Below are 230,686 nucleotides of genomic sequence, written 5' to 3'. Positions count from 1 at the left end.
CCGTACAGCAATGACCAAAGTCCGGGCAGGCGACGTACCACCTGCAGTGCAACGTCGGAATGGGTGTAGAATTTCCCCTGATCGTAGAGTACTACCGTATTCAGTTCCTCCGGAGGCAGACCGGCCCGTTCGGACAATTCCCGTCCGATCGCGGACTGCAGAGGAGCAAATCGAAAGATCGCATCCGGATCGCGTTGGATCACGAACTGGACGAAGGTATTACACAGATTGCAAACCCCGTCGAACAGCAAAATGGGATGGGTATGGTTCGGATCAGTCTTTTCCATTACTAATAGAACGGCGGGCCGGGAAATTGGTTGCCGGACGGATGATCCTATTCGGAGCGGCCGGCGGACAATCAACCGGATTTCCGGCAATCCATTGTCAGACGGATTGTTCTATAGTGTACGATTTCGTTCCCGGGAAAAGCGTCAGATGCGGTTACCGACGGCAACGATCTCATTGTAGTATTCCAGGCTCTCTACGATCTCCGCCGGGCTGGCGGTCCGGTTGACCTCCACGCTACCCGCCGCCGGCAGCAGGCTGAAATTGATGGCCTGGCTTTCGTTTTTCTTGTCGTTGGACATCAGGCGGAGCAATTCCGGGAAAGTAGCGGGATCAAGCGCTACCGGCTCGTAGATCCGGCGAATGAAATCGGTAATGGTTTCGAGGGCTTCCGCACTCAGATCCAGTTGCCGGTGGGAAAGATAGGTTTCGGCGATCATACCGACGGCAATAGCCTCGCCGTGCAGCAGCGGTGCATCGGTTTCCAAAGCGTGTCCTTCTACCGCGTGGCCGATGGTGTGACCGAAGTTCAGCGCCTTGCGCAGTCCTCTTTCGAACGGATCGATCTCTACGATCCGTTGTTTGATCCGCAGTGAAGGTACGATCAGTTTCGGCCAGTCGACTTTACCCAGATCGGATATTTGCCGCAGTTCTTCCCATTGTTCCCGGTCGGCGATCAGACTGTGTTTAATGATCTCCGCGAAACCGCTGCGCAGTTCCCGGGCGGACAACGTACGTAAAAAGCGCGGATCGATATAGACGGCCTGCGGGTTCCGGAATACCCCAATACTGTTTTTGACCTGCATAAAATCAATGCCCAGTTTGCCGCCGATCGAAGCGTCCACCTGGGACAGTAAGGTAGTGGGCATCTGCACGAAATCCATACCGCGTTTGAAAGTAGAAGCACAGAAACCGCCCATATCACCGATCACGCCTCCACCGAGGTCGATGGTAAGGCTGCGCCGGTCAGCGCGGGCTTCCATCATCGTCTGCCAGATCTGTTGGCAGGTCTCCAGATGCTTGTGGTCTTCGCCGGCAGGGATCTCGATCAGGCTGTGTTGATACGCACTTACTACGGGTTCCAGCAGTGGCCAACAGTGCATTTTCGTGTTCTGATCCACAATGATGAGTAGTCGGCTGTATACTTTTTCGGCCAGCCAATCCGATAATCGCTGATCAAAATCGCCAACGTATATATTATAATCCTGTAACGGTAAGGTCTCCATATTGCCAAATTTGACGGCGAAGGTAGCGTTTTTTGCAATAGAAGAACGCCTGCGGCAACTGTCATTTAAATGTTAAAATCAAGGGTTTTAACAAAATCAATGAACCTCAATTGCCATCTTTGTCGTCCTGGCAAAAAAGTGGCTGGTTAAAATTGAAATTTGGCTTCAAGAGTACGTGTGTTCAAAGAATATTAACACCTTTTTGATGATAGAACGTGAATTTGACAGCATTTTGATAGCACAATGATCTAAATTATGCTATTTAATTTTGTAAATCTGGGAACACGAACTACATTTGAGTTGGCCATTTGAACAATTAACTAGTTCCATTTTTGGGAAGCCCTTAAAACAGCAGCGAATCTAAGTTCAATTAGATTCTGATAACCCTTTACAGAGAAAGCGCTGCGGTTTGGGAATTGTTGGCTAAGAAAAACACTCATGAGAAGAGAAAAATTTACCTACAACACGCAAACCTTACGCTACGAAAAAGTTGTCGAACCATTAAGTGTAACCGTTTTACGGATTTTCGGCTTTTTTTGTGCCGCTGTCCTTACCGGATTCGTTTTCATGGTTTTAGCTCACCGTTACTTTCCATCCCCCAATGAAAAATCGTTGCAGCGGGAAGTTGAGCAACTACAGGCAGAGCTGGAATTGGCCGGCGAGAATTTCGACGTACTCAGTAACGTATTGAATAAAATTCAGGAAAGAGACGCCTACGCACACCGGATGCTTTTCGGCATGGATCCTATCGATCAGGCCGTTTGGGAAGGTGGCATCGGCGGTCACGATAAATATAAAGACTACCGTCAGTTCCGCAATGCCGGTGATGACATCATCGCACTGAAGGAAAAAGTAGACAAGCTCAAGCTACAGATGGACCTGCAGTCCAAATCACTGGACACCATCGTCAACAACGCCAAGAGCAAAGAAGAAATGTTGGCTTCCATGCCTTCTATCAAGCCGGTCCGTTCGGACAAACTGGCCCGCGAGCTGAAACTGCTCTCCGGCTTCGGCTACCGGATCCACCCGGTATACAAAGTTCCAAAAATGCACGCTGGTATCGACTTTACTGCTCCCCGCGGAACACCAATCCAGTCTACGGGTAATGGTAAAGTAGTACAGGCCGGTTACGGCTCAGGCTACGGTAAGCGCGTAGTGATCGACCACGGCTACGGTTACAAAACGCTCTACGGCCACATGGATCGCATCGATGTGAAAGTAGGTGATGAAGTAAAGCGCGGACAGGCGATCGGTATCGTGGGTAGCACCGGTGTTTCCACCGCTCCTCACTGCCACTACGAAGTAGTATACAAAGGCCAGAAAATTGATCCTATACAATTTGTTACGGACGGTCTGACACCAGAAGAATACCAACAGCTGGTAGAAGCCGCTTCCGCTGAGAATCAGTCACTGCACTGATCTTTGCACTCACTAATAACTTAGCTTAAGCTTAAGGTCATAACTCTGATTAGATCAAGAATTTTACTGATGAATAAACTAATAATGAAAGACTTCCGGTTTGGAAGTCTTTTTTTCTTTCTGACACTGACTCTTTTTTCTGCTATCTGGCTGGCCTGCCGGTCAGATGCTTCTACCGAAAATACGGCCGATACTGCATCGGTCCTTCCCGTAGCGGCCCAAGCGGCCGATACCATACCCGCGCCGCAGGATACCACGCCCCCGCCGGCCGAACCCAAGCGACTGAAGATCGTGGGTGTTGGGGACATGATGCTCGGTACCAATTACCCGAGTCCGTCCTATCTGCCGGCTAACGGCGGCAAAGATCTCCTGTCCGATGTGGAAGATATCCTGATTAATGCGGATGTAACCTTCGGTAACCTGGAAGGTACCATCATCGAGAAGGGAACGATGTCCAAGCGCTGCAACGATCCAAGTAAATGCTATGCCTTCCGCTCCCCGGAAAGCTACGCGGATCACTTTGTAAATGCGGGATTCGACCTGCTGAGCCTGGCCAATAATCACTCGGGTGACTTCGGCCCAGAAGGACGCCGCCGGACCAAAGAACTACTCGATGAACGCAACATCCTCTACGCCGGACTGGCCGGTTCGGATGAAACCGCGATTTTTGAGAAAGACGGTATCAAATACGGCTTTTGTGCGTTTGCGCCCAACAGCGGTACCTGTGATATCCGCAACATCAGCCGCGCCAAACAAATCGTCAGCAAGCTGGCCGAGACCACGGACATTGTGATCGTTTCCTTCCACGGCGGCGCCGAGGGCGTGAAAAACCAGAGCGTCCCCAAACGTACGGAAACCTTCTACGGCGAAAACCGCGGTGATGTACACGCTTTTTCCCACGGTGTGATCGATGCCGGCGCCGATATCGTATTCGGCCACGGGCCCCATGTTACCCGGGCGGCTGAATTGTATAAGGACCGCTTCATCATTTACAGTATGGGTAACTTCTGCACCTACGGCCGCTTCAGCCTGTCCGGTGCGGCGGGTATCGCCCCGATCATTACCCTGGAAGTGGATGAGGAAGGGAAATTCCTGGAAGGTCAGATCACGCCGATCTACCAGGCGAAGACCCACGGACCGAAAATTGACTCCCAGAAAAGAGCGATCACCAAATTGATCGAACTCACCAACAGTGACTTCCCGGATACTCCGCTTGATATCGGAACGGATGGGAAAATGGTGAAGAAATAGGGCTGTGTGAAGGTTTGAACCTGGAAATGTTTGAAGGTGGGAAAGTTGGAAAGTGTGAAGGCGGAAAGACAGAAAGCCGGGTTGGCGGGCTGTACCCTTTTACACTTTTCGACTAAGGCCGGGCATTCGGTCGACTCACGGCGCATTTTCCCTCTGGTGTGATTTTGGGTAATTGTTTATCTTTAGAGCCATGAAAAACACCCGGATCCGCCTATTTCCCCGCATTCGCAAACGGCGCGGCACGCTCGAGTCGGAAGGTCAGAAAGGTCAACGCTATTGTCCTAACTGCCACTATCCCCTGCCGCACTACGGGGAATTTTGCTCCAACTGCGGCCAGCGATTTACGGACGGACGGGTGCCGTTGAAATACCTGCTTCAGGATTTTCTCGAAAACGTCCTGAACGTCGATTCCAAATTCTTTCGCACCACCTGGGCCCTGATCATACCGGGCAAACTGACCAATGAGTTCTTTAAAGGTCACCACAAACGGTACGCCACTCCGGGGCGCCTTTTCTTCGTAGCTACTGTTGTTCATTTTGCGGTGCTGGGTTTTCTGATCAACGACCAGATCGCTACCGGTCTGGGACAGATGATCGAAGACGGCAAACGTAAATCCTACGTACAGCCGATGCTGGATTCTCTACAGGCGGCCCGCAAAGACATCCTTACCGAGTTCGGGGAAGAACCGGATGTAGCCCGGGCGTTTGATTCTCTCTTCCTAAAGGTCGGTGGTACTTCCCGGGATTCCCAAAAGGTCGATTACTTCACTTTTGCCGACAGCTGGTGGCCCAGCTCCGCCGAGGTCTGGTTTTCTACCCAGGAACTGTACTCTAAATCACCGGCCGAACTGGCCGATGCCAAAGGAATTACCGGCAAGATGGATCGGCTGGTCTTTCAGCAGGTCGTTAAGGTAACGACCCATACCGACAATTTCGGGCAGTACGCACTCGGGCAACTGGTCTGGATGGTCATTCTGATGATGCCCGCCCTGGCCCTGATCCTGAAATTGCTCTACATCCGGCGCAAACGCTATTTTGTGGAGCACCTGGTTTTCTCTTTCCATTACCACGCTTTTTCCTTCTGGATCGTTTCCATTATGCTGCTGATCATGACCTGGACCAACTCCTGGGACAACGAAGCAATAGCTGGTATTGTCCCCACCTTTGTAGTATTCGGGATACTCATCTATCTTTTCATCGCCATGCGGCGGGTCTACAAACAGGGCTTTTTTAAGACTTTTGTGAAATATAACATTCTGAATTTTGCCTACATCATGATCTTCTCTCTATTTTTGGCCCTTACTTTGGCGGTAAGCGCGTTGATGTTTTGAGTAGGATGGCTGGATGGCTGGATGGCTGGATGGCTAAGTGATTTATTTCCCGCTAGCCTGCAAATTTTAAATCCATTTATTGCCATTATGAAACAATAGCGCAAAACGGCCATTCAATAATGACCATCATTTGACCATATCAACCATATAACAATAACATGTCAGTTTACGACCAGTACGAAACGGTGATCGGTCTGGAAATACACGTCCAGCTGGCCACGCAGAGCAAGGCATTTTGTGGAGATGACGCCAGTTTCGGTGGTGAGCCGAATACCCATATCAGCACCATTTCGCTCGGGCATCCGGGCACCCTTCCCCGTCTGAATAAAAAACAGGTAGCGTATGCGGTACGGCTCGGACTGGCCCTCGAAAGCGAGATCAATCTGCATTCCGCTTTCGATCGTAAGAACTATTTCTACGCCGACCTGCCGAAAGGGTACCAGATCACCCAGGACCGTTCGCCAATTTGTATCGGTGGTCAACTCAAAATAATGGTGGATGACCGGGAAAAAGCCGTTCGCATCCACCACGTACATATGGAGGAGGACGCGGGTAAGTCCATGCACGATTCCGATGATCCCTATTCCTACATCGATCTTAACCGCGCCGGGGTCCCCCTGCTGGAGATCGTCTCCGAACCGGACCTGCGCTCCGCCGAAGAAGTGGACGCCTACATGTCGGCCATGCGCCAGCTGGTGCAGTATCTCGGTATTTCCGACGGGAACATGCAGGAAGGTTCCATGCGCTGCGACTGCAACGTTTCGGTGCGCCCCAAAGGATCGGACCAATTGGGAGAACGCTGCGAGATCAAGAACCTGAACTCCATGCGCTACGCCCGGCGGGCCATCGCCTTTGAAGTAAAACGCCAGATCGACCTGATCGAATCCGGTGGCCGGGTCAGTCAGCAGACCCTCAACTTTGATCCGGTAACGGGTGAGACCAGTCCGCTGCGGGATAAGGAGGATGCTCACGATTATCGCTATTTTCCCGAACCGGACCTGCCACCGATCATTCTGGACGAAAGCTACGTACAAAAGATCCGGGAAGATCAGCCGGCTCTGCCCTGGGAACTCTACGCGCGTCTGCAGGAGGAGTTCGACCTGTCGGATTACGACGCTACCCTGCTCACGGCTGAACTGTCTACCGCGCAATACTTCCTCCAGCTTAACGCCGCCTCGCCCCATCCGAAAGCAGCGGCCAATCTGATCATCAACAAACTGCTACCGTACTGCCAGGAGGAAAACATCGAACTGACGGAGTTTCCGGTCGGCATCGCCGGACTGGGTAAATTCATTCAGCTTATCGAAGACGGGCAGGTTTCCAATACCATCGCTTATCAGACCTTACTGCCGGAACTGATCGAGCAGCCCGGAACGGAACCGCTGGAACTGGCCAAAAAGATGCAACTCATTCAGAATAAGGATGAGGATTTCCTCACGCAACTGGTCGAGGAGGTCATTGCGGCCAATCCGGAGAAGGTAAAAATTTACCGGGGCGGGAAAAAAGGGCTGCTGGGTTTCTTTATGGGAGAAGTCATGAAACGCTCCAAAGGGCAGGCAGAGCCCAAGGCTACAAACGCACTGCTGCGGGAAAAACTGGAAGCTTAATCGGAGCTATTTAAAAAAAAATTCATTTTCTGTTATTCATTTTATGGAATCCGGGAGGATATGCGTCCTTATGACGAATCCAAAAAGCCGAAAGGGTCTCCGGTTTGACCGGGACCGACGGCTTCCCAATTAATCACCAAAAATCCATTAAAATGAAAACAGTATTGTTGAGTTTGATCGTTACCGCCTGCGCGCTGGTCTCTTTCACCCCCGATCGTCAGGAGTCCGCTACGCCTCCACCCACCGTCATTGCTAAATTCGATAAGATCTCTAACGGCTTTATCATCCACGAAAAGGTACTGAAGCGGAGTTTTCAGGACGGCAGTAAGATCGAACGTTTCAGCATCGAAAAGGACGGTGCTGATTTCTTCCTGGTCCGTCGCGGCATCGACGCCAAAAATAAATACCGCTCCGAAGCCTTCCGGCTGCAGGCCGTTGATAAGAACGGATTGAAGTTGATCCTTCCCGGTAAACTGAAGTGGTATACCGTTTGCCTGGCCGGCGGTTGCTGGTGCCACAAAGTGGGCAACTCCTGCGAATGCGCCGACGGCGGGAACTGTACGTTCGGTATCGAACCGATCGGCGATGACCTGGAAGTCATCGTATTAGGATAAAAGTTTTCTCATAGCAGTTTATACGGTAGACGGTCCCGGCCTGTCCGATCCCTTCGATCCACCGGCCCCGTCTACCGTTGCTTGTAAGTTTTCTCGATAGTTGTCCTATCTCAGTACATAGTCCTCTTTCACCTCAGCCGAGGCGCTGGGGGACATCATCCGGCCTTCCAGTTGAATGCCTTCAATGTCCAGTCTTTGTTCTTTCGGGGTTGAGCTAAAGGTCAGTAACAGGCCTCCCAGGCCGACGATCACTACCAGTAATAGTAACCATTTTTCGCTTCCTCTTGAATTTGTGGCAGATGTGTTTGATACGTGTTTCATGACTTGATGTTTTTGTGTTCCAGAAAAATTGGTGTAGTTATCTCCGGGCATACCGGTCCCAGGGTTATGGGAGACCAGAACCCGAATTATTTGTTTCTTGACATAGGAGTGGCCTTGCCGATCCGTACCGGATCAGGTCAAATAAAATCGGCCATTTAGGACATAGTAAGGGACTTCAGCCTCCGGCGGACAGCCGGAAACCGTGGGCTAATAACGCATGGGCACAGTGGTGGCCCGCACCCTCAGGGGTGCCTGTTCAGCTATTAGCTACAAGACGTAATATTGATGTTGGAAATACGCTCAGACAGGAGCAATGGTGTAGTTTTGCTTCATGTAGTTTTGTGTTTCATGTGTGAAAGCGACCAGCTTTGTTTGGGAGGAAGGTATAGAGCTGACGCAAAATGGAATTAGGTTCAATGCAAATATTATAAAATTATTTAATAATATAAAATTTTATAATATGTTTTTTCCGTTTGGTAGGATAGCTTCTCAATTGCTTACATACTTACTAAAAGCAAAGAGCGTGCCAATTTCTGCGGTATGCGACTACAAATTAATAATTTTTTTAAATTATTTTTATTTTAAATATGTTTTCATCAGTTGTGCGGTCCTTTTAGCCGCTCCGGCATGGCCTAATTTATCCTGTAGCTCTTCGTAGCCGGCCCGCAGACGACCCTGTTCTTCGGGAGTCAGCAGTTTTTCCAGTTCTTTTTTCAGGACTTTCGGTTGAAATTCGGTTTGGATGAGTTCGCGCAGCAGCGGGCGGTCCAGTACGAGATTGACGAGGGAGATGTATTTCACATTGACCAGCCGGCGGGCGATGAGGTAGGATAAACTGCTACCGCGGTAACACACGATCTGGGGAACCCCGAACAGACCAGTCTCCAGCGTAGCCGTACCGGAGGTGACCAGGGCCGAATGAGCTTCATTGAGCAGATCGTAGGTACGGCCGCTGACGAGTTGTACATTATCGGCCGCTTCTTTTAGAAAAGGTTGGTAAAATTCATCGGGAATAGCCGGGGCTCCGGCCACCACAAAACGGTAGTCGGGGAAATGAGTTGCCATCTTCAGCATATCCGGCAGCATCCGGCTGATCTCCTGGCGGCGACTGCCCGGCAGTACGGCGATGATCTTTTGATCGGACCAGTTGTATTTTTCGCGCAGATCCACATTCGGTTGATAATCCTCAACTACATCCAGCAGCGGATGCCCGACAAAATCCACATCATAGTCGTATTCCGCGTAGAACTCCTCCTCAAAGGGCAGAATAACGAACATGCGGTCGATATTCGCCTTGATCCCGTGCACCCGGCTGCTGTGCCAGGCCCAGAGTTGCGGCGAAATGTAATAGAAGACTTTAAGGTCGACAGTTTTGGCCCATTTGGCCATTCTCAGGTTGAATCCCGGATAATCTACGAGGATCAGGGCATCCGGACGGAATTCCAGAATATCCGCCTTACAGGCCTTGAAATTGCCCAGAATGGTCCGAAGATTACGGACTACCTCCACGAAGCCCATAAAGGCCAGGTCGCGATAGTGCTTCACCACTTCCGCACCGGCGGCTTCCATCAGGTCTCCGCCCCAGGCTCTGATCTCCGCCTGTGGATCTTCCTCCCGGATCGCCTTGATCAGGTTAGACGCATGTAGATCGCCGGAAGCTTCTCCGGCTATGATATAATATTTCATGATTACCGGCCTTTTTACCGCCTGCTGCGAATTAACACTTATTTTCAGGAATTCCGCACCCCGGCGGGTGATTTCTTTCAACCGGCCCAACGGATGCGGATACAGGCCGGCCGGCGGGTAGGTACTGAAAATCGTCTCCTCTCTTACCCGCAATGCCCACTCAACCCATTGCCGGTCGGGCCACGTATACCGACAGTTTCTTAAATTGCGAAAAATTTCCAGCTATGCCATTCAAACTAGTTTCTAAATACGCCTGGCTTTTTTGCGGGCTGATTATCCTCTTCTCAGCCTGCCGGCCGGAAGCGGAACCCAAATCCTATACTCTCCAGTTCGAGGAAATGGAAGTGCCGGCCGATTCTTCCTCTATGTTCCCGGCCCTGACCTTCAATCCCGAAGGAGAACTGCTGCTCAACTGGCTCTACGAACCCGATACCCTCAGTCGGCTGATGATGGCCAAATGGAACGGCGATCAAGAATGGTCCACTCCCCGGGAGATCGCCACCGGCTCCGAATGGTTCATCAACTGGGCGGATTTCCCCTCCCTATCCGCTAATGCCAAAGGACAACTGGTCACCTACTCCCTGCCCAAAAGCAGTGACGATACCTATGCCTACGATGTCGGCCTTTACCAGAGTACCGACGACGGAAACACCTGGACCGGGCCGATCGTACCGCATCACGATCAGGTCAAGGCGGAACACGGTTTTGTATCTTTTCTGAATTTCAATAACGGTAAGATCGGAGCGATATGGCTGGACGGCCGGAATTACGGTCAGGCCGAGCACGAAGGACACGGCGGACACGGTGCCGGCGGCGAGCCGGATATGACCCTCCGCTACGCCACCATCGATGCGCAGGGTAATATCGCCGATGATCACGAACTGGACCCTAAGGTCTGTTCCTGCTGCCAGACGGATGCTGCATTGCTTCCGGACGGTGCTATCGTCGTTTACCGCGACCGTTCGGCGGAAGAAGTACGGGATATCGGCTACGTTCGTCTCATTGACGGCGAGTGGACCGCTCCCCAGCAGATTGCCGATGATTTCTGGGAGATCGCCGGTTGTCCGGTCAATGGCCCGGGCGTCAGTACCCGGGGTAAAAACGTAGCCGTGAGCTGGTATACCGCTGCGGAGGGACAGGCGCAGGTAAAGCTGGCCTTTTCCACGGATCAGGGAGCTACTTTCGGCGCCCCCATTCGTCTGGATGCCGGGGAACCGCTCGGGCGGGTGGATGTAAAATTCTGGGATGAGGAGACCGCACTGATCTCCTGGGTGGAGCAGGAATCACCGACCACGGCCGCTATTCGTTTAAAACTGATGCGCACCGACGGGGAAACGATTCTGGATGAAAGAGTGGCGGATTTTGATCCATCGCGTTCTTCCGGTTTTCCCCGGATGGCGGCGCAGGACGGTACGGCCTATCTGGCCTGGACGGAAACGGGGCCAAAACCTAATGTGAAGCTGGTGAAAATACAGTAATGGTGAGCGGGATGGATTCCCGTACAGATAGGAAACTGAGATGGCTCTACAGCTGGGATAGATGTATGCATTTAGCCCTAAAATACCGGAAGAATTCACCGCGAAGGCGCTAAGTCGCAAAGGCTTAGAGCTACCTTCTTCGAAAAATTTGCCTGCGGCAAAATCACAAAAAACTTAGCGTCTTTGCGCCTTCGCGGTGAAAATACGCCAAACGGATAGGAGTAGGTCTAACCCCGGCCGTAGATGTAATACTTTAGATCAATTCGCGCCGATCCGCTGATCTCCCGGCTTGATATTGCCTTCAGTCAGTTGCTTGAAGTTCTCCAGACCACAGCGCAGGAAATCCCCGTATTCTTCGGCATCGGGCGTAAAGGCCACCGGCTGGTTCAGCAAATAACCGTCGGGAGACACCAGTGCATAAAAGGGCTGGGAATTGGTCCCGAAATACTCCTGCTGGAACTTGTGCCACTTCTTACCGATGTTGCGGTATTTTTCCGCATCCTCACCGGTAGCCGGTTCGCGATCGTCCACGTAGAGGGAGATCAGGATATAATCTTCTTTCAGATGGCTGTATACTTCCGGTTCCGGCCATACGTGTTCCTCCATTTTCCGGCAATTCACACAGTTGTATCCGGTGAAATCCAGCATAACGGGTTTGTTCACCTTTTTGGCGTAGGCCAGTCCCTGCTCCAGATCCTTGAAACAGTCGAGATTCTGCGGGCAGTCGCACGGATGCAGCCAGGAGTAGCAACTCGGAGGCGCCAGGCCACTCAGCAGTTTCAACGGCTTGTAAGAGCCTCTATCCGCTTCGTAAATAAATCCAAGCGTCATGTAACCGATGAAACCGATCGTAAGGCCGGCGGTGATCAGGCGCCCGAGGCTTACTTTCTTCAGCGGAGAATCGTGCGGGAAACGGATCTTACCCAACAGGTACAGTACCAGTCCGATGCCGATCAGGATCCAGATGGCCAGGAAGGGCTCGTATTTGAGCAAACCCCAGTGTTTGGTCAGATCCGCATTGGACAGGAATTTGAACGCCAGGGCCAGTTCCACAAATCCCAGTACCACTTTCACCGTATTGAGCCAGCCACCGGATTTCGGCAGGGAACTCAACCAGGTCGGGAAAGCGGCGAATAAGGCAAAGGGCAGCGCCAGTGCCAATCCAAAACCACCCATGCCCATGGTCAACTGCATCGCCCCTCCGTCGGAGCTCAGTGCTCCGGCCAGCAGCGATCCGAGGATCGGCCCGGTACAGGAGAAAGATACCAGCGCAAGGGTCAGGGCCATGAAGAAAATGCCCAGCATACCGCCGACGCCTTCGGCCGAACTGGCTTTATTGGTCCAGCTACTCGGCAGCGTGATCTCGTAGTAACCAAAAAAGGAGAACGCAAAGAACACGAAAATGATAAAGAAGGAAACGTTCAGCCAGATATTGGTCGACACCTGATTGAGGATACTTGAATCAATACTATCCATCAGGTGAAAGGGAATACTCAGGATGAGGTAAACCAGGAAAATGAAGAACCCGTACATCGTCGCATTGGTAATGCCTTTGCGCCGGTTTTCACTCCCTTTGGTGAAAAAGCTCACGGTAAGGGGTACCATGGGGAATACACAGGGCGTAAGCAGCGCCACCAGACCTCCCAGAAAACCCAGGAAGAAGATCGTCCAGTAGCCTTTACCCTCTACCGTGGTAATCTCTTCGCCGCAGTAACCTACCGGGTCTTTTACACTACCCGGATCACGAGGATAGCCAAAATCCCCTCCACCCGAAGTAACGACAGTTGCTTCCGATCCATTATCATTACCGATCTTCACCCTCAGGTTAGCCGGATCGATCTCGAAGGAGACGTCTTCCGGAAAACACTGTTTGTCATCACAGGTCATGTATTCCACGTAGCCGGTGATCACTTGCGACGGATCGCTTACCTTGATGGTTTGCCGAAAGGTAACGGGCTTCTCAACGAATTTGGCTACTACTACGCCGAAGGTCGGATCCATGCCTTCCTTCTTTTTGCCTTCTTCACTCGTTTCTCCTACAGTTTCAAAGCTATCCGCTTCGTCAAAGAAAAAGGTTGTCGGCAGGGGGCCGATCTCATCTTCCTTCAGGTTGAGATATTGGGAGTAAACTACCCAGCCTTCGTCCATGGTAGCCGTAAAGGCCACTTCGTATTCATTATCGGATCTTTTTTCGATAGTACCACTCCAGCTAACGGGCGAAACCATTCCCAGACCGCTGGGCTGATCGCCGGTATCGGCCATCGGAGCATCTCCGAAGCTGATCGTAGGCATCGGCTCCGTTTCTGTCTCCTTTGTTTCCGCTCCCTGTTGGGCGCGATCCTCTCCCGTTTTGCTCGTCGCCGCTACGGAGGTTTGCTTTTCGTTCGTGGGTGCCGGTTTGGCTTCGGTTTTCGCCGGATCGGTAGCACCGGTCTTTTTATCGTCTACCGCCGGTTTCAGCTCAAAGTTAAAATCCACTTCAGTCGGTGGCAGGCAGCGCTCGTCGTCACAGGTCATGAATTCCAGATAGCCCGTAATGGGTTTGCTGTAGTCACTGACTTTGACCTTCTGGATAAAGGTGACCGGCCCTTTCACGAACTTGATCACATTTACCCCGAACAGCTCGTCCATACCTTCTTTCTTTTTGCCTCCGGTCTCGGACACTTCGCCCATGGGACTGAAATGATCCCCGGCATCAAAATTGAAAGAAGTCGGGACCGGACCATCGTCAGAAGTATGCTGGGAGTAAAGACTCCAGCCTTCGTCCATAACGGCGGTAAAGACCAGATCAAACTCGTTCCCATCTACGTGACGGGCGGTCATTTTCCACTTAACCGGTTCCAGGATCTGTCCTGTCAGAGAGATGGATAAGAGGCAAAATACGGCTAGGATTATGGTTCTCATACTTTCTATATGGGGCACGGCACTCAGCTTCGACGGATCATCCGGCAGCCGGATCTGAACACCATGCTATTATAACGAATAGCTTTTCAATCGGAGAAAGGTAGATATAAGTAAATATAACGTCGCCAGTTCCGGATCAGTTGTACCAAAACCCGAACGCTCCTTTACTTTACTGCAAAAATAGCATACAAGATTCGATTGACACACTTCTTAATATTATTATAACATTTGCCGGCCGGCCTGCTGGGCGCAAATCTCCGGTAAATACCCTTAACCTCTTCACCTAATTTTGCGAAATTGAAATTGAAATTGCCATTGAATTTGCCATTTCTTATATGCGATTACTTACCCAACTTCTACTTCGCCGGAACACACTTCCTCACCTCTCCCCGGCAATGCCCAGCAATTCAACCAGTTCGCGTCCCAGTTCCCGGTTCAGTTGTCCTTCCGGGTTTAAAACGCGGGCAAAGAGCAACTGGCAGCTCCGATACTGGGGCTTGGCTGCCGGCAAGGGTGCGTAAGATTGTAGTTGGGAAACCGGTTCCGGTCCGGTATGCGGAAAGATCAATACGCCACGGTGGGCCCGAAAATAATCACAGTAGACATAGACCTGACGCAGTTCTGCGGCTGAAGGTTGCTGATTTTGGAGCAGGCGCCATTTGGTATCCAGTACCCAGCGTCCTTGCGGGGAAGCGATCACCAGGTCGGGTCGCAGGCGATTCTGTCCCCAGAACACCGTGCTCTGCTGGCGTTCAACGTCCATTCCCGGAACTTTCCATTGCAGCAATTGCCGGTAGAGATACGCTTCAAAGAGCTGGTTCATATCGAAAAGTAAGGCCAGCCCCCGGAAAGCTCCCGAGCGGATATCCGGCCGCTCGTCCTGAAGAATGTGGCGGGCAATGGTCAGCGCAGGACCGTAACGATCCAGTCTTCGGTCCCGGTGGAGGTCTTCCGGAGTGAGTAGTTGGACCGGATCGGCGGAAGTAGGCCGGGGAAACAGTTCGGCGAGGTATTTCAATTGCGTGCGCAATTCAGAACCTATGGTCAAAAATTGCAGTTTATGTAAAGCCGCTCCGATCATCAAATTTGCCGGATGCCGGTTGCTGTACCGATCATACTGAACCTGAAAACGCTCCCGGTGAAAAGCCTGTTGGCGGATCTGTCGGCTTACATTCAATTTTCCCTTCAGCACGCCCAGCTCTGCTTCCACCGTCCGGTACTGGTGCAATAAGCCGTGACGGAGCAAAGCCCGGAGTTCCGCGATAAATGTGCGCAGGTACCAGTCGAGCAGAGCGCCCGGCCGGGTATCCAGCAAGGCCATACCGGGGCTTTCCGTACGAACGAACCCGCAGGCCTGCAGCAGGTCAACCAGGATACCCTGCCAGTTATCCTGGCGGTGAACTGACTGCCGGTCCGCTTTGGGCAGGATCTCTACGGTCAGTGCCGAAGTGGCCAGAATACCCACAAAACTCCGGAAGCGTACCGAGCGGTGCCCCAGGGAAAAATACGGTTGCCGCATGCGACCGGATAATTCCGCCAGTGATTCCAGATGCCGCTCGGAAAAGCATACATCGCCGCACTGGTCGCCAATCCGCAACACATCATGTTCGTACACCCGAATGACGGGAGGAAAGGGAGTGGCGAGTTTTTGGCCTGATAGTTGCGGCATGTTAAGACCTTTGAATTGACCTAAAGTTCTCCAATTTTTTTGCATTTTTATACCGCGATTGGACGAAATTTGCAAATTGCTGATCCGATCAATTTTTTTAAACCCATCAAACCGCTATGAAGCAAATTCAACTAGTCATCCTTTGTTTTTTTGTTTATACCCTCCAGGCACAGATCACGGTTACCAATGCTACCTTTCCCGCCGTCGGGGATACTTTGCTGACCGGTACCGATAATATGCCCGCCAATATTCAGATCGGCACGCCCGGCCCTGACCGGGAATGGAATTTCAAATCCCTGCAGTCACCCCTGGTATTACGCACGGTTGTGCGCGCCGCTTCCGAAGGAGATGCCGCGGGGAATTTCCCGAGCGCGGATCTGGTCTTCAAACTCAACGACAATGCGGAAGGCTACTACCGGGTGACGAATTCCGCCCTCGAACTTATTGGGCTGTCCGGTACGGACCCGCTCAATCTCGGTATCGAGATCACTCCTAAACTGAATGATCCCCAGATCGAGCGGAGAGCACCACTCCAGTACGGAGACGACTTCGAATCTACGGTGAACATCAGCTACGCCGTATCTTCCGATGACATTCCCCAGGAATTGCTGCAGGACCTGCCGATCACGCCGGACTCGCTCCGGATCCGGCTGCTGCTCAACCGGGAAGATGAGGTCGATGCCTGGGGCGTCATGAGTATTCCCGGAGGTACTTACGATGTACTGCGGGAAAAACGCACCCTCAACCAGGACATCCGTCTGGATGCCAAAGTAGGTTTTCTGGGCTGGCAGGATATTACGGACCTCGTCCTGGAACTTACCGATATCGGCACCGACATCCTGGGAGATACCCAGATCGTTCGCTACCATTTCTGGAGCAATACCGAGAAAGAAGCGATTGCCGTAGTGACGGTGGATCAGGACGGCACCAGCCCGGTGAGCGTGACCTTCAAAGCCGAGGACATTCTCAGCGATCTGGTCCAGGTAACCGACAAACTCCAGCCCGGAGTACTGGCCTACCCGAACCCGGCCATGGTCAATACCAATTTCCAGTTCGTGCGCCTCAAACCCGGTAAATACCGACTGGTGATCTACAACCTGGTGGGGAGCGAAGTGTGGCACCGCGATTACCGGATCAGCGGACCGCATACCGAACGGGTCAATATTTCCCAACTCAAAAAAGGCACCTATCTCTACGCCCTGCAGGATGCCCGGGGCCGTACGCTGATCACCCGCCGGTTGATCGTAGTGCGCCCCTGATCCAAAAGAGGCGGTAAAAATTGGGAATCTTGCTATATCTTTGCGAAAAATTAACGCAAATGCATCGCGAGATCCACGGGTGGCACAGCCCCCGCCTGAATAAACATATGGACCTGGCCGTCTACGGCCATTACGGTTTTGCTCTTTTGCTCATTCCCACCGCAGCGGCGGATTTTCTGGAATACGAGCGGTTTCAGCTCATGAACTCCATCGCACCCTTTGTTGATGCGGGCAAGTGCAAGGTGTTTTCCATTAACAGCATCAACCGGGAGAGCTGGCTGAACGACCACATGCATCCGCGGGATAAGAGCATTCGCCACCAGCAGTTCAACGGCTATGTGTTCGAAGAGGTGATCCCCTTTATCAAGAACTCGACCAGTTGGGAGACACCGATCATTACCTGCGGTGCTTCCTTCGGTGCCCTGCACGCCATGAACTTGTTCCTGCGCCGGCCGGACGCCATCAATGGCGTGATCGCCATGAGCGGAGACTACGAACTGTCTCATTATACCCGTGGCTACCACGATATGGATGTGTATTTCAACTCTCCGATGCAGTACGTTCCCAACCTGAACGACCACCATACCCTGGAACAGATCCGGCACAGCCACCATATTCATATCATGACCGGCTCCGGCCAGTGGGAGGATCCCGATGCGAGTCGCCGTTTTTCCGGTGTGCTGCACTCGAAATCCATTCCGCACGATCTCGACGTCTGGGGACACGATATCCCCCACGACTGGCCTAGCTGGCGGAAAATGCTGCCTTATGTGCTGGGTAGTAAATTCTAAGTAAAAGCAAGAAATCGGGCACAAAGAGGATGCCTTTTTGCGGCCGGGCGCCACACCCTTTCGGTAGTTTAGCATGGAACCAGTTCATGTATAGCCAGGTCCGAGGTCTGATCCGGCCGGTAAATATGAGTATAGATTCACGAATTCATACTCCTTATGATACTGTGAGCATTGCAATAGTTCCCGAATAGGCAGAACTTGAAGGAAAGTTCCTACGGGTATTTTCTCAAAGAAGAGGAGCTTATTCAACTTGCGCTAAATGAGCGGAATTCGAGAACTATTTGCCCTGATGTATTGGGTAAATAATGATAAAAGATCAGTACTAGAAACGACTTTCAAAAATCAAAGACCGGTATCCAAACTACAAAAAGCCGTTGAGCAATCGCTTCGAGGCCGGGAACCACTGGAAAAAGATCATACTTTAAACGGTAGAAAAAATAGACTTAACTCCTGAAACCCATCCCGCTAATTGTTTTGAAGGGACTTAAAGACAATTAGCATCGCCGAAGTAAATTGTACTTCGGCGATTTTTTTATTTAACCCCCGGCAAAAGCCCCGCAGATCACTATCTCGGCACGTTGGGCCGATCGCTTTCAATCACGCCGCCCCCCACTTTTTCTCCATTCTTATAGGTATACTCTAATGTAATTTCGCCGCGGTCATTGTAGAATCGATACGGGCCATCCTCCTTTCCATTCTTATAATGGATCTCCTTCTGTAGCTTACCGGCAGTAGTGGTGTACTCCCGGTAAAAGCCCTCCAGAATCCCATTTTCATAATCCGCAGTTTTGATCGGCCGGCCGAATTTATAGGTACCCCAATGGCCGTTGAGCTCGTTGTTCTCGTAGTAGGCCTGCAGGCTGACGGTGCCGTTTTCCGTCAGTTCCATATAGGGTCCATTGAGGATGCCGGCATGGTAGGAGACGATGCGTTTCGGAAATTCCTTGGTCGGATGCTCGTAGTAATACCAGGTACCCTCGGGCCGATCATCCAAAAAGTAGCCCATTTCCAGCACCTGACCTTCGGGATCATATTTGAAGGCCTTCATCAGATCAGTCCTTGGCAGCGATTCCAGCGTGTACCCGGCCGTTGCGCCTTCCGTTGAGACCGGAGCGGGCGGTGGCGGAGGGGCTTCTCCCGGTCCGCAGGAAAAAACCGTCATAACCAAAGATAGAATCAATAAGCGTTTCATGATCTTTAATACATTTATGCGGAATTAAGGAATTTTACCCGGCATCTTTACAGTGAACAAATATAAAGGCTATACCTTTACTCTACAAAAGAATAGTATATGATCAGTATTATTATGGGGTCCGATTCGGACTTACCCGTTATGCGGCAGGCCGCCGATGTGCTGAAGGAGTTTGATATCCCATTCGAGATCACCATCGTTTCCGCACACCGTACTCCCGAAAGGATGTTCAACTTCGCTAAATCAGCCCACGAGAAAGGCACCAAAGTCATCATCGCCGGTGCCGGGGGCGCAGCGCACCTGCCGGGCATGGTAGCCGCTATCTCCCCCCTGCCGGTCATCGGCGTACCCATCAAATCTTCCAACTCCATTGACGGTTGGGATTCCATGCTTTCCATTTTGCAGATGCCGAACGGAGTACCCGTAGCCACGGTAGCCCTGAACGCAGCCAAAAACGCCGGCTTACTGGCCGTACAGATCCTGGGTGCACACGACGCGGATATCCGGAACAAGATGATCGCTTACAAGGAAGATATGGCCGAAGGAGTAGCCGTCAAATACCGCAAACTGGATGAAATGGGATATGAGGATTATAAGAAGTAGCAATCTTTCCTTCGAACCGCACAACTAACGCACAACAAAATCAAATAAATGTCAAGCCTAGCCAAGATCTTTGAACCATTATCCCTGCCGGTGGTAGCGGCCCCTATGTTTTTGATCTCCGGGCCCAAACTGGTCACGGAATGCTGCAAAAACGGCATTGTCGGTACCTTCCCCGCCCTGAATCAGCGAACGACCGAAGGTTTCGACGCCTGGTTGACCGAGATCGAAGATGACCTGAAAGCCCACGAAGACCGCACCGGGCAAAAGGCAGCGCCCTTTGGTGTCAACCTGATCGTTCACCGCACCAATCCGCGGGTGATGCCGGACCTGGAAGTAGTGGTCAAACACAAGGTGCCGATCGTTATTACTTCCCTCGGGGCGGTTTCCGAATTGGTCGATGCCGTTCACAGTTACGGTGGCCTCGTTTTCCACGATGTGATCAAACGCCGCCACGCCGAAAAGGCGGCGGAAGCGGGCGTGGACGGACTCATACTGGTCAGCGCCGGCGCCGGGGGCCACGGCGGCACCCTGAACCCCATCGCATTTGTGTCCGAGATCAGAAGTTTTTTCGATAAAACGATCCTGCTGTCCGGCTGCCTCAGTAACGGCCGGGATGTCGCAACTGCCCTGCAAATGGGAGCGGACCTCGCCTACATGGGCACCCGTTTCATCAACACCACGGAAAGTAAAGCGGATAAGGAATACCAGCAGATGATCATCGACAGCGAGACGAAGGATATTGTCTATACTGCGGCCGTTTCCGGCGTCCACGCCAATTTTATGCGCGATAGCCTGGAGGCTGCGGGTATCCCCGAAGCCCGCTGGCAGCAAAGCAAAAAGATCGATTTTGGGGAAGAACTGGATGCGGCCCAGGCCGAAGCCAGAGCCTGGAAAACGATCTGGTCGGCCGGTCAGGGCGTTACTTCGATCGATGATGTGTTGCCGGTAGGCGAACTGGTTAATAAATTGAAATCGGAATTCCGGCAGGCCGTAGAAGACCAGGAAAGGAATTTGCAGCGCTACGGTTGATGTTGGTTCGTCCGTTAAGGACCGGGCAACCACAGCAACGTTCTTTCCTTACTTTAGGAATAGTTACCGGTACGCTTTTCACCAGATAAGGTGATGATTATCCATAAAATAAAACATGAATCACCCCGGATTTTATAAAAGGCGGTGTATTACCTCAGCGAGGTCAAATATTCGTAGAATTTAGCCCGGATAAGCGTTTTCCGACCTCAAGGAGGTCGCACATTTACCACATTGCTCCATGTTGTGCGACCTCGCTGAGGTCGAAACCAGGAATCCTACTATTTTTCTACGAATGTTTAACCTCTACGAGGTAATTTTTGAGTCCTGAAAAAATTCAGGATGACTCATGTTCTTTGTTTTAAGTTTCGGCTGATCAGTTCAGCAATTCGTAGATACCGGCAATGCCCTGGCCACCGCCCACACAGGCCGTCACCATACCGTACTTCTGATCGCGACGGCGCATTTCGTCCAGCAATTGGATGGACAACTTGGCGCCGGTACATCCCAGCGGGTGCCCCAGTGCGATGGCGCCACCGTTTACATTGACGATATCCGGGTCCAGTCCGGCTTCCTTGATCACCGCCAGCGACTGGGCGGCAAAAGCCTCGTTCAGTTCGATCTGTTGGATGTCATTCAGTTTCAGTCCGGCCTGTTTCAGGGCCTTAGGGATCGCCGCACAGGGACCGATCCCCATATACAGCGGATCTACCCCCGCTACCGAACAGCTCACCAATCGGGCCACCGGTTCCAGTCCCAGTTGTTTCACCATATTTTCACTCATGACCAGCACAAAGGCCGATCCGTCGGAAGTCTGGGAAGAATTACCGGCCGTCACCACGCCTTTATTGGCAAACACGGGCCGCAATCCGGCAAGTGCTTCCATAGTGGTACTGCGTCTGACCCCCTCATCCATTTTCACGGTATGGGAGCTGCTGACCCGTTTGTTGTCTTTCACCATTACGTCCTCGACTTCCACCGGCACGATCTGATCGTTGAATTTTCCGGCATCGATCGCTTCGGCGGCTTTCATGTGTGACTTGTAGGCAAATTCATCGGCGGCTTCCCGGCTGATCTCGTATTTGCGGGATACCGCTTCGGCGGTCAGTCCCATACTCACCAGATAGTTCGGGGTGGTACTGGCCACCTTATAACTCGGAGCGAGCTTGTAGCCCGTCATCGGGATCATGCTCATACTTTCCGTACCGCCGGCAACAAAGATCTCCCCCATTCCGGCCTGTATCTTGGCCACGGCAATAGAGATGGTCTCCAGACCGGAAGCGCAGTAGCGGTTGACCGTCATACCGGGAACCGGCTTGCCCAGGGCGCGCACGGAGATCTGCCGTCCGATCTGTAGCCCCTGCTCCCCTTCCGGATTGGCGCAACCGACGATCACGTCGTCCACCAGATGGGGATCCAGTTCCGGGGTTTGTTCCAGTAAATGCTTGATGATATCTACCGCGAGGTCATCCGAACGATAGTTCCGGAATCCGCCTTTTTTGGCACGCCCAACGGCGGAGCGGAATCCTTTTACAATATATGCGTCCATTTATATGCTATTTTGTAGAGAGTAGATGGTAGAGAGTAAAAAGACTCCCAAACGCACTAACGCTCATCAGTTTTTAATTCAATGTATTTTTAAACTTATAAATCCTTTTCTGCAATGCGTGTAACTTTGGTAAAACGTGATCGATATCTGTTTCGCCAATAAATTTCATTCTGCGGCTCAACAATAATTGAGTTTCCAGTTCATAACTTGATGCCGTTGCAATACCAAGAAATTGCCTAAATTCTCCCTTTGTATTACGCCCAGCTCCTTCTGCGATATTGGAAGGAATTGACACCGCACATCTCTTCATTTGGCTCACCAAGCCATACTTTTCTTCATTAGGAAATTTTTCAAGTAGTTCATAAAGCTCTCCTGCTAATTCCATAGCATCGTTCCAAACATGCAGTTTTCTAAAATTATGCATAGTGAAGATCATCTTTGGCTTTGAAATACCTGAATTATTCCTTCGTAAATAGTAGGTATAGATGGAATTTCAGTCCTATTTGAATCGGTGAACGCTAATTACTCTTAACGATTCCCAATCCCTCTACATTCTACTCTATACCCTCTACCCACTAATTCCGCAGTGCCTGTATTAAATGTTCCCCCTCAGTCCTTTGGACAGCTCCCCCGGGGGAGCACATGGGCATTTGGGGATTTCGAAAAGTGTATTTCCCCGTCAGCGCAGGGGAAGGAAACTCATCCTACCAGGCACTAGTTCCGCAGCGGCTTATTCGTCTGCAACATATGCTGGATCCGCTCCATGGTCTTCTGTTCTCCGGCCAGGCTGAGGAAGGCTTCCCGTTCCACGTCCAGCAGGTATTGCTCGGAGACCTTTTGGGTGCCGGTGAGATCACCGCCACAGAGTACCCAGGCGATCTTCTGGGCGATCTTGATATCGTGCTCGCTCGCGTAGCGCCCCAGTTTTAGTTCATTGGCGGCAGCGTAAAGAGCGGCCAGTCCCTGCCGGCCCAGAACGGTAATGTCCGTCCGGAGGATGGGCTGTACGTAAGCCTCCGCCAGATCAAGTACTTTTTGTTTCGCCTGGGCGATATTGCGATCGCGGTTAACGATGATCTCATCCCTTTCCGGTAAGAGATAACCGTAATTGAAGGCTTCATACCCGGAGGTACTGACGGAAGCCAGAGCGATCGTTTTGAATTTCTCAATCAGCGTCGGGATCATGACGTCTCCTTCAAAGTACATATCCGATGCCCGCAGGGCAAATTCCTTGGTACCGCCACCGCCGGGCAACAGACCGACGCCAACTTCCACCAGACCGATATAACTTTCGGCCGCCACCGCCGAGGCATCACAGTGCATCAGTGTTTCGCAACCACCGCCGAAAACGTATCCCTGGGTAGCAGCTACTACCGGAATGGACGAATAGCGGCACCGCATGGTCGTTTGCTGGAACAGGTTTACGGCCATGTTCATTTCGTCAAAATCCTGCTGGTACGCCAGCATACCGATCATCATCAGATTAGCCCCAACACTGAAATTGGTGGCATTGTTACCGATCACCAGGCCTTTCCAGTCCCCGTCTTCGGCGATCTGGATGCATTCGTTGATCCCGCGGAGTACGCCCTCACCGATCGAATTGTGCGCGCTGGTGAATTCCAGGCAGAGGACACCGTCCCCGATATCGTGCAGGGTTACTTCTGCGTTTTTAAATACCGGCGATTGCTCGCGGTAGTTGTCCAGGATGATCAGTTCGTCCGAACCGGGGATCACCACGTAGGATTTGCTTTCCTGATCGTAGTATTTACGTTTACCGTCTTCCCGTTTGTAAAAACTGGTAAAGCCGGCAGCCAGCATATCCTTTACCCAGGAGGCGATGGTTTCGCCCTGAGCTTCGGCCATTTCTATGCCCTTTTCCACGCCGATGGCATCCCAGTACTCGAAGGGACCCATTTCCCAGGCGTAACCGCCGCGCATAGCATCATCGATACTATAAAGGTGATCGGCGATCTCCGGTACCCGGTTGGACACGTAAGCAAAGAGTCCCAACAGGGAGCGTCGGACCAGTTCGGCGCCCTTGTCTTCCAATTTAAAGATCTCCTGCAGACGCTGCGGGAGTTCGTCGATCTGCTTGGAGACTTTCAGACTCTGCAGATCTTCTTTTTGCTGGGCTTCGTATTCGAGTGTTTCCAGATTCAGGGCGTGAATGATGGAGCGGCCGTTCTCGTCCTTCTCCTTCATTTTCTTGTAGAAGCCCTGCCCGGTCTTATTGCCCAGGTATTTATTGTCCAGCAGGAACTGGAGGTATTTCGGCTGTTGGAAAGTGTCGGCCTGCTCGTCCTTTGGACAGTTGTCCTTAATGCCCTGGATCACTTTGGCGGCAGTATCGTGGCCGACCAGGTCCCCCAGTCGGAAGGTACCCGTCTTGGGGCGTCCCAGGGTTGGGCCGGTCAGCTTATCCACGGTTTCGATCCGCAGTCCGAGATCGGTGGTCAGTTGGTAGATCTTAGCCATGGCGTACACGCCTACCCGGTTACCGATAAAGGCCGGCGTATCTTTGGCGAGTACGGTCTGTTTGCCCAGATAGACGTCTCCGTAGTGCATCAGGAAATCGACTACTTCCGGTTTGGTTTCTTTCGTGGGGATAATCTCCAGTAGACGCAGGTAGCGGGGCGGGTTGAAAAAGTGGGTACCGCAGAAGTGCTGGCGGAAATCTTCACTCCGGCCGTCCATCATCATATGGATGGGAATACCCGAAGTGTTGGAGGTTACCAGCGATCCCTCGCGGCGATGCTGATCGACCTTTTCGAAGATCTGCTTTTTGATGTCCAGCCGCTCGATCACTACCTCGATGGTCCAGTCGCAATCGGCAATTTTGTCGAAATCGTCTTCAAAGTTACCCGTGGTAATGCGGGAGGCAAAGGACTTATCGTACAGGGGAGCGGGCTTGGATTTGATCGCGGCTGCCAGGGCCTGGTTGACTATTCGGTTGCGGGCAGCGGGCTGTTTTTGTTCCGCTTCGCTCAGATCGCGGGGCACAATGTCGAGCAAAATGACCTGCAGACCGATATTGGCAAAATGACAGGCAATACCGGAACCCATGACGCCGGAGCCCAATACTGCTACTTTCTTGATTCGTCTACTCATTCGTGATTTTTATTCGGTTTTAGAAGTGGTCCGTTCAGTTATGTTTCGTATAAAACACAAAGGGGATAACAAAAGTTGTTCAGCGAATTTTCGCTAAATGCAAATTTACGAATTAGCGGAAGAGTAGCAAATGTGAAGGGATTTAAAAATCCGGAAAGGATACGTTAAGAAATTAAAGATTATCCATATCCATCTTTTAAGAATTGTTAAATTTAACCCTGGGATTGATAATTTGTGCAACCTATTATCGTTTTCTCAGTAATTAAAGCGAGACTCAAGTTATGGAGAGACATCGGTGAAGGTGGAGCCAGTGACCGGAGAAGATGAAACAAAAACACGACTTCTTCGGTAAAAGTCTAACTACACGATACACTTTACCTTTTACCCGCTTGCCTGCCAACTCAGATTAATTAACCAAAAAACACACAAACACCAACTTAAATGTTGTATCAGACCTTATTGTTGTTTCAAGACGCTGACCTGGAGCGCGAAATGGAATCTCAGAGTTTCATGGACGTCATCACCCAGGGTGGTGCCATGGGTATTGTCATTGTAGTGGTACTGCTGGCACTGTCCGTTATTGCTTTGTACATTTTTGTAGAACGTTACCTGAATATCAAGCGTGCGGGTCGGATCGACCAGCATTTCATGAATAACATCCGCGCCAATGTGCAGTCCGGAAATATCCAGGGCGCCAAGGCCCTTTGCCAGACTACCGACAGCCCGGTAGCCCGCATGGTAGAAAAAGGATTGCAACGGATCGGTAAACCGCTGCGCGATATCGACGCCGCGATCGAGAATGTGGGTAACCTGGAAGTATTCAAACTGGAAAAGAACCTGTCCACCCTGGCCAGTATCGCCGGTGCCGCTCCGATGATCGGTTTCTTCGGTACGGTAACGGGTATGATCCTGGCCTTCTATAAAATGTCTACCGAACAGAACGTTACTCCGGACGTACTCGCCGGCGGTATCTATCAGGCCCTGATCACTACGGCTTTCGGTCTCTTTATTGGTATCCTGGCCTTCGTGGGTTACAACCTGCTGGTGGCTAATGTGGAGAAAGTGGTTTTCCAGATGGAACGCACCACCGTGGAGTTCATGGACCTGCTCCAGGAACCTTCCAACTAGGCCGACGGACCACCGTGCTTATCATGGGTTTACCGAACTCCCGAAGTTGGGTCAACCTTCCAAAGAACCTGTTTAAATCCAATTTGTATTATGGGACTGAAAAAGCGAAGTAAGGTGAGTGCGGAATTCAGTATGTCGTCTTTGACAGACATCATCTTCCTGCTGCTGATCTTTTTCATGCTGACTTCAACCCTGGTGAAAATTCAACCTTTTGAGCTACCGGAATCGGACTCAAAAACGGTAGCTCCCACCAACATTATGGTGTCCATCGAAAATGACGGACGCCATACCCTGAACGGCACTACCATCAGTACCCGGGCTCTGGAAAGGGCCATGCGGGAAGGAATTGCCGGGATGGAGAACCGGGATAATGTTTCCGTTACGATCGTAGCCGAAGTAGGTACCCCCTTCGACGATGTGGTTGAGGTGATGAATATTGCCGCCCGCCTGCGCATTAAAGCGATCCTGGCCACACAACCGCGAAGCTAAATACGGAAGGCCCGTTTGGGTATTCCTCTAACTGATTTTGACTATTCACCTATGGGTATTAAAAAGAGAAATAGAGTTTCGGCACAATTTAGTATGTCGTCCCTGACCGACATCATCTTCTTACTGCTTATCTTCTTCATGCTGACGTCCACCCTGGTGGCACCCAATGCATTGAACCTGAAGCTTCCGGGTACTTCGCGTACCAATACGGTGACCGCTTCGGATATCGATGATGTCAGCATCCGGAACGACGGCCGTTATTTCCTGAACGGCAAGCGGATCGATATCGGGGCACTGGAGAACCAACTGGGGCAATCGGCCCGCAGAATGGGAGCCCGCAATTACAACATCACCATCTCCCCGGACCGGGGTACGCCCACCGAATACGTGGTGGCGGTGATGGACATTGCCATGCGCTACGATATTAACGGTATTCTGGCTCCGGAGAAGAACTAGATGGAGGTGTATTGGGCCGATCCAGAGCACTAAAACTGCTCCTCCCGCGCACTAAAGGCTCGTTTTCATCGCATTTTGTTAAATTTATACTAATGTGGTAGCTTAAGGGTGACATGTAGGGCGTTTTGACGTTTAAAGTAGAGAAACACCCAGTGATAGAGCACTTTAGGTGCATAAAAAGAAAAAAACTATGGAGAGTATAATCACACATGATGAAAGGAAGAACAGCAACCGGGGCAAGGTGATCTCGGTAGCTGTCCATATAGGATTGATCCTGCTGGCATTACTCCCCTTGTTGACTTATCCGGATCCCCCTCCGGGACAGGAAGGTATTGTGGTAAATCTCGGTTTGCCGGACATAGGGCAGGGTGATGACAACGCCGGACCTACTGCTCCCGCAGAACCGGAAGTAGCCGAAGAGACGCCGGAAGTAGAAGAGAGCCAGCCGGAACCCGAGCCCGAAGTGAGTGAACCGGACCCCGTCGTACCGGAACGCGAAGTAGTGGAGACGGAAGATCCGGAGGCCATCGCGCTGAAACGCAAGCAGGCAGAAGAGAAGAAGAGACAGGAAGAAGCCGACCGCAAAAAAAGAGCGGAAGAAGAGGCCAAACGACAGGCCGAAGCGGAAGCTAAACGACAGGCCGAAGCCGAAGCTAAACGAAAAGCGGAGGCCGACCGACTCAAGAACGATATCGGTGGTCTGTTCGGTGATGGTGGCGGTAAAGGCAATACCGGTACTGCCGGCAATCAGGGTGACCCGAACGGGGACCCGAATGCCGCCAATCTGGAAGGGATCAGTTCCGGTTCCGGTCGTGTAGGCGGAGGCCTGGGTAGTCGGGGTGTACTGAAATCACCTACCGTTGCCGAGAACTCCCAGAAAGCCGGTACCGTGGTGGTCAATGTTTGTGTGGATTCCAGCGGTGATGTGGTCAGTGCGGAATATACCCAGCGCGGATCTACCACCGCCGATAGCCAACTGGTGAACGCTGCGATCCGGAACGCCAAGAACTGGCAGTTTTCCCGGGGTAGCGTAGACAAACAGTGCGGTACGATCTCCTACAACTTTAAAGTGAAATAATTTTCGCAAGTCAAAATAAATCTTAGAAAAGCCATTCCTTTCCGGGATGGCTTTTTTTATTTCTCCCAACACTTGCAACTTACGTCTAAGCTGTGGACTTTTGGACCCACATTAGTCGCATATGAGTCTGAATACGGAATACAAAGCTACCTTACAATATCTCTACGAGCAGTTACCCATGTTCCAACGGATCGGGCCGGCTGCCTTTAAAAAGGACCTGGGTAATATCATCGCGCTGCTGGAAGCGCTGGGGAATCCGCAGGAACATTTCCGGGCCATCCATATCGGGGGTACCAACGGCAAAGGTTCCGTGGCCCACATGCTCAGCGCCGTTCTGCAAACCCAGGGCTACCGCACCGGACTCTATATCTCGCCTCACTACCGCGATTTTCGCGAGCGGATCAAGGTTAATGGGAAATACATTCGTAAAAAAGCCGTAGTGGCTTTCGTAGAAGAGCACCGGGAACTGATCGAACGGGTGCGCCCCTCCTTTTTTGAGATCACCGTAGCCATGGCTTTTGTGTATTTTCGGCAACAGAAAGTGGATGTCGCCATCGTTGAAGTAGGGCTGGGCGGCCGGCTGGACTCCACCAATGTACTGCTCCCCCTGCTCAGTGTGATCACCAATATCAGTCTGGATCACCAGCAGTTTCTGGGGGATACCCTGCCGGAGATCGCCGGAGAGAAAGCGGGGATCATCAAACCCCACACACCGGTGGTGATCGGAGAGACCCACCCGGAAACCCAGAACGTCTTCACCGAAAAAGCCCGGGCCCTTGCGGCTCCCATTAGTTTTGCCGACCAGATCTGGACAGCAGAGCTGACGGATTCGGATATCGCTCACTCCTATTATCAGATCCGCCGTGATAGCAATACTGTTTACGACCGGCTGGCCGTCAATCTCCAGGGTGATTACCAGAAATTCAACATCCAGACGGCCCTCCAGGCCATCAGCGTGCTGCGGGACACGGAAGCGCTACAGATCAGTCCGGAAGCAGTCGTTACCGGCCTGGCCGACCTCAAATCCCTAACCCGGTTCATCGGGCGCTGGCAGGTGATCGGCCAGCAGCCTACCGTCCTCGCCGACAGTGCCCACAATGAAGGTGGCCTGCGGATCGTACTGCGCCAGCTACAAACCCTCCCCTACCGCCGACTGCACATCGTCATGGGAACGGTCAATGATAAAGATCCGGGAAAAGTGCTGGAGTTATTTCCGAAAACTGCCACCTACTATTTCGCCAAAGCTAATGTGCCGCGCGGCATGGACGCGCTGGACCTGCAACGCCGAGCGGCCGATTACGGACTGGAAGGCCGGGCCTACAACTCCGTCCGCAACGCCCTGCGCGCCGCCAAACGCCATGCGCAGCCGGAAGACCTGATCTATGTGGGCGGCAGTATTTTTGTAGTAGCGGAAGTGGTCTGAGTTTGCGTTCCGTTTTTTTTAGAACAATGTTTCGGCTTTCAGTCCCTGGTGTCGGAAGCCTCTCCTATCCCATAAGATAGCAACCCGGTTGAGGTTTCGTCTTCCCGCATTTATCCATATCTTTCTGTAAAAATTTATGCAACGAAGAACCATTCTCCGCACTCTGGGACTCGGCGCCCTGAGTGCCCCTTTCACCGCTACGCCTACGCAGGCCCGCGAAGCACACCTCGACCGGCTCGCCGCACTGGATCCGGTTAAGATCACCAAAGTCAAAGCCATTGCCACCTGTCCGCACAATCTCGAACTGATCGTCGTCAAAGTGGAGACCGACCAACCGGGACTGTACGGTATCGGTTGTGCCACCTTCCGGCAACGCGCCCACGCGGTGGTATCGGCCGTAAACGATTACCTCGACGATTTTTGCCGCGGCCGCGATGTGCACAATATTGAAGACATCTGGCAAACGGCCTACGTCAGTTCCTACTGGCGCAACGGTCCGGTGCTCAATAATGCCCTGAGCGGTCTGGATCAGGCGCTGTGGGATATCAAGGGCAAAATTGCCGGTATGCCCGTTTACCAGCTGCTCGGGGGGAAATGCCGTTTTGCGGTGGACACCTACGCCCACGGCGGCGGTCGTACGCCCGAAGAAGCCGCCGAAAGCGTACTGTCCCTCATGGAAAAAGGCTTCCGCCACGTCCGGATCCAGTTGGGTGGTTACGGGGCTACGCATCTGACCGAAGAAGCTGATTTTAAACAGGCCGGTTTCGGAATGCCCAACGATAATGTGATGGATCCGATGGCCTACCTGCGGGGAGTAGTCAAAATGTTCGACAAGGTTCGGGATGTAGCCGGGGAGCAGGTAGAATTACTACACGACATTCACGAACGCCTGCAGCCCATGGATGCCATCCGGCTGATCAAGGAATTGGAAACTTATCGTCCGTTTTTCATCGAAGATCCGTTTTCTCCGGAAAATATGAGCTGGTTTAAGCTGCTGCGGCAACAGACGAGTGTTCCCATTGCGATGGGTGAGCTGTTCAACAATTCCAACGAATGGCTGAATCCGATGGCGGAGCGCCTGTTTGATTTCATTCGGATCCATATCAGTCAGATCGGAGGGATCACGCCGGCCATGAAGGTGGCGCGTCTGGGAGAATGGTTCAATATCCGGACCGCCTGGCACGGTCCCGGCGATGTATCCCCGGTCGGTCATGCGGCCAACGCCCACATTGATCTGGCGGTTTGGAATTTTGGCATCCAGGAGGCTGTGAATTTCTCGCCGCTGCTCCAGGAGATCTTCCCCGGTGCGCCGACGATGAAAGATGGCTATATGATCATTAACGAAGCCCCCGGCCTCGGGGTGGATGTCAACGAGGAACTGGCCCTGAAGTATCCTCTGCCGGATAAAAATGACTACAACTGGACCCAACTGCGGAAGCGGGACGGGACCACGATCCGCCCCTGACACTTATTCGGTTATCAGTAAGTCGGCGACCGGTATCTTCCTACCGGTCGCCGGCCCATTTCTTCGTAAGTATTCATTTAGAATTGCTCAATAAGATAGGAAAGTGCTCCCGTTGACCAGAGCGCCCACAAAACCAGTACCGGCTGGAACAGTAAGCGGATAAAACGTTTGCGGTCCGTATTCAGACCGAAAGCATTTCTTTTATTCCGGTATTGGGAGATGTTGCCCGGAAAGATGAGAATATAAAAGGTCGCCAGGGCCAGTCCGACCAGCACTTTCTGGGAACTGAAAAAAACCATCCCCAGCCCCAGCAGTATTTCAACGACGCCCGAGAGCACAACGACCAGGTCTTTACTCAGCGGCACCCAGTCGGGTACCTGCGCGTGGAAGGGCTTTCTCAGGAAGGTCAGATGCCCGATCCCGGCGTATAGCATAAACAATCCCAGGATGATTCGTGCTATATCCTGTACGGTAGAAGTGTCGATGGTACTCATGCAAACTTATTTTGAAGAAATGTATGCGCTTATTTGGTAATTCTTCCCAGCAATTCGATCCGGTTCCCGAAAGGGTCAAAGCAGGAGAAGCGTTCAAAATCAGGTATGGGCCGGTCTTCCCGGATCCTGATGTTCTGATCCACCAGGTAGCTTTTCACCTTTTCCAGTTCATCCACTTCAAAGGCCGGATGTCGTTTGGGCGAGACCGTGTCGTTTTCCACGCCGATGTGCAATTGGATGTCGGCAATTTCCAGCCAGAAACCTCCGCCTACTTTAAGGTAATCGGGTTTGGGGATCTCCTGCAGGCCTAAAATCTCGATATAAAAGTTCCGGGCTTCCGTTTCCGCTCCGGGCGGGATACAGATCTGGAAGTGGTCAATTCGTTTAAAGTTAATGCGCATGATCTGAACCGCTCTAATCCTTTATTTTGCTAAACTCCTTTGCATTGCATCTGTTACAAACCCTAAACATCTCGTTTTGCACGTTGGGATTCACTTTCCACGATCCCCAGCTATGCTTTGGAGACGAATATCTTTTGTCCTTTTCCTTGCCACATTTACTGCAGGTTTGAATAAAGGTGTAACACTCCCATTCATTTTTGGCCCTTTCTTTCGAATAATTGTGGTTGCTTCGTTCTTCCTTATCTACACACCTCGTACAGGTCCGGAATTCCCAGCATTGATAATCGGGATCATCCTGCCACCTCGTATAAGACTGGTGCTTCAGTCGTTTTTTTTCACCACATCTTTCGCAGTGGATTACCTGGTCGCACTGGTCCGGGTAAACATATTTCCATTCGCCTTTGTGGAACCCTAAAGCGCACTGACCTTTACCAAACAGATCTTCCGCACCCTTAATCAGATCATCGAATAAGCCCATTTCCCGTAGCTTTAATTTTTGTGAGGTTTTGCTTTATGATATAAAGCTAGTGTTTATATCCAGCCTTTCCTAACCACAAGAGTATATGAGCTTTAAATATCGGGGAAAAAGTCAAAATGAGGGCCAGGCGCGAGCAGAGCGACCTGATCTCAGTACTCCAGACGATCTTCCTTCGCGATCCATTCCCGAAAAAGCTGCGCCCCCTCTTCCCGCAGGATCTGTCGGGTGGGCAGCGACCGCTGTTCGGGCGGCAGGTCCAGTTCTTCGTAAATAAACTGATCGTCAAAACCGGCCCGGGCCGCATCTTCGTCGGATGCCGCGTAAACGACCCGGTCCAGCCGGGCCCAGTAGATCGCTCCCAGGCACATCGGGCAGGGTTCGCAGGAGGAGTAGAGTTCACAGCCCTTGAGTTCAAAATTATCCAGTACGCGGCAGGCTTCCCGGATGGCCATCACTTCGGCGTGGGCGGTGGGATCCTTGATCGAGGTTACCCGGTTGGAACTCCGGGCGATGACCACTCCGTCTTTTACGATCACGGCACCGAACGGACCGCCCAGATTCTCGACCATGCCCCGGCGACCGGTTTCAATTGCCATTCGGATAAAATGTTGATCTTGCTCTTTATTCATATATTCGCCTTATATAATAATTGTCAATTGTCAGTAAACCACGGTCAGTGCTTATCCGTAGCGCAGTTTTCCGAGGTACGGTCGCAACCGTATCCTACAGATAATATTCCGCTACGGAGCGTACAACTGCTGACCCTCCGTTAACGACAACGCTCACTAATAACCGATCCATATGGAACCAATTTTTACGAATGATGCCATTGTGCTGGGGCTTTTACTGATCGTCCTGGCCTTTGTATTTTATACCGCCAGCAGCGAAACGCCTTTCTGGAAAAAGTTCTACACTTACGTTCCGCCCATACTGCTGTGTTACTTCCTACCCGCCCTGCTGGCCTGGCCGCTGGGACTGATCTCCGGCGAAGAATCGCAATTGTATTTTGTCGCTTCCCGGTATCTGTTGCCGGCCAGTTTGATCCTCCTTTGTATCAGTATCGATTTCAAGGGGGTACTCAATCTCGGCCCCAAGGCCCTGATCATGTTCTTTGCCGCCACTCTCGGTATTGTACTGGGCGGCCCCGTGGCCCTGCTGATCACAACCAGCCTTTTTCCGGATCTGTTCGATATCAGCGCCAACGAGCTCTGGCGCGGCCTTTCGACGATTGCCGGGAGCTGGATCGGCGGCGGAGCCAACCAGACGGCCATGAAGGAAATATTTGAAGTGGACGATAATCTCTTTGCCTCCATGATCGTCGTGGATGTGGTGGTCGCAAATATATGGATGGGTTTCCTATTGTATGGTGCCAATATTTCCAAAAGAGTAGATAAATGGCTCAAAGCGGACAACTCGGCCGTAGAAGCCCTGCGCGAAAAAGTGGAGGCCTACCAGGCGGAAGTAGCCCGCATACCGACCACTACCGATCTTTTTGTGATGCTCGCCATCGCTTTCGGTGGAGTTGCCGTATCCCACTGGGGCTCGGATCTGATCGCTCCCTTTATGAGCGATCGCTACGAAACCCTGCAGGCCTGGGGACTGGATTCTCTCGCCAGTGGCTTTTTCTGGCTGATCGTTATTGCCACTACTATCGGTCTGGCCCTGTCCTTCACCAAAGCCCGTAATATGGAGGGTGTCGGCGCTTCCAAATGGGGCAGTGTATTCATCTACATCCTGGTCGCTACCATCGGTATGAAAATGAACCTCGCCGAGGTTTTCGATAATCTGGAACTCTTCGCCATCGGTTTAGTTTGGATGTTGATCCACGTGAGCATTCTGCTACTGGTAGCCAAATTGATCCGCGCTCCGTTCTTTTTCGTGGCGGTGGGCAGTCAGGCGAATGTGGGGGGTGCTGCTTCGGCGCCGGTCGTTGCTTCGGCTTTTAGTCCGGCCCTGGCGCCGGTGGGGGCACTGATGGCAGTCCTGGGCTATGCGCTGGGGACTTACGGGGCGTTGATCTGTGCGTTTTTGATGCGGGGGGTGGTGAGCTAAAGTAGTAGTAGTAGTAGATCTACAAAATTTTTAAAATTTTGCAGATCTGAGAGGATGCGGATCTACGGGACTCCACCAGTTAAAACTTTTAGTTTATATTTGTGCATGGCTAAAATTAAAAGTGTTTTTATTTGCAATAACTGTGGAACCACCTCACCCAAATGGGTAGGTAAGTGCCACGCCTGCGGAGAATGGAATACCTACGTGGAAGAGGTCGTCAGCAAGGAAGTGACGCAGGAGGAAAAGCGCCGACCATGGCAGGGTGCCAACGTCAGCCAGACGGGGCCGAAACCGGTCGCGTTGCCGGAGATCAAAGCCGGCAGTATCCAGCGTCTCGTTACCCCGGACGGCGAATTCAACCGTGTGCTGGGGGGCGGCATCGTTCCCGGTTCACTGATCCTGATTGGTGGGCAGCCGGGGATCGGGAAGTCTACGCTGCTGTTGCAACTGGCCCTGTACACCGACGCCCGTATCCTGTATGTATCCGGTGAGGAAAGCGAAGACCAGATCAAGATGCGTGCCGACCGGATCGGCGGGGACCCCTCCAACTGTTTTATCCTCACGGAAACCAATACGACCAAGATCCTCAACCACGCGCAGCAACTTGGGCCCCAACTCATCATTACCGATTCCATCCAGACCTTATCTTCTCCCCATATCGAGTCCATGCCGGGCAGTGTGAGCCAGGTGCGGGAGTGCGCCGGCGAACTCCAACGCTTTGCCAAGGAAATGAACATTCCGGTGATCATCATCGGTCACATTACCAAAGAGGGTTCGATTGCCGGGCCCAAATTGTTGGAGCACATTGTCGATGCCGTCCTGCAGTTTGAAGGGGATCAGCATTACACCTACCGGATCCTGCGGACCCTGAAAAACCGTTTCGGGTCGACCGACGAGATGGGTATTTACGAAATGCAGGCCACCGGACTGCGGGAAGTCTCCAACCCCTCGGAACTATTACTTTCGCAGAAAGATGATGATCTGAGCGGAAGTGCGATCGCCGCGACTATGGAAGGCATGCGATCCATGCTGATCGAAGTGCAGGCCCTGGTCAGCCGGGCCGTTTACGGTACACCGCAACGTTCGGCAACGGGTTTTGACCTACGCCGGCTCAGTATGTTGCTGGCGGTATTGGAGAAGCGCGGCGGTTTTCCCTACGGGCAGCACGACGTTTTCCTCAACATTGCCGGAGGGATCAAAGTGGACGACCCCGCCATCGACCTGGCCATTGTCAGCGCCCTCATCTCCTCCCTCGAAGATATCGCCATTCCGACCAATATCTGTTTTGCCGGAGAGGTCGGGCTCTCGGGAGAGATCCGGGCCGTCAACCGGGTGGAACAACGCATCCAGGAAGCCGACCGACTGGGTTTTAAAAAGATCTACATTTCTAAATACAATACCAAGGGACTGGACTTGGATCGCTATAAGATCCGCGTACAGACGATAGGGAAACTGGAGGAACTCTATCGGGACCTTTTTGAAGAATAGGCTTTACCGATCAGCCAATAAATCACTTAACGTTCTGCTCCGCCACAATTTTTGCTCTGGGAAACGGGATTCCCCAACCATCATTCCCACTAAATTTCGAGAAAGCTACAATTTCCAATCCTGGTCGATCATAATCCTTCTCGGCGTCCAGAATTTCGATAAGCTGAGTGGTAGATTGATAGGTTAGTTCACTGTAAATTTCGGTACCGGCAAAAAGGTTTTGGTTAGCGATCTGGGCCAGTTTATCCAGCAATTCAGGGATCGGTTCTTCCAAACTTTGCAGGAAGGCGGCTCTCGCGGCAAAATCAGTAGCAGTGTCAATCGTACTCAGGTCGATTGCCCGCAACGACACCCGCCCTTCTTTAAAAGCTATATAATCCGGAATCATTACTTTGGGATTGTGCTCCACCAGCAGATCTTCCCACCACCCGAGTGTTTCCGATTCTGTGACTTTCCAAAGCTTATTGATCAAAGTCGTCAGAGCTGGATCGGAGTTCCCTCTGCTGGCTGCCAACTCTTCCAGACACCACAAACCGTAGGCAAATCTGCCTCGAATGGAAATTTTTTTCAATGTCGATTGCTCTTCTCTGGTCATATTTTAAAGGGTTACCCAAAAAACGGACTTCCCACTCCTTTCACGCCCGGTTTCACGCTAAACAGCGATCCCGCATCCGGGAACTGTGTCTGTTGCTCCGGCGACATATCAATGCTGGCGGTGGTGATGTAGAGCGTATCCAGTTCCGGACCGCCAAAGGCACAGGAAGGGACCTTTAGCGCCGGCACCTCTATCTTTTCCAGCAGTTTTCCGCTCCGGGGGTCGAAGCGGGCTACCGCACTGCCCTTCCACAAAGCCACCCAGATCATATCTTCCGCATCGATGGTCATGCCATCCGGGAAACCTTCGGATTCATCAATTTCCACAGCCACCCGCTCGTTGCTGATGCTGCCGGAAGCGAGATCAAAATCATAAGCCCGCACCTGCCCGGTGGGCGTATCAATATAGTACATCGTCCGGTGATCGGAAGTCCAGACGATGCCGTTCGAGATAGTTACGTTCCGGATCTGGGGGCTCACCGCTCCGTCCGGATCTACCCGGTAGAGGGTTCCTGCTCCTTCTTCCTCTTCCAAACTCATGGTACCGATCCAGAGTCGGCCGGCGGGATCGCATTTGCCGTCGTTCAGTCGGTTGCCCGGCCGGTCCGCTTCAATGGCAGCAAACCGGCTGATCTCTCCGGTACGGGTATCGATCGCATAGACGCCATCTTCCAGACCGATCAGCGCCCGGTCTTTTCCCGCAGGTACCACCGTTCCTATCCGCGTGGGCAGATCCAGGGTGCGATTTTTCCGGGTGGCCGGATCGTAGATATGGAGTTTTTTGCCTTCAATATCGATCCAGTACAATTCTTGGGTCTCTGCGTTCCAGATTGAACCTTCTCCAAGAATGGCGTCGGTTTTTAATTCAAGTTGTGCTTTTTTCATGCTTTTGGATTAGCGATTTAGGCGTTTCTCTTGCTTTTCAGGCTGGACCGGAAAATCGATCAGCGTGCGCTACTGCTGAACAAAAAGTACAAGCCATTTGTCAATTCCGGTATTTCTTTTTGACGTTCAGTTGGTTATATTTAGCGTTCCAAAAGTATAAACTTTAAGGAATGCTTCTTAATAACAAGGCTTTTTCTTCCCGTGCATTACTCCTCTTTTTGGCAGTTTCATCGGCTCTTTTCTCTGCCTGTTCTTCGTCGGATACAGCGTCCGATAGCGCTCCGGCATCTCCCAATGTGTTGCTCATTTTTACGGATCAGCAACACATCGACATGATGAGCGCCACGGGAAATCCCTACCTGCATACGCCCAATATGGATCGCCTGGCCCGCCGGGGCGTCATGTTTAGGAATGCGTATTGCACTTCTCCGGTCTGCGGTCCGGCCCGGTCCAGCATCGTTACCGGGCGCATGCCGCACGAAACCGGGGTAGAATGGAACGGCGATTCCATCCGCGCGGAGATCCAGAATGTCGGCGAGCTGTTCCGGCAGGCCGGTTACCGGACCACCTGGGGCGGCAAATGGCACCTGCCGGAGAGCTATCCGCAACGGACCAAAGCCCGGCATAAATTCATCCGCGGTTTCGATCTGCTGCCTTTCAAAAATCCCGACGACGAGCCCTGGATGCTGGGCGCCGAGACGGATCCGCCCCTAACCCGCGCGGTGGTCGATTACCTGGGAGAGCAGGATGCGGATCAACCCTTTTTCCTGGCGGTGAGCTACCACAATCCCCACGACATCTGTTTTTATGCCCGTAAGGACGGCTGGGTCAGTAAAGAAGATTCTCTGCTGGAGATCCGTCACTACGGATTTGAATATCGTCTGCCCGATGTAGTCGGCACGCATCCCGAGGCTTTTGCCGAATTGCCTCCCCTCCCCCCGAACCATGCCATCGAGGAAGGCGAACCGGAATTCATTACCACCAAACGCCATCAGCACGACGAATACGGCCTGGAGACCAAACTGGCCAATCAGGAATTTGGTCCGCTGGAATGGAGAGGTTATCTCAATGCCTATCTGCGCCTCACCGAAATGGTGGACGCTGAGATCGGTCAGGTGCTGGACGCACTGGAAGCGAACGGGCTGGATGACAACACCATTATCGTCTTTACTTCCGACCACGGGGACGGAGCGGCGGCGCACAAATGGAGCGCCAAGCTGAGCCTGTACCGGGAGGCATCCATGGTACCCATGCTGGTTTCGCTGCCCGGGACCATCCCGGCGCAAAAAGTGGACGAACGGCATCTGGTATCCCAGATAGACATTGCCCCTACCCTCTGCGATTACGCCGGCATCCCGGTGGAGGTTCCCTTTACGGGTAAAAGCCTCCGGCCCATTCTGGAACGCTCCGAAGCAGACTGGCGGGATTACATCATTGTGGAACTGGCGGATTACAAACCCGATCCCGACCGCAAGGGCAGAATGGTGCGTACCGACCGGTTCAAGTACACCACCTTTACCACCGGCGCTCGCAACGAACAGTTTTTTGACCTGGAAAAAGACCCCGGTGAAACCCAAAGCCTGATCGGAGATCCGGCTTACGAAAAAGAGATCGAACAACACCGGGAGATGCTCCGGCAGTGGATGGAACAGACCGACGACCACTATCCACTGGCCGCAACGGCGGAATGACGCAGCTTTATTTAGACAAACGAATATAAAACCAACTATATCATGACAAGCAAGCTCCGACAATTAAAGACCGGCCTGGCACTCAGTATCTTCTGTGTATGCCTCTGTTTCCAGCTAGCGGCCGAAACGCAGCTCGCCGGGATCTTTGCCAACCACATGGTCCTGCAACGCAATACCGAAATAAATATCTGGGGTACCGATCTGCCCGGACAATCGATCCGGATCATGGCCACCTGGGGCGCCGGCGCCACGGCCGAGACCGATCCGCAGGGCAACTGGCGCCTCCAACTGTCCACCCCGGAAGCTGGTGGACCTTACACCATCGAGATCCAGGGAAGTAGCAACCTTGAACTGTCCGATGTACTGATCGGGGAAGTCTGGCTCTGTTCCGGTCAGTCCAATATGGAGATGCCGGTGAAAGGCTACCGTAATCAGCCGGTGCTGGGTAGCAACGAAGCGCGGCTGCAATCCATCGCGGATGAGATCCGTCTGTTCCATTTCCCGCACAACGCCCAACTGGAACCAAAGGACAGCATCAAAGGCCGCTGGTTGGTTTCCAGCCCGGCCAAGGTGGGCGACTTCAGCGCAACCGCCTACTTTTTTGCCAAAAAGCTCCAGGAGGCACTCGGCGTACCCATCGGTCTGGTACACAGTTCCTGGGGTGGTTCGTCGGCGGAAGCCTGGACCGACCGGGAAACCCTGCTTACCTACGATCCGGAGATCAAGATCCCTACGGAGATGCCCGATCGGGTGGTGTTTCAGGCGCCGTCGGTATTGTACAACGGCATGATCCACCCGCTGATCGGCTACACCATTCGCGGTGCCATCTGGTACCAGGGCGAAGCCAATATCGGTCGCTACCGGACTTACGCCCAACTCATCACCGATATGGTCACTTCCTGGCGGGAAAAATGGGGGCAGGGAGATTTCCCCTTTTACTTTGTACAGATCGCGCCCTATGGTTATCAGGACGGGCACCCCACAGCCCTGCAACGGGAGGCCCAGGCCGCAACGGTAGACTCGCTTCCAAATTCCGGTATGGCGGTTACCATGGATATCGGCGATTGCCGGAACATCCATCCGGCGGATAAACAGACGGTCGGCAATCGCCTGGCCTACATCGCACTGGCCAAGACTTACGGCATAAACGGCATTGCCTACAGCGGCCCGGTTTACCGGTCCATGGAGGTAACGGAGGATAAGAAGATCAAAGTATATTTTGACCAAACCGAGAATGGGCTTTCGAGCTTCGGCCGGGAACTGAGTGGCTTCCGGATCGCCGGTAGCGACCGGGTATTCAAAGAGGCCCAGGTACGCATCAACCGGGATGACAGCATTACGGTCTGGTCCGATGAAGTACCCAATCCGGTAGCCGTACGCTACGCTTTTGAAAGCTGTTCGGAAGGTACTTTATTCAATAATGCGCAACTGCCGGCATCGAGTTTTCGGATGGATAGTTGGGAATGATTTTCCGGAGAGCAATGAGCTACCCAAAAGTCCCAGAGTCCATCACTGGCTTATAATGCACAAGCGCTGGTTTTGTGCATTTAACATAGCGCTGGTTTTCCTGTGAAGAAAAAAACGGATACCGTTTTTCTGCAATCACGGGAAAACCAGCTCTACGATGCTATTTCACCGCCTATTTTTGGGTTAAAATCTCCCATTTTTTCCGGACAGGCCGTAAGCTGTCAGGACTTGGCCCTCATCATTTTTCTCATTGAGAAAACTTTGATACATTTACCGGCTTAGTCAAAGAACCATGAGTAATTCCGAATATTTGACGATCCAGATCGGATTAAAAATTAGGAACATCCGCAAAAATAACGGCCTGAAACTCGGCGAACTGGCGGACCGTTCGGGCATCAGTATTGCCATGCTGTCGAAGATCGAGAACGGACGGGTGTTTCCCACGTTGCCGACCCTGATCCAGATCCTGAATACGCTGCAGGCCGATCTCAACAGCTTTTTTAGTGACCTGTCTACCGATGAGACTTTTTCCGGGTATATCTTCCGGAAAAGAGCGGACTATCAGCCCGTAAGCAAAGAGGAAGAATCCGTGGGGTTTCACTACGAATTTGCGCTCAGCCACACCGTGGAAAAATCGTCGGTAGAAGTATCCCTACTCAAGCTGACTCCCAACGCCCAGCGCAATAAAGTCTCCACCGCCGGCTTCGAATACATCTACATCCTCCAGGGACAAGTCCGGTATGAATTGGGCCAGGAAGTTTTTGAGATGGAAACGGGAGACTCTTTGTTCTTTGACGGCAATCTGCCCCACGTCCCCCAAAATGCGGGTAAGACCGAAGCGATGCTCCTGGTGGTTTATTTTATCACGCTTTAGTGCCTAACCCTCAGATATACCTGACGCGAAGTGATTTGGGAAAATCCCAAACCAATTTTACGTCAGTACATTACAGGGATTGGGGCATCGTCACTACCTCCGTTTCCGGTACCCGCTTGCGGGAGATCAGGTAGAGTGCGAGTACGGCTATTCCCAGAATTCCAAAGGCCGCGTAGATATTCAGATCGATGAAAAAATGCACCCAAGTGGTTTCAAAACCACCCAGCTCCTTGATCAGCATCACCGCTACACTTCCACTGTATCCCAGGGCATCTGCCAGATAGAACAAAAAACCGACATTCCCCCGGAAGCGCAGCAGCGCGATCAGCCTTTCGAAGATCAGACAGTGAAAAAGGATATACGGCAGGTATACGCCAATGCCCGTACCGATCATCCAGATGACGGGAGAGATCAGCTGGTTGCTGAACAAAACGGTAACCAGCAGGATCAGGACCGAACAGAGCATGATCAGGTACATGCCACTGTTGAAGGCACGCCGGTTGCTCTGGATGAGCACGCCCGCCGCCGCAATGATGAGGACGATTACCGCAACGGGTATTTCGGTTAGCGTGATCAGTTCGGGCTGTTGGGCGTATCCCAGTTCCGCCCAGAACTCGACGATGAAGTTATCCCTGAAATCCCGAATGACGGTAAGCAAAATATACACCAGCACCAGACCGGCAAACCCCAGACCGTGCTGACGCAAAAATGCCGCCCGCTGGCGGCCGTCCATGGGCACGCGTTCACTGCGGTGATCCACATCCTGTGCGCCCGGAGGTTTGGCCCGATTGAGCATCCAGACGGCCAGAATAAAAATGGGGAAGAACAGCAGCCCCGTCAGAAAGGGCATCATGAATTCCCCTATCCCGTAATCCTGCAGCAGCCATACCCCGATGGTTTTGACGAAACCGGTAGAAAAGACAAAGGTCGCACTCAGGGCTGCAGCCAGCAACTCGGTATTTCTCCGACCTTCCAGGTATGAGAAAACAATGCCGAACACCATGCCCAGCGGCAGGCCGTTGAGAAAGAGAGCGATCGGTTTGAGATTCGGCGGCAGCACGGCAAAAGCCAGCAACATCAGCAGCCCGAAGCCAACCATCCCGATCAGGTACCAGCTGCGTCGGCGGTTATCCAACTCCGAGATCACCTTGATCCCAATGAATTTGGAAAGCATGTAACCGATCACCTGGCTGATCACCAGGATGGTCTTGAAGTGCATCCCCTCGAATTCCACACCGGTATATTGTCCGGCCAGAAAGGACTTTCGCACGGCGTACATTCCCGTATAGCAAAGGAAAGCCGCCAGCATCAGCCAGACAGTTGATCTTTTCGAAAAAGCAGGGCGTTCAATGGTTGCTTCCACAGGATGAGTTTTGAATCAGCAGGTTTACAAAAGTAAATTCCGCACGCTTCGAAAGGCAATTTTTCAGGTTAAATCAATATTAAATTATTTTCTTAACAAGAAATAATTTTTCCTTTAAAGAAAACCTATCTTTGGGATCACTTTTGGGGAATTCCTTATTTTTAAGGGGTGAAAAATGCCCGCTATTAATTTACCGCTTTCATGGAACATCGAGAAGCACTAGCCATGGTGTTTGACGAAGTCAGACAACCCTTTGCCCAACAACGGGTCGGGTTACCGGAATTACAGCCCGGAGAAGTAACGGTCCGGATCGATTACACCACCATTTGTACCAGTGACCTGCACACCTTCTACGGCCGCCGGGGTGCCCATACGCCCAGCATTCTGGGCCATGAGATCATTGGCACGATTGTAGCGATCGGGCCGGGTGGCGTTTCCGATTACCAGGGAGCGACCCTCCGGATCGGTGATGCAGTTACCTGGTCGGTCTACGCCCACGATCACGCAGGCTGTATGGCGCAAAAAGGCATTCCCCAAAAATCGCCGGATCTTTTTAAATACGGCCACGAAACACTGGATAAGGACGGCTCGCTCAGCGGTGGTTTCGCTACTCACTGCCACCTCCGGGCCGGTACGGATATCTTTAAACTTCCCGCCGGTCTGAACCGGAAAGAGGCGGCTCCGCTGAACTGTACGCACGCCACCATTGCCGGAGCCCTGCGCCTGGCCGGGGATCTGAACCGCAAGAACGTACTCATTATCGGAGCCGGTATGCTTGGGCTATCCGCCTGCGCCATGTCGAAAGAAGCCGGTGCGGAACGGGTATTGGTACTGGATATCAATCCGGATCGTGCGGAGCGCGCGCTCCGGTTCGGAGCAGATATGCCCCTGGATGCCGCTCTGGACGCTGCTGCTTTAAAAGAAAAAATTGCCGAAATTGGCGGTATTGACGTAGTGATCGAGACGAGCGGTGTGCCCGCGGCTATGGAAAAGGGGATGGAACTACTGAATATCGGCGGCATCAACGTGTGGGTCGGGGCGGTGTACGCCCAACGCGACTTGGCCATCAATGCCGAAAAGGTCGTCCGCAATATTCTGACCATCAAAGGGCTGCACAACTATATTCCGGCGGACCTGGCCGAGGCCATTCGTTTTCTGGCCGCCCACCACCGGAAGTATCCTTTTGAAGGACTGGTAGGAACGGATTTCCCCCTGTCCGAGCTCGATGGGGCCTTTGCTGTCGCCAATGAGTCCGGGCACTACCGGGTTGGTATTTTTCCAGAACATCAATAATTAGCAATCCAATATAACTATGCAAAAAGAGAAGATCAGTCTGGTTGTTTTTGATATGGCCGGCACCACCGTAAACGAGGATAATGTAGTTTACAAAACGCTGCGGGACGCGGTCAACAGCCTCGGCCACGATTTTTCACTGGATACCGTTTTACTCGTCGGCGGAGGCAAAGAGAAATTCCAGGCGGTAAAGGACATCCTCTCCCCGGTCTACGATGATCCCGGGCAACTGGAAGCGGACGCAAAAGTGGCCTTCCAGTATTTTCTGGATCACCTGAAAGTAGCCTACGAAAAACTGAATGTAGTAGCCTACGCGGGTGCGCAGGAACTGTTCGGCTACCTACAGAAGCGAGGCGTTAAGGTGGTGCTGAATACCGGTTACAACCGCGCTACGGCAACTTCCCTGGTGCAAAAACTGAACTGGGAAGAAGGCCGGGATTTTGATCTGCTGGTTACGGCGAGTGATGTTTCCAACAGTCGGCCCGCACCGGATATGATCGTATTGGCCATGGAAAGGCTGGGAATTGATGAGGCCGAAAAGGTCGCCAAGGTGGGTGATTCCATCATTGATATCGAAGAAGGCAAAGCCGCCGGCTGCGGACTCAATATCGGCATTACGACCGGAGCCCAGACCAAAGATCAACTCGCCACCGCAAATCCGGATCTCATCATCGACAGCCTGCTGGAGATGAAAGACCAAGTAAAATTTAAAGATTCGGAATTGCAGCAGATCTAGCCGGGTGCTTCACGAAAAACCAACTTTTATGTACTTGGAAATTGTCAATCAACGGAATACGTTCCGGTTACTTAGTCTGCTCTTCGGGTTGGCCCTGATAACGGTACCGGCCTGCCGCTCCACCCGGACCGAAGGTGCGAACGCCGCGCCCATTACTCCTGCCAAAAGGGTGATCATCCTCGGCCTGGATGGGCTAAGCGTTCCGGGTTACCAAACGGCCGATCATCCCCATCTTGATCGCCTTCTGGCCGACGGCAGTATTTCTTTTACCACCCGCACAGTGATGCCCTCGGTGACCCTGCCCAACTGGACCAGTCACCTGACCGGCAGCGGCCCCGAACAACACGGGGTAGATGGCAATAACTGGACGCTCGCGGAGCACGCTCTGCCTCCCATAGAACAAGATGCGCAGGGATACGCTCCTTCTATTTTCAAATTGCTAAAGGAGCAACTACCCGCAGCCAAAACGGCCTATTATTACAATTGGGGGAACCTGATCCATCCGATCAACCAAAAATATCTGGATGAAGTAAGTTTTGAAGAGGACGACGGCTACGAGCAGAATTACGAAAAAGCCTTTCATTTTGCGGTGGCCAACCGGGATCAACCAACTTTGATCTTCCTGTACAGCGTTCATGTCGACCACGCCGGGCACCAACACGAATGGATGTCTCCCCAGTACATCGAGGCCATCGAAGCCGCCGACCTGGCCATCGGCCGACTGATCGATCAGCTGAAAGCCGAAGACCTTTACCGGGACACTCACTTTTTCCTGATCACGGATCACGGCGGTCAGGGTAAAGGACACGGCGGTATGTCACCGGTGGAGATGAACGTTCCCTGGGCCGTCAGCGGCCCGGGCATCCAAAAAGCACAGGGTTTTACCGAACCGAATAATAATACCAATACGGCCGTGGTGATCGCCCGCCTTTTCGGGTTGCAGCAATTGCCCAAATCCTGGGTGGGAAAAATACCCGAATCAGTTTTTCAGGCAAACCGCTGATTTATACCACCATACCAACACAACTCTTATGAAAACCAATCATCCCCTTTCCCGCCGTACATTCATCCGGACCGCTACCGCCGGAGCTTTCGCTTTTATCCTGCCGGGCTCGGTTCGGGCGGCCGTACGCAGTTTAGCGCAACCCGTCAAACTGGGATTGATCGCCGACCTGCACCAGGATATCATGCACGACGGGCTGGAACGTATGCAAGCCTTCGTCCGGGAAATGGAGATCCAGCGTCCCGACGCCCTGATCCAGTTGGGAGATTTTGCCTATCCGAATGAAAAGAACCAGGCGGTAATCGATCTCTTTAACGGTGCGCATGCCGAAACGCTCCACGTGATCGGTAATCACGATACCGATGCCGGCCACACCAAAGAGCAATGCCTGGAGGTCTGGAATATGCCCGGCCGGTACTACACCCGAACCATTGCCGGCATCAAGCTGATCGTTCTGGACGGTAATGATACCGGATCGCCCACCCATCGGGGCGGCTACGTTTCTTACATTGGGGAAGAACAGCGGAATTGGTTAGCCGACGAGCTGGACAATGCGACCCAGCCGGTCATCATCATCTCCCACCAGCCGCTGGCCGGAACCATTGCAGTGGATAATGCCGCGGAACTTCAGGACCTGCTGGGAAAATATGCCAGTAAGATCCTGCTGGCCATCAACGGCCATTCCCACGTAGATGATCTGCTGCGTATTCAGGGAATCACCTATCTGCATCTCAATTCGGCTTCTTACCAGTGGGTGGGTGGAGATTTTCAACACCAAAGCTATTCCGAAGCCATCCACCGGGATCACCCCTGGATATCGCACACCTGCCCGTACCGGGATAGCCTGTTTGCTACCCTGATAATCGAACCGGATCTGCAGCTCATCCGCATTGAAGGGCGGAGCAGTGAATGGGTCGGTCCTTCCCCGGCCGCTCTGGGTACCAATTCCTATCCGGGCCTGCACGTGGGCGAGGAGGTGGCTCCGCGGATCCGGGACAGGCGGATTGAACTGGTAGGTAAATCCTGATGCCCGGATTGATCCGTTGTCATTTCCAGGACGATCCATATCTGGCATTTGCATTCCGCTTACAGCATAAGGGACATGGAAAAACCTTTGTAAGGCGGTATGAGTCAGAAATTAAATCCGGTAAAATGTACACTCCCTATTGACATTTCGCTAAACATCCCCTAGGTTTGCAATAAGTTCTACAAGTATTGATAAAATCAGTGCTTATTTTTTTGCTCATTTATTCTACAAGTATTGAACAAATGCAGGGATTAGGATACCTGGAAGAGACGGTTTTATTACTGATCATGATGATGGATGAGGAAGCCTACGGTTTTTCCGTCAGTCAGGCTTACGAAGAACATATGGGGAAAAGCATTTCCATCAGCGCTATTCACGCGGTGATGTCCCGACTGGAAAAAAAGGGACTGATCGAAAGTTTTATGGGAGGTGCCACCGCCGAGCGCGGCGGGCGGCGCAAACGCATCTTCCAGGCTACTGCCGCCGGAAAAGCGGTCATTGCCGAGATTAAAGCTTCGCGGCAGAAGTTGTGGAACTTAATTCCTGACCTGCGATGAAGCCCCACCCCACTCCACCCAAATGGGCCGATCGTTTCCTGATCTGGTTTTGTTCCGAAGAATTGCTGGAGGAGATCCAGGGTGATCTCCACGAAGCATTTCTCTACCGATACCACAAACACGGACGCACCACCGCCAACCGACTGTTCATTGCGGATGTCTTTCGTTTTTTCAAACCCTACGCCTTTGAGAAATATTCCAGGGCGAAACAATTCTTACCGATGTACAACAACTACTTCAAGATCGCCATCCGCAACATTTTACACCGCAAAAGTTTTACCGGCATCAATTTACTGGGGCTGACCATCGGTGTGTCTGCCGTCATGCTAATCGGTTTGTACCTGCACCATGAGCTGACTTACGACCGGGACACGCCCGCAGCCGATCGGATCTACCGCCTGATGAATAACTACCGGGCCCAGACCTATTCCTCCATGTATTTTGCCGATTACAATGACTCCGCTCCGGAGGTCCAGCTGCGCTTACTGGATTACCTGCGCGGGCAGGATGCCGTAGAGGCGGCTGCTCATTTTGTACCGTCCCAATCGGCCATCGGTGGTGGAGGTCAGTTCTACGTAGCGTTTGACAATCGCCGGTTTGTAGCCGAAAATGCGCTGTTTACCAACAGTGGCGCATCTTTTCAGGAGATCTTCCCGCAGGAATTTATAATGGGTACGCCGGAAGAAGCTTTCTACGGGTTCAACAAGATCATACTTACTGAATCGCTGGCGGAAAGGTGGTTTGGGGGAAACTGGTCCGATCAGGCTCTGATCGGTAAAGCGCTGACGATCGAAGATGAGGTCTTCGCCCTGGCCGGAGTGGTTGCCGATGTGCCGGGTAATCGCCACTACGATTTTGATTTTATCATCCACCAGAAATCCATTCCCAGTTGGGGCGCCTACACCTACCTGAAGCTAAATCCGGGAGTCGATCCCGCACGGATGATCGGGCAGTTGAATGCGGATGTTGACAAAATCTATCCGGGCTATACCGAGGATGAACTTTCCAAAGGCATTACGGCGGTGGCTCTACCGGACATTCACTTTACCGAAGGCACGCTGTACGAATTGAAACCTGTAGCCCGGCCCGCTTACCTGACCACCTTTGCGCTGGTTGCGCTGGTGATCCTGCTGATCATCTGGACGAATTACACCAATCTTTCCGTGGCCATGTACGCCGATCGGCAAAAAGAAATGGGTATGCGAAAAGTGCTGGGCGCCCGGCCCCGGGACATCTCGTTCCAGCTTTTGACGGAAGCCGTATTGTTGGCGCTGTTGTGCCTGCCGTTTTGCTGGATGATCATTTACACGCTGCTTCCGCATTTCAATGAATTGATGGCGCTGGAGCTGAGTACCGGTCTATCGTATCAACCGCTTACCCTTTTGGCCATGCTGGGCCTGTTGCTAATCACCGGGCTCTTCAGCGGGCTTTATCCCGCCCTGGCCTACGGACGCCGGCCTTCGCTGCGCCTGTTCGGCAAACCGGCCGGTAAACCCGTCGCCGGTCGATTTTTCAATTTCCGCAATGTGCTGCTCACCGGCCAGTTTATGATGGTGGTAGGATTGCTGAGTATTACCTGGTACATCTACCAGCAGATGGAATACGTGCGTACCAAAGATCTGGGCTATCAGCGAGAGGGGATTATTTACTTCAATATCGATGGCGCTGAAAAATATACGAAACTGAAAACCGCCCTAGAACGCCTGCCGGAAATCCGTTCGGTCGGGGCCAATGGCGTACCCGGTTCGGAGATGTACAATCAACTGACCTATAAAATGCAGGATACGGAGGTCACTCTGTCCGACGGTACGGACCAATACATGGATTACGGATCTCTGAAAACGCTGGGTATCCGCTGCGAAGCCTGCCAGGCCCTGGAAGCAGGAAAGGAACGGGTTTTCGTGATCAACCGTACGGCAGCGGAAAAGCTGGCCCGGATCAAAGGCGTTAGTCCGGAGGAACTCGTCGGTGAAACCCTGATCACCGAACCCGAATGGGAAAATGAAGAGTTTGGTTTCGGGGTACCGCACGTTATCGACGGGATCATTGATGATTTTAAATATTTCAGTCTGAAATATCCGAACCAGTCCCACCTGCTAACGGTCTCAGCTGAGCCCGGCTGGGCCTACGAAATGCTGGTGCGGGCCGAAACCGATCAATGGTCCGCCACCATCAGCAAAATTGCTGCCGCCTACGAAACGGTAGAAAGCGTGCGCCCCTTTGATTTTAATTTCCTGGAAGATCGCCTGGAGCAACTTTACACCGACGAACGGCGATCCGGCATTCTGATGGGCAGTCTGAGTCTGGTAGCGATTATTCTGGCGCTTATGGGTCTGGCGGGCATCGTTTCCTATATCGCCTACGGCCGGCAAAAAGAGATCGGTATCCGGAAAGTACTCGGAGCTTCGGCCGGTAGCATCCTCTGGACATTCAACCGGGAATTTACCCTGCTCATGGCCGTGGCTACCGTGATCGCGCTTCCCTTATCGATGCTCCTGGCCGCCAAATGGCTGGAAGGATTTGCCTTTCGCATCGTGCCGCAATTCTGGGTAGTCCTCCTGTCCGGTACGGGCGCTTTAATTCTGGTCATGCTGTTGGTGAGCATTCAGGCCCGGAAAGCCGCTCTGAAACAACCGGTAGAGGTATTGCGGTCGGAATGACCATTCACAGACTGATAGGCATCAGAGTTTTTCCAGCACGCTTTTTTTGACCTTAAAGACCGTGCCGTGCCGGGTGCCCTCCGGGAACTGTACCTCCCCCGAGATGTCCGTCCAGTTTTCCAGATCGGAAGAACGAACGGCACCCATTTGGTGATTGGTGTAGCGGTCGAAATAGACGACCCAGCCCTGATCCGTCTCGATAGCGGTGGGACCTTCTACCCAGTTATCCGTGATCGGTTCGGAAGCCGAGGTGTAGGGCCCCAGCAGCGACTCACTGGTAGCGATGCGGATGTTTTTCTCTGCTTCCGGGTGTTTGATCTCATTTTTCAGGAACATGATGTACTTCCCGCCTACTTCCTGGATGGTCGCATCGATCACATTGAAGCCATCGTCGTAAAGTAATTCCGTAGGACTGAAAGTCTCAAAGTCTTTGGTTGTGGTGTAATACATCCGGTGGTTGTATCCGTTGTCTCCGGTGGTATCCGTTTCCGGGAAGCGCCCCGGGATGGTAGTCGCCCAGTAGATCAGATACCGGTCTTCCTGGTCGTCGTAAAATAGTTCGGGTGCCCAGCAATTGCGTGCACCGGATTCGTGGGCCATAACGGGAAGGTAGCGCTGCTCCGACCAATTGATCAGATCCTCGGAATTCGCGTAACCGATCCCCTGCTCATTCCAGCTCACCGTCCATACCATGTGAAATTTACCGTCGCCTCCCCGAATAATGCAGGGATCGCGCATCAGCTTGTCTTCTCCGGCCGTGGGGGTCAGGTAGGATTTGTTGTCGTTCAGCGCCGTCCAGTGCAAGCCGTCTTCGCTGCTGGCCAGGTGCAGCCCATCTTCTCCGTTACCCTGAAAAAATGAGAACAGATAGACTTCCGGCTCCGGCTCCGAACAGGCGAAAGTGAGTAGAATGAGGAGTACATAAAATCCGGATCTGGCCATGAAGGTGATTTTTATACTAGCAAAATGATCCCTTTCGGGGGGCTAATTCTTGTGTCCAAATATAGCTAAAGATCATTGAAAACCGCGCCGGTGGCCCACAACGGCCCCGAACACGAGCTCACTCAGGCCGGTTTCATTAAGTGACGAGCCCAAAAACCAAATAAAAAATGGACACCCTACATACCGCCTATACCATAGAGAGGGGAAATAGTCCCCTCATCACTACCGCGATCCACGCGGGACACGAAATACGTCGGGGCCTGAGTCACTATTTTCAGCTCAGCGAATCCGATCGCCTGCGCGAGGAAGATCCCGGCACCGAGATCTGGGCCGATATTGGCGAAACCCGGATTATCGGCCGTCAGTCCCGCTTTGTGGTGGACCTGAACCGGCCGCCCGAAAAAGCGATCTATCTGACTCCCGAAGATGCCTGGGGGCTGGAAGTCTGGCAGGAAAAGCTGCCGGAACGAGAGATCGAGATCAGCCGCCAGACCTATAATGACTTCTACGCCGATGTGCGTCGCCTGCTGGACGAGACCGCTGAAAAATTCGGCCGCTTTGTCGTCTACGATATTCACAGTTACAATCACCGACGGGAAGGCCCGGAAAGCGAACCAGCCGATCCGGAGGCCAATCCGGAAGTCAACATCGGAACCGGGAGTATGGATCGCAAACGCTGGGCCCCGCTGGTGGATGGATTCATCAAAAGCCTGCAGGCGTATCCCTTCCGGGGACGCCAACTGGACGTTCGCGAGAACGTAAAATTCCAGGGAGGCGCCTTCAGCCAGTGGATCCACCGCAATTATCCCGATACCGGCTGTGTGCTGGCCATTGAATTCAAAAAGATCTACATGGACGAATGGACCGGCGTGCCCGACCGGGAAACGATTGCCAAGCTGAGGGATGCCCTGGCCTCCACGGTACCGGTCACCCTGAAGAATCTGAAGATCCTTAATCAGAAGGTCTATTCCGGCATTTTTGACTGATATAAAAGCCGCCCCAAAAGAGATATGACGAAGCAAGAGATATACGAGACCATTGATCTGACAAAAATCCTGGATGATATCGAGCAGGGTAAGGCCCTCAGTATGAGCCTGCCCAACGACGGTTACCTGTTTATGGACCGGCCCCTTCCCTTCCTTTGTGTATACCGGCTCCCTTCCGAGGGACTGGATCACATCCGCCACAAGCTGGACGGCACGGAAGCGAGCTACTTGGTAGTACCCGGTGAATTCCGGGAAGTCCACCGCGACCTGTTGCAGCGGATCGCCGAAAAGCTTTCCGATAAATTCGGGGCCTTCCTGATCCTGGAAATGTGGACGTCACCACCCGATGCCGGGGCACCACTGTATCCCGCCATTGAGATCATGGGACCGGCAGATCAGATGCCGGGCACGGTCAAAGGGTTTAAAGAAGCCCTGGAAGAGATCAACTTCAGCATCGGCCGGCTGCAGGTAACCGCCACGGATAGTCCCTACCGGCACCCGCCCGGCATGCGGCCCTTATTGGACAAAGAGGACATGAAAACCCACGGTATTCTTCTGCTGGGTATGGAGATCAAGGCCTTTTTTGTTAATCCCGAAACCAACGAACCGTATCCTATATACCTGAGATCTTTCCGGCGCCAGATGAGTCAGGCGCTGAAAAAGGCATTTTTCAATTTTATCCGGCTGCAGACCACTTATGAGGTCATTCATTTTCACCGGCTGGGTACAACTTCCATTGATGAGAAAGTGTGGGAGATCGATCGGGAGATCATTTCGATCGCCAACCGTTTTCGTTTTCTCTGGTTGGTCACGCCCACCAATTCCCAGGAAGCCTGGGAAGATTTTCAGCAGAACAAATGTCTGGTGGACCCGGTATTTCACTACCGGATGATGCCGGTTAATCCCGAAAGGATCAAAAGAGACCTTTATAATATCTGCGTCGAAGATGTGAGCGACCCTACCCTCGCCTATTTCTTCCGGGATAAACGCGAAGAACTCGTTAAGATGCTCAATATGCTGTCGGACCGGAATACCCCGGATTTCCTCCACAGCAGTATGCAGGTCTACGGCGGGGTTAGCGAAGAACTCCTGGACATCGCCCAGGGTATGCTGACCGCCATCCCCGTGGATCGACCGCAGGAAGATACCGAATACGTCGACGCTGCAGCGTTTTTACAGCGCTCGCAGGAAGAACTCGCATACCTCCAGGAGCAATATCCCGAACTGGAGGGAGAAGCTAAGATCAGTAAGGATGTGTCGGGAATTATGGTCTCCCAGGGGACCCTCTACATATCCGATAACTACCGTATTCGCCGAAAACGAATGGAAGCGCTCATCCAGCACGAGATTGGCACCCATGTGCTGACCTATTGGAACGGGCGGGCCCAGCCCCTGCACCAGCTCTATTCGGGCGTACCCGGATACGAAAGCCTGCAGGAAGGTCTGGCGGTATTATCCGAATTCCTGGTCGGCGGACTGACCAATGCCCGGCTCCGCATCCTCGCCGCCCGCGTGGTGAGTGTGCGCATGATGACGGACGGCGCCTCTTTCTGCGAGACCTACAGTTTACTGATCAATAAATACCAGTTTTCTCAAAAACAGGCTTTCAATATCTCTACACGAGTATATCGGGGAGGCGGGCTGACCAAAGATGCGGTCTACCTCCGCGGCTTGATTGAAGTACTGAAATACCTGCGAGAAGGAAACGACCTGGAGCTTCTGCTCATCGGCAAGATCAGGCCGGACTACCTGCCGCTGATCCAGGAACTCATCACCAGGGATATTTTGCGTTCCGCCCCCCTGCGGCCCCGCTATCTGAAGGAGCCGAATGAAGGGGTGCAAAATCGATTGAAACAACTGCGCAAAGGAGCCAATGTATTCAGCCTGATCAACCATTTATAACCTGACACACTAACCAAAAAGACCATCATGAGAATCGCATTCGTAGTAAATGACGTTAAAACCGAATACCCCCGCTACACTTCCGTGTTCCTGGCATTTAAAATGCACAACCGCGGGCACGAAGTCTATTTCATCGGCGTCGGAGATCTTTCCTACCTGTCGGACGGCAGGATGGGCGGACTGGCCTACCAGGCTGAAGGCGACAAATACAAAACCACAAAAACGTACCTGCGGGCTCTGAGGAGTAAGGACAACAGTCCTAAAATGATCACATCAGACGATCTGGATATCCTTTTCCTGCGCAACGACCCCGCACAGGATGCAGGAGAACGCCCCTGGGCCCAGACCGCCGGAATTATTTTCGGGCAACTTGCCGCCGAGCGGGGAGTTACCGTTCTGAACGATCCTTTCAGTCTCTCTAACGCGCTGAATAAGATGTACTTCCAGCATTTCCCCGAAGAAGTGCGCCCCAAAAGTATCATCACCCGGAATGCCGAGGAGATCATTGAATTTTTCAACCAGCAGAACGACAATATCATTCTGAAGCCGATCCAGGGATCCGGAGGGCACAATGTATTTATGATCAAGAAGGACGATCATCCCAACCTCAATCAGATCATCGAGGCCATCGGCCGGGAAGGATACATTATCGCCCAGGAATACCTGCCGGAAGCCACCAAGGGCGATACCCGTCTCTTTGTAATGAACGGCAGACCACTGGAAATGGACGGCAAATTTGCCGCCGTGCAAAGGGTCAACAAAGAAGACGATATCCGCAGTAATATGCACGTGGGCGGAAAGGCCAACAAAGCCAAAATTGACGAACGGGCCCTGAAGATCGCCGAACTCATCCGTCCGAAACTGGTGCAGGATGGGATGTTCCTCGTCGGACTGGATATTGTAGGCGACAAGCTACTGGAGATCAATGTATTCAGTCCCGGTGGATTGTACGCCTGTTCTGACCTGCAGGGCGTTGACTTTTCCGAAAAAGTTATCGAAGCCCTCGAAAACAAGGTACGGTATCGCGGCGTCTACAACGGTTCGCTCAACAACCAGATCGTAGCCTCACTGTAGCGCGGGTGCCCATTTGCGCTCGTGATCGAGTAGCCAGCGTTTGCGCTCCAGTCCACCGGCGTATCCGGTAAGGCTTCCGTCCTTGCCGATCACCCGGTGACAGGGAATAACGATGGCTATTCGATTATGCCCATTGGCGGAGGCAACCGCCCGCACAGCTTTGGGTTTGCTCAAAAATTCGGCCTGTTCCTGATAGGAACGGGTCTTGCCATATGGGATCTGCAGCAATGCCCGCCAAACCGATTGCTGAAAGGGCGTACCCGGGAAATGCAGCGGCACACCAAAGGTTTGCCGTTGACCGGCAAAATATTCCGTCAGTTCCGTTTTGAGTTGTTGAATGTGTTCGTTCTCGCCGGCCAGAATGATCGCATTGAGCCTTTTTTGCAGATCGTGAAATTCCGTTTCCAGCATCCGCCGGTCCGTGAATTCCAGCAGGCAGATCCCCTGATCCGTCGCACAGGCGTACATCGGGCCCAGCGGCGTAGTCAGCCGGGTGATCAGGATGACCGCTTTATCCTTGCTGTCGTCCGGAGCGCTGCCCACCATTTTTTTGAACGTATACCCGAAACCACTCAGCGATTCGTAGCCGGAGTCATAGGCCGAGACGGTTACACTTTCTCCTTTCTTCAAGGATCGAAAAGCCGTATTGATCCGGATCATGCGCTGGTAGGCCTGAAAGGTCATGCCGTGGTGCCGGTTGAACCAGCGCCGGATCTTTTCCGGACTCAGACCCGCTTCCCGCAATTCGTAATCCCGGACCTTTTGATCGGAGCTGCGCTTCAGCAGGCTCATCGCCCGTTGCACTTCTTCGGGTGGCTGAAAAGCATTTTCGGTTGGCTTACACACTTTACACGGCCGGTAGCCGTTTTGCAGTAATTCTTTGGCCTCCGTATAGAACTCCACGTTCTCGAATTTCGGCTTGCGGGCCGTACAGGTGGAAATACAAAATATGCCGGTCGTTTTTACGCCCACGTAAAACGTACCGATAAACTGCTCATCCTTATTTACCAGAGCCTGGTAGTAGCGTTCAATATCTTTGGAATTGGTTACTTGCATCACTCTTTTTTTACAGCGCGATTAATTTCTGTCTACAAAGTAAAAGAGTAGGCCAGGAACCGGCAACCGAAAACTGGACAAGGAATTTTTGTACGGCCGATTTTACTCCTTCAACGGAATTTCCGCTAACTCACCGGTCATCGCGTCGCTTTGCCGCCGCCCGGCTGTAGGCTTTTTCTTTGTCTTCCTTTCCGATGATCTTATAGATCTCCGCGATCCGTTGCAGTTTATCCGGGTCTTCCGGTTTCCCGTCTCGGAGTAATTCCGAAAGTTCGGTGTTCAGGTTTCGGGCCCGGCGATCTTCCTTGCGGCATTCCGGACACTTCTTAGGCCGGGAATGGACGATGAACTGCAATTCTTCGTACCAGTGTAACTGCTCGTTCTTACCGAATACATAGGTCCGATCGCAATTTTCGCACCTGCGTTTCTCATCGAAATACGCCAGATATGGTATGCCCGCTCCCGGCACGCCCCAGAAATTGTAAAGCTGCCGGCGGGGATCCGCCAGAATGGCCAGGGATTCCCGCAGGCAGTCATCACAGGCCCACTGGTACAGTGTTGGATACCGATTGTAGTCTTCTATAAACTTAGTGATCGGAGCGAGGTTATTGCGATCGCCGGGTGCCGGTCGGCCCATCAGGGGAAACAAAGTAGCCGTTTGCCGGAGATCGCTTTCGCTGACTTGCTGTTGACAACAGGGGCAGTTGGTACGCATTGGTTTGGATTTAGGGTTTAGCTATAAAGTTAACAAAAATACTACCCGCTTTCCTATTCGGGTCTGTATCGGAAATTGCCCGGGTAGGTGCGGCGCGCCGGGCTATTTTCATTCCTTGGTCTGAAAATACATAGAACTACCGCGTAGCGACCTGATCAAGCGACAAGGAGAATGATCAGGACGGTGCGCTGCACCTATCAAGGAAACCGAAATGGAAAAGATCAGATCCCCGACGGTTATCGCAGCTTATTCCTCAAATACGGTTTTGAATACCCGCTCCATTGCTTCCCGACTTTGGGAGAATTGATCGAGCTTCCCGTAATTGCCGTTCACCGCCCAGGCAATGGCCGTCTGCTGCTGTGGAAAATAGAACATGGTCGCGTAATAACCGATCGCATCTCCGCTGTGCATGTAGGCTGCTCCGTAGGGCGTATTCATCCGAAAGATCCCCAGACCGAAATCCGTTTCAAACAATTCAAAATTGGATCCGGAGGGTCGTTTCCAGCTCAGCATCTCTTCCCGGGATACATCGCTCAACAATGATCCGGTGAATAAAGTTTCCATAAAAAGGGCCAGGTCGTGCGCATTGGCGATCAATCCGCCATCCGCGGTGAAATAATCCCAGCCACTGTAGTGGGTGGCATCGATCACTTCGAGTTTACTGTACAGATCCACATATCCCCGGATAATGGATTCGGGCACGGGATCGGTCGCAGCGAACCGGGTATATTCCAAACCGGCCGGTTCGGAGATCTTCTCCCGGAAAATTTCATAAAAAGCCTTACCCTCGATCTGCTCGATCAGTTGCCCCAGCAGGATGTAATTGGTATTGGAATAAGCCACATCCGAGCCGGGAGCAAAAGTTGCGGATTTTCCGCGGGCGTACGCCAGTAGTTCCTCCGGCTGCCAGACCCTGGTCAGATCATTGAGCGAGGCCGTTTGAAATTCCAGATTGAGAATATAGTTGTAGATCCCGCTGGAGTGTTCCAGTAACTGGCGGATCGTGGCTTCGTCGGCGTTTTCCAGGCCTTCCAGCTGTGCCGGACTCAAATAATCCCGTACCGGATCGTTCAGCGTCAGTTTGCCTTCTTCCTGCAGCATCAGCACCGTTAGGGCCGTAAAGGTCTTCACGGTGCTTCCTACCCGGGTAATATCGCAGGCCAGGAGGTCCTGTCCGCCGGCGAGATCGGCTTTTCCCGCGGATCCGTTCCAGTTCCGACCGTCCTGGCGAATACTCATCTGGATTCCCGGCAGTCCGTCGCGAACCAAATCCTGCAGCAATTGCTGAAGATCGGTATGCCGTGGGTGTTCAATATTCGCCTCAGATATGACATTGTCACAGCTTGTTCCGCTGAGGATCGGTAGTTCTTTTTGGGTGCATCCCCAGATTAGGAGCAGGCTCAGTATGGGGGTGATTTTTTTGGTGATCATGGTTTGTTTTTTTGAGGGGTGAGGGAAGAGGTGTAAGGGGTCAGGTTTTAGGTGTCAGGAGGCAGGGGTGAGGGGGCAGGGGTCAGGGGTGGATATTGATGCCGAGATGTAGGTTAGTGTGGGTCATTAGGGGAATGAATCCCGGAGAGTAGGGATATTCCAGCCACGATTGGTACATCATGAAGATCTCCGGGGACCGGGGGTTGGCCGGTTGCAGCCGGTATCCCCAGCCCAGGGACAAAGAAGGCATCAGACGGGCGTTGCCCCGGTCTTTTCCCTGCCGATAGCTGCCATCCTCGAACTGGAATTCCGGTTGGACATTGAAAGTATGCAGATAGCCCAGGCCCACGGCGCTCTTCAGGTTGAGCCCGAAATCGAACTGCAGGTCGTACCCCAGTTCAAGATTCAGATATACGGCCTGGTACAGATCGCGGTGGAACAGATAGCCAACAGAGATGGAAGGGTACAGTCGGTAGTGATCTCCGTTTTTCCAATTGAGGTCGGTGCCCACCTGAATGCCCGGATGAACCGGCGTGTTCAAGACATGGGTGAAGGGAATACTGGTGGATTCATTAAATACGGAGATCCGAAGCGTATTCCCCTCCTGGGCCGCAGCGGTCGACGCACTCCAAAAAGCGAGCCAGCAGATTCCCAGATACATTAGTTTCCATTTCATGGTGTTTCGAATTTTAGTGCAAGCTTACGGGCATTTACTGCCTGGGAGCAAGCTATTGGTAGGGGCAAATCCGTGAAATGGGCAAAAACGACTCCGAAGCGGGCAGCAAAAACATCTTTCCTAAACGGTCTTTCCGGCTAAGGTGGAATTCAATACTTGATACCGGCGATCAGGATACCAGCTCTTCCTTACGATCCGGTTGCAACCAACTGACAAAATGAGTAGCCCGGGCTTTGGAAACAAAGACGGCCTGTTCCGGTCGCGGATGAAGTTCAATAGCCAGTTTTCGGGTGTCCGTAGCTGCGTAGGCCTGGATGCTTTTACGACCGGCGATGAACTGGCGATTCAGTTGATAAAAGGAGTCCTGATCCAGGCGCTTCCGGATCTGTTCCAGGGGAAGATCGTAAAGGAATTTTTCTCCACCGGCCGTTCTGAGGAAAGTGATGCCATCCAGTTTGGCAAAATAGGCCACCTCCTCCAGTGGAAGTTGCAGGGTTCTCGCCCCCCGGTTTACCAGTAGATAATCCGCTTTGGATGTCACTCGCCCGGGTTCGCGAAGAAGTGCCCGCTGCAGGCGACTATTGTACTGCCGGTAGTAGAGGATAATGTAGAATAAATTGATGATCAGTAAAAAGCCGAATACCAGCGGCATTTCCAGATAGTGCACGGTAAATTCCCGCGGGGGGATCCCTAAAAAAAGACGGAGATACAGGCATTCTATACCCAGGATGAGCAATAAAGGGATCAGCACGCCGTAGACTGCGTGGCCGGCGATCCGCCGGCGGGCCTGCTCTTCCCACTGGTATTTACGGTCGAGTTTTTGAAACAGATATCGAAAGTAATAGCCGGCTCCGTAGGTACAAAAAGCCGCCAGGATCAGATCCGTATAGTAGCTGGGCAGGCTCCACAAGGTGAGCAGGGGATTATCGTTGCCGATGTGAACGGCACCGAACGTCATCAGGGGATAAACAAAGCGGAAGATCCACCGGTCGTTCGGGCCGGAGAAAGATGAGTGTTCCAGGTTGGTCTGCATGGGCGGAAAGTAGGATAAATCCCGCATCGCCCAGCGATCAGATGAGTAGGCTCCGGCACTTTTTGAGTAACTACCGCCGGTCCTATGGTCTACTTCAGCACAACTTCTTCCAGTTTCAGGCAGAAGGATTCCGCCCGTCCATTTCCGATAAGGAATCCGACCTCTGCCAGCATTTTCCCGGGGAAGTTGGGCATTTCCAGTTTTTTCCCCTTGTAGGTTGGATACAGATCGGCCAGCCGGAGATGCACCGTTTCCCAGTTACCGTCCGTGGGAAAGTAGTGAATATAAGCGTGTTTATCCTCATGATCTGATTTTACCCGAAACTGGTAGCGTTTGCCATCACCGCGCAGGCGAATCGAGACCTGCTGGTAATCGCCGATCGCTATCGGATCAAAACGACAGCGTACTAGGGAAAAACCACCGTTGTTTTCCAGGGATACTTCTCCGGAAAATACGGCGAACCGATCAGGGCTGATGGAAAAACGGCCGTTTGACCGGCCACCCATGACCACATCATTTACGACCTCCCACTCTCCATCTTTTTTACCGGAGTTAAATTCAATAAGCTGCATGTACTTGCGGATTGATTATGGATAGACCAAAGGTAGGCTAATTCGGCAGAGATAAAAAGCCGGATCCACAACCAAAAACGGATCCGGCAAAAACTTCTTTGACTAACATCTTTACCAATACATTGACTAGTAAACTTGCTAAAAATCATCCTGGTAAAGACAAGACTAAAGTTCTACGCTTTTGGCCCGGGTATCAAGCGCACTTGAGTACTTGGTACGGATTCTTTATTGAATTTCGGCTTACCGGATACTTAATGACCGAAGATTGAGCTATTAACATAAAATTTCCGGATCCACGGCAAACACGATTGGAGCAAAGCCGGTTCCAAATACACCGACCTTTATATCGGATTAGCGATAACCGCCCCACCTGGCCTTGCCTTTCCTTTCATCTGTGTAGTTTCATCGCATGACCTGCCATTCGAAGCTTAGGCACTGCTATTGAAGTCTCTTACAGTGATCTTCAATTTTTTCATTCAAACAAAACCACGTCATGCCTTTTATTTCATTAGATGAAACGCAGCACCAGGAGCAGCTGCAATTATTTTACCAGGAATACGGTAGCGGACAGCCCGTTATTCTGATCCACGGCTGGCCGCTTAGTCACCGGGCCTGGGAACCCCAGATGCAGGTCATCGCCGACGCCGGGTTCCGGGCCATTGCCTACGATCGCCGGGGGTTCGGAGTTTCTTCCCTACCCTACGAAAATTTTGATTATTCAACCCTGGCCAGAGACCTGCATACCCTGATCGAGCAACTCGATCTGAAAGATGTCATTCTGGTCGGTTTTTCCATGGGCGGCGGTGAAGTGGTTCGCTACTTCACGGATTTCGGCAGTGATCGGATCGCCAAGGCGGTACTGATCTCCTCCATTATTCCGCTGGTTCCCAAAAAAGATGATAATCCCGACGGCGTGCCCGAAGCAAAGCTGCAGGAGATCATGGGCGCGCTGAAGTCCGACCGCGTAACGTTCCTGAATGAATTTTCCCACAATTTTTACAATGCCGATAAAACGGACGTCAGCGAACAACAGATCCAGTATGCCTGGACCATTGCCGCTTTTGCTTCCCCTCGCGCCACCATCGAGTGCGCTAAATCCTGGGGAGGTACCGATTTCCGTCCGGAATGTAAAAATGTGACCGTGCCGACCCTGATCGTACACGGCGATGCCGACCAGATCGTACCTATCGAAACGGCCGGTAAGCAGGCGGCAAAGATGATCCCTAACAATGAATACCACGTGATCAAGGAAGCGCCACACGGCCTCAACCTGACCCACCGGGACGAATTGAACAAGATTCTTCTGCAATTCCTACAAAGCTGAAGTTAAGATATAGTGTAACAATTGAAAGACCAGAAAGCATCCTTAACCGGTTGCTATCTGGTCGTTTATACTGACTTCAATCACATTTCCAATCGTTATCCTTTTCGTTATTATCGCTCAACAATTTCAAGGTTTTTATCCTACCGATGGGCATAGCTATGGCTTTCGTATCCAGTGCAGATACGGTGTTCCCTTACTTAATTGATGAGCGTAGATGGTAGAGCGTAGAGAGACTGTAACCGTTAACATGAGCGATCTTGCTCCATTTTAACGATAGGTAATCCTTCTACCCTCTACTCTATACCCTCTACCTAAGTTACATCGCAACTTAGATTAATTAATAAGTTCCCAGTTCGCTTAGTAGATCATTAAAGAAAAGCGCTATCATCCAGGCCCGTTAGTCCGGCCGTCGGAAAGCAATTATAGTGAATTTGGATGCGGAGTTCCGACTCGAATAAAGTTCGGAAGATCAACAGAAAAGCGTTATTAGAATGGTTGCAAAAACCTTCAATTTTTGCACAGTCTGATCGGATATTTCAAATATGTTGTGTCCTTTCAACACGCCCGGGATCTTTTATCCCTCATTGGTCGTCTACGCGGATCAGTTCGGTCTTTATTTGCCGGGTCACTTCCTGAATGAATGCGGGCTGAAACGGATTGGCATTATCCAGTTCCATCTGGTATTCATTGGCCCAGAGTTGTCGTTCGGTCGGCAGCGCCTCGATCAGTTGTAGGTTAATCCAGAGGCTATCTCCGATCACCAGAATAGATCCTTCGATAACGGCATCTATTTTCAGTTGATCGGCAATCTCCGGTAACAGGAGATTTCGCTGGGCAATACCCTGAGTGGAAGTTTTCGAGATGATCCGGAGGCTGGCGACTTTTCCCAGCTCCATTTTCAGGGCTTCGTTCAAATCCTGGGTCAGATAAGCCTGTTCGGGTTCTTCCGCCAGGAAATCAATGGGCAACACGGCAACCGTCAGCATATCCGAATAGCTACGTTCCGTCAGGAAGCAGGTGAAACCGACCATACAGAGCAACAAACCGCAAAGCAGCAAAATAAATCGTAACCGCTGCCGGTGTGCGTGGTATCCCGGGATCACCTTTAACCAGCCCTCGTCTTTTCGGGGTATTTTATCCGGTTGTCCTTCCAGGTCCACGGCATTGTCGTATTGGTCATCGGGCTCGCCCCGGGCTCGCTTTTTCAACGCTCCGGGCGTGAACCCAAAATAATCGTTAAAACATTTGTGGAAATAGGCCGGGCTGTTGAATCCGACCTGGAAGGCAATTTCGGAAGTGGTACCGACATCGTTCTCCAGCAGCGTTTTTGCTTCTTCGAGCCGGACCTGCCGAATAAACTGACTGATCGTTTGCCCGTTGATCCGCTTGAGACGACGGTACAATTGAGAACGGCTTAACCCAATTTCAGCGGCCAGATGCTCTACGCTGAATTGTTCTTCTTTTAGTTTGTCTAAGATCAAATGGGTTAGCCTTTGGATGAACACGTCATCCTGACTTTGATAACTGGAATTTTTCATGGTCGTTCTGGGGTCTAGTAGTCTAGTTACTAGTGAAAAATTACTGAATATTTGGGAATAATTCAAATATCATGGCATAAAGCGTAGGAAAGTACCCACATTCGGCCCTCCTCTAAGCCGTTTTGAAGGCCAGCTGCCGGTAAATATCCCAGTGGCGGCCATTGTGTTTCAGCAGGTACAGGCTGTTGGCCCGAAAGGAATCCCGGAAATCCCGGGTCTCAAATTCCGCCCAGGCCTCATGAAATGCAGACTTTCGCAGATCCCGGGTGGCAATCGTCATGTGCGGATGGAACCGGGAGCCCACCTCCCCGGCTGAGAAATCCATCTTTTCCTGCAAATAACCTTTCAGACGGCGGTGTAGTTCCAGGATCGGTTCGGGATCGGTAATTCCAATGTAGATAACCCGGGGTGCAAAACAGTCGAAATCCGACAACTCCACCGGGAATGGGTTTTCGTGGGATGCGAAAGTTTCCAATCCGCTGATCAGTTGGGCTTCTTTTTCCTCTGCGCGTTTAAAGGGCATTTGCAGGGTAATATGGGCGGGAGATTTCAGGGCGTGTCCCGCTCCAAACCGATCCCGCATTTCCTCTTTTAATCGCTTAACCGCTTCCCGCAGGTCTTCCGGTGGGATCAGTGCCAGAAAATAAAGTGATGTTTTAGCCATGCTTACCTGATTTTGTAGGTCTCGCTCTGTTTGCCGGACGACGAGCTCGGCGCTAGTGCCTTTGCCTTCCCAAAAATGCAATCGAAAAATGGCAAATTCACTGGCAATAGCAATTTCAACCACCCAAGATCAGGCGAAAAGGTCCATATCGAAGCAAAAAGCTGCCTTTTCTTTATGATTATAATTCCAGTTAAACTTGCGATTGAAAAACCAGATCCAATTTTTCCCATCATCTTAAACGGCGCCCAAACCGGCTAAAAGCAGTAGCCCGCTCCGATTGCTACCGGAGCGGGCTACTATTGCTTTTACCGCTGGCGTTTAATCGCGTTTGCGCGAGTAATACCGGCGACGTTTATTGCGGTTCGATTTATTACGATTGTTATTATTGGCGGCCGGAGCGTTGGATTTCGGCTTCCCCTGCGGATCCGGTAGTGCTTCCTGCCCTTCGTCGACAAACGGATGCTCGGTAATTACCGGGATCTTCTGATCGATCGTTTTCTGAATATCCTTGAGGTAAGCTCTTTCCTCGGTATCACAAAACGACAGGGCGATACCACTGGCGCCCGCCCGCCCGGTACGTCCGATCCGGTGTACGTAGGTTTCGGGGATATTCGGCAGATCGTAATTGATTACCAGTCCCAGTTCTTCCACGTCGATGCCGCGGGCGGCAATATCCGTGGCGACCAGTACGCTGGTGTCGCCACTCTTGAAATTCCCCAGCGCTTTCTGGCGCGCCGTCTGGGATTTGTTCCCATGGATAGCCTGTGCCTGAATACCCGCCCGGTCCAGTTTCTTCACGATCCGGTTGGCACCGTGTTTGGTTCTGGAAAATACCAGGGTAGCATCCGTAGATTCCTTTTTCAACAGGTGGATCAGGAGTTTGATCTTTTCCTTTTTGGCAACGAAATAAACGGATTGCTCCACTTTTTCCGCAGTGGTCTGCTCGGGCTCGATCACTACTTTTTCCGGCTGTCCGAGGATCTTGCGGGACAGGTCAATTATCTTCGGCGGCATGGTAGCGGAAAAGAATAGGGATTGCCGCTGCCGGGGCAATTTTGCGATCACTTTCCGGATATCGTGGATGAAACCCATATCGAGCATGCGGTCTGCCTCGTCGAGTACAAAGTATTCAATGTGTTCCAGGGTGATGAATCCCTGGCTCATGAGGTCGAGTAAGCGACCGGGCGTAGCGATGAGGATATCCACTCCCCGATCGAGGGCCTGGGTTTGACGCCCCTGCTTCACCCCACCGAAGATCACCGTGTGTTTGAGACCGGTGTGTCTCCCGTAAGCGGCCACACTTTCCCCGATCTGAATCGCCAGTTCCCGCGTAGGGGTGATCACCAGCGCCTTGATGCGGCGTGGTCCACGGCTGTTCTCTTTTTTCAGGTAGAGATGTTGCAGGATCGGGACCGAAAAAGCCGCCGTTTTACCCGTTCCCGTCTGGGCACAGGCCAACAGATCTTTGCCACGTAGTACAATGGGGATCGCTTGTCGCTGTATGGGAGTGGGTTTTTCGTATCCTTCGGCGTGCAGGGCTTTGAGAATGGGAGGGGTGATTGATAAATCTTTAAAAGTCATAAATTATAGTGCACCAGGTGCAGTTTTCATTGGTAAGTCGCCAGTCATAATTCAGCATGGTGATTACGCGTAAAATATTAATCCTGCATCCCGCTGTTCCGCTCCTATTCCTTAAGAGACTTATGACTTATGACGTGTAGACTGCACGGACTATTTGTTATAAGTTGGCAAAGGTACATTAATTGTGTGGGAATTGCCTCATTTTAAAAAATCCCCCTCACTCGCCTTATGCGCTGGCCGGCCGAAACCGGAAACTCAGTAAAACCATAAGGACAAACAATACCAGCGTGAAGGCCAGGGCGATGCGCAGCCCCTGCCAGTCTGCCAAAAAGCCAATGATCGGCGGCCCGAGCAGCAATCCGCCATAGCCGATAGTGGTCACCATTCCGATCCCCACTCCCGGCGCCAGTCCCGGTGCCTGCCCGGCAGTGGAGTAAGCGATGGGAACCACGACCGACAGTCCAAGCCCTACCAGCAACAATCCGATCAACACTACGATGGGATGGGGAATAAGCAGCGCAAGTCCCAAACCCGCTACCGCTACCATACTACTACCGATCAGCAAATGGCGATCCCCCATACGGTCCCGCACCCGGTCTCCCAGAAAACGGGCCGTCATCATAGCCAGTGAAAAAGCGACCAGCCCCATCGGGGCGAAACCGGAATCGGCGCTGGCAATGCGCAGCATGTAGTTAGTGCTCCAGTTGGCCATAGCTCCTTCGCCCAGCATGCAGCAGAAGGCGATCAGTCCGACCCCGATCAGGGAAGCTTCCGGCAACTGGAACCGCTTTTTCCGGCCCGAAGTCACCTGCCCGCGATCGGGTACCAGACCGCGGATCGCCCAGAGAACCGCAGCGAGCGCCGGTAGGGATACACTGATCAGGTGGACCAGTAATCCCGCCTGGAAATGGGTGAATAAAGCGCCGCAACCGGCTCCAAACATCATACCGGCACTAAACAGGGCGTGGAAAAACGACATCACCGGACGTTGCAAGGTTTTCTCCACCAGCACCGCCTGGGAATTCATCGAAACATCCATCGTTCCGGTAGCCAGTCCGATCACGAAAAAGAGGAGGCTCAAAGCTATCCCTCCCGGCATAAATCCGATCAGGGGAATGACCAGACAGAACAACAGTGCCGCCACGGTCAGTATCTGCCGACTGCCTTTTTCCGTGATCAGCCAGCCGGTAAAAGGCATGGCGATCAGCGCCCCCAGCGCGGATGCCAGCAGGACCATGCCGATCGCACCGTTATCCAGGGCAAATTCGGACTGGATCAGCGGCAGTCGGGAAATGTAATTAGTGAATAGAAATCCATTCGCAGCGAAAAATACGCTGACGGCAATTTTATTGGAATGCATATATAATTGGTGATTTTACAGTTATTAAAGGATTAGCGGGGCATCCTGTACCGGCATAGCATGGGCCGCCACCGGGTCTCCGGGGAAACTTTAATCGAACCTAACCTGCTTGTGGAATGCTCCGTGCGACGAACGCTAAACATGAATCACCCCGGATTTTACAAAAGGCGGTGTATGACCTCAGAGAGGTCGAATATTCGTAGAATTTAGCATGGATAAGCGTTTTCCGACCTCAGGGAGGTCGCACATTTACCACATTCCTCCATGTTGTGCGACCTCCCTGAGGTCGAAACCAGGAATTCTACTATTTTTCTACGAATGTTTAACCTCTACGAAGTCATTTTTGAATCCTGAAAAAATTCAGGATGACTCATGTTTCCAGGCTAATATTCTCCGTTCAGCGCTATGGTTTTGGTGAGTTTAGACCGCTCCCGTTTGGGTGCGGTTTCCGTTTTAGTGTTCTTCAGCCATTGATCGAGATTCAGCTCTCCGGCGGCATTAACGATCAGGTCCGGCGTGAAGGCATAATTTTTCAGGTCTTCCCGTTTCGATACGCCGGATAAGGTCAGGATGGTCTGGTACCCCACCTGAATACCTCCGAGGATATCCGTATCCATGGTATCCCCGATGATGGTCGTGTGGGCCGTGTCCAGTCCCAGTTTCTTCCGGGCCACCCGCATCATGACCGGGCTGGGTTTGCCGACGGAAAATGCTTTTACGCCGGTGGCTTCTTCGATCATCGATACGACGGCTTTGATGCCGAGATTGGTCCAACCTTTCTTTTTCGGCGAAGGATCGAGGTTCGTTGCAACCAGCTTGGCGCCACTGAGGATCATATCCACCGCGTTGTTTACCATTTCGAGGGTAAAGTTGCGCCCTTCGCCGACCACCACAAAATCGGGATCCTGCGTGACCAGTGAATAGCCGTTCTCGTGCAGGCTGGTCAGCAAACCGCCCTCTCCCAGCACGTAGGCTGAGCCAAAGGGCTTCTGCCGGGACAGGAACCATCCGGTCGCCATGGCACTGGTGAAAACATTGTCTTCTTCCGCTTCGATGCCGAGGCCGGCCAGTTTATTTACAACGTCCCGGGGAGTTCGCTGGCTGTTATTGGTTAAAAATAAGAAGGGTATTTTTCTTCCTTTCAATTCGGATATAAAGGTATCCGCTCCCAGAATGAGGTCATTACCACTGTAAATGACACCATCCATGTCAATTAAAAATCCTTTGGTCATGGGTTATTGCTTTAAAATTCCTGCCGGGCGATGACAACTCGTTTTCCTATGAACCGAAATACCGATAGCATGCTCCAAAATGACCTGCCTTCGGTCACAGTTTCATCGGTATTCCGGTTTAAGCACACAGGATCTTCCCCGGCTATTAATTACCTATCAATAGGGTGCAAGTTACAGGCAGGAGCATTGGGAAACTACCCGGGAATTAGCACAGAATGATACTCAATTATCAACTCCTGTTAACAATTGCCGATAGGGCGATAATTAACCATCATTAATTATCAATCTGGTAGTTTACGGCCGCATTGGAGGGAGGTGTGAGTAATCAGTTCACTAGACCAGATGTTTGAAACGCGAGATCCGATCTACCATATCCCAGACCTTATTGAAATTTTCTTCGGAAGGCTGTACGGTCTCATTTTTGATCATGGAAATGAAGCTGGCCAGGATATTTTCCATTCGAATACTAACGACCATCGGTTTGGACAACCATTGCATATCCCAGTCTGGAAATCTACGTTCTTCTACATCATCCGTCTGTAGTACGTAAACGATCTCGTGGCGGGGATCCTGTTCAATACTCTCCATGAGTGCCTCCAGTTGCTCGGGCGGTCCTTCGATGTATTGCAGGAACTTTTTATTCTCGTAGTACAAATAACCGGTGATTTGCATACTCCGGTTCTTTTTAGCAGCTTGTTCGGCGAGTTCTTCCAGTTTTTTTGCGTCGAAAGAAATCAGTGCATTGCTGGTATAGACCAGACCACTCAGATTATCCATGTAAGGTAAACTTGTTAGTATAAATTTAAAATTAGGATCGGAATCCGTCAGCCCCTCTTGCCGGTAAACTACAAGAGGGGCTGATGGATGCCTGTTATTGATATATAATTTTACCAGTAGAACCTTCTTAGATCCGAGAATGTTCTCCTCGGCGGGATGGCCCTTTGTCCGGAATTAAAAATGAGGTCCGTTGCGAGCCCGTTGGCGGATCATATGGGAATGCTTACCAAAGCGAAGGGATAGTTGTTACAAATGAAAGAAAAGTGTAAGCTTATTGTTTCTGGAGCGCATCGCTGATAGCAGCAGCGGCCCGCAGTAATTGCGGCAAATGTATTTCGATCAGTCTGTTGCGGGTAACCCGGGAAGCATGGGCACTAATATTCATGGCTGCTATCACCCGCAGCTCTTTCCCGCGAATAGGCGCGGCAATGGATCGCAGGCCCGACTCCAGTTCCTGATCCACCAGGCACCACCCCTGCCGTTTTACTTTATGCAATTCAGCCTCCAAAGCTTCCCGCGTATGGATGGTGTGTTCCGTGAGTGATCCGTATTCAAATTTAGCCAGACGGGCCGACAGTTCTTCCGGTGGCAGGGAAGCCAGCAATATACGTCCCATGGAGGTGATATGGGCCGGCAAACGTGTACCGATACCCAAAGTGATGGTCATGATACGGCTGGTCTGTTCCCGGGCGATGTACTGAATATCCGTGCCTTCCAGCACTGAAATAGAACAGGACTCATTCACCTCCTGCGATAAGTTCTTCATCACCGGTGCGGCCACTTCCGGCAGGGAAAGGGTCGACAGGTAATTGTAACCCAGGTCCAGTATTTTCGAATTTAGACTGAAATATTTCCCATCGAAATCCATGTAGTTCAGATGCGCAAAGGTCAGCAGGAATCTTCGGGCGCTGGCGCGGGTAAGTCCGGTGAGTTCCGCCACTTCCGAGAGGGTAAGCCGGGGATGCTCCCGGTCAAACACCCGCAGGATATTTAAGCCTTTTTCCAGCGATTGTACGTAATCAGAAGATTTCATCTTGCCTGGCTGTTTGCATTTCGAACAAATGTACGCAACATTTACGGTTCCGGTGCGGCAAAGTTGCCGGTCTAAACTCGACTTTAGCATTCTCAATGATAGGATTCAGCGCCCTCGCAAATCTCTAATCTAATTTTAAAACGCACTATCGTCAACCTGATGTCTTAAAATCGCTCTTTGAATTCGCCGTCTCACTGGGTGGTGAAACCCCATTTTATCTCCAGGGCGATTCCCTTATCCATGTAAGCGGCGTAGCTGCGATAATACTTGTAGATCAGTAACGGGTTTTACATCGAAGGGCGTAGCCCTGGCCATGTATTGATCTGGAATATCCGTTTTCCTATTCTATTTAACCCGACGCAACATAAAATGCTAAAGTCGAGCTAAGGCTGAAATCCAATGTCATCGATCACGATCAGCCCGTAGGCCGATTGGTCGAAAACGAGACGGATCCGCTGCAATTCGGATAGGTTCGGCGGTGCTCCTTCCGGTTGGAAGGCCTCCATGGGCAGGAAAAAAGTCTCGGGTTGCACTTCCCACTCCTCTCCTACCAGGTCTTTGTCCAGTCCGGCCAGTTTGGTAAAGCGACTTTTGAGTCGCGGCGCCAGCGCTTTGGTGGCACTGAGCAGCGTGGATGCTGATCGCCCCTGCCGGTCGATGAGCACGATCCGGAGATCGAGTACCGGTTCATCCCGCTTTTTAGCCGGTTTGGTCAGCTGATCCAGTTCCTGATGTTTACCGGCGGCCAGCACCAGCCGGAGACTTCCGACCGAATCGATAAGTGACAGGGTGGTATCGGAGAAAACGATCTCAAACATGGCCAGCGAATCCGCCGGTACCTGCTCGCCGTAATCCCAACCGACGATGGCCACATTATTTTCCTGACTACCACCGTCCCGGGTCTTCAGTTCCTCTTCCTGCCAGATCTTGAGATTTTCGGTATGAATGGTGGCTTCCCGGCCGGCGGTGCGGAGATCCAGATCGTCTTCAAAATCCACCAGCGTTCGGCTAGCGGTGTCCGCAAAATGCGTGAGGTAATAATTCTCCGGTAGCCAATCTCTGCCCACCGCTACATTTCTGAACAATGGAAGATACTCCCGGTTCCCCTTTAGTGCGGCTTCCGCAAATGCACTGATAAAGACCTTTGCCGCCTCTCTTTGGGCTTCACCCGGCACCAGAGCGCCCCGGTTCAATAACCAGCTGAACGGCCCACCAAAATCCGAGCGTCCCCAGCTGGAATTAAACTGGCCGTGATTGGCCCGGTGCAGATAAACTCCGGCCTTAAACCAGGGCTGGTTGTCCGTGAATTGCAGCCGGCGATAGGCCCGCATGCCCCAAAAGCTCGTTTCGTCCGCATCGTAAGCACCCTGCAGGCTCAGGAAATTGATATTCTCCAGGGATATTTGCCGGTGATAACGATAATCGGTCGGTGCCAGGGCGACCACTCCTTTGATATTGAAATTAAAATCAAAAAGCTCCCGGGCATCATCCGGAAAATGGCTCAGCCGGTTAAAGGCCGCTGCGATGGATACCGCTTCTCCGCCCCGCGAATGACCGATCAGCAGGATATTCTCCAGATCGACTTTTCCCGCCAGTTCGTGGCCGGCTGCTCCGTTCCATTGCGCCCACTGTTCCAGATGTTTGAGTAGAAGCCAGGCCCGGGTAGGCATTTCTTTACCGCGAAAATCACCGGACCAGTGGCCATTGATGAAGTTTTCGTCCACCGAAACGGCGATAAAACCCCGACTTGCCAGCAGATCACCCAGATAAGCGTAGCCGCCATCCGAATAGTCGATCATACTGTGGTTGCCGTGCACCATCAGGACCAGGGGAAAAGGTCCGTTACCCTCCGGTAGATGAACCCGCCCGTTGAGCGGAAAATCGGATACGCCAAATCCCCAGTACTTTTCCCGCCATTTCTTCTTTTTGCCTTTCCAGTCGGGCAGCAACAGACTCGCATCAACCGTTGGGGTCCTGAAGCGAATGTCTTCCCGAAAAACTTCCCGTTGCTCATCGGTTCCGCTACCGTAAGTGAATTCCTGGACCGCGAAATCACCGCGTGCCGCCGGATTGTCCAGGCCCTGATCCGCCAGGGTAGGCAGACTGCTTTTTTCAAACGGTGGGGGAAGATCATCCGCAAAAGGATCGGCCCCTTCGTTGCCTAACCATTGCAGGCCCGCAACCAGCAATATGAGCGCGAGTACGATACCGGCCCAGGCCCATATCGCCGTGCGTTGCTGACTTAGCCGAAGCAAGGCGTAATAAATGACAACGGAAAAAAATACGCCGAGTAGCATCACCGGATAGAACAGCTCATCCGGCCAGCGAAAGGCGAAAGCTTTCAACAGCACCAGACTGAGCAGGGCTCCCATGACCGCAGCGGCGGCCCGCAGCGGGACCTGATCTGCGGCCCAACCCAGTAAGCGGAACAGGTAGTACAGGGCAGTCGTCAGCAACAGGCCGATCGCTCCGCCGATCAGGGCCATGAGCCAGACGGGCAGGCCGGTTGCGAAATAATATCCCGCGATGCTAAAAACAATTGCGTTGAAAATGAGTAAGGCGGGAAATGGCGTAGGAGTCTCAGGCTTTAGGTTCATATGCGTTCTGTAGTTCGGATCGATAAATTAATGCCCAGCTCCAGTTCCCAAGAAACTACAATTGGTTCATAATTTCAACTATACGCGACGCAAAGTGGCTTGGGATTTTCCCAAAACGCTTCGGTCAGTATATACTGCCGGGAAATTCAACGCACTGATCCCATCCGATCCCCGCCGCTTTAACCACCGCAACCTGGTCTGGGACAGCCAAACCAGATTGCGGTCAGTAAATGCCGGCCTAACTAAAACACCATTTCAAAAGTCGGATGATCCCGTAGACCACCGCCACCAACAGCACCAGGAATAAAACCAGATAGACCACATTGGTGGTCAGGGCAATGATGCGGGGAAATACCCAGCTGACCAACTTCCACAGCAGAACAATAAGGCCAAGGATAATGGCAATCCCCAATATTTTTTTCCCAGTCATAAGTAGCTGATTTAGGTGCTAGGGGGTAATTTTTGTTCCGGTAAGCAGATTTCCGTTGATATTGATCTGCATTTCGTCCCCGTTAAAAGAGATCTGTAATTCATCCGTATAGCTCAGCCCCAGTCGCCCCGCTCCTTTTTTGGACAGTAATTCCTCGTCCAGGAACATCTTGTTCTCAAAGGCCTGGAGTGTGATGCGATCGCGATCGATCCCCAGATGCTTGTAGAGAAACTCCCGCTCAAATTTGTAAACACCGGCATACCGGCCGAACTCCGCCGGACGCGCCAGATCATTCTCCGACGGTGGAGTTACCGCCTGGCCTTTCGTCAGCAGAAACACGTCCCGCAGTAGATTTAGGATGGGTGTATTTCCCCAGTTGGAAGTTATACCGATGAAGCTTCGGTTCTCGGGAGAACGGATGATCACGCTTTTGGTACCGTAACCACTACCGGCTGCGAAATGGATCTTTTCATCGCCGAACTGTTTGATACTCCAGGCGTAGCCCTCGGCCTCCCCTTCTCCGCTCTCTACGTGGGGCGTAAAGAGCAAACGGGTGGAAGCTTCCGATAATAATTTATGCTGCTCCAGTGCCAGAACATAGCGATAGAGATCGGACACGGTGGAATATAGACCGCCACCGGCATTTTCCCCGAAATGCTTCGAACGCTGCGTAAATTCCAGCCCGTTACTGGTGAAGTGGTACGGTACGGCCTGCCGCTCCACTACGCGCCGCCCCTGATAAACGCCGGTATTTTCCAGTCCCAGCGGTTCGATGATCCGCTCCTCAATGAACTCGGCGTAGCTTTTACCGGATACTTTTTTCAGGATGGCCCCCAGCAGGATCATTCCCGCATTGGAATACTCATATCGCTCTCCGGGAAGGAACAGTACGCCCAGCTGATCAACCAGCAAAGCCTGCTCTTCCAGTGACTGTTCCCCAAAAGCCTGAATACCGGCTTCCCGGGGCAGCCCGGAAGTATGCGTGAGCAACTGGTGAATAGTAACCTGATCTTTCCAAGAAGACCGCAGAATGGGCAGATAGGTAGCCACCGTTTCCTGTAAGTCGATCTTGCCTTCCTCCACCAGCATCAGGATAGCCGCAGCCGTAAATGTCTTGGAAATGGAGTTGATGGAATTCCGGACCTCCGGCGTATTCGGAACATTGAAACTCCGATCGGCCAGACCGTAGCTTTTTTCAAAAACCGCATCTTCGTCCAGGACAACCTTTACCGTTCCGGAGAAGTTAAAGGTCATTTCGTAAGCCCGCACCAGTGCATCCAGTTGCTCAGCGAGATCGGCCGGTGCCTGGGCTCCGACCCGGACCATCCATAATAGCAGTAGCAGTATAAGTGTAGTGTTCTTCATAAGTGTAATAAAAGTCTTTTAGTTTTTCGCAAAAGTACAAACTTCGCTTTGTTTTTAGCGCTCTGCCGACCGGATGAAAGTCAATACTTCCTGACGGTAGTCCATAGCGATGCGGATAAAAAAACGGGGAATACGTTTTGAATTTATTGGCGCTTACTTCCAATATTCAACATAAAAAACATATATTTAAGGGTACAATAAATAGACTTTCCCTATCCCCCTCTTCTTCTGAGCTAATCCGTATACGCAAACTGATTAGTATCCACTATGAGACACACCAAACTGGTTTTCCCGGCTCTTCAGGCCGTCGATATGGAAGCATTTTTCAACTGCTTCAGCTGTTAGATACCGAACATCATTCTATCAAGACTACACATTTCCATTTACACTAAGCCGTTTAGTGCCCATTCTTCTGTGGGAATTAACCTGGAAGTAGCCGTGGTCAAGAACGGATATTTGTTTCATCTAATCGCAACAAATTATGCATCCTACTTCTTACTTCTTTCCTTTTCCGAAAAGTGCACAACCGGGGCGTGCGGGTTTTATCCTGTGCCTGGCCCTCGCCTTTTTCGGAATTCAGATCCAGTTACAGGCCCAGTGCTCGGCCATTGCCAGTATTGATTTCACCGCAAACAACCCGGCCGATACGGACGTCTACTTCGGTGACGGGAGCAATGCTTATGTGTTGGAATCCCTGGAACCGAAGGATTATGCCTGTTTCGATACGGTGCCTTTCCTGGTCCAGCTTCAGGTCAATCCCGCTGCTGCCTGTGAGGATTATGTGGTTAGTTTACCGCTCCAGTGGTTATGTAATACTACCGGTCAGGGCGGTATCGGGGTCAGTGAGATCGTTTCCTTTCAGCTCAATACCAATAACGATCCCGGTTCCAACCGGGACGGCGACGAGATGCTGAGCCTGATCTCCAGTGATATCGTCGACGGGCCTCCACTGGTGACGCCAAATGGGAAATGTGAGTTAAATGGTACGTTTGAAATTACCGGCCTCGATCCGGGCGAAGTGGTCATCCTCCGGGTGGACGTCCTGCTGGATTGTGATCTGACGGCCAATCCGACGGGCAACATCCAGGCCAGCCTCGGTGAATTTGCCAACATCCAGATCACCGCGGGTACCGGAACCAACTGTACCTGTTCCAACCTGCAGGGAGGAGCACAGACGATCCCCTGGGCGGTGGAGTTACCCGAATGTTTCTGCACCGAAGCACCGGAGATCACCTGCCCCGCCAATCAGCTTTTCGAAGGCTGTATTCAGGATATCAGTGCTTTCCCTGCACTGCCCGATCCGGATACCGAAGCGGTAAGCCTGGATAACCCGATCGATGATTGTCTCGTCACCATAGAGTGGGTCGGCGACAGCGAGATCCTCGTCGACGAAGAAAATTGCCTAGCCTACGTAGAACGGACCTACCGGGCAACTAATGAATGTATTCCCGGAGGAGTGGATCCGCTTTCGACCACCTGTGTGCAGACCTTCCGGATCGCCTACGATGCAACCCCACCGATGATCACCTGTCCGGCCGACGAAACAATTACCTGTCTGGATGATCTTACCGCTTGCGATCCCAGTCAACTGACCTATTCGGATAATTGCAGCACGGTGATGGTCGATTGTGTAGAAAGCCAACTCACGGGAAATGCCTGTAGCGGCAGTCTGACCCGCACTTTTACCGCTAACGATGAGTGCGGGAATAGCGCCATGTGTGTCCAGACCGTTACCATCCTGGACGATATTGCGCCCGAACTTACCTGCCCGGACGATATTACGATCGAATGCGGTGCATCGACCGATCCGGCGGATAACGGTATGGCCAGCTGCTCCGATAATTGCAACGATGGCACTGGTCCTTCCTTCACGGATAGTGTAGACGATAGCGATCCCTGCGCCGTGGTGATCACCCGTACCTGGACGTGTGCGGATGCCTGCGGCAATACCAGTACCTGTGACCAGATCATTACCATTACCGATACGACCCCGCCGGCGATTGACTGTCCGGCGGATATCACGATCCAGTGCGGCACTCCGACCGATCCGGGAAATACCGGCATGGCGAGTTGTAGCGATAGTTGCAATGAGGGGTCGGGTCCCACTTTTACGGATATCGTAGACGATAGTAACCCCTGTGCGGTAGTGATCACCCGTACCTGGAGTTGCACAGATGCCTGTGGCAATACCAGCACCTGCGAACAGATCATTACCATCGTGGATACCGGTTCGCCCCAGATCACCTGCCCCCCCAGCCTGACGATCGAATGCGGCGAATCGACCGATCCGGAAAATACCGGCATGGCAACCTGCAGCGATAATTGTAACGTAGGCGGCGCGGCGACTTATAGCGATTCCGTTGATGACAGTGATCCCTGCGCCGTCGTGATCATCCGCACCTGGACGTGTGCCGATGCCTGCGGAAATACCAATGCCTGTTCCCAGATCATTACCATCGTGGATACGACCGGACCGGAGATGATCTGTCCACCGGATGTTGATCTGGAATGCGGTGCATCGACCGACCCGGCGGATACCGGTACGGCCAGCTGTAGCGATAGCTGTAACGAAGGAGGTGCCCCGACTTATACCGATACGGTGACCGAAGTGGATGCCTGTACGACCATAATTAGCCGGATCTGGAGTTGCTCCGACGGTTGCGGCAATACCAGTACCTGCGAACAGACCATCACGATCTCCGATAGCACTCCGCCGGAGATCAGCTGTCCGGAAGCCGCGGCCGTAGACTGTCTGGCCAGTGTACCGGCGGGTGATTTCAGTGGTGGACTGGTTTCCGACAATTGCAGCACGGCACTCACCCCGGAAGTGACCGCCAGCTCGATCGTGGGCGATGAGTGTGCAGGGACCATCGTCCGTACCTACACCGCCACCGACGATTGCGGCAACAGTTCCAGTTGCAATCAGACCATTACTTACAGTGATACGACACCACCCAGCGGCATCTGTCCGCTCGGAAGTGACGGTATCTCCTGCGATACAGACCTGCCGACGGTAGAAGAAGTGACCGCGCTGATGCAGGATATATACGCGGATGAATGTGCCGAAGCGGTAAGCATTACCTTTTTGGAAGAGACCGGAAGCGGCGAATGCGTAGCCGGATCCTTCAGCCGGACTTTTGTTTTTGAGGTCTGCGATGATTGTGGAAATTGTACAAGCTGTGAAGTGACCTATTCCGGCAGTTGCGAATTCTGCTCCCTGACCCAGGGTGGCTGGGGCAATTCCGGCGGAAAATATCCCTGGAACGACGCAGACGGCAAGGCCTCTACCCTCGAGATCATCGGTGCCTTGTTGGAGATCAACGGCCCGATAGTGATCGGTGACCCCGAGGCGGGCAATTCACTGACCATCACCGATCCGCAGTGCGTAGTGGATCTGCTGCCCGGTGGCGGCCAGCCCGGCATCCTCCCGGAAGGGGACGCTACTGCCGAAGAAGCGGGTGACTGTGCACCTTACAGAGCTCCGGATATCAGCCGGAACGGTCGCCTCCGCAATAATCTGGCAACTCAGGTCATTGCGCTCCAGCTCAATATCTGGTACAGTATGGAGAAAAACGGCGCTAACCTCGCCGGACTTGCACTGGGCGGTGCCTGTGCTCCGGGAATTCCCGCCAACCTGCCCGACGATGTCCTTACGGTAGGTGACCTGCTGGCTTACGCCAATGCGTATCTCAGCGGCGCTCTGGATAGTAATAACGGATTAGCCGGCCGGTTGACCGATGCCGCCGCCGGCATCAATGAGTTCTTTGACGGTTGCAGCAATGCGCTCGCCGAAAGCTCGCTGGATCCGGATAGCGAACTGGAGATCGACAAACCCTCTGGCCCGGTCAATAAGCCGTCGCATCCATCGCTGATCAGTCTGCACGTTTATCCGAATCCGGCTTCCGGAGAAACCGTCGTCAGCTTTGATGCCCTGGAAACGGAAGAGATCAAACTGCAGATCGTGGACCTGCGCGGGGAAGTTGTCTGGGGACGCACGTACCGCGGAAACCTCGGTGAGAACCGGCTATCGGTGAATACCCGGCAATTAGCGCGGGGTAGTTATACCTTATGGCTGCAGCAGGGAGGCACCCGCCTGTATAAACGGTTGGTGATCCTGCGTTGATCGTATAAGCAAACTGCCGGTTGTACAGGACAAAACGGCCGCTCTCCGGGAGCGGGGCATCTGTACCCTGCGAATAGGCTGGGATCTTTTATAAGCGGGAGTTTTCCCGATCGGATCCGGCTCCTTTCGCAAAGTTGTCTGGTTTTGTCCTGTACATCTCGGAAAACTGCATGAAGTCGTTGCCCGGTCTGCGGGGAATTACCATTTCCTGCCGAGTGGGCGACGCTTTTTATCTTTCCGTTCGGTAGCGGTGTACTTCCGCAACTTATTCTCCCGGCCGTACCAGGCCCATTTGCTGGTAGTAGGCTTTCCGTTGCGATAATCCCATAAAGATCGGATCGATCAATTCGGCCGACCACGCTTCGTACTGCTTTTTCAGTGATTTTCTTTTTTTCTTTTGCTTTCGGGCCAGGTTGTCCTTTTCGCCGATATCCTGGTGCAGATCGTACAGGGCGGGCTTGGTATCCTTCCCTTCCACCAGATACTTGTATCCGCTGCGATCCACCAGGGCATTGCTTTTTCCATCGAATTTCCGCCAGTACAACTGATCGTGCGGGAACGCATCATTCCCGGGCTGCAGAAAGGGGACCAGATCCACACCGTCGATCGGATGGTCTTCCCGGAGCGGAGCATTCGCCTGGGATACAGCCGTAGCAAAAATGTCCAGAGAAATGACCGGTTTTTCGTAAACTACACCGGAGGGGATATGCCCCGTCCACTGTACGGCAAACGGCACCCGGATGCCACCTTCCAGCAGATCTCCTTTTTTTCCTCTCAGGGGACCGTTGTCCGAACCGTTTACATTTTCCGGCCCACCATTATCCGACAGGAAAAAAACGATGGTATCATCTTCCAGGCCGAGCATTTCCAGACGGTCCAGCAGCCGGCCAACCCCATCATCTACCGCACTGACCATAGCCGCGTAAGTGCGTCTTTTTTCATTCTGAATATGCGCGAAACGCGAAAGGTACTTTTCGGTAGCCTGCAGCGGTCCGTGCGGTGCATTATAGGCGAGGTACAGGAAAAACGGTTGGTCCGGATTGCGCCCGACGAACTCCACCGCTTCCCGGGAGAGAGCGTCTGTCAGGTAGGCCGATTCTTCCACCCGGTCGTAATTTCGCATCAGCTTGGTGCGGTAGCCGTCGAACTGCGCCTGGATCTCCGTGAGGTCCCGTAAGGTCCATTCTTCCGGAAAGTACCGATGCCCCCCACTGAGAAAACCGTAAAACTCATCGAAGCCCCTTTTCAGCGGATGCAGACTTTCGTGGGCGCCCAGGTGCCATTTCCCGATCACCATACTGTGGTACCCGGCCCGGTCCAGCGCTGTTGCCAGGGTTTCTTCCGTGAGGGGCAGGCCCATATTCGGATCCTGCGGGGCCAGAATGGGATTGCGACCAAAGCCGAAGCGATCCTGATACCGGCCGGTGATCAGTCCGGCCCGGCTCGGTCCGCAGACGGCATAGGATACGTATCCGTTGGTGAAACGGACGCCCCGGCGGGCGATCCGGTCGATGTTGGGAGTTGGGATATCCGTACAGCCGTTGAATCCGACATCCCCGTATCCCTGGTCATCTGTAAGAATGATAATGACATTCGGCGCCCGGTCTTCCTGCGACGCAGCGCTTATCGGTAAAAGGAAGATCAGAGGAAGGAAGATCGAAAGTAGCTTTCTGGTCATAATCCAAAATATTTTCGTAATTTCAGTTAATAGTTACGATCCATTCCAGTCTTTTGGAATGATCCGGACCGTCCGGAACCTGCTCCAGGCTTTTATTTTTCGGCCATTTCCGGAATGGCTGGTAAAAGACCGGGCAAAGGGACCGAAGGGCCTGAATGAAACAATTTTACAGTTCCAAGATAAGCGCCGCCCCCCGGGAAAATGCGGGGGTAATAGATCAATTTAGAGGGTGAAATCACCAATTCAGACGGTTCTTATCTTCTTTAGAGTGTGTTTGGGATTTTTTCTTTGTGGCGAAAACAATCAATTTTTTGTTTAGACGAAGCTCATTTTGAAGTGCATACCTGGAAGGTACGGACTGAAAAATAGCTGAAGTATAAACGAAAAAGTGACGTTTGCAGACCGATTAATAATTCCCAAACACACTCTACATTCCTCCCGCACTAAATCCCTGTAGAACAAACACAGCACCAGAGTTGATCAGCAGCCTCGCTGTTCTTTCGGCCTGGTCATTTGCGATTTATACTGACGTAAAATTGAAGCGAGCAAATTTGCGATTGCCAAACAGTTTATGAAGCATTTACGCCCACTACTTTTATGTGCCTGCATCCAGTTGGCCCTGACGGTCCTTACCGCTCAGTCTCTGGACAACTTTTCCGACATTTCCTATTTCACTTCGGATAACGGGCTTTCCCAGGGAGAAGTGACCTGCATCATCGAGGACCAGCACGGATTCCTCTGGATCGGCACCCGCGGCGGTCTGAACCGCTATAACGGATACGAGTTTGAGATCTTCAAAAACGAGACCGGCAACCCCAACAGCCTGATCAACAACTCCATCGAATCCTTATTTGAAGACCGTCAGGGCAAGATCTGGATCGGCACCAAATCCGGAGGCATCAGTTGTTACAATCCCCAGAATTCCCGTTTTACTCATTTCCACACCGAAAGCCGGGATAGCAACACCATCAGTGACAACCGGGTGATCTCCATCGCGGAGAGCGATAACGGCAACATCTGGTTCGGCACCTGGTACAACGGACTCAATATTTACGATCCACAAACCGATAGTTTTACGTTGCGACTCCCCAATACCCAGGTCAGCGATATCCTGCGGGATGAGGAAGGACAAATGTGGATCGCCAGTAACCGTGGGCTGTACCTGTTTGATCAGTTCGGTCGGCAGCTGAACCATTTCATTCAGCGCGGTAATATGGGGGATTACGAAACAATCATCGAAGACCCCGCACGGAAGTGTATCTGGATCGGTACCTGGCAGGCCGGGCTCGTCCGCTTCGATATTGCCACCCAACAGTTTCACCAGTATAAAAATCCCCGGAAGGACCGGATCGGGCAGCGGGCGAATATCGCCTACGCCCTTTTCCAGGATGAACACAACCGCATCTGGACCGGCACCTGGGGTGGAGGCCTGTATCTGTTTGATCCCGAAACGACCCAGTTTACCCGGCAGGAACTGGCCACCGGCCCCTACCAGCACGCTAAAAAACTGTACAGTGAGATCCTTTGTATTTTTCAGGACCGTTCCGGCATTATCTGGATCGGCACCAATGGCGGTGGGTTGTGCAAGGTCAATAACAACCGGAACCGTTTCGGATTGATCAAAGGAGGGACCAACGAAAACTTCCCGTCCGCCAATCCGATCTGGAGCATACTCGAAGACCGCAAGGGCACCCTTTGGGTCGGCACCAAGGGCAATGGTTTTTTATCCTATTCCGATGACGGACGCAATTTCAAAGCGGTAGCCTTTCAGGAATCCGATCCGGAACTCGCTTTTGGCAACCGGATTCTCGGTGGCAAAACCCTCTTTGAAAGTCGGGACGGACGCTTATGGGCGGGTACCCACCACGGCCTCTACCAGATCCGGGAAGATGACAACGGTTACCGTCTGGAAAGAGCGTTCAGCACGCAGGGGCAATCGATCCACGGCAGAAAGATCAGCAGCCTGGCGGAAACGGCCGACGGTTCACTGTGGGTCGGCACCCAACAAACCGGCCTGAACCGAATTCTACCGGGCGAACAACCGGAATTCCGCCACTATCGGAACGAAAAGAAGGACGGTGCGCTGCAAAGTCGGCGGGTCAGTGCGATGCTCGAGGATCGCGATGAACAGCTATGGGTCGGCACCTATTCCGGTTTGCACCTCTACCTGCCGGAGCAGGATCAATTCCGGGTCTTCACCAAGATACCGGGAGATATGCAATCCCTCAGCAGCAACATCATTATCTGCCTGTACGAGGACCGCCGGGGGCGGCTCTGGATCGGTACGCCCAACGGGCTCAACCTGGCCATTCCCACCCAGAACGACTGGGTTTTCTGGTCCTTTCAGGAACAGAACGGCTTGCCCAACAATTACATTCACGGTATTCTGGAGGATGATCACGGCAATCTCTGGATCAGTACCAATAAAGGGATCTCCAAATTCAATCCGGACGAAGAGGTTTTTTACAACTACGATGTCAATGACGGTCTCCAGGGCAATTCTTTTTCCGAGGGAGCCGTGCACCGATCGGAAAGCGGACAACTGTTTTTCGGGGGTATCTACGGTCTCAATTATTTCCACCCGGATTCCATCATCAATAATCCCGTTCCCCCTCCCGTATTTATTACCGGCCTCAAAATATTCAACCGCAATGTCGGGGTGGGCGAGTCGTTCAACGAGCGGGTAATCCTCGAAAGATCGCTCCAGGAAACCGAAAAGATCACCCTTTCCCACCGGGAAAATGTCTTCACACTGGAATTCACGGCCCTCAATTTTCGGATGCCGCATAAAAACACTTATCGCTACCGGCTGCTTGGCCTGGAAGAAGATTGGAATGATGTCGGTCGGCAGCGCAATGTCACCTACACCAACCTCCAGCCGGGCACGTATACTTTCGAAGTCAACGCCGCAAATAACAACCAGTACTGGCCCGGGCAGGTAGCCCGTTTGCAGATCCGGGTGCTTCCGCCGTTCTGGGCCACCTGGCAGGCCTACGTACTGTACGGCCTGGTCATTATCGGCATTTTCGGCCTTTATCACAAGGTGACCAACCGTCAGAATCAATTGAAGCGCAAGCTGGAACTCGAAAGACTCGAACGCAATAAAGATGCTGAAGTCGCCGAACTGAAAACCCGTTTTTTCACCAATATCACCCACGAACTCCGCACGCCGCTGACCCTGATCACCGGGCCGGTAGAGGAATTGCTGGAGCAGGATTCCCTGCAGGGAAAATCCAAAAGTTACCTGGTGAATATCCATCACCATACCCAACGCCTGCTGGCCTTGGTCAATCAGTTACTGGATTTCCGCAAAGCCGAAAGCGGCAATATGGAACTTAAGGCAGCTCCCGGCAATTTTGTGGCATTTGCCCAGGAAGTCTTCCTTTCTTTCCAACCGATGGCAGATAAAAAATCTATCGATTTCCGTTTTGAGGCCCAACCCGAAGCCCTGCATTTGTACTTTGACCGCGATAAAATGGAGATCGTTCTCTGCAATTTGCTTTCCAATGCGTTTAAATTTACGCCTGCCGGAAAACAGATCACTATGAGTATCCGCCGGAGTACCTGTGAGAGGATCGTCGGAACTTCGGCCTTTCCGGATGGCTGTTGCGAGATCAGCATCAAAGACAATGGGATCGGTATGTCGCCGGACCTTGTGGAAAAAATATTCAACCGCTTCTATCAGATCGCCAATGCCGATTCCGCCAAGATGATCGGAACGGGCATTGGATTGTCGCTCGTGGAAAGCATTATGCAATTGCACCAGGGCAAGGTAGAGGTACGCGCCGAGCCGGAGCGGGGAAGTGAATTTACGCTGTACCTGCCGATCGGATCGCACCACCTGAGTCCGGATCAGATCCTACCGCACTTTAAAAATTCTGAGGATCAGAGTCACTATCCTCCGGAAAAAGAAGTTGCAGAACCGCAAGTTCAGGAAGAGCAGCTACTCCCTCCACCCAATGGAAAAGTGCACGCCCCGGCTACCCTGCTATTGGTAGAGGACAATGCCCGGATCCGCGATTTCATCCGTTCTATCTTTTGTGATCACTATCAGGTACTGGAAGCCGAAAATGGTAAAATAGGCCTGCAAATGGCCCGGGATGATGCTCCGGATCTGATCATCAGTGACGTGATGATGCCCGAAATGGATGGCATTAACTTTTGCAAACAGATAAAAGAGGACGAACGGACTTCCTTCATTCCGGTGATCCTGCTGACGGCCCGTACCTCCAATGTCTTTAAAGTGGAAGGTTTCCATTCGGGAGCCGATGCTTACGTCACCAAACCCTTTCAACCAACCGTACTACGGGCCCAGGTTGCCGCCATGCTGGACGCACGACTGCGGCTCCGGGAATATTTCAGCCGGAAGGTGACCCTGCAACCCTCCGATATCGAGATCACTTCCGAAGATGAGCAATTCCTGAAAAAAGCCATCCAGGTCGTAGAAGACAACCTGACCAATGAGGACCTCGGAAAAGATTTTCTGGCCCAGGCCATGGCGATGAGCCCGTCCAGTCTGTACCGCCGGATAAAGTCGACGACCGATGTTTCCATCAATGCCTTCATTCGGTCGATCCGGTTGCGCCGGGCGGCCCAGTTGCTCCGGAACACCCAGTATAATATTTCCGAGATCAGCTACCAGGTCGGGTTCAACGATCTGAAATATTTTCGGAAATGTTTCCGGAAACAATTCGGTAAGAACCCTTCCGAATATGCCGGCCAGGAACTGATGTCGACCGCTCCGAACGAGGAATAAACCCACTATATCCACGCTTTGTCAGGGGTAGGCCTCGGTCTACCCCGGCTGGGCTATTGCCTTGCGAGATTGCTTCACTTATTGCGGGAAACGGGGCAAAAAAGCGGTTCTGAACCATTTACCCCGCCCATTTGACCTCTTTCTCACCGCCCTCCCCTCCTTTTTATTCGCAATTTTACCCTAGGATCAAAATTAAATTTTGGAACCCAACTTGTTTCATCGCTTATGAAATGAAGCAAGGACATCATTTTACACAATCAAAAGTTCTGGATTATGAAGCAATTTAACAACTTAAAACACCTGCTGCTGCTGGTCGGGCTGTTGCTCACTTCCGCCGCCTTCGCGCAACAACGGGTGACCGGGCAGGTGAGTGACGAAGCCGGCACGCCCCTGATCGGAGTAAACGTATTGGAGGTCGGCACCTCCAACGGTACCGTCACGGACCTGGACGGCAACTACTCGCTGCAGGTTGGAGCTGATGCTCAACTGGCCATCAGCTATACCGGTTATCAAGCTCAGCAACTAGCGGTAAATAACCAAAGTGTGATCAACGTCACGATGGTTGAAGGCGCCGTGCTGGACGAAGTAGTGGTGATCGGATACGGTACCGAAAAGAAAATCAACCTTACCGGCTCGGTAGCCACCATCGGCACCGAAGAATTAACGGCCGTACCGGTGGCCAGTACCTCCGGTCTGCTGACCGGTCGTTTTCCCGGCGTGATCACCAACCAGTCTTCCGGCCTTCCGGGAAGTGATGCCACCACCATCCGGATCCGGGGTTTCGCCGGCGAACCGCTGGTGCTCGTGGACGGAGTACAGGTCAGTGGCGGACTGGACCGTATTGACCCGAACGATATTGAAAGTATTTCCGTTCTCAAGGATGCTTCGGCCGCAGTCTACGGATCCCGGGCCGGTAACGGGGTGATCCTGGTGACGACCAAACGTGGTAAAGCCGGACCTCCTCAGCTATCCTACGACGGAAGTTTTACCGTGCAGGAAGCCACTTCTTTCCTCGAACCGGTCGGAGCGGCCGATCTGGCCCAATTGATGCGGGAAGCGGATCTACTGGATACCGGTGATGCCGATGCTACTTTTACCGCGGAAGATGTGGAGAATTATCGCGTCGGTGCCCCAGGATACGAGGGAGGCGACTGGCGAAATGCACTGATCGACAACTTTGCACCCATGCAACAGCATAGTCTCAAAGCCTCCGGCGGATCGGATCACGTCCGATATTTCACCTCCGTGGGCTATACCCAGCAGGAAAGCTATTTCCGCAGTAGAGACTACGATTACAACCGGTTTAACGCCCGGTCAAATATTGATGTTAGCGTCAATGAGAACCTGAGCTTTCAGATCGACCTTTCCTACCGGGTTGATAACCGGGACCGGGCCGCAGGAGACGTCAACACCATCTTTAACGAATTAGGGACCGCCCAGTCGACCGAGCCGACCGAATTACCGGATCCGGATTTTCTGGCGTGGTCGGGTTTTCTGCAAAGACAGCCGATTGCCCTCTCTACTCGCGATATCGTCGGTTTCCGGGACAGAAGGGATGATACCTTCCGTGGCAAATTGGGACTGTCCTACAAAATCCCGTTCATTGAAGGGATGAGACTGAGAACGGAGATCAACACCGAATTGCTCCAGCAATCCATTAAGACGTTCAGAAAACCGTTTGAAGTATTTGACTATGAGCCTTCATCCGGAGCCTACATCAGTCAGGGTACCAGCGGAGCCGTGAGTACGGTCTCTGACTACCAGTTCAGAAGACAGCAGATCTATCCATTGATTGCGCTGGAATACAACCGGAACTTTGGCGATCACGACTTCAAATTCCTGGCCCTGGCCGAGCAGATCACCCGGAAGGAAAGTAGTGTATCCGCCCAGCGGAACGATCTTTTGACCACGGCTATTCCCGAGTTGTTCACCGGCTCGCAGGACTTTCAGTTTGCTAATGGTGGCTCCTTTGCCGATATCGGTCGTAAGAGTGTGGTCGGACGTTTGAATTACTCCTTTAAGAACCGTTATCTTTTTGAAGCAGCTTTCCGGGCCGACGGCAACGTACTATTTGCGCCGCAGACCCGTTGGGGATATTTCCCGAGCTTCTCTGCCGGTTGGGTCATTTCCCGCGAGCCTTTCATGGCCGGGTCCAACCTGTTTGACAACCTGAAAGTGCGTGCTTCCTATTCACAACTCGGAGACGATTCGGCCAACGGTTTGAATGGTTTCGATTACCTTACCGGTTACCAGCAGGGTGGTATTTACATCCTGGGGAACAATGCCAGTCAGCCGAGGATCAGTACCCTGGGGCTAGCCAATCCGGCTCTCACCTGGGAGGAGATCACGCTTTACAATTTCGGATTGGAGGCGTCTTTCCTCGAAGGCCGGTTGCGGGTAGAAGCCGATGTATTTTACCGGAATCGCGAAGGCCTGCTTGGACAGAACCTGCGGGATATCCCCAGTACCTTCGGTGCCAACCTGCCGCTGGTGAACCTCAACTCCCGCAACAACCGCGGTATCGAGATGATGGTCGCTTACCAGCAAAGGATCGGGGAAGCGCGACTTACCATTTCGCCCAACTTCACCTTCGCCCGTGCCAAATGGGGAGATGTATTCGATCAGGAAGATTTTGACGATCCGGATCAGCTCCGTATCAACGGCCGTTCCGGTCAGTGGGTCAACCGCAATTTCGGCTACGCTACCGACGGTATTTTTATGAGTCAGGAAGAAATTGACGGCCACCCGATCGATCAGGACCAGGCCGGTAACTCAACGCTTCGCCCGGGTGATATCAAATACATCGACCAGAATGGCGACGGTGTGATCGATTTCCGCGACCAGGAAGTGATCGCATTTGCCGACGGTAATCCCGAACTGGTCTACGGCCTCAGCTTAGGGTTCACCTATAAGAATTTCGGTATCAGTACACTGTTGCAGGGAGCTTCCCGCTTCAGTATCCGCATCAGTGGGAACGCGCAGACCATGTTCAGCAACTTCTCCACGCCGCTGGTCTACCACCGGGACCTGCGCTGGCAGCCGGATCCCAATGATCCGACGGTCAACATCAATCCCAACGCGGCCCTCCCCGCAGCCACGACCTCTCCGGGCGCTAATAACAGCCGGAATAATGACATCTTCCGCCGGGACGTGACCTACCTGCGGCTGAAGAATGTGAACATTTACTACAATCTGCCGACGGGTGTTACTTCCCGGGTAGGGATCAGTAATGTGCAGTTATACGCGGCGGGTCTGAACCTGTTCACCGTTTCCAGCCTAGGCATTTTCAAAAACTCCTTCGACCCCGAGGAAGCCACGGCGGGCAATCCATCCAGGAATATTCCTATTACCCGGAATTTCACCGGTGGACTGAGAATTACTTTTTAAGCAGCTGAATAGTCTTGACCTATCGTGAACCACGACTATTGATCAAAAAAATAACTAATGAAAAATATAAAATTCATCTTGCTGTGCTTCCTGGTGTGGAGTACCGCTTGTGAGAATGCTTTCGATCTCGAGCCCAGTACCATAATTTCGGAAGACCTGGTCTTCGAGGATGCATCCCTCGCCAATGCCTATCTGGCGGAATTGTACGCCGATGCCAACTTTTTTGAGGAAGGTGGGCAAAGCAACCTGAACATCAACCTGATCAATGCTTTCGGCGGTGAGAGCCGCAACTTTGCGCCCTGGCAGGGGCCCTTCGGTCAGGTAGTTGGTCCGGTATTCGATGAGAACGGTGCGGGGATCCTTTCCTACTGGCCGTACAATCACATCCGTCAGTGCAATGTGTTTATTGAAAAATTGCCGCAATCCGCAACGCTGGACCGGGACTATGTGAACGTGCGCGTTGCGGAAGCTCGCTTTATCCGGGCCTTCGCTTACTTCGAAATGGCTAAACGCTACGGTGGGGTACCCATTGTGACCCGGGCCCTGCCGATCGACGCTTCGGAAGCCGAATTATTCGTAGCCCGGAATTCTGAAAAAGAAGTTTACGATTTCATCGGTTCGGAAATGGACGAGATCGCGGCTATTCTCCCGGATCAGGCCGACCTGAACGGCCGGGTTGACCGGTGGACGGCTCTTTCCCTAAAAAGCCGGGCAATGTTGTACGCCGCGAGTATTGCGCAGTTCGGCACGGAACAACTGAATGGCCTGCTTGGCTTTCCCGCTTCCGACGCCACCGGCTATTACCAGCAATCGCTGGACGCTTCCCGGACGATTATTGAAGAAGGCCCATTCTCCCTGTACCGGGAAAAAGAAGATCCGGTCCAGAATTTCACCGATCTGTTTGTTGACGATACCGATAACCCGGAAGTGATCTTCGCGGAGATCTACGATGTGGAGACCGGTAAACAACACCGCTGGGACAATTTCGCCCACCCGGATGGTTTCGGTTTCGGCTGGAATTCCAATTTCCCCGTCTATCTGGAAAAACTGGAGCTGTTTGATTTTGTAGACGGTAGTTCCGGGATGGTAGACCGTTCGATATACGACGGAGAAACGCCCATCGATCCCGATTGGTTCTTCGGCCAACGGGACCCGAGAATGCGGGCATCTATTTCCTATCCGGGGATGCCCTGGCGCGGCACCAGAGCTTATTACCACCGCGGCACCTATTACACCGACGCGAACGGAGAGCGCAAATACTCTACAGCCACCGGCTTCATTATTCCCGGTTCCGATGACTGGCCCGGGGCGGGAGCCGCCCGGAATCGCAACGCTGCCGTTACCAGTTTACAGATCCGCAAACGCCTGGACGAGAACCTGGCAGATACCGGTTTGGGCTCCAGCACCGATCTGTACGAATTCCGTCTGGGAGAGATCATGCTCAACTACATTGAAGCGGCTTTCTACCTGGGTGACCCCAACGGAGATATGGCTACGATCCTGAACGATGAGATCCGGGACCGGGCCGGTATGCCCCCGATCATGGATATCACCGAGGAGCGTATCCGGCAGGAACGCCGGGTTGAACTGGCTTTTGAAGACCACGTCTTCTGGGATCTGCGGAGATGGCGGATCGCGGTGGAAGAACTGGATCAAAAAGTGAAACACCGCTTCCACTGGGATTACGACTACGATACCGGCATGTATTACGCCGAGATCGCCGATGGTGACCGGGGCCGGGTAAGAACCCATCCGGAAAGAAATTATTACTACGCACTGGGGCTGGGCCGGATCGCAGATAATCCGAACCTGGCGGAAAATCCAGGGTATTGATCAACGATCCAGCGGGCTTCGGGGATCATCCGGTAAAATTTTATCTGCCGATGCCCGGTGGAGATTAATTGCTTCGTAAGCCACAGCAGGCTTCAGAGCCCGGGAAGGCTAACGCTTTCCCGGCTCTTTAACCTCCTTCCGATACGTACAAACAAAACCAAGACGAGCTGTAGCCTTCCGTTGATGCCTCCGGTGTCCGGGGTGCGGACAGCCAAATCCAACTTATCATGTCCGGAAAAAAAGTTTTTTGTGTGCTCCCGGTCATCGGGGCCATTTGCCTGTTCTTTGCCTGTGGGCAAGCTCCCCCTGAAAGCAGTAGTGGATCGGAACCACTGCCCAACATCGTGCTGATCTATGTAGATGATCTGGGATACGGCGATGTTGGTGCCTACGGCGCCAGTGGAGTGTCTACTCCCAATATTGATTTTCTGGCGCAGAACGGATTGAGATTTACCGATGCGCATTGCTCCGCCGCCACCTGTACGCCGTCCCGCTATGCACTCCTGACGGGTCGCTACGCTTTCCGCAAGGAAGCCGCCGTGCTGCCGGGTAATGCTCCGCTGCTGATCGATACGGCAACCTCTACCCTGGCCGGTATGCTCAAAGGAGCAGGCTATACCACCGGAGTAGTCGGGAAATGGCACCTGGGGCTCGGCGACGGTTTTCTCGACTGGAACCAGGCCATTAAACCCGGACCACTCGAACTGGGCTTTGACTATTCCTTTCTGATCCCCTCTACCGGAGATCGCGTGCCCTCGGTATACGTCGAAAATCACCGTGTAGTCAATCTCAATGCCGATGACCCGATCACCGTGAGTTACCGCCAACCGGTCGGTGATCGCCCCACCGGGGATACCCATCCGGAATTGCGCCGCATGGTCGCAGACCCCCAGCACAACAAGACCATAGTGAACGGAATAAGCCGGATCGGCTACATGGAAGGTGGAGAATCTGCCCTGTGGACCGATGAAGAATTTCCGGATATACTGAATGGCAAAGCCGGTAATTTTATAGCGGAAAACCGCGATCAACCGTTTTTCCTATACTACTCCTTCCACGACATTCACGTACCCCGTTTACCTAATCCCCGTTTTGTGGGAAAAAGCAGCATGGGCCCGCGGGGAGATGCCATCGTTCAGACCGACTGGATGACCGGACAGATCATTAAAAAACTCGACGCTCTGGGGCTAAGCGAAAACACCATTATTCTGTTCACCAGCGATAACGGCCCCGTACTTAATGACGGCTACGAAGATCAGGCTGTTGAATTGCTGGGCGACCATCAACCGGCCGGCCCCTATCGCGGCGGAAAATACAGTGCCTACGAAGCCGGCACCCGGGTACCCATGATCGCCTACTGGCCGGGCACGATCAAAGCCGGGACCAGCAATGCCCTCTTCGGGCAGATCGACATCTACGCTTCCCTTGCGGGCCTGGCCGGGCAACAACTGAGCCGGGAAGAAGCTATCGATAGTAAAGACCATCTGCCGGTGCTACTCGGAAAAGCCCAAAGCGGCCGGGAAATGCTGGTCGAAGAATCCCTGACCATCTCCCTGCGGGAAGGTAACTGGAAGTACATTCGCCCCTTTGGCAAGAACGATCCCGCCTGGATCACCGAAAAAGGCATTGAAGGCGGATTCCGGGTAGAACCTCAACTCTACCAACTCCAGGATGATCCCGGTGAGACTAATAATCTGGCGGATCAATTTCCGGAACGTATCCAGGCCATGGAAGCCAAGATCCAGGAGATCGAAGCGAGAGCCAAGCGGCCGGACATGGCGATGAAATGAAAACATTATGAACAATAAACTATTTTTCTTTGCTGTCGCCATCTTGCTATCCTGTACAAGCAGTTGGGCAACCAATTACTATGTACATCCGGAGCTCGGCCGGGAGGATAATACCGGTACCAATTTGCTGTATCCCTTCCAAAGCCTGGCCCAACTCCAGGATCTCGACCTAAGTCCGGGGGACAGCATACTTCTGGCGGCGGGATATACCTTTCCGGGTACTATTGTCCTGCAGTCGGTAAAAGGGACGGAGAACGCACCGATCGTGATCAGCAGTTATACCGTTGGCAATGCGCTGGAAGATCCGAGGGCCCGAATTGACGCCCGTGGTCAGGCCAACGGCATTCTCCTCATTGATGCCGGCCACATTGTGGTACGCGACCTGATCATTGAGGCCGACGGGGGCGGTCCCTTAGCGGATTCGGATATGCGGTGCGGGGTACTGGTGCGTCCGCAAACTCCCGGCGACTACCGCAATATTAGCCTGCACCATCTGGATATCCGGAACGTATTTTACGAAGATCCGGGCATCAGCCGGGGGAAAGACGAGGTACGCACCGCCAACGGCAGTCAAAGCTACGGCTGGGGCATCCGTTTTATCAACCGGACGGAGGGGGCCGAACTCAGCGAAATACGGGTTACCGACTGCATGGTAGAGCACGTGGCCCATACCGGCATAAAATTCACCGGAAGGGATAAAAGTATCCGTAGGATCCGGCTTTACAACAATCGGGTTCTGCGCACCGGCGGACCCGGTATCCAGATGTCGGGTGTAGTGGACGGTCATATCAAGAATAATTACGTCAGCCATTCGGGCAGCCCGGACGATTCCCGGAAATGGGGCCGGGGTAGCGGCCTCTGGACCTGGGGATCATCGGAGATCATTATCGAACGCAACCATTTCCTGAACGCCAACGGGCCGGGAGATTCGGCTGGTTGCCACATTGATTTTAACTGCAATAATGTCATTGTGCAGTATAACTTCAGCGCCAACAATGCGGGAGGCTTCTGTGAGATCCTGGGCAACAACTATAATTGTGCATACCGCTACAACATCAGTGTAAACGACGGACACCGCGTGAAAGGAAAAGAAGGGGCATTTCAGGAGGGAAAGATCTTCTGGCTAAGCGGCTATCAGGGCAATAAGAATCCGCGCAAAGGCCCGTTCAACAGCTACTTTTACAACAATACGATCTACGTCAATCAGGATATCGTGGCCAAGATCGCCGTGGATAAAGCCGCTAGTGGCATCCTGATCGCCAATAATATCTTTTACATCGCCGGTGCGAGTCAGGCCGTGCTGGGTGATCAGTACCGTCCGGAGAAAGAGGGGGCCTCCAGCATCACCCACGTTAATTTTACCAACAACCTGTATCTGAGTCCGGGCAACTGGCCAGAAAAGGTCCTCATCCAGGATACAGCTCCGAAGATCGGGAATCCCGGCTTTCACCATGCCGGTGGTTTAAATATCACAGACTACATACCGGCCAATACCGCCATCATCGATCGTCAAGGTATTCCCATCCAGCCGCTTACTAACGATACTATCGGGCTCTACATCGGGCTGCAGCCGGAAACGGACATACTAGGCAATCCGAATGGAGATCGACCGGACCTGGGAGCCATAGCGGTACATTAGCACCATTAGCGGTTCTTCTTCCAACTCAATCTTAAAAGTTTTCTGGATAATTAGTACAAAGTTCCAACGGGCATGGATCCCGTTGGAACTTTGTAGTACCCTATGATCCACTACTCCACCCTATTCCCACTTGCCAGTCAATCCACACTGCGCTATCAGTGTGATCCGTATCACTGACCGGGCCGAACAAAACCGCTTTCTTTAAGGTGGGAATTGAGTTACATCGGAGCAATCATCGTCATCAGAACATTTCAATAAAAAGCATAGCTATGGGATCCAGTAATACACTTTTGTATATCGTTGCCATTATCGTTATCGTTCACCTGCTGGCCGGCATCGGGTATTTGCTGTATAAGATCGCCGGCACCCCGGCCGGTTCTGAACCGGAAGAAAATGATCAGCCGCTTGCCTAAATGAAAAACCGGGCATCACTCGAAAGTAATGCCCGGTTTTCAGCAAATATATTTTCAGCGCAGGGCTGAGTCTATTCTTCTTCTCCTTCAGCAGCGGTGGTTGCTGCGGCAGTAGTTGCAGCGGCAGTTGCCGGTGTGCTGCTTCCGCTTCCTCCGCGACGGGTACGACGACGGCGACGTCCTCCACCTCCGGTAGATTCAGTTTTACCTCCGGTGTACACTTCGTTGAAGTCAACGAATTCGATCATAGCCGTTTCTGCGGCGTCACCTTTACGGAAACCAGTGCGTACGATGCGTACGTAACCACCCGGGCGCTCACCAACTTTGGTAGCGATCGTTCCGAAAAGTTCTTTTATGGCATCCTTGTTCTGCAGGTAGCTGAAAACTACCCGGCGGGAATGCGTGGTATTGCTTTTGGATTTGGTTACCAGCGGCTCGATGTATTGACGAAGTGCTTTCGCTTTAGCCAGCGTGGTATTGATCCGCTTGTGCGTGATCAGTGCAATAGAAAGGTTGCGCATCAGCGCTTTACGGTGAGCCGAAGTACGGCTCAGGTGGTTGTATTTTTTACCGTGTCTCATGGTAAATTATTTACGCTAAACCCACTAAATAAGAGCTCCCGTTTCCGGGACGAACAGCAGGCATGTTCTACGCCACTTATTCGGTTATGGTCGCTTTTTTGATAAAAATAAACCGGTGACAAATCCGGCTACCTACGTTAATGATGTGATGATTCGATGGTCTGATGATTCGATAACGCGAAACATGATCGCCATAACCGAATCATCAGATCGTTGAATCATCAACACTAGTCTTCTTCCAGTTTGTACTTGGACAAGTCCATTCCGAAAGTAAGACCTTTATCTTGCAGCAGCTCTTCGATCTCAACCAGAGATTTCTTACCGAAATTCCGGAATTTGAGCAGCTCGTGCGTGTCGTATCTTACCAGCTCCGCCAGGGTATTGATCTTGGCTGCTTTCAAACAGTTGTAAGCCCGTACGGAAAGATCGAGATCTTCCAGAGAAGTCTTCAACAGTTTGCGCATGTGCAGGATGTGCTCATCAACGATATTATCTTCGCGGCTGGAAGCGTCGTCGAAGGTAATGTTTTCGTCGGTGATCAGCATCAGGTGCTGGATCAGGATGCGGGAAGCTTCCTTGATCGCGTCTTCCGGGTGGATCGTTCCATCCGTTTTCACTTCGATAGAAAGTTTCTCGTAGTCGGTACGTTGTCCTACACGAGTGTTCTCGATGCGGTAGGAAACGTTTTTGATGGGCGTGTAGATCGCATCCACCGGAATTACACCGATCGGTGCATCCTTGGGCAGGTTCTCATCGGCAGGAACGTAACCGCGGCCTTTGGTAATGGTCAATTCCATTTCCAGGTTCACGAAAGGTTCCATATTACAGATAAGCAGATCCGGATTCATGATCTTGAACACATTGGTGTGCTCTTCGATATCTCCGGCCTTGAATTCTTCTTTACCACTGATCGTGAGGTATACCTTTTCATTGGCGATCTCCTCGTCGGTGATCAGTTGCTTCAGACGTACTTGCTTGAGGTTAAGTATGATGTCCACTACATCCTGCACCACGCCACGGATCGTTGAGAATTCGTGGTCTACACCGGCGATGCGGACAGCGGAAATAGCGAAACCCTCCAGAGAAGAGAGTAACACTCTACGTAGAGAGTTACCGATGGTCTGACCGAAACCAGGCTCCAGCGGTTTAAATTCGAAAAGCCCTTCAAAATCGTTAGCTTTCTGCATTACAATTTTGTCCGGCTTCTGGAAGTTCAGTATGCTCATATGGTGAGATGATCTTTTACATAAAAAAAGAGCCGATGCTCGAAAGTCCATAGCCGATAGTTCAGGCCCCCTGCGGGTGAAACACTATCGACTATGGACCTAGGATCAAGGACCGATAAATTATTTAGAGTACAGTTCGACGATCAACTGTTCGTTGATCTTCTCCGGTATTTGTTCCCGTTCGGGATAGGAGATGAATGCACCCTGCATCTTGTCCGGACTGAATTCAATCCAGGGGAATTTGCGTACGTCGGATTTGGCGCTCACATTTTCGCGAATAACGGCCATTCCCTGAGATTTACCACGTACACCAACGATATCGCCGGCGCGCAGTTCGTAGGATGGGATATTCGTTACGATGCCGTTCACTGTGATGTGACGGTGGGCAACCAACTGACGAGCGGCACGACGCGTAGGAGCGATACCCATACGGAATACCGTATTGTCCAAACGCGCTTCCAACAACTGCAGCAGTACCGTACCGGTAACCCCTTCTTTGCGGTTCGCTTTCTCAAACAGGTTACGGAACTGGCGTTCCAAAAGGCCGTAAGTATATTTAGCCTTTTGTTTTTCCATTAACTGTAGGGCATAGTCGGAACGTTGTTTTCTCCTTCTGGAGTTACCGTGTTGCCCCGGAGGATATTTCTTCTTTTCGAAGGCGCGGCTGAATCCAAAAATCTGCTCACCGAATGCTCTGGCCTTCTTAGTCTTAGGACCGGTATATCTCGCCATTTTGAATAAAAAATTTTCTGAATTTGGTAAAAGGAGCCCGTTTAGACTCTTCTTCTTTTAGGAGGACGGCAACCATTGTGAGGGATTGGAGTAACGTCCTTAATACGGGTTACTTTGATGCCGGTGCTATCAATAGCCCGGATAGCAGCCTCACGTCCGGAACCAGGACCTTTCACATAAACCTCTGCCGTACGCATACCGGCGTCGTAAGCGGTGCGTGCTGCATCGTTCGCTGCAACCTGCGCTGCGTAAGGTGTGTTTTTCTTAGATCCACGGAACCCAGCTTTACCAGCGGAAGCCCAGGAAATTACCTGGCCCTGCTTGTTGGTAAGCGTGATGATCACGTTATTGAAAGTCGCCTGGATGTATACCATCCCTTCGGAATCGACTTTTACCTTTCTCTTTTTAACTTTTTGAGTACTTCTACCTTTTGCCATTGCCTAATCAGTAGTTTAAAAATTTGACAAGCACGGTTAACCGCGGATTACTTCGTAGCTTTCTTCTTGTTCGCTACCGTCTTACGCTTACCTTTACGGGTACGGGCATTGGTCTGAGTACGCTGACCGCGAAGAGGAAGACCTCTACGGTGACGCAGACCTCTGTAACATCCGATATCCATAAGACGCTTGATATTCAGCTGAACCTCAGAACGCAGTTCACCTTCTACGGTAAACTCATCGGTGATAATGCGGGAGATCTCCCGAACATTCTCATCCGTCCACTCCTCTACTTTGAGGTTCTCATCGATTCCGGCTTTAGCCAGGATCTCTTGTGCTGAAGAGCTGCCGATACCAAAGATGTAGGTAAGGCTAATCACTCCGCGCTTGTTTCTAGGTAAATCAACACCTGCAATACGAGCCATTGCTTAATTAAAATTTGCGTGACAGAAACGTTACGACGTACGACAATACCGTAGAGGTCGTTAACGGATTATCCCTGACGTTGTTTAAACTTCGGGTTCTTCTTGTTAATGACGTAAAGCTTTCCTTTTCTTCTGACGATCTTGCAGTCAGCAGAACGTTTCTTGATTGATGCTTTAACTTTCATGTTTCCTTTATTTTCTGCGTTAAGTCGATATTCAAAGACCAGTGCAATCAAAAGCCGGTCGGGCTTTTTCTATTTGTACCGGTACGTTATCCGACCACGGGTAAGATCGTAAGGAGACATCTCCACGGCTACTTTATCGCCGGGTAGAATACGGATGTAGTTCATACGCATCTTTCCGGAAATAGTAGCTACGATCTGGTGGTCATTTTCTAGCCGCACTCTAAACATAGCGTTCGAAAGGGCTTCCTCAATGATACCGTCTTGCTTGATTAAGTTCTTTTTTGACATATCGCGATTTTCGGAGTGCAAAGATAGTGAAAATAAATGACTTAACCACACTCCGAGCTAAATTTGATCGTAATTTCTGGCACAATTCCGGATCGATACCCGGCTTAGGCCGCAATTTCTTTCAAACTCACCGCTCTCACTTCGTCGTTCTTGGCGATTTCCGCCTCGATCAGGCTGTGATCCGACAGAATATCAGCGCTTTCTCCCTTTTGGATCGCCACGGTATGCTCGTAGTGAGCCGAAGGTTTGCGATCGCGGGACAGTACCGTCCAGCCGTCTTTGGCCGTGCGAACTTCCTTGCGGCCCAGGTTCACCATCGGTTCGATGGCGATCACCAGTCCTTCCTGCAATTTGATGCCTTTTCCACGCTTGCCGTAATTCGGCACTTCCGGAGCCTCGTGCAAATTGCGTCCGATGCCGTGCCCGACCAGTTCGCGCACTACACCGTAATTGTGCTCTCTTTCCACATATTGCTGGACCGCAAAACTGATATCGCCCAGGCGATTTCCCACCGTAGCCTGATTAATGGCCTTATAGAGGGAAGTATTCGTTACCCGGCACAGTTCCATCACCTCTTCGGATACATCGCCCAGTGGGAAGGTGTAAGCGGAGTCACCGTGGAAGTTGTTCATAAACACCCCACAATCCACCGATACAATATCTCCGTCCTGGAAGACCATATCCTTGGTCGGGATACCGTGGACCACCTGCTCATTTACCGACACACACAAAGTGGCCGGAAAGCCGTTGTAGCCTTTAAACGCAGGAACCGCTCCATGATCACGGATCAACTCTTCCGCTACCCGGTCGATCTGATCGCCGGTCATTCCCGGACGGATCATACTTCCTACCTGCGCCAGTGCCTTACACACCAGCAAACAGCTTTCGCGGATCAATTCAATCTCTTCCTGTGTTTTATAATAGACTACTCCTGCCATAATTAGTATGAGAGATGAGGAACAGGAAAATATTTTCCCCGATCCGTAATTTATACAAATCAGAACGGGATAGCTCCTCCGAAAATTCGTTGAACTATCCCGTACTGATAGTTGGTGGTGTCAGCTGTCAGCAGGATCGCATCGTGTGGAACCTGTAAGTTCCACCGGCTGCGGATCTTCCGACAACGGAAACCGCAAGTAGTTACATATTGGCGCCAATCCCCTGCATTCTACTCTGGCGGCCTTGCAGACGACCGGATTTAACCAGACCGTCGTAGCGACGCATCAGCAGGTGGCTTTCAATTTGTTGCAGTGTATCGAGTACCACACCCACAAGGATCAGCAGAGAAGTACCGCCAAAGAAGGCTGCGAAAGCGATGTTCACACCGAAACCGCCGGCAAAAGCGGGCAGGATCGCAATGATACCCAGGAAGATAGATCCGGGCAGGGTGATCCGGGTAGTGATCGCATCGATGAAGTCGGCAGTTGCCTTACCCGGTTTGATACCCGGGATGAATGCATTCTGACGCTTCAGGTATTCTGCGTATTGCTGAGGATTTACCATCAAAGCGGTGTACACATAGGTGAAGACCACCACGATGAAGAAGTAAATGATGTTGTATAAGGGTGAAGTAAAGTCGTTCAGTGCCCGCAATACTCCGCTGCTTCCAGCGGTAGCCGGATCTGCTCCGAACTGGGCGATAACCCCGGGAATGAACATCAGTGCCTGAGCAAAGATGATCGGCATTACCCCCGCTGCATTCACTTTCAGAGGAATGTAGTCACGGGCGCCGGCAGCCGGCATTGCGGAGTTACCTCTACCTACCATCCGTTTGGCGAATTGGATGGGGATCCGCCGGACCCCGGTAACGATCAGCACTGTAGCCATAATGATCGCATACAGGATCGCCATTTCCAGTACGAATACCAGAGCGCCACCAGCGGCCATGCGAGAGGTCAGTTCGAAGACCAGCGCAGCCGGCAGAGAAGCGATGATACCTACCGTGATCAGCAGCGATACACCGTTGCCGATACCGCGATCGGTGATGCGCTCACCCAACCACATGGCAAATACCGTACCGGTAGAGAGGATGATAATGTTCGAGATCCAGAAAATACCTCCGGGAACGGAAGGGTCAACCGCACCCAGTCCTTTTACGTAGGACAGGTATCCACCGCCCTGTACCAGGGTAATGGCAACGGTGAGCAGACGGGTGATCTGGTTGATCTTTTTCCGTCCGGACTCTCCTTCTTTCTGCTGCAGGCGTTGGAAATACGGAACTGCAAAGCCCAGCAGCTGAATGATAATGGAGGCGGTGATATAGGGCATGATGCCCAAGGCCATAATGGAGGCATTGTTGAAAGCACCACCGGTGAAGACGTTGATCAATCCCAGCAGATCGTTGGGATTATCATTGTTGGCGATGGCCGCCTGCAGCGCAACTGGGTCTACGCCCGGGAGCACCACGAAGGAGCCAAAGCGAAATACCAGCAGCATACCAAGGGTAAAGAGGATGCGGTTACGCAACTCCTTGATTTTCCAAATGTTCTTGAGCGTGTCAATAAACCTTTTCATGGGTACAATTATACGAGATTAACAGATCCGCCAGCCTGCTCGATAGCTTCTTTTGCAGCAGCTGAACAAGCGTGTGCACTTACGGTCAGTTTTGCTTTCAGTTCACCAGTTCCCAGGATCTTTACGAGATCCCGCTTTTTGATGATTCCATTTTCAGCCAGGGTTTCCGGAGTGATCGCATCCAGATTGAACTTCTCGGCGATAGCGGCCAAGCGGTCCAGGTTGATGGGAACGTACTCCACCCGGTTCGGGCTCTTGAAGCCGATTTTCGGCAAACGCATTTGAAGCGGCATCTGACCACCCTCAAAGTTACGTTTATTTTTGTGACCTGAGCGAGATTTATCACCTTTATGTCCGCGCGTTGCAGTTCCGCCGTGTCCGGACCCTTGTCCTCTGGCGATACGCTTTCTTTTTTTAGTAGAACCCGCGGCCGGTTTTAAATTATGCAGTTCCATTTTAAAAATATTTTCCGGTGGACGGTATACGGTGGACGGTGAACGGACCTCCCAGATTGGCTGGAGAAAGAACCGTCGATCGTCTACCGTCGAGCGTCTACCTATTTAATCAATTTATACTTCTTCCACGGTAACCAGGTGGCTCACCTTTTCCACCATCCCCAGGATCTGAGGAGTAGCTTCGTGAACAACGGGCTTGTGGAGTCTTTTCAACCCCAAAGCTTCTACCGTATTTTTTTGGCGCTTCGGACGACCGATTACGCTCTTAACCTGCGTAATTTTAATCTTAGCCATAACATCCTAGATTTAAAAGCTCCCCCCGTTGCTTGGTGGCGGGAACAGATTATCCGTTAAATACTTTTTCCAGATCGATACCGCGTTGCTTGGCAACCAGCATCGGGCTTCTCAACTTAGTCAGCGCATCGATAGTCGCTTTCACTACGTTGTGAGGGTTTGACGAACCCTGAGATTTAGCCAATACGTTGTGTACACCGGCAATCTCCAAAACTGCACGCATTGCACCACCGGCGATCACACCGGTACCGTCTGCTGCCGGTTTGATCAACACTTTACCAGCGCCGTATTTACCTTTTTGTTCGTGCGGGATAGTTCCCTTGTAGATCGGCACTTTGATCAAGTTCTTCTTGGCATCATCTACCGCCTTGGAAATGGCTTCTGAAACGTCACGAGCTTTTCCCAGGCCGTGGCCTACGGTACCGTTCCCGTCACCAACTACTACAATAGCGGCGAAGCTGAAGGTACGACCACCCTTGGTCACTTTGGCTACCCGGTTGAGGTTAACCAGCTTTTCTTTTAGTTCCGTTTCAGTGGGTTTAACCCGGTTGGAAGTTCTTTTTGCCATTATCTTATAGATTGATGGGTATGTGCCTCCGAATGCGATCGGAGCTTTTACCCGAAAATTTGTTAAAATTTAAGCCCACCTTCACGAGCTCCGTCCGCCAGGGCCTTAACCCGTCCGTGGTAGAGATAACCTCCACGGTCAAATACCAGCGTTTCAACACCAGCGGCTTTCGCACGCTCGGCCAGCAACTTACCAACCGCTTTGGACTGCTCCGTTTTAGTACCGGTGTTGGCTACATCCTTATCCATAGTGGAAGCGGAAGCCAGGGTCAGACCGGCAACGTCGTCGATCAACTGGCAGTAGATTGCCCGGTTACTGCGATATACACTCAAACGGGGACGCTCGGCTGTCCCGGTGATCTTTTTACGGATCGAGTAGTGGATCTTTCTTCTTCTACCCTCTTTTGAGAATCTCATGATTATTATTCTGTTTTCAGCTTTAGTGAATGGCCGGTAAGCCAGACCCAAAGCCCCATATTTCATGAATTAAATTGCGATGTGGTGCAGTAAGGATATTGAACGGGAACCAATAGAACACGCTATCGCTTCCGCACCAGTCCGCTATATTATTTGCCCGCTGTTTTACCAGCTTTGCGACGGATCTGCTCACCTTTGAAGCGGATACCTTTTCCTTTGTAAGGTTCAGGCTTACGGAAGCTCCGGATCTTCGCAGCTACCTGGCCAACCAGCTGTTTGTCGGCGCTTTGCAGACGGATCAGCGGAGCCTTACCTTTCTCCATAGCGGTTTCAACGTTCACCTCATCGGGTACGTAGAAGTAGATGGGGTGAGAAAAACCAAGGGTCAGGATCAACAGGTTACCTTTATTCTCTACCCGGTAACCGACACCGATTACCTCCATTTCCAGGACGAAGCCGTTGGAAACTCCTTCTACCATGTTGTTGATCAGCGCGCGGCTCAGGCCGTGCAGTGACTTATGACGCTTGGAATCAGTCGGACGACTTACAGACAACTCCCCGTCTTCCACATTAACGGATAGATCCGGGTTCAGCTGCTGCTGCAGTTCACCTTTTGGGCCTTTAACGGTCACCAGATTACCTTTACTGATATCAACCTGTACGCCGTTGGGGATCGAAATGGGTGCGTTTCCTACTCTAGACATGATAAATAAGTTTTAATCTGGTCCAACAATTAATAAATGTAACAAAGCACCTCTCCACCTACATTGGCTTCGCGAGCCTGCTTGTCGGTCATTACACCGCGAGATGTGGAAATGATTGCAACACCGAGACCGTTAATGACGCGAGGCAGCTCATCGGCCTTGGCGTACTTACGCAGACCAGGCTTACTGATGCGGCCCATTTCCCGGATGATCGGTTTACGAGTGGAAGGATCATACTTGATGGCGATCTTGATCACGCCCTGTTTGCCTTTACCCGCTTCGTCATCAAACATATATTTCAAAATATATCCCTGATCGTAAAGGATTTCAGTCATTCTTTTTTTCAGCTTGGAAGCTGGAATCTCAACGATTCTGTGACCCGCCAGTTGTGCGTTGCGAATGCGGGTCAGATAATCAGCAATAGGATCTGTTACTGCCATGATATTATCATTACGTTAACCGGTTTTCCGAAGGAGATTTCAGGAACCTCGTCAACTTTTGAGGAAATTGCGTGGAGTAGCCGTTCGGGCGGCACTGGCATAAGCCGGCCATTACCCAGGAACGTATCTTGCTCCAGCAGTTTAATGTTATTGATTTCAATGCGACTCCGGCCCGTACAATGCCGGCCGGATGGTGCCGCTAACGAAGCTTCGATCGTTATCGATAGCTACTTGGATTCGCTACCCGGATCTCCAGGTACCGAAATTTAAGTTGCTGTGATTACCAGCTAGCTTTAGTTACTCCCGGAATTTTTCCATCCAGGGCCATTTGGCGGAACTTAACCCGGCAGAGGCCGAATTTTCTCATATATCCTTTCGGACGTCCGGTAAGCCGGCAGCGGTTGTGCAGGCGAATAGGATTGGAGTTGCGGGGCAACTTATCCAGTTCTTCCCAGCGGCCTTCCGCTTTGAGTTGTTCGCGCAGATCGGCGTACTTCTTAACTAGTCTGGCACGTTTTGCTTCGCGAGCGATCAATGATTTCCTTGCCATGAATAATTTATTTGTCGAAATTAATTTCTCTGATTCTTGAACGGCATGCCCATCATTTTGAGCAGTGCCAGTGCTTCGGCGTCGGTCTTTGCTGTAGTCACGATGGTAATATCCATACCGGTGATACGGGCCACCTTGTCCAGATCGATCTCCGGAAAGATAATCTGTTCGGTAATACCCATTGAGTAGTTACCGCGACCGTCGAAACTCTTGTCATTCACACCGCGAAAGTCCCGTACACGTGGCAGGGCAACGGTGATCAGGCGATCCAGGAATTCATACATCTGATCTTTACGTAGCGTAACGCGCGCACCGATCGTCATGTCTTCCCGAAGTTTAAAGTTCGAGACCGATTTTTTCGCCTTGGTAGGAACCGCTTTCTGGCCGGCGATGATGCTCATCTCCTGCAGTGCGTTATCCACCAGTTTTTTATCCTGAGTAGCATCACCAACACCCTGGTTGATGCATACTTTCTCAATTTTAGGAATTTCCATTACCGTCTTGTAGCCGAACTGCTCTTTGAGTGCCGGTGCTACCTCTTCGCGGTATTTTTGCTTAAGTCTGGGAGTATAACTCATTACTTAATGATTTCTCCTGATTTTTTAGAATAACGTACGATCTTGCCGTTTTCTTCTTTACGGCCAACACGAGAAGGCTCACCGGTCTTAGGATCGGACAACATCAGATTAGAGATGTGGATCGTATCGGTGATCTCGTTAATCCCGCCGGGAGCATCCTGGGTGGGTTTGCTGTGCTTTTTGCGCAGGTTAACACCATCCACAATGGCCCGGTTCTTATCGGGGATCACTTCCAGAACTTCACGAGAACGTTCTAGGTCTTTATAGGCTCCGGAAATGACGAACACTTTGTCTCCCTTCTTGATCTTCAATTTGGGAGCGAACCGTGCTGTTTTACTTTTATTTGCCATTTTTTTCTGCTTATCTACCGACAATACTGCCGGACCGTTTTATAATACCTCAGGAGCTAATGATACAATACGCATGAAATCCTTCTCGCGCAGCTCACGGGCAACCGGGCCAAAAATACGAGTACCGCGTGGCTCATCGGCAGCGTTGAGCAATACACAGGCATTGTCATCAAAACGGATGTAGGAACCATCCCGACGACGGATCTCTTTCTTGGTACGCACCACTACGGCCCGGGAAACCGTACCTTTCTTTACTCCACCCGGAGTAGCCTCCTTGACGGATACGATGATCAGATCACCGATGGAAGCGTAACGACGCTTCGAGCCGCCCAGTACGCGAATACAAAGTACTTCCTTTGCACCACTGTTATCGGCTACTTTCAGTCTGGACTCTTGCTGAATCATGACACTTTACTATTTAAAGATGCTTTATTCTACCTGCGTATAAATGTTTCCTTACAGAGGCAAGCAGGTCCATAATTAATTCGGATGCCGGTGGACGGCCGACGACCGATGGTACTTCAAGACTGCGACCAGCGCTTACTTCGCTCTTTCGATCACTTCGACCAGTCTCCAGCGCTTGCGTTTGCTCAAAGGACGAGTTTCCATGATCCGTACAGTATCACCGATGTTGCAGTCGTTCTGCTCATCGTGTGCGATGAACTTCTTGGACTTTTTCATGTACTTACCGTAGATCGGGTGCTTGATACGACGTTGCACCTCAACGGAAATGGTCTTGTCCATTTTGTTGCTCTTCACAACTCCGACTCTCGTCTTTCTAAGATTTCTTTCTTCCATTGTTTTTTATCAATTTGGGCTGATGGTCGATGGTTGAAGATTGACGGTGGGTAATGCTACCGTCTACCGTTTTGCCGTCTTCCGTCCACCAAACAAATGGTTTATTTACGGCGACGATTCCGGATCTTGGAACGTTTTGCCAATTGTTCTTCGGACATATTGGCCACTTCGCGCCGGCGGATTTCTGTTTGCAGACGAGCGATGTCGCGACGTACTTCACGCAGTACCAGTGGGTTATCCAACCCTTTTACGGCGTGGTCGAACTTGAGCTTTTGGTATTGACCCTGGGTGGTCTCCAACTCGCTTTGCAAGTCTGAATCGGAAAAATCCTGTAGCTCCAAAAATTTTTTGGTTGCCATGCTATCTTGAATTAAAAATATCAGTTAGAATAATCATCTGCAGACCCTGCGGCCTGAAATCAGAAGACTTTATCTACCTTCCGGACTCCGGTGGTTTATCCCTGATAATCAGGGCGGATCACCACTTTGGTCTGTACCGGTAGTTTTTGTGCGGCCAGGCGAAGTGCTTCGTGAGCGATCTCGCTGGATACACCATCAATTTCAAACATAATACGGCCCGGTTTTACCAGGGCTACATAGTGGTCAAGAGCACCTTTACCCTTACCCATCCGTACCTCTTGCGGCTTAGCAGTAATCGGCTTATCGGGGAAAATGCGAATCCACACTTTTCCTTCCCGCTTCATGTAACGCGTCATCGCGATACGAGCTGCTTCAATCTGGCGGTTGGTAATCCGGCCTTCATCCAGGGTCTTCAACCCAAAGCTACCGAAGGCTACCGTACTTCCGCGATGCGCCAATCCACGATTCCTACCCTTCTGCTGCTTGCGATACTTCGTTCTTTTTGGCTGTAACATTCTTAAAAAATTTAGCAGTCTTATTTACAAAAGCCGATATAATTGGGAACTTTTCTCGAAATCTGCAGATTTAAACTTTGTAAAGCAGTAAAAATCAACAACTTACGCCTCGAAATACACCCAAATCTACCTCAGCCCCCGAAAAAGCCAGGCAAAGGTACGGCATTTTATTTAAAATAACTAACTCCAGGCCGAGGAAATTCTCGACAATTCAGTATCTGGAGTATATATGATGAGGTTGAGGGGTGACGGTCGACGATTTTTGGTCGATGGTCGATGGTCGATGGTTGACGGTCGATGGTTGACGATTTGGTTGATGGTGAATGGTTTAGCATACGTTGAATTGAGCGGGTCATATCAATTATCTTACTGACTGACCGTCTACCGTACCCTACTTACCGTCCCACCGTCTACCGTACACCGTTTGCCGTCTACCTTCTACCGTGTATATACCTACGACTAACCTCTACGGTTTCCACCGCGGCCTCTTCCTCCGCCACCACGACGGTCTCCACGACCTCCGCGACGATCACCACGACCTCTTCCGCCACCGCCGGCTTCCTTCTTGGTAACGCCAACGTTCGGAGACAGATCGCGTTTGCCCAGTACTTCACCGTTACAGATCCAGACCTTCACGCCGATGATACCGTATACGGTCAGGGCTTCTTTCAGTGAATAGTCGATATCTGCGCGGAAAGTGTGCAGCGGCGTACGTCCTTCTTTATATTCTTCGGTACGCGCCATATCCGATCCGTTCAAACGACCGGCAATGCGAATTTTGATCCCTTCGGCACCGGCACGCATCGTAGACTGAATAGCCATTTTGATCGCGCGGCGATAGTTGATCCGTGCCTCCAGCTGCTTAGCGATGGATTCGGCAACGATGTTCGCATCCAGTTCCGGCTTGCGGATCTCCACGATGTTGATCTGCACATCCTTACCGGTCAGCTTTTTCAGCTCTTCGCGGATACGATCTACTTCCTGACCGCCTTTCCCGATGATGATACCCGGACGGCTGGTGTGGATGGTGATGGTAATGCGCTTGAGTGTACGCTCGATAACGATACGAGCGATACCTCCCTTGTGGATACGTGCGTGCAGATAAGTGCGGATTTTTTCATCCTCTACTACCTTATCGGCGTAGTCCTTATCAGCATACCAGTTAGACTCCCATCCGCGGATGATGCCTAAACGATTGCCGATTGGATTTGTCTTCTGACCCATATCTATGGTTGAAATTGATTGAAATTGACAAATTTAGGTATCAGGGGCAGAGGTCGGGAGCCAGATAAAGCCACTATGCTTGAACTGACCCCGGACTTCTGAAGCCTGACGCCTCAGATTTTATTCTTCAGTTGCTCCTTCTTCCTCTTCGATGTAGACTTCGTCTTCCGCAGCATCCTGGGAATCAGCATCAACAGCGATGCGGTTCTCCACCACGATGGTTACGTGGTTGGTACGCTTGCGAATACGGTGAGCTCTACCGTGAGGAGCGGGACGATAACGCTTGAGCATCGTTCCTTCGTCGACGAAAGCGGTTTTGATAACCAGGCCATAATCGTCGGCGCTTTCCAGACCGCCCAATTTATTTTCCCAATTGGCAACAGCCGATAGCACGAGTTTCTCTAACCAGATGGCAGACTCGCGTTTGCTAAAACGCAGGATGTCCAGCGCATCTTCCACCCGCTTGCCGCGAATATTGTCCACTACCAAACGCATCTTGCGCGCTGACATCGGAACATTTCTGAGTTTAGCTACAGCTTCCATTTCTTAAAATTATATTGTAGACAGATCGTGTTGAAAATTTATGAACAGCGGATCTTTCCTACTTTGTGAAATACTTTTCTCACTTTTCCGATCCGGAGAGTCGGTGGAGTTATCCGTGGGCAAGCGGCTCCGCTGAGCTGATCACCGACGGTTATCCGCCAGACTACTATTTCTTCCGGTTACCGGAGTGTCCTCTAAAGCTACGAGTGGGAGCAAATTCACCCAGCTTGTGGCCTACCATGTTTTCCGTAACGAAAACCGGAACAAAAGTTTTGCCATTGTGTACGGCAATCGTCTCCCCTACCATATCGGGAATGATCATAGAGGAACGAGACCAGGTTTTGATCACAGTCTTTTTGTTGGACTGCTTTGCCTTTTCAACTTTGTCCATCAATTTGTGGAAAACGTAAGGACCTTTTTTAATTGATCTTGCCATTATTGTTATTTATTACGCGATTTCCGCTTGGAAATAATCAATTTGGTAGAATGCTTTTTATTGTTGCGGGTCTTCTGACCTTTAGCCATGATACCGGTGCGAGAACGTGGGTGTCCTCCGGAAGCTCTACCTTCACCACCACCCATGGGGTGATCTACCGGGTTCATTGCAACACCTCTTACGCGAGGACGGCGTCCGATCCAGCGCTTGCGACCAGCTTTACCCAATACCTGCAGACCGTGGTCCGGGTTGGATGTAGAACCGATCGTAGCCTTACAGGTTTGCAGGATACGGCGTACCTCACCGGAAGGCAGTTTCACGGAAGCGTAACGACCTTCACGACCCATCAGGGTAGCGTTGGTACCGGCACTACGGGCGATAGCTGCGCCCTGGCCTGGCTGTAATTCGATAGCGTGGATCACCGAACCGAGCGGAATATCACTCAGGAACAAGGTGTTACCCGTTTCCGGGCTGGCTCCTTTTCCGGATACTACGGTATCACCTACCTGTAGACCCTGGGGAGCGATCATGTATCTCTTTTCACCGTCTGCATAGAACAGCAGTGCGATGAAAGCGGTACGGTTGGGATCGTACTCGATGGATTTAACCGTTGCCGGAACTCCATCTTTATCACGCTTGAAATCGATGACCCGATAACGACGCTTGTGACCACCACCTTTCTGGCGTACGGTCATTTTACCGTCCTTATTACGTCCACCGGTCTTTCTCATTGGAGCCAACAGGCTCTTTTCGGGTTCGCTGGTGGTAACTTCTGAATATGCGTTACCTACTCTGAAACGAGTACCAGGCGTAACCGGACTAAACTTTTTGACTGGCATGGTAGTAAATCAATTTTTCACCAAAAGTGGTTAGCCGAAGCTCGGGCCCAAGCAACTGTTAACAGCTGCTTTCATCAGGCAACGCCCACCCCCGACTCCTGTCTTTTGGCCATTTCTCAAATTGCTAGCGTCATAATGTTGTGTCATCCGGCCCGACTTACTTTCGGTCTGCGGCCGGCCGACTTATGACTGTCTAGATATCACCGTAGAAATCGAGCTCTTCTCCTTCGCCCAGGGTCACTACAGCTTTTTTGTAAGAAGCCACACGGCCACGCTGGATACCGGAACGGGTATTGCGCACTTTGGATTTGCTCGGAAGTACCATCGTATTGACGGCTTCCACGCTTACTCCGTAGATCTGCTCTACCGCTTTGCGGATCTCCACTTTGTTGGCCTGTTTGTGGACGACAAAACTGTACTGATTGAGACCCTCCGAAAGCTGCTCGGCTTTTTCGGTGATGATCGGCCTGATAAGAATTGTCTTTGCCATTAGAATATTATTATAATCCGTATGAACTGCTGACCGGATCCCGCTGGGGGCTTACCGGCTTACAGCCGTACGGCATTGCATTATTTAAAAGTTTCAACGATCTTTTCGATCGCACCTTCACTCAGCACGATGGTGTTGGCGTGCAGAATGTTGTACGGATGGATGTCCGTAGCGCGGATCACATCCGCGTTTTTGAGGTTGCGACCGGAAAGCATTACTTCTTTCTCGTAATCCGCAGTTACCAGCAGGGCCTTTTTGTCAGCCAGTTGCAGTTTGTCGAGGATGTTCACGAATTCCCGGGTTTTGGGAGCTTCGAAAGAAAAGTCCTCCACGATCATGATCTCACCGGCAGAAGCCTTGGTAGACAATGCGGACAAGCGAGCCAGACGCTTCACTTTTTTGTTCAGTTGGAAGCTGTAGCTGCGCGGGCGCGGGCCGAAAATACGACCACCACCACGGAAAACCGGGCTCTTGATATCACCGGCACGTGCGGTACCGGTACCCTTTTGGCGCTTCAGCTTACGGGTAGATCCCGTAATCTCGCTACGCTCCTTTGATTTGTGCGTGCCCTGGCGTTGGTTAGCCAAATATTGCTTGACCACCAGATAAACAGCGTGATCATTGGGCTCGACAGCAAAGACGTCGGCGGGCAGTTCAATCTCCCGTCCCGTCTTTTCTCCCTGTATGTTATGCACTTCGAGTTTCATCACTTCAGATTTAAAGGCTTAGCCAAAAAAATCCCGTCCGGCAGTGGCGCCGGCACGTCGGGAGAGGCAAATTATTTTTCCAAGATTACGTAAGCACCCTTGTGGCCGGGGATTGCACCTCTGACCAGCAAAAGATTTTTCTCAGCGAAAACCTTGATTACTTTCAGGTTTTTCACCTTCACACGACGACCACCGTCACGGCCGGCCATCCGCATGCCTTTGAATACCCGCGCGGGATAAGAAGCAGCACCGATAGAACCCGGGGCACGTTGGCGGTTGTGCTGACCGTGGGTCGCATCGTTCACACCTGCAAATCCGTGGCGCTTTACAACACCTTGGAAACCTTTACCTTTGGATAGGCCGATTGCGTTGATCGTATCGCCTTCCGCAAATACTTCATCAACGGTGATGGTATCACCGGCTGCCTTTTCAACAGCGTTGAAATCACGGAACTCGATTACTCTTTTCTTGGGAGTAGTATTGGCTTTGTCAAAATGCCCGATCTGGGCTTGGGTGGTATTTTTTTCTTTCGCTTCGCCGAACCCTATCTGAAGGGCCTGGTAGCCGTCGGTCTCTTCGGTTTTAACCTGTGTAACTACACATGGTCCCAATTCGACAACGGTACAAGCAACGTTGCGTCCTGCAGCATCAAAGATGCTGGTCATACCGATTTTTTTTCCGATCAATCCGTTCATCTTAAGTTATATTTTAGATGACAGATTCCTGGGTGCTGCTTTGGTGAAAAGGCCGCCGGGATCGCAGATGCGTACCCTGCTCGATGGCCTCAAAACGGCACCTAGTATCTTGCGTGAACTAATTAATTTAAGTTGCTAGTCGCAACTTAGTATAGAGTAGTGAGTATCGGAATAAAGAGATCGGATCCTGAACCCGGGAAGCGGAATGCTCCTGTCGGTGAGATGAACGTCTCCTTATGCTTCACACGCTACACTCTACAACACAAGTTGAAGACCTGCGCTAATTATTTCCAAAATTCATTAGAAAGCTGCCTATTGACTAGGTCAGTTTCACCTGAATGTCTACCCCGCTGGGCAATTCCAGTTTCGACAGAGCGTCGACTGTCTTCTGGTTGGGTGTAAAAATTTCAATAAGGCGCTTATGGGTGCGCAACTGAAACTGCTCACGAGATTTCTTGTTCACGTGTGGAGAACGGAGAACGGTATAAATGTTCTTCTCTGTGGGCAGCGGAATCGGACCTGTTACGACGGCCCCACTGTTGCGAACCGTTTTTACGATCTTTTCGGTTGATTTGTCTACCAGATTGTGATCGTAAGAACGCAGTTTAATACGAATTTTCTGATTCATGCCTGCAAACCAGTTATTTCAAATGAAGGCTTCAACTGATAACCATCGGGGCTAACAGCATTCCACCAAAATGATGAATAATACCCAAACTGTTTTCACCTCGCTTGGCAAAAGGTCAGTCTGAGCTATAATAATAGGTTCGGAAGCCGGGCAAATAATTTGTCCGGGCTTCCGAACGATTAATTCATGTCAATTCCGCAAGTCTGTTCCCCGGGGGATGGTCAGCTTTCGACCGCCGACTTGCGATTCCTTCCGGCGAACCGGATTATACGTTTACTTCGCCTTTGGCTTTTTCGATCACTTCTTTGGCAATGCCCTGCGGAGCTTCAGCGAAGTGGCTGAATTCCATGGTAGAGCTTGCGCGACCGGAAGTGATGGTACGCAGGTGCGTTACGTAACCGAACATTTCTGCCAGAGGTACATCAGCGGTAATCGCTACTGCACCACCGGAACGTCCCTGCTGGCCTTTCGGCAAACCGCGACGACGGTTCAGGTCACCAATTACACTACCTACATATTCTTCCGGAGTAACTACCTCCAGTTTCATGATCGGCTCGAGGATCTTCGGGTTACACTTCGGAGCAGCAGCGCGGAAGCCTTCTTTCGCACAAAGTTCGAAAGCGATCGGCTTAGAGTCCACGGAGTGCATAGAACCGTCATATACCCGCACTTTCATGCTATCGATGTTGTAACCGGCGAGAATACCGTTGTCCATCATGGCGGTGAAACCGTCACGGATAGGCTTTTGGTAGTTCTTGTCGATCGATCCACCGAAGATGTCCCATACGAACTGCAGTTTGACCTTACCGGATTTGAAGTCTTCGCTGTCCAGGAATTCCTGATCGGCCGGGCCAATCTCGAATTCCATGTCGGCGAACAAACCGGAACCACCAGACTGCTTTTTCAGACGCTCGCGGTGAGAAATAGCCGTAGTCAGTGCTTCTTTGTAGTTTACCTGCGGCTCACCCTGGTTACATTCTACCTTGAACTCGCGACGCAGACGATCGATAATGATCTCCAGGTGAAGCTCACCCATACCGCTAATTACGGTCTGGTTGGTATCTTCGTCGTAACGTACGCGGAAAGTGGGATCCTCTTCGGCCAGTTTAGCCAGAGCCATACCCAACTTATCCAGGTCTTTCTGAGATTTCGGTTCAACCGCCACACCGATAACCGGCTCGGGGAATACCATACTCTCCAGAACGATCGGATGATCCAGGTCACAAAGGGTGTCACCCGTACGGATATCCTTGAAACCTACCGCTGCGGCGATGTCTCCAGCCTCTACCCGGTCGATAGAGTTCTGCTTGTTCGCGTGCATCTGATAGATACGGGAGATCCGCTCTTTGTTGTCAGAACGAGTGTTCAGTACATAAGAACCGGCATCCAGTGCACCTGAATATACCCGCATGAAAGCCAGACGGCCTACGTAAGGGTCAGTAGCAATTTTGAAAGCCAGTGCGGAGAAAGGCTCGTCTACAGAAGGACGACGCTTTTCTTCCTCTTCCGTTTTCGGGTTGATACCTTTGATGGCGTCAACGTCGATCGGAGAAGGCAGGTAAGCACAAACTGCATCCAGTACAGCCTGTACACCTTTATTTTTGAATGCAGATCCGCACATCATCGGAATGAACCGGTGGCCCATTACCGCCTGACGTACTGCGGTACGCATTTCTTCTTCAGTGATAGAATCGGGATCTTCGAAGTACTTCTCCATCAGTGAATCATCGAATTCAGCGATGGTCTCCAGCAACTTCTCACGCCACTCAGCGGCAACATCTACCAGATCAGCAGGAGTTTCGATTACCTCGAAAGTCATACCCATGTCGTCCTCGTTCCAAACGATAGCCTGGTTGGTGATCAGATCGACAACCCCTTCGAATTTCTCTTCGGAACCAATGGGGATCTGCAGCGGAATTGCGTTAGAACCCAGTTTCTCACGAACATCGTTCACTACAGAGAAGAAGTCAGCTCCGGAACGGTCCATTTTGTTAACGAAACCGATACGGGGTACTTTGTAGTTGTCAGCCAGACGCCAGTTGGTTTCGGACTGAGGCTCTACACCACTTACTGCACAAAACAGGAACACCAGACCGTCCAGTACCCGCAGAGAGCGGTTTACCTCAACGGTGAAATCCACGTGACCCGGAGTGTCAATAATGTTTACAGCGTACTCCTGATCTTTCCATTTCCAGGAAGTTTTGGTAGCAGCTGATGTGATGGTAATACCTCTCTCCTGTTCCTGCTCCATCCAGTCCATAGTGGCAGCACCATCGTGCACCTCACCAATCTTGTGGCTGAGGCCGGTATAGTATAGTACGCGCTCGGTAGTCGTCGTTTTACCGGCGTCAATGTGAGCGGCGATACCAATATTCCTAGTAAATTTGAGATCTTTAGCCATGATTTCTCCTCTCAGGGATTTAAAGAATTAGTGAATCAGTTGGTAGATTAGTTAATAGGATCGTGGTGTAGTAAGTTGAGAAATAGGTTGCGTTCATCGGGAAAATAACGGTAACTAATCTCTACAACCAATATCAACTTACACTCTGAAATGCGCAAAAGCCCGGTTAGATTCTGCCATCTTGTGCGTATCTTCTTTACGCTTTACAGCAGCTCCTTCCCCTTTGCTCGCTGCGATCAGCTCTGCAGCCAACTTTTCTGCCATTCCTTTTCCACTGCGAGCGCGACTGAAACGGATCAACCATTTCATGCCGATTGACATTTTGCGCTTGGCCCGAATCTCGGTCGGGATCTGGAAAGTAGCACCACCGATACGACGGCTGCGCACTTCCACCTGAGGCATGGCATTGTTTAATGCTTTTTTCCAGATGCCATGTTCGTCCTGCTTGGTACGCTCTTTGATGATGTCCATGGCATCGTAGAAAATACGGAAGGCAGTACTCTTCTTACCTTCCCACATCATATTGTTCACGAATTGAGTCACGATGGGATCTCCGTAGCGGGGATCCGGTGCAATGACTCTCAATTTTGGTTTTCTTTTTCTCATTTTAATTAGAGGTTTCTAATGAGTGAAACATAATTACTTCTTAGGCGCCTTGGTTCCATACTTGGAACGGCTTTGCTTGCGATCTGTTACACCGGCGGTATCCAATGCACCGCGCACGATGGTATAACGTACACCCGGTAAGTCTTTTACCCGTCCACCCCGGATCAGTACGATGGAGTGTTCCTGCAGGTTGTGACCTTCTCCCGGAATGTAGGCGATCACCTCAATGCCATTTGTCAGACGCACCTTAGCAACTTTACGCAAAGCGGAGTTCGGTTTCTTCGGAGTGGTGGTATACACCCGAGTGCAAACCCCACGTTTTTGTGGGCATGCATCCAAAGCACGAGACTTACTCTTCTCGATCACTTGCTTCCTGCCTTTGCGCACCAGTTGGTTGATAGTAGGCATACGTTCCTAAATTTCGATTAAATGGTCTGTAATTCGTTGTTTTTCTGAACTTAAGGCGGATATATACCACGCCCTTTTTCAAAAGCGAATGCAAAGGTAGGATTTTTTCCTTTAAAAACAAAAGGGTAGTAACTACAAAAAGCTAATTATTTTAAGGAAAAAATCAGGGTATCGAAGTTCCCGTTTTCTATTTGGTGAAATGCGATTGCGAAAGTTAAAAAAACGGTGCTCCGGCGGTTGGGCCGCGAATTATACTAGTGAGGCACGCAAAGATCGGTAAAAAAAGCATAATATTTGGCACCTAAGGAACTGATCTGACCGCTTTTAGGGTTAATTTATCCAAAAGAATGGATCGAAGAAGCGCTCTTGGAACGATCAACACCGTCAGTTTGGGCGTGTTACTGGGTTTTCGCCCTCCCCGGAATCCCATTCCGGGTGCCCCCAGCCTCAAAGAGGTATTCCTGCACGAAATGGGCCAACGGGATACCGTAGAATTCATCATCCTGCTCTTCGACTACTACGAATACGAGAGCCACAAGCTTCCCGTGGAAGAGGACCTACCCACAATTGAACTGAATCCCTTCATGGAGATCTTCAAACGGATCATGTCCGGCATCGAAGTCAACGAAGTACAGCTGCGGACGCTCACCGACGGAATAAAGTCCCTGGACCACTTTGCCGCCGACTACCAGGCGGACAAAAACGCACTCTTCCGAAAACTGGAAACTGCGGATCCCCCAATGGGTTCACCGGAATATCAACTGCAAACAATGCTCCGGTTCCTCAAAGTGAACCTGGTCTTACCGCTGTGGCAGGCTGTTCTGGATCATCTGACCGGAAAGGATTGACGGTGGGGCGCACCATCTTCTGCCCCTACCCTATCATTGGACGATCCAGCGGAGATATCCTCTGCGGCCATCCCGGTCCGTGAGCTCCAGCAGATAGACGCCGCGTTTTTCCGGTACCGGCAGTTCTTCCTGTAATTGCCCAACGGGCCAGTTCCGCTCCCAGATTACCTGCTTTTGCAAACTGATCAGACGCAGGCCGGTGATCTGGGCATCGGTCAGCTGCAATCTACCCGGCTGTTCTAAGGACACCGGATTGGGGTACAGCACCGCCCCCCAGGTGGTGACCGGATCGATCACCGGGCTGGCAACATCCACAACCAGCTCAAACTCCTGCGAACAATTGTTCGTATCCGTAAGCGTAAGGCCGTAGGTGCCGGGAGCCAGTCCGTCCAGTCGTTCCGCCGTATCACCGGTACTCCAGCTGTAGGTGTATTCCGGTGTGCCTCCATTGACGGCGATCACCGCTATACTCCCATCATTTCCAACTTCGGCGGAAGCCGGGACGATCTCGGTCTCCACTTCCAGCACCGGAATATCGCCCTGGTATTCGTAGGCGCCCAGATCAACGCTCTCGTATACCTTGCGGGTTGCTCCGGCCAGATCGGTTGTCAGGGTTGCCGGCAGCAGGGCATTATTTCCGGTGTTGACGGCCGGAGAGCAGGCTTCCAGACGGAAGTTAGCACTGGCCGGTGCCACAAACCGGGGCGGCGTGCCCAGGATCAGGCCTTCGCCGCAATTCACCCCCGTCGGGAAGGGATCCCCGTAGCGGGTCGGTTCCGTTCGGAATAGGTCTTCGCAATTTTCCGATCTCAACAAGCTGTAAGCAATGCTGAGTTCGGCGTTCTGGAGCAGAAAAAGCGAATGCTCCTCCTGCATCTGGTCCCAGAGTATGGAGTTGAGCAGGCGGATCTGCACCGTTGCATCGTCGTCCCGGTTCTCTTCCCGGAAAAGTACCGTCCCCGTTTCCGAGTCGATGTAATTGTAAAAAGTACAGTTGATCAGATCCAGCTCACTTCTGGCTTGTGAACTGTACAGCGCTTCCTTGCCGGGTACCAGTTCCGGTCTTACAAAAAGGCTATTGACGACCTGACCGTGGGCCGGCGAAAACGCTATTGCTCCCGCTCCGCTGCTTTCCGTATCGGCAATCAGCAGTGATTCGGCCCGGAGCGTATCCCCCACGACGCTCAGCAAGGTGTGGGCCACATTTCCCCGGATCGTACAGTTTTTGATCTCGGTATCTGATCCTTCCGGGTAGTGAGTGTCACCGGCTGGACTTTCGTTAAGGTCCACCAGGGTGAGGGCCTCGTTGTCCTCCAGAACGCAATCCAGGAGTGCCACTTCGATGCCTTCCATCCTGATGGCCCTGCCGGATAAGGTGTTCTGGGAAATGCGGCAATCTTCTGCCCGAAAATACCGGGGCCGGCCTTCCATCAGAGTAATCACGTCATTCCCTACAAAAGAAGACCGGATGATCCGTACGGTATCCGGCTCCCCCAGCGCGATCAGTTGATTGTACCCTTCATTGCCCCGGAATACCAGGTCATCCAGGAGGACATTCAGGGATGGGCTGCTGGCCCGGAAAAGATTGAACCCGCTGTTGGCGGAGATATTAGAGCGGAAGGTCGTATTCTCGACAATCACCTCCAGAGTATGGTCGGAAGCTACTCCTTTAGCAAATATTAGATCGCTTTCGTTTTCCAGGAAAGCGCTGTTCCGGATCGTGAGCTTGCCCGGTTGTTCGGTATCGGTGAGTATGAACAACAGTCCCTGGTTGATCGAACTGTTGTTAAAAAAGGTACAACCTACAAACTCGATCCCCTGCGGCCCTGTATTTCCCAGGGTAGTCATATAGCCACTCCCGGTACCCGCCTGGTTCAGTTCGAAGGTGCAGTCGATAAAGGCAATTCCGATATTATTGCGGTTCCGCCCATCTCCGTAGACCGCCCCGCCGAATTCCGCATAATTGTTGAAAAATCGGGTATTCCTGATGGTCAGCCGATAATCGCTTTCCGTAGCCGTAGTACTGATGAGTATACCACCGCCGATCCGGGCGGGATCGTAGGGCGGAGTACCGATCTCCTGATCGTTGGCCGAACCATTGTGAATCTCCACACCATCCACAATCGTAAACTCGTCGGGATCAGTGATGGTCAGTACCGAATAACTGTTATCGCGGTGATCACCGGGTATACCGATATCGCCATTCAGAAAGGTAGGATATGCGGACCAGTCCCGTTCTTCCCGGGAGACTTCCCCACCGGCAAATCCACCGTAGAGTGCTACTCCGGTAGGCAGTGCAAAGGTTTGATAGCGGTCCGTACCATCCGTAGGCCGGTAATCGCCGGCAACGAGCCAGATCTCATCACCGGCCACTGCGTCGCCCAAAGCGGATTGCAGGTCCTGGTAGGCATCCGTCCAGTTCAGGCCGGTATTCGCTCCGGTAGCATATTTGTTGACGTAGATCACTTTTGCCGGAGCAACGGCGACCATACTACTCCACAATAACCCGATTAGTAAACATTTGATCTTCATGAAAATGACTTAGTGCTTTGAATAATTTTTATTGTACAACCCTTTCGGTGTCCTCGTGTTCTCCGGAATTCCCGCATTCCGGCGATGCCGTCCGTATATTCTCCCCGAGGTCTACCGGACCTGAGGATCGCTAACTACAGCTCTCCATCCATCCCAGGACGGAATTATTAGCAGTTGCGAATGGATTTGTATAAATTACCGCGGGCCGAAGTGCGACCGGGAAACGACCAGGTAGGAAAGCGATGAGGAAATGGCTGAGTTGCTTTACATTCATGGAATCGATCCGGCTTCGGTATTAAAGGCAATTGAAGCGGTAACCAAAGGAAAATGGACAATCTCTCTTTTGGCCCCGGTGTCGTTTTGTTTTCCGGAATTTGTGGCTGAACATTGCGGACTTCCCAATCGTCAGTGGTTTTCTATCTCTAACCCACGGGGCATAAAGGCCCGGCATTAGCGGCAGAAAACCGCCCTTCAGGCCTTGGGTGCCTAAAACGACGCTGGGAATATCCCAAATATTTGTCCAAAAACTTTTGTTGGCTAGAAGCTTTACGGGGCTGATGGATCCGGGCACAACTTTTTCCGTCGGTACCCGGCTGGTTAAAGCTGCTCCCAAAATAGACCAGCATCTACATAATTGCAAAAAAATTAACATATATGTCCGCCAAGCTGCCCCCCGAAACGCTGCACGAAGAAGCGTACACCGTACGTACCTACGAGATCGATCACCAGAAACGGATGACCATACCGGCACTGGTGCGTCTGATGCAGGAAGCGGCCATGCAGCACGTCCTGCAACTGAAGTTATCGGTCTGGGATCTGGAGACCGAGCGGGTCGCCTGGGTACTGATGCGCCTGCAACTGGAGGTAAAACGCCTGCCCCGGCTGGAGGAGACGATCACCATCCGCACCTGCCCCACCGGACTGGAGCGTATTCTTACTTACCGCAATTTCTGGATCTATGATGCCGAGGGTACCCTCATCGCCGAAGCGGTCACCCACTGGGTACTGATGGATACCCAGACCCGTCGGCTGAAGGCGATCCCGGAATGGATCGAGACCCGTTTTTCGCAATTGATCCCGGAAACTCACGACGGACTGCAACCTTCCCGTCATAAATTGCCTCCGCTGTCGCAACACGACCGGCAAAAATCTTTTCACGTGCGCTGGCACGATCTGGATTTCAACCTCCATCTAAACAACACCTATTATATATTGTATCTGCTGGAAGGCCTTCCGGCTAGCTGGCTGTCCGACCGGACCCTGATCCGGCTGGATATCGCCTACAAATCCGAGGTAAGAATGGAGGAAAGCTTCGAAGTACAGATGCAACAACTGAGCTCGGGACAGTTCCTGCACCGAATGACCCAGGGCGCCGAAGAGCGGGTGCTCGCCGAAATGGTCTCGGAATGGAAATAAGCCGGGCCACCGGCTTCTGGGAACCGGCAGCCGGGCTCGTTCTCAGGTCCTACATAAACGGAATGAACAAAATATCGTGCAACAGGTAATGATTCTGGTAATAGGAGACATTCTCCGGCAGGATCACGTCCAGCGGCAGGTAGTTATATTGTTGCGGCCGGGACTTAAATACCAGATACTTGGCCAGATAGATCATTCCCAGATAGCCCATCAGGGGTGGGTTCTGGTTGATCAGGTAAGTGATCTTTCCCCGCTCCAGGTACATGAGATTTTCCTGCAGGGTGTCGTACCCGATGAGTTTAATATGGCTGATACGCTGGGCATCGATAGCGGCTGCGATCTTGCTGATCCGGGATGCACTCGTGTAAATCCCCTTGATCGTAGGGTGTAAACTGATCATGTGGTTGAGGAAAGCGCCCAGCGCCTGCGGGTCATTGTAATCCTCAAAATCCGCCGTGATCACTTCCACGTAGGGAGCTACCTCGGAGAAACAGTCCCGAAACCCGCGTTCCTTTTCCAGCATGTGCTGCGCGTTCTGATAATCCTTTTCCAACGGGATCATCAACACCTTGTCGTCCGCTACGCAGTGCTCGGTCAGTAATCTGGCGGCCAGACGGCCACTCTGGTAAGAATTGGGACCGATATAACACAGGAAAGATTTGTCCTCACTTTCTACCAGCGTATTGATCACCACAAAGGGGATATCGCTCTTGACGATGGATTTCCGCAGCAATTCGTATTCCCGGTGAAAAATGGGCGCCACGATAAGCCCGTGGTATTTGTTCAACTGCAGATTGTTGACCTTTTCCGTAAAGTCGGCCGGAGAAAAAAGATCAAATTCGACAAAGTGAACGATGACGTTTTGCTCGCCGATCTGTGAAATAGCCTTCTGAAATCCGGCGTGAACATGATCCCAGAACGGGTCCATTCCATTTTTCGGTACCAGACAACACAAGCGGTACGTGCGGTTGGATCCGGACAGGATCGACGCGTGAATATTCGGCTGGTAACCGATCTCCTTGGCGATGCGTAATACTTTTTCTTTGGTGGTGGCCGCTACCCTTCCCCTGTCGTGAAGTACCCGGTCTACCGTACCGATAGAGACATCGGCCAGGTCGGCGATGTCCTTTAAGCGTGGAGTTTTTTCCATAACTGCATTGTTAAATCGGGGGATGACCGGGCATTATTTTTTAACGGAAGCATCGCTTTTGAGGTGATCCTTGCCATACTTCCTACCCGACTGTAAAGCTACTCTTAATTACTTGAAGCTCAAAAATGCAAATTTTCAAGAATTTTTTGCCAAATAATCACAATATTTCAATATTTTTGATTTGCGTTAACATTAACGCAGCGATTTATATTGCGTTAACGTTTACATTTTGGAGACTTATCTGATTTTGCGTTAACGTTAACATGACGGGAACCTAACCCTCGGTTGCGTTAACGTTAACGCCATAAATTTGGTAAGTCAATTTTGCAGTCAACGTTATTTTTCATCTAAAACATCTACAAATGAAAAGAGCTTTATTTTTCATTTTAGTTTCTCTGTTTGTTACGGCAATGCAGGGACAGACCGTACAGGGAGTTGTCTCCTCCAGTGATGGAGAGATCCTGGTCGGGGCTACCATACTAGTTAAAGGAACGACCACCGGATCCGTAACCGATCTGGATGGTAAGTATCAGATCGATCTCGGGGACAATGCAGATGCGGTCCTTGTTTTCTCGTATACCGGCTACACTCCTCAGGAAGTGGAGGTGAACGGCCGTACCCAGATCGATGTGGAACTGGCTTCCGGCCTGATCCTGCAGGAGGCTGTAGTGACGGGCCTGGGTATTTCCAGAGACCGGAAGACCCTGGGTTATGCTACTTCTACGATCAGTTCCCAGGACCTTACCACCACCCAGGTGACTAACTTCGCCTCTGCCCTTTACGGTAAGGCACCCGGCGTATCCATTCGTTCGGTACCGGGCGGTGCTACCAGTGGGGTAAACATCAACATCCGGGGCTTTGCCTCCATCACGGGTAACACCCAGCCGCTCATCGTTATGGACGGTGTACCCATCCGCAACGGCGAATTCAACAACACCAACTACTGGGGCGACCAGTACATCCGCGGCAACGGCCTGACGGACATCAACCCGGAAGATATTGAATCCATTTCCGTATTGAAAGGTGCTTCTGCGGCGGCGCTGTACGGTTCGGAAGCAGTGAACGGTGTAGTCCTGATCACTACCAAAAAAGGTAGAAAGAAGCAGGGACTGGGTGTCGATTTTAACGCCAGCTACAGCAACGACCAGGTGGCTTACCTGCCGCGTTACCAGAACGTACGTGGCCCGGGCTATTTCACCAATCTGGCTGATGCCGGCCAGGACGAGAATGGTTTCATTTTCTACGATACGGACGGAGACGGCAATCCCGATACCCGTGGCTTGATCAACACCAGTGTCAACTTCGGTCCGGAGTTTGACGGTCAGCCCGTAATGGCCTGGGACGGTGTGGTACGGCCCTACGAAGCCTCTAACAACAGCTACGCCGACCTTTTCCAGAATGCCCAGAGCTCCAGCGTTAACCTGGCGATCTCCAAAGGTTTTGAGAATGCCAGTGTGCGTTTTTCCTTCACCCGCCAGGACAACCAGATGATCTCTTTCGGATCCAAGAACGAAAGAAACATTGCAAATCTGAACGCCAGTTTTGATATCGGTGACAATCTGCGCACTACCCTTTCGGTGAAATACATCAATCAGTTTACGAAGAACCGCCCGCATAAAGTGGATCGGATGATCAACAACTTTGGTGGTATGATGGACCGCTTCGAGTCTGCCGACTGGTATTTCGACCGCTATAAGACCAGTCTGGGCTATATGTTCAGAACGGGTACTCAGGCCACTTTGACGCCGGATGAGAACATTATTTACAATGGCTTCAAGTCGTCGATCGCCGATTACGTCTGGCGGATCAACGAACACCAGATCCGCGAGAACAGCAACCGGGTGATCGCAACGGTTGCCCAAAACTGGACGATCGTCAAAGGTCTGGACCTGCAGGGACGTTTTTCTACGGATTACACAACCGAAAATATCGAGAGCTGGAACTCCACCCGTTTCCCCAGCGCCCTGTACAATAACCCGGCCGGTGGATTTTCACTGCGCAATAATATCAACAGTCTGCTTTACGGTGACGTATTGCTGACCTACCAGGCTCAGCTAACGCCTACCTTCAGCATTGAAGCGATGGGTGGCTATACGGCCAAACGCATTCAGACCAACTTCGTATCCAGAGGAACCGCCGGTGGCCTGAGCCCGGAGAACTTCTTCGATATCTCCGCCTCCATCAACGTACCGAACTCCGGCTCGGACCGTTCGGACTTCGTATCCGACGGCTTCCTGGGTAAATTGGAACTGGGCTACAAAGATTACCTCTTCGTAGAAGGTACCATCCGTAGGGACCGGACCTCTACCATGGCTCCGGAAAACAACTCTTTTGTCTACCCTTCTGTTAATGCCAGTCTGGTTCTGGACGAAGCCTTCAACCTGCCTAACTACTTTAGTTTTGCCAAACTGAGAGCCTCTTACGGCGTAGTAGGTAACTATCCGCTGATCTATCAGGCCAACATCGCCTACAACCAAAACACCCTGGGGGTACAGGCCATGGGCGGTCGTCCGATCCTGTATACCAACATCAGTGGTGCTTTCGGTAACGATGTGATCAGACCGGAACAAAAACACGAATTTGAATTTGGTCTGGACCTGGCCTTCTTCAACCGTATCCAGGCGGATATCACTTATTACAACGGTAAGATCGTCGACCAGATCCTACCAGTGGATATTCCCCGCTCTTCCGGTGCCCGCACCGTACTGACCAATATCGGTACCCTGCGCAATAAGGGTATCGAACTGAGCCTGAGCGCCGATATCTTCAAAAATAAAACCGGATTCAGCTGGAATAGCCGCATCAACTACGCCAAGAACAGTAACGTAGTAGAAAAGCTGGCTAATGATGCCACTGAGCTGCTACACGCCGACTTTGATGGTAATGCGGCTCAGATCCGCTCCGTAGTAGGCCAGCCGATGGGTGACATCTACGCCCACCCGGTAGCAACCAATGAAAGCGGTGAAAGGATCGTAGCGCCGAACGGCCTTTACCAACTGGACAGCGAGAAGTGGGAAAAATACGGAAACGCCATGCCCGACTTCGAAGGTGGTTTCCTGAATACTATCTCTTACAAAAATGTATTCCTGAATGTGGTAGCGGACTTTAGCTTCGGCGGTTACATCATGCCTACGGGTATCTACTGGATGACCAGTAGAGGTCTGACCGAGGAAAGCCTCAACTACATGAACGCCGAAAGAGGCGGTCTGAGCTACTATGTAGACGAGAACGGAAAAGGTGTACAAACGACCAGCGGTGCTGGTCCGAACGGTGAAACCGTATTCAATGACGGTATCCTGCTGGAAGGTGTGTTGCAGAGTGGAGAGGAGAATACCAACGTAGTTTCTCAGGCCCTCTACTACAACGGTACTTACAACTGGGGTGGTCCGCAGTACGGTAACTCCCGTTACGAACTGTACGTGGACAAAAACGACTGGGTGAAAGTAAGAGAGATCTCGCTCGGCTTCAATATGCCGCAATCCCTGACTACCAAGCTGGGAATGTCCAGAGCCAGTCTGTCCGTATTCGGTAGAAACCTGTTCTTTATCTATCGCACCATCAAGGATCTCGATCCGGAGCAGACGGTAGCCGGCTCCAGATGGTACCAGAACATCAACAACGCGGGTAACAACCCTTCTTTCAGAACCTTTGGTGTTCAGTTGAGCGCAAGTTTCTAAGTTATTCGGTAGCCAGCAGGTCGTGGACGGAGGAGATACCATCCTGCCGGACACGCACCTACTCTGACTATTCCTTTTATTGCCAGCTCCGAGAAGACCATAAAGTGGCCATCGACGAGCTTAAAAAATTGTAAGCAATGAAATCAATCAATATAAGTATTTTATCTCTTTGCCTTCTGCTGTTTGCAGCCTGCCAAAAGGAAGATTTTGCAGATGCCTACGCAGATCCATCAAAAATTGACGAGACGTCCATAGAACGTCAGTTCACCGGCGTATTGGTAGCCGGCCAGGACTATATCGTCCCCACTTACCGAAATTATTTTGTTACCCTGCGGATCACCCTGAATCCCTGGACCCAGTCCATCGGCTGGATCAACACGCCCAACCAATACATCCCAGGTAGTTCCGGTGTAGAGGACGTTTGGTTCAATTACTACGATGTGCTGGCCCAGTTCCGGGAATTCCAAAAGGTGTGGAATGCAACAGATGCCGATCGTCAGCAAAAACTGAGGATCTTCGATCTGGCTGCCCGCGCTTTTATGTACGGCGAAACGGCAAGAATGGTCGACCTATTTGAGAATATTCCGTTCTCCCAGGCCGGTCTGCTGAGCACGAACAGTGGAGATTATACGAACTCCTACGCCGCTTTCGACAGTGGTATCGAGATCTACAAGTTCATCCTGGATGACCTGAAATCCATTGCCGATGAAATGATCACACTGGAGGTAGAGCCTGCTTTCCAGACGACTTTTGCCGCCCAGGATTTCGTCAATAACGGCTCCGTTGAACTCTGGAACCGCTACGTGAACTCCCTGCGCCTGCGTTTGCTGACCCGTGTTTCCGACCATCCGGACTTTACGTCCAGAGCCGCTTCGGAGATTGCCGAGATCCTCAATAATCCGACCAGCTATCCGGTAGTAGAGAGCAACGATCAGAACATCATGATCGACATCTACGATCTGGATACGCCGATCAACGCTAAAGGATTCCAGAACGGTATCGATTCCGACGGATGGGACGGCGATGATGCCGGCAAAAAAATGATCGACTTTCTGGTTACTTCCGAAGATCCCCGTCTACGGGTACTGTTCGAACCGGGAACGGATGCTGACGGTGTTTACGTAGGTCTGGACCCGATGCTCACCGGTAGTGAGCAACAGGAATTGGTAAACGGTGGTGAGATCGCCCGCTACAACCGGACAACCATGAGTAGAAACCAGTTCTTCCCGGGTGTAATGATCAACGCCGCGGAAGTGAGCTTCCTGAAAGCGGAATACTACCTGGAAAATGGAGATGATGCTGCCGCCAAGGCCGCTTACGAAACAGGTATCCGCCAATCTATCGAATTTTACTTTTACGTGAATTCGCTGAGTAACGACAGCAGCGTACCAACTCCCGAACCGGCAACGGACGAGGAGATAATGGACATGCTGGCTACGGAAGCCGTAAGCTGGGATGCAGCCGATTCCGAAAGCGAAAAACTGGCATTGATCGCCTACCAGAAGTGGGTACACTTCAACATTATCCAACCTTACCAGAACTGGGCGGAAATGAGACGGCTGGACACGCCTTCGCTGGAATTCTGGCAGGATAATTCCAGTAACCAGACTTTGCCTCCCGTTCGTTGGACGATCCCCGGCAATGAGATCACCTTCAATGGTGAGAACTACCGGGCCGTGCAGAGTGAAGACGAACTGGAAAACAAGCTTTTCTGGGATGTACAATAAACAGAGTTGAGGTTGCCGCCAGGCAACAGCTGTTAGTTCCATAAACTTTTGTAAGCATTTCCGGGGCTTCCGGCCAAAGCGAATTGGGGATCCGCAAAGCGCGGCGCAACCAGTTTCAGGGTCGGAAGCCCTATTTTTATCCGCTAATGTCAAAACATTGACTACCGCTCGGCTCCCGGTATTGGAATTTATTACTTATCCTCGTTAAAAAATCAGCGATGATGCAGTTGCTCAGGGCTCATACTTACCGAATGTTATGCTTTTCCACGATCGTATGTGTTCCGCTGTGGAGTTGTAAGGGCGATGATCAGACCGTAGATGAGATCACCGAAACACCTTCGGCCGTTACGGTTGCGGATACCAGTATCGTCAGAGGGAAAACCCTGGCGAGCCGGCACTGTTCGTCCTGCCATCTGCTGCCGGCTCCCGATCTACTCGATAAAACCACATGGAAAGAAAGTGTGCTGCCCAACATGGCCGCCCGGCTTGGCCTGCGCTACCGGGGGTACGATCCTTTCGAAGGAGTAGAACCTTCCGAAGTAGCGGAGATCAAAGCCCTGAATATTTATCCGGAGCAGGCCCTTCTGAGTGAAGCGGACTGGCAAAGCATCGTTCATTACTACGAACAGATGGCCCCTGCTGAACTGCCCGCTCAGAACCGCACTTCCGCTACCGCTCCGGAACCGCCGCCATTCACACCCAATCTGGTCGAGATCGGCGATAAACCCGTACCCCAGGTCACGCTGCTGGAATACGATCAGCCGACCCGTACCTTATTCATTGGTGATCACCTCAACCTGTATGCACTGGATCAGCAGGGCGCTATCGTGGGCAACTGGCAAACCCAAAGCCCTTCCTCGGATATAGCCCGTACGGAGCGGGGGATCTTTTTGTTGAGCATCGGAGCGTTTAAACCCTCCGAAAAGAAGGAAGGCGTATTTTTTCCATTGACATTCAATGCCGCCGGTAAGGCCGAAGACTATGTCGTTACGGAATTGCCCCGGCCCGTGCAATTTGACATCGGTGATCTGAATGGCGACCAAAAGGACGATGTGGTTATTTGTGGTTTCGGTAATCACCGGGGCCAACTTGCCTGGTATGATAATTTTCGGCAAGATCAGGTACATCTGCTTTCCGGTCTGCCCGGTGCCCGCAAGGCCCTGATCCGGGATATGAATGGGGACGGGATGAACGATGTGGTCGCGCTCATGGCTCAGGCCTGGGAGAAAGTGGTGATCTATTACAATAAAGGGAATGGTGAATTTCGGGAGGAAACGGTGCTCGAACTGCCCGCCGTTTACGGCGTCAGTTACTTTGATCTGGTGGATTTTAACGACGATGGACACCCCGACCTCCTACTCACCAATGGGGACAATTGGGATTACTCCAGTATCCAAAAGCCTTACCACGGGATCCGCATCTATCTGAACGACGGCTCCAATCAATTCACCCCTACTTATTTTTACCCCATGTACGGATGCAGTGAGGCCCGGGCGGTAGATTTTGACCGGGACGGTGACCTGGATCTGGCGGCCATCGCTTTTTACGACAACCGGCTCTCCACTCCGGACGAAAGTTTTGTGTATCTCCGGAATGAAGGGCAGCTGAGTTTCAGTGCGCATTACATGCCGGAAACGGCCTGCGGGAAATGGCTGACTATGGATGTCGGCGACTTCGATAATGACGGATACCCGGATATTTTCCTGGGTTCCTACTTCCACAATGTCAGTGAACTGAGCAAGGTGATGACCAAGGGCGTAGAAGCCTTTCCGGAAGTGCTTTTGCTAAGGTACCAGCCACAGTAAAATTCCCGCCGGGCGGAGCCGCGCCGAATTATTCTTTTTCCGTGGGTTCTTTGCCGCCGCCCTTCTTGATCTCTTCGATCTTATCGGCGATCTTCAGCGCCCAAACCATTTGTTTAACGGTAGGGTGACTGTGGTAGGTAGCTTTTTTGCGGGCCGTCATCAGGCAGCCGCGTTCGTCGTAGGAAATCTTTCTTTTATTACCGTCTTCCAGAGAAAAATCAATGAATTCCTGCCATTCGTCGGCGGAGTACATTTCGAAGTCGGATTTTAGCATTTCCAGATCAGTGGGATCGGAAAGATCGTATTCTCTAATCATGTTCTTTTGAGTAAGTTTCGGCGTAAAATTACTGCTTACAATGAGAATACGTTAAAGTAGATTGAAATATTTTGTCCGCTGTCGAACGACTTGGGAATTTGACCTTATCGGACCTTTTCCATGTAAAAATCCAGAGTGCCCATTCCAGCGGCTTCAAAATGTTCTACTTCCAGGAGATGCTCGCCGTCCAGATCGACCGTAAAGGTATCTACCGCCGCCTCGTGAATGTCCCAGTGATCGATCACCCGTTCGCCGTCCAGGTACACCCGGAGGCCATCATCACTGGTAAAAGTAAAGCGATACTTTCCGGGCTGAACATTCAACCGGCTGGAAGCGAAAGTGGCGAATTTATCCGCGGGTACCTTTTCATTCGGAGCGCCCCACCAGCGGTACCCCAGAGTTGGGACGGTTTCGCCGGCCAGTGGTTGCCGTCGGTTTAGGTTGCGGAATGCGTCGTAGTTTTCCGTGGGATCAGTTGCGGCATCGTAGGCGTACCATTTGACCTCCCATTCCGTAGTCGGTTCGAAGCGATAAAAGGGAAATGGGTAAGCTGCTCCCCGGCGGTTTTCCCCGCCGAACTGATCGGTGAAGGCTTCTCCGATGAATTCAAATTGCAGCGACAGGTCCTGACTGTCGGCCGCCCGGCGGGCGCGTACCGTTGCCGGAAATGTTCCCGTTTTGGGTACGATGCTGAGGAAACCGGTTCCGTCGATCGCTTTCCAGTTCCCGGTAGGCCCCAACAATAAAAAGATGTATTCGTCTTCCTTGATATCACGCAACCAAACGCTGGGATATTCAAAATTGTAGGGCCCCCACTCGTTGATGAGGATGTAGCGACGACCTTTGGGGTGCCCCAGCGGCAACTTGACGTCCTGTGCCTGTGGATGCGGACGCGGCAGCCCCTCCAGGTTCAGCGCTGCCGGATCGATCACCGAATCGGGTCGCACCCGCGTACCGATGAAATTGTCCTTCACTTCCCAGCCTTCTCCCAGACCCGATGCCGGTAAGGGACTTCGGTAAAATTCGTTATTGATCAGTTTTCCCGGACTGGTTTTTTCCACTGTGATGGGTTTGGGTACCGCTACGAATTGATTGGCTTCCACCAGATAGTCCCGGCTGCGGGTGTCGCGTGCCTGGGCGTATCCCCAATCCGAAGGTTCCTGATCGCGTTGCCAGAGGCGAATGCCGACCGTGTCGTTTTCGAACAGATTGGCCCGGATCACATTATCCTGCCCGTGCTCGATGGCCAGTCCGAACTGGCTGTCGGTAATGGTATTGCCGATGATCTCGGTCTCCCAACTGTACCCGCCCCAGATGCCGTAGCGGCATTCTTCCATCCGGTTTCCAATGATGCGGTTACTACTGAAGGTGACCTCTACCCCATTGGTCGGTGCGTGGGAAAAATTGTTAGCGTAGAGCAGATTGCCGTTGCAGCCGCCTTCGCCGGAATCCATCGTGGTCTGTCCGGCCCAGAGAAAAAATCCGTCTCCCGAATGCGTAGCGGAATTGTAAGCAAAGACATTATCATTACTCTGTTCGTAACACAGAATACCCGCAGAATCCTGCCCTCTTTGGTAGACGTTGTGGCTATACCCTCGGACGTTCCAGTCCAGGCGATTGTGCAGTACGTTGTTGCGACTCGAACGGTACATACCGATACCGAGTCCGGAGTTAAAATTAAACGTATTGTTGACGATCTGGCCGCCGTTGCAGCCGGTCATTAACAGCGCATTCTGATTCTGGGTGATGGTCGAATGTTCTACCCGGAGGCCTTCGCAGTTCTTCAGATAAATGCCCGCTCCGTAGCGCAGCCATTCGTCAGCTTCGTTGTCGTGATAACTCAGCCAGTCCACTAGATTTTCCCGCTCCCGCAGGCTGTACAACCGGGGGCGGTAGTTATAGCTAAGATCGGAATTGAGAATGCGCAGGCTATCCACATTTTCGGCCATCAATGCGACCTTATACCCACGTACCGTCAGATTCTTCAAGGTTACATTCCGGCTGTTGCGCACCAAAATACCGACGCCCTTATAGGTATCGGGCTGATCCCGGTTTTCGTTGCCGATCAGAATCAGTTCACTGAAATCCAGTTCCAAATCGTTGCCTTCGATCACTATGACGGGTTGATCCAGACTGTCGTTTCCCGGCAATACATAGGACCCGGGTTCAAGATCCATGGCCTCATTGATGACCAGACCACTGGTAAGCGGAACCGGCGGTGCCGGCGGAGAACAGGACTGGATGACCGTAAACAGGGCAAGCAGAATGCCCGGAGCGCAGGCTCCGAAACGAATGGATCGGAAATATTGGGATAGCGTAGTATCTAATGTTAATTTTCGTATCTGCATGGAGATTTTGACTTGTCTGAAGACCCGGGCTCGAAGATAAAGATAATTAACCAACCGTGTGCGCAGTTTTTGGTCCCAGGTCCCGAATCGTTTCTCCATCCACCACCCGTTCCTTTATTCACCAACTGCAGGCGGTGTGTCGATCAGAAATAGAATCCAGGGATAGATCAGATCTACCGAACCGCCCTCCTGGCACGATTGTTTTTTAATCAAATAATGAGCCCGCCTGGGTTTGGATCCGCACTGAAACGGTCTTGCAACGAGTCGTTTTACCGGAAAAGAAGACCCACAAGTACCGCTATCGGGTAAACTCCTGCAACTATTCCCCTTAGAAAAAACAATAATGTGATCACAGGACCGTTTTTCCCTGTATAGCTGAACAAAACTATCCTTCAACCTTTCCCCAACTTTTTGGATTAATCGAATTCGCCGGATATCCGGTGGACACATATTCTATTTTTTTAACTCAAACAATCATTGTCAGCTATTATGAACTGCCAAACCCTCCTTACATCCCTATTGCTGCTATTGCCTATTTTGATTTTTTCCCAACGATCTCCCTGCGACATGCCTGATTCCGCCGACCCCGGCACCAAATTGTGGGCCGGACCGGAAAAGGCCATGTATTACCAGGGGCAGGAAATAAAATTCAAAGTAACCTCCAATGAGACCGGCACCGTAGAATACACGATTCGCGAAAGCAAAAGAAGTCCGGTACTGGAAACGGGAAGCTTCCAACTCAAAGCCGGTGAAACGCACTACATCCGAACCAAACTCAATGCACCCGGTTTTTTGGAATTGAGCGTCACCCAAAACTGGAAAACACATCGCAGCGGAGTAGCTGTTGATCCCTGCGAGATCCGCGCCTACGGTGACGAACCATCGGATTTTGACTCATTTTGGGATGCAGCCATGCAGCGGGCGCGCTCCATTGCTCATAACGTGAGCCTTACCTACCGGGGCGATAAGAGCGATGCCAGTCAGCGTTCCTATAAATTTCGGATCGATAATATCGATCAGAAGTTCATCTCGGGCTGGATCAGTATCCCAACCTGTAGCGGCCCCTACCCCGCTATTGTTCGACTGCCCAGCTACGGACGCGAACCGGTTGGGCCCGCTTCACATTTTGCCAGCGAAGGTGCCATTGCCATTGCCCTGAGCGTGCACAGCTACGACGCGGAGAAGAAAGTGCCCAAAGAAGTTGCCTACCAGCCCGAGGACCATTACATGGACCGGAACCGGAATTATTTCAAAGCTGCAGTCCTGGGAACCATCCGTGCTATTGACTACCTCGAAACGATGCCCGAATACGATGGCCGCAATCTGGCAGTCACCGGCGTAAGCCAGGGCGGCGGTCTGGCCATTATGGTGGCGGGTCTGGACCCACGAGTACAACTGCTGGTGCAAAGTCAGGCCGCCTTTTGTGATCATGCGGGGGCCATGGAGGATCATCCGAGCGGCTTCCCTTACTGGGTAAAAAATGGCCGGGATACGGGCAAGGATATCAATAAGGTACTGCGGGAAACTGCCTATTACGATGCGGTGTTTTTTGCCCGTCGCTTTCAGGGGAAGTCACTGCATGTAGTGGGTTACAAAGATGATGTGTGCCCGCCGTCGACCGTTTTTGCTGCAATTAATGCCATTCCCGGAGATAAAAAAATGCTGCACGGCACGGCTACCGGACACGAATCCCATCCGGATTTCTGGCCGGTACGTCGCGAGTTTTTTGCAGAAAATCTGCCAGTATCTCCCTATCCGGAGTGCCCCGATCAGTCAACGCTTACGGATACGTCAAATGATCCGGGAGTATTGCCATCCAGTCTCCGGACTTATCCCAATCCCATTTCGAGTACCAATCGCATCGAATTGGAACTGAACGAAAGCCGGGAAGTGGACATCAGTCTCTGGAACAGTCAGGGGATCGCTCTGGCCAATTTGTATTCCGGTAAGGTACCCGCCGGAGTCACCCATCTGGACTGGGATGCCGGTGAGCTTCCACCGGGAGTCTACCTGATCCGGATGAGCACCCCGGATACAGAGATCGTGAAGCGAGTACTCAAGATGAATAATCATTAAGGTCAGCTCCGAGCTAGTATACTGACTGCACATACGGTCATCATTGTGCCTCCTCATAAGGGCAGCCCCAACATCAAACAGGGCTGCCCTTATTTATGCATGCTTCTGGCCATACCGATCGCACCAATGCCTTATTCAGTCAGTCTGCTCTTACTCATTCTATTCTCACTCCGTCTCGTTCCCAAAAAAAAGTGCTTTTATTTTATGGAAAATCAAGGTTTTCTGACCCTTAGTAATAAAGCCCCCGTGCTCTGATGATCTGGGGCAATTATTATTCATTCTAAAACTTTGATGTATGAAAACGCGCTATTTTTTTACTCCTTTCCACTGGAAAGGCTTAACCTTTTTTGGATGGCTGCTTGTCCTACTGCTACTTTTCCAACCGCAGGCCGACGCTCAGATCGCCGAGTGGACCTTTGAAAATATTGGTTCGGCGGTACCCAGCCTCCCCATTTCGCCATCGCAAAAAGTCCCCCAGGTACGGGCTTCGGCTACGCTTAGCGGCGGCAACAACAATGGCAGTCCCGATGCCTGTTCGGGGAGCGAAACCTGGTCGACAAATTTCTGGCCGACAAGTGCCGGTCGGGATCCGGGAGCTTACCTGGAATTTTCCGTAAAAGCGGACCCGGGGGAATACTTTGCGATCGATTACTTCTCTTTTTCCTCCAATGCCTCTTCCGACAATAGTGCCCTGAGTTTCGATGTCTACTACAGTAAGAACAATTTTATCACCTCTCAATTTATGTTTTCCGGAACGCAGAGTACCGGTGGTTGTTCCAGTCACGGCGGTAGTGTAGGAGCAAATTTATTGCCGGGTTCAACGATCAAAATCCGGATCTACCCCTACGGCCAGAACGTGGCGGCCCAGGCGGCTACCATTCGGCTGGATAATGTATCTATCTCCGGTGCCTTGTTACCAGTTAATCTGCAAGCGTTTGCAGCCAGACGGGAAGCTGATCAAATCGAACTACATTGGGTTACCGCCATGGAGGTCAATAATGACTATTTCCAGCTGGAACGAAGCGGCGACGGGGTTACCTTTCAGCCAATCGGAAAGATAAAAGGAGCAGGCACTACCCAGAGCGAACAGTATTACGACTTCACAGATCAAGCGCCACTGGCAAATGATAATTATTACCGGCTGCGCCAGGTAGATTTTGACGGCACCGAAGAGGTCCATTCTATTGTCCATGTCTTATTTACTACCAGTGAGCTTGCACGATTTGCGATCTGGCCGAGCATTTGCTCGGAGCAAATCCAGGTACGGTTTAGTAATGATCAGTCGCAGCAACCACTGTTTTTATGGAATATGAAGGGCGAATTGCTTAAAACTATTGCTCCCGGTCAACCCGGTGAGGTTCGGAGAATTGCCGTGAATGAGTTGCCGGCCGGGTGGTATTTCGTTCAATCCCAATCGGAGAGCCGACGTTTTTTCAGGTCGAACTAGGTGCTGCCCCTACGCGCGCAGAGTTTCGTTTATTCGGATTTACTTAGTGATCTTTATAATATAAAGCACATTCGGGGGATGCCTGTTATAGGCATTCCCCATTAACTACCGGCAAACGCTTTCCCGGTCCCTGATCCGCATTTATCGTGGAAAACCCGCGGATTTTCACCCCTGGATTTAATAATCTTGTCCAAAAACTTATATTTGTAGGGTTAAAACTTGTCCTCCGCCACTAACAAAGTCTCATTTTCATTACGAGTTATTACTTGGTCCCTTCAGCAATTGAGGAAAAAATGTCAACGACCTGATCCGTCAATTGATTGGGTAAAGGCCCAGTCCAGATTCCCTATCCGTTCTTATAATTAACACATACTAGGTACAATCATACATTCTCTGTGCACCTCGCACGGAGACTAACGTCATTACTTAAGAGAAAACACATTAACATGAACAGACTATTTTACGCTCTGCTCAGTTTCTGCCTGACCCCATTTATGACTAACGCCCAGGTTGCGGAAACTATCTATTTGGAGGATTTTTCCACCGTCGAGGCCGGTATCGGCTTCCCCGATCCGGATCCACTGGTAACCTCTATTCCAATCGGACAGGGAATTGCGTACAAAGGCACGGCAACTTTTCACCCCTCTTTCGGCCGATTTTCCGTCAATGGTACCGACAACCGCCTGGAAACGAATTCCGTTGATGATGGCGAACTGGTATGGGAGACGGACCTCATCGACATTTCCTGCTACGGTGACATCAAGCTGGATATCCAGTTTATCGCCGGAGACAACCTCAACGCAACTACTTCCGGTTCGGACGACATCGACTATGTTGCCGTTGATATCACCATCTTCAACGATGAGGGCGAAGAAACCTTCACGGACCTTTTTACGGCCGTTGGGCCCTACGGAACGATCACCTATACCTCCAGTCAGGCTTTGTTGAACTTCTGTTCGGCCATGACCACCTACACGCAGATCCAGGTTGCCGTGCGCTTTTTCAGCGATAAGGTCTTTGAAGGTCACAGCCTCAATTACGTCAGGGTGACCGGAGTCAGCGCCACACCCACCGACCTGAACTATGCCGTCAATTGTGATAGTGGTATCCAGTTACAACTCGATGCCGTTAGCGTTTGCGATGCCGAGTTTTTTGTAGAGGGTATCGGCATGATGGGGTACGTGAACAGCGGCAGTATTGTAAGCGGTTTTACCGCAGGCAACGTCTATACCGTGCACGTTCGGGACAAGAAATTCATCGATTGCGTCGAAACACTCGAATTACTTGTAACGGACTGTAATGTCGTACTCCCGATAGAACTCGTTCGTTTTGAGGGTTATCCCCAGGAAGATAAGATCCTGCTGGAATGGGAAACTGCCACTGAGCTCAACAACGATTTCATGGCCGTAGAACACAGCACAGAAGGCGTCAGCTTCCGGGAGATCGGTAAAGTAAAGGGAGCCGGCACTTCCAGTGTACCCCGGAACTATCATTTCCTGGACCGCCAGGCGCAACCCGGCACCAATTACTACCGCCTGCGCCAGATGGACTTTGACGGTACGGCTACTTATCACGATGTTATCGCTGTGGAACTTACCGAGCGACCGGCGGCTCCATCCCCCATCAAATTATACCCGACGGCAGCCAGTGTTCAGATCCGGGTGGAACTGGGTTTCAAAGCCCAGCGGGAACTTCCGTACATCATTTATTCCTCGCTGGGGCAGGTAGTACGCACCGGCAGAGTCACCCCCGAAACGGAAGCGCTGGATATTTCCGTTCAGGACCTGCCTTCCGGCACTTATATTTTCAGTGTTGCCGACAAAGACATTACTTACACCAGTAGATTTTTTAAAACCCAATAAGCAGGTAGGGATGAGGGTTATGCTCTATTTGCTGAACCCCTCATCCCTATTTTTCACCTCACCTTGCGGGGGCTACAGCAGAATTTTGCTTATCTAGCAGCTGTAACTAATCCAATTTTACTATGGCTTACGATGTGACGATCATCGGAGCGGGTATCGTTGGCCTGGCTACGGCGTTTCAGCTCAGTGAACGCCGGCCGGACCTCCGGATTCTTGTCCTGGAAAAAGAAGAAGCCCCGGCAAAACATCAAAGCGGGAATAACAGTGGCGTGATCCACTCCGGGATCTATTATCAACCCGGCGGCAGCAAGGCACTTAACTGCCGACGGGGATACCGCTACCTGATCGATTTTTGTGATCAATACGATGTTCCCTACGAAATTTGCGGAAAAGTGATCGTCGCCACCCGCGAGGAAGAGCGCCCTCGACTGGAAAAGATCTTATCACGGGGAAAAGCAAACGGATTGGAAGGAATTAAGATCCTGCCACCCGAACAGGTTCGGGAGATCGAACCGCACGTACGCTCGGTATCTGCCATTGAAGTGCCGCAGGCCGGGATTATTAGTTACCGAAGGGTTGCGGAAACCTACGCCGATATCATTGGCAAAAGGAATGCAGAGATACAGTTCAATACAGAGGTACACGGGATCGACCGCCGCAACGGCACCGCCACCATTACGACCTCCCAGGGCGATTTTACCACCCGAATGATCGTCAACTGTGCCGGATTATATTCTGATAAGATCACTGCGATGACCATGCCTGAGGTGCAGATCCAGATCCTGCCGTTCCGGGGTGAATACTACGAACTGATCCCCGAAAAACGGTATCTCGCTAAACATCTCATTTATCCCGTCCCCAACCCCAATTTCCCATTTCTGGGAGTGCATTACACCCGGATGATCGAAGGTGGGATCGAAGCTGGCCCCAATGCAGTACTGGCTTTCAAGCGGGAAGGCTACAGCCGTTGGGATGTCGATGGACAGGAATTGCTGGAAACGCTGCGCTACCCCGGATTTCAGGAAATTGCCCGGCGCTACTGGCGCGATGGTCTGGGAGAACTGTATCGCTCTTTTTCCAAACGGGCTTTTGTGCGGGCCCTTCAACACCTCATCCCGGAAGTACAGGAAGCCGATCTCGTGCGCGGGCGGGCCGGAGTACGGGCTATGGCCTGCGATCCGGATGGCAATCTGATCGATGATTATCGCGTTAAAGAGGCTGATCTGGTGATAAATCTCTGTAACGCGCCCTCACCGGCAGCTACGGCATCGCTATCGATCGGGGAAATGATGGCGGAACGGACCTTGCAGCGATTAGGTTGATATTTTTCGGGAATTTTGCCCGGTCATACAAACATTATGGCGGCATTTAAGTTTCGCTGTAAACTCCCCCATGTAGTTTTTAAAAAACTTGACTTATTTTCGCGCCGATCTGTACTGTTCCCCAGACAGTATACCATCCATTTTTAAATCTGTAAAATATCCAATTACCGACTTGCATAGCAGGTACAAAGGATAAGATTAAAGTTAAACAATAGTGTACGAAAAGCTTAAGACCAAAGAAAACATCATCTCCGTTATCGGATTAGGCTACGTTGGGCTACCACTTGCGCTTGCATTTGCCAAAAAGTTCAAAGTAATTGGATTTGATATTAATGAAACCCGGGTAGCCATGATGCGAGCCGGAGAAGACCCATCCAAAGAACTGGAATCCTCGGACTTTGAAAATCGAGAAATTACTTTCACCAGTAATGGCGATGATCTGAAAACTGCCCAGTTTCATATAGTTGCCGTTCCCACTCCGGTAGATGAACACCTCACACCCGATCTCCGACCGGTATTATCGGCTTCCCGTACGGTGGGAAAAGCCCTCAAAAAAGGCGACTACGTAATTTTCGAATCAACCGTGTATCCCGGCTGTACAGAAGAAGACTGTCTACCCATTCTGGAGGAAGAATCCGGACTGAGCCTGGCAAAGGGAGATTTTAAAATAGGTTATTCTCCGGAGCGTATCAACCCAGGGGATAAGGAGCATACGATCGAAAAGATCCTGAAGATCGTTTCGGGTAACGATGCCGAAGCGCTTGAAAATATTTCGAAAACCTACGGAGACATTATCCAGGCGGGTATTTATGAAGCCTCCTCGATCAAAGTTGCCGAAGCCGCCAAGGTGATCGAAAATACGCAGCGCGACCTCAACATTGCCTTTATGAACGAGTTGTCGCTCATCTTTGACCGGATGGGCATCGACACGCAGGAAGTGCTTAAAGCTGCCGGTACCAAGTGGAATTTCCTAAAATTCTATCCGGGATTGGTCGGGGGTCACTGTATTGGAGTCGATCCTTATTATCTGCTGCACAAGTCCAAAAAGTTGGGGTACAACGCCCAGATCATTACCAGCGGCCGGCGCATTAATGACGAAATGCCGGCCTACATCGCGAAAAAGTTGGTACAGTTCATGATCCAGGCCGGAAAGAACCCGGGGGATACGAAAGTCCTGGTACTCGGCATTACTTTTAAGGAAAATGTTGCCGATATTCGCAATAGTAAGATCGCCGATCTGGTACGGGAGCTGATGGAATTCTCGATCAATGTCCACATTACGGATCCCTACGCCTCGCCGAATGAAGTAGCGCATGAATACCGGTTCAGTATGGTGGATCAGATCTCCGATAATTACGATGCGGTAATCGTAGCGGTCAATCACGATCAATATAAGGAGCTGAATATCGACTATTTCAAATCCATCATGAACGGGAAGCCGATCCTATTTGATCTAAAGGCTATATACGATCGGCCAGATGATCCCAAACTGGTTTATTGGCGACTGTAATCCTTTTTTAGTTATTTAATGATTTGCGTATGAGTAATTCCCGAAGCCAAAAAGACTACGAAAATCACCTGGATGAAACCGAAGCCAAATGGTTTGCGATTTATACCCGCTACAAGCGGGAAAAAATGGTTGCCCAAAGGCTGCAACAAAAGGGCATTGAAGTTTACCTGCCCCTTCAGAAATTTACCCGGCGTTATGTGCGCAAGGTGAAGCACGTAGAGTTGCCATTGATCAACTGCTACCTGTTTACCAAGATCACCAAAAAAGAATATATCCCCGTTCTGGAGACCCAGGATGTGGTAAAGTTCGTGCGTTTTTCCAAGAATCTGATCTCCATTCCGGATGCGGAGATCCAGGTTATCCAGCGGGTAGTGGGTGAAGCGATCGAAATAGAAGTGAGCCCTTCGGAATATCTTCCCGGAGACGATGTAGAGGTCATCGCCGGCCAGCTTACCGGTCTTAAAGGTAAACTGGTGAAAAAGGAAAACGATAAGAATTTCCTGATCGAACTCGAAAGTTTGGGTTACCAGATGCGTATGCAGGTCGATCCGGCATTATTGCAACGTATAGGCCGTGATCCTAACTGGAAACCGGACGATCAGGAACAGAAGGGTCTTTGGAATCGCTAGTCAGGTAATATTTATTAGCCGGATAGTTAATCCTTGTTCATAAAGGTTCTTGTCTCTAATCTTCACTTATAAACGGATGATTGCCGGCCGCACAATAGCCACCGGCAACCGTCCACCTTAAATCCCTGCCTTCATTTTCTGACACTGACTGGGCTGGCATGTTGCCGGTTTACTAACCAGACTGGCTTTCGCATCACTCTGGCCGGCGGTTTTTGTCTCACATTCACTCGGATCACAACTTTTTGGTGGGCACTTGGCCGGATCGCACTGGCTCGGATCACAATCTTTGGGTGAACAATTTACTGCTTTGCCGGAGACCGGCGTTGCAGAGGCCGGGCTGGCAGAAAGGGCACCTCTGTCGGAAACGGGTACTGCGACAGTAGTTACGATCGGGGATTCCAGGGTTGCACTGGTCTGCATTTTGTGCATTTTCGCACAGTGGCTGGGTTTTGTAGCCTGCTGGGCCTGCAGGGAGAAGGTAATACCCAGGCAGCAAATCAAGCTGAGAAAAATAATTTTCCGGATCATAATAATGTGGTTTTAAATGCACTCAGTTCCGCTGAGCTACCGGAGAACGGGAAAGTCAGGATCGATTCCACCGAAAATCTGGAATGCGCCATATTTTCACGCTGGATCTGTTAGTTCCAATTCCATCACAAATCTAGGGCATGAGGCTTTTCCAAGCTGTTTTAAGCCTGTTAGTCACTTGTTAAAGAGCTGTTAATCCGGATGGTCAGGCCCCGAGAATGCCTTTATTTTGCAGTCATCATACCTCTGAATCATGAAATTCAACTGGATAACAGCCCTGATCACTGCCTCCGCACTGGCTATGCTGGCGCTCATTGCCTTTCAGGTGCGCTGGATGCAGCATTCCCAGGAGTTGCTGGAGGAGCAATTCAACCAACGCGTTAATCTGGCTCTGTGCAATACCGTAGAGAAGCTCGCCGTGGAGGACGGATGCGGCAGCATCAAGGCATCCGCCTGTTCCAATATGACCGCGATGAACTGCCACCAGCCATTGGATACCCTACTGGCTTCGGATATTTTTGATCAAACCCTACAGACCGCATTACACTTTTATCAGATCGACCTGCCCTACCGGGCCAATATCCACACGAAGGATTCCCCGGACAATCCGGATGAGCTGCCCCCCTACTCCTGTACACTGAATCCGCTGCTGGACAATGACGACCACTATCTGCAACTGAATTTTGAAGACAAAGAGTCATTTTTTCTGGCCCAGATGGGTGGTATGATCGGCTCGTCTATCTTTATTCTGCTCTTTATTTGTACCATTTTTGCTCTGGCTACCTATCATTTGCTACGACAGAAACGGATGAGCGATCTCAACCGGGAGTTTTTCAATCACATGGCTCACGAATTCCGCACGCCACTGACCAATATACGCCTGGCGGGTAAAATGCTGGAAAAGAAAGAACTGCAACTCAGCGATTCTCCTTATCTCCGCATAATCCGGGAAGAGGGCAACCACCTCATGGAGCAGGTGGAGCAGGTTCTCCATCTGGCCCGATTGGAAAAACACGATTTTGACCTCCAGCGAAAAGAAACGGATATCGGCCAACTGCTGCGGGAAACGGTAAAAAGCATGGAGCTCCGGCAACTGGAATGCCGGGCCAGGATCAGCCTGGACCTCCCCCATGATCCGGTTTTTCAGGCTGTGGATCCGCTCCATCTGGGCAATGCCATTCGGAATTTGCTGGACAATGCGATGAAATACTGTACCCAGGTACCGGACATCCGCCTGGGTTTGCAGGCATCGGGCCGCGGGGTTGAGCTTTCGCTCCGGGATAACGGTCAGGGTTGGGCGGAAGCGGAAAGCCATAAAGTATTTGAGAAGTTCTACCAAAGCCGGCAAGCCCCCAACCGCAAAGGATTTGGATTGGGACTGGCCTACGTAAAACGGGTGATCGAACTGCACGGAGGAAGCATTGCGGTTAACAGCAGCCCCGGAGCCGGTACCCGCTTTGATATTTCCCTACCCGAACCAACAACGCACTCATGATCCCCAAACAACGCATACTGCTGGTAGAAGACGACATGAACCTGGGCTTCCTCCTGATGGAATACCTCGAATCCGAAGGATACGAGATCAAGTGGTGCCGGGATGCCCTCACGGGATTGCAACAATTGAAATCCCAAACCTATCACCTGAGCATCCTGGATATCATGATGCCGGGTATGGATGGCTTCAACCTGGCCCGGCACCTGAAACAATCCCATCCCAAACTCCCCTTCCTTTTTCTCACCGCCCGTTTGCTGAAAAGCGATAAGCTGAAAGCCTATGCGCTGGGCGCCGAGGATTACCTGACCAAACCGTTCGATGAGGACGAATTACTGTGTAAGATCCGGGTGATCCTGCGTCGCCACGAGGAAGCATCCGATGCCCATCTGCCTACTCAGTTCACCATCGGAGATTATTTTTTTGATTACGAAAGGCAGGAATTACGCTTTCAGGACCAGGCCCACCGCCTGACGGAGAAAGAGAACGAGGTCCTCTGCCTGCTCTGCCGGAATAAGAACCGGATCCTGAAACGGGAGGAAGCGGTGGAAACCATCTACGGCAAGAACGATTATTTTCTCGGCCGCAGCTTTGACGTTTTCATCAGTCGCCTGCGTAAATTATTACGTCACGACGAAACGGTATCGATAGAAAATGTATTTCGGGTTGGATTTATCCTGAACGTGGAAGAGCAGTGAACAGTTAGCGTTTAGGCGCACCCCGTCTATCTACGGCCGATGCCCGTCGAAGTAGCTGGTAAATAACTACTTTATAGCTACCTTTAGACCGTGAAGTGATCTCCGCATACGGACATTCGCTCCGTACGCTCACGGTAGAAAACAAACCGAACATACGATCACTTCCAGAGGAATTCATCATTTACTACCTAACCGTTCAGATAAATGGCCTTAGGAAAAGATTACGAACCGCCGATCGGTCCGCTGGAAGTATTTCTAATTGAGATCGTCATTTATATGGCCATGTGGATGTATAACGATTACCTGGCCAGTTTGCTCAGTCTGATCCTCACCTGTATCAGTTTTATGATCCTGCTCGTATCGCTCGGAGTTGAACTGATCGAAAAATCCCGGGTGCCACGCTGGTACTACTATTTCATGGCCGCTTCGGTGCTGGCTCCCGTGCTTTCCGGATTGGTATACTATTTCATCAGCGGGGAACTGAATTGGGTGGTCAATCCATTTTTCTAAACTCGAAGGTCACCGAAAAGCTATAACCATTCTGGTTCTCGTAGAGCGTGAGCACCAGATCCTGCCGGCTTAACTCATCGATATGGGCGTTCGGTACGGCTCCCTGAATGGTCAACTGTTCCCCGTTCAGATAGTAGTAATAATTCGAATTGGTCAAACTGGTAAACATATTCATCTGACCATTGGTGTAAAAAGTGTAGGTTGCCTGCAATCCTTTCATCGACTGCAGCCACATATCCGCATTGGGATCATCCGAATAAAAATCCGTCATCACCCAACTGCCGATGATCAAAGAAGCATAATCAGCAGCCGGTGCGGGCGGAGGGCTGACGGGCGTATCGTCAATAAATTCCGTCTCCGTACCGCTGGTCTGCTCTTCGCCTTCCTCGTAGACCGGGTAGGTTTCTTCCGTATAATCGGGCTCATAATTATCCGATTCGGCGGCGATCATCGCCACCACGATCAAAGCAATGAACACTCCACCGAATATTAAGGCAAACTTGAGCGGGGACCGCTTCTTTTTGAGAGGAGGCTGATAAATTTTCTGGGTAGTATCCTCCTGCACATGGACCGTCTTATTTACCTCAATGTGTTTGTTCTCCATCGGCGCATCCGCCGCCGTTTTTTCTTTCAGTTTCAACCGGCAGTAGCTGATCAGGTCTTCTACTTTCGGGTTATCGTCCACCTTGAGGGCTTCGCCAAAATACTGCAGGGCCAGGCGGTAATTGTAATTATCCATGGCCCGGCGGCCATTTTCGTAGTGTTCCAAAAACTTGATGCCGTTGCTGCAAAAATTGATCTGCTCCTCGATGTAATCCGTTTTGGGCACAAAACCATTCATATAGTAGCGCAGCGCTTCGCGGTAGCGTTCCCGGGCCTGACTCAGTTGTTTGCCCGTAAAAAGGCTTTCCGCTTCGGCGATCAGGGAATCGTATGACTGTCGGATCCGATCGCGCTCATCTTCCTTTTTGGCCATTTCATCCAGGGTCTGCCTTCTTTCCTGCTGGGCTGCCTGCAATTGCCCCAAACGGGTATTGGCCTCCTTTACGTACTTGCCTTTGGGGGAGTATTTTTTGAGGTAATTTTCGTAAGCCAGCTCACTATCTTTGATCTTGGCGCTGTGCCAGATATCGTCTTCCTTGAGGTCCAGGATCCGCTTTTCCGCCTGATTGGCGTAAAGTCCCTGCGGATAGTAATCCAGATAATTGGCGTAAGCTTCCGCTGAATCTTTTGACTGCACGCTTTCCCAAAGGCCCCTTTCGTCCATTTTCAGGTGGAATACGAACTCTCCTCCCTCATCGGCTGAGTTTTGAATGCGACCTTCTACCGGAGTCTGTCGGGCTTTGGTTTCCACAAAATCCTTGACGTACTGCACCAGGGTCGTCGTGTTGATGGCTTTTTCCGTATTCTTTTTGAGATAGGTCAGAATGCCCGCCGCAAAGGGAGAATTTTGTCCCGGCAGGCCGTCGGCGACGGTTTCCTGGCGGCCGGAGGCGAGTATACGGCGACTCTTAAAACGTTCATCGGTGAGGCCACTCCGCTTTTTCACCACCAGCGTGCCGGAAAAGCAGGAATCCACGATCATCAGCGTATGCTGGGTATCGATGGCATTGATCCGCTTGATAATGTTGGCGTTGGAAATAAAACGATCCTCGCTCGTTTTGTCGGCATCAACCGGGATCCAGTAACCTTCTTCGAATTCTTCGTCGTAATGGCCGTGTCCGGAATAGTACACCACGAGATTATCTCCCGGCCGGATGGTCCGTTTGAGCTCCCGGATCTTATGGTAGATCTTACCCTCCGTTGCATCGGTATCAAACAGGGTATGGACCTCATCCGGCTCGAATTGGTACTGACTGGTCAGCACCTTTATAAAATCGTTCACATCTTTGACCGCGTTGTTTAACTGGTCCCAATGCAAATAACGATCAATACCGATGCCTAAGAAATAATTCTTGCCGTTACCGGTCCAATTGGTGTTTTCGGGATGGTCTAGTCCTTGTCCGCGTCTCATGGTTATACTGAATAGGTGGAGCAGTGATGTGGTGGGAAGGTACAAAATTGCACTTTCCCCACTCACCTGCTCTTTAATACGTTTTATAACCAACAAGTTACGGAAAATCTATATTTTTTCCATTCCTACCGGGGAACACAGTTCTAAACCATGCCGTCCCGCCGCAGCCAGCCCGTCAGACTGTACCGGGGACGGGTAGCTATTTTAACTTCGTGTTCCAGCAACGCACTTTCAAAAAAGACCACTCGTCCTCCACGGGGAAGGATCACTTCCTCCCGGTCCGGAAGGTAGATTACCAGTTCACCACCGTGTTCCGGCTGCCAGTTCTCATTCAGGTAACAGATCACCGAATAACGGCGGCTGTCGTCCTGCCGGAACTGGTCCAGGTGCCGTTGGTAAAACGTTCCCACGGGATACACTGCGTAGTGGAATTCAAAACCGGTGAGCCCGGTATAACAGGTGCGGTTGAGATAGGACATGAAAGTATCCATCTTATCCAGAAAGGACAAACCCGCCGGGGTAGCCGAGGCCCGTTCGAGCCAATGGATCAGATCACCGCGAAAAGTTTTATCCTTGGTGAATTGTTCACCCTGACCAATACCGGCCCGGTGAAAAGCGCCCGCTTCCAGTTTTTCTTCAAAACTCTGACGCAGGCTGTTTACTTCCTCCATACTCAGGAAGTCATCCAAAACGGCGTAGTGATGATCGGTAATGCCGTCGATCAGGGCTTCAAAAGCCGACGCCGCAACCATGGTTGTTTGCATACAAATACCAAAAGGTCAGTTATTGATCGTCCGTGCCGGAAGCACTGAACAAACCCGGACCAGCTACGGCCCCTAACGGTAACGGAAGCAGTACGCAACTGCATCCCAAAAGCATGCTAAGTGACTGGCGTTCAGCCACTACCCAAAATCATTTTTTTGGGTGCGCAAAATTACTGCTTTTGCCAATTGCCTGTATTTATAAACTGTGATTTTGGTCGATTTTATTTTTTCTCCAACAATTCTCCGGCCAGTCGTTGAGCCAGCTTTTCCACGCGATCCCGGGCTTCCCGGATAGCCTGTTCCAGGCTTAACCCTTCTTCCATAACGGTGTAGACCTGCTGAATTCCCAGCGGACGGTATTCGGTTGGTTGCAGCGAGGTATTGCCGGCAATTACCGCGCAGGGGATCCGGTGCTCCCCGGCCAGTTCGGCGACCCCCGCTATTACTTTTCCCTGGAGCGACTGGTGGTCCAGCATCCCTTCTCCCGTGATGATGAGGTCGGCATCCTGTAAATGGGGAGCCAATTGCGTGATCCCGATCATAGTATGAATGCCCGAACGGATCTCTGCCCCCAGGAAAGCTACGCCACCTGCTCCCAGACCACCGGCGGCTCCTGCTCCCGGGATCTGGCCGATCTCTACTCCCAGATCCCGCTTAACCAGTTCGGCCAGTCGCTCCAGGCCCGCATCCAGTAGCGCTACATCCTGCTCCGTGGCTCCTTTTTGCGGACCGAAGACCCTGGCAGCGCCCTGCTCGCCGTACAGTGGATTTTTCACATCACTCACCACCACAGTACGGATCGTAGCCGGATCGACATATCGCTGATCTCCATCGATCCGTTCGATGCGCATGAGATCTTCTCCTACGGGTTTGACCGGCGCTCCGTGCTTGTCCAGGAATCGGTATCCCAAAGCGCTGGCCATCCCGATCCCTCCGTCGGTCGTGGCGCTGCCTCCCACAAAAAGCATGATCTCCCGGCTGCCGCGTTGCAGGGCATTGCGGATCAGTTGGCCGGTACCGTAGGTAGTGGTTGCCCGTGCACTGCGCTCCGTAGCTTTAAGTAGTGGCAAGCCGGAAGCCCGCGCCATTTCAACAAAGGCCGTTTCTCCGTGCCGGAGGTAAGTGGCCCGTAGGGGGCGAAACAGTGGATCCTGAACGATGGCTTCCACTACCTCCACTTCCAAAAAGTCCGCCAGAATATCGAGGGAGCCCTCTCCCCCGTCGGCCAGAGGATGCTCTACGATCTCCGCTTCCGGTATTACCTGCCGGATGCCGGTGCGAATGGCCGCGCATACTTCCCTTGCGGAAAGTGAACCTTTGAATTTATCGGGAGCTATAATGATCTTCGGTCGTTTGGTCGTATCCATGATATGGGTGTTGAAGGAGTGATTTTCCGGCAAATATTAAAAAATGACCAATCAGTTATTGGAAAAAAGACAATAAAGGTGAGTTAGCAAAGTCACAACGGCCAGACCTCCCCTTCTTCCGCCACGCTGAAACCGGCTTTCCGGACTTCCTGTCGTTCCGGACTGTTCGCCTGCATCACCGGATTGGTGTGATTGAAATGGATAAAGACCACCCGTTCCGGATCTATTCCAGCAGATTGAAAACGCCCCATACTCTCGCGGATGAAGGGATGGGGGATCTCACTCATGTCCCGGCCGACGATCTCACCGTTTTGAAAAAAGGTACCGTCCAGGAAGGCATGATCTACCGTACCAATGAGGCTGTCAATGCTGCGATCCCATTTTTCCCATTTATCGATATCCGGAATAAAAATGGCCGAGCGATCCGGCCCGTCGATGCGATAACCGACCGTTTCGGAGTATTCATCCCGGTGCGGTACCCGAAAGGGCGTGACGCGGATCTCGGGAGTGAGCTGCACGCTACTGTCCGCATGCAATGGTTGTAAAGCAATATTATTCAGGCTTACCAGTTGGCTCCACGGACCGTTAGTCTGCAAATAATCCAGCATCCGGGGCATGGCGTAGACGGGTACCTGATCGGTTCCGATCACTTCGCGGCCCAATTGCATCAAGCCCGTGTAATGCCCGATATGAGCGTGAGTAAGAAAAATGCCACTGAGATCCTGGCCGGTTTCTGCCTTGAGCAAGTGTTGCTGATCTTTGAAATCCGGGGTAGCATCCAGCATCCAGTTCCGGCCGCTTGCCGGATCGATCACCGCTATACAACTGACCATTTTTCTGCGCGATGGTTCTCCCCAGGCCGGAACGCAACAATCCTTTTCACAGGCCGCATGGGGATAACCGCCGTCCTGGGCGATCCCCAATACCTTCAGGTAAGGACCCTCCGATTTGGTGGGTACCGGAAGAAGATCAGGTGGGTTCGGGTCACTCGTACAGGCCACTCCCAACAGCAGCAGGAAGACGGCCGACAGCAGGCAATTTTTCATCATCATTCGTATTATCCGAACAATTTAACAGAAAAACTGATAGTTAAGTAATGACTAACAAATGGATTAAGCGAAAATGAAAAATGGTGCACCGCAAGAAGGCACCTGAAACCAGCCCCCCGATCGAACGTTTAACTGCGCAACAGCATCACTACTTACATTAACAAATTCATTTCCATGAGTAAAGCATCAAAACGCCATCTTATTGTTCCCTTTTTTGTCCTGATCTGCTGCATGCTGAACCTTCCGCAAGCCTACGCTCAGCCGAGTGGCGGCAATTTCGGCCTGGGTATCCAATTTGGGGAACCCAGCGGACTTTCCCTGCGGATCTACCAACCGGGCCGGATGTCGGCCGACATATTGCTGGCCTGGGATCTGGATGATTTCTTCTACGCTAACGTACACGGCACCTGGGAAAAATCTCTGGGAGGATCCGGAGACTTCAATTTCTTTTACGGTCCGGGAGCCTTCATCGGCCTGCGGGAACGCAACGACCGCAGACTTTTTGACGGCGATAATGACGTGAATTTCGGCGTGAGCGGCACGGCTGGTTTCAATGTTTACATTGACCGGGTTGAGATCTATGTGCGGGTCACTCCCCGGCTGTTACTGGTAGACCGGACCGCCAGTGATATCGGCGGTGGATTAGGCTTCCGGTTTTATCTGTAATACTTATTTTCCAGTCGGACGATTTTAGAACCGTCCGACTGGAGATCCCTTTCTTCAAGATGCGGCCATAGCTCCGCCACGCCCACTTTAGCCGGCCGGAATACAATCGGAATCTTACTACGCTAAATGCAGGATGATCCCCGGTTTACCACAACTTCCGGGAAGAACGCAAACCTCCCAGATCGACTATTACGGCAACGACCATACCGATAATCGGTATTGGCGTCCAGGCACCACTGAAATAGTGGATGACGACTCCGTACCAAAGGGTGGATAAGGGCAGGAAGATCAGTCCCAGGAGAAGATAGATCACATTATCAAAAACGCCGCGAAACCAGTTGGTAAATAACCAAAGTACAATAATGAGTACGCGGGGAAACAGTAATCCTAAAGCACCGAAAATGATTGGCATGAGGCTTTGCTTTTGATGGTTGACAGTTGACCACAGCGTCCGGAAACTTAGGTATCAGCACCCCGGATCACGGTGTATTTTACATCTCATGAAATCTGCAAAGCCTGGAAAAGGTGCGCTCCCCATTACTTTTTTTGCAAAAAAAATGCCACGAATAAACCCGTTCGGGCCGATTCGTGGCAACTTATTTCGGGCAGACTTTCTGCTTAAAAAATCTGCTGATTGATCTTCATTACATGACTTTCGTCTCACCCGGCATCGGTACCGGATAGTAGCCATCCGGATTCGGCAGGATCGGCGGGTTGGCATCCCAGGCGTAGCGCTCCGGAGCCAGGCTCAGTTCGGATTCGATCGCTTCGTCCCATTTAACCACTTCTCCACTGTAGGTAGCCATCCGTCCCAGGATAGAGGTCATGGTACTCTTGGCCCCGTTCTCGGCGTCGGCGTATTTGTATTCGCCCTTGGCAATAGCATCGAATAACAGATCATGCTCTACCTGATATGGATTCGGATCTTTGCGGGACTTGTGCTCCATTATGGTGTGGCCGCTCCGCGTCAGAAGAATACCTGGTTCCGGTGCGGAACCGTTGGTGCCCTGGAATTGCTCGGTCACTTTGGAGGCAGTTCCTTTCCAGTGGCGGCACTGGCTGATCATCCGGCTACCATCGGCGTAAACGTATTCCACGTAGTGGTGGTCAAAGATCTCACCGTGTTCTTTACCGGTACGCATATGGCGACCACCCATACCCTGGGCCTCTACGGGATAAGCCTGTTTCACCCAGTTGCTCACATCCAGGTTGTGGATGTGCTGCTCCGTGATGTGGTCCCCGCAGAGCCAGTTGAAGTAGTACCAGTTCAACATCTGGTATTCCATTTCGGTCATGCCCGGTTTCCGGTCACGCACCCATACGCCACCGCTGTTCCAGTAAACGTAAGAAGTCGTGATATCACCGATAACTCCGTTCTGCATCATGTCCACCCAGCCCAGGTATTTGTCCTGGTAGTGGCGCTGCAGACCAACTACGACATTGAGTTTCTTCGCTTTGGCTTTTTTCGCTGCCGCCAGTACCCGCCGTACACCGGGAGCATCTACCGCAACGGGTTTTTCCATAAATACATGCTTGTCCGCTTCAACGGCTGCCTCAAAATGAATAGGCCGGAAGCCCGGAGGCGTAGCAATTACCAGTACATCTACCAGAGGAATGACCTTCTTGTAGCCTTCAAAGCCATCGAACTTATTTTCTTCGTCAACGGCCAGCATTGAAGCATCCATCTCGCGTTCGGCGAGTTCGTTTTTGATCCTCTTGAAACTATCGTCCAGACGATCGCGGAAGGCATCCGCCATCGCTACCAGTTTTACGTTTTGTCCGCTGGATAGGGCCTGAATGGCCGCTCCAGTTCCCCGACCACCGCAACCGATCAATCCGATGCGAATGGTATCATCCCCGTCGATATGGGCTTTCGCCGACAGAACGGAAGGCGCCAACATCAAACCACCGGCGGCCAAACCGGAGGCTTTTACAAATTTGCGGCGGCCCATGTTGTTACTTCCTTGTTTTTCCATTGTGTTTCGTTTTTTATATTGAAGGAGGTTAATGACTCAGTAGACAGAATTCGAAAGCTATTTTTTTTCGGACCTACAAGATAGTAGGAAATTGGGAAAGAATTTTAATGTAAAAGAGAATAACTCGCATTTAATCGGTTTGCCCCCCTTTTTTGCCCGGAATTTCCCCCACACCATTCATTTTATGGGCTCCGCCTCCTAAATCCCAGATATCGGGCAACGCCCCGGTGACCAATTTTACAGCAAAGAAAACATACCGGAAAGACAGAGCAATACGGCACTATCCTGCAAACTTTTGTAAATTAAGCTTCGTGTATTTTCCGGGTTGCCGCTATCCATTTCGGCCAGGTTCCCGGCAATTACTCAGCACCTCCGCTTAATACTAACTGGCGTTACACTTTTACAGGTCAGGCTTTTTATATTGGCTTAATGAATTCGCACTCTGACGGGCAATTTCCATTCCTGTCCGTAAAATTTCAATGACGATGATCATCACCGTTCGGAGATCTATCCATAAAGGGGTAAGCGACATTACTGCCGGTATTCGGAGAAAACTGCGCCGTTTGGCACAACTTTCAAACAAAAAACACCTCATGATCAATGCCATCATCATCGATGACGAACCCCAATGCATTCGCACCCTCGCGAACGACCTGGACAGTTACTGTCCACAGGTCCGACTGCTGGAGCAATGTACTTCGGCCAAAGAGGGCCTGCTGGCCATCCGTCAACACCAACCCGACCTGGTATTTCTGGACATTAACATGCCGTGGATGAGCGGACTGGAACTGCTCGAAGTTGTCGGGGAAATTTCGTTTGATGTCATTTTCACCACAGCCCACGATCAGTATGCCGTACAGGCCTTTCGGCTCAGCGCCATTGATTACCTGCTGAAGCCCATTGATTACCAGGAGCTCATTACTGCCGTGCGCAAGGTAGAAGCAAAACACAGCCGAATGATCACCCGGGAACAGCTGACCCATTTGCAGGAAAATATGAACCCTGCATCCAGTTTACAACGGATTGGCATCCCCACCAAATCGGGAATTGATTTCGTGCTCATCCAGGAGATCCTGTATTGCGAGGCGGACAGTAATTACTCCTACGTCCATCTGACCAATAACCGGAAACTCTACTCGGCCAAAACCCTCAAGGATTTCGATCAGCTCCTGGGGCAGACCGAGTTCTGTCGCATTCACCAATCCTTTTTGATCAACCTTAATCACCTGAAAAAATACTACCGTGGCGATGGTGGTTACGTGGAAATGGTAAACGGAGCTTCCCTCAATGTGTCCCGTTCGAAAAAAGACGAGTTGCTCAGTCGCATTCGGGTGTAAGGCTTTCTGACTGTCGCAAAACTCAACGGGGACGCATCCAGTCCTTCTGCATTTTGTAAGGCAGTTCCCGCACCTTGCCCTGAAAGTCGCCGAAATAGAGTTTCGACTGGCTCATTTTATCCGGATTCCCGTCCGCCCAGAAAAACTGAAAGGGAGCCTTACCGTTGATCACCTTACGCACGTAATTGTGGTTGCGTTTGCTCTTTTTGGTGACTCGCCGCTCCTTCTCCCAATTTTTTCCACCGTCTTCGCTTTTCCAGATCTCAACCTCTCCCCCACCGCCGTGAAGTTGGGGTTCGTTCCCCGAAGGGATCACTACCGTCCAGGTATCCTCATCGATCCAGAGGCTCCCCATATCGTAGTTGTGATCGGAAGTCGTGATCACCGAAGTTTGCCAGCCACCTTTCTGCCAGCGACTCACCCGCCATTCCCGGGGATCATTATTCGGCCCCGGCTCGTGGCCACCGCTGGTCAGGTACAGGCAGACCGGATCGCCATTTTCGGTAAAGGTGAGATCCTTGAGATAGACATTCTTCCCCTCACGCTGGTAGTCATGCACCAGCGCCGGGTTTTTTACTTCCGTTAGAGGAACGGCTACGTTTTGGCCGTCGGCCGTCTGCCAGCTGGCTCCGAAATCAGAGGATTGCAGGTAGTAAAGATTGGTGCGCTGGTCCACGTTACCGTTGGGATGTCGGCTAAAGAAGGTAGCGACCTTATCGCCAAAGGCATTACTGACCTGATAGTGTCCGCTTTTCTCCCCGGGTGCACCAATGATACCGGACAGTTTACGGTCCTCCGTCCAGTTGCGGCCGTCCTGGCTGGTTTCGTAATACAATTCCCGTACGCCGGTATATTTGGTGAAGAAATGGAAAAAACCCTTACCGTCCAGATACCACGGCTGGGGATAAGTCATTTCCTCTTCCGTTACCAGATCAAACCCATCAATGCTGTACGGTTCCCGGCTGCGGTATTTGAATCCCGGCCGACTGCGTCCCCGGCCACTCACGAATACCCAGAGGTAACCTTCGGGATCGATCAGCAAGCTCGGATTATCGTGGGGGTCATCTACACCTTTTTTATCGTAGACCACCGTCGGTTTGGATACCAGGTCGCGGGCGTGATCATAACTGCCGATCATACACAACAGATAGCGATCCTTTTTACCGGTGGTGCCGCCGTACACAAAAAAGGTTTTATCCACTTCCGGTGCGTAGATAGCCAATGGTTTGTGTTTGGCCGTATAAGTTCCCAGGCCTCCCGAATATTTATCGCCGTAATCGTAGAACTGGCCCAGAGTAAACCAGATCCCCCGGTACCCATCCACTTTTTGATTATTGTGGCTCGCAGCCGGTTGAGCGGACAGTCCGAGACTGAACAGGCAACATACCAGTACTAGTGATCGACTCGTGTTTTGGATCATTTTTGTTTTCATTTTTATAAGGTCGTTAGCTGATTATTGCACCCCAAAGGTGACACTCTGTCCCGCGTAGCCGTCCTGGGGCAGCTCGATGGTAAATGTAGTTTTTCCCTTGGAAGTATTGCGGTCCGTACGAACCTTCGGATGATCCGTAATCACCGGGGCGCTGATGTCGAAACGCATGGTCCGGAACTTACGGGACGGATCGGCCACGCTAATCTCATTTATTTTTCCTCCCGCCAATTGCAACATAATCATACCCGGACCGTCCATACGGACCTGCAGTTTATCGCCAAGGGATAGAGTCCCGCTTTTATAAAAAACCGCTTGAATAAGTTGCAGTCCCTGATGCCGCACCGCCTGCAGGTCGGGGGTATTGCTCAGGATCTCCACCTGCGGATCCCGCTGGTAGTCCGCAGCGGTTTTCTCATCTACTGCCGGCAATACGGTATAGGCATAACTTTCATTCCCCGGTCGGGAGCCATGATCTACCCACAATTTAAAAACCGGCATTTGGAGCGCTTCCCGGCTGGTAGTAGACTGGTGACTGATACCCCACCAGCTTCCGGTAGCAGTTTCATTACTGACCTGGACCGTTGCGGGTGCCTGTAGGAAATACGCAATACTGTCGTGCAACACCCATTCTACCCTTTTCAGATCGTGGGTGCCGCGAGGAAGACTCAGCGTACCCTCGGCATTGTGCACGACAACGTCTCCCCGCAGATGACATTGGTTCAGGGTGGTAACTACCGGTGCGGAACCACGGGCGGTGATGCCGGCTCCCAGGCAAACAAACTCCCGGTCAAACATAAACCAGGCTTTTTTCGCTTGCAAAGGATCGTAGGGACTGATAAAATCAAAAGCCGCCGCGCCGTAGGTGCCGTTCGATACGCCACCGACAAAATCGCTCAGTCCTTTTTTCTGGATCTCGTCCGGGTCCGGCAAACGGTCGTTCTGTATGACGGTCGTACCGGGTATCTTGTGCCAGTCCAATACCGGAAAGATATCCTGGTATTCGGTGCCGGTGCGGGAGATAAAATTCGAACCTTCGCCCAGATGGTGGTTCTTGAGCCCTTCACTGTTGTAGGGTTCTTCCATACTGTGATTGCGCCGCGAATACATCCGCGCGGAAGTAAAGAAATCCGGCCGCTGGTGGCTGAAATATTCCGAGTGCCAGAAAAAGCGGTTCGCCGCTCGGGCCGGGCTTGTTGCGCCCTTACGAACTGCAATGATATTCTCCAGTTCGTCCGATCGGTAATCCGTGACGCTGCTCAGTTTTTCCGGAGTATCCGTGTCGTAACTCCCCAACGTTCCCTTCCGGCTGACACTCCGGTTTTTAGCTCCGGGGTCGGGGTATTTGCCGTACGGCATCATCTGGCAGATCCCATCCAGGTAATAATCGATCAGCAGGGCCAGGCGTTTTTCGGGGATGCGGTATTTTGTGCCCTTTAACTTGACGGCCCAGTCCGCGAAAGCGTCGGCGTACCCTTTCCCGTAGGATAAGGTATTGTTAACCCGATCGTGCCGGTGATGAAAACTCATATCCACCTGCAGTCCCCGGCCTTCGGATGTTTTAATCTCTTCAATGATCACCCCTACCGCTTCGTCGAGCATTTCGCTGTCCCGCAGGAATAAAGCGTAACGTCCCTGGATGCCGGCGATCTTGATCCGGTCGCCGCCCGGGCGGGCACCCCAGGCATTGATATTGGCCCGGGTGATGATCGGTCGGGCCTTTTCTTTTTGCGTTGCACTCAACTCGTCGTCAAAAATGAGGAAAGTCTGCACCATCCGGTCGGGCGTGCCGATCTGATTCCACCACCAGTTGTCGCAGATGAAATCGTTGGCCAACCAGTAGTCCAGCGCTTTATAGATGGCCGTTTTTACCACCTTGCTGTCATAATAGGTATTGCCCTCTTTTTTATAGGCCCGACTCAGTTCGACCATGCGGGAAAGATGGGTACCGTGTTCAAAACCTGTACGGGAAACATCCTGGTAATTGATATCCGGCCAGGTGCCGTCTGCCTGCTGTTCCGACAGGATCTTTCTGACGCTGCTCTCATCAAGTGTTGGCGCCATGAGTTCTGCTACAAAGCGATTGCGAATGGTTTCCAGATCCGGATTGGCCCGAAGCTCGTCTCCTCCGAGGCATAGGAGGATGATCAGTAAAATGCGTGTCATTGGTTGTTGGTTTTCGTTTGTTAGATGGATCGAGCTCAAAATAGCCGATCACTGCATCCGGATGGTACCGGCCGGTAGCTGTACCCGCAGAACGCCGCTGGTCCGTTCCAGATCCTGAACCGCCCCGTCGAATTGAATATTTTCCACGCCGGGGCCTTTGAGCGTGAGTTCTGCGCCATCGGAAGTGATCGCGCCGGTATTGCTTTGCATAAAAATGCTGACCGGGGCGGTCGCATCCAGCGAAAGTGTACCATTAGCAAAATGCCGGCCCTGCCGGAGGAAAAACCAGTTAAGCACACCGTTATTTTCCCGGTACAGTACGGAATTTGCCCGGAAACGGACCTCCCCGTATTGCTGCTGATCCGAACCGGAGCCGGTGAGCAGGATATCGCTGGTCCCGTTGCCGTGGGCGATCGTGCCCCCTTGATACTTTGCGGTAGTTATCCGTTCAAAAGGCGGTAGGGCTTCACTTTTCCGGTGGGGAAACAATACCGTCGCGATTGGCACCTCCAAGGCGCGCTCAGCGGGATAAATGACTTCCAGCCGATTGTGTTCCGGATAATTCGCATACCGCTCGGGAACGGCTCCCGGCACCTTTTCGATCTGCACCCGCTGGGGTGGGGTGGCAAAAAAGAAACCTAACTGAGCTCCGGGAACGGTCGGATAATGATCAATTGGAGCGGTATATACGCTGCCCTCGCTGAGCGTTTCAATCCGGGTCTCGTTCGCAGGATGAAAATAACTGTGCACCGCTTCCCCGGGGCTGGAAACGACCTCGTCCAGCAACAGAAAATACGGCCTAACGCTGCCCTCAGCGTGGACGAGCAACAGACTTCGCAGATGTTCATCACCGGGCAAAGCGGGCCCCGCTGCTCCACAGGCGTAATCCAGCTGATCCGTAGTAAAACCTTCCAAAATACCTTTGCCCAGCCGGGAAGCGTGTTCCTTTCCATCGATAGTGAGGGTATTGTTGAGGGGTGCGGGACGGGTAGGCGCTCCCAGGCGACCGCCGTTCACCAGGAGGCGGTTACCCAGGCCGGATAAGGCCAGACCATTGGTTTCCTGGTGGGTATGCCATTCATCCTGGCTTTTTATATTGTAAAGTACTCCTTGTAATCCGTCCGGATCGTCCGGTTTTTCGCGGAAAAAGGCCCCGCCGTTCGGGTACCACTGGCTTTCGGGTACCTTGGGTGCCGGCAACGCATTCTGGGGAATGATATAGGTGAGAATATTCCCCTGGGCCGGGCGTCCTTCGTGAAACCAGGCCGCGTAGGCAGCTGCTTCTTCGTCAAAATTACCCGCTCTGCGGTGAAGCATGTCGTTGTGCAGACTCTGGGTGGGCAGCATATCCCCGATGATCGCCATTTCTTTGGCTGCATTCACACTGGATCCGAAAAGCCAGCGGTGGAATTTCTGCAATCTTTCATTTTGGTAATAGCGCCGGTCGATCCCCGTAAATTCCAGCACGTCCATATACCCGGATTTGGAAATACGGCTGTCCCCGCCACCAACTCTTTCCCAGGCGTAATGAATGGTAACCGGCGAAACGCCATCTTCGGTGACCTGCTGCATGATGCCGGCGTAATAGGCATCATCCGGCTCCGTACGATCTCCCCGGTAAATATCCCAGGCTCCGTGCGTACCGCGACGTACATCGGCCCAGGAACCTTCCCGCTTTAAGATAAAGATCTGATCCGTGATCACTTTTTCGCAGGCCAGCACCTCTTCCGGGGTCAGCGCATCGTACACAATATCCAGCGACAGGATAGCCACAAAAAAGGACCCCAGGTTGGGTACTACCCCACCCCAGTCCCGGTCTTCACTCAGATCCAGTCGGGCGTAATGTTCCAGAATAGCATCCCGTACCCGGCCCGCGTGCAGGGAAGTGCGCGATTCATCGAGGATGTAGGCCAGCGCGGCCGCCCCAATATAATCCTGGAGGCCGTAGGCATTCTGGGAATTGTTATTTCTCCAGGTGAAGCCGGCATCCGATCGCCGGAGGGCATCCGCTTTGATGGAGGTCCAGGGCTCTGCCGCCGCCCGCTGCCGGAGTGCCGGGAACTGTTCTTTTTTTACGATGAGAAAGGGATGCTCGCGGTCATTGCCCCCGGTCGGCGTGGATATATCCTCATAAGCAGCCGGGGAACAGCCGGGAAGGCTCATCCCCGCCAGCAGGATCAGCAGAAGGTACTTGTTTAAACTCATTGGTTTTTCTTTTTACTAAATTGGTCAAAGCGTCAGGCCACCCTAAGCGCGATCAATTGACCTTTACGATCTTCCGCAACAGCTCCAGTTCTTCCGTTTTGATCTTCACGAAATAGATCCCGGCCGCCAGTTCGGACAGATCAAATTGCTTTCCTTCCAGTGCTCCCTCTAATAGTATCCGGCCCAGTGCATCGGCAACCTCATAGGTCGCCGCATCCGCCAGTGTCTCCGCATCAATCGTAACCAGGCCACTGGTTGGGTTGGGAAAAAACACCGGATCTTTCGGAGGCGCGGGTCTCCCCCCAGTCCCCCGGCGCTGACATCGCTCCAGGATCTGAGATCGGACATTGCATCCGTTCCCATTCATGGAGATGGATGCCTGATTGGCCGACAGGCCCAGATAATCGCAGATGCTCTGCACGTGGCAGACAGTCAGTATATCCGAGGCCAGAATCGCCAGGTCTTCAATGCCCGCGGCATCTATATTTTCCAGGCCCGAAAGACTTTTCAGACCGACATTGGCGTAGATCTGCAATAAACCTCTGATGCTTTTCAGTTTTTTCAGGGCAACGAGATCTTCCAGGAAGGGATTCAGGGCGACCTGCAGTTTACCATCGATGGCCGTCACCGCATTGAGGCCGTCCAGCGAGCGGAGACTTTGGTTGTTCACGATGATACAATTCCCACCGATACTGGTGACCTTATCCAGTCCCCGGAGGTCTATCAATTTTTCATTGCTTTCTATCAGTAAACCTTTGCCGATTCCTCGCAGAGCATCCAGTCCGCGTAAATTCGTCAGTTCCCCACTGGTCAGGATCAGCAGATAGCCGCCGATGGTGTCTACCTTATGCAGGCCAAACAGGCTCGACAGGAGCAGATTATCGGAGACCGTCAGATCTTCAACAACCGTTTGTAATTCGTTCAGCGCTTCAATGCTGCGTAACTGGTGATTCAGGGCTATCCGCAGGCTGCCGCCAATAAAGTTCAGCTTTTCCAGCCCCGTCAGCTTTTCCAGGCCGGGATTTCCGAAAATATTCAGTCCTCCGGCAATTGTTTCGATGTTTCCCAGCCCAGTCAGGTCCGTCAGGGCCTCGTTGTCGTGGATCTCCAGGTAATCACCGAAAGCCGTTAGCACCGATAAGCCGTTCAGATTCTTAATATTGCCGGGAGTACTTTCCTGGATGATCACGTCTCCCAGGATGGTCGTACAACCGGGATGATCGTTGGCAAAAGCATCAATGCCTGCCTGGGAATCAAAAATGATCCCTTCCGGCAGGCAATCCTGTGCGGCCATTTTCACTTTCCCCAAGCCCATACAAATGGTCAAAAGCAATAAACATACGATCCCGGGAAAATGAGTCTTCATAACTAAAGGCATTTATGGCGTAAACTGGCAACTGGCTAAGACACCGTTAGCATAAGGTACGAATAATTGCCATTTGCCCGTACGGCTTTTCACTTCCATTTTTACACCCTCGTCAGTGCGGGAAAGGACCTTGGCCTTCAGCTTTGGCATTTCCCCTTCCGATGGGACCAACAGCCAGACCAGCGCATCGCCGTCTTCCACCCGGGTAGTGTAGATACTGGCTACATTCGGCTCACCTTTGTTGTATTCCACACTGTACCATCCCTGCGGCTGGGGATTTTCTTGACCCTTGATCTGTTCGGGTTTCCATTTTTTGCGGCCGACCGGCACAATGGTCAGGTTCCCCGAAGCATTACGGGTACCCACCTGTCCTTTTTTACCGGTTTCCACCTGGCAATCCGGATGCCAGTGCCAGAGTGTTTTCACCTCCCGGGGTCGGTCGGTATCGATCTTGTCCACTACTACCCAAAACTGGTCCCGCACGTAGGTAACTGCCCGCGTATGCCCGGCCTGACCTTCAATTTTTTCGAACTGGTCAAAATCTCCCCAGGCATAATCAAAACTATCCGTTGTTTTGAAATGATCCTCCGTCAGCGCCTCTTCGGTCTCCCTTGGTCCGGGGCCCTGCCCCTGTCCGTCGATCAGCACCAGGTTATGGCTGGCACTACTGCGGGCGTACGGACGGAATTTGTCGGCAAAAGCGCCCCGGTAGGCAAAGCGGCCGCCGTCGACGAGCAGGTCCCGCCCGTAAGCGGAGATGGACAAATGTAACTTGTCGTTGTGCTGGTGACCGGATCCCCAGGGACCGATATCGAAAAAGGTCCAGTGCGCGGTTGCATCGTAGGCACTGCGAAAGACGGCCTGCCCGGCGTAGGGAAAAAGTACAGAAGTACGCTGCGGTGCTCGGCCCTCCTTACCGTTGGTGGCGATGTATTTCCAGTCCGGCCGGTCAAAATCATCCGCTGCCTCCGAGATAGCCGCCTGGTAGTTTCGCAGATCCGAATCGTTGTTCAGCGGGTTAGTTCCGGAAGGACGCAGCGAATACGCCAGATAATTCCACATCTGCTCGATCTTTTCCGTATACACCTCCGGTAATGCAGCTCCGGCTTCCTGGAAGATCTTCCGGAAGAGATCAAAATTGAGCAGTGCTACCCGGTGGTAATGGGCCGTCAGTTCGGTCTGCACCCCGTCCGGGTAGATCTGTTCCAATAAGCTTTCGGTCATGGTCTCCCGGGAGTATTCGAGCCACTCCCCGGATTTTTTGAATTCCGGCCAGGCGGTAGCCCCGCGGGCCAGCGCGGATAACTCCATAGTCAGCCAGTTGCCCTGAGCGTGGAATTGCCGCAGGTAGTGGGCGTGCTCGGGAAAACTGGTGAGCAACAGTATACGAGTAGCATCGGTAAAGGCCTCACTATTGATCAGACCGTAAAAAACGGCGGCCCAGCTTTTCACCCGGAAGCTTACTTCCAGTCCGCGCCACATTGCGGTGCTGCTTTTCACGCCGGGATACGGGAGGCTGCTGACCACCCAGTCTTTGATGTATTGATCCAGGGCCGTTGCGTAGCGGTCATTTCCCGTTTCCGAATAGGCATCCAGCAGGCTCCGCATAAAGATATGTCGGTTGAGCGCCCAGGCCCATTCGATATCGTCGGCTGGGCCTTCGAAGGTCCAGTCGAGGCGGCCGTCCGGCAGTCGCGGCACTTCGTCTCTCTGGGTGTAAAAAGTAAAGATACCCTGACTCAGGGTATCCGCAGCGGCTACCGATTGCCCCGAAGAAGGAGGTAGTGCACGGCGAAGATAGTCGGCAGTCTCACCATTTTTATAATAATCCAGGAGGTGTCGGCAGGCCGCGGCCGGTTTACCGTGTTCGTAGGCGTGTTTTACTTTTATCAGCTCTTTTCGATCGAGATCAAGTGTGCCGAAAAAGGTGGTTATTCTATTGGGATAGGCCCGGCAGACATCGTCCACGGTTTTTAACTCCCGCCAGTCGACCGGTGATTGGGCCGACAGACCGAACATACAAAAAATGAATAAGGCCAGCGAAGCAGATCGTTTCATGGAAAGCTTTGGATTTAATAGAGGAAAAGTGCTTTTGAAATTCAATTGGGAAATAAAATACAGTAAGAGGCAAACGTGCGGCCCGACTAAAATCAGGCGTTAATTTTGACAGGTTCGTCGGCCACTTCGGGCCGACGAACCTGTAGCAAAGTTTTGCATTGGATCGAACGCTCCAATCGTTAAGATCATGAGCTTCGATTGCACAAAAGTGGATTACATACCACTCAGTCGAACCCGGATCAAACCTTCACCGTCCTCGATCAGATAGGCGGGCAGGCGCAGTTCAATTCGTTTCAGACCTTCAATTTGGCGGTCCAGTTCCAAGGGTGCCGGATCCAGGGAAATGACCGATACGGTCAGTTCGGGATGAGACAGATTTTCGAGTTTAAGTTGTTTACCATCTTGTTTAAGGACCGCTCCGCCTTTGGTGATCTCCACATCCGCGGTAGTCATCAGTTGCCAGCTAACCATTTTGGTGGCATCGTTGGTAACGATACGGTCTTCGATCAGAATGGAAGTCGGACTGTCCTTCACGAAACGTCGTTCCGCACTTTTGACCACATCTCCCAGAGTAGCCGACATTTCTACGGTGGCTTCCGGCTTGTTTCCGTCTTTAAAATCCGTGATGGTGGCCAGCCCTTCGGTGCGATGCAGTTCGTTGTTGATGGTCAGGGTGCTGTGGCCGTAATTATTTTTGGTAAGCAAGGTCCAGCGTTCGCAATCCTGGCAACGGCCCCAGAGATTAAAGCCCGTCTTTTCCAGTTCGTGGTAAGATTGGTTACCCGGATCCACGACCCAGCGTACGCCGTTCAGTTCAAAAATAAAGGAGCCACCGTCCATATTGCCGTGATTGACCATACCGCGACCGCCTTTGCCGCCAAAGTAATACTGATGCGGATCGTTTTCCTCACCGGTAAAGATCACGATCGGATTAGCTCCACCACCCTGCCAGGCCGTAGGCATCTTTTCGCCGGCTTTAGATTCGTACTGGGACAACCAGACCAGGGCTGCCCCCGCCGTGCGGCCCAGCTTTCCCATATCGGCGGCCGGTCGCAAAAAGCGTTCTTTTTCGAAATAGGCGGGATTACCCGTTTTGGAAGCAAACCAGGCCAGGGTAAAATCCCCGTTCTCACTACGCTTATCTCCACAATCCGCGAAGTTGAAATACCAGCCGGAAGGCGCATTGCACAATTCCCGGAACACGGCACTTTCCTTAAAGGAAGGATAATCGCCCAGGCCGAAATCCGTACCAAACGCACTTTCGAACATCGCCGCGGTCACAACCGAGAAGCTGGTTCCGTACCCCCAGTAGGTAGATCCTTCCGGATACACGCCGTCCGGCCCGTATTCCACCAGGGCGTGCGGCATGCCCTCCAGGGCGCGGTGGATGGTTTCGGCGGCCAGTTCCGGCTCATCTTCGGCTACGGTAATGGCAGCGGCGATCATACCGCCGTGACAAACCTGATTCCAGTTATTGGTGCCATTCACCCAACCGGTATTGCCCTTTTTGTTGTAGCTGGGTTTGATGCCTTTTTCTACCAATGCATTTTTGGCCAGGGCGATGGTGGACTTCGGTAATTTTCCGGCCGTCCAGTCCAGTCCGATCGCTACGGCCATCGACATTTCCGCGACATCCAGATAGTGGGAGGGATTCCAGTCACTGAAATTGCACACAGCGATCAGTTCTTCGTTGATCCGATCCAAAACGGCTTTATCGCCGTCAATCCGGTAGACCATGCCCAACATATTCATCCGGTAAAGCATTTCGCGTGAAACGGAAAGCAGACGCCGACCGATCTGAATGCGCTCGAGCAGCGGTTGCTTGCGGATCTCATCCGCGTTGAGTTGAATGGCCTTGTAGACGTTTTGCAGGACCGGATCGGTTTTTAATTTTTGCTTCAGCTCTTTTTCGATGGACCGGTTGAGGACCAGACGGGGACTTTTCTTTTCCAGGTTTTTCTTTAGGTATTCTACCGACATGGGGTTTTCCAGTTGAGGGATCTCCCCCTCACCGTGGGCCTGAGCGATCAGCCAGACCGGCGACAGGAACAGGAAAATCATAAATGGCTTCAAACGGATCTTTTTCAGTATCATCGCAATTGGAATTTTAGATTTAGAGAATGAACTCTTTTAAGCACAGTCCCTTCGGATATTGAAACGGGACTGATCAGTTCCAGGGGAGACCATCGAATATATTCTTATGGAGGAGCATAACTCCGGCGGATCCTCTAGCCCCCCGGGCCGGATCTCCTGAATTAAAAGAATATGATGATCGGGATAAAGTCGTAGCCTAGAAGTTTCCGGATAGCATGGGGATTTGATCCCTATATCTTTATGCTATTGACGGCAAAGCACCTAAATATCCTTACAGTACACCGGGCAAATAAGTAGCGTACCAGACATAAAAAAACCGGGTAAGACTGCCTTGTCATTCCAGATTGACAAGACATCCCTACCCGGTCGAATTCCCAACTTAATACCGAAAACTTACCTGGATCTCCGGAATAAACCGAAATGCTCAGCACTATGAGATTCCAGGGATTTTGGTAATTCTTCTATTGAGATCACTCAATTATTGGTGTCTTCACTTATCTCCTTAGCGACAGCTAACGCATTGTGCCAACTGCCGCCACAGCTTACCAACCCGGGTTCTGCCGGATATTCGGGTTCTGCGCCAGATCCGCCAGCGGGATCGGCCAGAGATAGTGTTTGCTTTCGTCGAACACGGGATTCGCCCAGTCCGTACCCTTGTAGATATCTACGTAGGGAACGCCGTCTACCAGAGAAGAGACTACATTGGCTTTCGGATAACGGGCCATAGCGGCTTCATCCCAACGAATACCGTAGCTCGGGATCTCCAGTTTTTTGCCCTGTTTCCAGCGGCGGAGGTCGTCGTAACGGAAACCTTCCATGAAAAGTTCTACCCGGCGTTCGCGACGGATCTCTACGATCAGCGGAGAGACATCGTCGCTAACATAGCGCGGATCCACCGGAATGTTGTTGAGATCCATATGCGGCATACCCACCCGGTCGCGCAGGCGGTTGATGCTCAGGTCGAGATCTTCCTGGGTCAGTCTACCCAGTTCGGCCATAGCTTCGGCATAGTTCAGCAGCACTTCCCCGAAACGCAGGGTAATGGCCGGCGTATTGGAGGTATTGTAGGTCGCGTAGGAAGTTACCGGATCAAACACCTTAATGATGTGGTAGCCGGTCTCTATCGTCTGGCCACCCTCCATACCGCGCAGGCGGGGATACGGGCGGGTATCGAAGTTGCCGTAGCCATACTTCAGTACGTCATCGGGATGCAGGATCGTCTGACGCAGACGCGGGTCGCGGTTTTCAAATACGTCTTCGATCTGGGCATCTCCCTGGTACAGCGGAGACAGCGTAATAGGCAGTCCATCCTCGCAGAGATAATCTTCCACTATACTCTTGGTGGCGCCACCGTTGTAACCCCGGTGATAACTTTGTACGTGGTTAGTCAGAATACCCAGCTCGTAACGGCGCCAGTACATTACTTCCGGCACGCCGGTCAGATCCGCGGTGATCAGGTGGATGGCATTATAATCGTTTTCCGGATCACCGGTACTGTACAGCGTGTACGGGCCATCGTCCATGATCTCTTTAGCCGCAGCGGCAGCTTCCTGCAACCACATATCGGCATTGCTACCGCCATGGTATTTGCGCCAGGTGCCTTCGAAAAGGCATACGCGAGACTTCACCAACAGTGCAGCCCAACGATTCAGACGTCCGGGACCACCGCCATCACCCCAATCATTGGGAATGCTTTGCGTGGCAAAATTCAAATCCTCCAGCACATTGGCCATTACCTGTTCTCTGGGAGTACGCGCTGCGTATAACTCTTCCGAATCCACGTTCAATTCATGGTCTACCCAGGGAGCGTCCCCGAATTTGGCCACTTTATCCGCAAAGAACCAGCCTCTGAACAGCCGGGCTTCGCCGATATATTTATTCTTAACTTCCTGATCGATCTGAGCCCGGTCGTAGTTATCCATGCCCACATTGATCGCCCGCAGAAAATTCCAGCCTTTATAGCCGTACCATTGCCCGTCACCATTGGCACTGGAAGGTACATTGTGTTTGCCGGAACGTACCTGCTGGTATTGGGTGTGCCGGGAATGCCGGGGAGCAATATTGTCCGTATACTCATCCGTATACCAGATCCCGAACTTATGGCTGTTGAAGCCTTCATCGTGCCCCATCAGGATGGGTACATCGTTATCATTACGAGCCAGGTTGTAAAAACTGTTGTTGTAGACCGCCAGGTCATTTTCCGTATTCCAGAAAGTTTCGTTGCTGATCTCATCCAGCGGATACCTTTCCAGGAAATCATCATTGCAGCTCATCAGCACCAGGAGGCCAACGATCAGCAGTGAATATTTAGCGCTTTTAAATTTCATCTTACTTGATGTTTATTAGGATGTGGCAGCCCCTGAACGATCGTCGGAATTTTCTTTGATCCGGAAAAATATCCGGTCAGTAGCCGACTTTCTACCGGGAGCTGCCCGCGGTTATTAAAAATTAATATTGGCTCCAAAGGAGAAAATGCGCTGCATCGGATACTCCACCGCACCGTTGTAGTTCTGGCCGGACAGGATATTGGTATGCAGTGATTCCGGATCCAGCGGTTTACGGATCTTGGAGTATTCCCACAGGTTCATACCGGCGATATACACCTGCGCGCCTCCCAGACCGATCTTGTTAGCTGCGGCCGGAGACAGGGCATAGCTCAGCGTTACGTTTTTCAGGCGCACGTAGCTGGCGTTCTGAATGTAACGGGACTGTACCTGCAGGTTCTGTTTGGTGTTGGTAGAGATGTGCGCTGCCGGGAAGTAGGCATCACGGTTATCCTCCGTCCAGGTATCGGTGATGTAGTACCATTCTACGTGACCGGCATTGTAGGGGAAGAACCAGGTCCAGTTTCCGTCGGAAGGCCAGTAGTCGCGTTTACCGATGCCCTGGAAGAAGGTGGTCAGTGACCAGTTCTTATAGTTCAGGTCCAGGTTCACACCGAAGTTGTAGCGCGGCGTAGCGTTGGCAATAATGCGGCGGTCACCGGGATCGTCCAGGGTGTTGCTACCCGGGCTGATCACGCCATCGCCGTTCAGGTCGGCGTAGCGAATATCGCCCGGACGCCAGTTGGAACCGATGCGGGATTGGTCTGCAGCTTCCGCTACTTCGGCTTCGGTTTGGAAAATACCAACCGTTTCGTAACCCCAGATCTCACCGATCTTCTGACCGACATAGTATTCGGACAGGGCACCGGTTGGGTTGTCGTACTTCGTGATCTCGGTCTGCCAGTCGGACAGCGCCAGGGTCACGCGGTAGTTCCAGTCCTGACCGATCTTATCCCGCCAGGTAACAGCTGTTTCCCAGCCGCTGGTCTTCAGATCGGCAGCGTTCGCTCTCGGTGCTCCCGTACCCAAAATGGCCGGATATTCCACGTCAGTCAGCATATCCTTGGTTTCGCGGGTATACACATCCAGCGATACATCCAGGCGTTGGTTCAACACGGTGACATCCAGACCGAGGTTTTTGGACACTACGGTCTCCCAGGTCAGGGTCGGGCTCACCAGTCCGGCTGCCGAAACGTAAGGCGTGCGGCTGCCACCGGACATCATATAGGGCGAAGTACCGATACCCATGGTGGAAACGTAAGGGTAAAAGTCGTTACCCAGCAACTGGTTGCCCAGGGTACCGTAGGAAGCACGAACTTTCAGGTTATCCAGCCAGTTTTCCGTACCGTCCATGAAGGCCTCTTCCGAGATCCGCCATCCCACAGAGAAGGAGGGGAAGAATCCGAAGCGGTCATCTTTCGGGAAGCGGGAAGTACCGTCGTAACGGCCGTTCGCTTCGAACAGATAGCGATCCTTGAAAATGTAGTTCAGTCGGTAAAAAGTACCGCGCAGGGATACGTGGGATTTTCCACCAAAGGTCTGTTGTCCGCCGGTAGTGGCGTTCAGGTCAGTTACCAGCGGCGTGATCAGGGTATTGGCCTGGGAGCGGATGAAGGAGTTGCGTCCCCATTCCTGGTTGAAGCCCACCATAGCCTTGAAAAAATGGAAATCAGACTTGTCAAAGGTATACTCTGCGTAGGTATTCAGTACGTAGTACTGGTTGTAGTTGCTGATGTTGTTGATCCAGTCGTTACCGCTGAAACCGTTACCGATCTGTACACCGGTCTGGATATCCTGGCTTTCGATCACTTCGATCTTGCTCGCTACGTCCTGGTAGTCCCGGTGGTAAGTATTGTAAGAGAATTCACCACGGATACGCAGACCACTTAGCGGGGTTAGGCTCAGGCCCTGGGTCAGCCAGAGGTCGTTGACCGTGTAGTTCTCCCGTCCGCCCTGCTCGAGGTACGGGAAGAAGTTGAGGCTCGCGAAATGCTTTCCGATATAGGGCGCAAACTGATCGCGGTCTCCGGGAGTCAGATAGTAATCCAGGTCCGGAAACTCGATGGGCAGGATCGGGCTTACCCGGGCCACAGTATTGATGTTTACGTCCCAGTTGTAGAAGTGCGGTTTGTCGCTTACCTGGGTGTTGAACACGATCTTCTCGTCCAGACTGATCCAGTCATTTACTTTAAAGTCCGCCTTCATCAGGGCGTTGTAACGCGTGAATTTTTCGTTGTTATCACTTCTCAGATAACCGTCTTTGCTCAGCGTACCGAGTGATACATAGTAAGATGCATTGTCGCTGGCACCGGAGATGCTCAGGTCATAGCGCTGCTGGGGAGCCAGATCGGTCATCAGCCGGTTTTGGTAGTCGTTGTAGCCGTAATACTGCAGTACGCCGTCTACTACCGCCCAATCGGGACCGGTACCTTCGGAATAAGCCTTTACGCCGGCAATGTAATCATCACTGTAGGAAGGCGCGCCGTTGGTCCGGATATTGGCCTGGTTTCTGGCCAGTACGAACTGATACGGGTCATTGACCGGATCCATGTTGAAAATAGGCTTGGCCGCAGACAGTTCTGAAGACAACTGGATGTTCACCTTACCGGATTTTCCTTTCTTCGTTTCAACCAGGATCACCCCGAAAGCGGCACGGGCACCGTATACGGCGGCGGCCGATGCATCCTTCAATACGTTGACACTGGCGATATCGTTCGGGTTGATCCGCTCCAGCGCCATGGGTACACCATCGACCAGGATAAGCGGGGAGCCTCCGTTGATGGATTCAAATCCGCGAATGTTAAAATCGGCGGAAGTCGTCGGGTCACCGTTGCGGATTGAGATGTTCAGGTTCGGGATAAGCCCCTGTAATCCCTGACCGACACTGGCGATGGGCCGGTTGGCCAACGCTTCGCTGGTAATGGAAGACACGGCACCGGTGAGGTTCACTTTTTTCTGAGAACCGTAACCGACTACCACGACCTCTTCCAGAGCAGTAACGTCTACCGACATCACCAGATCGACCATAGAACGACCGTTAACTGCTATCTCCTGTGACTGGTATCCGGTATAGGAAAACACCAGTACACCATTCGGATCTTCTAACTCTATATCGTACTTACCGTCAAAATCGGAAACTGTTCCCACACTGGTCCCTTTGACCAGCACCGTAACCCCGATCAGCGGTTCGCCCTCATCGGATGTAATGGTACCGCTTACCTGGTGAGCCATTTCGAACAAGTAGTTCTCCCCCGGACCTGCCGTTGCCATCGCCGGCGGAGAGAACAAACCTCCCAAACCTACCAGCATCAGGAGCAGCAGGTTTCTGGACAGGGAGCTAATGTTGCGCTTCATAAACATACATTTAGTGGTGAAAAATTGAAAAAAGGATTAGAATAGGACATAAGGGGGGTATTCCCGCAGCTTCCACAGGAAACCTAGGTATACCGTTGACCAGCAACGCCTTACAGTGGCCGACTCCCGGCTAAGAAGGCGATAACCAACTCATGGACGCCCGCACTTTCACGGACGATTTCGATCAAAAACAGATCTTCCAGACTTTTAAAATTGGGAAAACGAAAAGTACTAAGAAGTCAAAAATTAGCTTGTCTGGTAAGCTCTTCAAAGCAGTTCCTTTACCTTGAAAAACGGAATGAAATTATCAATATTCCACCATTGACGCAACACTATTTCACAGACCTGACATTAAAAAATAATTTTTTTCGCTTCGTTCGTCGAAAAATTGTTGAATGGCCGTCTTAGCGGGGGGCTTGACCGATACATCGCCTAAATTTTAACAAAAATTGGAGTAGTGGTGGAGCGTAGAGGATCAATTGGGTTTTCCGTAAATAACGGAATGGTAAATTCGTAATAGCCGGAAATTGATCTCCCCAAAGAGATGCCCGGGCCTTTCCAGGCCTGGTACGATTGATGAGGCCCTTCCGTAAAACAAGTGCGGCGCAACCTCCATTACGAAGGTTACGCCGCACTTTATTTTGATGTGATGACAGCGGTACAGAACTTCACGCCACGTAAGCGGTCTGTTGTACGCTCATCTTCACGATATCAAACGATCAGCACATCGGATCTACCAACCCGGGTTTTGCTGAATATTTGGGTTCTGAGAAATTGCACTCAGTGGGATCGGCCACAGGTAGTGTTTGCTTTCGTCAAACTCTGGATTAGCCCAGTCCGTTCCCTGATAAATATCCACGTAAGGTACGCCATCTACCATGGAAGAAACTACATTGGCTTTCTCGTAGCGAGCCTGTGCCGCTTCATCCCAGCGAATTCCGTAATCCGGGTTTTCCAGTTTTTTACCCTGCTTCCAACGACGCAGGTCATCGTAGCGGAAACCTTCCATGAAGAGTTCCACGCGACGCTCGCGACGGATCTCTACGATCAGCGGAGAAACACCGTCATCCACATAACGTGGGTCAACGGGTACATTGTTCATATCCAGGTGCGGCATGCCTACCCGGTCGCGCAGGGCGTTGATACTGAGGTCGAGATCGTCCTGGGTAATCGTACCCAACTCGGCCATAGCTTCCGCGTAATTCAACAGTGCCTCACCGTAGCGAAGGGTGATCGCCGGGGTATTGGAAGTGTTATAAGTAGCGTAAGCCGTTCCCGGATCAAACACCTTAATAATATGATAACCGGTCTCGATGGTCTGGCCACCTTCCATACCTCTCAGACGTGGGTACGGACGGGTATCAAAGTTACCGTAGCCGTATTTCAACACATCATCGGGATGCAGAATGGTCTGACGCAGGCGTGGGTCACGATTCACGAAAACGTCTTCGATCTGAGCGTCACCCTGGTACAGCGGAGACAAAGTAATGGGCAAGCCATCCGTACACAGATAGTCCTCTACCAGACTCTTCGTCGCTCCACCGTTGTATCCACGGTGATAACTCTGTACGTGGTTGGTGAAGATACCCAGCTCATAACGACGCCAGTACATCACTTCGGGCACGCCGGTCAGATCCGCCGTGATCTGGTGAATGGCATTATAGTCATTTTCGGGATCTCCCGTAGAATACAGTTCGTAAGGACCGTCATCGATCAGTTCCTTAGCCGCGGCCGCAGCTTCCTGCAACCACATATCGGCATTGGATCCGCCGTGGTATTTGCGCCAGGTACCTTCGAACAGGCAAACTCTGGATTTTACCAACAGGGCAGCCCAGCGATTGATCCGGCCCGGTCCGCCACCGTCACCCCAATCATCGGGGAGGTTCTCGGCCGCGAAAGTCAGGTCAGCCAGTACGTTGGCCATCACCTCTTCTCTCGGTGTACGGGAAGCGTAGAGCTCTTCGGAGTCTACGTTCAGTTCGGTATCTACCCAGGGAGCATCACCGAATTTGGACACTTTGTCTGCATAGAACCATCCACGGAACAACTGGGCTTCCGCTTTGTACTTATTGATCGCTGCACGATCGATCTGAGCCCGGTCGTAGTTATCCATCCCGACATTGATCGCCCGTACGAAGTTCCAGCCTTTATAGCCGTACCACTGGGTGCCGGAAGGTACATTGTGTTTTCCGGAGCGCACCTGCTGGTAGCGGTTGTGGCGGGAGTGACGCGGAGCAATATTATCGGTGAATTCATCGGTATACCAGATACCGTAGCGGTGGCTGTCAAAGCCATCATCGTGCGCCATCAGGATGGGCACATTATCATCATTCCGGGCCAGGTCATACAAGCTGTTGTTGTAAACCGCCAGGTCATTTTCGGTGTTCCAGAACGTTTCGTTACTGATCCTGTCCAGCGGATAACGCTCTAGGAAATCGTCATTACAGCCGGCCAGAAGCAGGACTGCGAATGCGAGTATGTTATATTTTAATAATCTATATTTCATTAGAAAGACTATTTACGATTTAGAAAAAAGAACTAAACTTTGGCCCGGACCGCTCTCCAATAATGCTTGCATCATTTTCGATAGCGGTCCTGCGTCGTGCTGTCGCTTAGAAGCCTACGTTGATACCAAAGGAATAAATTCTTTGCAGCGGATATTCCTGCGCACCGTTAAAGTTTTGTCCGGACAGTACATTCGTATGGATCTGCTCCGGATCAAGCGGCTTACGCATTCCGGATGCTTCCCAAAGGTTCATACCGGCTACGTAGATCTGCGCGCTTCCCAATCCAATACTTTGCAGGGCAGCGGTCGGCAATCTGTAACTAAGGGTCAGGTTTTTCAAACGAATGTAGCTTGCCTGCTGCAGGTAGCGTGATTGCGTCTGCAGGTTCTGCTTGGTGTTGGTAGAAATGTGCGCAGCCGGGAAATAGGCATCGCGATTGTCTTCCGTCCAGGTATCCGTAATGAAATAGTTTTCTACGTGACCGGCGTTGAATGGGAAGAATGGTACCCAGTTGCCACTGGCCGGCCAGTAATCCCGCTTGCCGATACCCTGGAAGAAGGTAGTCAGGGAGAAAGCTTTATAGTTCAGGTCCAGATTTACACCAAAGCTATACCGTGGCGTAGCGTTACCGATGATCTTACGGTCACCGGGATCACCCAGGGTGTTGTTACCCGGGCTGATCTCACCGTCGCCATTCAGGTCGGCGTAACGGATATCACCGGGGCGCCAGTTAGAACCGATGCGGGACTGATCCGCAGATTCGGCAACTTCAGCTTCAGTTTGGAAGATACCAACCGTCTCGTAGCCCCAGATCTCACCGATCTTCTGACCTACGTAGTATTCGGATAATGCTCCGGTTGGGTTATCGTATTTAGTGATTTCGGATTGCCAGTCAGAAAGGGCCAGGGTCACGCGGTAGTTCAGATCGCTTCCGATCTTATCGCGCCAGGTCAAGGAAGCTTCCCAACCGTCGGTTCTCAGGTCAGCCGCATTCGCCTGCGGTGCCGCAGTACCCAGAATGGATGGGTATTCCACATCGGTCAACATGTCTTTGGTTTCCCGGGTGTAGATATCAAATGATGCATCCAGACGAGAGTTCAGAATAGTGAAATCCAAACCGATGTTTCTGGAAGTTACCGATTCCCAGGTCAGGGTCGGACTCACCAGTCCGGCTGCAGATACATAAGGCGTCCGGCTGCCGGCAGACATCATATACGGAGAAGTACCAATACCCATGGTGGAAACGTAAGGATAGTAGTTGCTACCCAGTAACTGGTTACCCAGTGTACCGTAAGAAGCGCGAACTTTCAGGTTGTCCAACCAGCCCCGTGCGCTTTCCAGGAATGGTTCCTCGGAAATTCTCCAACCCACAGAAACCGACGGGAAGAAACCGAAACGATCGTCTTTGGGGAAACGGGAAGTACCGTCGTAACGACCGTTGGCCTCGATCAGGTACTTGTCTTTAAAGATATAGTTCAGGCGGTAGAAGGCTCCACGTAGTGCTACGTGTGATTTGCTACCAAAAGTTTGTTGGTTACCGGTTGTGGCGTTCAGGTCCGTTACCAGCGGCGTGATCAGGGTGTTCGCCTGGGAGCGGATGAACGTATTGCGGCCCCATTCCTGGTTAAAACCAACCATCGCCCGGAAGTAATGATCAGTAGCCTGATCAAAAGTATATTCTGCGTAAGTGTTTAATACATTGTATTGGTTATAGTTGCTACGGTTATCGATCCAGTCGTTACCACTAAAGCCGTTACCGATATTGATACCGGCGATCAGGTCGCGGTTTTCAATAACGTCGATCTTACTGGCTACGTCCTGATAATCGCGGTGGTAAGAGTTATAAGAGAATTCACCTCTGATCCGCAATCCTTTCAGTGGAGTAAGTGTAACGCCCTGGGTCAACCACAGATCGTTGTTCGTGAAAGTTTGGCGTCCACCTTGTTCCAGGTACGGGAAGAAGTTCAGACTGGCAAAGTGCATGCCGATGTACTGCTCGTAATCGCCGCGGTCTCCCGGTGTCAGGTAGTACTCCAGATCCGGGAATTCAATCGGAAGGATCGGACTTACCCGGGCTACGGTATTGATGTTTACGTCCCAGTTGTAAAAGTGAGGCTTATCACTTTTCTGAGCGTTGAAAACGATCTTTTCGTCCAGGCTCAACCAGTCGTTCACCTGGAAGTCAGCCTTCATCAATACGTTGTAACGCTTGAAGTTCTCATTATTCTCGTGGCGCAGGTAACCGTCTTTGTTCAGGGCACCAAAGGACACGTAGAAAGAAGATTTATCCGTGGCTCCGGAAATACTCAGGTCATGACGTTGCTGCGGAGCATAATCGGTCATCAAGCGGTTTTGGTAATCGTTGTATCCGTAATATTGCAGCACTCCGTCTACTACCGCCCATTCCGGGCCGGTACCTTCCGAAAATGCTTTTACACCGGCTACATAATCATCCGCGTAGGAGGGCGCACCGTTGGTACGAATATTGGCCCGGTTTCTGGCCAGTACGAACTGGTACGGGTCCGTCACCGGATCCATGTTGAAAATGGGTTTGGCAGCGGATAATTCGGAAGAAAGCTGAATATTAACTTTTCCTGATTTACCTTTTTTGGTTTCTACCAGGATTACCCCAAATGCAGCACGCGCACCGTAAACGGCAGCGGCGGATGCATCTTTCAATACGTTTACACTGGCAATGTCATTTGGGTTGATCCGTTCCAAAGCCATCGGTACACCGTCTACCAGGATCAGGGGAGAACCACCGTTGATGGATTCAAAACCCCGGATGTTAAAGTCGGCAGACCGCGTAGGGTCACCGTTTCTGATAGATACGTTCAGGTTCGGGATCAGCCCCTGTAAACCTTGGCCCACACTGGGGATCGGGCGATTTTCCAGAGCCTCACTGGTAACCGATGAAACTGCTCCGGTCAGGTTCACTTTCTTTTGGGAACCGTAACCGACAACTACTACTTCCTCCAGGGAAGCAATGTCGACTTCCATTGTAATGTCAATCGTTGTGCGGCCGTTAACCGCTACCTCCTGTGAGGTATACCCGGTATAGGAAAAAACCAGGGTTCCGTTCCCATCATCCAAATCAATGGAGTAATTTCCGTCAAAATCAGTAACTGTTCCAACTGAGGTTCCTTTTACCAGGACCGTTACACCGATCAGTGGATCGCCTTCATCGGAAAGAACTGTACCGTTAACTGTATGCGCTAATTCTTCTGCATACAGATCAGCCGTTTTGGCATCCCCCCTTACCGGCGGGGAGAAGAGCATCCCCCAGCAAAAAAGGGAGAAGAGCAATAGAAATTTTAGTTGGGAATTCGGCTTGCGCTTCATAAACTAAAGATTTTATGGTGAAAAATTTGTTGTCCCGGAGCATCTAATGCGGCTGATTAGCCAACATTCTGGACTAGATGGTTCCGGCACTTAAACATCGTGAGGGTTTGGACATAAGGTTCTCATTTTACCGGTGGGTCTAACCTCCGGTAAGCCAGCAGTGACCGTCGATCACTCCAAAGCATACGTTTATGGGATTTTTAGTTGAGACAAGGCTGCTTTGAAAAAGCTAGGGAAAGATAAATTGCGTATTTTTTTTGCCTTTCAACATTGGCCGCATTTAAAATATTTTGTTTCGACCCTATGACGAAATATCATTCTATAAACCTGACATTAATTTAAAAAAAATGGGTTTTGCCCTTTAAGCTGTTGAATTTCTTATCATTTTCTTTATATTTTAGTGATTATCGCCATGTGACCAACCAGCCCTTTTGCAGTCTATATGCTGCAATTCCCTTAAGGCTTATTTGAACAAAAACCACCTGATCCCCATTCTACTAACCTGATTTCAGAACACTCAATTCAATCATTACTGAGACCGGCTACTGCAGTTCGTCCGACGAACCCACAGTGCGGGGTCAGGAAAAATCTATCCACACCATTATGAAACTATTTAGTCTGGCGTTAATCATTCTGCTCTGCTCTGCTATCCCTATTTTCGGTCAGTACACGACCATTAATTATCAGCTTGAAAAGAATTACTTCAACGAAGGGCAGGCCTTACCGGCCGAAAAGCCGTTGATGTTTACGGGCATGGTACCCACCGGTATCGATATCATTGAGATCAGTATTTTCCCGGCGAAGGCCAAAAAGGATAAAGACCGCCTCTACCTGGCTTCCTGGAAGGATATCGATCAGGATAACAATACGAATTACAGCCTGGCCGTCAATTATAAACTGAGAGCCTCCGAGCAGTACGACTTTCGCTTTGATTTCTACCAGAAACTATCGGCCCGCGAACAGGAGCAACTCTCCGACCGGATCCTCGATCAGATCACGGCCTATGTCGACGCCAACATCAGCCTCAAAGGCAATAATCTGGTGCTGAACAAATCGGAGAAAAAAATGACCCAGGAGCTGGAAGACATCATCCGGACGGCGCTGGAAGATTACCGCAACCAGAACGGGATCGGTTTTGAAGGTCTGTCGGAGACGGTGCGGCAGAAACTCGATAAGATCGAAAGCCTGAAGCTGAACCAGCAGCTGGCTGATAAGATAAATACGGAAGCCGGCGGCCAGCAACGGGAGGTCATCTACCGGCAGCAACTGGAAGAACTGGAAAAGGCCGTGGTAGCCGATATCCGGGAGACTATGAGTACGCCCTGGAGTAAGCTTTCGCTCAGCCGTTACGTTGATGATTACGAAACCGAACACAAAAAAGGTTCTTTTTCCATCAGCGCCGGTTACGGCGGCGTGTACCTGAACGGTGATCTTGATCAGCTCACTTACGGCGCCGCGCCTTATCTCGGAGTGGCTTTTCCGTTGAGCAATAGTACGATCGCCCCCAAATTCCTGCGCAATTCCTCTATCGTGCTCGGCGCATTCCTGGAAAACTTTGAAGATGAAAGCGGTAATAAGATCAGTGGCCTGATCGTAGACCGGCCGATCTACCTTGGCCTGGATTATAAACTGTTTGAATTTATTCGCTTCAATGCCGGAGCGGCACTGCTGGAAAAGACGGAAGCCGTCACGGGCGGCAGCGAAGCCGGAGCAGCCAATAAAACGACGCTCATCCGTCCTTTTGTCGGGCTGAGCGCCCGTATCGACCTGACCGTAGGTTTCGGGAAATAAATACAACCGGTGGGCGGCCTGGTGCCGCTCACCACTTTTATACTCTTTCGATAATGGTGGCGACGCCCATACCGCCACCTACACAGAGGGTCACCAGACCGGTTTGCAGATCGCGGCGCTCCAGCTCATCGAGCAGGGTGCCGAGCAACATAGCGCCGGTGGCGCCGAGCGGATGCCCAAAAGCAATGGCCCCGCCGTTGACATTTAGCCGGTCCAGATCAACATCCATATCCTGTTGGAATTTCAGCGCAACGGCGGCAAATGCTTCGTTGCACTCCCAGAGATCGATATCAGCCGGTTTCATATTGGCGGCCTGCAGGGCTTTTCTGGCCGCCGGTGCCGGACCGGTCAGCATGATCGTCGGTTCCACTCCTACATTAGCCACCGAACGGATCTTCGCCCGGGCTTTGAGTCCCATGGCTTCCCCTTTGGCCCGGTCGCCGATGACCACCAGCGCCGCGCCGTCCACGATCCCGGAGGAATTGCCGGCAGTATGCACGTGCTGGATCTGCTCAACTTCCGGATATTTGTGCATGGCCATTTCGTCAAAACCCATCTCCCCCATGCGGGCAAATGCCGGAGGCAGGGCCAGGAGCCCTTCGAGCGTAGTGTTGGGTCGGGGATGTTCGTCCGCGCCCAGAATACACAATCCGTTCCGGTCCTCGATGGGGACAATAGCATCTTTGAAATAACCGTTTTCGATCGCCTGTTGGGCCAGCTGCTGGGAACGCAGGGCGTACTGGTCCAGTTGTTCGCGGTCAAAACCGGCAATCGTGGCGATGAGATCAGCGGAGATCCCCTGCGGAATAAAGTCGGTTTTGCTGATCAGTTCCGGATCGTACAATAAGGCCCCGCCATCCGCACCGATCGGCACGCGACTCATACTTTCCACACCTCCGGCAACTACCAGGTCTTCCCAACCCGAACGGATCTTCATCGCCGCCAGGTTGATCGCTTCCAGACCCGAGGCGCAGTAGCGGTTGATCTGCATGCCACCGACCCGGTAGGGCCAGCCGGCGTACAGCAGCGCGGCCTTCGCAATGTTGTATCCCTGATCGTCAATGGGAGTCACACAGCCGATCACGAAATCGTCCACCGCCGCGGGATCCATACCCGAACGGGCCTCCAGGGCATTCAGGGTGGTACTGAGCAAACCGACCGGCTTTACTTCGTAGAGAGATCCGGAGGCTTTGCCGCGGCCCCTGGGTGTACGTATAGCATCGAAAATATAAGCGTCCTTCATGTAGTGATAAAGGTAAGGAATGTATCAGCGGTGAGAAAAAACTGGATGGGTTTTATTTTCCGGAAGAATGGGGCAGCCCCGGCATGATGCGGCTATTTGCCAAAAATTAAACCGGCAGGTAGACGTTGTTACCTGCCGGTTTGGTATTCCGGGGACTTTAGTTGATGGGACCTGGATGGCCCGTTTACAGAAAATTGGAGAAGAGGCGGATTCTCATGCGTCTGTAATTCTCCATTATCGTTAAATCCGCCCCCGAAATAAATTGGATGTTAGACTCCTCGGAAAGAAGTACCGATTGCCAACAACAGGAAGGCAACCAGGATCATTGTATTTGCGTAAGTTGAGATCCCTTCAATAGGTGTGAGCATTCCAATTAGCCCGAGTACACCGAGTACGATAGCGATCAGCCATAACAGCTTGTTCGGGGCGGAGGGATTTAAGGATTTGGAACTCATGGTTTTGATGTTTTTAGTAAGAAAATGTAATGAGTAGTTGATCAATTCACCTATTGAACTGACATAAATCTCCAGATGTTCGAATCAAAATCACCACCCGGCATCGAACCTCTCCCCCCAACCCCATTGTTCTAAGCATGTAGACTCCGGTCTAAGACCGTTGCGATGCATGAGAAAGGAAATCCAAAATTGATCTCAGTAGCAGAAAACACCTTATATTATAGTAGAGTACCCCACGTCTTTCGCTGATTGCTCTGCACCTTTCCTCATGATCTCGTAACTTTAATTAACTAATCGAAAAAATTATAGCAATATGTCAACCGCCACTGCTGAAACCCAGGTCCCCGAAAGTGAAGTTAACACCGTATTTACCGAAGCAAAAAGAGAGGCTGATTCCGTCATCAAACTCCACGCCCGTCTCGCCACCGCGGCCGCGCTCGTTCCCGTTACCGGAGTAGATGTAGCGCTGGTGACCGCCGTTCAGGTGAGAATGGTCAAGCAAATTGCCGAAGCTTACGATGTGCCCTTTGATGAGGATGCCGTCAAGGTAGGCGTGAGTTCGATCATCGGTGCTACTATTGCCCGACTGGTTGCCTACGGAGCGCGGGAAGCGTTCAATGCATTTTCCCAATTTGGAAGCTTGGCGGACAACCTGACCAACGCCGCAATCTCCGGTTTCTTTACCGCCGCTACCGGTGAGATCTACAGTATGCATTTTGAAGGAGGCGGTACGCTGGCGACCCTCGATGTTTCCGACTTTATCGACTACGTCAGTGAGCAGATCCGCAGTGGAGAACTTCACCCGCGCCTGTTTTCAAGCATTAACTCCGGTTTCAGTCACCTGTACTAATTTGACAGTGACACTTGTTCATTCCCGCTAATGCCACTACATTTGCCATGGTATTCCAAGCATGGCCAACACTAACAATGACCCGGTCGCGTACGGCCGGGTCATTGTTAGCTAAAGCTGATTGAATCACAGATCTATTATTATTCCGGCAGTGGGTATTCCTTCGGCCGGGTATCATTTAAAAAGTCTATATGCGGGAAAGACCCACCGAGCCTCAACAGCGCTTTGCGGTTATTGATATCGGCACCAATACTTTTCATTTGCTGATCGCCGAGCCCGGCAAGAACGGCCGGCCTTTGTGGGAGATCTACCGTTCACGCCATTTTATTAAACTGGCCGAAAAAGGTATTGAAACGCTCAGTACCGAAGCCCTGACCCGCGGCATGAACGCCCTCCTCTTTTTCCGGCAACAGATCGATCTGCACAAGGTTCCCGCCGATCAGGTGATCGCTCTGGGTACGGCGGCCCTGCGTACGGCCACTAATGGCCCCGCATTTCAGACCGAAGTCCGGGAACGCACCAATATCCACATCCAGATCATTACCGGCGACCGGGAAGCCCAGCTCATTGCTCAGGGCGCACTTATGGCCATTCCCAGGCCTCAGGAGAAAGTACTGATCATGGATATCGGAGGCGGCAGTGTGGAATTCATCATTGCCGACGAAGGGCGGGTATACTGGGCCCAGAGTTTTCCCGTCGGAGTAGCGGTCCTTTACCGCAAATTCCAGCACAATGAACCCATCAGCCCGGAAGAGGTGGATCAGGTTCGCGCCTTCCTCAGTCTTCAACTGCAACCTTTACTGGCGGCCCTGCAGAGTTTCCCAACCACCCATCTCATTGGTGCGGCGGGCACTTTTGATGTCGTTGCGGATCACCTGGCTTTCGACAAGCGGGATGCCGCCACCCACGCCTTTATTGACCTGGATCTGTACGAAGATTTTTACCAGAAGATACTCGCTACCACGCAGCAGCAGCGCTACGACATGCCCGAGATTCCCAACGACCGGGCGGACATGATCGTTGTAGCGCTCATTCTGATCGATCTGATCCTGCAATTGGTGAATATCCGACAGCTGACGGTATCGTACTACGCAATGAAAGAAGGAATGATGGCGGAGCTGATCCGGATAAGAAATGAAAAAGAAGACTAAAGGAGCATCGGGTAAAATAAAAAGGCCGGGACCAGTAAGCTGTTGAGAGAGTCAGGTAACAACATCGTGTTTAAACCAAAATTAGCACATACTGATCGCCGGCGGTTCTTACTGGTGAATGAAGAGGTTGGGACAGAGGCCGGTGAACGGTAGGCCCGGACGGGATAGGTATTCGCTTTTGGAGATGCAAATGACATGCTTGCCTCGCTTCAACTTTTCCTGGTCGGGATTTTCTACCTTCAACGCCCATCGTCTCAACGTCTCCCTTCTCTGGACTTCTGCAGTAAAAAGGAAGCAGCCGAAAAATGGAAAAGGGATCGTAATGAAACAGGCTTTCCTGTTGATATTTTACGCATACGACGGGCTGCTTCCAGAATTATTTCGTTTCATAGAAATGCTCGTTGTGCTACAAAAGAAGGGCAATTTTCCCACCCCCACAAGCTGTAATTCACTGATAACCTGCAATTAAAGAACTTTAACCTCCTCAGCCATCCAATCGTACTTCTTAACATTTGCCCGGAGTCCGCAAAGCACTGGCAATCAGGGCCTACCTTATATTGTTAAATCGCCAAATTGTTCTTATTAATAATTTTAACTTTTGCGAATTTGCCCGAAAACGTTCATTTTTACAGCCTATGGAGGACCAAGCAGCACATAATGACTCCGGGAAACCGAGCCGCATCAATCCCAACATCCGGCGGACCCGCAAAAGTGACATCCAACTGGATGATTACGTTAGCGGTATACTCGACGGGGACCGGAGCCTTCTCAGCCGGGCCATCACCCTGGTGGAAAGCACCCGACCGGAACACCAGGAACTCGCTCAGCAAATCTTGGAACAGTGCCTGGAAAAATCCGATACCACCTCCTTCCGCCTGGGCATTACGGGCACTCCCGGAGTAGGCAAAAGCACTTTTATTGATAGTTTTGGGCATTACCTGGTAGAACACGGCCGAAAACTGGCTGTTCTAACTATTGACCCAAGTAGTCAGATCAGCCGGGGCAGTATTCTGGGCGATAAAACCAGGATGGAAAAGCTGTCTCAGGATACTCGGGCCTACATCCGGCCCAGTGCGGCGGGTAGTAGTCTGGGCGGAGTGGCCCGGAAGACCCGGGAATCCATACTGCTCTGCGAAGCGGCGGGTTTTGATACCATAATTGTGGAGACGGTAGGCGTCGGGCAATCGGAAACGGCCGTACGCCAACTCGTAGATTTTTTTCTGTTGCTGTTGCAGCCGGGAGCCGGTGATGAATTGCAGGGGATCAAACGGGGCATTGTAGAAATGGCCGACCTGCTGGCCGTCAACAAATCGGATGGTAAAGCGGTAGATCTGGCCCGGCAGGCCCAGCGGGCGTACCGGAATGCTATTCACCTGATGGCCCCCAAGGCAAGCGGCTGGGCGGTGGAGGTGGTCCGTTGTTCGGCCTTGAAGCAGGAGGGACTATCGGACATCTGGCAATTGATGCTCGATTTTTGTACCTTCACCCAGGCCAACGGATCCTGGGCGGAGAACCGCCGGGATCAGGCCAGGCATTGGTTACACCAGAGTCTGACCGAGCACCTTCAGCAGCTATTTTACCAACACTCCGCAGTTCAGCAAGCGCTTCCAGCGGTAGAGCAGGCCGTAACCGACGGCCAACTATCGCCTTTTCGTGCTGCAAATAATTTAATCCGATTGTTTATAGAAACAAAAGCGTAACTGATCGACTTTTTAAGCCCTTTTCTCCATATTACCGGAATTTTAGGGTTAAATATGATCTTTTCAGTTAGCACCAATTGTTAAATAGAAATTACTCATTATCACTAAAAACGCAGTTTATGAGATCCATTTACATCTGGGCCATTTTGTTAGGCCTGGGTTTCATCGTTTTCGTTAGTGCCTGTAGCTACAATAACTCCTTTGTAGCGTTGGATGAAAGCGTGAACAATGCCTGGAGTAAAGTACAGAGTGCTTATCAACAACGCGCTGACCTCATTCCCAACCTGGTCGCTACGGTAAAAGGGGCAGCCGAATTTGAAAAAGAAACCCTGGAGGCAGTGGTAAGCGCACGGGCACGGGCTACAAGTATCAATATCGATCCGAGCAACGCCACTCCCGAACAGCTTCAACAGTTCCAGGAAGCTCAAAATGGACTATCTCAGTCGCTGGGCAGATTGTTACTGGTGGCCGAGCAGTATCCCGACCTGAAAGCCAGCGCCAGTTTCCAGCAATTGCAGGCCCAACTGGAAGGACAGGAAAACCGGATCCGGGTAGAACGCAACCGTTATAATGATGCGGTTACCGAATACAACACCAGTATCCGTCGTTTCCCGGCCAGTTTCTTTGCCTCTATCTTCGGCTTTGACCGGGCCGTTCAGTTCGAATCCCAGCAGGGAGCGGAGAACGCGCCAACGGTAGAGTTTTAATTTTGAACGTACACTGTCAGAATAAGAAATAGACGTAGGGGTGTTGGGTGCCTTTTCCGGTGGCGAACATCCCCGCGTCTCCATCTCTTTTTTGACAATCAGCAGCTATGATCGATTTTTTTAGCAAGGAGGAAGAAAAGCAGATTATTGCGGCCATCGAATCTGCCGAAATGCAGACTTCCGGAGAGATACGGGTGCACCTGACCCGGCGGCCGCACAAAGACCTGATGCAGGATGCCCTCCGCATTTTCCATAAGCTGGAAATGCACAAGACCGCCCAGCGCAATGGGGTACTGATCCTGTTGGCGCCCAATGCCCGGCAATTTGCCATCATTGGTGACGAAGGGATCAACAAGGTCGTTCCGCCGAATTTCTGGCAAACTGAGCGCGATGTTATGCTGGAGCATTTCCAGCGTAAAGCCTACGGCGACGGGGTCAGCAAGGTGATCGAACAGATCGGGGATAAACTAAAGACCTTCTTTCCCCGGCAGGATGATGATGTCAACGAACTCTCGGATGAGATCTCTTACGACGACTGATCCCCCCCTGACACCTGAAACCTGACCCCTGACACCTAAAACCTAAAACCTGACACCCCACACCTGACCCCTGAAACCTGACACCTAACGCCTGACACCTAAACCCCATTCTCCCATGTCTCCAAACCAAAGTAACAATGTTCAATAAAATCATAACCGGTCTGTTCCTCTGTCTGATCCCCATTTTGGGTTGGGCCCAGAAAGACGTACCGGAACCTACCAATTTTCTGGTTAACGACTTTGCGGGCATGCTTTCCCGGCAGGAAGTGGTGCAGTTGGGGCAAAAGCTCCGGGCGTACGCCAATGAGACTTCCACCCAGATCGTCGTGGTGACCGAAACGACCATTGCGGGAGAAAACGTTTTTGATTACGCGCACCGACTGGCCACCACCTGGGGCATCGGCGGCGGCGAAAATGATAACGGGATCCTGCTTTTTGTGGCCCAAAGCGAACGACAGATCTCTATTCAGACCGGATACGGCACCGAGGCTTTTCTTCCGGATGCCATTGCTTTCGATATTATTCAGAACATCATCATTCCATCTTTCCGGGAAGGCAATTTTTTCCAGGGTATCGACCGGGCCATTGATCGTATCATGGAACTCGGCCGCGGTGAATATACCAATGACGGTACGCAAAACCGGCGTCAGGCCGACGGCTTCGGAGCGGGCATGTGGATCTTCATTTTCATCTTTGGTTTCATTCTGCTGGCTACCATTTTCGGTAAGGGCAGTAATGGTGACGACGATGACGATGGTGGTTACTATCGCGGTGGTCGCTACGGGGACCGCGGCCGGGGTTACCGGCGGGGTCGCAGCGGCGGCGGCTGGATATTCCTGCCCGGCGGTGGCGGATTCGGTCGTGGCGGCGGCGGCGGTGGCGGCGGCAGCGATGATGGATTCGGTGGATTCGGCGGTGGCGGATTCGGTGGATTTGGCGGCGGTGATTTCGGCGGTGGCGGTGCGATCGGCGAGTGGTAAGAAGTTTCCCCGGTAAGTCAGCCATTACCGGTTGCACGGGATTCATGAATTGAAAGATCTATATTTTGAGTCAATAATATGGTAAAGTGGATCTCATTTTGGTTCTGGTTGTCCGGCATTACGGCCATCCTTTGTGCGGTACTGTCCTTCGGCGGCTGCGCTCCCAAAATGCGTACACATTTTCTGAAAGCGGAAGAGATCCAGCGCCTGCCATCCGAATTTGAGACAACCGCAACCGATAATCGCCTGCAGCTGCGCGGACGTGGCCCCTGCTATAACTATGGTTCCTACGTCCCGGATACTACGCACCTGGATCATACCCCGGTCAAATACATCCGCGTCAACTTCCACTGGATGCAACCGCTGGATGCCGTAGTGGATTTTCCCGAAGAAAAAGTGGAGGAATTTTCCCGCGGCCTGCTCATGGCCTGCAATTACGCCATGGCCAACAACAAGGCCATGTGGCTGCCCCACAATAATGACACCCCTACCCTTCCCATCCGGATACAGTACGAGCTCACGCCCCTGCCGGAGGATGCTGACGATGACGGGATTTATTTTCATTACGATGATGACCTTTATTATTACGTGGCCAAAGGCAAGGATCGCAACCTGTACGAACGGGAGGTGATCAAGAAATACGGTACCCAGCTCGATTCGGTCCTCAATTTCTTCTTTATGCCGCACCATCCGGACAGTGTTGCTTCCAAGACTTACCTGGCCGTCGGTACCGGCGTAGCACTCGGGAACGCGATCAAACTGGCCGGGGTCAATTACGAGGGAGACTTCTGGCCCTACCGCGGGGTTTTCAATCACGAAGTAGGACATATCTTCGGCCTGAACCACACCTGGGCTTATAACGACGGCTGCGACGATACGCCCCGCCACAAGCAGAATTGCTGGAATCGCGGGCAGCCGGGTTGTGACACCACCACTTCCAATAATGTCATGGACTACAACGCCATGCAACTGGCCTGGACGCCCTGCCAGATCGGCAAGATGCACCAACGCATGGCCGATACCCGGGCCAATGCCCGCAAGCTGCTATCGCCGCGCTGGTGTACCCTGGACGACACGCAGACGCTGGTGATCCGGGATACCGTGCACTGGACGGGTGCCCGTGATCTGGAAGGAAATCTGGAGATCGCTCCGGGAGCACAGTTGACGATCGGTTGCCGGGTATCGCTGCCTCCGGGTGGAAAGATCAGCGTGCAGCCGGGAGGTCTGCTTATTCTCGACGGAGCCACCCTCCACAATGCCTGCGGCCGGGAGTGGCAGGGAATTGAGATTCAGGAACTGGAAGATCTGAAAGGGATCGTCCGCTATCAGCAGGAACCGACGATAGAAAATGTGCTTAATGAAATTAAAGACACCCTCGAATAAGAGAATCCCCTAAATACCATACTTACCCAACCACATCAACACCTTTACACATTCCAACATCAACACTTTAACACCTATTTACCTTTAAACACCGGTTTCCGTTTTTCCAGAAAAGCCCGCACGCCTTCCTGATAATCTTCAGTCAGGCCGGCAGTAGACTGTAGTTGTTCTTCAATGGCCAGTTGTTTCTCCAGCTCATTGTTAAACATCGAATAATTGAGTGCCCGTTTGGTCATGGCCAGGGCTTTGGTAGGCATGGCCGCCAGCCGTTGCGCCAGCGCTTTTGATTCTTCGGCAAAGCTGTCGTCCGGATAAGTAGCGTAGATCATTCCGATCCGCTCGGCCTCTTTAGCCGGTAGCGGATCTCCCAGAAGCATCATACCCGCGGCGCGTTGCCAGCCAACCAGGCGGGGCAGAAAGAAGGTGCCGCCGCTGTCCGGTATCAAACCGATCTTGCAAAAAGCCTGGATAAAACTGGAGGATTCGGCAGCTACCGTCAGGTCACAGGCCAGTGCGATGTTGGCGCCGGCTCCCGCCGCTACTCCGTTCACAGCGCAGACGACGGGTTTCTCCAATTCCCGCAGTCGGATAATGATCGGGTTGAAGTGTTCGGAAAGAATGGTAGAAAAGCTGGGTGCATCTTCCGCAGTGACTTCCTGCAGATCCTGACCGCTGCAAAACGCTTTGCCCGTACCCGTGAGGTAAACCGCCCGCACTTCTTCGTCTTCCTGGCAATCATCCAGGGCGGTCTGCAATTCCAGAGCCATTTGCCGGTTGAAACAATTGTACTTTTCCGGCCGGTCGAGGGCGATCTCCGCCAGATGCTGGGTTTTGGTCAGGCTGACAAACTCCATGTTAGTTGTTTATTGTGGTAAAGGCGGGATGCCGGAAAGGCCGGTACATCCTGTCTATAGATTTAAAGATCACGGGGTCGGCCCGCCGTCCGATGTGGTTAGAGTCTATCCGGAAACCGTTTTTGCTGTCGAAAATGACCAGATTTGGGGTTCTCACGAAGTCATTTTCGATTTTCGTAGCAGCGCTACGGAAGGAGGAAATGACGAAATGAGGTTCCATAGACGGTTATTTTAAGACCAAAGGATGGTTTTTGGATAGGCGCTTAGTCTACCTTGGTCATATCCAGGTTACGGATGATCTGCAGGTAGGAGCGGGCAAAGTGAGCCAATGTCGTGAAATCAAGCGATCCGGTAGGGAAAACCAGTTTGTGAAAACGGTCCCGGTGATCATCCACGATCCGGCGGATGGTCTTTTTGATCGCTTTTTTATCGAAGGTGTGTGTCGTGGTATCGTAGTAGTAATTAGGAAAGCCCAATGCCTTAAAATAATCAGACTCCGTAATTTCGAAATACAAATGGAATAATTCCCGGCCCGGATGGGGAATGGCGTAAATGAACATGCAGTAGCTGCAAATAAATCCGGGAATGGCCAGGGCGATCTTATCGTAGCCATTATCCAGATACCAGTCCATTTGGTGCAGCTCGGCATCGATGAGGCTTACAACCCGGTCGTGACTAACGGGCATCGTGATCCCGAAAGTAGCCGGTACCCGGTACATCTCTTTGTAAAACTCTTCCCGGGGCCGTTCCAGCAGTGTCCGCAGTTCTTTGCAGATGATCTGGTTGAGTTCGGCCATGCTCCGTTTTTCATCTTTGGTGGAATACAGCCGATGCAGGCGCTCCAGCACCTCCATCATGAAACCCTCCGGTTTGATAAGATAATCCAGCTTGTAGATCAGGTGGAGTAGCAGGTAGGCGACTCCTCCCGCGTATTTATCCTTATTGAGCCGGCCGTTGTCTACTTCGTCCAACGTCCGTTGGATCTGCTCTTTGATGTAGTCGCACTTGACCTCCTTCTCTTCATCCGACAGGATCTCCAGGTGGTCTACGTCTACGGGTTTTAAAGATTTGAACTCATCCAGCAGCAGGTCATCCTGCTTATCGGCCTTGGTAGCCACTTCTTTGAGGGCGTAGTATAACTTGTAGGGAGAGCCGTCAATCGTGTAGGTATCGAATATGATGGTAATGTTGCCTTCTTTATCCAGGGCGAACCGGCTGTATTCCAACTCGTAGTTGAGCTCTACCAGTCGCCGCATGAAGGCCACGCGAAACTTCTCGGTATGGGCTACCTTGGATTCCGCTTTCAGCTTTTGATCGTCGACAAAACCGCTGATCTTTTTGGATCCCTGGAACAGATCGAAATGAATACCGGTCTCCGTTTCCCGCAGCTTTACATTGTCTTCATTTTCATCCCGCAGATAATCAAAAAAGGCCCGATAGGAAGCCAGGTATTCCTTCGCTTCAAACTTTTCCAAAGCCGCATCCCACGCCTCGTAGCTGGACGGACTTTTATACGAATCGCTGTATCGTCCAAACTTGATTTTGGGTTGCGTTTGTTCTTCCGAACCATTACCAAACAATCGATCAAACAGTCCCATTGAATATCCACTGGTTTAGACCGGGAAATTACTAATTTTTTTCGTAGCCGACGGTTCCGCCACCCCATTTTGCAGACCGGCACCCGCAGCGGGGCCATTGCGGCCTCCCCTGTGGGCGCACGTACTGCTGATCTTTCGTACTTTATACCACTGCGTGCTCGTCGATCACCTGCTTAAGCTGGTGCGCCGATTGCATACCGGATTGTCTCCACTTGATCTCCCCGTTCTTAAAAAGAATAAAAGTGGGAACACCGTGGATCTGCAGCCGGCTGGCAATAGCCGGATTTTTATCAATATCAACTTTGATCACGCGGGCTTTTTCTCCGATCTCGCCGACCAGCTGTTTCAAAATGGGGGCCATAGCTTTACACGGACCACACCATTCTGCAGAAAAATCTACCAAAACAGGAGTGTCGCTATTTATGAGATCGGTGAAGGATACTTTCTTTTCCATAATATCTTATAATTTTAAATACTACCAATAAAACACCGTCAGGGGTATAAAAAGTTCGGAATTTAGGATCGCGGCAATTTTCGCGAAACGGAGCACCTTGAGAGCTCGGAATTTTCCTTACATTTATACTTGATGCGAAGCGGTCTAGTCTCGACCTGCCGATGACAGTCAGGATCCCTAAAATCGCTTCGGTCAGTATATGCTGTATTCAAATTGGTTTGGCCCTGTCGGGCTTTGCCCCTTAGAAACTAAGCCAGTTTTACGTCGGTATAACCGTAGGATCGAAAACATTTTATGAATATATTACCCTTTCGAGGATTACTGCCGAATCTGAGTTTAATCCCTGATCAGCATCACTTTTTCGAGTCGGTAAAGGAGCATTACAATGCTTTTCAACAGGAGCAGTTTTTTCTGCCGACGGCAGCCCCGGCGTTCTACGTATTCCGAATGCAACGCGCCCGGCAGACCGCTACCGGATTGATCTGCACCACCCACATTGCAGACTATATCCGGGGAAAAGTACTAAAACACGAAAAGACCATCCGCAGCAAGGAGCAGATCCAGATCAACCTGCTGCAGGAACGAAAGGCGGCCGTAAAACCGGCGCTGCTCGTCCATCGCCACGAACCGGCCATCCGGTCCTGGCTTCGGGAATTCACCCGGCAGTACGCGCCCATTCAGCGGGTAGTATTTGATGACGGTGAGATCCATACACTCTGGCAGGTCCGGCAGGTGGAAGATCAGGCGACTATCCAAAACCTCTTTCGGGAGAAGCTGCAGCAGGTGGCCATTGCCGACGGTCACCACCGATTCGCTTCCTTCGCCCGGCTCTACCGGGAAAGGGATCCGGAACAACCGACACCCTTTGCAGCGGTAATGACGGCCTATTTTCCGGAAGATGAACTCGAGATCGGAGCCTTTCACCGCTTTGTTGAATTATCCGACACTCCGGAGCGGCAATTGCTTGCACAACTGGCCCGACTGGGCAAAATGGAGGTACTGGAAGATCCCGGACTACCGCAGCGTAAGCACCAGATGAGTATTGTCTGCGAGTCGACCTGGTATAGTTTCACCTGGAACCCGGTTTATCTGGCTACCGAAACATTGCTCCGTCCGATCCTCGATGTCGATCTGCTACAGCAGCATATTCTGGTCGGCCTTTTGCAGGTAAGCAATATTCGGACGGACAGTCGGATCCATTATATTGAAGGAGTTGAAAATGTACAAAAGCTCGATCGCCAGATCCGCAGTCTGCCCCGGGGGATCTGTTTTATCCTGTATCCTATCCTCCCGGACGACTTTCTGCAGGTATCGAACCTGGGGCTGATGCTGGTACCTAAGGCGACCTTTTTTCAACCCCGTCTCAAAAACGGCCTGATCGTTCAACCACTATAATCCATAACAATTAACACCAATAATTATGAGAAGATCAATTATCCTGGGTTTCCTCTTTTGTCTGGCCCTCACCGCTATTTCCTGTGGAGATAATGCCGGTGCCGACCAGACATCCGATTCGGAAAAAACCACGGCGGATGCTCCCCGGGCGCCTTTCGAAAATATCAGTGTAGCCGAATTCCAGCAAAAAATGAGTGCGGATAACACGGTAGTACTGGATGTACGTACTCCCGGTGAAGTAGAAGCCGGCGTGATCGATGGAGCTCTGACGATCGATATTAGCGATCCGGATTTTCAGAAAAAGATCGGTGAACTCGATAAAGATAAAACCTATCTGGTATACTGCCAGTCGGGAGGAAGAAGTGCCCGGGCCTGCGAAATGATGTCGGATATGGGTTTTGAAAGCCTGTTCAATCTGGAAGACGGGTATATGGCCTGGCCGAAGTAGGCTAACTCATTGGCTGACAGGGCCTTATACAAAGAGAAAAGTGCAGCACATGGCTACACTTTTCGGAAATAAAACTAAACCCCAGTTATAATCTTTAAAACAATTTGTTTATATCGTGTAAACAGCAAATAAATGCTGATCTATTTCATTTGGATTGTCCCCAATCAAGAAAAACGCCTAAGTCAGCGTTTGGTTCAAAAAAAATTAAAGTTTTTGAACGTTTTTTGGGTTATTAGGAGGCTCCGGATATAAGAGCAGCACAAAGATAAAAAACAATTTCTGAAACCACCAATCTTTTCAGGAAAAAAGTGTCATATTTTATTGAGTATCAATATCTTGCGTCCAAAATTAATATTTGCTTTCAAATGCTTTCCAGAACATTTAAATTGTTGAAACAGAAGTTTTCGGAAATAAAATTTCTAATTAAAATGAAATGAGGAATTTTTAAATAGGCAAAAAACTTTTGAATGAAACATTCTCTAAGTTCAACAAAATAATAATAAAATGCAAATTTTGTGCTTTTGAAAGTTTGTTAAAATTTCTTGTTTGGTATTCGAATCAAATATGTTTTACGAGCGCTATTCGTTAAGCCTGAAGATATTAGCCATGGATTATATACTTTAATATCTCTATATGACACGTCGTGTTCATCGGCGAAAGTTCCCAGATTCTCAATGGCCGTATTAATTTCTACTTCACGATAATCGCTCAGTTCCGGATATCCATCCTCCGCCTCAATGTAAAATCCGAACTTCCGGGGATCGCTCATGATCTCCTTCATCGCAACAAGTCTGAAGAGGTACCGCATGGTCTCGTGGTTCAGATTGAGATCGTAAAAAGTAGTAGCGTTTTGCGCCTTTAATTCACGGCTCATCCGGGTACCGCCCATGTTGTAAGCTGCTGCCGCCAGGGACCAGCTTCCGAATCTCTTGTAATAATCTTTCAGGTATTTACAGGCAGCTACTGTTGCTTTTTCCAGGTGATAGCGTTCGTCCACCTGCTTGTTGATCTCCAGTCCGTAATACTGCCCGGTACTGGTCATAAACTGCCAGAACCCCTTGGCTCCGGCGGGCGAAGTGGCATTGCTCAGATCACTTTCGGCAACGGCGATATATTTAAGATCTTCGGGCAGGTCATGCTCGCGCAGTATTCTTTCGATGATGGGAAAATAGCGGTAGGATTTTTTAATATTCAGCAGCGTATTGCCGTGTCGGTAAGTATTAAGGGTCAACTCATTATCCAGGCGTTCCCGAACGTCGAATGATTCCATCGGGAGCGACTCACCGGCAAAATCAAATGGTTTATCCAGGTCAACCGGCTCGATGACCTGCGGAATTGCGTTGTTTTGAGTGGTTTCCGTTTGAATTGCTGTTTCTTTCTCCCCTTCCCCCGCGTAAGAGCCCAGCACCGCAATGGTGAAGAAGGCCCCAAGCGTAAGGGTATACCAGTTCACTGCTTGGTTCATGTTTTTCTTCAATTATGATTTGTTATAAATATAACTTAAATATATGGCAATGTGGAAATTTTTCCTTCCCTCGCTTAATTTTTCTTCTTGTCGGTCGTCTGCAAATTCAAAATATTTCCCATTTGGTAACAGGAACGACATCGGGCCTCGTAAACATCCTGTTCGCCCAGTACCACCGTCTTGTCTTCCACCACCCGCCGGTAGGAATGCGTCGCCAGATTTCCGCAATGCTGACAGATCGCGTGGACCTTGGTAATGTACTCGGCCACCGCCAGTAGATCGGGCATCGGGCCGAAAGGTCGTCCCTTGTAATCCATATCGAGGCCGGCTACAATGACCCGCATCCCACGCAGGGCCAGATCCTGGCAATGACGGGGCAGCTCCTCGTCGAAGAACTGGGCTTCATCGATACCGACTACGGTACTCTCATCCGACAGCTTCAGCAATTTGCTGCTGTGATCGATGGGCGTGGAAAGGATAAAATTGGAATCGTGCGATACGACTTTGATCTCATCGTAGCGGGTATCCACTTTCGGTTTGAAAATTTCTACCTTCTGATTCGCGATCTTGGCACGCTTCAGCCGTCTGATCAGTTCCTCCGTTTTCCCGGAGAACATCGAACCGCAAATAACTTCTATCCATCCGCTGCGCTGGCCGCGAAAATGAGGTTCTAAAAACATATTTGATCTGTGATTTTCGGTACTCGATTCAGGGTGTTCGCTACGGGTTTTCAGGCGCCCGCTGCCCGACTTTCAACTCCCCGGCCGGACGCCGGTTACCGGATACCCACGCTACTGAATCGGGATTGGTGGAAAAAATCCGGTATTCTATCGCGCAAAATTTGATATAAGCTGTAATAGAATTAATTTTGGATGCGTTGCCAAATTAAAGAAAAATTAAAGAAGAAAAAACTTTAGAATGAATCTGCAACAAGCGAAAGTTTTATTAAAAAAAATCAACACCCTCAACGATAGCCTTTCCCTGGACAACGGGCCCATTGCTTCTATTGAAAGAGACCTGATGCTGAGTTACATTCGTCAGCTCTACGAAGCTTATCTCGACGGCGCCTCGAATGGCAGCGTTAACAACTCCGGTACCAAAACGGCCAGAGCCACCTCCGGCGGCAGCAATCCCGAACTGGAGATCGTAGCGCCCCCGACGGAGAAAGAAGCCGCCCCCGAGCCACCGAAGCGAAAGTACACGCCACCGAAGATCATCGAGATCTCCGATGCTCCGGCCGAACCGGCTAAAGTAAGCCAGCCGGCACCGCCGCCGCCCAAACCCGTGCAGCGGACCACGCCGGCACCCACACCGACTCCGCGGCCAGAACCAACTTTTAGTCAGGGCAGCAGCAATCCGAAAGTAAAAGCACTGTTCGATCAGCGCGAAGCCAAGGAATTGTCCGAAAAGCTAAGCCTGCAACCGTTGCGGGATCTCACCAAAGGTCTTTCCATCAACGACCGGCTGTTGTATACCAACGACCTGTTCAATAAAGATGCGAACCTGTTCAATGCGGCTCTGAAACAGCTGAACGATATGGACAATATGGATCAGGCCAGAGCTTACCTGGAAGAGCAGGCCGATCGCTACGACTGGACCGACGGAGAAAAGAGCGATGTAGCGCGCGACTTCATTAAACATGTTCGCCGGCGATTCGTTTAAATGATTAGGGTATCCGGAACTCTTCACCGGGCGCCGGATACCCTGCATCATCAACCCCACTGATCAAATCAACAACCACCATGCTTCAGGAAAAAGCCAAACATCTGTATAATAGTTTACTCCTGCCGGGGATCATGGTAGCGGTACTTTGGCTGATCCATAGCTTGCAGTGGTTAACCGGCATTCGCCTGAGTTCCTGGGGTGTTTTACCGCGGGACGCAGACGGCATCTGGGGGATCCTGTTTTCTCCCCTGCTCCATTCGGACTGGGGGCACCTGCTCTCCAATACACCCCCACTCTTTGTGCTGAGCGCCATCATTTTTTACTTCTATCGAAAAGTAGCCATACCGGCCTACCTGATGATCTACGGGATGACCGGTTTGGCGGTCTGGCTATTCGGCCGGGGCTATACTTACCACATCGGGGCTTCCGGAGTCATTTACGGTCTGGTGGCCTTCGTTTTCTGGAGCGGTATGTTCCGGCGCAATATTCGTTCCATCGCCCTGGCGCTGATCGTGGCGTTCTACTACGGTTCCATGATGATGGGTATCCTGCCCGGGCAGGAGGGCATCTCCTGGGAAAGCCACCTTTACGGCGCCCTCATCGGCATCTTTGTAGCTTACTGGTTTAAGGAAAAGATCGAAGAGGATGAACGCCCGAACGAATACTCCTGGCAGAAAGAAAGCGAATTACCCGAAGCTCCCTTCCTCGATCCGGATACCTTCGAAAAGACAAAATCAGAACGGGAAAAGGAAAAGCTCTGGCGGAGATTCTAAAGCACGCCGGCAAAGGTCAGATAGTGATATACGAGCACCCCGATCAACAGAAACAGGTGGACGAGTTCCGCGTTGGCCCGCGACATTCGGGTAAACATAAAGGATAGTAAGATACCGCAGGGGAGCGCCACCGTCAACAGGTTCACCATACCTACCGAAGCGCTGAAGATCGTAACTACCAAACCGAAGAACAGGATCCAGTAGAGCATATCGATTTTCTTTCGCACTTCAATAATCGTCTTCTGAATATTGGCATTGTAATTTAGTACCACCGCCACGATCAGCGCCGCCATGATCAGCAAGCCAATGATCTCGTACTGCCGCAGGGCACGCCACTGAATATCCATAAAGGACAGCTGTGAGGTCCAGGCATCCCAGCGCAACGCCAGGTTATCATTCAAAAAGCCGAAGATCAGTAGCCAGAGTAGCGGGATAGCTCCGCCGATGATCACTGCCATCCATTCCCGCAGGCTAAATGCCCGCAGACTGTTCAGGCCGAACAATATGGGCAACAGGAAGAGGATATAGGGACTGTAGAACAAGCTGGCCAGACCGATCACCAGACCGGCATTGAACAGGTTATCCATACAGCGGTTCTGCTTATAAATGCGGTATATCTGTCCCAGAGCGATAATCAAAAAGGTGTTCGCCAGATGAATGGGGGAAAACTCCTGAAATACCGGTAATGCGCTACAGACCAGAATATAGAAAAGCCCCGGAAAAAGATTGATCTCCGTAGCCATACGGTTTCTCGCCACCACCGAATTGATCAGTAGGGCCTGGATCCAGATGATGAGCGATGTAGCCAGTGCGGGCAGCCAGATCGGCTCTTTCAATTCGTTCCAAAGCCAGTTGGAGAGTAAATGGAAATCCGGATCGATCTTGGTCGGTTCGGCCGCAAACAACAGCCAGAAACGCAGTATAAGGGCGTAGCCCAGCAGGAACACCCCTAAGATGAGTTGGTTGGATCTAAATAGATTCAGCACTGCGTTTAATTTAATCTGCTCAAATGTATACTGTTGTCGGCAAGGAACAAAATTGTGGTCCAAAATTTGGGGTTTTAGTCTTCACAAATTCCCAGGGAAACACCAATTGGACCTAATTTTGCGTTATACCATCAAAATTCCCAAAGCTTAACTCACTACGCCATGCACACACTTCTACTGCTATTGAGTACGGCCATCCTGGCGGCAGTACCGCTGAAGCCCCAGATTACGCCCGATGCCGAATGGCACGAATTCCACCTCAGCAAATGCCTGATCGAGTACAATACCCGGGAATCGGCTATCCAGATCAGCCTGCACATTTTCATCGACGATACCGAAGAGGCCCTGCGTCGGCAGGGGATTGACCGCTTATTTATCTGCACGGAGAAAGAGGATGAATCCGCCGAAGGCCACCTGGAAGCGTATCTCACCGAACACCTCCGTCTGGAAGTGGACGGCCAGTCCCTGGTACCCACCTTCCTCGGTAAGGAAGTGACCGAAGACCTGATGGGCATGTGGTGCTATCTGGAGATCACCGGCGTAAAAAGCGTTCGTGAGCTGACCATCACCAACGAAATTCTGATGGATGCTTTCGAAGACCAAAAAAACCTGGTGAACGTGATCGGGCCGGGCAACCAAAAGGGCATGTTTTTGTTTGAAAAGGGAGAGAGCAAAGAAAGTTTAATCTGGAAGTCGTAGTTGCTGCGGCGCAATATTGCTTATGAAAAAGCTTTTCCAAAAAATACTGATCCTCCCGATACGGTTCTACCAGGCCGCAATCTCGCCCCTACTGGGGCCTAAGTGCCGGTTTCAACCGACCTGCTCCCATTATATGGTCCAGGCCATTGAAGAATGGGGGCCCATTAAAGGCGTGTGGCTCGGACTGAAAAGGATCGGTAAATGCCACCCCTGGGGGCCGCATGGCTATGATCCCGTGCCCAAGAAGGAAAAGAACGAACCGACCGGCATGGGCAAAAGCAAACAGGTCTGAAAGTGGAAAGCCCCCCGTGCTAACGGTAAGCGAACTTTCCACTTTCTCACATCAGTCTCTTATCTTCCGATTATCAGTTTTTCACTGTATACCTTCCGGCCATCCCTGATGAATTGCAGCAGATAAGTACCCCGCGGCAGATGGCTCCAGTCATAACTGCCATCCCGGGAGTTATTCATTTCAATAAATTTCCCTTCCAGACTCCACAGTTCGATCTGCCAGTTGGCTCCATCCCGGGGAAGCCGGATGTTGACAGTGCCCGGACTGGGATTCGGATAGACCTGGATCTGACCGGCATATATACTGCGATCGATCGTACTGCTGATGATTTCTCCGCAGCCCGTTACGGCCATCCGGCAATCGCCGTTGGCATCCGGACGAAAAATGGATCCTTCGGCCGTCAGTTGCAGACAGTTCAGGGAGGAGCCGTAATCGAAAACCAGGGCCAGTCCGCGGTCCAGCAGGCCGTATACGACGCTACCGACTCCTTCTACCCAGACATCTTCGGTGCCCCCGAATACACTTTCCAGGAAGATCCGGCGACGATCTTCACCGTTCACTTTAATCGTATCCACATTGGTCACATTGTAGGTCCCGGCATTACCCAGGGTGGTATTGGGCAACTCAATTGATTCTTCCGCTTCGAGACTGAAATCGTAAAGCAGCAGGTCTTCCGTTCCTCCCGGCTCTACATAAAACACCTCATTCCCGTCGGCGCGGAGTCCTCCGGCGTAAAAGGCCGGCGGCACGGTGTCGGTGGGTAGTCCTTCCCCGTCAAACGGGAAACTGATGTCATAGATCTTGGCGTAGTTTTGTTCGTTGATGGTGGTATCTCCACAGAGCAGCCGGTAGCGAACAAACTGCCCGGCGGTGGAAAATGTTTCTTCTTCCCAAATGGCGTCGGAGAGTGGGAATTGAGATTGGGCGAATACAGCCCCGAGCGCACTTAGCCAGAGGCTGAATGCGATGGTGATCTTACGCATGTTCTACGGTTTATGGGTTGAGGAAACCACCGGTGTGTGTGTTCATAGCCGGGAAGTTTCAAACAAAAAGCGTAGTACAACAATGATTTTTTAAGAAGGCTTATTGCGTAGATCGCCGGAAAAGTCAGTGGAGGGAACGGAAGCGTTTGCAGCAAAACGGAAAGGGAGACGGAGAGAAAAAAGTAGGAAGGTGGAAAAGCCGTCCAGAGTCCCGGAGCGCCTTTTCCACCTCCCGTCCGGATCAGGCTTTGGGCTTGCGATCCGGTATTTTACTGAAGTGTTCGCCGCCGTCGATATCCAGCTTCAGGTTATTGAGGTCGCTGAATTTCAGAGCTCCCTCCAGGCTGAGCATCAGGAATTCGCCGTCTCCGTGCAGCAACATCAGCACATCGGTGATGGTCTCTCCTTCTTCGCGCAGAAAGAACTCGATCCGCTGGTTTTCTTCGCGCAGCATCATCAGTTCCTCAAAGTGGTCGGATTTGATGCCCCGGATCAGGGAAGTATATTGCTGGGGGCTCACCAGATTTTCGTCTTCCATCATCAGCAGGCGCAGGTGGGACACCTTACGCAGGATCTTCTTGGCGTCTTTATCGTCCGTAAAGGTGCTGGCCAGACTCAGGACAAAACCGCGAAGATTGAGGTTGGTTACCTCTTCCTGCGCTTTGTAGTGATTGTAAAACTGGGTGATGTATTTGGACTGACCGCTGGCCATTGCCGGCAGTAACGCCAGCAGAGCGTACAAAAGAATGTTTCTCATGGTTGAATGTTTTTACAGTAGGTGTAATACAGGGAAAATCGGGGGGAGTGGAAAACGTTATTCCTTTTCGATCTCTTTGGCAAAATTGGAAACCTTATCGAGATCGATCTTGCCCACGAAGCTGAGCAGGGAGAAAGAGTCGTGGCCGCCCACCAGCAGTAGCAATTCGGTAATCGTATCGCCCTCCTCCTTGATCAGGAAATCCACATTGTCGTCCCCTTTGCTGCGCACCGTCATCAGGATCTCGTATTCCTGGGTGTTGATCTTGTTTTTGGCTTCTTCGTAAAAGGCCTCCGGATCCCGGTCGGTAGAAAGAATGCGCAGTCCTCTCAGATCTTTAGCCATATCAAACATGGCTTTGGCTTCATCATCATCCATATCCATCTCATCGACGTTGATCTTATCGAAAAGCTGGAACATGCGGGCGCTGATGTATACCACCGAGAAGCGTTCATCATCGAGGTACTGCTTGAAGTATTTGTCGATGGCATTAGCCTGCCCGAAGACGCTATTGCCCATAAGAATGGCCAGAACGACCAGCATCGTTTTTCCGTATTTCATTGTTTTAAATTTATGTATTGAGGATGTTCGGCCCGGAAAAGGGCCGTTTTTTTATTTGAAAAATTTTCCGATCTCCTGCATGCGGTCCATTTGTTCTGCCGCAGCGTTTGCGCCTTCATTCAGGGTTTTGGATGCCCGCAAAAACGCCCCGCGGGTGATGTTCAGGGCCTCCCTCTCGTCCGTAATTTCGTATTTGGACCAATCCACCTCGGCCGTCTGATCGGTCGTCTGGCGGAATTCGTAAGCCCACCACATCCCGACCAGGAGCGCCAGCACGGCAGCAACCCGCAGTATCCAGAGTCGGGGGCCCGTACCCAGCCGGACGATCCGGCTCTCCTTCCGTTCGATCCGGTCGATCATCTGCGAAGCCTTTGCTAGCTCCAGTTGCTGTTCCTGCTCCCGGGCAGCCCACTGAAACAGCGGCGCGTACGGCTGCAGGCGTTTATCCACCGGGCCGTCGGTGAAATACGCCCGGAGTTGTTTTTCCTCTTCCAGGGTCGTTTCTCCTTCGAAGTACCGGTCAAGCAGATCTTTGATTGGTTGATATTCCATAGCTTTCACGCTTTAATAATGCCGTTTTCAATTTATTTCTACCGCGGAACAGGTTGGTTTTTACCTGGGTCATTGGCATATCCAACAGATCCGCGATCTCCTGGTAACTCATCTGCTCGATTTCCCGCAGATGTAGTACCATGCGCTGGTTTTCGGGTAATTCCTGCATCAATTGCTGTATGTGCGACATGGCATCCTGTTGTTCTACCTGCTCCAGCGGGCTCACCGTTTCGCTCGACACCTGCGTCAGTCCGTCGACTCCTTCGGTACGCCGGTAACGACGGGATCGCAGGTGATCGAGCGCCATATTCCGGGTGATCCGCATGCTCCAGGCTTCCAGGTTATCGATCTGGTCCCAGTTCTTCCGCGTTCGCCAAAGCCGGGACAATACATCCTGCACCACGTCTTCGGCCTCCGTCGTGTTCTGCACGATCCTCAGGGCGAAGCGATACAGCTTATCGCGAATGGGCCAGATAGTATCTTTAAATGTATTCAAACTCACAGTCGTGTGATGTTTTTGCTTTGGTTTCGAAAGGAGGACGGATGGGATTTGGGTTTGTTACAGCGTGGGTGGAATTTTTTTTTGAGGTGTGAATGTGTATACGTGGAAATGTGTGAATGTTGGGTGGCGAAATGGTTGAATATGTGGAATTTCAGTGATTTAGGAGCCGGGAACCCCAACGTTCACACGTTCGAACTTTAGCACATTTCCACATCAAACTTTCACACATCCACACGCTAACCCCTCAACACAAAGGGCCAAAGTGTCAAAAAAAAGCTAAGGTTCCCGAAATTATTAGACCAACTGATCCAATCGGGCTATCTTTGCGACTGGCAAATTGAATTAATACCATCCATCTATGAAGAAGCTGGATCGCTTAATGATCAGCACCTTTATCGGGCCCTTCATCGTCACCTTCGCAATCGCCATGTTTGTGTTGTTGATGCAGATCCTGTGGTTGTATATCGATGATATCGCAGGCAAGGGACTGGGCTTTTTTATTTTGGTGGAATTGATCGCCTACAAATGCGTGGGGCTGATCCCGATGGCATTACCTCTGGCCATCCTGATCTCTTCGGTCATGGTACTGGGCGGAATGGCCGAACACTACGAGCTTTCCAGTTTTAAATCGGCCGGTACCCGGCTGCTGCGGGTGATGCGGCCGCTCATCATTTTTGCCTTTTGCTGTACCATCTTTTCTTACCTCTGTTCGAATAACCTGATCCCGGTAGCCAATTTGAAATTCGGTTCCCGGATGTACGATATCCAGCGGCAGAAACCGGCGCTTCGCTTGGATGCCGGCGTATTTAATGACGATTTTGACAATTTCGCCATCCACATCGGCCGGAAAGGGACCAACGATCGCTCCATCGAGGATGTCATCATGTACGACCACTCGGAAGCCAGCCGCGGGCTGCTCACCGAGATCACGGCGGAAAGCGGAGAAATGTTCGCTTCCGAAGACGGCCGGTACTTCGTAATGCATCTCCGCAACGGTCATCAGTATATCGAAACGGCGCCCACTTCGGTACGGGGTGGCGGATCTCATTTTCCGTTTGTCCGCACCAATTATAAAACCTGGACCAAGATCTTTGACCTGTCAGAGTTCCAACTGGCCCGGACCAACGAAGAACTTTTCAAGCAGAACCGGAATATGCTCAGCAGCGGTCAGCTGCAGGTCGCCATCGATTCCATAGAGCTGAAGATCATCCAGCGACAGAAGAGCTTGTCCAATCAGGTAGCCAGTTATTTCAGCTTTATGGCTACCGACAGTACTTTTCTCACCGAAAGTGCCGAGGAAGAGGATATGATCAAGGCCCGGGAAGATTCCCTGATGGGCATTCGGGATTCCTTCATGACTACCATCGATACCCCGGCCCTGGATACGATCACCGTCAATCCGCAGGATGAAGTGGATACCGCTGCTTTGGAAGAAGAAGTACAGGAAACGTTCGATACATCCTCTACGGTTGACGCATCGGAGACGGATCAACCCAAAATAGATCCCACCCGCCTGGACCGGCCCAAAAAACTGATCACCCAGGCCAAGGTCATCAAAAAGACCGAAAGAAAAGGCTTAAGCAAAAAGGTAGTGGAGCTGTTCGAAGATATTGACACCACCGCCGCCTTCCAAACGGTGATCGATATGGTGAGCCAGCGGGACCGGGCCGAATTCTACAGCAAATCGAGAAGCGCCGCCCGCGGTATTCAGAGCCAGGCCGAATCGGCTATCCGCACGCTGGACGGCATGCGTGAGTCCAAAGTAAAACATATCTACGAACTGCACACCAAGTACAGTATGGCGGTGGTCTGCATGATCTTCATTTTCATCGGTGCCCCGATGGGAGCCATCGTACGCAAAGGCGGCTTCGGTTATCCCATTCTCGTTTCCATTATCTTCTTCATGCTTTTTGTGATCCTGACGATCTTTTGCCGCAAGATCGCCGAGACCTTCGTGCTACCCGCCGCACTGGCCGGCTGGGTTCCCTGCGCCATTCTTTTCCCGATCGGTATTGTACTGACGCGCAAAGCCATGAATGATTCCAAATTGGTGAATATGGATCGCTACAGCGCTTTTTTCCGAAAGATCTTCAAAAAACGGGAGAACAAATCCTAAAAAGTTTCCGTTCCAATTGCGATACCTTGTGGTTACCGCAACGCCAGACAGGAATATTTCCGAGGTTGATAATTTTGGTGATCCCGCTAAAGTGTGCGCCACTTTTTTTTGCCGGATCCTGACTTTTCCCACCTCTTGCACGCCCTTCCCCATGATGGTGGGTGACAATATTTTACTGTACCGGAGTTGTAACTGAATTAATTTACCCTAATTTAATGCACCTGGCGCGTTAGCAGTGGCTTACAGGCCACTGAACCGAAGAGCCTTAAACATCATTCCAGGTCCCGGATCAACGCCCTCGATGCCCAACGTGAATATGATCGTATGACTGAAGTGACCCACCCCGCCAGTTGGCAAAGGATATGGCGGGAAAACAGAATGTATTTCATTACATTTTTTATCTTATGGCTGATCGGCTTCGGCATTTATCTGGGTATCGCTCAGGGTGATGATATTCTCTTTTTCAATCGAAGAAGGACGGGTTTCGGAGATTTTTTCTTCCGCTATGGCACCCAGATGGGCGAGGAGATCGCCTATATCGCCGTTGGGATGATCCTCATTTTTTACAGTTACCGGCACCTGATCATGATCCCTTTCGTTGGGTTGGCGGTTACCCTGGTCAGTGCCCTGATGAAATCCATATTCAGTCACCCGCGGCCATTCCGGTGGTTCCAGGAAAACGGTCTGGATGGGTTGATCAAGACGATTGAGGGGGTTTCGATCAATATGGGTGCCAATAGTTTTCCCTCCGGCCATACCATGTCTGCGTTTGCCCTTTATACTTTCCTGGCGCTCTGTGTACCGCGCAAACGGGTCAATTCAGTCATTTTACTAGCTTTGCCGGTGATGGTCGGCATTTCCCGGATCTATCTGATCAAACACTTTCTGAAAGATGTACTGCTGGGAGCTTTGGTCGGTCTGATGATTGGCGTATTAATATACCGTTTGCAGTACGTGCTGTTCAAATATCCCCACTCCTGGATGGATAACAGTCTGACGATCCGGCCACGTACTCAGATAGAAGAAGTTATTGAAGAGGTGGAAACTACCACCAAAAAAGAAAAAGAAGAGGCCGTAAAACCCGAGAGCGAAAAATAGCCGTGCCGTACAAATTGCCGGCATACGAGTGTCGTCAGGTTAAAAGAACGGAGGGAATCAAAGTGTACGGACCCGTCGTCATCCGGACCGATCCGTACACTCCATAGTTATTCAAGCAACACCGGCTGATCACTGATCCTCCAGTCGCTTCATTACTTCTTCACTTTCTTCCATCAGGGATTTCCATTCTTTCTGCAGACTGTCCTTTTCCGCGTCGGAATACCCCTGTGGCGCATTGCGGTCTACCCGTTCCTGCAGATCCTGCCTCTTCTTCTCCAGCCGGCTGATATCCCGCAACAATTCGGAATCATTCAAATCCTCCGCTTTATCCCGGACCTTATCGAAAAGACCGCCGATCTTATCCAGCGCGTCGTCGTATTTACCGTCATCGAATTTTTCCTTCTCGGTTCTCAGTAAATTGATCCCGGCCCGGCCAAGATCACCAACTTTTTCGAAGATCTCGCGGGACTGGGCCTTCTCGGTCTCATCACCGAAAAAGAAGTTATACACTAATATTCCCGCTACTAAAAGTAAACCAAGCTTGATCAAGCTTCTCATAACCGTATCTTTTTGTTAAGAATTTTCAGTTTGGTCATTATTTCCAACAACCCGGCAAAAAAAAGAGGATTCCGTGAAGTTCCCTAATATTTCGACAAATTCATCCCATTGACCTACAATAATCACATCGTCAATTTTTTTCCCTAATTTCGCGACTTATTTTGAGAAAATGCGCCATTTGGAATTTTTCCGGAGGCCTTTACGTAAATAGTATACGGCCCTCACCAATGGCCCCAAGCGTTTTAAACTTCAATAAAAATGGATTATCAACCGCGGGATATTGAAAAAAAGTGGAAAAAGTTCTGGGAAGACCAAAAGGTCTACCGGGTAGAAACTCCCGCTGCGGGAGAGCAGGACGCCCGTCCCAAATTTTACGTATTGGACATGTTCCCCTACCCTTCCGGGGCGGGGCTGCACGTCGGACACCCACTGGGCTACATCGCCTCCGATATTTTTGCCCGCTACAAGCGTCTCAAAGGTTTTAACGTACTGCACCCCATGGGCTACGACTCTTTCGGATTGCCCGCCGAACAGTACGCGATCCAGACCGGTATCCACCCGGCCGTATCCACTGATAAGAACATTCAGCGTTTCCGGGAGCAACTGGAGAATATGGGCTTCTCTTTCGACTGGAGCCGCGAGATCCGCACCAGCGATCCCAAATATTACCGCTGGACACAGTGGATCTTTATGCAGTTGTTCAACCATTACTACGACCAGGAGGCCGATAAGGCGCTCCCCATCGAGCAACTGATCGAACGCCTGGCCCGCGAAGGGAACGCTGCGGTAAAAGCCGCCTGCGACGACGATACCCCGGTAATCTCCGCTGCCGACTGGAACGCGATGAGCGAGGAGCAACAACAGCTCTTTCTCCTGCAATACCGGCTGACGTTCCCCAAGGAAAGTTACGTCAACTGGTGCGCTGCGCTGGGTACGGTATTGTCAAATGACGAAGTGAAGGACGGCGTCAGCGAACGCGGCGGCTATCCCGTAGAGCGCAAGCTGATGAAACAGTGGAGCATGCGGATCACGGCCTACGCCGACCGGCTCCTCTACGGCCTCGATAATATCGACTGGCCCGAAAGCCTGAAGGAACAGCAACGCAACTGGATCGGACGTTCGCAGGGCGCCAGCGTGCGGTTTCCGCTGGAAAATGACCCGGGCACCAAGATCGAGGTATTTACCACCCGGGTGGACACCATCTACGGGGTGACCTTTATGTGTCTGGCCCCGGAACACGATCTGGTTTCCGAGATCACGACGCCGGAACAACAGGATGAGATAGACCAATATATCAAATGGGCAGCTTCCCGCTCCGAAGTGGAACGGATGGCGGAGGTGAAGACCGTCACCGGCGCCTTTACCGGCAGCTACTGTATCAATCCGTTTAATGACGAGAAAGTGCCGATCTACATCGCGGATTACGTGCTAGCCGGTTACGGAACCGGCGCGGTAATGGCCGTACCTTCCGGTGATCAGCGCGACTGGAATTTCGCCACGCACTTTGGTTTGCCGATCCGTCCGATCCTCGATGCTCAGGAGAATATCGACGAGGCGGCCGACGCGACCAAAGAAGGAAAATACATCAACTCCGGCATGATCAACGGGCTGACCTACGACGAGGCCGTGCCGAAACTGATCGCCTGGCTGGAAGAAAAAGGCCTGGGTAAAGGCAAGATCCAGTACCGGATCCGCGACGCCATCTTCGGTCGTCAGCGTTACTGGGGCGAACCCGTACCGGTATACTGGAACGGTGAAGTACCCTACCTGATCGAAGAAAGCGAATTACCACTCTTGTTGCCGCCGGTCGATAAATACCTGCCGACGGAAACCGGAGAGCCACCACTGGCCCGGGCCGAGAACTGGAAATACCAGGATCAGTACGAATACGAATTGTCTACCATGCCGGGTTGGGCGGGTTCCTCCTGGTACTGGTACCGCTATATGGATCCGGGCAACACGGATACCTTCGCCTCCAAGGAAGCGATCAATTACTGGAAGGACGTCGATCTGTACGTCGGTGGGTCGGAGCACGCTACCGGTCACCTTTTGTACAGTCGCTTCTGGAACCATTTCCTCTACGATCTCGGACTGGTGCCCGAAAAGGAGTTTGCCAAGAAGCTGATCAACCAGGGGATGATCCAGGGTGTGATCGAGTTCATCCACCTGATCAAGACCGAAGAAGACGATGCGACCCGTACCTTCATTTCGGCGGACCTGCTGGAGAATTATCCGGATACCGAATTTGCGCTGATCCCCGTCCACGTGGATTTCGTCAGCGATTACGGTAAGGATACGTCCCACCTGACGGCCGAGGGCATCGGGCAGTTCAAGGACTGGCGTCCGGATTACAAGGAGGCCGAGTTCATAGCCAATGACGCCGGCCAGCTCGTTACCCGCAGCGAGGTGGGCAAAATGTCCAAACGCTATTTCAACGTAGTGAACCCGGACGATGTGGTGGAGCGCTACGGTGCCGACTGTTTCCGGATGTACGAGATGTTCCTGGGCCCGATCGAACAGGCCAAACCCTGGGATATGCAGGGGATTGACGGTGTTTACCGCTTCCTGCGCAAGTTCTGGAACCTCTTCTTTAATAATAAGGAGCAATTCGCCGTCACTGACGATGCTCCGACCAAAGAGGAACTGAAGATCCTGCATACAGCGATCAAGAAAGTGAACGAGGATATCGAACGCTTTTCTTTCAATACCTGTGTGCCGGCCTTCATGGTGGCCACCAACGATCTGGGTAAACTCAATGCTCCCAAACGGGCCATCCTGCAGGATCTGGTAGTACTTATCGCTCCTTTTGCGCCCTACATTGCCGAAGAGATGTGGCATCGCCTGGGCAACGAAGGTAGCGTACACAAGGCGACCTATCCGGAAGCTAACGAAGAGTACCTGAAAGAAGATTCCATCACCTATCCGATCGCGATCAACGGAAAAACCAAGATCACGGTCGATTTCCCGGCCGACGCCAAAAAAGACGAGCTGGAAACTTCCGTGCTGGGTATGGAAAATGTACAGAAATACATCGCAGATAAGACGGTACGCAAAGTCATTGTCGTACCGGGCCGCATGATCAATATCGTAGCGAATTAATGGCGGAGGCCAGGTATCGGAGCCCGAAACAGCCCTGTTTCCCATCCGATGCCTGGCCCCGGATTATAGCCTGACGCTATCCCGACTTCCCCTACCCTGCCATAATTGCTATTTCCCTCGTTCTCAGGCAGTCAAATTGGCATTTCTTCCCGATTATTTAGCGAAAATCCCTGCCATTTCCGCACTGGAATAAGCTTTGCAATGTATTTAGACGTGTGGCAACGGGTAAAGCGATCGAACAATAAGGTTGGTTACAAAAGTTAGAATGGAGGAATGAAACGAACCACCGTGCACCGACCGATCGATCGTTACCGGCCCCACCCCAAAATTCTAAAAATATGCAATACAAAGATTATTACCAGATACTGGGTGTGGACAAGAAGGCTACGGAAAAGGAGATCAAAAAGGCCTACCGTAAGCTGGCTACCAAGTACCACCCCGATAAAAACCCGGACGATAAAGCCGCCGAGGAAAAGTTTAAAGAGATCACCGAAGCCTACGAAGTTTTATCCGATTCGGAAAAACGCAAGAAATACGAACAACTCGGCGCCAACTGGGAAGCATTCCAGCAAAGTGGTTTTGATCCCAATCAGTACCAACAGGGCAATCCTTTTGGTCAGGGAGGCGGTCACACTTTTGTTTTTGAAGGCGATCCTTCGGAATTTTTCGGTGGCGGCGGCGGTTCCAGCTTTTTCGATATGTTCTTCGGACAGGGTACCCAGGATAAGACCGATCCGTTCGAGGCCTTTATGCACCAGCGCGGTGGTCGGGGCGGGCGTTCCCGTGCCGCCTATACCGGGCAGGACCTGCAGGCCGAGATGGATATTACCCTCGAAGAAGCTTATAAAGGCAGCAGCCGGACGTTTACGGTCAACGGGGATAACCTGCGGATCAAGATCAAACCGGGTGCCTACGACGGCCAGAAGCTGAGATTGAAAGGCAAAGGTAATCCGGGCGTAAACGGTGGCCAGAACGGCGATCTGTACATCGTACTGAGGATCAATCCGGACCCTCGTTTCAACCGGGAAGGCGATAACCTCGTCATTGAACAGGAAGTCGATCTCTACACCGCGCTACTCGGTGACCAGATCAGTATCCCGACCATGACCGGTTCGGTCAATATGCGGATACCGGAAGGTACCAGTCCGGGCGCATTGCTCCGCCTGAAAGGCAAGGGCATGCCGGTGTACGGCAAAACCGACCAGTACGGGGATCTGTTGGTGAGAATTAACGTGAATTTCCCGAAGAAACTCAGTGATGCCGAGCGGAAGGCTTTCGAGGCCCTGCGTAAGGGCGAGACCGTCGGTGCCTGATACAGATAAAGTTCATGGGATAAATTAGACAGGTGGAAAATACCGGCCGCAAGGGCCGGATTTCCACCTTTTTTATTTTCTGCCTGAACGAGTATACAGACTTTTGCTTACTGATACCTGGCATCAGGTATTTAAGCCACCGCACACGCTCAGTACCTGTCCGGTCACGTAAGTAGACATATCCGAGCCCAGGAATACGCAGGCGTCCGCGATCTCCTTGCCTTTACCCAACCTTTTCAGTGGAATGTTGGTCAGATAGTCGGCTTTGGTCTTTTCATCCAGCTCGTCGGTCATATCGGTCTCGATAAAACCCGGTGCGATCACGTTACAGCGCAGATTTCTCGATCCCATTTCCTTGGCGATGGATTTGCTGAAACCGATGATCCCCGCTTTGGACGCGGCGTAGTTGGCCTGTCCGGCATTTCCGGTCACCCCGACAATGGAACTCATATTGATAATGGATCCGCCGCGATTTTTCATCATCGGCCGAACCACCTGTTTGGTGAGGTTAAAGATAGACTTCAGGTTGGTGGCAATTACTTCATCCCACTGTTCTTCCGTCATCCGCAACATCAGATTATCGCGCGTGATCCCTGCATTGTTAACCAGCACATCGATCTTTCCGAAATCTTCCAGTACTGATTTCACCAGTTGCTCCGCCTGCTCAAAGGAGCCGGCATCCGACTGGTATCCTTTGGCCTGCACGCCTTTGGCCGCCAGCTCGGCTTCCACGGCTTTCGCTTTTTCGGCAGAAGATCGGTAAGTGAAGGCTACGGCCGCTCCCTCCTCAGCAAAACGCAAGGCAATCGCTGCGCCGATCCCCCGGGAACCACCCGTGATCAGTGCCACTTTATCGGCTAATAATGACATAATTGTAATTGGTTTTATGTATGAATCTACAACAGTTACCGGCATGAGCTCGAAAAATCAGGATGCGGGTGGCGCATGAGCTTCGTGATGCCGCATTCGGGTAAAAAAGTTAACTGCAGTCTCCCGTAAATCCGTTATCCGGATCAGGATCTGCTTCATCTTTTTACCGCGGCGGAACCCAAAATTACACTTGCATACCCTCCATAATGTGTTTCAAACCCCTTCCGGTTTAAATTTTTCCGCCTGCGAAGGTAAATAAACGACATTTAAAGTTAAAATTATCGTCGCCGAATGCAAATGGTAAAAAAAATGATTAGCTTTATAGAGTGTGCCTATTTAACTCTAATTCAATTTTTTAGACGAAGGCACCCAACCCTTTTTCATCGAATTGTGGTTTTTATTATAAACATCACTTTTCCTAACTAACCTCTCTACCATGGCAACTAAATTTACCAGATTTCTGCTCTCGTCCCTGATGCTGGCAACGCTGCTCTCGTCCTGCATTAAAGATCAGGAAGAAATCACCACCCGCTTTTACGATCCGGCCGATTACGCGGTTCTGGAACGTGTATTGAACATTCCCAACGATCAGATCGACTACCAGGCCACTTTGGCTCCGCACATGAAGTTTACCGGGATGCAGGCCCCGGAACTCAGTGACACCAAAGCGCTTCTGGGTAGAGTATTATTCTACGACACCAAGTTGTCGGCAAACAATTCGGTATCCTGCGCCAGTTGCCACCAGCAAAGCCTGGCCTTCTCCGATGATGTTGCCAAAAGTGAAGGCTTTAACGGTGAATTGACCAAACGGAACTCGCAGGCCCTGGCCGCTACAGCCAATTTCCAGTCTTCCTACGGAACGGCCGATGTAAACGGCAATACACTGGTCAACGTGGCTTCCAACGACGTGGACTTCAAAGCGTCTACTTCCGCCGGTTTCTTCTGGGATGATCGTGCGCTGACCATCGCCGAACAAAGCCGTCAGACCATTCAGGACAAAGTGGAAATGGGTATGGACCTCGGCGAGCTGGCCGCAAAATTGCAAAAAGAAGATTATTATCAGGTTTTGTTCCGTAAGGCTTTCGGCGTACCCGTCGTTACCGAGGACCGGATCCTGGAATCGCTGCAGGAATTTGTCAACTCTTTCGTTTCCACCAAAACGAAATTTGACGAAGGTATGAATCAGCACAATACCCCCTTCTCCGAATTCCTTAATTACACCCAACAGGAGAATCTGGGTAAGCAGCTATTCAACAACAATTGCTCCTCCTGCCACGGTGCGGATATGTCAAACCAGGCCGAACGGGTTGCCCACAACGGACTGGAGATCCGCGATAATGATCTGGGTGTAGGCGGCATTACCAATGTTGCCTCGGATGAAGGTAAATTCAAAGTGCCTTTCCTGAGAAATGTAGCCATTACAGGCCCCTACATGCACGACGGTCGTTTCGCTACGCTGGAAGAAGTCATCGATCACTACAGCGAAGGCGTAAACATGCATCCGAACCTGGATTTCCGCCTGCGCGATCCGATGCAAACGGATCAGCCCGTACGCTTTAATTTCAGTCAGGAGGAAAAATCAGCCCTTCTGGCCTTCCTGCGTACACTTACGGACCAAGAACTGATCTACGACGAGCGCTTCAGCGATCCGTTCTGGAAATAAACTTCCGGCCCGGACAAAAAAAGGCGGCGGAACTGTCATTGCAGTTCCGCCGCCTTTTTTTTTTTTGCAACCGCTGTGCTGCGGGTTTCAATCGTCAAGATGGCTAAGAGCCTATCCAGAAACCGTTTTTGCTGTCGAAAATAACCAGATTTGGGTGCTCACGAAGTCATTTTCGAGTTTCGTAGCAGCGCTACGGAAGGAGGAAATGAGGTTCAATAGATGGTTTTTGGATAGGATCTAAGCGTGGATATCGTATTTTCGGCTGCAGATAAAGTCGATCCGATCATGCTTCATCCGGCATATTTCCACTGTATCATGTTTATCGGTTGTTGGTGTTATACCGGTCATTATCATTGTCGTCTTCCTCAATGTCAAAGATATTATCCGATTCGGTGGTTTCCATGTTGTTCATCCGTTCCAGCCGATCCATAAAGTCTACAGAGTAGTTCCAGAAATCCGTAAATACCGGACGGACCAGTTTGCCGACCTGCAACAGTTTGTCCGGCATTTTCTCCAAAATGGGATAGGTTACCGAATCCTGCTTGGTCTGGCGGTCGATGATATGAGCCCGGTCTCCGAACAGTACCAGTAAGCTAAAAACGGCCACCAGTGCCAGCGAAAGTACCGCACCGCCCAGGGTCTGGTTGATGAAATTGATGTTGGCTGTTTCCAGTATTCCTTCCAGGCCGTTCGCCAACAGGCGGATCAGGGCCATCGTAAGGATAAAGGCCAGCATCAGTCCCGCCACAAACATCAATGGATTGTAGTAATTGAATGCAGATTGCAGGAATTCCGTCATAGCCGGCCCGAACTTGGCAGCTGCAACGACCCCGAAAAATATAGAGAGTACTGTGAAAACGGTTTTGATGATCCCCCGGGAATATCCCAGGTAAAAACCATACAAAGCCATCATCGCGCACATAATATCAATTGCCATGAGCTAAAGCGCTTTTATTGAAGTTTCAATATTAAATCTAATTTTGGTTAATCTCCTTCTTTTTTCGACAAAGATAAGGCTATATATGGACTAAGTACATGAGCAAGAGTCACCTACTTCGTAGACGGATTAGAAAATAAGTTTAAGTATTCGACGTTTCAATTGTTTTTCTATAGTATTTTTGCAAAAAAAAAGAAATATGAAATTCATTGTATCCCTATGCGTCTTGTTTTCTTTTACAGGACTTTTTGGCCAGGAGCAACTACCTGCGGCTTTTGAACTGGGCACGGTAAACGAAAAAGCTTACGAACAACTTACCCAGGACTACAATCAGTCATTGCTGGAAGCCGCCGGTTTTGACATGACCAAAGCTTTTGACCAGTGGGTAGGTCTCATGAAAGAAGTAGACGCTTACGCCGCTAAGATCAACTACGACCTCAAAGGTGTACAGGCCTTTTTGCAGGTCTTCTGGTCGCCTGACGGATCAATCGATCACATCGGTTATCTGCTGCGTCCGGATTCCAGAAACTTTACAGAGAAGGAAAAGCAGGAATTATCTGCCTTTTTCTCTAGTTTTGCGCGCAATCACAAATTTGCCCTGAAAGGCGCGCGGAAATTCAACCACTACACCGAAGTGACCTTCCCAACGGTGGTTGAAAAAGCGAACTAATAATATTTTTAAAGACTTTCTAAGCCGCCTAGCGCTTAGAAAGTCTTTTCCCCGGTTTCTCAGATTGCAGCGATAGAATAGCAGCCAAATTAATATACTCCCAGATCCCAGAGCTCCCTTTCCAAAAAGCTACCATTTTTAGAGACGTTTCAAAACTCCTCACGGACCACAAATTGCGGTTTTTCATCGGAACCAGAACCTGCATTGCCGTCTCTTAGACATTGGACTTAGCGCCAATTATTGATCCTATCCTGACAATTTTAATGCCTAAACCATTTCAGATCGCTCATAATTTATCTTTCTTTGCACTGCTTACAAAAATGCTGTAAAAAATGATCAAGATATTAGCCAATGATGGGATTCATCCCGATGGTAAAACCCTTTTAGAAGAAGCCGGCTACCAGGTCGACACGGATAAGATCCCGCAGGACCAACTGGCCGACAAGCTTCCGGAATACGATGTAGTGATCGTTCGGAGTGCTACCAAGATCCGCAAAGATCTGATCGACAAATGCCCCAACCTGAAAGTGATCGCGCGGGCCGGTGTGGGCCTCGATAATGTCGACCACCAATATGCAAAAGAAAAAGGTCTGGCGGTATTCAATACCCCGGCGGCTTCCTCCAAAGCGGTTGCCGAACTGGCCTTTACCCACATGTTTAATCTCGCTCGCCTGGTACATCAGTCCAACTATCAGATGCGTGCCGCCGATGCGGATTTCAAACAACTGAAGAAAAATTATTCCAGCGGCGTTCAACTACGCGGTAAAACCCTGGCGATCGTCGGTTTTGGCCGTATCGGCCAGGAAGTTGCCCGTATCGGTCTGGCCCTGGGTATGCGCGTTATGCCTACCGACCCCATGGTTGATTCTGCCGATATCGACATTACGCTTTACGAGCCTTCCAACCTCAGCCTGAAGGTAACCGTAGAAACCGTCGACTGGGAAGATGCCCTAACTCATGCCGATTTCATCACTTTCCACGTTCCGGGTATTGGCAAGCCGCTGCTCGGTAAAGAGGAGTTTGCCAGAATGAAGAACAACGTGATCATCGTCAACACTGCCCGTGGAGGTATTGTGGAAGAACAGGCGCTGGTAGAAGCCCTGAACGAAGGTCAGGTAGCCGGTGCCGGTCTGGACGTTTTTGAGAACGAACCCACTCCCCTGCGGGCCCTGGTCGAACACCCGAAGGTGTCCGTTACGCCGCACATCGGAGCATCTACGGTAGAAGCACAGGCCAACATCGGTCTGGAGCTTGCCGACAAGATCCTGGCGTTCTTTGGTGATGATAAATAAAGGACTATGCCGGGTACCGGATCACCGGTGCCGGGTATTGGATTTACCTACGAAATAAATGGGAATGAAAAGCCGTCAGACCTTCGGGTTGTGCGGCTTTTCGCTTTTTAGCGGATCATTTTCATGAAAGTCCCGACAAACCAGTTTGAATCGGCCCGGGTCAGCGTATCCAGGGTGGAGTCCGCCTTACTGGAGAACAATTTGATATCGCGGATCACTTCGGCAAACTCTTTAGCTTCGGGGCTGTCCTCTTCCACCTTTGCCAGATCATCCAGCACCCTCAACATGGGTTCCAGTTCTTTCTTTTTCCGCTGCACGATTATATTTTTCACTACTTCCCACATGTCCTTTTCGGCTACAAAATATTCCCGGCGTTCACCGGTTTTCAATTCTTTGTAGACCAGTCCCCAGTCGATCAGAGCCCGCAGATTCATGTTGACATTACCGCGGGAGATCTGTAGTTCGTCCATGATGTCATCGGCACATAAAGCCTCCGGAGACACGAGCAATAAGGCGTGTATCTGCGCCATTGTCCGGTTGATGCCCCAACTCGATCCCAGTGCTCCCCAGGACTGAATGAACTTCTCTTTGCCTTCTTCCAACGTCATGTACGGTAAGTTTCAAAATGAACTGAAAATAGTGAAAAGCTAAGTTAGCCATTTTTCCATTCTATTCCACTAATAGCCAAAACTTTAATTGTAGACCGCCTGACTCATCTTTTCCGTGCTTTTTGTTGTTTTTAAGGAGAATAATTCTATAGACTATGGAAATGACCATAAATATGACCCCTCCTACGAAGACGGAAAACATCCGCTATACGGCTGATGGTGACCTCTTTAAGGAAATGGGCATGAAGGAATTGCCGTTCAAATCGCATTTCAGCATGATCCCATTGATCAAATTGATCGAGAAGCGGGCCAAAGATGGAAATCAAAGTGAGGCCTTCCTGGCGCAGGCCATTCTGGACCGTCTGGAAGAAGCTCCCGAATTCCGGGAACCGATCCAGGATATCAGTGTGATCAAGAAGAATATGGAGATCGCGGAGATGATGATGCTTTTTCTCATCCCGCCGGCCGGACGCGATAAAAGACTGGCGAAGATATCTCCACCTTTTTCCATGGAGCCGATCTATTTTACGCCCGCTCTCCAGAAAATGATGAAGAATAATGAGGTCAACCTCATTCTTCCGGGCGGAATGGATAAGATGTATTGCGCTAATGTGATCAAGGCCTGCACCTTTATTCTGAATCGCTTCTACGATCAGGAGATCGAAGATGATCAGTTGATCTCACTGACAGTCAATGAAGAGGATACGAATCTGACCCGCTATTTCAAAACCATAGTCGACCTCGATTTTATTGAAATTGAGGCCACCAAGCCACTCAAGCCCCTGAGCCAGCAGCAGATCAATGAGTTGCTCAGTAATATTTACGATATCAATCTGTGGCTGAAGTACCTCCCTCCGGAAAACTTTGCTTTCCACGGTTTTATGGTCGGGCAACTCACCGACATTACCGAGGAGGAATCCCTGTCTCGGATCAAATTCCATTTGCTGGGGCAGGACGCCGTAATGGGGCAGGAAAACGTCGAAAAACTAGAATCGCTGCTGCGCACTTATTTCCGACAGCCGGACCTCCGTATGGGTATCACCGCTATCGATTACCCCATGGAGCAGGCCGTGAGTCATCGCTACCGGATCCGCTTTGATTTTCTGGCCCATAAGCACGAGTGTTTACTCAATGACGCCAACACCAATTCCATTTACGAAAAAGTATGTAAATACCGGGAAATACTACTCATTGAGGATCTTGAATCCGTATCCAACAAAACCCCGATCGAAAAGGATCTCATCTCCGAAGGGATCAAGAGTATCATCGTTGCGCCCCTGAAAAACAAGAAGGGAAATATCATTGGCATCCTGGAGATCGGCTCTCCCCGCCCCTTTCAGATCCACTCCTTTATCGAATTGAAATTCAAGCAGATCGTCGATCTGTTCGCTATGGCCGTTGAGCGTAGCCGGGATGAAGTGGATAACCGGATCGAGGCCATCATCCGGGAGAAATATACCGCCGTTCACCCCAGTGTGGAATGGAAATTCATTGAGAACGCCTTCAGTATCCTGGAAAACCGGGAAAAGGATATCAGCAAAGAGCCGCCGTCCATCCTGTTCGATGATGTGTACCCACTCTACGGACAGGCCGATATCGTCGGCTCCTCGGACACGCGTAATGATGCCATCCAGGCGGATATGCGCACCAATCTGCAATTGGCCAACCACACCATTAAAAAGTGTCTGGAAGTGATCCGCTATCCGCTGCTGCAGCAATTGCGGATGTATATCGAGCAGGACCTGAAAACGCTCGATGGCGAATTTAATTCGAGCGACGAATCGCGGATCATCGAACTGCTGCAGGGTGAAGTACACCCCATATTCCGCCAGATCAGCCACAACCACGGGGAACTATCCGGCTTTATCGCTACCTATTTCGGCCGTCTCGATCCGGAATTCAATATCGTTTACAAAAAACGCCGCGCCTACGAGGACAGTGTGGCCATGATCAACCGGACCATCAGTAAATACCTGGAAAAGGAACAGCAGGAAATGCAACGCCTGCTACCCCACTATTTTGAAAAATACAAGACGGACGGCGTGGAGTATGACCTATACCTGGGACAGTCCCTCCTGCGCCGGGGAGTTTTCAGCGAAATGCACCTGCAAAATTTCCGCCTGTGGCAAATGATCCACATGTGCGAGATCACCCGTATTGTCGATAACCTGCAGACGAAGCTGGAAGTCCCGCTGGTGACCGCTCAGCTGATCTTTGCCTATACCAACTCGCTGTCCATTCGCTTCCGGATGGATGAAAAGCAGTTTGACGTAGACGGCGCTTATAACGTACGCTACGAGATCCTGAAAAAACGGATCGACAAAGCTACCATCAACGGTACGGAGGAGCGACTGACGCAGGCCGGAAAAGTGGCCATTGTCTACCTCCAGGAAAAAGACCGGCAGGAATACCTCCGCTACATCGAGTTCCTGAAGCACGAAGACTATATCGAGGACGAGGTGGAAGACCTCGAGATCAACAAACTGCAAAGTGTGCAGGGCCTGAAAGCGTTACGGGTAACGGTAAAGCGGTAGCAGCAGGTTGGAGATTAGAGCATTGGCAAATTGAGCCTTTCTTACCTTTGGGCGCAAGGGCTTCGGACGTTCGCATATGGAGATATGGTCGACTTAGGTGAGGGGATCGCCGGAGTTGGGCTATTCTTATTCGGCTCCCAAAGCGGCCGGGCTTCAGACTTTCAGTATCTTAGCGTCTATTATCCATTCATCCATTAGTTAACTCCATTTATATAAAATTTGCGGCTATCCGTAGGCGCTTTTATACGTTTGTGCCACATTTTAAATGAAGGTATTATGCTCAAGAAGATCACCCTACTAACTCTACTCACGCTGGCGATAGGTTCGACTGCCTTCAGCCAGTCCTCCGGCCCCTGGACGCTGGAACAATGCATTGAATATGCCCGCAAGAACAGTATTACGGTCAAATCGGCCCTGAATACTGTTGAGCTGGCGCAGATCAATGACCTCGGTAACCGCATGCAGCGGCTCCCCAGTGTAAACGGTAATGCCAGTGGTGGCTACCAGTTCGGTAGAACCATTAACCCGGCGACCAACTCCTTTATTGCGGAAAGTATTGCCACCACCAGCTTCTCTATCAGCGGCGGGGTAACGCTTTACAACGGCAATATCATTAATAACTCCATTGAACAGGGGAGGATTAATCTGCAGGCGGCGAATTTAGATGCCCTGGCGGCCGCAAATGATATTTCGCTTCAGGTGGCTGGTGCTTACCTGAACATACTCCTCGCCGAGGAACAATTGGCAAATGCTCAAAAGCAGGTAGCTCAATCCACCAAGCAACTGGAACAAACGGATAAACTGATCAATGCCGGTTCTCTACCCGTAAATGACCGACTCGATTTCGTAGCCCAGTTAGCGCTGGATCAGCAGGCGGTGATCGAGGCAAGAAATTCCGTGAAGATCAATTACCTGCTCCTTAAACAACTGCTGGAACTGGACCCTACGGTAGAACTGACCATCGTAAGACCGGAAATCACCGTACCGACGGATGCTGATCCCGAAGCCATTGACGTAGAACAGGTATACACAACAGCTCTGGGTACACAACCCCAGATCGAAGCCGGAGAATTGAGATTGCAAAGCGCACTTCTGGATGAAAAGATCGCCAAGGGCAACATTTTGCCGAGCCTGCGACTAAGCGGTAGCCTCAGCACCAATTTTTCCAACCGGTTCCAGGACTTCAACGCGCCGATCAATCAACGGACTGAGTTCGGTACGCCTTTCACCGTGATCGTCAATGACATGCCGGTAAGCGTACAATTTCCGGAAACAAGAAATGATGGCTATCAGGACATTCCGTTTACCGATCAGTTGAGTCAAAACTTCGGTCAGTCGATCTTTCTTTCGCTCAGTGTGCCTATTTATAACAACCACGTGAACCGGGTCAATATGCAGCGGGCACGTATCAATATGGAGAACACCGAGCTGAACAATCGTCAGATCAAACAGAACCTGAAATCTGATGTCCAGCGTTCCATCGCTGATGCCCAGGCGGCCCGGGAATCCTATCAGGCCAGCCAGCGTTCCGTGGAAGCCGCTCAGGCTGCTTTTGACAATGCACAAAAACGCTTTGACCTGGGGGCGATCAACTCCCTGGAATACACTACTGCAACTAATAACCTGGATCGGGCTAAAGTAAATCTGATACAGGCCAAATACCAATATTTATTTAATTTGAAAGTTGTCGACTTTTATCTCGGTCGGGAGATCCAGATCGACTAATCAGAAAGAAATCTCACTACTAAATTTTGAACCATGGCGAAACGTACAGGCAAAAGAAATACGATCATCTACATCCTGGTCGGCCTCATTGCAGTCCTTGTTGTCGGTATGATCATCAAGAACAGCAACAAAGAGGACGGTGAACGGGTGATGGTGGAAAAAGTTGAAAACCGCACCATTAAAGAGCAGGTCTCTGCCAGTGGGAAAGTTTTCCCGGAAGTCGAAGTAAAGATCAGTTCGGATGTATCCGGAGAGATCGTTGAGCTGTACGTTGAAGAAGGCGACTCCGTGGTACAGGGCCAGCTGTTGGCTAAGATCGACCCCGATGCCTACCAGTCACAGGTTGAGCGGGGGGTTGCCGGAGTTAATGCAGCCAAAGCACAGGTAGCGAACTCCAAATCTCAGATCGAACAACTCAAAGCCCAGAAGGCCCAGATCACCGCCCAGCTGACCAACGCGCGGGAAATTCACGAACGGAATGAGAAACTGATCAAAGACGGTGTGATCTCCGAAGCGGATTTTCAGGCCTCTTTGTCCTCTCTGCGGGGACTGGAAGCCAACCTGGCTGCCGCTGAGGCCAACATCAGTGCTGCGCAGGAAAGCGTGCGCGCTTCCCAGTTTCAGGTGGAAAGCTCTCAGGCTACCCTGCGGGAACTGCAAACCTCACTGCGCCGGACCACGATCTACGCGCCTACTTCGGGTATCGTTTCCATGCTGAATGTAGAGCAGGGCGAACGCGTAGTAGGTACCATTCAGATGACCGGTACAGAAATGATGCGGATCGCCGATCTGAGCGTGATGGAAGTTCGGGTAGATGTCAGTGAGAACGATATCCCCCGTGTAACCCTCGGTGATGAAACCGAGATCGAGATCGATGCCTACCTCGGCCGGAAGTTTAAAGGAAAAGTGAGCCAGATCGCTCACTCGGCCTCCGGGACCGCCACGGCTACGGCTTCTTTAACGAGCGATCAGGTGACGAACTTCGAAGTTCGTATTCGCCTCAGCCCTGAATCTTACCAAGATCTGATCACTCCGCAAAAGCAGTATCCTTTCCGTCCGGGAATGTCCGCTTCCGTAGACATTACTACGGAGATCAAGGAAAACGTACCCAGTGTACCTATTCAGGCCGTAACTACCCGGGAAAAAGAGGAAAGCAAAAAGAACAGCAACGCCAAACTGGTTTCCGATGATCAGGATAATGACGATCAGAAAGCCCGCGAGGAACTGGAAGAAGTCATATTCCTGGTGACGCCCGCAGATACGGTGGGTAAAGCCGTAGTGGCTACCGGTATTCAGGACGATACCTACATCGAGATCGTCAGTGGTCTGAAAGTAGAGGACGATATTGTGATCGGCCCCTATTCAGCGGTTGCCCGGAAGCTGAAATCCGGCGATAAGGTGATCCGCGTAGATCCTGATAAATTCTACGACCAGAATTAAACATACTATTCCCTCGCTCCAGCCGCTGGCTGCAGGGATAAAAATTTTAACATTACCCGGTATCCGAAGCTATTTTATTTCGGATACCGGGTATTTTTTTGCTCTAAACGATAAAATTTTCTTAAAACCCGGTTTTTAGCCAAATTTTCCATCTATTTCGTTGTTATAAATGCGCAAACAAACAAAAAGGAGAAAATTTTGCAGAAACGCTCAGTTATCTTTTCAGTAGCACTGTTCTTGGGAGTCTGCTATTTGTGGCCATGGGCCATTCAGAAGAAAGCCCAGCGCCTCGAAGCCGAAGCGCTCGCCCAAAACCAACCTGAAAGTGTATTGGTGAACCAAAAGGTTAAACACAAGCCGGAGGTTCCCGCAGAGCAGGTAGTAAAAGCAGATCAGAAAAATAGTCCCGCCAACGGGACCACCCCCAGACAACCGGTGCAGTTGGTCTTTCCCGTAAAGGGCAAAGGCCTGGAGAATATTATATCTTATTTTGGAGATCCCAGAGAAGGCGGCAAACGCAGACACGAAGGTGTGGACATCGGTGCGCCGCGGGGTACGGCTATACTGGCAGTTGCCGACGGAAAGATCGAAAAGGTCAAGGAAGGTGGCAGCGGCGGTAAGCAGATCTGGATGCTCCTCGAAAACGGATGGAAAGTTTACTACGCCCATCTACACGCCCAACTCGTCCGGGAAGGACAAACGGTCAAAGCCGGTGATCTGATCGGAACGGTGGGCAATACGGGCAATGCTATCAATGCCGGTCCGCATTTGCACTTCTGCCTTTATCCAAGTCAGAAAAAACCGGTGAATCCCCTGCTCTATTTGCCGGGACAGCTTTCGATCCAATGAATAAAATATGAATCACCCCCGGATTTGATAAAAGGCGGTGTATAACCTCAGAGAGGTCTAATATTCGTGGAATTTAGCCTGGATAAGCGTTTTCCGACTTCAGGGAGGTCGCACATTTACCACATTGCTCTATGTTGTGCGACCTCCCTGAGGTCGAAATCAGCATTTCGACTATTTTTCTACGAATGTTTAACCTCTACGAGGTCATTTTTGAGTCCTGAAAAAATTCAGGACTCATGTTTCATTTCTCATCTTTTCATTAGAAGAAGTACGATCCCAGAACGGTAAACTGGTACTGATCCGCTTCATTCCGGAAGACGGATAAATTCAGCATAAATATATTGAGCGGGCTCAGCCAAAGTCCACCGCCGTAGCTGGAATGCCAACGTCCACCCTGGGTTTCGTCGGCCTGGCTCCAGATCCGGCCGTGATCAAAACCACCGAGTATACCCACTGACATGGGTAATGCCCAATCACCGGAATTCAGGATCGTTACCCGCAGATCAATATTCTGATAAAATGCCGATCTACCCGTAAAACGATCCCGTCTTAAACCCCGGAAATTAGCCTCCGGGCCCGATCCGCCAATGGTAGAGGCCTGGTAGAATTCGAAGCGATCGTTGAAGCGGTGATCAACTCCCACCCGGGTAGCGAATACGATGCGACCCTTCGGCTCCAGTTTTTGATAGAACGAGAATGAAGCATTTAGGTAGGAGAACTGCTGCCCCGGTACACTGAACTGTTTTTTCCAGCCACCGGTCACCTTCGCGGCAATCCCCCGCGTAGGCCGGATATTATCGTCCTGATTGCGGTAGTTATAGATCCCGCGCACGCCACCGTACCATTTAGGTTCGAATATATCGCCCGGCAGTGACTCTTCGATAGTACCGATAAAACGGTCGGTACTGTTATCCAGCTGGAAATATTCCAGGGTCGGACCAAATTCCAAGGTGGCGCCGGAATTGTATTTACGCAACAGGGCCGGATAAAGACTGGCTTTGGCCAGGCGGATGCGGTGGTAATCGCGGTCCCGGTCCTCAGTGACCTGGAAGTCGACGGTATTGTTTCCATAACCGTAGAAATTATTGGTGTAGAGCGGGGTCTGTGCATCCAGTCCCAGTTGAAAATCCCAGAGTCCGAAAAGATCGGTGAAGATGCCTTTATAATTCAGGACCACCCCTTTCGTTTGCAGGGCAAAACCCACATTCAGGTTTTGCAGACTGGCAAACGGCGCCTTTTTAAATCCATAGGTCGTATACTTGGCGTTAAATCCCAGGAAAAGTCCGTCTTCGGGATTGAAGGCAAAACTGGGGAAATAACTTCCGAAATTGTATTCGTAAGCCGGTGCTTTACGATCATAAATATTTTTTGTCGGATCATCGCTGAGGTGGCGGGTAAAGCCATTATCTCCTTTGATCTCGGTCTTCTCTTCTTCATCGGTATCGTAAATATGCATGGGCAGGTCCATTCCATCATTTTCGTAAATATCCTCACCCAAACCTCCAAGCAGGTTCAATCGCGGACCACCTTTACCGTTTCCTTTTAACTCAAAAACATCTTCATCATCCAGTGCATATAGACTGATCTCTTTAGTTTCCTTTTTCAGAAAGGTACGGTCGAAAAAAAGAAATTCTTTTTCCCGCTCATCATTGGTATCGTATACCCGCACCCGGATCCGGTCATTATCCAGCTGTTCCACTAAAAAGAGATCGCGTTCCGTAGTACCGACCACATCTACACGCCGCGCGAGGAACAGATAACGCTCCCGGGCTGCATCCATAAGTTGGTCCCGACGGGATATCGTTTTGCGGAGTATTTCCGGCCCGCTAATGGAATAGATACTCTCGGGCCAGGCATCTTTCAAGGCTTTAGCAATAACCTCATCCGTAAAGGCTTCCTGCAGGTGCTTTACCGCAGCTTCCCAATCCGACCACTCCAGGCCCGTAAGCATGGTTTGATCGAGGAAATGGGCACCGTAGTTATCCCATTTGGTATTTCGGATACGCGCCCGGAATGGCTTGAACTGCTTGGCGACAGGCGCCGTTTGACGTACCAAAAAACCAGAAGCTCCATCGTAATGGCTGAAGACCTGATCCCGGTCGCGGGGGATCGGCCTGTAAACCGTCAGACTGTCCTCGTCGTGTTGCCCCCATTGCCACTGGTCGTCGTGCCGGTCCCAGTCCCCGATCATCATATCGAAGAGGCGGTAAAAAACCAGCATCTCATCATCCAGTACACGATCGTGATCTTCATGGATTTCTTCCAGCATACCTTCCGTATCTTCAATGTCTTCCGGAAAGCCGTAGGATTCGTCGTCCTCCCACACTTCATCATCCGGTCGCTCTTCTATGAGATATAAAGCGTCAGCATAGTCATCATTGTAGTCACCGAGGGCCGCTTGTCGGGGCAGGTAAACTACCTGTGGCTTGGTATGGGGGATATCCACTACTTCGGAAAGTTTAGCTGAAGCCAGGGCACCCAGGGGATGGGAGGCACTGAAATTATCCTCTACCAGACCCAATACTACCGATTTATTAAAGGGATAGGGTACGGTGCGGGTAGCATCCTTATCAATTGACCGCAGATTATACTGACGGCCGGCTTTATCTTCCAGGCGCAATGAATTGGTTTGTGCGCCACCACCGCGTTTGACGGGCTCTACCCCACCGTTAAACCGCGTAAGGTCAAACAAGGGAACTTCAATCTCAGCGTGGTACACATCGCGATAGTGCTCACCGAACAAAAAGCGCCAGAAGCCACCTCGCTGGTAATTGCGATCGCTGACATTCACTTTTACGGTCTCCCCGGGAGCAATGGGATCAAAATATGGCTCGGGAGGATCTACTTTTTCCGGGAAAGGCTCTTTGATCTGTTTTCTGTAGACCAGTTTACCGTCCTTTTCGTAAGGATCAGTCACCCAGTATTCTACCCAGGCCGAGCCATTTTCGTAAAAATCGATTTTGGAAAATCCCGGGCGGCTATAGGCGAAATCGGAGTCTTTTCCGGTATGTACTGCGGTAGTCTTGCTACTTCCCGCACCACTGACGATGAATACCTGACTGTCGCGCTCGATATGTTGCAGACTTTGATCGTGGGCTCCGGCAAAAATAAAACGACCGTTCTGCCGGGCCGGATTCATAAAAGCATCGACCAACTCCTGGTAAACCGGATGGACGATATCGCGGCGGTTGCCAATACTGGCTCTCAGGAAAGTAGTTAAGGAGCCCACTATGGGCAGCGGTACGTAGAGGTTTTCGTTAACAGCCGTCAGAGGGAACAGGTGTTCTTTAATATGGTGGGAACCGCCGTGCGGACCGTAGCTGATCAGCGGATGGTGCATAGCGACGACCGTATTCTTATGACGATTGCTTTTCATCTCTTCGTTAACCAGCCAGCGAAATACGTCCCGGCTTTTCACATCACAGTCGTTATTGATATCGATCTCTCCTTCCCAGTCGCGCAGATACCATTCAGAATCCGCCAGCAGTAAGACGACATTTTCGGTCAAATCGATCTCTTCCGGGCCGCTGCAGCCGGGTTTGGGTACCCAGATGTCATCCCGGTCCAGATAGTCTTCGATCAGTTCCTGTTGCCAATCGATACCTTCCAGTCCGTCGATGGCCCAGTCACTCTCTCCGGGCAGGAAAAACAGATCGCCCGGAAAATCCTTGATCTTTTCCAGACGGCCCAGTAGTTCTTTTTCCAGATCGTCTTTGGAAGTTTTTTTCTTTTTGCGGTCCAGGTTATTACCCAGAAAGATAATGCCGCTTTCTTCGTTACGATTGTCCAGGTGGCGCACCAGCAGATCGTAGCCGCTGACGGTTCCTTTTTTGGAGGCTTCGCCGACATCTCCGATCAAATAGAGGGAATACGGTTGTTCGGAGTCGGGCGCGGTGCTCTCCTGCTCCCAGTTTTCAACTTCCGGGGCATAATTCAAACGGTAGTTGGCACAGCTGGCCAACAACACACTTAAAACAATAGCTGTTATAATTTTCTGTCGCATATTTATTAATTCGGTCTGCTTTATTAATCTTTATAAGTGGTTTAAGGTTCGGTCCGGGCCTGGATAGCGGGACCAAGGGGAGGAATGGACAAACAATAGCATGCGGGGAGAAGGGAAAAGGAGGTGCTGCGGAACACCGCAGCACAGGTTTGAAAATGGCCTATTCGTCGGCTTCGACTTCCGTGAGTACAAACTTTTCGCTCACGTATCCTTTTTCGCGGGCATCCGCTGCGATCTCCCGGGTACTATCGATGATGATGGCGTCCACTTCACCTTTCTGGTTGATGAGATTGGCCACCCGACGGGCGTTTTTGGTATCTTTCAGATGGCGGATATAAATCGTTTTGATCTGATCCGGGAATTCCAGGGCCAGATTGAGATAGACGTCGGCATCCTTGGAGCCACTATCGCCGAAAAGGATGAATTGCATATCCGGATAAGCACGGAAAATATGACTGATCGTCTCGATCTTATGGCCCCGGTAACCTTCATTCTGGTGGAGCATGCCAAAACCGAAATCACGTAAAAGAACCGGACCGGAAGGCAATTCATTCAACTTCAGAAATTCGACCAGCATCGGATAGATATTCCAGGGAGAGTTCGAGACGTAGAAAAACGGATTTTTCCCGCCTACCGGAGTGGTCGACATTTCCTGGTACAATTCTACCATACCCTCCATCGCCAGCCGCTGAGAAGCTTCCTTAAACAGCGTAACAAACATCATTTTCAACTGAAAAAGAGAGGTAACGTGGGTCTGCAGGATGGTATCATCAATATCGCTGATCACTCCGTAACTGGCTTCACTATCCGGCACCCTCAGTTTAATGGTACCACGGACGGGGCCGTCATCGCCCACAATATCGGGCAGTTCGGCGTACCCTCTGATCCATTCGCCCGGCTTCACGTTGATGGAATCCGGTGTGGCTATATCCAGGGTATAAAATCCTTCTTCGTCGGTATATACCTGAAATTCGTGATCATCGAGATAGAGCAATACTTTCACGCCCGGTATTTCGTCGGTTTCGAAGCGTTTAAAACTGTAGAAAATTCTTTTGAGTTCTTCGTAGCTTTTGGTGACCATGATATTATCATCTTCCAGTACGCGACCTTTGAGAAACATGCGGTCCTGGGAGGCATATCCGGTATAGGACTCGATCTTTATGGGGTCGGAGGAAGGGCGGTCTTTTAATTCATCAAATACCTGGTGGGCTTTTCTTGCGGCTTTTATCAGTGTCTTTTTCAGGTTTTCCATATTTACGTTTTAGGCTTAAAAAAATTCGGTCCTGCTCTCTACCGAACAGGACCGAATTGGTTGAACAATACATGATATTTGTACTGCTGTAAGTTAATCTTACGATTAGTCTACTGAGGCCAACTCTGGGGCCTCAATAAGAGAGGTTTCTAGGTTATACTCTTTTTACTGCACCGGACAGCAGAGATACTACAAGCAGTACTACAAATACCCAAAACAGGATTTTAGCGATTCCGGCCATAGCACCTGCTACTCCACCGAATCCAAGAACGGCGGCAACAATAGCAATAATGAAGAAAATCAATGCATAGCGTAACATGATAATAAGTTTTAGTTAGTAAATATTTGTTTTTCAATGTTGAATACACTCTTTAAACCCTGCTGATCTGAGTGGTGTTCGGTGCTTTTATTTTTTTTTATATTTTTTCCTTCTTTGCATCCAGCTCATCCGGCAGGAATAAATTAGGCATTGCGGTAGAGTTCAAACCGGACAGCAGGCTCTTCAGATAAGAGTTCCAAAATGAACGAAACGGCTTCCGCTCGTGGTAGATCTGCCCTACCCGGTAATTGTCGTTTTTGGGGTTCTGTTCCCGCATGACGATCTTCTGGGCCAGGGCGGCCAGCTTGTTGTGTCCTTCCAGCCACTCGATCTTCAGATCGCTGTAATCCATACGCATTTCTCCGGTAGATATGCGCTTATCTGCGTCTACCCGATAACTCAGACGCTGCATGCGGCCCGCAGCGATCTTCATTTGCGAGGTCTCCATTAATATGGTATTGAACTCCGGCAGGTCGAATCCGTGCATTTCACCGGAATAGGTATAGGCGTAATCGCGGGAGGAAAGATCAAAGGTAAAATAGGCCTTCAGTTCACTCTCTCCGTTCACGACCGTATTGACCTGGGCCCGCAACAGCGGATCCCGGGCGATCTCCGCGGAATCATTGGTAATATTGGACAGCACGGCATCCAGATCCAGGAAATTTAGAAAACCGACCTGCGGCTGTGGATCATCCGGGCGCATTTCGAAGGTCAATTTACTGTGACGAAATTTGGCGGTATCTACTGAAATATCGACTCCGGCATGTAGGAGTTTTTCCTGATACAGACTTTTGTAGCGGGTTTCGTCCACCGGCAGGCGACTGTCTTCGTATACTTCGATAAAACAACTGTCCATCGTGAAGGAACGGGCCCGAATATGGCCTCCGGACAGCAGTGCGAACCAGTCCAGGCCTTTTAGACCGCCTTGACCGGCGTTGATCTCCACCCGACTGTCCTTGTGCTTCAGATGACGGCTGTACTCGGCCTTAGAGTATAGGGGAAGAAATTGTAGTTGGGAAAAAGTAAGACTGCTGTCCTGCGAACTACCGGAAGAATTGGCGATCAACAGATCGGAGAACTGTTCGGCCCGGCTGTACCGGAGTCCCTTGGCTTCCCAGGAAAAATGATTAACATAGCTGCTTGTATCGGATACCTGTGGATAATGGAATTCTTCGATGTTCAGACTAATGGCATCCACTTCGAAACGCGGTTTCGCCTCTTCGCCCACAAAATAGCGGATCCGGGACGGAGCGATCTCCATGCCGTTGATCGTGATGGCCAGCTCATTTTCGGTGGCCACCATGCTGTCGGGCGTGCTTTTCGAGCCGTCGGCTGCAGACTTGATCAAATGTAGATCGAGGGCGGAACTGTCAATCAGCAACTTATTGATCTGTATCCTGTTCCTGAAAAGATACTGGGCAAAGCTGAGTCCTTTCAACTGTACTTTACCGATCTTTCCCCGAATGAGATAGGTCAGACTTTCCGCCGAGCTGTCTTTGGGAGGGATATTCCAGCGGATAACCAGGTCATTGATGTCCATCCAGCCGCGTAGAATTCCCAGATCTACCTTACTGATCTGGAGCGTATCTCCGTAGGTAGTCTGGATCTGGAGTTCCTGTTTGATCCTCTTTTTCAAATATCCTTCTGCCACAAAAACGGCGATAGCGATCGCCACTAATCCCACCAGTGCAAAGATCCACCACTTCTGTTTTTTCATGTAAGTCAATTGTGTTAACAATAACTTTCACGGCATTTTAAATGTTCGCTGTCTGCCGCCCTGTCTGTGGGAGCCCAAGCCAACAGTGCTGTGCTAAAAAATGACCCAGTATTACCGCGTTCGGAATCTGCGCGCTAAGGATAGAATATTCCCTCTCCTCTCCGATTTGAAGAAAAGGAGTTTCTTTTTTAACTTTAACAGGCAGCAAATCAGGCGGCAGGGCGTTCCCTAATATAAGGCCCTGATTTTCGCTATCCGTCAAAAACTACATCCTGAGACCATCTTAAAGCCAATCTGTGGTTTTTACTAATTGATTAGTAAACACTAATCAATTAAACAATTTACTAATATTGGAAACATTGCGTTTTCATATCCGTTGGAATGGTATAGGTGAATAGATCTTAGGGCTGAAGCCCGAAGAAAACAGCTTGCTTCTACTCAAAAATCGAAAAGGCTACATGAAAATATTTTTACACTTAAGTCCGCTGTTTGTTCTGGCAATTCTTTGCCTGGGTAGCTGTAAATTAGAAGAACTAAAGCAGCCCATCATTATTACCGATTTAGAGCCAGAATTTTATATCGATCTGCAGGAGTATCTGCATCCCACCAATCGTCAATTAAGGTTCAAGATCCGGACTATTAAAGATCAGGAATGCCTCAACGGCAGTATCGAGACAGATTATTACACCCTGGGTCGGGAGATCGAACTGTCCATCAACCGCATACTACCGCCGGCGGATTGCAAGGGAGGAACCGCACCGGCCAAATCCGAGGTATACGCCACCCAACTTACCAATGGTACCTACAAGTTCAACGTAGCACTGCGGAATACGGTGGTGAATAACGGGCAACTTACCGTTAGTGACGATAATTATACCATAAAAATGGAAACGCAGGAAGGCATCATCTTCCTGCACAATAATCTCCAGAAAATGCCGGCGGATGCCTTTTGGGGCTACGTCGTTTGTAAGGAAACCGAATGGGAAGCCCTGAATGCCGAGTTGACCGACCGGCTGACCGGGTTTGGTGCTCCGGCCGATTACCGTTCCGGTTATTACGGCTACTTCGAGATCAACAACAATACGCCCGGTAACCGTAAGGTCTTCCTCACCGAACCTCCGGCTGCCGATTTTCACTTTCCGTTGCTGTTCCAGTTGAAAGAAAATGTGGATGAGAACCGGCTGAAAAGCATGCTGCAGGAATTCAGAGCAGCCCATCCGGATATTACCCTTGAGGGTAGAAATTCAGATGGACGGATCTTCTGATCAGCCACCGATAAGTAAAGATCAGTCTCTTCCGGTCTTACTCAATAATAGCTCCCGCAGCGATGTGCTGCGGGAGCTATTCGTATTAAAAAAAGTACCTTTTCCTGCCTAGAAACGACCGATCTTATCCATAAAGTAGATCACGATATTTCGCATATCGTTATTGACGGTTTTGCCGTCCGCTGTATTAAAGGTTTTCTGCGTTTCAAATTTGTGATCCGCCAGGAACTCCAGGTTAGCTTCCTTTCCCTCGGCCACAAACTGCGGTAGCACTACGGAATAAGTCTTACCCGGATCTATCGTTTCGCCCTTAACGGTAAAGGTTTGACCGGCCGGCTGTACGTACAGCGTTTGAAAATAGCCCCCCTCGCCTTTATTCAGGAATAAGCCGGTTTTCAGTAATTTGCCCATCTCCTCACCGTGCAATTCCATTTTTACAATAGGTCCGCCAAAGGGATAAGTGCGCAGCACATCGTACTCCGTAACGGTCCCTTCCAGGTTATCATCCAGGCGCATCGAACCGCTGTTCAACAGATACACATCGGCATCCGGCCAGACGGCCTCAAAAGCACGGGTGGTCAATCCACCGTAATTGGTCGGCTGGGAACGGATCAGGGCTTCCGTACAGATCAGCGTTTGTTCGGCCACCATCAGCTCCCGCGCGGGATTGAAACCCATATTCTGCGCGATATCGTCTACCGCTCCGAGCCATTTGTCCACCACTACTTTCGTGGCGGGATCTTCGGCCAGTTTATCATCGATCGTGATCAGCGAAGAGCGCAGGGAAACCTGGCCCGTGCTGGGATAATAGGTGCCCCGGTGGACGTAGGCCGTTTTGGCGTTTGCATCCGCTTTGGTGATCACGGTATTTTCGATGTAAAAGCTCATGTTCACGTGTTCGTGCCCACCCATGAACAGCGGGAAACCCGGCACGGCTTTAGCCAG

General features: G+C 51.4%; 190 protein-coding genes (2 of these 190 only partly in view). 80 read left to right on the top strand and 110 right to left on the bottom strand.

The window, feature by feature from the left end:
* A protein-coding gene (locus CRP01_RS21670) for a thiol-disulfide oxidoreductase DCC family protein (RefSeq protein ID WP_099152194.1) crosses the window boundary here: on the bottom strand, positions 1-287 show its 5' portion. 130 nt of this gene lie to the left of the window's left edge; 287 of the gene's 417 nt are visible here — the first part of the coding sequence; its start codon is at positions 285-287; its stop codon lies beyond the left edge, outside the window.
* Positions 288-431: 144 nt separating this feature from the next.
* A complete protein-coding gene (gene aroB / locus CRP01_RS21665; RefSeq protein WP_099152193.1) occupies positions 432-1,511 on the bottom strand; it encodes a 3-dehydroquinate synthase in 1,080 nt (359 codons plus the stop codon).
* A gap of 438 nt (positions 1,512-1,949) precedes the next feature.
* On the opposite strand from aroB, the gene CRP01_RS21660 reads away from it, so the two are divergent.
* The 5 genes from CRP01_RS21660 to CRP01_RS21640 all read left to right on the top strand — a co-directional run bounded on the left by CRP01_RS21660 (position 1,950) and on the right by CRP01_RS21640 (position 7,732).
* Positions 1,950-2,930 (top strand): M23 family metallopeptidase, encoded by a 981-nt coding sequence (locus tag CRP01_RS21660; RefSeq protein WP_099152192.1) that lies wholly within the window; start codon positions 1,950-1,952, stop codon positions 2,928-2,930.
* 69 nt (positions 2,931-2,999) lie between these two features.
* Entirely contained in the window at positions 3,000-4,181 is a 1,182-nt protein-coding gene (locus CRP01_RS21655) for a CapA family protein (RefSeq protein WP_222845789.1), read from the top strand.
* 190 nt (positions 4,182-4,371) lie between these two features.
* Positions 4,372-5,511, top strand: a complete 1,140-nt coding sequence (locus tag CRP01_RS21650; RefSeq protein ID WP_099152190.1) for a DUF3667 domain-containing protein — start codon at positions 4,372-4,374, stop codon at positions 5,509-5,511.
* A 158-nt stretch (positions 5,512-5,669) separates the two neighbouring features.
* Complete coding sequence (gene gatB / locus CRP01_RS21645; protein ID WP_099152189.1) at positions 5,670-7,118, top strand: Asp-tRNA(Asn)/Glu-tRNA(Gln) amidotransferase subunit GatB; 1,449 nt, start codon at positions 5,670-5,672, stop codon at positions 7,116-7,118.
* Between the two features lie 152 nt (positions 7,119-7,270).
* Positions 7,271-7,732 carry a hypothetical protein gene (locus CRP01_RS21640; RefSeq protein WP_099152188.1) on the top strand — a complete coding sequence of 154 codons (462 nt, stop codon included), beginning with the start codon at positions 7,271-7,273 and terminating at the stop codon, positions 7,730-7,732.
* 105 nt (positions 7,733-7,837) lie between these two features.
* On the opposite strand, the gene CRP01_RS21635 is transcribed toward CRP01_RS21640, so the two are convergent.
* Entirely contained in the window at positions 7,838-8,053 is a 216-nt protein-coding gene (locus tag CRP01_RS21635; protein ID WP_099152187.1) for a hypothetical protein, read from the bottom strand.
* A 576-nt stretch (positions 8,054-8,629) separates the two neighbouring features.
* Positions 8,630-9,739 (bottom strand): lipid-A-disaccharide synthase, encoded by a 1,110-nt coding sequence (gene lpxB, locus CRP01_RS21630; protein ID WP_099152220.1) that lies wholly within the window; start codon positions 9,737-9,739, stop codon positions 8,630-8,632.
* Between the two features lie 224 nt (positions 9,740-9,963).
* Here lpxB and CRP01_RS21625 point away from each other — a divergent pair, with 224 nt between their 5' ends.
* Positions 9,964-11,217, top strand: coding sequence for a glycoside hydrolase family 32 protein (locus tag CRP01_RS21625; protein WP_143473478.1), 1,254 nt, complete (start codon positions 9,964-9,966; stop codon positions 11,215-11,217).
* Between the two features lie 258 nt (positions 11,218-11,475).
* On the opposite strand, the gene CRP01_RS21620 is transcribed toward CRP01_RS21625, so the two are convergent.
* Positions 11,476-14,121, bottom strand: a complete 2,646-nt coding sequence (locus CRP01_RS21620) for a protein-disulfide reductase DsbD family protein (RefSeq protein ID WP_099152185.1) — start codon at positions 14,119-14,121, stop codon at positions 11,476-11,478.
* Between the two features lie 379 nt (positions 14,122-14,500).
* Positions 14,501-15,790, bottom strand: coding sequence for an McrC family protein (locus CRP01_RS21615; RefSeq protein ID WP_170110484.1), 1,290 nt, complete (start codon positions 15,788-15,790; stop codon positions 14,501-14,503).
* Between the two features lie 116 nt (positions 15,791-15,906).
* On the opposite strand from CRP01_RS21615, the gene CRP01_RS21610 reads away from it, so the two are divergent.
* Both CRP01_RS21610 and CRP01_RS21605 read left to right on the top strand, forming a co-directional pair.
* On the top strand, positions 15,907-17,049 hold the full coding sequence (locus tag CRP01_RS21610; RefSeq protein WP_099152183.1) for a T9SS type A sorting domain-containing protein: 1,143 nt from the start codon (positions 15,907-15,909) through the stop codon (positions 17,047-17,049).
* A gap of 59 nt (positions 17,050-17,108) precedes the next feature.
* Positions 17,109-17,840 (top strand): esterase family protein, encoded by a 732-nt coding sequence (locus CRP01_RS21605; RefSeq protein ID WP_099152182.1) that lies wholly within the window; start codon positions 17,109-17,111, stop codon positions 17,838-17,840.
* 565 nt (positions 17,841-18,405) lie between these two features.
* Here CRP01_RS21605 and CRP01_RS21600 read toward each other — a convergent pair.
* Positions 18,406-19,032 carry a toxin-antitoxin system YwqK family antitoxin gene (locus tag CRP01_RS21600; protein WP_143473477.1) on the bottom strand — a complete coding sequence of 209 codons (627 nt, stop codon included), beginning with the start codon at positions 19,030-19,032 and terminating at the stop codon, positions 18,406-18,408.
* A 99-nt stretch (positions 19,033-19,131) separates the two neighbouring features.
* Here CRP01_RS21600 and purE point away from each other — a divergent pair, with 99 nt between their 5' ends.
* Positions 19,132-19,635 (top strand): 5-(carboxyamino)imidazole ribonucleotide mutase, encoded by a 504-nt coding sequence (gene purE / locus CRP01_RS21595; protein WP_099152180.1) that lies wholly within the window; start codon positions 19,132-19,134, stop codon positions 19,633-19,635.
* Between the two features lie 48 nt (positions 19,636-19,683).
* Positions 19,684-20,664, top strand: coding sequence for an NAD(P)H-dependent flavin oxidoreductase (locus CRP01_RS21590; RefSeq protein WP_099152179.1), 981 nt, complete (start codon positions 19,684-19,686; stop codon positions 20,662-20,664).
* Between the two features lie 373 nt (positions 20,665-21,037).
* Here the strand turns inward: CRP01_RS21590 and CRP01_RS21585 are convergent, their stop codons facing one another.
* The 3 genes from CRP01_RS21585 to CRP01_RS21575 all read right to left on the bottom strand — a co-directional run bounded on the left by CRP01_RS21585 (position 21,038) and on the right by CRP01_RS21575 (position 25,318).
* Positions 21,038-22,210, bottom strand: coding sequence for a thiolase family protein (locus CRP01_RS21585; RefSeq protein WP_099152178.1), 1,173 nt, complete (start codon positions 22,208-22,210; stop codon positions 21,038-21,040).
* 73 nt (positions 22,211-22,283) lie between these two features.
* Positions 22,284-22,634: a four helix bundle protein gene (locus CRP01_RS21580; protein ID WP_099152219.1), complete on the bottom strand. Its 351-nt coding sequence runs from the start codon at positions 22,632-22,634 to the stop codon at positions 22,284-22,286.
* Between the two features lie 290 nt (positions 22,635-22,924).
* Positions 22,925-25,318 (bottom strand): 3-hydroxyacyl-CoA dehydrogenase/enoyl-CoA hydratase family protein, encoded by a 2,394-nt coding sequence (locus tag CRP01_RS21575; protein ID WP_099152177.1) that lies wholly within the window; start codon positions 25,316-25,318, stop codon positions 22,925-22,927.
* 441 nt (positions 25,319-25,759) lie between these two features.
* Here CRP01_RS21575 and CRP01_RS21570 point away from each other — a divergent pair, with 441 nt between their 5' ends.
* The 6 genes from CRP01_RS21570 (at position 25,760) to CRP01_RS21545 (ending at position 31,357) form a co-directional block, all read left to right on the top strand.
* Positions 25,760-26,446 carry a MotA/TolQ/ExbB proton channel family protein gene (locus CRP01_RS21570; RefSeq protein WP_099152176.1) on the top strand — a complete coding sequence of 229 codons (687 nt, stop codon included), beginning with the start codon at positions 25,760-25,762 and terminating at the stop codon, positions 26,444-26,446.
* A 90-nt stretch (positions 26,447-26,536) separates the two neighbouring features.
* Positions 26,537-26,935 (top strand): ExbD/TolR family protein, encoded by a 399-nt coding sequence (locus tag CRP01_RS21565; protein WP_099152175.1) that lies wholly within the window; start codon positions 26,537-26,539, stop codon positions 26,933-26,935.
* Between the two features lie 93 nt (positions 26,936-27,028).
* On the top strand, positions 27,029-27,391 hold the full coding sequence (locus CRP01_RS21560) for an ExbD/TolR family protein (RefSeq protein ID WP_233752729.1): 363 nt from the start codon (positions 27,029-27,031) through the stop codon (positions 27,389-27,391).
* Positions 27,392-27,581: 190 nt separating this feature from the next.
* Positions 27,582-28,469, top strand: coding sequence for a cell envelope integrity protein TolA (locus CRP01_RS21555; RefSeq protein WP_099152173.1), 888 nt, complete (start codon positions 27,582-27,584; stop codon positions 28,467-28,469).
* A 121-nt stretch (positions 28,470-28,590) separates the two neighbouring features.
* A complete protein-coding gene (locus tag CRP01_RS21550) occupies positions 28,591-29,892 on the top strand; it encodes a bifunctional folylpolyglutamate synthase/dihydrofolate synthase (protein ID WP_222845788.1) in 1,302 nt (433 codons plus the stop codon).
* Positions 29,893-30,028: 136 nt separating this feature from the next.
* The gene (locus CRP01_RS21545; protein ID WP_099152172.1) at positions 30,029-31,357 is read left to right on the top strand and encodes an enolase C-terminal domain-like protein; all 1,329 of its coding nucleotides are present in this window, start codon (positions 30,029-30,031) and stop codon (positions 31,355-31,357) included.
* Between the two features lie 77 nt (positions 31,358-31,434).
* Here CRP01_RS21545 and CRP01_RS21540 read toward each other — a convergent pair whose 3' ends face one another.
* The 3 genes from CRP01_RS21540 to CRP01_RS21525 form a co-directional block, all read right to left on the bottom strand.
* Positions 31,435-31,851: a DoxX family protein gene (locus tag CRP01_RS21540; RefSeq protein WP_099152171.1), complete on the bottom strand. Its 417-nt coding sequence runs from the start codon at positions 31,849-31,851 to the stop codon at positions 31,435-31,437.
* A gap of 29 nt (positions 31,852-31,880) precedes the next feature.
* A complete protein-coding gene (locus CRP01_RS21535) occupies positions 31,881-32,252 on the bottom strand; it encodes a VOC family protein (protein ID WP_099152170.1) in 372 nt (123 codons plus the stop codon).
* Positions 32,253-32,879: 627 nt separating this feature from the next.
* The gene (locus CRP01_RS21525) at positions 32,880-33,359 is read right to left on the bottom strand and encodes a nucleoside deaminase (protein ID WP_099152168.1); all 480 of its coding nucleotides are present in this window, start codon (positions 33,357-33,359) and stop codon (positions 32,880-32,882) included.
* A 172-nt stretch (positions 33,360-33,531) separates the two neighbouring features.
* Here CRP01_RS21525 and CRP01_RS21520 point away from each other — a divergent pair, with 172 nt between their 5' ends.
* Positions 33,532-34,782 (top strand): DUF819 family protein, encoded by a 1,251-nt coding sequence (locus CRP01_RS21520; protein WP_099152167.1) that lies wholly within the window; start codon positions 33,532-33,534, stop codon positions 34,780-34,782.
* A gap of 105 nt (positions 34,783-34,887) precedes the next feature.
* Positions 34,888-36,270 carry a DNA repair protein RadA gene (gene radA, locus CRP01_RS21515; protein ID WP_099152166.1) on the top strand — a complete coding sequence of 461 codons (1,383 nt, stop codon included), beginning with the start codon at positions 34,888-34,890 and terminating at the stop codon, positions 36,268-36,270.
* Positions 36,271-36,292: 22 nt separating this feature from the next.
* On the opposite strand, the gene CRP01_RS21510 is transcribed toward radA, so the two are convergent.
* On the bottom strand, positions 36,293-36,865 hold the full coding sequence (locus CRP01_RS21510; RefSeq protein WP_099152165.1) for a hypothetical protein: 573 nt from the start codon (positions 36,863-36,865) through the stop codon (positions 36,293-36,295).
* 11 nt (positions 36,866-36,876) lie between these two features.
* The gene (locus tag CRP01_RS21505) at positions 36,877-37,749 is read right to left on the bottom strand and encodes an SMP-30/gluconolactonase/LRE family protein (protein WP_099152164.1); all 873 of its coding nucleotides are present in this window, start codon (positions 37,747-37,749) and stop codon (positions 36,877-36,879) included.
* A gap of 170 nt (positions 37,750-37,919) precedes the next feature.
* On the opposite strand from CRP01_RS21505, the gene CRP01_RS21500 reads away from it, so the two are divergent.
* The 3 genes from CRP01_RS21500 (at position 37,920) to CRP01_RS21485 (ending at position 41,781) form a co-directional block, all read left to right on the top strand.
* Positions 37,920-39,440, top strand: a complete 1,521-nt coding sequence (locus tag CRP01_RS21500; RefSeq protein WP_099152163.1) for a sulfatase family protein — start codon at positions 37,920-37,922, stop codon at positions 39,438-39,440.
* 42 nt (positions 39,441-39,482) lie between these two features.
* On the top strand, positions 39,483-40,907 hold the full coding sequence (locus tag CRP01_RS21495) for a sialate O-acetylesterase (RefSeq protein ID WP_099152162.1): 1,425 nt from the start codon (positions 39,483-39,485) through the stop codon (positions 40,905-40,907).
* 292 nt (positions 40,908-41,199) lie between these two features.
* Positions 41,200-41,781 carry a helix-turn-helix domain-containing protein gene (locus CRP01_RS21485; protein WP_099152160.1) on the top strand — a complete coding sequence of 194 codons (582 nt, stop codon included), beginning with the start codon at positions 41,200-41,202 and terminating at the stop codon, positions 41,779-41,781.
* A gap of 70 nt (positions 41,782-41,851) precedes the next feature.
* Here the strand turns inward: CRP01_RS21485 and CRP01_RS21480 are convergent, their stop codons facing one another.
* Positions 41,852-43,144: a DUF5690 family protein gene (locus CRP01_RS21480; RefSeq protein ID WP_222845787.1), complete on the bottom strand. Its 1,293-nt coding sequence runs from the start codon at positions 43,142-43,144 to the stop codon at positions 41,852-41,854.
* Between the two features lie 201 nt (positions 43,145-43,345).
* Between CRP01_RS21480 and CRP01_RS21475 the strand changes: the two genes are divergently transcribed.
* From CRP01_RS21475 to CRP01_RS21450, 6 genes are all read left to right on the top strand, one after another.
* Positions 43,346-44,437 carry a zinc-binding dehydrogenase gene (locus CRP01_RS21475; RefSeq protein ID WP_099152158.1) on the top strand — a complete coding sequence of 364 codons (1,092 nt, stop codon included), beginning with the start codon at positions 43,346-43,348 and terminating at the stop codon, positions 44,435-44,437.
* A gap of 19 nt (positions 44,438-44,456) precedes the next feature.
* Positions 44,457-45,173, top strand: a complete 717-nt coding sequence (locus CRP01_RS21470; RefSeq protein WP_099152157.1) for a phosphonatase-like hydrolase — start codon at positions 44,457-44,459, stop codon at positions 45,171-45,173.
* Positions 45,174-45,201: 28 nt separating this feature from the next.
* The gene (locus CRP01_RS21465; protein ID WP_099152156.1) at positions 45,202-46,176 is read left to right on the top strand and encodes an alkaline phosphatase family protein; all 975 of its coding nucleotides are present in this window, start codon (positions 45,202-45,204) and stop codon (positions 46,174-46,176) included.
* 28 nt (positions 46,177-46,204) lie between these two features.
* Positions 46,205-47,203, top strand: coding sequence for a metallophosphoesterase family protein (locus CRP01_RS21460; RefSeq protein WP_099152155.1), 999 nt, complete (start codon positions 46,205-46,207; stop codon positions 47,201-47,203).
* Between the two features lie 242 nt (positions 47,204-47,445).
* A complete protein-coding gene (locus tag CRP01_RS21455) occupies positions 47,446-47,760 on the top strand; it encodes a PadR family transcriptional regulator (RefSeq protein ID WP_099152217.1) in 315 nt (104 codons plus the stop codon).
* Positions 47,757-50,420: an FtsX-like permease family protein gene (locus CRP01_RS21450; RefSeq protein WP_099152154.1), complete on the top strand. Its 2,664-nt coding sequence runs from the start codon at positions 47,757-47,759 to the stop codon at positions 50,418-50,420. The genes CRP01_RS21455 and CRP01_RS21450 overlap by 4 nt, the downstream gene beginning before the upstream one ends.
* 21 nt (positions 50,421-50,441) lie before the next feature.
* On the opposite strand, the gene CRP01_RS21445 is transcribed toward CRP01_RS21450, so the two are convergent.
* Complete coding sequence (locus tag CRP01_RS21445) at positions 50,442-51,362, bottom strand: glycoside hydrolase family 43 protein (protein ID WP_099152153.1); 921 nt, start codon at positions 51,360-51,362, stop codon at positions 50,442-50,444.
* 167 nt (positions 51,363-51,529) lie between these two features.
* Between CRP01_RS21445 and CRP01_RS21440 the strand changes: the two genes are divergently transcribed.
* From CRP01_RS21440 to CRP01_RS21430, 3 genes are read left to right on the top strand one after another with little or no spacing between them, the layout of a single operon-like run.
* Positions 51,530-52,348 (top strand): N-formylglutamate amidohydrolase, encoded by an 819-nt coding sequence (locus CRP01_RS21440; protein ID WP_099152152.1) that lies wholly within the window; start codon positions 51,530-51,532, stop codon positions 52,346-52,348.
* A 24-nt stretch (positions 52,349-52,372) separates the two neighbouring features.
* Entirely contained in the window at positions 52,373-54,250 is a 1,878-nt protein-coding gene (locus tag CRP01_RS21435) for a flavohemoglobin expression-modulating QEGLA motif protein (protein ID WP_099152151.1), read from the top strand.
* Between the two features lie 27 nt (positions 54,251-54,277).
* Positions 54,278-55,324 carry a glutathione synthetase gene (locus tag CRP01_RS21430; RefSeq protein ID WP_099152150.1) on the top strand — a complete coding sequence of 349 codons (1,047 nt, stop codon included), beginning with the start codon at positions 54,278-54,280 and terminating at the stop codon, positions 55,322-55,324.
* Here the strand turns inward: CRP01_RS21430 and CRP01_RS21425 are convergent.
* The 6 genes from CRP01_RS21425 to CRP01_RS21400 all read right to left on the bottom strand — a co-directional run bounded on the left by CRP01_RS21425 (position 55,316) and on the right by CRP01_RS21400 (position 60,807).
* Positions 55,316-56,380: a bifunctional transcriptional activator/DNA repair enzyme AdaA gene (locus CRP01_RS21425; protein WP_099152149.1), complete on the bottom strand. Its 1,065-nt coding sequence runs from the start codon at positions 56,378-56,380 to the stop codon at positions 55,316-55,318. The two genes, CRP01_RS21430 and CRP01_RS21425, sit on opposite strands and share 9 nt — an antisense overlap.
* A 130-nt stretch (positions 56,381-56,510) precedes the next feature.
* Entirely contained in the window at positions 56,511-57,095 is a 585-nt protein-coding gene (locus tag CRP01_RS21420; protein ID WP_099152148.1) for a zinc-ribbon domain containing protein, read from the bottom strand.
* Between the two features lie 246 nt (positions 57,096-57,341).
* On the bottom strand, positions 57,342-58,526 hold the full coding sequence (locus tag CRP01_RS21415; protein ID WP_099152147.1) for a serine hydrolase domain-containing protein: 1,185 nt from the start codon (positions 58,524-58,526) through the stop codon (positions 57,342-57,344).
* A gap of 82 nt (positions 58,527-58,608) precedes the next feature.
* Positions 58,609-59,202, bottom strand: coding sequence for a hypothetical protein (locus tag CRP01_RS21410; RefSeq protein ID WP_143473476.1), 594 nt, complete (start codon positions 59,200-59,202; stop codon positions 58,609-58,611).
* 169 nt (positions 59,203-59,371) lie between these two features.
* Positions 59,372-60,235 (bottom strand): LytTR family DNA-binding domain-containing protein, encoded by an 864-nt coding sequence (locus tag CRP01_RS21405; RefSeq protein ID WP_170110483.1) that lies wholly within the window; start codon positions 60,233-60,235, stop codon positions 59,372-59,374.
* Between the two features lie 89 nt (positions 60,236-60,324).
* On the bottom strand, positions 60,325-60,807 hold the full coding sequence (locus tag CRP01_RS21400; RefSeq protein ID WP_099152144.1) for a CIA30 family protein: 483 nt from the start codon (positions 60,805-60,807) through the stop codon (positions 60,325-60,327).
* 493 nt (positions 60,808-61,300) lie between these two features.
* Between CRP01_RS21400 and CRP01_RS21395 the strand changes: the two genes are divergently transcribed.
* Positions 61,301-62,131: an alpha/beta fold hydrolase gene (locus CRP01_RS21395; RefSeq protein WP_099152143.1), complete on the top strand. Its 831-nt coding sequence runs from the start codon at positions 61,301-61,303 to the stop codon at positions 62,129-62,131.
* A gap of 581 nt (positions 62,132-62,712) precedes the next feature.
* On the opposite strand, the gene CRP01_RS21390 is transcribed toward CRP01_RS21395, so the two are convergent.
* From CRP01_RS21390 to CRP01_RS21340, 10 genes are all read right to left on the bottom strand, one after another.
* Positions 62,713-63,669 (bottom strand): helix-turn-helix domain-containing protein, encoded by a 957-nt coding sequence (locus tag CRP01_RS21390; RefSeq protein WP_099152142.1) that lies wholly within the window; start codon positions 63,667-63,669, stop codon positions 62,713-62,715.
* Between the two features lie 112 nt (positions 63,670-63,781).
* Positions 63,782-64,333, bottom strand: coding sequence for a 2'-5' RNA ligase family protein (locus CRP01_RS21385; protein ID WP_099152141.1), 552 nt, complete (start codon positions 64,331-64,333; stop codon positions 63,782-63,784).
* Between the two features lie 318 nt (positions 64,334-64,651).
* The gene (locus CRP01_RS21375; protein WP_099152139.1) at positions 64,652-65,914 is read right to left on the bottom strand and encodes a DEAD/DEAH box helicase; all 1,263 of its coding nucleotides are present in this window, start codon (positions 65,912-65,914) and stop codon (positions 64,652-64,654) included.
* A gap of 226 nt (positions 65,915-66,140) precedes the next feature.
* Complete coding sequence (locus CRP01_RS21370; protein WP_099152138.1) at positions 66,141-67,274, bottom strand: MFS transporter; 1,134 nt, start codon at positions 67,272-67,274, stop codon at positions 66,141-66,143.
* Positions 67,275-67,657: 383 nt separating this feature from the next.
* Entirely contained in the window at positions 67,658-68,506 is an 849-nt protein-coding gene (locus tag CRP01_RS21365; RefSeq protein WP_099152137.1) for an HAD-IIA family hydrolase, read from the bottom strand.
* A gap of 333 nt (positions 68,507-68,839) precedes the next feature.
* Complete coding sequence (locus CRP01_RS21360) at positions 68,840-69,283, bottom strand: BLUF domain-containing protein (protein WP_099152136.1); 444 nt, start codon at positions 69,281-69,283, stop codon at positions 68,840-68,842.
* Positions 69,284-69,554: 271 nt separating this feature from the next.
* Positions 69,555-70,316, bottom strand: a complete 762-nt coding sequence (locus CRP01_RS21355; RefSeq protein WP_099152135.1) for an IclR family transcriptional regulator domain-containing protein — start codon at positions 70,314-70,316, stop codon at positions 69,555-69,557.
* Positions 70,317-70,699: 383 nt separating this feature from the next.
* On the bottom strand, positions 70,700-72,913 hold the full coding sequence (locus CRP01_RS21350) for an alpha/beta hydrolase (RefSeq protein WP_099152134.1): 2,214 nt from the start codon (positions 72,911-72,913) through the stop codon (positions 70,700-70,702).
* Positions 72,914-73,151: 238 nt separating this feature from the next.
* The gene (locus CRP01_RS21345; protein ID WP_099152133.1) at positions 73,152-73,343 is read right to left on the bottom strand and encodes a hypothetical protein; all 192 of its coding nucleotides are present in this window, start codon (positions 73,341-73,343) and stop codon (positions 73,152-73,154) included.
* 18 nt (positions 73,344-73,361) lie between these two features.
* The gene (locus CRP01_RS21340) at positions 73,362-74,708 is read right to left on the bottom strand and encodes a serine hydrolase domain-containing protein (protein ID WP_099152132.1); all 1,347 of its coding nucleotides are present in this window, start codon (positions 74,706-74,708) and stop codon (positions 73,362-73,364) included.
* A gap of 481 nt (positions 74,709-75,189) precedes the next feature.
* Here CRP01_RS21340 and CRP01_RS21335 point away from each other — a divergent pair, with 481 nt between their 5' ends.
* Positions 75,190-78,831, top strand: coding sequence for a T9SS type A sorting domain-containing protein (locus CRP01_RS21335; RefSeq protein ID WP_099152131.1), 3,642 nt, complete (start codon positions 75,190-75,192; stop codon positions 78,829-78,831).
* 265 nt (positions 78,832-79,096) lie between these two features.
* Here CRP01_RS21335 and CRP01_RS21330 read toward each other — a convergent pair whose 3' ends face one another.
* Complete coding sequence (locus tag CRP01_RS21330; RefSeq protein ID WP_099152130.1) at positions 79,097-80,509, bottom strand: sulfatase-like hydrolase/transferase; 1,413 nt, start codon at positions 80,507-80,509, stop codon at positions 79,097-79,099.
* A 571-nt stretch (positions 80,510-81,080) separates the two neighbouring features.
* On the opposite strand from CRP01_RS21330, the gene CRP01_RS21325 reads away from it, so the two are divergent.
* From CRP01_RS21325 to CRP01_RS42385, 6 genes are all read left to right on the top strand, one after another.
* Positions 81,081-85,265, top strand: coding sequence for a hybrid sensor histidine kinase/response regulator transcription factor (locus CRP01_RS21325; RefSeq protein WP_099152129.1), 4,185 nt, complete (start codon positions 81,081-81,083; stop codon positions 85,263-85,265).
* A 273-nt stretch (positions 85,266-85,538) separates the two neighbouring features.
* Complete coding sequence (locus tag CRP01_RS21320) at positions 85,539-88,652, top strand: SusC/RagA family TonB-linked outer membrane protein (RefSeq protein ID WP_099152128.1); 3,114 nt, start codon at positions 85,539-85,541, stop codon at positions 88,650-88,652.
* A gap of 57 nt (positions 88,653-88,709) precedes the next feature.
* A complete protein-coding gene (locus CRP01_RS21315; RefSeq protein WP_099152127.1) occupies positions 88,710-90,485 on the top strand; it encodes a RagB/SusD family nutrient uptake outer membrane protein in 1,776 nt (591 codons plus the stop codon).
* A 227-nt stretch (positions 90,486-90,712) separates the two neighbouring features.
* Positions 90,713-92,275 carry a sulfatase family protein gene (locus tag CRP01_RS21310; protein WP_099152126.1) on the top strand — a complete coding sequence of 521 codons (1,563 nt, stop codon included), beginning with the start codon at positions 90,713-90,715 and terminating at the stop codon, positions 92,273-92,275.
* A gap of 7 nt (positions 92,276-92,282) precedes the next feature.
* On the top strand, positions 92,283-93,914 hold the full coding sequence (locus CRP01_RS21305; protein ID WP_099152125.1) for a right-handed parallel beta-helix repeat-containing protein: 1,632 nt from the start codon (positions 92,283-92,285) through the stop codon (positions 93,912-93,914).
* A 269-nt stretch (positions 93,915-94,183) separates the two neighbouring features.
* On the top strand, positions 94,184-94,327 hold the full coding sequence (locus CRP01_RS42385) for a hypothetical protein (protein ID WP_170110482.1): 144 nt from the start codon (positions 94,184-94,186) through the stop codon (positions 94,325-94,327).
* A gap of 71 nt (positions 94,328-94,398) precedes the next feature.
* Here CRP01_RS42385 and rplQ read toward each other — a convergent pair whose 3' ends face one another.
* The 33 genes from rplQ to rpsL all read right to left on the bottom strand — a co-directional run bounded on the left by rplQ (position 94,399) and on the right by rpsL (position 115,719).
* Entirely contained in the window at positions 94,399-94,908 is a 510-nt protein-coding gene (gene rplQ, locus CRP01_RS21300; protein ID WP_099152124.1) for a 50S ribosomal protein L17, read from the bottom strand.
* Between the two features lie 227 nt (positions 94,909-95,135).
* Positions 95,136-96,134 carry a DNA-directed RNA polymerase subunit alpha gene (locus CRP01_RS21295; protein WP_099152123.1) on the bottom strand — a complete coding sequence of 333 codons (999 nt, stop codon included), beginning with the start codon at positions 96,132-96,134 and terminating at the stop codon, positions 95,136-95,138.
* A gap of 120 nt (positions 96,135-96,254) precedes the next feature.
* The gene (rpsD, locus tag CRP01_RS21290; RefSeq protein WP_099152122.1) at positions 96,255-96,866 is read right to left on the bottom strand and encodes a 30S ribosomal protein S4; all 612 of its coding nucleotides are present in this window, start codon (positions 96,864-96,866) and stop codon (positions 96,255-96,257) included.
* A 41-nt stretch (positions 96,867-96,907) separates the two neighbouring features.
* Positions 96,908-97,303 (bottom strand): 30S ribosomal protein S11, encoded by a 396-nt coding sequence (rpsK, locus tag CRP01_RS21285; RefSeq protein ID WP_099152121.1) that lies wholly within the window; start codon positions 97,301-97,303, stop codon positions 96,908-96,910.
* Positions 97,304-97,350: 47 nt separating this feature from the next.
* On the bottom strand, positions 97,351-97,728 hold the full coding sequence (gene rpsM / locus CRP01_RS21280) for a 30S ribosomal protein S13 (protein ID WP_099152120.1): 378 nt from the start codon (positions 97,726-97,728) through the stop codon (positions 97,351-97,353).
* A gap of 68 nt (positions 97,729-97,796) precedes the next feature.
* Positions 97,797-97,913, bottom strand: coding sequence for a type B 50S ribosomal protein L36 (ykgO, locus tag CRP01_RS21275; RefSeq protein ID WP_099152216.1), 117 nt, complete (start codon positions 97,911-97,913; stop codon positions 97,797-97,799).
* Between the two features lie 69 nt (positions 97,914-97,982).
* Complete coding sequence (infA, locus tag CRP01_RS21270; protein WP_099152119.1) at positions 97,983-98,201, bottom strand: translation initiation factor IF-1; 219 nt, start codon at positions 98,199-98,201, stop codon at positions 97,983-97,985.
* 104 nt (positions 98,202-98,305) lie between these two features.
* Positions 98,306-99,139 carry a type I methionyl aminopeptidase gene (gene map / locus CRP01_RS21265; protein ID WP_099152118.1) on the bottom strand — a complete coding sequence of 278 codons (834 nt, stop codon included), beginning with the start codon at positions 99,137-99,139 and terminating at the stop codon, positions 98,306-98,308.
* 202 nt (positions 99,140-99,341) lie between these two features.
* Positions 99,342-100,715 (bottom strand): preprotein translocase subunit SecY, encoded by a 1,374-nt coding sequence (secY, locus tag CRP01_RS21260; protein ID WP_099152117.1) that lies wholly within the window; start codon positions 100,713-100,715, stop codon positions 99,342-99,344.
* Between the two features lie 8 nt (positions 100,716-100,723).
* Positions 100,724-101,170 carry a 50S ribosomal protein L15 gene (rplO, locus tag CRP01_RS21255; protein ID WP_099152116.1) on the bottom strand — a complete coding sequence of 149 codons (447 nt, stop codon included), beginning with the start codon at positions 101,168-101,170 and terminating at the stop codon, positions 100,724-100,726.
* Positions 101,171-101,284: 114 nt separating this feature from the next.
* Positions 101,285-101,464 (bottom strand): 50S ribosomal protein L30, encoded by a 180-nt coding sequence (rpmD, locus tag CRP01_RS21250; protein WP_099152115.1) that lies wholly within the window; start codon positions 101,462-101,464, stop codon positions 101,285-101,287.
* Between the two features lie 49 nt (positions 101,465-101,513).
* Positions 101,514-102,032: a 30S ribosomal protein S5 gene (gene rpsE, locus CRP01_RS21245; protein ID WP_099152114.1), complete on the bottom strand. Its 519-nt coding sequence runs from the start codon at positions 102,030-102,032 to the stop codon at positions 101,514-101,516.
* A 62-nt stretch (positions 102,033-102,094) separates the two neighbouring features.
* Positions 102,095-102,448, bottom strand: coding sequence for a 50S ribosomal protein L18 (rplR, locus tag CRP01_RS21240; RefSeq protein WP_099152113.1), 354 nt, complete (start codon positions 102,446-102,448; stop codon positions 102,095-102,097).
* Between the two features lie 149 nt (positions 102,449-102,597).
* Entirely contained in the window at positions 102,598-103,152 is a 555-nt protein-coding gene (rplF, locus tag CRP01_RS21235; RefSeq protein ID WP_099152112.1) for a 50S ribosomal protein L6, read from the bottom strand.
* 29 nt (positions 103,153-103,181) lie between these two features.
* Positions 103,182-103,592: a 30S ribosomal protein S8 gene (rpsH, locus tag CRP01_RS21230; RefSeq protein WP_099152111.1), complete on the bottom strand. Its 411-nt coding sequence runs from the start codon at positions 103,590-103,592 to the stop codon at positions 103,182-103,184.
* A gap of 280 nt (positions 103,593-103,872) precedes the next feature.
* The gene (gene rpsN / locus CRP01_RS21225; protein WP_099152110.1) at positions 103,873-104,142 is read right to left on the bottom strand and encodes a 30S ribosomal protein S14; all 270 of its coding nucleotides are present in this window, start codon (positions 104,140-104,142) and stop codon (positions 103,873-103,875) included.
* A gap of 20 nt (positions 104,143-104,162) precedes the next feature.
* Entirely contained in the window at positions 104,163-104,720 is a 558-nt protein-coding gene (rplE, locus tag CRP01_RS21220) for a 50S ribosomal protein L5 (RefSeq protein ID WP_099152109.1), read from the bottom strand.
* Entirely contained in the window at positions 104,720-105,070 is a 351-nt protein-coding gene (gene rplX / locus CRP01_RS21215) for a 50S ribosomal protein L24 (RefSeq protein WP_099152215.1), read from the bottom strand. Before rplX ends, rplE begins: the two co-directional genes overlap by 1 nt.
* A gap of 39 nt (positions 105,071-105,109) precedes the next feature.
* The gene (gene rplN, locus CRP01_RS21210; protein ID WP_099152108.1) at positions 105,110-105,475 is read right to left on the bottom strand and encodes a 50S ribosomal protein L14; all 366 of its coding nucleotides are present in this window, start codon (positions 105,473-105,475) and stop codon (positions 105,110-105,112) included.
* 135 nt (positions 105,476-105,610) lie between these two features.
* A complete protein-coding gene (gene rpsQ / locus CRP01_RS21205; RefSeq protein ID WP_099152107.1) occupies positions 105,611-105,868 on the bottom strand; it encodes a 30S ribosomal protein S17 in 258 nt (85 codons plus the stop codon).
* Between the two features lie 101 nt (positions 105,869-105,969).
* On the bottom strand, positions 105,970-106,227 hold the full coding sequence (gene rpmC, locus CRP01_RS21200) for a 50S ribosomal protein L29 (RefSeq protein ID WP_099152106.1): 258 nt from the start codon (positions 106,225-106,227) through the stop codon (positions 105,970-105,972).
* Between the two features lie 95 nt (positions 106,228-106,322).
* The gene (rplP, locus tag CRP01_RS21195; protein WP_099152105.1) at positions 106,323-106,742 is read right to left on the bottom strand and encodes a 50S ribosomal protein L16; all 420 of its coding nucleotides are present in this window, start codon (positions 106,740-106,742) and stop codon (positions 106,323-106,325) included.
* Between the two features lie 459 nt (positions 106,743-107,201).
* Complete coding sequence (gene rpsC, locus CRP01_RS21190; protein WP_099152104.1) at positions 107,202-107,966, bottom strand: 30S ribosomal protein S3; 765 nt, start codon at positions 107,964-107,966, stop codon at positions 107,202-107,204.
* Positions 107,967-108,086: 120 nt separating this feature from the next.
* Positions 108,087-108,509 carry a 50S ribosomal protein L22 gene (rplV, locus tag CRP01_RS21185; RefSeq protein ID WP_099152103.1) on the bottom strand — a complete coding sequence of 141 codons (423 nt, stop codon included), beginning with the start codon at positions 108,507-108,509 and terminating at the stop codon, positions 108,087-108,089.
* Positions 108,510-108,675: 166 nt separating this feature from the next.
* Positions 108,676-108,945 carry a 30S ribosomal protein S19 gene (gene rpsS / locus CRP01_RS21180; protein ID WP_099152102.1) on the bottom strand — a complete coding sequence of 90 codons (270 nt, stop codon included), beginning with the start codon at positions 108,943-108,945 and terminating at the stop codon, positions 108,676-108,678.
* 5 nt (positions 108,946-108,950) lie between these two features.
* The gene (gene rplB, locus CRP01_RS21175; protein ID WP_099152101.1) at positions 108,951-109,784 is read right to left on the bottom strand and encodes a 50S ribosomal protein L2; all 834 of its coding nucleotides are present in this window, start codon (positions 109,782-109,784) and stop codon (positions 108,951-108,953) included.
* A gap of 193 nt (positions 109,785-109,977) precedes the next feature.
* Positions 109,978-110,274 (bottom strand): 50S ribosomal protein L23, encoded by a 297-nt coding sequence (gene rplW, locus CRP01_RS21170; RefSeq protein WP_099152100.1) that lies wholly within the window; start codon positions 110,272-110,274, stop codon positions 109,978-109,980.
* Positions 110,275-110,354: 80 nt separating this feature from the next.
* Positions 110,355-110,981: a 50S ribosomal protein L4 gene (rplD, locus tag CRP01_RS21165; RefSeq protein WP_099152099.1), complete on the bottom strand. Its 627-nt coding sequence runs from the start codon at positions 110,979-110,981 to the stop codon at positions 110,355-110,357.
* 71 nt (positions 110,982-111,052) lie between these two features.
* Complete coding sequence (gene rplC, locus CRP01_RS21160; protein WP_099152098.1) at positions 111,053-111,676, bottom strand: 50S ribosomal protein L3; 624 nt, start codon at positions 111,674-111,676, stop codon at positions 111,053-111,055.
* Between the two features lie 319 nt (positions 111,677-111,995).
* On the bottom strand, positions 111,996-112,304 hold the full coding sequence (rpsJ, locus tag CRP01_RS21155; protein WP_099152097.1) for a 30S ribosomal protein S10: 309 nt from the start codon (positions 112,302-112,304) through the stop codon (positions 111,996-111,998).
* A 265-nt stretch (positions 112,305-112,569) separates the two neighbouring features.
* On the bottom strand, positions 112,570-114,705 hold the full coding sequence (gene fusA / locus CRP01_RS21150) for an elongation factor G (protein ID WP_170110481.1): 2,136 nt from the start codon (positions 114,703-114,705) through the stop codon (positions 112,570-112,572).
* A 138-nt stretch (positions 114,706-114,843) separates the two neighbouring features.
* Positions 114,844-115,311 carry a 30S ribosomal protein S7 gene (gene rpsG / locus CRP01_RS21145; RefSeq protein WP_099152095.1) on the bottom strand — a complete coding sequence of 156 codons (468 nt, stop codon included), beginning with the start codon at positions 115,309-115,311 and terminating at the stop codon, positions 114,844-114,846.
* Positions 115,312-115,344: 33 nt separating this feature from the next.
* Positions 115,345-115,719 carry a 30S ribosomal protein S12 gene (rpsL, locus tag CRP01_RS21140; protein WP_099152094.1) on the bottom strand — a complete coding sequence of 125 codons (375 nt, stop codon included), beginning with the start codon at positions 115,717-115,719 and terminating at the stop codon, positions 115,345-115,347.
* A gap of 347 nt (positions 115,720-116,066) precedes the next feature.
* Here rpsL and CRP01_RS21135 point away from each other — a divergent pair, with 347 nt between their 5' ends.
* Positions 116,067-116,567: a hypothetical protein gene (locus CRP01_RS21135; protein WP_099152093.1), complete on the top strand. Its 501-nt coding sequence runs from the start codon at positions 116,067-116,069 to the stop codon at positions 116,565-116,567.
* A 33-nt stretch (positions 116,568-116,600) separates the two neighbouring features.
* On the opposite strand, the gene CRP01_RS21130 is transcribed toward CRP01_RS21135, so the two are convergent.
* A complete protein-coding gene (locus CRP01_RS21130; RefSeq protein WP_099152092.1) occupies positions 116,601-119,099 on the bottom strand; it encodes a SprB repeat-containing protein in 2,499 nt (832 codons plus the stop codon).
* 654 nt (positions 119,100-119,753) lie between these two features.
* Here CRP01_RS21130 and CRP01_RS21125 point away from each other — a divergent pair.
* Positions 119,754-120,515: an acyl-[acyl-carrier-protein] thioesterase gene (locus CRP01_RS21125; protein WP_099152091.1), complete on the top strand. Its 762-nt coding sequence runs from the start codon at positions 119,754-119,756 to the stop codon at positions 120,513-120,515.
* Between the two features lie 49 nt (positions 120,516-120,564).
* Here the strand turns inward: CRP01_RS21125 and CRP01_RS21120 are convergent, their stop codons facing one another.
* Positions 120,565-121,665 carry a LacI family DNA-binding transcriptional regulator gene (locus CRP01_RS21120; RefSeq protein WP_099152090.1) on the bottom strand — a complete coding sequence of 367 codons (1,101 nt, stop codon included), beginning with the start codon at positions 121,663-121,665 and terminating at the stop codon, positions 120,565-120,567.
* A 362-nt stretch (positions 121,666-122,027) separates the two neighbouring features.
* Here CRP01_RS21120 and CRP01_RS21115 point away from each other — a divergent pair, with 362 nt between their 5' ends.
* The 3 genes from CRP01_RS21115 to CRP01_RS21105 all read left to right on the top strand — a co-directional run bounded on the left by CRP01_RS21115 (position 122,028) and on the right by CRP01_RS21105 (position 128,874).
* Entirely contained in the window at positions 122,028-125,342 is a 3,315-nt protein-coding gene (locus CRP01_RS21115; protein ID WP_099152089.1) for a SusC/RagA family TonB-linked outer membrane protein, read from the top strand.
* Positions 125,343-125,479: 137 nt separating this feature from the next.
* Positions 125,480-127,069, top strand: a complete 1,590-nt coding sequence (locus CRP01_RS21110) for a SusD/RagB family nutrient-binding outer membrane lipoprotein (protein WP_099152088.1) — start codon at positions 125,480-125,482, stop codon at positions 127,067-127,069.
* A 251-nt stretch (positions 127,070-127,320) separates the two neighbouring features.
* Positions 127,321-128,874 carry an FG-GAP repeat domain-containing protein gene (locus CRP01_RS21105; RefSeq protein ID WP_170110480.1) on the top strand — a complete coding sequence of 518 codons (1,554 nt, stop codon included), beginning with the start codon at positions 127,321-127,323 and terminating at the stop codon, positions 128,872-128,874.
* Positions 128,875-128,902: 28 nt separating this feature from the next.
* On the opposite strand, the gene CRP01_RS21100 is transcribed toward CRP01_RS21105, so the two are convergent.
* Together CRP01_RS21100 and CRP01_RS21095 are read right to left on the bottom strand one after the other, a co-directional pair.
* Complete coding sequence (locus CRP01_RS21100; RefSeq protein WP_099152086.1) at positions 128,903-129,190, bottom strand: hypothetical protein; 288 nt, start codon at positions 129,188-129,190, stop codon at positions 128,903-128,905.
* Between the two features lie 104 nt (positions 129,191-129,294).
* Positions 129,295-131,538, bottom strand: a complete 2,244-nt coding sequence (locus tag CRP01_RS21095) for a right-handed parallel beta-helix repeat-containing protein (RefSeq protein ID WP_170110479.1) — start codon at positions 131,536-131,538, stop codon at positions 129,295-129,297.
* A 567-nt stretch (positions 131,539-132,105) separates the two neighbouring features.
* On the opposite strand from CRP01_RS21095, the gene CRP01_RS21090 reads away from it, so the two are divergent.
* The 6 genes from CRP01_RS21090 (at position 132,106) to CRP01_RS21065 (ending at position 140,384) form a co-directional block, all read left to right on the top strand.
* Complete coding sequence (locus tag CRP01_RS21090; RefSeq protein ID WP_170110478.1) at positions 132,106-133,614, top strand: acetylxylan esterase; 1,509 nt, start codon at positions 132,106-132,108, stop codon at positions 133,612-133,614.
* Between the two features lie 295 nt (positions 133,615-133,909).
* Positions 133,910-135,061, top strand: coding sequence for a hypothetical protein (locus CRP01_RS21085; RefSeq protein ID WP_099152083.1), 1,152 nt, complete (start codon positions 133,910-133,912; stop codon positions 135,059-135,061).
* A gap of 446 nt (positions 135,062-135,507) precedes the next feature.
* The gene (locus CRP01_RS21080; protein WP_099152082.1) at positions 135,508-136,923 is read left to right on the top strand and encodes a T9SS type A sorting domain-containing protein; all 1,416 of its coding nucleotides are present in this window, start codon (positions 135,508-135,510) and stop codon (positions 136,921-136,923) included.
* Positions 136,924-137,045: 122 nt separating this feature from the next.
* Positions 137,046-138,245 carry an L-2-hydroxyglutarate oxidase gene (gene lhgO / locus CRP01_RS21075; RefSeq protein WP_099152081.1) on the top strand — a complete coding sequence of 400 codons (1,200 nt, stop codon included), beginning with the start codon at positions 137,046-137,048 and terminating at the stop codon, positions 138,243-138,245.
* A 214-nt stretch (positions 138,246-138,459) separates the two neighbouring features.
* Positions 138,460-139,755 (top strand): nucleotide sugar dehydrogenase, encoded by a 1,296-nt coding sequence (locus CRP01_RS21070; RefSeq protein ID WP_099152080.1) that lies wholly within the window; start codon positions 138,460-138,462, stop codon positions 139,753-139,755.
* A gap of 29 nt (positions 139,756-139,784) precedes the next feature.
* Complete coding sequence (locus tag CRP01_RS21065) at positions 139,785-140,384, top strand: UpxY family transcription antiterminator (protein ID WP_099152079.1); 600 nt, start codon at positions 139,785-139,787, stop codon at positions 140,382-140,384.
* A gap of 117 nt (positions 140,385-140,501) precedes the next feature.
* On the opposite strand, the gene CRP01_RS21060 is transcribed toward CRP01_RS21065, so the two are convergent.
* Positions 140,502-140,912: a hypothetical protein gene (locus CRP01_RS21060; protein WP_099152078.1), complete on the bottom strand. Its 411-nt coding sequence runs from the start codon at positions 140,910-140,912 to the stop codon at positions 140,502-140,504.
* Between the two features lie 253 nt (positions 140,913-141,165).
* Between CRP01_RS21060 and CRP01_RS21055 the strand changes: the two genes are divergently transcribed.
* From CRP01_RS21055 to CRP01_RS21045, 3 genes are all read left to right on the top strand, one after another.
* A complete protein-coding gene (locus CRP01_RS21055; RefSeq protein WP_099152077.1) occupies positions 141,166-142,407 on the top strand; it encodes a sensor histidine kinase in 1,242 nt (413 codons plus the stop codon).
* Positions 142,404-143,102 (top strand): response regulator transcription factor, encoded by a 699-nt coding sequence (locus CRP01_RS21050; RefSeq protein ID WP_170110477.1) that lies wholly within the window; start codon positions 142,404-142,406, stop codon positions 143,100-143,102. The genes CRP01_RS21055 and CRP01_RS21050 overlap by 4 nt, the downstream gene beginning before the upstream one ends.
* 204 nt (positions 143,103-143,306) lie before the next feature.
* A complete protein-coding gene (locus CRP01_RS21045) occupies positions 143,307-143,612 on the top strand; it encodes a hypothetical protein (RefSeq protein ID WP_099152076.1) in 306 nt (101 codons plus the stop codon).
* Here the strand turns inward: CRP01_RS21045 and CRP01_RS21040 are convergent.
* From CRP01_RS21040 to CRP01_RS21025, 4 genes are all read right to left on the bottom strand, one after another.
* Positions 143,596-145,626, bottom strand: coding sequence for a caspase family protein (locus tag CRP01_RS21040; protein ID WP_099152075.1), 2,031 nt, complete (start codon positions 145,624-145,626; stop codon positions 143,596-143,598). The genes CRP01_RS21045 and CRP01_RS21040 overlap by 17 nt on opposite strands.
* A gap of 143 nt (positions 145,627-145,769) precedes the next feature.
* Positions 145,770-146,390, bottom strand: a complete 621-nt coding sequence (locus CRP01_RS21035) for a 2OG-Fe(II) oxygenase (RefSeq protein ID WP_222845786.1) — start codon at positions 146,388-146,390, stop codon at positions 145,770-145,772.
* 221 nt (positions 146,391-146,611) lie between these two features.
* The gene (locus CRP01_RS21030; protein WP_143473475.1) at positions 146,612-147,757 is read right to left on the bottom strand and encodes a glycerate kinase; all 1,146 of its coding nucleotides are present in this window, start codon (positions 147,755-147,757) and stop codon (positions 146,612-146,614) included.
* Between the two features lie 92 nt (positions 147,758-147,849).
* Positions 147,850-148,809: an MBL fold metallo-hydrolase gene (locus tag CRP01_RS21025; RefSeq protein ID WP_222845785.1), complete on the bottom strand. Its 960-nt coding sequence runs from the start codon at positions 148,807-148,809 to the stop codon at positions 147,850-147,852.
* 171 nt (positions 148,810-148,980) lie between these two features.
* Between CRP01_RS21025 and CRP01_RS21020 the strand changes: the two genes are divergently transcribed.
* A complete protein-coding gene (locus tag CRP01_RS21020) occupies positions 148,981-149,472 on the top strand; it encodes a hypothetical protein (protein ID WP_099152072.1) in 492 nt (163 codons plus the stop codon).
* Between the two features lie 145 nt (positions 149,473-149,617).
* Here CRP01_RS21020 and CRP01_RS21015 read toward each other — a convergent pair whose 3' ends face one another.
* Positions 149,618-149,884, bottom strand: a complete 267-nt coding sequence (locus CRP01_RS21015) for a hypothetical protein (RefSeq protein WP_099152071.1) — start codon at positions 149,882-149,884, stop codon at positions 149,618-149,620.
* Between the two features lie 232 nt (positions 149,885-150,116).
* The gene (locus tag CRP01_RS21010) at positions 150,117-151,448 is read right to left on the bottom strand and encodes a Gfo/Idh/MocA family protein (RefSeq protein WP_185154573.1); all 1,332 of its coding nucleotides are present in this window, start codon (positions 151,446-151,448) and stop codon (positions 150,117-150,119) included.
* 563 nt (positions 151,449-152,011) lie between these two features.
* Between CRP01_RS21010 and CRP01_RS21005 the strand changes: the two genes are divergently transcribed.
* Complete coding sequence (locus tag CRP01_RS21005; protein ID WP_170110476.1) at positions 152,012-152,785, top strand: LytR/AlgR family response regulator transcription factor; 774 nt, start codon at positions 152,012-152,014, stop codon at positions 152,783-152,785.
* Positions 152,786-152,807: 22 nt separating this feature from the next.
* Here the strand turns inward: CRP01_RS21005 and CRP01_RS21000 are convergent, their stop codons facing one another.
* The 10 genes from CRP01_RS21000 to CRP01_RS20955 all read right to left on the bottom strand — a co-directional run bounded on the left by CRP01_RS21000 (position 152,808) and on the right by CRP01_RS20955 (position 175,630).
* Positions 152,808-154,205, bottom strand: coding sequence for a BNR-4 repeat-containing protein (locus CRP01_RS21000; RefSeq protein ID WP_099152069.1), 1,398 nt, complete (start codon positions 154,203-154,205; stop codon positions 152,808-152,810).
* A 33-nt stretch (positions 154,206-154,238) separates the two neighbouring features.
* Positions 154,239-156,380 carry a polysaccharide lyase family 8 super-sandwich domain-containing protein gene (locus CRP01_RS20995; protein WP_099152068.1) on the bottom strand — a complete coding sequence of 714 codons (2,142 nt, stop codon included), beginning with the start codon at positions 156,378-156,380 and terminating at the stop codon, positions 154,239-154,241.
* Between the two features lie 48 nt (positions 156,381-156,428).
* On the bottom strand, positions 156,429-158,585 hold the full coding sequence (locus CRP01_RS20990; protein WP_099152067.1) for a hypothetical protein: 2,157 nt from the start codon (positions 158,583-158,585) through the stop codon (positions 156,429-156,431).
* A gap of 52 nt (positions 158,586-158,637) precedes the next feature.
* On the bottom strand, positions 158,638-159,951 hold the full coding sequence (locus CRP01_RS20985; RefSeq protein WP_170110475.1) for a T9SS type A sorting domain-containing protein: 1,314 nt from the start codon (positions 159,949-159,951) through the stop codon (positions 158,638-158,640).
* Between the two features lie 12 nt (positions 159,952-159,963).
* Positions 159,964-162,009, bottom strand: a complete 2,046-nt coding sequence (locus tag CRP01_RS20980) for an alginate lyase family protein (protein ID WP_222845784.1) — start codon at positions 162,007-162,009, stop codon at positions 159,964-159,966.
* Positions 162,010-162,222: 213 nt separating this feature from the next.
* Positions 162,223-164,082, bottom strand: coding sequence for a heparinase II/III domain-containing protein (locus tag CRP01_RS20975; protein ID WP_233752727.1), 1,860 nt, complete (start codon positions 164,080-164,082; stop codon positions 162,223-162,225).
* Positions 164,083-164,645: 563 nt separating this feature from the next.
* Complete coding sequence (locus CRP01_RS20970; protein ID WP_099152064.1) at positions 164,646-166,430, bottom strand: RagB/SusD family nutrient uptake outer membrane protein; 1,785 nt, start codon at positions 166,428-166,430, stop codon at positions 164,646-164,648.
* A gap of 114 nt (positions 166,431-166,544) precedes the next feature.
* Entirely contained in the window at positions 166,545-169,781 is a 3,237-nt protein-coding gene (locus tag CRP01_RS20965) for a SusC/RagA family TonB-linked outer membrane protein (protein WP_233752726.1), read from the bottom strand.
* A 733-nt stretch (positions 169,782-170,514) separates the two neighbouring features.
* Complete coding sequence (locus CRP01_RS20960; protein WP_099152063.1) at positions 170,515-172,287, bottom strand: RagB/SusD family nutrient uptake outer membrane protein; 1,773 nt, start codon at positions 172,285-172,287, stop codon at positions 170,515-170,517.
* Between the two features lie 106 nt (positions 172,288-172,393).
* Positions 172,394-175,630, bottom strand: a complete 3,237-nt coding sequence (locus CRP01_RS20955; protein ID WP_099152062.1) for a SusC/RagA family TonB-linked outer membrane protein — start codon at positions 175,628-175,630, stop codon at positions 172,394-172,396.
* A gap of 603 nt (positions 175,631-176,233) precedes the next feature.
* Between CRP01_RS20955 and CRP01_RS20950 the strand changes: the two genes are divergently transcribed.
* Positions 176,234-177,421: a hypothetical protein gene (locus CRP01_RS20950; RefSeq protein WP_099152061.1), complete on the top strand. Its 1,188-nt coding sequence runs from the start codon at positions 176,234-176,236 to the stop codon at positions 177,419-177,421.
* 37 nt (positions 177,422-177,458) lie between these two features.
* Here CRP01_RS20950 and CRP01_RS20945 read toward each other — a convergent pair whose 3' ends face one another.
* Together CRP01_RS20945 and CRP01_RS20940 are read right to left on the bottom strand one after the other, a co-directional pair.
* Complete coding sequence (locus CRP01_RS20945; protein WP_099152060.1) at positions 177,459-178,664, bottom strand: acetyl-CoA C-acetyltransferase; 1,206 nt, start codon at positions 178,662-178,664, stop codon at positions 177,459-177,461.
* A 269-nt stretch (positions 178,665-178,933) separates the two neighbouring features.
* Positions 178,934-179,119 (bottom strand): hypothetical protein, encoded by a 186-nt coding sequence (locus CRP01_RS20940; RefSeq protein WP_099152059.1) that lies wholly within the window; start codon positions 179,117-179,119, stop codon positions 178,934-178,936.
* 313 nt (positions 179,120-179,432) lie between these two features.
* Here CRP01_RS20940 and CRP01_RS20935 point away from each other — a divergent pair, with 313 nt between their 5' ends.
* The 7 genes from CRP01_RS20935 (at position 179,433) to CRP01_RS20900 (ending at position 186,429) form a co-directional block, all read left to right on the top strand.
* Entirely contained in the window at positions 179,433-179,969 is a 537-nt protein-coding gene (locus CRP01_RS20935; protein ID WP_099152058.1) for a DUF697 domain-containing protein, read from the top strand.
* 191 nt (positions 179,970-180,160) lie between these two features.
* Positions 180,161-181,120 carry a Ppx/GppA phosphatase family protein gene (locus CRP01_RS20930; RefSeq protein ID WP_099152057.1) on the top strand — a complete coding sequence of 320 codons (960 nt, stop codon included), beginning with the start codon at positions 180,161-180,163 and terminating at the stop codon, positions 181,118-181,120.
* Between the two features lie 635 nt (positions 181,121-181,755).
* Positions 181,756-182,820, top strand: coding sequence for a methylmalonyl Co-A mutase-associated GTPase MeaB (gene meaB, locus CRP01_RS20920; RefSeq protein WP_099152055.1), 1,065 nt, complete (start codon positions 181,756-181,758; stop codon positions 182,818-182,820).
* Positions 182,821-182,939: 119 nt separating this feature from the next.
* On the top strand, positions 182,940-183,527 hold the full coding sequence (locus CRP01_RS20915) for a LemA family protein (RefSeq protein ID WP_099152054.1): 588 nt from the start codon (positions 182,940-182,942) through the stop codon (positions 183,525-183,527).
* 107 nt (positions 183,528-183,634) lie between these two features.
* Positions 183,635-184,066: a TPM domain-containing protein gene (locus tag CRP01_RS20910; protein WP_099152053.1), complete on the top strand. Its 432-nt coding sequence runs from the start codon at positions 183,635-183,637 to the stop codon at positions 184,064-184,066.
* A gap of 137 nt (positions 184,067-184,203) precedes the next feature.
* Positions 184,204-185,046: a TPM domain-containing protein gene (locus CRP01_RS20905; RefSeq protein ID WP_099152052.1), complete on the top strand. Its 843-nt coding sequence runs from the start codon at positions 184,204-184,206 to the stop codon at positions 185,044-185,046.
* 78 nt (positions 185,047-185,124) lie between these two features.
* Positions 185,125-186,429, top strand: a complete 1,305-nt coding sequence (locus CRP01_RS20900; RefSeq protein ID WP_099152051.1) for a M43 family zinc metalloprotease — start codon at positions 185,125-185,127, stop codon at positions 186,427-186,429.
* 74 nt (positions 186,430-186,503) lie between these two features.
* Here the strand turns inward: CRP01_RS20900 and CRP01_RS20895 are convergent, their stop codons facing one another.
* The 3 genes from CRP01_RS20895 to trxA form a co-directional block, all read right to left on the bottom strand.
* Positions 186,504-187,283 carry an enoyl-CoA hydratase-related protein gene (locus CRP01_RS20895; RefSeq protein ID WP_099152050.1) on the bottom strand — a complete coding sequence of 260 codons (780 nt, stop codon included), beginning with the start codon at positions 187,281-187,283 and terminating at the stop codon, positions 186,504-186,506.
* Positions 187,284-187,546: 263 nt separating this feature from the next.
* The gene (locus tag CRP01_RS20885; protein WP_099152048.1) at positions 187,547-188,881 is read right to left on the bottom strand and encodes a type III secretion system chaperone family protein; all 1,335 of its coding nucleotides are present in this window, start codon (positions 188,879-188,881) and stop codon (positions 187,547-187,549) included.
* 142 nt (positions 188,882-189,023) lie between these two features.
* Entirely contained in the window at positions 189,024-189,335 is a 312-nt protein-coding gene (trxA, locus tag CRP01_RS20880) for a thioredoxin (RefSeq protein ID WP_099152047.1), read from the bottom strand.
* A gap of 294 nt (positions 189,336-189,629) precedes the next feature.
* Between trxA and CRP01_RS20875 the strand changes: the two genes are divergently transcribed.
* Together CRP01_RS20875 and CRP01_RS20870 are read left to right on the top strand one after the other, a co-directional pair.
* Positions 189,630-190,730, top strand: coding sequence for a DUF1015 family protein (locus tag CRP01_RS20875; RefSeq protein WP_099152046.1), 1,101 nt, complete (start codon positions 189,630-189,632; stop codon positions 190,728-190,730).
* A gap of 25 nt (positions 190,731-190,755) precedes the next feature.
* On the top strand, positions 190,756-191,178 hold the full coding sequence (locus CRP01_RS20870) for a rhodanese-like domain-containing protein (protein ID WP_099152045.1): 423 nt from the start codon (positions 190,756-190,758) through the stop codon (positions 191,176-191,178).
* A 532-nt stretch (positions 191,179-191,710) separates the two neighbouring features.
* On the opposite strand, the gene CRP01_RS20865 is transcribed toward CRP01_RS20870, so the two are convergent.
* Both CRP01_RS20865 and CRP01_RS20860 read right to left on the bottom strand, forming a co-directional pair.
* Positions 191,711-192,643: a lytic transglycosylase domain-containing protein gene (locus CRP01_RS20865; RefSeq protein ID WP_099152044.1), complete on the bottom strand. Its 933-nt coding sequence runs from the start codon at positions 192,641-192,643 to the stop codon at positions 191,711-191,713.
* A 74-nt stretch (positions 192,644-192,717) separates the two neighbouring features.
* Positions 192,718-193,323: a thymidine kinase gene (locus tag CRP01_RS20860; RefSeq protein WP_099152043.1), complete on the bottom strand. Its 606-nt coding sequence runs from the start codon at positions 193,321-193,323 to the stop codon at positions 192,718-192,720.
* A gap of 238 nt (positions 193,324-193,561) precedes the next feature.
* Here CRP01_RS20860 and CRP01_RS20855 point away from each other — a divergent pair, with 238 nt between their 5' ends.
* Both CRP01_RS20855 and CRP01_RS20850 read left to right on the top strand, forming a co-directional pair.
* Positions 193,562-194,305, top strand: a complete 744-nt coding sequence (locus tag CRP01_RS20855; RefSeq protein WP_099152042.1) for a hypothetical protein — start codon at positions 193,562-193,564, stop codon at positions 194,303-194,305.
* Between the two features lie 80 nt (positions 194,306-194,385).
* A complete protein-coding gene (locus CRP01_RS20850) occupies positions 194,386-195,081 on the top strand; it encodes a rhomboid family intramembrane serine protease (RefSeq protein WP_099152041.1) in 696 nt (231 codons plus the stop codon).
* On the opposite strand, the gene CRP01_RS20845 is transcribed toward CRP01_RS20850, so the two are convergent.
* Positions 195,078-196,067: a DUF6427 family protein gene (locus CRP01_RS20845; RefSeq protein WP_099152040.1), complete on the bottom strand. Its 990-nt coding sequence runs from the start codon at positions 196,065-196,067 to the stop codon at positions 195,078-195,080. The two genes, CRP01_RS20850 and CRP01_RS20845, sit on opposite strands and share 4 nt — an antisense overlap.
* 162 nt (positions 196,068-196,229) lie before the next feature.
* Here CRP01_RS20845 and CRP01_RS20840 point away from each other — a divergent pair, with 162 nt between their 5' ends.
* Both CRP01_RS20840 and yidD read left to right on the top strand, forming a co-directional pair.
* A complete protein-coding gene (locus CRP01_RS20840) occupies positions 196,230-196,766 on the top strand; it encodes a DUF6702 family protein (protein ID WP_099152039.1) in 537 nt (178 codons plus the stop codon).
* Between the two features lie 22 nt (positions 196,767-196,788).
* On the top strand, positions 196,789-197,058 hold the full coding sequence (gene yidD / locus CRP01_RS20835; RefSeq protein ID WP_099152038.1) for a membrane protein insertion efficiency factor YidD: 270 nt from the start codon (positions 196,789-196,791) through the stop codon (positions 197,056-197,058).
* Positions 197,059-197,117: 59 nt separating this feature from the next.
* Here yidD and CRP01_RS20830 read toward each other — a convergent pair whose 3' ends face one another.
* The 5 genes from CRP01_RS20830 to CRP01_RS20810 all read right to left on the bottom strand — a co-directional run bounded on the left by CRP01_RS20830 (position 197,118) and on the right by CRP01_RS20810 (position 200,413).
* The gene (locus CRP01_RS20830) at positions 197,118-198,041 is read right to left on the bottom strand and encodes a T9SS type A sorting domain-containing protein (RefSeq protein WP_099152037.1); all 924 of its coding nucleotides are present in this window, start codon (positions 198,039-198,041) and stop codon (positions 197,118-197,120) included.
* Between the two features lie 241 nt (positions 198,042-198,282).
* Positions 198,283-198,798, bottom strand: a complete 516-nt coding sequence (locus CRP01_RS20825; protein ID WP_099152036.1) for a DUF4252 domain-containing protein — start codon at positions 198,796-198,798, stop codon at positions 198,283-198,285.
* Positions 198,799-198,855: 57 nt separating this feature from the next.
* A complete protein-coding gene (locus CRP01_RS20820) occupies positions 198,856-199,359 on the bottom strand; it encodes a DUF4252 domain-containing protein (protein WP_099152035.1) in 504 nt (167 codons plus the stop codon).
* Between the two features lie 51 nt (positions 199,360-199,410).
* Positions 199,411-199,911, bottom strand: coding sequence for a hypothetical protein (locus tag CRP01_RS20815; protein ID WP_099152034.1), 501 nt, complete (start codon positions 199,909-199,911; stop codon positions 199,411-199,413).
* The gene (locus tag CRP01_RS20810; RefSeq protein WP_170110473.1) at positions 199,880-200,413 is read right to left on the bottom strand and encodes an RNA polymerase sigma factor; all 534 of its coding nucleotides are present in this window, start codon (positions 200,411-200,413) and stop codon (positions 199,880-199,882) included. Before CRP01_RS20810 ends, CRP01_RS20815 begins: the two co-directional genes overlap by 32 nt.
* A gap of 358 nt (positions 200,414-200,771) precedes the next feature.
* On the opposite strand from CRP01_RS20810, the gene CRP01_RS20800 reads away from it, so the two are divergent.
* Both CRP01_RS20800 and CRP01_RS20795 read left to right on the top strand, forming a co-directional pair.
* Positions 200,772-202,529 (top strand): LptF/LptG family permease, encoded by a 1,758-nt coding sequence (locus CRP01_RS20800; RefSeq protein WP_099152031.1) that lies wholly within the window; start codon positions 200,772-200,774, stop codon positions 202,527-202,529.
* A 324-nt stretch (positions 202,530-202,853) separates the two neighbouring features.
* Entirely contained in the window at positions 202,854-203,627 is a 774-nt protein-coding gene (locus CRP01_RS20795) for a phosphatase PAP2 family protein (RefSeq protein WP_099152030.1), read from the top strand.
* A gap of 129 nt (positions 203,628-203,756) precedes the next feature.
* Here CRP01_RS20795 and CRP01_RS20790 read toward each other — a convergent pair whose 3' ends face one another.
* On the bottom strand, positions 203,757-204,185 hold the full coding sequence (locus CRP01_RS20790; protein ID WP_099152029.1) for a hypothetical protein: 429 nt from the start codon (positions 204,183-204,185) through the stop codon (positions 203,757-203,759).
* Between the two features lie 258 nt (positions 204,186-204,443).
* Here CRP01_RS20790 and CRP01_RS20785 point away from each other — a divergent pair, with 258 nt between their 5' ends.
* Complete coding sequence (locus CRP01_RS20785) at positions 204,444-207,284, top strand: leucine--tRNA ligase (RefSeq protein ID WP_099152028.1); 2,841 nt, start codon at positions 204,444-204,446, stop codon at positions 207,282-207,284.
* Positions 207,285-207,622: 338 nt separating this feature from the next.
* Complete coding sequence (locus CRP01_RS20780; RefSeq protein ID WP_099152027.1) at positions 207,623-208,597, top strand: DnaJ C-terminal domain-containing protein; 975 nt, start codon at positions 207,623-207,625, stop codon at positions 208,595-208,597.
* A gap of 123 nt (positions 208,598-208,720) precedes the next feature.
* Here the strand turns inward: CRP01_RS20780 and fabG are convergent, their stop codons facing one another.
* Positions 208,721-209,467, bottom strand: a complete 747-nt coding sequence (gene fabG, locus CRP01_RS20775) for a 3-oxoacyl-[acyl-carrier-protein] reductase (RefSeq protein ID WP_099152026.1) — start codon at positions 209,465-209,467, stop codon at positions 208,721-208,723.
* Between the two features lie 436 nt (positions 209,468-209,903).
* On the opposite strand from fabG, the gene CRP01_RS20770 reads away from it, so the two are divergent.
* Positions 209,904-211,130 (top strand): cytochrome-c peroxidase, encoded by a 1,227-nt coding sequence (locus CRP01_RS20770; RefSeq protein ID WP_143473474.1) that lies wholly within the window; start codon positions 209,904-209,906, stop codon positions 211,128-211,130.
* A gap of 319 nt (positions 211,131-211,449) precedes the next feature.
* On the opposite strand, the gene CRP01_RS20765 is transcribed toward CRP01_RS20770, so the two are convergent.
* The gene (locus tag CRP01_RS20765) at positions 211,450-212,067 is read right to left on the bottom strand and encodes a CvpA family protein (protein WP_099152024.1); all 618 of its coding nucleotides are present in this window, start codon (positions 212,065-212,067) and stop codon (positions 211,450-211,452) included.
* A gap of 199 nt (positions 212,068-212,266) precedes the next feature.
* Here CRP01_RS20765 and CRP01_RS20760 point away from each other — a divergent pair, with 199 nt between their 5' ends.
* Both CRP01_RS20760 and CRP01_RS20755 read left to right on the top strand, forming a co-directional pair.
* The gene (locus tag CRP01_RS20760) at positions 212,267-212,737 is read left to right on the top strand and encodes a hypothetical protein (protein WP_099152023.1); all 471 of its coding nucleotides are present in this window, start codon (positions 212,267-212,269) and stop codon (positions 212,735-212,737) included.
* Between the two features lie 332 nt (positions 212,738-213,069).
* Positions 213,070-214,029 carry a D-2-hydroxyacid dehydrogenase gene (locus CRP01_RS20755; protein WP_099152022.1) on the top strand — a complete coding sequence of 320 codons (960 nt, stop codon included), beginning with the start codon at positions 213,070-213,072 and terminating at the stop codon, positions 214,027-214,029.
* Between the two features lie 107 nt (positions 214,030-214,136).
* Here CRP01_RS20755 and CRP01_RS20750 read toward each other — a convergent pair whose 3' ends face one another.
* Positions 214,137-214,637, bottom strand: a complete 501-nt coding sequence (locus CRP01_RS20750; RefSeq protein WP_099152021.1) for a GbsR/MarR family transcriptional regulator — start codon at positions 214,635-214,637, stop codon at positions 214,137-214,139.
* Positions 214,638-214,792: 155 nt separating this feature from the next.
* On the opposite strand from CRP01_RS20750, the gene CRP01_RS20745 reads away from it, so the two are divergent.
* The 4 genes from CRP01_RS20745 (at position 214,793) to CRP01_RS20730 (ending at position 221,185) form a co-directional block, all read left to right on the top strand.
* Complete coding sequence (locus tag CRP01_RS20745) at positions 214,793-217,171, top strand: GAF domain-containing protein (protein ID WP_143473473.1); 2,379 nt, start codon at positions 214,793-214,795, stop codon at positions 217,169-217,171.
* 276 nt (positions 217,172-217,447) lie between these two features.
* Positions 217,448-218,896, top strand: coding sequence for a TolC family protein (locus tag CRP01_RS20740; RefSeq protein ID WP_099152019.1), 1,449 nt, complete (start codon positions 217,448-217,450; stop codon positions 218,894-218,896).
* A gap of 33 nt (positions 218,897-218,929) precedes the next feature.
* Positions 218,930-220,336, top strand: coding sequence for an HlyD family secretion protein (locus tag CRP01_RS20735; protein ID WP_099152018.1), 1,407 nt, complete (start codon positions 218,930-218,932; stop codon positions 220,334-220,336).
* A gap of 198 nt (positions 220,337-220,534) precedes the next feature.
* Positions 220,535-221,185 (top strand): M23 family metallopeptidase, encoded by a 651-nt coding sequence (locus CRP01_RS20730; protein WP_170110472.1) that lies wholly within the window; start codon positions 220,535-220,537, stop codon positions 221,183-221,185.
* Between the two features lie 259 nt (positions 221,186-221,444).
* Here the strand turns inward: CRP01_RS20730 and CRP01_RS20725 are convergent, their stop codons facing one another.
* The 4 genes from CRP01_RS20725 to CRP01_RS20710 all read right to left on the bottom strand — a co-directional run bounded on the left by CRP01_RS20725 (position 221,445) and on the right by CRP01_RS20710 (position 228,476).
* Positions 221,445-225,188, bottom strand: coding sequence for a BamA/TamA family outer membrane protein (locus tag CRP01_RS20725; protein WP_143473472.1), 3,744 nt, complete (start codon positions 225,186-225,188; stop codon positions 221,445-221,447).
* A gap of 160 nt (positions 225,189-225,348) precedes the next feature.
* Entirely contained in the window at positions 225,349-226,440 is a 1,092-nt protein-coding gene (locus tag CRP01_RS20720) for an App1 family protein (RefSeq protein ID WP_099152015.1), read from the bottom strand.
* 154 nt (positions 226,441-226,594) lie between these two features.
* A complete protein-coding gene (locus CRP01_RS20715; RefSeq protein WP_099152014.1) occupies positions 226,595-226,759 on the bottom strand; it encodes a DUF1328 domain-containing protein in 165 nt (54 codons plus the stop codon).
* A 97-nt stretch (positions 226,760-226,856) separates the two neighbouring features.
* A complete protein-coding gene (locus tag CRP01_RS20710; RefSeq protein ID WP_099152013.1) occupies positions 226,857-228,476 on the bottom strand; it encodes an AsmA family protein in 1,620 nt (539 codons plus the stop codon).
* Positions 228,477-228,934: 458 nt separating this feature from the next.
* Here CRP01_RS20710 and CRP01_RS20705 point away from each other — a divergent pair, with 458 nt between their 5' ends.
* The gene (locus CRP01_RS20705) at positions 228,935-229,741 is read left to right on the top strand and encodes a hypothetical protein (protein ID WP_099152012.1); all 807 of its coding nucleotides are present in this window, start codon (positions 228,935-228,937) and stop codon (positions 229,739-229,741) included.
* A gap of 108 nt (positions 229,742-229,849) precedes the next feature.
* Here the strand turns inward: CRP01_RS20705 and CRP01_RS20700 are convergent, their stop codons facing one another.
* Positions 229,850-230,686: the 3' portion of a bifunctional metallophosphatase/5'-nucleotidase gene (locus CRP01_RS20700; RefSeq protein WP_170110471.1), read on the bottom strand. It continues 723 nt past the right edge of the window; 837 of the gene's 1,560 nt are visible here — the last part of the coding sequence; its start codon lies beyond the right edge, outside the window — the gene reads right to left on this strand; the stop codon is at positions 229,850-229,852.

The organism is Flavilitoribacter nigricans DSM 23189 = NBRC 102662, from assembly GCF_002646595.1.
Taxonomy (GTDB): domain Bacteria; phylum Bacteroidota; class Bacteroidia; order Chitinophagales; family Saprospiraceae; genus Flavilitoribacter; species Flavilitoribacter nigricans.
Note: the sequence above shows the minus strand (reverse complement) of the source record. Positions and strands in the feature narration are given on the sequence as shown.

Excerpts from the sequence above, each read along its gene's own strand:
- CRP01_RS21095 (WP_170110479.1), bottom strand. The coding sequence starts at position 131,538 with ATGCAGATACGAAAATTAACATTAGATACTACGCTATCCCAATATTTC.
- CRP01_RS21050 (WP_170110477.1), top strand. The coding sequence starts at position 142,404 with ATGATCCCCAAACAACGCATACTGCTGGTAGAAGACGACATGAACCTG.
- CRP01_RS21320 (WP_099152128.1), top strand. The coding sequence starts at position 85,539 with ATGAAGCAATTTAACAACTTAAAACACCTGCTGCTGCTGGTCGGGCTG.
- CRP01_RS21135 (WP_099152093.1), top strand. The coding sequence starts at position 116,067 with ATGGATCGAAGAAGCGCTCTTGGAACGATCAACACCGTCAGTTTGGGC.
- rpsQ (WP_099152107.1), bottom strand. The coding sequence starts at position 105,868 with ATGGAAGAAAGAAATCTTAGAAAGACGAGAGTCGGAGTTGTGAAGAGC.
- CRP01_RS20955 (WP_099152062.1), bottom strand. The coding sequence starts at position 175,630 with ATGAAGCGCAAGCCGAATTCCCAACTAAAATTTCTATTGCTCTTCTCC.
- rpsJ (WP_099152097.1), bottom strand. The coding sequence starts at position 112,304 with ATGAATCAGAAAATTCGTATTAAACTGCGTTCTTACGATCACAATCTG.
- CRP01_RS21445 (WP_099152153.1), bottom strand. The coding sequence starts at position 51,362 with ATGGCCAGATCCGGATTTTATGTACTCCTCATTCTACTCACTTTCGCC.
- CRP01_RS21345 (WP_099152133.1), bottom strand. The coding sequence starts at position 73,343 with ATGACTGGGAAAAAAATATTGGGGATTGCCATTATCCTTGGCCTTATT.
- rplW (WP_099152100.1), bottom strand. The coding sequence starts at position 110,274 with ATGGCAAAGACAATTCTTATCAGGCCGATCATCACCGAAAAAGCCGAG.
- rpsC (WP_099152104.1), bottom strand. The coding sequence starts at position 107,966 with ATGGGTCAGAAGACAAATCCAATCGGCAATCGTTTAGGCATCATCCGC.
- yidD (WP_099152038.1), top strand. The coding sequence starts at position 196,789 with ATGAAAAAGCTTTTCCAAAAAATACTGATCCTCCCGATACGGTTCTAC.
- CRP01_RS20895 (WP_099152050.1), bottom strand. The coding sequence starts at position 187,283 with ATGGAGTTTGTCAGCCTGACCAAAACCCAGCATCTGGCGGAGATCGCC.
- CRP01_RS21115 (WP_099152089.1), top strand. The coding sequence starts at position 122,028 with ATGAAAAGAGCTTTATTTTTCATTTTAGTTTCTCTGTTTGTTACGGCA.
- CRP01_RS20935 (WP_099152058.1), top strand. The coding sequence starts at position 179,433 with ATGTCAACCGCCACTGCTGAAACCCAGGTCCCCGAAAGTGAAGTTAAC.
- meaB (WP_099152055.1), top strand. The coding sequence starts at position 181,756 with ATGGAGGACCAAGCAGCACATAATGACTCCGGGAAACCGAGCCGCATC.
- CRP01_RS21640 (WP_099152188.1), top strand. The coding sequence starts at position 7,271 with ATGAAAACAGTATTGTTGAGTTTGATCGTTACCGCCTGCGCGCTGGTC.
- rpsD (WP_099152122.1), bottom strand. The coding sequence starts at position 96,866 with ATGGCGAGATATACCGGTCCTAAGACTAAGAAGGCCAGAGCATTCGGT.
- fusA (WP_170110481.1), bottom strand. The coding sequence starts at position 114,705 with ATGGCTAAAGATCTCAAATTTACTAGGAATATTGGTATCGCCGCTCAC.
- CRP01_RS21610 (WP_099152183.1), top strand. The coding sequence starts at position 15,907 with ATGAAGCAAATTCAACTAGTCATCCTTTGTTTTTTTGTTTATACCCTC.
- CRP01_RS20720 (WP_099152015.1), bottom strand. The coding sequence starts at position 226,440 with ATGGAAAACCTGAAAAAGACACTGATAAAAGCCGCAAGAAAAGCCCAC.
- CRP01_RS21580 (WP_099152219.1), bottom strand. The coding sequence starts at position 22,634 with ATGCATAATTTTAGAAAACTGCATGTTTGGAACGATGCTATGGAATTA.
- CRP01_RS20705 (WP_099152012.1), top strand. The coding sequence starts at position 228,935 with ATGAAAATATTTTTACACTTAAGTCCGCTGTTTGTTCTGGCAATTCTT.
- CRP01_RS20760 (WP_099152023.1), top strand. The coding sequence starts at position 212,267 with ATGAAATTCATTGTATCCCTATGCGTCTTGTTTTCTTTTACAGGACTT.
- CRP01_RS21535 (WP_099152170.1), bottom strand. The coding sequence starts at position 32,252 with ATGCGCATTAACTTTAAACGAATTGACCACTTCCAGATCTGTATCCCG.
- CRP01_RS21635 (WP_099152187.1), bottom strand. The coding sequence starts at position 8,053 with ATGAAACACGTATCAAACACATCTGCCACAAATTCAAGAGGAAGCGAA.
- CRP01_RS21305 (WP_099152125.1), top strand. The coding sequence starts at position 92,283 with ATGAACAATAAACTATTTTTCTTTGCTGTCGCCATCTTGCTATCCTGT.
- CRP01_RS20795 (WP_099152030.1), top strand. The coding sequence starts at position 202,854 with ATGACTGAAGTGACCCACCCCGCCAGTTGGCAAAGGATATGGCGGGAA.
- CRP01_RS21460 (WP_099152155.1), top strand. The coding sequence starts at position 46,205 with ATGAAAACCAATCATCCCCTTTCCCGCCGTACATTCATCCGGACCGCT.
- CRP01_RS21350 (WP_099152134.1), bottom strand. The coding sequence starts at position 72,913 with ATGAACCTAAAGCCTGAGACTCCTACGCCATTTCCCGCCTTACTCATT.
- CRP01_RS21435 (WP_099152151.1), top strand. The coding sequence starts at position 52,373 with ATGACGAAGCAAGAGATATACGAGACCATTGATCTGACAAAAATCCTG.
- CRP01_RS20800 (WP_099152031.1), top strand. The coding sequence starts at position 200,772 with ATGAAGAAGCTGGATCGCTTAATGATCAGCACCTTTATCGGGCCCTTC.
- CRP01_RS21615 (WP_170110484.1), bottom strand. The coding sequence starts at position 15,790 with ATGCCGCAACTATCAGGCCAAAAACTCGCCACTCCCTTTCCTCCCGTC.
- CRP01_RS20875 (WP_099152046.1), top strand. The coding sequence starts at position 189,630 with ATGAATATATTACCCTTTCGAGGATTACTGCCGAATCTGAGTTTAATC.
- rpsS (WP_099152102.1), bottom strand. The coding sequence starts at position 108,945 with ATGGCAAGATCAATTAAAAAAGGTCCTTACGTTTTCCACAAATTGATG.
- rplC (WP_099152098.1), bottom strand. The coding sequence starts at position 111,676 with ATGAACGGATTGATCGGAAAAAAAATCGGTATGACCAGCATCTTTGAT.
- CRP01_RS20885 (WP_099152048.1), bottom strand. The coding sequence starts at position 188,881 with ATGGGACTGTTTGATCGATTGTTTGGTAATGGTTCGGAAGAACAAACG.
- CRP01_RS20950 (WP_099152061.1), top strand. The coding sequence starts at position 176,234 with ATGAAACTATTTAGTCTGGCGTTAATCATTCTGCTCTGCTCTGCTATC.
- fabG (WP_099152026.1), bottom strand. The coding sequence starts at position 209,467 with ATGTCATTATTAGCCGATAAAGTGGCACTGATCACGGGTGGTTCCCGG.
- CRP01_RS21410 (WP_143473476.1), bottom strand. The coding sequence starts at position 59,202 with ATGAAATGGAAACTAATGTATCTGGGAATCTGCTGGCTCGCTTTTTGG.
- CRP01_RS21405 (WP_170110483.1), bottom strand. The coding sequence starts at position 60,235 with ATGCAGACCAACCTGGAACACTCATCTTTCTCCGGCCCGAACGACCGG.
- CRP01_RS21395 (WP_099152143.1), top strand. The coding sequence starts at position 61,301 with ATGCCTTTTATTTCATTAGATGAAACGCAGCACCAGGAGCAGCTGCAA.
- CRP01_RS20990 (WP_099152067.1), bottom strand. The coding sequence starts at position 158,585 with ATGAGTTTAAACAAGTACCTTCTGCTGATCCTGCTGGCGGGGATGAGC.
- CRP01_RS21430 (WP_099152150.1), top strand. The coding sequence starts at position 54,278 with ATGAGAATCGCATTCGTAGTAAATGACGTTAAAACCGAATACCCCCGC.
- CRP01_RS20790 (WP_099152029.1), bottom strand. The coding sequence starts at position 204,185 with ATGAGAAGCTTGATCAAGCTTGGTTTACTTTTAGTAGCGGGAATATTA.
- CRP01_RS20735 (WP_099152018.1), top strand. The coding sequence starts at position 218,930 with ATGGCGAAACGTACAGGCAAAAGAAATACGATCATCTACATCCTGGTC.
- CRP01_RS21565 (WP_099152175.1), top strand. The coding sequence starts at position 26,537 with ATGGGACTGAAAAAGCGAAGTAAGGTGAGTGCGGAATTCAGTATGTCG.
- CRP01_RS21605 (WP_099152182.1), top strand. The coding sequence starts at position 17,109 with ATGCATCGCGAGATCCACGGGTGGCACAGCCCCCGCCTGAATAAACAT.
- CRP01_RS21055 (WP_099152077.1), top strand. The coding sequence starts at position 141,166 with ATGAAATTCAACTGGATAACAGCCCTGATCACTGCCTCCGCACTGGCT.
- CRP01_RS21620 (WP_099152185.1), bottom strand. The coding sequence starts at position 14,121 with ATGAGAACCATAATCCTAGCCGTATTTTGCCTCTTATCCATCTCTCTG.
- CRP01_RS20830 (WP_099152037.1), bottom strand. The coding sequence starts at position 198,041 with ATGCGTAAGATCACCATCGCATTCAGCCTCTGGCTAAGTGCGCTCGGG.
- rpsG (WP_099152095.1), bottom strand. The coding sequence starts at position 115,311 with ATGAGAAAAAGAAAACCAAAATTGAGAGTCATTGCACCGGATCCCCGC.
- CRP01_RS21025 (WP_222845785.1), bottom strand. The coding sequence starts at position 148,809 with ATGATGATGAAAAATTGCCTGCTGTCGGCCGTCTTCCTGCTGCTGTTG.
- CRP01_RS21650 (WP_099152190.1), top strand. The coding sequence starts at position 4,372 with ATGAAAAACACCCGGATCCGCCTATTTCCCCGCATTCGCAAACGGCGC.
- rplR (WP_099152113.1), bottom strand. The coding sequence starts at position 102,448 with ATGAGATTCTCAAAAGAGGGTAGAAGAAGAAAGATCCACTACTCGATC.
- rplQ (WP_099152124.1), bottom strand. The coding sequence starts at position 94,908 with ATGAGACACGGTAAAAAATACAACCACCTGAGCCGTACTTCGGCTCAC.
- trxA (WP_099152047.1), bottom strand. The coding sequence starts at position 189,335 with ATGGAAAAGAAAGTATCCTTCACCGATCTCATAAATAGCGACACTCCT.
- CRP01_RS20820 (WP_099152035.1), bottom strand. The coding sequence starts at position 199,359 with ATGAAATACGGAAAAACGATGCTGGTCGTTCTGGCCATTCTTATGGGC.
- rplX (WP_099152215.1), bottom strand. The coding sequence starts at position 105,070 with ATGGCAAATAAAAGTAAAACAGCACGGTTCGCTCCCAAATTGAAGATC.
- lhgO (WP_099152081.1), top strand. The coding sequence starts at position 137,046 with ATGGCTTACGATGTGACGATCATCGGAGCGGGTATCGTTGGCCTGGCT.
- CRP01_RS20945 (WP_099152060.1), bottom strand. The coding sequence starts at position 178,664 with ATGAAGGACGCTTATATTTTCGATGCTATACGTACACCCAGGGGCCGC.
- CRP01_RS21030 (WP_143473475.1), bottom strand. The coding sequence starts at position 147,757 with ATGGATACGACCAAACGACCGAAGATCATTATAGCTCCCGATAAATTC.
- infA (WP_099152119.1), bottom strand. The coding sequence starts at position 98,201 with ATGTCAAAAAAGAACTTAATCAAGCAAGACGGTATCATTGAGGAAGCC.
- CRP01_RS20865 (WP_099152044.1), bottom strand. The coding sequence starts at position 192,643 with ATGAACCAAGCAGTGAACTGGTATACCCTTACGCTTGGGGCCTTCTTC.
- CRP01_RS20725 (WP_143473472.1), bottom strand. The coding sequence starts at position 225,188 with ATGCGACAGAAAATTATAACAGCTATTGTTTTAAGTGTGTTGTTGGCC.
- rplP (WP_099152105.1), bottom strand. The coding sequence starts at position 106,742 with ATGTTACAGCCAAAAAGAACGAAGTATCGCAAGCAGCAGAAGGGTAGG.
- CRP01_RS21090 (WP_170110478.1), top strand. The coding sequence starts at position 132,106 with ATGCCTGATTCCGCCGACCCCGGCACCAAATTGTGGGCCGGACCGGAA.
- CRP01_RS20850 (WP_099152041.1), top strand. The coding sequence starts at position 194,386 with ATGCTTCAGGAAAAAGCCAAACATCTGTATAATAGTTTACTCCTGCCG.
- CRP01_RS21325 (WP_099152129.1), top strand. The coding sequence starts at position 81,081 with ATGAAGCATTTACGCCCACTACTTTTATGTGCCTGCATCCAGTTGGCC.
- CRP01_RS21295 (WP_099152123.1), bottom strand. The coding sequence starts at position 96,134 with ATGAGCATACTGAACTTCCAGAAGCCGGACAAAATTGTAATGCAGAAA.
- CRP01_RS21385 (WP_099152141.1), bottom strand. The coding sequence starts at position 64,333 with ATGGCTAAAACATCACTTTATTTTCTGGCACTGATCCCACCGGAAGAC.
- CRP01_RS21120 (WP_099152090.1), bottom strand. The coding sequence starts at position 121,665 with ATGGAAAAAACTCCACGCTTAAAGGACATCGCCGACCTGGCCGATGTC.
- CRP01_RS21505 (WP_099152164.1), bottom strand. The coding sequence starts at position 37,749 with ATGAAAAAAGCACAACTTGAATTAAAAACCGACGCCATTCTTGGAGAA.
- CRP01_RS21450 (WP_099152154.1), top strand. The coding sequence starts at position 47,757 with ATGAAGCCCCACCCCACTCCACCCAAATGGGCCGATCGTTTCCTGATC.
- CRP01_RS21400 (WP_099152144.1), bottom strand. The coding sequence starts at position 60,807 with ATGCAGCTTATTGAATTTAACTCCGGTAAAAAAGATGGAGAGTGGGAG.
- rplD (WP_099152099.1), bottom strand. The coding sequence starts at position 110,981 with ATGAAACTCGAAGTGCATAACATACAGGGAGAAAAGACGGGACGGGAG.
- CRP01_RS42385 (WP_170110482.1), top strand. The coding sequence starts at position 94,184 with ATGGGATCCAGTAATACACTTTTGTATATCGTTGCCATTATCGTTATC.
- CRP01_RS21550 (WP_222845788.1), top strand. The coding sequence starts at position 28,591 with ATGAGTCTGAATACGGAATACAAAGCTACCTTACAATATCTCTACGAG.
- map (WP_099152118.1), bottom strand. The coding sequence starts at position 99,139 with ATGGCAGGAGTAGTCTATTATAAAACACAGGAAGAGATTGAATTGATC.
- ykgO (WP_099152216.1), bottom strand. The coding sequence starts at position 97,913 with ATGAAAGTTAAAGCATCAATCAAGAAACGTTCTGCTGACTGCAAGATC.
- CRP01_RS21365 (WP_099152137.1), bottom strand. The coding sequence starts at position 68,506 with ATGACCAAAGGATTTTTAATTGACATGGATGGTGTCATTTACAGTGGT.
- CRP01_RS21360 (WP_099152136.1), bottom strand. The coding sequence starts at position 69,283 with ATGGATAATCTGAGTGGTCTGGTCTATACCAGCAATGCACTGATTTCT.
- CRP01_RS21105 (WP_170110480.1), top strand. The coding sequence starts at position 127,321 with ATGTTATGCTTTTCCACGATCGTATGTGTTCCGCTGTGGAGTTGTAAG.
- rplV (WP_099152103.1), bottom strand. The coding sequence starts at position 108,509 with ATGGAAGCTGTAGCTAAACTCAGAAATGTTCCGATGTCAGCGCGCAAG.
- CRP01_RS20980 (WP_222845784.1), bottom strand. The coding sequence starts at position 162,009 with ATGAAACGATCTGCTTCGCTGGCCTTATTCATTTTTTGTATGTTCGGT.
- CRP01_RS20855 (WP_099152042.1), top strand. The coding sequence starts at position 193,562 with ATGAATCTGCAACAAGCGAAAGTTTTATTAAAAAAAATCAACACCCTC.
- rplN (WP_099152108.1), bottom strand. The coding sequence starts at position 105,475 with ATGATTCAGCAAGAGTCCAGACTGAAAGTAGCCGATAACAGTGGTGCA.
- gatB (WP_099152189.1), top strand. The coding sequence starts at position 5,670 with ATGTCAGTTTACGACCAGTACGAAACGGTGATCGGTCTGGAAATACAC.
- radA (WP_099152166.1), top strand. The coding sequence starts at position 34,888 with ATGGCTAAAATTAAAAGTGTTTTTATTTGCAATAACTGTGGAACCACC.
- CRP01_RS20870 (WP_099152045.1), top strand. The coding sequence starts at position 190,756 with ATGAGAAGATCAATTATCCTGGGTTTCCTCTTTTGTCTGGCCCTCACC.
- CRP01_RS20905 (WP_099152052.1), top strand. The coding sequence starts at position 184,204 with ATGTTCAATAAAATCATAACCGGTCTGTTCCTCTGTCTGATCCCCATT.
- CRP01_RS21375 (WP_099152139.1), bottom strand. The coding sequence starts at position 65,914 with ATGACTTTTAAAGATTTATCAATCACCCCTCCCATTCTCAAAGCCCTG.
- CRP01_RS21000 (WP_099152069.1), bottom strand. The coding sequence starts at position 154,205 with ATGATCCAAAACACGAGTCGATCACTAGTACTGGTATGTTGCCTGTTC.
- CRP01_RS21500 (WP_099152163.1), top strand. The coding sequence starts at position 37,920 with ATGCTTCTTAATAACAAGGCTTTTTCTTCCCGTGCATTACTCCTCTTT.
- aroB (WP_099152193.1), bottom strand. The coding sequence starts at position 1,511 with ATGGAGACCTTACCGTTACAGGATTATAATATATACGTTGGCGATTTT.
- CRP01_RS21110 (WP_099152088.1), top strand. The coding sequence starts at position 125,480 with ATGAAATCAATCAATATAAGTATTTTATCTCTTTGCCTTCTGCTGTTT.
- CRP01_RS21570 (WP_099152176.1), top strand. The coding sequence starts at position 25,760 with ATGTTGTATCAGACCTTATTGTTGTTTCAAGACGCTGACCTGGAGCGC.
- CRP01_RS20910 (WP_099152053.1), top strand. The coding sequence starts at position 183,635 with ATGATCGATTTTTTTAGCAAGGAGGAAGAAAAGCAGATTATTGCGGCC.
- CRP01_RS21355 (WP_099152135.1), bottom strand. The coding sequence starts at position 70,316 with ATGAAATCTTCTGATTACGTACAATCGCTGGAAAAAGGCTTAAATATC.
- CRP01_RS21600 (WP_143473477.1), bottom strand. The coding sequence starts at position 19,032 with ATGAAACGCTTATTGATTCTATCTTTGGTTATGACGGTTTTTTCCTGC.
- CRP01_RS21080 (WP_099152082.1), top strand. The coding sequence starts at position 135,508 with ATGAACAGACTATTTTACGCTCTGCTCAGTTTCTGCCTGACCCCATTT.
- rplE (WP_099152109.1), bottom strand. The coding sequence starts at position 104,720 with ATGAGTTATACTCCCAGACTTAAGCAAAAATACCGCGAAGAGGTAGCA.
- CRP01_RS20970 (WP_099152064.1), bottom strand. The coding sequence starts at position 166,430 with ATGAAATTTAAAAGCGCTAAATATTCACTGCTGATCGTTGGCCTCCTG.
- CRP01_RS20750 (WP_099152021.1), bottom strand. The coding sequence starts at position 214,637 with ATGACGTTGGAAGAAGGCAAAGAGAAGTTCATTCAGTCCTGGGGAGCA.
- CRP01_RS21575 (WP_099152177.1), bottom strand. The coding sequence starts at position 25,318 with ATGAGTAGACGAATCAAGAAAGTAGCAGTATTGGGCTCCGGCGTCATG.
- CRP01_RS21415 (WP_099152147.1), bottom strand. The coding sequence starts at position 58,526 with ATGATCACCAAAAAAATCACCCCCATACTGAGCCTGCTCCTAATCTGG.
- CRP01_RS21045 (WP_099152076.1), top strand. The coding sequence starts at position 143,307 with ATGGCCTTAGGAAAAGATTACGAACCGCCGATCGGTCCGCTGGAAGTA.
- CRP01_RS20930 (WP_099152057.1), top strand. The coding sequence starts at position 180,161 with ATGCGGGAAAGACCCACCGAGCCTCAACAGCGCTTTGCGGTTATTGAT.
- CRP01_RS21010 (WP_185154573.1), bottom strand. The coding sequence starts at position 151,448 with ATGGAAAAACAAGGAAGTAACAACATGGGCCGCCGCAAATTTGTAAAA.
- CRP01_RS21560 (WP_233752729.1), top strand. The coding sequence starts at position 27,029 with ATGTCGTCCCTGACCGACATCATCTTCTTACTGCTTATCTTCTTCATG.
- rpsL (WP_099152094.1), bottom strand. The coding sequence starts at position 115,719 with ATGCCTACTATCAACCAACTGGTGCGCAAAGGCAGGAAGCAAGTGATC.
- CRP01_RS21125 (WP_099152091.1), top strand. The coding sequence starts at position 119,754 with ATGTCCGCCAAGCTGCCCCCCGAAACGCTGCACGAAGAAGCGTACACC.
- CRP01_RS20765 (WP_099152024.1), bottom strand. The coding sequence starts at position 212,067 with ATGGCAATTGATATTATGTGCGCGATGATGGCTTTGTATGGTTTTTAC.
- CRP01_RS20825 (WP_099152036.1), bottom strand. The coding sequence starts at position 198,798 with ATGAGAAACATTCTTTTGTACGCTCTGCTGGCGTTACTGCCGGCAATG.
- secY (WP_099152117.1), bottom strand. The coding sequence starts at position 100,715 with ATGAAAAGGTTTATTGACACGCTCAAGAACATTTGGAAAATCAAGGAG.
- rpsN (WP_099152110.1), bottom strand. The coding sequence starts at position 104,142 with ATGGCAAGGAAATCATTGATCGCTCGCGAAGCAAAACGTGCCAGACTA.
- CRP01_RS21370 (WP_099152138.1), bottom strand. The coding sequence starts at position 67,274 with ATGCATTCCAATAAAATTGCCGTCAGCGTATTTTTCGCTGCGAATGGA.
- CRP01_RS21590 (WP_099152179.1), top strand. The coding sequence starts at position 19,684 with ATGTCAAGCCTAGCCAAGATCTTTGAACCATTATCCCTGCCGGTGGTA.
- CRP01_RS21520 (WP_099152167.1), top strand. The coding sequence starts at position 33,532 with ATGGAACCAATTTTTACGAATGATGCCATTGTGCTGGGGCTTTTACTG.
- CRP01_RS21555 (WP_099152173.1), top strand. The coding sequence starts at position 27,582 with ATGGAGAGTATAATCACACATGATGAAAGGAAGAACAGCAACCGGGGC.
- CRP01_RS20900 (WP_099152051.1), top strand. The coding sequence starts at position 185,125 with ATGGTAAAGTGGATCTCATTTTGGTTCTGGTTGTCCGGCATTACGGCC.
- CRP01_RS21540 (WP_099152171.1), bottom strand. The coding sequence starts at position 31,851 with ATGAGTACCATCGACACTTCTACCGTACAGGATATAGCACGAATCATC.
- CRP01_RS20840 (WP_099152039.1), top strand. The coding sequence starts at position 196,230 with ATGCACACACTTCTACTGCTATTGAGTACGGCCATCCTGGCGGCAGTA.
- CRP01_RS20710 (WP_099152013.1), bottom strand. The coding sequence starts at position 228,476 with ATGAAAAAACAGAAGTGGTGGATCTTTGCACTGGTGGGATTAGTGGCG.
- CRP01_RS21525 (WP_099152168.1), bottom strand. The coding sequence starts at position 33,359 with ATGAATAAAGAGCAAGATCAACATTTTATCCGAATGGCAATTGAAACC.
- CRP01_RS21335 (WP_099152131.1), top strand. The coding sequence starts at position 75,190 with ATGCATCCTACTTCTTACTTCTTTCCTTTTCCGAAAAGTGCACAACCG.
- CRP01_RS20815 (WP_099152034.1), bottom strand. The coding sequence starts at position 199,911 with ATGGAATATCAACCAATCAAAGATCTGCTTGACCGGTACTTCGAAGGA.
- CRP01_RS20860 (WP_099152043.1), bottom strand. The coding sequence starts at position 193,323 with ATGTTTTTAGAACCTCATTTTCGCGGCCAGCGCAGCGGATGGATAGAA.
- CRP01_RS20995 (WP_099152068.1), bottom strand. The coding sequence starts at position 156,380 with ATGACACGCATTTTACTGATCATCCTCCTATGCCTCGGAGGAGACGAG.
- CRP01_RS21085 (WP_099152083.1), top strand. The coding sequence starts at position 133,910 with ATGAAAACGCGCTATTTTTTTACTCCTTTCCACTGGAAAGGCTTAACC.
- rplF (WP_099152112.1), bottom strand. The coding sequence starts at position 103,152 with ATGTCTAGAGTAGGAAACGCACCCATTTCGATCCCCAACGGCGTACAG.
- CRP01_RS21585 (WP_099152178.1), bottom strand. The coding sequence starts at position 22,210 with ATGGACGCATATATTGTAAAAGGATTCCGCTCCGCCGTTGGGCGTGCC.
- CRP01_RS21545 (WP_099152172.1), top strand. The coding sequence starts at position 30,029 with ATGCAACGAAGAACCATTCTCCGCACTCTGGGACTCGGCGCCCTGAGT.
- CRP01_RS21655 (WP_222845789.1), top strand. The coding sequence starts at position 3,000 with ATGAATAAACTAATAATGAAAGACTTCCGGTTTGGAAGTCTTTTTTTC.
- CRP01_RS21660 (WP_099152192.1), top strand. The coding sequence starts at position 1,950 with ATGAGAAGAGAAAAATTTACCTACAACACGCAAACCTTACGCTACGAA.
- CRP01_RS21100 (WP_099152086.1), bottom strand. The coding sequence starts at position 129,190 with ATGATTAGAGAATACGATCTTTCCGATCCCACTGATCTGGAAATGCTA.
- CRP01_RS21470 (WP_099152157.1), top strand. The coding sequence starts at position 44,457 with ATGCAAAAAGAGAAGATCAGTCTGGTTGTTTTTGATATGGCCGGCACC.
- CRP01_RS21510 (WP_099152165.1), bottom strand. The coding sequence starts at position 36,865 with ATGACCAGAGAAGAGCAATCGACATTGAAAAAAATTTCCATTCGAGGC.
- CRP01_RS20780 (WP_099152027.1), top strand. The coding sequence starts at position 207,623 with ATGCAATACAAAGATTATTACCAGATACTGGGTGTGGACAAGAAGGCT.
- CRP01_RS21040 (WP_099152075.1), bottom strand. The coding sequence starts at position 145,626 with ATGAGACGCGGACAAGGACTAGACCATCCCGAAAACACCAATTGGACC.
- CRP01_RS21440 (WP_099152152.1), top strand. The coding sequence starts at position 51,530 with ATGGACACCCTACATACCGCCTATACCATAGAGAGGGGAAATAGTCCC.
- CRP01_RS21015 (WP_099152071.1), bottom strand. The coding sequence starts at position 149,884 with ATGCCAATCATTTTCGGTGCTTTAGGATTACTGTTTCCCCGCGTACTC.
- CRP01_RS20940 (WP_099152059.1), bottom strand. The coding sequence starts at position 179,119 with ATGAGTTCCAAATCCTTAAATCCCTCCGCCCCGAACAAGCTGTTATGG.
- CRP01_RS20740 (WP_099152019.1), top strand. The coding sequence starts at position 217,448 with ATGCTCAAGAAGATCACCCTACTAACTCTACTCACGCTGGCGATAGGT.
- CRP01_RS21060 (WP_099152078.1), bottom strand. The coding sequence starts at position 140,912 with ATGATCCGGAAAATTATTTTTCTCAGCTTGATTTGCTGCCTGGGTATT.
- CRP01_RS21330 (WP_099152130.1), bottom strand. The coding sequence starts at position 80,509 with ATGACCAGAAAGCTACTTTCGATCTTCCTTCCTCTGATCTTCCTTTTA.
- CRP01_RS21475 (WP_099152158.1), top strand. The coding sequence starts at position 43,346 with ATGGAACATCGAGAAGCACTAGCCATGGTGTTTGACGAAGTCAGACAA.
- CRP01_RS20745 (WP_143473473.1), top strand. The coding sequence starts at position 214,793 with ATGGAAATGACCATAAATATGACCCCTCCTACGAAGACGGAAAACATC.
- CRP01_RS21130 (WP_099152092.1), bottom strand. The coding sequence starts at position 119,099 with ATGAAGATCAAATGTTTACTAATCGGGTTATTGTGGAGTAGTATGGTC.
- CRP01_RS21035 (WP_222845786.1), bottom strand. The coding sequence starts at position 146,390 with ATGCAAACAACCATGGTTGCGGCGTCGGCTTTTGAAGCCCTGATCGAC.
- CRP01_RS20985 (WP_170110475.1), bottom strand. The coding sequence starts at position 159,951 with ATGAAGACTCATTTTCCCGGGATCGTATGTTTATTGCTTTTGACCATT.
- CRP01_RS21420 (WP_099152148.1), bottom strand. The coding sequence starts at position 57,095 with ATGCGTACCAACTGCCCCTGTTGTCAACAGCAAGTCAGCGAAAGCGAT.
- purE (WP_099152180.1), top strand. The coding sequence starts at position 19,132 with ATGATCAGTATTATTATGGGGTCCGATTCGGACTTACCCGTTATGCGG.
- CRP01_RS20915 (WP_099152054.1), top strand. The coding sequence starts at position 182,940 with ATGAGATCCATTTACATCTGGGCCATTTTGTTAGGCCTGGGTTTCATC.
- CRP01_RS21625 (WP_143473478.1), top strand. The coding sequence starts at position 9,964 with ATGCCATTCAAACTAGTTTCTAAATACGCCTGGCTTTTTTGCGGGCTG.
- rplO (WP_099152116.1), bottom strand. The coding sequence starts at position 101,170 with ATGGAACTGCATAATTTAAAACCGGCCGCGGGTTCTACTAAAAAAAGA.
- CRP01_RS20965 (WP_233752726.1), bottom strand. The coding sequence starts at position 169,781 with ATGAAGCGCAACATTAGCTCCCTGTCCAGAAACCTGCTGCTCCTGATG.
- rpmC (WP_099152106.1), bottom strand. The coding sequence starts at position 106,227 with ATGGCAACCAAAAAATTTTTGGAGCTACAGGATTTTTCCGATTCAGAC.
- rpmD (WP_099152115.1), bottom strand. The coding sequence starts at position 101,464 with ATGGCTAAGATTAAAATTACGCAGGTTAAGAGCGTAATCGGTCGTCCG.
- rpsM (WP_099152120.1), bottom strand. The coding sequence starts at position 97,728 with ATGGCTCGTATTGCAGGTGTTGATTTACCTAGAAACAAGCGCGGAGTG.
- CRP01_RS21390 (WP_099152142.1), bottom strand. The coding sequence starts at position 63,669 with ATGAAAAATTCCAGTTATCAAAGTCAGGATGACGTGTTCATCCAAAGG.
- CRP01_RS21425 (WP_099152149.1), bottom strand. The coding sequence starts at position 56,380 with ATGCAAGTAACCAATTCCAAAGATATTGAACGCTACTACCAGGCTCTG.
- CRP01_RS21310 (WP_099152126.1), top strand. The coding sequence starts at position 90,713 with ATGTCCGGAAAAAAAGTTTTTTGTGTGCTCCCGGTCATCGGGGCCATT.
- CRP01_RS21065 (WP_099152079.1), top strand. The coding sequence starts at position 139,785 with ATGAGTAATTCCCGAAGCCAAAAAGACTACGAAAATCACCTGGATGAA.
- CRP01_RS20960 (WP_099152063.1), bottom strand. The coding sequence starts at position 172,287 with ATGAAATATAGATTATTAAAATATAACATACTCGCATTCGCAGTCCTG.
- CRP01_RS21465 (WP_099152156.1), top strand. The coding sequence starts at position 45,202 with ATGTACTTGGAAATTGTCAATCAACGGAATACGTTCCGGTTACTTAGT.
- CRP01_RS21485 (WP_099152160.1), top strand. The coding sequence starts at position 41,200 with ATGAGTAATTCCGAATATTTGACGATCCAGATCGGATTAAAAATTAGG.
- CRP01_RS20770 (WP_143473474.1), top strand. The coding sequence starts at position 209,904 with ATGGCAACTAAATTTACCAGATTTCTGCTCTCGTCCCTGATGCTGGCA.
- CRP01_RS21315 (WP_099152127.1), top strand. The coding sequence starts at position 88,710 with ATGAAAAATATAAAATTCATCTTGCTGTGCTTCCTGGTGTGGAGTACC.
- CRP01_RS21020 (WP_099152072.1), top strand. The coding sequence starts at position 148,981 with ATGAGTAAAGCATCAAAACGCCATCTTATTGTTCCCTTTTTTGTCCTG.
- rplB (WP_099152101.1), bottom strand. The coding sequence starts at position 109,784 with ATGCCAGTCAAAAAGTTTAGTCCGGTTACGCCTGGTACTCGTTTCAGA.
- CRP01_RS20715 (WP_099152014.1), bottom strand. The coding sequence starts at position 226,759 with ATGTTACGCTATGCATTGATTTTCTTCATTATTGCTATTGTTGCCGCC.
- lpxB (WP_099152220.1), bottom strand. The coding sequence starts at position 9,739 with ATGAAATATTATATCATAGCCGGAGAAGCTTCCGGCGATCTACATGCG.
- rpsK (WP_099152121.1), bottom strand. The coding sequence starts at position 97,303 with ATGGCAAAAGGTAGAAGTACTCAAAAAGTTAAAAAGAGAAAGGTAAAA.
- rpsH (WP_099152111.1), bottom strand. The coding sequence starts at position 103,592 with ATGGCAGTAACAGATCCTATTGCTGATTATCTGACCCGCATTCGCAAC.
- CRP01_RS20755 (WP_099152022.1), top strand. The coding sequence starts at position 213,070 with ATGATCAAGATATTAGCCAATGATGGGATTCATCCCGATGGTAAAACC.
- rpsE (WP_099152114.1), bottom strand. The coding sequence starts at position 102,032 with ATGGCAAAAAGAACTTCCAACCGGGTTAAACCCACTGAAACGGAACTA.
- CRP01_RS21340 (WP_099152132.1), bottom strand. The coding sequence starts at position 74,708 with ATGAAGAACACTACACTTATACTGCTACTGCTATTATGGATGGTCCGG.
- CRP01_RS21455 (WP_099152217.1), top strand. The coding sequence starts at position 47,446 with ATGCAGGGATTAGGATACCTGGAAGAGACGGTTTTATTACTGATCATG.
- CRP01_RS20785 (WP_099152028.1), top strand. The coding sequence starts at position 204,444 with ATGGATTATCAACCGCGGGATATTGAAAAAAAGTGGAAAAAGTTCTGG.
- CRP01_RS21495 (WP_099152162.1), top strand. The coding sequence starts at position 39,483 with ATGACAAGCAAGCTCCGACAATTAAAGACCGGCCTGGCACTCAGTATC.